Origin of the sequence: Pseudooceanicola aestuarii (assembly GCF_010614805.1) — a bacterium.
Lineage (GTDB): Bacteria > Pseudomonadota > Alphaproteobacteria > Rhodobacterales > Rhodobacteraceae > Pseudooceanicola > Pseudooceanicola aestuarii.
The window spans coordinates 1,815,047-2,042,246 of the sequence record NZ_JAAFZC010000001.1 but is presented as its reverse complement, the minus strand read 5'-3'; the positions used below and the strand labels follow the sequence as shown (position 1 = coordinate 2,042,246).

Here is a 227,200-nt window from a genome sequence, read left to right as displayed (position 1 = left end):
GAAGACGGAGGCTGCGGCCCCTTCACGGTCAGTGCGGGTGTCGCGACCGGCGCGGGCATCGCGTTCGGCCGACAGCCGTTCGGACACGCGGATCACGGTTTCCTCGGTCTCTTCCTCGACGTTCTCGGCAAATCCGGCGACTTCGCCGTCATCGCCCCAAGGGTCGGACACATCTTCCGCCACGTCGCCGTCAGTCGCCCCCGCCGGATCGCCAAAGTTGAACGGCGGCAATTCGTCGGCGAGCGGCGTGCCCTCGGCTGTGCTGCCACGATGCAACACCCGGCGCCCCGGTCCCAGTGGATGTTCTGCCGGGTCCGTCCGCAGGGGCGCAGGCGATTCGGCCCCGCCCGCGTCACGCGCCTTGTCCAGGAAGGAGGTCAGCCCCTGCGCCAGGTCGCGGGCCAGCCTGTCGGAGACCTCGTCCTCGCGCGCCACGGGGGTGGTTTCGGCGGGATCTTCCGTCTCGTCACGGGGCGGTTCGGCCACGCGTTGCGAGGGCGAAAGCACCAGTTTTCCGGGCTTCGCCGGGGCCTCCCGCGGGGTGGACGCCCCCTGCGGTGCGGTCTGGGTCTGGGCCCTGACCTCTTCCGAGACGAGCTTGCGAATGGAGGATAGGACATCCTCGATCTGCACATTTGTGACGGGGTCGGACATCTGCTGCGAAACCAATCTGTTACGCTTACAACTTTAGCGCGGCACCGTTTTTTTCACAACCGATAGAGAGGGTTTTACGCGTTCCGTCACTCTTTCCCGAGGCGGCGCAGCACGCTATCCAGACGCTTCCCCTGTTCCGACACACCCGCCGGCGCGTCCTTGACCAGGTTGTAATAGGCAGCCGGATCATAGATCTGCACGCCCAGCTTCATCTTCTGTGCGGTCAGCTGGCCCATCGCAGACAGCAGTTGATAGCGGGCGAATTTCTCGTCCACCTGGGCGGAAATCAGGTTGGTCCGCGCGTTCAGCAATTCCTGTTCCGCGTTCAGCACGTCCAGCGTGGTCCGCGCGCCCAGGGCGGCCTCGTCCCGGACCCCTCGAAAGGCAAGCTCGGCGGCGCGCACCTGCTCCCGCGAGGACACGATGCTGGATTCGGAGACCTGCAACCCGACGACGGCGTTGCTGGCACCCTGACGGATGTCGTGGCTGGTGACATGCAGTTGCGCGCGCGCGCTTTCCACGCGCTGCAACGCCTGCCGCTGGACTGATGCCAGGCGCCCGCCGGCATAGACCGGGCCTCCGGCTCCGATGGTGATCGACCCACCCCGGCTATAGGTGTCGGAGCCAAGGGATTCGGTCAGGCTGAGGCTGCTGGACAGGCTGATCTGCGGCTTCAGCGATGCATCGGCAACGGCCACAGCCAGATCCGCGATCGTCACCTGGCGGCGGGCGGCGTCCATCTGCGGATGCACCCGCAGCGCCACGGCGGCGGCGGCATCGGCGGTCGCGGGCAGGTTGGCGGGCAGCGTCGCCGGCGCCAGCGTGCCGGGCTTGTGACCGACAGCGGCCAGGTATTCCACCTGCGCGCGCATCAGGTCGCCCTGTGCCTGAGCCACGCCACTTTGCGCCGCAGCCAACCGCGCCTCCGTCAGGGAGACATCAGTGCGGGTCACCTCGCCGACCTCGAACCGGTCCTGCGCGGCGCGCAATTCCTGACGGATCAGGCGCAGGTTGCTTTGCCGCAACTCCAGGAACTGGCCTGCGCGGCGCACCTCGAGATAGGCGGCGACGCCGCGCAGCAGCACCTGCTGCTCCAGCGCCAGAAGCTGCGCGCGCGAGGCCAGCACCGTTTCCTTGGCGATATCGACATTCAGCCGCGAGGCCCCGAAATCATACAGCAACCAATCAAGGCTGAGCCCGACGGACGCGGCGTTGGACGAGGTCGCGCTGACCCCCACCAGGGCGCTGCGCGACGTGCCGAAATCACGGCTGACCCCCGCGGACCAGGTCAGGATCGGGCGCAGGGCAGACAGCGCCTGAGCGACATCTTCATCCGCGACCCGCAGCAGCGCCTGGTTCTGCTCCAACAGGCCGCTGTGCCGGTAGGAGGAGGCCAGCGCATCGGCCAAGGTTTCGGCCGTGGCGACGCGTGGCGCGGCAATCCCCAGCCCCAGGAAAGCAACCGCGGTCGCGCCCCTGATGAAATGTTTCAACCCGCGTGTTTTCGCTGTCATGACCTTGCCCCTCGGACCCGCCACCTGCGCGGCGTCCATTCCCTTGACGTCCGGCGCATATAGGGCGCCGGGCGCGCCCCTACAATGCGAACGCGCGCACCTTTTCAAAGCCCGGCAGCACCGGCGCGCCCGCGTTGAACGCGAACCGCCAGGTGACGGCACCGTCGATCTTGTAGCCGATGCGGACCGCGCCCAGGTGCCCTTCGGAGAACAGCGCGGCGATCCGCCCGCCCTCCTTGAGCTGATCCAACAGCGCATCCGGCACGATTTCCACCGCGCCTTGCAGGATCATCACGTCGTAGGGTCCATGTTCCGGCGCACCGGCCGTCAGCGCCCCGTCCTGCAGCACGACATTGTCGGCGTCTTCGGCGGTCAGCGCCTGTTGCGCGTCCGAAACGAATTGCGCGTCTTCCTCCACCGCGATCACCGCCTCTGCCATCCGCGCGATCACGGCGGCCGAGTAGCCATGCGCCGGGCCGATGTCCAGGACCAAGTCCGTGGGCTGAATGTTCAATGCATCCAGCATCTTGGCCAAGGTACGCGGCTCCAGCAGAACGCGGTTTCCGCCCAGCTCGATATTCTCGCCCAGGTAGGCGGCCTCCTGCCGGTCGGCGGGCACGAAGGCCTCGCGCGGGACGGACAACATGGCCGAAATGATGGGATATTTCGTGACGTCGGAGGGCCGGACCTGCGTGTCCACCATCATCCTGCGCCGCGCGGCAAAATCCGTCATCGCAATACTCGTTCGTTCGGACTCTTCGAGCCGGTTGTGCCACATGCCCGCGCCAGCGGCAACGCCACACTGCCCCCCTGCCCCGCCTTTTCCCCTGCAGCCGCCGCCTTTTTCATCTCCCGCCCCCTCCGCCCGTCCACGTTACCTCTCACCCGCCGTTCAGCATGTCTGGACACCCCCTCCAACTTTGGCTATAAGTTCCGAAGCACCACGGAAACCTAAATAGTTTCAACGACTTACGGATTGGCGAGTTGGCGGAGTGGTGACGCAGCGGATTGCAAATCCGTGTACACCGGTTCGATTCCGGTACTCGCCTCCACCTTGTTTTACTTGGCTTTGCGACGTTTTCGACCCTCTTCGGAGGGGTACGAAATCGACCGGTTTACAGGGCGGTTTACACTTCGCCCGCTTTCTCCCCCTTCGAGACATGCAAAAAGGCCGCGAGGATTTCTCCTCGCGGCCTTTGAGTTTTCGCCGATCCTGGCGTCCGGTCAGCCGGTGAGGCCCAACCCCGAGAAGTGGCGGAGCGCGGCGGCGCGGTCGTGGTTCGACCGGGTCTCGATCCGGATCAGCGTGGCGCGAATCCGGTCCGGCTGCACGCCGAAGTCGAGCGGCGCATAGCCGAGGAGTTCGAGGCAGGCACTGGCCAGCGCGTTGATCCCCTCGGCTTCGGCCAACGCCGCCCCGCCGATGTCGACCATGGGCGTCACCCGTGTCCGGCCGGAGCGCAGCGCGAAGACATGGCCGTAGACGGGACGGCCCGCGATGCGGGGGTGACATAACTCGCACCAGGCCGCCGCCAGGGTCAGGTCGGCCCGCACCTGGTTCAGCGCAATCATGCCCCGCCGCGCTTCGCGGCTTTCTGGGCCGCCTTGCGCTCGGCCTTCTCGGCCTTCTTCCGAGCCTTCCTCAGCTTGCGGTGCACTTCATCGGTCACCTCGGGCACCTGGGCCGCATAGCGCTCGATCACATTCGCGGCGTGCCGCAGGCCCCAGCCCATGCAGACGGCGATCTCGTTGAGAGAGCAGTTCGCCCGCAGGAGAGAAGTCGCCGCCGTGCCGCGCATGTCGTAGGGCCGCAGCTCGTCCCGAATCCGCACTGGCAAATCGCCCGCGTCGACCTTGGCGTTGTGCCGATCCTTGAGGTCGCGAACGACCTGCGAGGCCCGCTCCGACGTGAGAGGCAGACCGGTGAGCGAGGTGACCAGCAGGTCCTGCCCCTCCGGCATCGTGTCGATCAGCTCCCCGAGCGCCTCCGTCACCGGAATGCTGACCGGATTGTTCGTCTTCTGCCGACGGAAGAACAGGCGGCGCCCCTCGGGCGTGTTCTGGACATGCCGGCGCCGGAGAAGGCCGACATCCTGCGGCGCCAGCCCGCCTTCGGAAAACGCGATGACGATGCGCCTCTCGTCAGGGGTGGCCTGCTCCAGAAGCATCTGGATCTCGACCGGGAGCCAGACCTTGTCGGACCGGTCGGACTTGTAGAGCTTCATCTGCCCCGTGTGAAAATGCACCTTGATGGCCGCGTCACGGTTGACGCACCAGTTGAGGAAGGTCGTCACCACGGTTCCGGCATAGTCGTAGCGCTTGTCCGAGTGGCCCCATTTGTCGGACCGCCACTTGCGGATCTCGCCCAGGGACTCCGCCTCTTCGAAGAGCGAAATCGGATCCTCACCGAACTCGGCCTCGAATGCGTTGAGGAAGAGCTTGTAGTCCTTCTGGGTCCGGGGCTTGAGCTTCCGGAACTCGCGGGAGTCGCGATAGCGCTCCAGCACCGAAGCGGTCGAGTTCTCGACCACCTTGGGAGTCACCCTCAGCCCGCGCAGGGCGGCATCATAGGCGGTGACATAGCGGGGATCCGACTCGTCGAATTCCTGGTCCGAATCCCAGAAACACGTGCCGCTGCCGCGGAAGACGTAGTGATACTTCCGCATTGTGCCATCAGCGAGTTTCTTGGTGACGCGGTGCACGCCGACGATGCGGGTCTTGTTCTCATTTCTTGCCATTACGGTTCCTCCGCTGCTGGGTCTTGCTCAGGGGTTTGTCGGCGTTCGCCACGCCGCTTGCGCCGGAGGCCGGCGGCACCATGCCCTGCGCCACGTTCAGCCGATGCCGCACGAGGAGCGGATCGTAGATGTCGTTCCGGCCCGGCACGGGCGTGATGCCGAGCATCTTCAGCGAGTGACGGAAGGCCGAGGTGACGCCGGAGTAGCGCATCATCTCTGCCAGTTCCGCGCCGGTCATCAGGGGCGGCATGCCGGGGTTGAAAGAAAGGGTGTCGAGCATTGCTTCATCCTTTTTTGCGTTGCTTGTACGCAGGAGGTGCGAGCGGTCCGGGCCAGCCGGTCGGAACTTTGACCAGGGTTCATTATCTCCGGTCCGGCGCGCCGGCCGGGAGCAGCAGGGAGACTGCCGGCGCGCCGTCATGCAGTTGATTTCACTGCATGTTCCGGGGATCAGAGGGCTTGGCGCAGGGTTTCGATAGCGGCCTCGGCGGCGAGCCGGTCCTGGATGGCCTCGAGAAGAAAATTGAGCTCGAGGATGACGGCGAGGGCGTTCGAGAGGGCGTCGGCCTCCTCGGTCATCCTCGGCTCCTGCCAGAAGGCGGGAGAGACGTTGCCCTCGCCGCCTTCGAACCTGTCGACCATGACGGTGCCTTCGGTGATCCGCTCCACCAGCCGTCGTTCGAGGCTGGCGAGGTGATCGAGCGCCGGGGCGTCGAAGATCTCGCGCGCATCGAACAGCCGCAGCAGCCGCTCCGGCCCCGTCCGTTCCTGCGGCGCCAGCCGGTGGAGCACATCCTCGCGGATGGCGGTGGCGGCGATGCGGGCCAGGGCGAGCGCCTCGGCGGCGAGGTTTTCGACGGTGGGCGAGGTCTCGGCGCCGGTCATCGGGCACCTCCCGCCACGGCGCGGCCCTGCAGGAGGGCGCGATTGTGCCGGGCCACCGCGCGTCCCTCGGCCTGCCAGCGGCGGCGTTCCTCGCGCCGTGCCCGGCGATGGTCGGCGGCGATGTCGGCATCGGCCTGCATCCGGGCGCGCAGGGCTTGCAGCCGCTCCATCAGCCCCTCGTCCAGCCGGCCGATGCGGGGGTCGCCGTGCTTCTCGGCTTCGAAGCCGGGGTGATCGAGGCTGACGAGCAGGCTTCGGTCGAGCGTGAATCGCGAGGGTCGGTTGAGGCCCGCGGCGGCGATGGAAGGTTCCTGCCGGACGATCACCTCGCGGCCTCGGTTGGATTTGCCGTAGGCGGAGCTGCCGTAGGCGAGCTTGGCGAAGCTCTTCCCGGCAAGCCGGGGCGTGTCGAGAACGAGGCAGGGCCGCATCTTCGGCGCCTCGCCCTCGGGGAGATCTTCGGTGGTGGGAAAGCGAAAGAGGACTACATCACCGAGTGTGAGATCCTGCTGCCATTCGTGGGGTTGTTGGTCGAACATCTTGGCTCCTGTCGTGAAGGGAAACGACGGCAGCTCTTCCATCAGGGCCCCAGAGCCCCTTGCCGCTGCGCGTCACGCGGCGCGTGCGGCGGCAAGGGGGTTGGGGGCCGGTATTGTCCCCGGGAAGATCTCCTCGGCCAGCGCGATCTCTTCGGCTGTCGGCGACAGGTCCGGCAGGCTGTCGGGTGGTCTTCGGCGGGTGTCGGGCCGGGTCGGGGCCGGTTGCGCGGGGGTCTGGCGGCGGTTTCGTGGGGCTTCGGGGGATGGGTGGAGGGGCTGGTGCCCTGCTGAGAGGGCGGGCCGGGGCCTGCGGCGTGGCAAGCCCCCCTGTGGCGGCGGCGGAGTTGTCTCACGCTGGGTGCGCATGGCCGGGCGCGCCGGTTCGGCGGTTTTCGCGGCAGGCGCCGGCGGGCAGCCCCGGCGATACCAGGTCGCGCGGGAATAGCCGTGCGCCTCCCATGGTTTTTCCCGGGAGGTGGCATGGACGGCGAGGTAGTCCTCGCGCGTTGCCATCCCCTTCGCGCGACGGCGGCCGGCCTCTCTCTCCAGCCGCCGCCGGTCCCTCTCCGCCTCGGAATGGATTTGTTTGAGATGCAGGCGGCGGGCGAGATCGTCGGAGACGCCCAGCATCTCGGCCATCCGCTCGCCCGAATAGAAGTACCGATCCTGCTCGCCTTTCTGGCGCCGCTCCGCCGCGCGGATCACGGCGGCGACCTCGGCGGGCGACAGGCCGGCACAGTAGCGCGCGGCACCCTCGACCTCGGCGGCCATATCGAGGTTTCCGTGCTGATGCGTGAGGCAGGTCGCGACCAGGTGGAGCCAAGTGTTACGCAGCCCCTCCGGCACCTGCCCACCCCAATGGCTGGCGAGCGCCATCAGGTCGGCGCGCACCTGTGCGAAGCGGCCGGCGGGAGCGAGGCCGCGCGGGCCGCCGGTCGGCTTGGCCTTCCGCTTCGCCTTGCCGGCCTTCCGTTGGCCAAGCTCCGCCCGGGTGGGTCGTCCGGCGGCGGTGTAAATCGCGTCGGCGAGCGCGTCGAAATCGTGGCGGCGCAGGGTGCCGTCGATGACGGTGACGATGCGGCCGCATTTCGCGTTGATCGTCTCGGGGAGCCTGAAGATGCGGGCGGCGTCGCCACAGGAGCGATCGGCCCCGAAGGCGGAAAAGAGCCCGATCAGGCACTGCTGCGCCGCCCGCCAGCGCGGCGCGGCGGCACCGGCCAACTCGTGGATGAGCCAGAGGACGGCGAGGCCCCGGCCGGTGTCGGTGACTACCGACGGCAGCGGCAGGCCGAGGCCCTGCGCCGCCGTCTGCACTGCCTGAGCGACCCTCCCCGGCGCGGCCCCGCGCCATTGCGGCATGGTCCGATAGTCGAGATCCAACGCCAGCACGTTGAGCGCCGCCAGTTTCCCCCCGGAGCGAGTGCCGTGGAAGCGATGCAGGGTGACGTAGGCGGACCTGTCGATCCAGTTGAGAGCTGCGAAGGGCAGCGCATCGGGGCGATACGTACGGGCGCAGCGCCTGTCGGCTTCGAGCAGCATCAGCGTGGCCGAGCCTCGCGCGCCCAGCGGATGCAGCAGGCGCAGGTAGGCCTCGGCCGGCATATGCGCGGCGGCGGGGCGCGTGCTGCTGAAACTGTGGTGCTGCGAGAGATCCATGGGCAGGACCTACGTCCGGCCGGCCCTGCCCGGAAATTGACGTTAAGTCATATGGCCAATCGTCATCGGGCCACCCCGCACGTTCCGAGATCCTGATCAGGCGGCCGATCCCCGGCCGCCCTGCATCACAGAAAGGAACTCCCGATGCATGTACTCCCCGTCGGCCTCCCGGCACTCCTGCCGGGCATGGTCGCTCTCGAAGCGGCGCGGCTGAAGCTCCAGCTCAACGCCTCCGTCTCGGACCAGCTGCGCCACGCACTGAGCCAGAACGAAGTGACGTGTTTCGCCCGGCTCCACTTCGACGCGCGCGGCACCTTCAAATCACTTTCCACGAGCCTCGAGCGGTCCCATCCCGAGGAATTCGAGGTGACGGTCCGCTGGTACAGCTTCGCCAGCCTGCACTACAGCCTCGAGGAAGACGTCACCCAGGAGTGGCTGCGCCGCGCGGTGGCCCGCCGCCTGAAGTGGGGGCGCGAGCTGGCACATCTGGACGACGACGCGCTGGAGGCGCTGAAGACGCGCTGTCGCCCGCGCATAGGCTCGCCCAACCTGTCCACGAGTCATCTGCAGGAGGCCTTCCTCGGCCTGCTCGCAAACGCTGAGATGGAGGAACGCGAAAGCGCCGGGTCAAAGCACCAGCGGATGCAGGCCATCAAGCAAGCCGAACCCCTGCGTGAACTGCTGTGCGCGGAGCGCGCGCACGCGGAGAGCGAAGACGTCGCACACTCCGAAATCTACGGCGACGATCACTACCACACGGCGACCAATGCGCCCGAGGAGACCCGGGCAATCTACAACTACAGGGCCTACCACGCCGAGCTGCGGGAGGGCTTCCCACTGTTCAACATATGGGGCGAGCCCTGGCCGAAACGTGGCCGGCGCAAGAGGGAGGCGCCGGATGGCGAAGAGGTCTCGAAGACCCAGTGACCGGGTGGAGGGTGCCTCGCGCGCTCGGCCTCGACGCGCGGCGCTCGTGGGGTCAGCTCTCGATGCAAGAAAATGCCGCCGATCATTTCCGCGCAATCCAAGAGGTTCCGAAATCCTTCTCAGGCGGCCGATCCCCGGCCGCCGCGCTTCACAAGAAGGAAGACATCCATGGATGACGCACTCGACATGCTCCGCCGCGCCAAGGCGGAGAAAGCCGCGCATGAGGCCGCCCTGGCCGAGGTCACCAACGGCACCGGAGGCGGTGACACCGGCGCCTGCCGGCGGATCCTGAACGGCGCCGAGGTGGACGAGGAGATCGGCCCGCTCTCGACCAGCGAGACCATCGCCGTCGCGCTCGCCTTCAGCCGGTTGGATCTGCTGCCCGGCGACTACGACAATTTCCGCGATGCATGGCAGCGGCTGGACACCCGGCAGCGCCGCCTCGTCGACACGGTCGCCCGCGCGCCCTGGCGGCGGGGCTGACCGGGGCCGGCACCCCGACAATTCATCCGCCGCGCAGGCGGCAGCGCCAATCCCGGCGCGACATCCACGCCAAACGAAAGGCATTCGACATGGCAAAGAAAGTTCTCGATCTGCAATACGGCATCGGCCGGTCCTTCCTGACCGGCCATGTCACCATGCTGGGCCGCGATTCCTACCGCGCATTCCTGGTGGACAACTTCAAGGTGGTCGCGCGCCGCGACCTCGACCGGGCGCAATACAAGAGGCTCGCGCGGGAGCTGAACGACTACTCCGAAGGGAACCCCGAGTACGACTTCAACTCGATCTGGCTGTTCGAGGATTTCGTGCTCTTCGGCGAGTTTCCCGACGACCGCCGTAAGCGAATGCAAAGAGAGCGGGAAGTTGACGAGGCGCATCGTCGGTTCGACGACTGAGCGGCTTCCCGGGTTGGCATCACGCCATCGCGCTCTCACCCGCCGCCCCTCACCCTCTGCCTCTGGCGCGGCGGGCGGGCGCGTTTCTTCTCCCTCTTGCTCATCACGAATTTCGGCGGCTGCCCTGTTTCCGGGGTGGCCGCCGTTTCCGTTTCGGGGTCGAGGATCCGGTCGCTATCCGGGTCGATCTCGGCTTTGACCTTGCCTTCGGCCCAAGCGATCGCGGCCTGCTGCGGATCGAGCGCGTCGAGGTGGGGGGCGGCCTCGATGGCCGCGGCGCGGGCGGCGGCGGTTTCGGCGGTGTCGATTTTCGCCTCGGCCTTGGCGGCCTCCGCACGGCGCGCCGCCTCGGTTTCGGCGGCGATCCGTTGGGATGTCTCCAGCCGCGCCTTCTCGCGTTCGGCATCCCGCAGGATCAGCCAGCTCTGCCAAAGTTTCTCGTTCGCGGCGCGGGTCTTCGCGCGGGCCTGCCCCAGAAAGCTGTCATCGCGCCCCGTCTCCTGCTCTCGCCGCCGGCCGCGCGCGGCATTACGGGGCCCGAGCTTGGGCTGCGGGGTCAGCCCCTCGGGCGCGTCGCCGGCGGCCGCCGCTGCCTCGTAGCTGCGCAGGTCGACGCGGGGCCCCACGCCCACCTTTTCCAGATGCCGGTTGACGCGCCGCTGCCATTCCTCGCGGATCTGGCGGACGCATCCGGGGCCGGTTTTCACGTCGTCGAGGTCGCGGATTTTCTCGCCGAAGCTCTGTGTTTCCTCGTCCCAAGACCTCGTGGGGCAGAGGATGTGCACGTGGTGATTGAGCGCGTTCCCCCGCTCGTCCTTGCGCGGCTTGGCTGTCTTTTTCCGCCCTTCGACCTGCGGGATCATGTCGGCGACGACCTCGTTATCGACGCCATGGGCAAGCGGGTGATGGATCGCCGCCATGGACGAAATCCCGTAGCGGTCGTGCAGCCACAGGCAGAACCCGCGCACCAGAACGCGCTGCGTCTCGAGCGGTAGCTCGTGCGGCAGCGACACCAATATTTCACGGGCGAGCCGGGCGCGGGGGTGTTTCTCCGCCGCGCTGGCGAGGTTCCAGATCCGCTCCGGGTCATGGGGCATCTTGATGGATTCGACCGAGACGACATCGCGGCGACGGGAATAGTTTTTTACCTGCCCCGTGCGGTCGCAGCGGTAGCGCCCGCCCGCACAATAAGCGGCGGCCGCGACGATGGAGGGCGTGTTGGCGCGGTTGCGGATCTTGATCTCGAGGCGGGAGGCTTTGTGTCTCATGCCGAGGAGGTGGCGCCCCCTGCCCGGCCCCGCTCGGAAGAAAGCCCGCCGCAGGCGCGCGGCAACTCCACCGGAGTTGCGTAACCGCGCCCTTCGCCTTTTTTTCAGGCTCGGTCGGGGCGCTTTTTGCCGCCATCGGGCACGCAGGAAACGTCCTGGGAGCGGCACGGGCCCCGGGGCCGCATTTCCCCTTCGGCGACACGAACCGAAAGGAAATGACGATGACACCCGTGGAAAAACAGATCGCTGCGCTGGAAGAGAAGATCGCGCGGGAACGCGCAAAACTGGCCGACGCGAAGGCGCGAGCCGCCGCACAGCACCGCAAGCGCGACACCCGCAGGAAGATCCTGTTCGGCTATGCCTTTCTCGACTGGCTGACCACCCTGCCCCCGAACGAGCGCAAACGGATCGCGGGCCTCGTGCACGGCCGGCTGAAGCCGCGCGAGCGCGAGGCCTTCCCGTTGCGCGAGGTGCTGCAGGATCTTGCCGAGGCGGCGGCCGCCAGGGCGACCCCGCCCGAGGACAGGGCACCGGACACCGGGAGTCTGCCCTTCAACGGCAAGGGGGCGTGAGGTCTGGGCCGTCCCTGCGGCGCATCAGCCGGCGCAGGGCATTGCGCGCCTCCACCTCCGCCTGCCGCCGGCTCGGGAAGCATCCCCGGGCCGGCACCCGCAGAAACACCCCTGCCCTGCCCCAGCGCGTCTTGAATCCAAGCTCGGCAATCCAGCCATCGCCTTGGGGGCGAACCTCCAGCCTCTCCATCTCGGACACCGCATTCCACGGCCGCCGGCCGGGCGAGGGCGCCGCAGCACTGCGATAGCCCTCGCGGCGCAGCTTCCTCAGCGAATGGTCCAGAAAGCGACGACCGGGATCGGCGGGCGGCGCGGTATTGATGTCTTTCGGCAAGGGGTGGTCTCCTCGAATGAGTGTGTTTCGAGGAAGTGGGAGGCGCCCCGCGCGGGCGGAAAATATATCTGGCCTCGCGGCGGGATCGCCAATAGGACTTGGCAGGCGACCACCAGAAGACCAATCAGCGCGAGTTTCCATGGCACCGCAATCGAGCGCCGAAGCACAGCCTCTCAACGTGATGCTGACCGTGAATGCCGCCTGGAACGTCTGGAACTTCCGCCAGCCCGTTCTGAAAGCGCTTTTGTCGAAGGGCCACCGCGTTACCGTTCTTGCGCCGCCCGATGACAGCGTGGAAATGCTGAAAGAGATGGGCTGCCGGGTCCTGCCGTTGGAGATGTCGGCCAAGGGGCTCAACCCGCTGGAAGGGCTGCGCCTGCGCCGCGCCTTTCTGCGCGCCTTCCGGCAGGAGCGGCCAGACATCGTGTTCAGTTACACGATCAAGAACAACCTTTTCGGCGCCATGGCCGCGCGGCGATGCGGGGTGCCCTTTCTGCCGAATGTCACCGGGCTGGGCACGGCCTTCCTCTCTGGCGGGGCGCTCCAGCGGGTGGCCGAGACTCTCTATCGCCACGCGTTCCGGCCTCTGCCCAAAGTCTTCTTTCAGAACGAGGATGACCGGAGGCTGTTCCTCTCCCGCCGGCTGGTGCGCGAAGACCAGGCGGAGGTTCTGCCCGGGTCCGGGATCGATCTGGAGCATTTCGCCAGGGCGCCCTACCCCGAGGGCAAGGAGACCCGCTTCTTGATGATTGCGCGCCTGCTGCGCGACAAGGGCGCTCGGGAATACGTCGAGGCCGCACGGACGCTGAAGGCCGAGGGGGCAAACGCTCGTTTCCAGATCCTCGGCGCACCGGATTCCGAGAACCGCACCGCCATCTCCCGCGAGGAGGTAGCGGAATGGGAGGCCGAGGGGATCATCGACTACCTCGGCACCGCGCCGGACGTTCGCCCCCACATAGCCGAGGCCCACTGCATCGTGCTGCCCTCCTACCGCGAGGGCGCGCCGCGCACGCTGATCGAGGCGGCGGCCATGGCGCGACCTCTGATCGCCACCGACGTGCCCGGCTGCACGGCGGTGGTGGACCACGACGCGAACGGGTTCCTCTGCGAGGTGCGCAGCGGCGCGAGCCTCGCGGAAGCCTGTCGGCGGTTCCTGTCGATGGAGGCGAGCGCGCAGCGCGAGATGGGCCTTGCCGGTCGCGCCAAGATGGTCGCCCAATATGACGAGGCGCTGATCGTCGCCGCCTACGAGCGCGCCACCTCGGAGATGACCGGACGCGGGTTCTGATGGACACCGCCTTCTTCATCCTGTCGAAACTGGTCGGAACCCTCCTGCGAGCCGACACCTGGGTCGTGATCGCCCTTGCGGTCATCCTGCTGGCTCTGGTCACGCACCGGCGCCGATTGGCACTCGGAGTCTCCGGGCTCGCCTTCGTCAGCCTCGTGCTGCTCGCGATCCTGCCACTCGGGGATTTCATGCTGCGCCCGATCGAGACGCGCTATGCAGCAGAGCCACGGCTCGATGATGTGGAAGGCATCATCCTGCTCGGCGGCGGCGAGGATGCGCGGGCCAGCGCCTTCTGGGGCCAGATGCAGCTCAACGAGGGCGGCGAACGCTACACGGCGACCCTGGCGCTCGCACGGGAATTCCCCGAGGCCCGCCTTCTCTTTGCCGGCGGCAGCGGCGCGCTGCGCGATGCCGCCGGCGCCGAAATCACCGAGGCCGCGATGGCCGAGCGATTCTTCTTGCGCCAGGGCCTCGCGGCCGAGCGCATGATCTTTGAAGGACGATCCCGCAACACCGCCGAGAACGCCCGTCTCGGCTTCGCCCTTGCCGCCCCCGCCTCTGGCAAGACCTGGCTGCTCGTCACCAGCGCCTTCCATATGCCGCGCGCCATGCGCAGCTTCGAGCAGGCCGGCTGGACGGGCCTCGTCGCCTGGCCGGTCGACTATCGCACTGCCCGCTTCGGCGATCGCATCGGCTGGAACCTGACGCGCAACCTCGATGTGCTCGCCATCGCTGTCCGAGAGCGTATAGGGCAGATCGCCTACCGGATGACGGGCCGGTAGCTGGCTCCGAAGCCCGGGCTGACTGGCCCCAGAATCCTGCATAAGTTGAATTCAATCCGATCCACTTGCTATGTGGCGCCGCAGCATATAACGTTCATTCCTGAACGATATGACCCTGACCAGTCTTACCTCGAAATCGCACTCCGCAGGAGATGGCTCGGCCAGCTCTTGTGCGGTAGCCGTTCCCTGCCCTGTTATGATGACGCATCCATGACAGATCGCCGTGATGCCACGCAGGAAGACATGCGGTTCCGCCTCCTCCGCCTGCTCGACGACAGCCCCGAGATGAGCCAGCGCGACCTCGCGCGCGCGGTCGGCGTCAGCCTCGGCAGCGTGAACTTTCAGCTCAAGGCGCTGGTCGACAAGGGCATGGTCAAGCTCGGCAACTTCTCGGCCAACCCAGACAAGCGCCGCTACGCCTATATCCTGACGCCCCGCGGCATCGCCACCAAGGCCGCCCTCACCCGGCGGTTCCTGGCGCGGAAACGGGCGGAATACGAGGCGCTGCGGGCAGAGATCGAGGCGTTGCAAAGCGAGATCGACGAGGGGAAGTCGGCATGACCGGGCCCGGGCAGTTTGCAATCTCGCTCGACTTCGAGTTGCTCTGGGGTGTGCGGGACCATTCGGACAAGGCCTCCTACGGCGGAAACGTTCTCGGGGCGAGAGAGGCCATCCCGGCCATTCTGGACCTGTTCGCCCAGTTCGAAATTCAGGCGACATGGGCGACGGTCGGCTTCCTGTTCTGCGAGAGCAAGGAAGAGCTCCTGTCGGTTCTGCCGGAGGAACGACCAGCCTATGACGATCCGAAATTGTCCAACTATACCTATCTCGATGAGGTGGGTGAAGACGAGCGGCGCGACCCCTATTATTTCGCCGCATCCATCATTGAACGCATTCAGGAGACCCCCGGGCAAGAGATAGGCACGCACACCTTCTCGCACTTCTACTGTCTGGAGACCGGGGCCACTGCTGCAGCATTCGATGCCGATCTACGTGCGGCGCAAGATATCGCCCGTCGCCGTGGCGTGACGCTGAAATCCATCGTTTTTCCCCGGAACCAGTTCGGGCCCGAGAACCTGAAAGTTTGCCAAGACAGAGGGATTGAGGTCTATCGCGGCAACCCCGCAGGTTGGGCTTACAGATCGGCCAATAGCAAGCAGCAGACCCCGCTACGCAGAGCGGTCAGATTGCTGGACGCACACACAGGCGCGCTTGGCAGCCATGTGTTCGGCCCGGACCCTCTGAACTTGCCGGCGGAGGATCGCGCCAGCCGTTTTCTGCGCCCCTGCGTTGGCCGCCTGGCGCGGCTTCACCCCTTGCATGTCGGAACCGTCTGCAGGGGAATGACGCAGGCCGCCCGAGCCGGACAGAGCTTCCACCTTTGGTGGCATCCGCATAATTTCGGACGAGACCCCGAAGCGAACATGAGCGTGCTGGAAACCGTTCTTACACACTACCGGGCCCTTCGCGATGAGCATGGGATGCAATCCCGAACCATGGGCGCGCTCTCATGAAGATCTGCATCCTGGCTACCCCGGGCACGTCCACGGATATCCTCAGGAACTATCTCGCCGACGCGGGCTTCAACGACGTGATGACCATCGTCGAGAAGCCGGTGAGCAAACTGGCAATGCTCAAGCACCGGCGCCGCCGCCTTGGCACGGCGGTTGTCGTTGGGCAACTCGCATTCTTGGCGTTGCTCGCGCCGCTCTTGCGCAGAGAAAGCGCCGGCCGGCGGTCACGGCTCGCAGAGGAACATGATCTTCGCACGACGCCAGCCACGGGCGAGGAAACGCAGGTCGATACGATCAATGACGCGGTGGTCGCCGAAATCCTGTCTCAGGCTCGGCCTGACGTGGTGCTCGTGAACGGCACACGGATCATCCGTGAACGGACCCTTGCAGCGGCCGGTTGCCCGGTCATCAACATCCACGCTGGCATAACCCCGCAATACCGCGGTGTTCATGGTGGGTATTGGGCGCTGCGGACCGGCGACGCCGAAAACTTCGGGGTGACCATTCACCAGGTTGACCGCGGAGTGGATACTGGGGATGTCCTGCGCCATCTGCGCACGAAGCCCTCCGTCGAAGACAATTTCGCCAGCTATCCATTGTTGCAGCAAGCCACTGCCCTGCCAAAACTGCGCGAGATCCTGGACGACTTTCCGGGCAGTATCGAATTGCGCCCCACGGTAAACCCGAATGACAAAAGCCGCCAATGGTATCATCCAACCTTGCCAGGATACCTGCTGGGTAGGCTGAAAGGTATAAAGTGACCAAAGCTCCCCGCGTCCTCATCACCGGCACCGCCGGCTTCATCGGCTTCCACCTGGCGAAGCTTCTTCTGGCCGAGGGCTTCCGCGTCCAAGGCTACGACGGGATGACCGACTACTACGACGTCACCCTCAAGCAGCGCCGCCATGCCATGCTGCTTCAGAACGAGAACTTCTCGGCCAAGGAAGGCATGCTGGAGGATCAGGCGACCTTCGACGCTCTGGCCGACGAGTTTCGGCCCGATGTCATCGTCCACCTCGCCGCCCAGGCCGGGGTGCGCTACAGCCTCGAGAACCCGCGCGCCTACATCGACGCCAATGTCATCGGCACCTTCAACGTCATGGAGGCCGCCCGCCGGCTCGAGGTGAAGCACCTTCTGATGGCCTCCACCTCCTCGGTCTATGGCGCGAACGAGGAGATGCCCTTCACCGAGACCGAGAAGGCCGACACGCCGCTGACCATCTACGCCGCGACCAAGAAGGCGAACGAGGCGATGGGCCATTCCTATGCCCACCTGTGGAACTTGCCGACGACGATGTTCCGCTTCTTCACCGTCTACGGCACCTGGGGGCGGCCGGACCTGGCGCTCTACAAGTTCGTCGATGCGATCCTCGATGACCGCCCGATCGACATCTACAACCATGGCGACATGTATCGTGATTTCACCTATGTCGACGACCTGGTGCGCGGCATCCGCCTGCTGATCGACGCCGTGCCCGAGCGGCCTGTCTCGCGCAAGGATATCCCCGCCTGGGATTCGCTTTCGCCCGCCGCACCCTTCCGGGTGGTGAACATCGGCAATTCCGACAAGGTCCGATTGCTCGACTTCGTGGATGCCATCGAAGAGGCGCTCGGGAAGACGGCGCAGCGCAATTACATGGAGATGCAGATGGGCGACGTGCCGGCCACCTGGGCCGATGCGACCTTGCTGCAGGAATTGACCGGCTACCGGCCGCAGACGGATTTCAAGAACGGGATCGGGCGGTTCGTGGCTTGGTTTCGGGAGTATTACGGGAAGTAATTGCATGAGTGAGGCAAGAGACAAGATCGCCATCATTGGTTTGGGCTACGTCGGCCTCCCTCTCGCGGTGGAGTTCGGCAAGATCCGCCCAACCGTGGGATTCGACATCAACCAAGCGCGGATCGCCGAGCTGAAGGACGGCCACGACCGCACGCGCGAGACCTCGGCCGAGGAGCTGGCCTCCGCCACGCAACTCTCTTTCGCCGCCAGCACCTCCGACATCGCCGACTGCTCGATCTACATCGTCACCGTCCCCACCCCGATCGACGCGCACAAGCGGCCCGATCTGACGCCGCTCCTCAAGGCCTCCGAAACCGTCGGGAGCGTGCTGAAGAAGGGCGACATCGTGATCTACGAGAGCACGGTCTACCCCGGCGCGACCGAAGAGGACTGCGTGCCTGTGCTTGAGCGCGTCTCGGGCCTCACCTTCAACGAGGACTTCTACTGCGGCTACAGCCCAGAGCGGATCAACCCGGGCGACAAGGAGCACCGGCTGCCGAACATCAAGAAGGTGACCTCAGGCTCCAGCCCCGAGATCGCGGAGAAGGTCGACGCGCTCTACGCCGAGATCATCACCGCGGGCACCTACAAGGCCGAGAGTATCAAGGTAGCCGAAGCCGCCAAGGTGATCGAGAACACCCAACGGGACCTGAACATCGCGCTGGTGAACGAGCTCGCCATCATATTCAACAAGATGGGGATCGACACCCAGGCGGTGCTGGACGCGGCGGGGACCAAGTGGAACTTCCTACCATTCCGCCCGGGCCTCGTCGGCGGGCACTGTATCGGCGTGGATCCCTACTACCTCACCCACAAGGCCGAGGCGATGGGCTACCACCCGCAGGTGATCCTCGCCGGGCGGCGGATCAATGACGGGATGGGGGCCTATGTCGCGGGGCAGATGGTGAAGGCGATGCTGAAGAAGCGTATTCAGGTCCAGGGTGCGCGCGTACTGGTGATGGGGCTCGCGTTCAAGGAGAACTGTCCGGACCTGCGGAATACGCGGGTGGTGGATGTTGTGGCCGAACTGCGAGACTATGGCGTGCGGGTCGATGTGCACGACCCATGGGTTGGCGCTGAGGAGGCACGGGCGGAATACGGCATCGAGTTGGTCGATGAGCCTGCGGCGGGGGCCTATGACGGCGTCGTCCTGGCGGTGGCTCATGACACGTTCCGGGCCGGCGGCCCGGACGCCTTCACCGCCTGGCGCAAACCGGCGAGCATCCTCTGCGACCTGAAGAGCGTGTTGCCTCACGACGCCAGTGATCTGAGGTTGTGAACATGGCAACAGCGCGCAGAATTTGTATTGCGGGAAAGAACCAGATCGCAGTCGATGCGCTCTGTGATTTGTTGGGCCGGGGCTGGAAAGAACGACTGGTAGTTTGTCCGAATGAAACCGACGATGGTCGTAGCAACTGGCAGCCTTCATTGATCAGATTCGCTAAAGAGTTCGGTGTCGAAATAGTCGATTTGACGCGCGCTCAGGATACCGATGGATTGGTATTCTTGTCGCTCGAATTTGATAAAATACTGCGACCTGGCGCTTTCAAAACGGACCGCCTATACAACATTCACTTCTCTGCGTTGCCAGCATACAAAGGTATGTTCACTTCCGCTCTCCCAATTCTGCATGGAGCCTGTCGGGTAGGCGCTACCCTGCACGAAATCGACTATGGCATCGACACTGGGCCCATTATTGCCCAAAGCGTCTTTGAATTGCGCGATGAGTTCACTGCAAGAGATCTGTATTTCTCATACATGCGCGCTGGATCACAACTGTTCTCGGAGCACGTTGATAAATTAGTAGGTGACGACCCGCCTGAGGCGATGCCCCAGCCGGCTCGAGGCTCCAGTTACTACTCGAAGAGTTCAATCGACTACAGTCACCTGAGTATCTCATTGAAGGACACCGCAGAAGGAGTGGTGCGCCAATTGAGGGCATACTCATTTCGAGAATATCAGACACCCACCATCCACGGAATGGAAGTAGGCGGCTGGAAGATTTTGCCCAAGCGGAGTAATAAAGCACCAGGGAGAGTGATCGACAAGAGTGAAGACATCCTGACGGTTGCGACGATCGACTACGACCTCCGCCTGACGCGCAGCACGGACTTTGATTGGTTTCTTGCTACTGCCGACCGTCAGACCGACCACCTCGACATCACTAATATCAACATGACAGATAGGCGGGGATGGACACCACTAATCCGCGCAGCCTACACCGGCAATCAAGCCTTGTGCCGGCTATTGTTAGAGGCTGGAGCGGACCCAAACTGGAGCAACTGTAACGGTACCACGCCGCTTATGTATGCCCTCTCCGGCTCAGCGGAAGACAGAAAGTCAGAGATCGTCGAAATGTTGCTTAACTTTGGCGCTCGGTTAGATTTGAAGGACAAGTTTGGCCGAGGCGCAGAAGAATACCATCCGGAGTGGACCGATCTCCTGAATAACTTCCGAAATTTGAGCGGAAAGGTTGTGTGACATAGTGGAAACCTCCAGGAAACCTATTGATGGCATCCGTACAATCGGCTTGCCGCAAATTCACGACCCCCGTGGCGACCTGACCTTCGTCGAAGGCGGGAACCACCTGCCCTTCGACATCGCTCGGGTCTATTACCTATACAACGTTCCGGTCGATGCCGAGCGCGGCGGACATGCCCACAAGGAGCTGGAGCAAGTCGTCTTCGCCCTATCGGGAAGCTTCCGCATGAAGGTCGACGACGGCCACAAGAAATCCGAATACTGGCTGCGCGACCCTCGAAAGGGGCTCTATATCAGTAGGATGATCTGGCGCGAGATGGACCGCTTCAGCCAAGGTGCGGTCTGCATGGTCATCGCATCGCATCGTTACGACGAGAACGATTATTATCGCGATTATGATACGTTCATGACCGCCGTAGGGGCCAACCGCCAATGACAATTCCCTTCCTTGACCTCGGTGCCGCCTACCGGGAACTCCAGCCGGAGATCGATGCAGCAGTTCAGCGGGTATTGGCAAGCGGCTGGTATATACTCGGCCCGGAGGTCGACGCATTCGAGGCGGAATGGGCCGAGTTCTGCGGCGCCGAGCATGCGGTCGGTCTCGCAAACGGGCTCGATGCACTGACACTCGCGCTCAAGGCGCTCGATATCGGCGCCGGCGACGAGGTGATCGTGCCGTCCAACACCTACATCGCCACCTGGCTCGCCGTTTCCGCCGTTGGCGCGACGCCCGTCCCCGTCGAGCCCGACCCAGCGACCCACAATATCGACCCGACCCTGATCGAGGCTGCAATCACCGAATGGACGAAAGCAATCCTGCCCGTTCACCTGTATGGCCAGCCAGCTGATCTCGATCCGATCCTTGAGATCGCCCGGCGTCACGATCTGGCCGTGGTCGAAGACGCCGCTCAGGCACATGACGCCCGCTACAAGGGGCGGAAGATCGGCAGCCACGGCGACGTCGTCTGCTGGAGCTTCTACCCGGGCAAGAACCTTGGCGCGCTTGGCGATGCGGGTGCGGTGACGACCAACCGCGCGGGTATTGCCGAGCGCATCCGCCTGCTGCGCAACTACGGCTCGCGGGAAAAATACGTGAACGAGGTGCAGGGTGCCAACTCGCGGCTTGATCCGATCCAGGCGGCGGTGCTGCGGGTTAAGCTCGCCCATCTCGAGGAATGGACGGAGAGACGCAGGACGCTGGCTGCGGCCTACCAAGAAGGCTTGAAGGGGAGCGACCTTGTTTTGCCTTCGGTTCCCAGCTGGGCGGAGCCGGCCTGGCACCTCTATGTCGTTCGCACACAAAAGCGGTCCGAATTGCAAGCGCACCTGGCGGATAAGGGCATCGGCAGCCTCATACATTATCCCATCCCGCCACACATGCAGTCTGCCTATGGATCACTGGGCATCGAACCTGATGCGCTGCCGCTCGCCCGACGGTTGGCAGATGAGGTTCTGAGTTTGCCCATGGGGCCACAACTCACCGTCAAAGACGTGTGGGGAGTAATCGAAATGACGGGCCCTCGCGAGTGACTGATACCAGCGCAATGAACTCGCGTGGGCTGATCCGGTCCATGATGATTATTGGCTCAACTCAAGTCGTGAACATCGCCCTGTCGATCTTCCGCCAAAAGATACTTGCGGTACTGCTCGGACCCAATGGGATCGGCCTTCTGAGCCTCTACACCAGCCTCCAGGGCCTGGTGGCGCAGGTCGCCGGCCTCGGCATGCAAAACAGCGGCGTTCGAGAGATCGCCGCCGCTCGTGACGACGCGGAAGCGCTGTCTCGAGTGAAGCGGGTCCTCCTGCTCGCGCATCTGGCGCAGGGTGGCCTGGCAATGGCCTGCGTGTGGTTCCTGCGCGATCAGATCGCAGAGTGGCTCTTCCAAGATCCAGCATACGCAACCAATGTCGGCCTCGTCGGCATCGCCATTCTGCTTGCCCTGCTTGCAGCAGCGCATACTGCGTTGTTGCAGGGCCTGCGCAGGATCGGAGATCTCGGGCGGGTTACGGTTCTGGGGGCGTTCGCAGCTACGGTCGTAGGCCTCGCCGCGGTACTGACGCTCGGGCAAGCAGGCCTGATCTGGTTCGTCCTGGCGCAGCCCTTGTTTAACCTGATCGCTGCGCGTTGGTTCGTCGGCCGCGTGCCGCAGGCCGCCGCCCCCGCACCGAGGTTGCGCGATACTCCATCCATCTGGCTTCCTATGGCGCGACTGGGCTTTGCCTTCATGCTTGGCGGCCTCATGACGACTGCGACCCTGCTCGTCGTTCGTGGTCAGATTACACAGAACCTCGGGCTGGAGGCCGCCGGACAATTCGCAGCCGCATGGGGCATCACGATGACCTACGTCGGCTTTCTGCTAAGCTCGATGTCCGCCGACTACTATCCACGTCTGACGGAGGTGATCGCGGACAAGCCGGCTGCCGTCGCACTCATGAATGACCAAGCACAACTCGGCCTTGCCATCGGTGGGCCGGTATTGCTGGTGCTGATCGGTTGGGCCCCTTGGGTCATTTCGCTACTGTATTCTCGTGAGTTTTCACCTGCGGTTGAACTCCTGCAATGGCAGTCGGTCGGAAATATCTTCAAGCTTGCGAGTTGGTCCCTCAGCTTTTCAGTGGTGGCAGCAGCAAAGGCCAAGACTTACGTCTTGCTCGAAGCCTCTTTCAACATCGTCTTCCTTACATTGATTTTTCTGTTGCTTCCCAAGTATGGCCTCACTATCACGGCCACCGCTTTTGTTACGGGGTACATCGTCTATTTCGCAACGGCCTACATTCAAGCACGATATCTGCACCGATATAGAATGACCGCCCTGACACGAAACCTTCTTCTCCTCCACGTCGCGCTGGGAAGCGCGTTGCTGATACTGGCGACAATACACCAACCCGCAGCATTCATTGCAGCCCCTCTCCTCGGCGCGGCGACAGGCATTCTGGGTCTGCGCACCGTGCTGGCGAAAACCGGCCCCGAAGGGCGCCTGGCCGGACGCCTCACTTTCTTTTTCCAACGGGCCGGATGGCCCATCAGGACAGCTCCATGACTGAGAGACCCCCTACCCAACGCCCGCTCGTCACCTTTGCCCTCTTTGCCTACAACCAGGAAGACTATATTCGTGAGGCGATCGAGGGGGCCTTCTCGCAGACCTACGAGCCGCTCGAAATCATCCTTTCAGACGATTGCTCGACGGATAGGACGTTCGAGATTATGCAGGAGATGGCGGCGGCGTATGAGGGGCCACACCGTGTCATATCTCGAAAAAATTCATCAAATATCGGGACAGTAGATCATCTTATTGCTGTGTCTCGAGAAGCTTCTGGCGGCCTACTAATCGTAGCTGCGGGTGATGATATTTCGAAACCGGAAAGGTCCGCAGTTCTTACTGCTGCTTGGATTGCCAGTGGCGCAATGGCGCTCTATTCGGGACATATCTTGATTGACGACACAGGAAAGCCACTCTCCACTACCGAAATCATTCCGCCTCACGCCCCAACTCAGAAGCTGTTTTCCGGCGTTAGTAGTCCAATGAGACACAACGGCGTGGTAAGGCACGTCCCTGGCTACTCAGCCGCATATGACACTGAGTTTTTTCGCAACGTCCCGATGAGTAAGAACAAAAGTTTGAATGAGGATGCATTGGCAACGTGCCTGTTGAATTTGAACTCTTTCCTGATTGAACAGGTCGCTTCAGCAGAAGTTTTTTATCGCACCTCGCGCACCTCTGCTTCTTCCCACCAAGTGAATACCGACGCGCGCGACATACTCGAAGCCGAGAGACGCAGAGTCAGATTTGCCTCGTCCTGTGTAAAGTTTTATCCATACCTATTGGAGCTCATCGATTCTTCCAGCGCATCAACCGAGGATTTGGCGCGTGTCAGAAAGAGGCTAAAAAGACGCCTGAAAAACTATAAGATTATCCTAATTACTGGCAGAGACGGTCTTTTGGGTCGCATAGGCGCCGCCCGCCATGTGCACGGCATTAAGAGCTGTATGACATGGGTTGTTCGCTTAGCGGGACCAGTTTTCTTTTCAAGAGCAAAATCTGGGGCTCTTAGGTTAAAATTGGGCCAAAAATGAAATTGGCATTTCTACTTCCCGATCTTCGCGGCGGAGGCGTCGAGCGGCTTAGTCTCGTTCTTGGACATGAGTTCAAGCGCCTTGGCCACCATGTCGAATTCGTTCTGATGTCAGCGAAAGGCGAACTGGTCGGAGAAGCGCGTGAGGACTTCCCCGTTGTCGATCTTCAATCTCCGCGCGCCCGAGCCATGCCTTGCGCTCTGATCCGCCACCTGAAGGCATCCCGTCCTACAGCGGTCATGGCCGCAATGTGGCCATTGACTTCTATTGCACCTTTGGCCGTCAAGCTGTCGGGTGTTGGCGCACGGGTGCTTATTTCGGAACACGGCATCTTATCAGCGCAGTATCGCGACTGGGGACGAAGCAACTTAGCGGCCCTCAGGTTGTCTACTGCACTTGGTTACCGGCTGGCGGACGCGCGGGTTGGTGTGTCCAACGGCGTGTGTCGTGACATAGCGCGCTTGTCGAGTTTGGATCGAGGCAAGTTCACCACAATCTATAATCCGATCTCTCCGCGCCCAGTGCAACCACCGAGCTCACCTCAGGACGGAGCTGCATATTGGAGAAGCGCCGGAAAACGCATTCTCTCCGTCGGCAACCTGAAGGCCGTAAAGAACCAGGCTCTCCTGATCCGCGCCTTCGCCCGCCTCACTGACCCCGATGCGACCCTCGTGATACTCGGAGATGGCGCTTTGCGGCCGGAATTGGAGCGCTTGGCCAAAGAGCTTGGTGTCGGAAACCGTGTGATCCTCCCAGGCTTCCAGAGCGATCCGAACCCCTTCTACGAGACCGCAGACCTCTTCGTTCTGTCGTCTGACTACGAAGGCTTCGGCAATGTGATCGTCGAGGCCCTCGCAACCGGCACGCCCGTCGTCTCCACCGATTGCCCTTCGGGCCCCAGCGAGATCCTCGAGGGAGGCAAGTGGGGTCGCTTGACGCCGGTCGGCGATGTCGATGCGCTGGCAATGGCGATGAAGACTGCGCTGGCCGAAGAACATGACCCGGAGGCTTTGAAACGGCGCGCGGCCGACTTCTCTCCTGCGATCGCCGCTCGCAAATACCTCGATGCGCTTGGATTGACATGACCCCCACCCTCTACCTCACCCGCAATGGCCTTCTCGAGCCCCTCGGCCAGAGCCAAGTGATCCCTTACCTGCGCGGACTGTCCAGCGAATACGCCATCACGCTGATCACCTACGAGAAGGCCGAGGATTGGGCCGATGAGGAGGCCGTCGCGCACGCCTGGGCTGATTGCGAGGCACATGGTATCACCTGGTTGCCCCAAGTGTTTCGCCCACACCCCAAGGTGGTGGCTCCGGCCCTCAGCATGGTGCGCATGGTCTGGCTTGTGCATCGGGAGGTGCGCCGGAGGGGGATCAGGTTGATCCATGCTCGATCCTACATCCCTGCCGCCGTTAGCCTCCTGGTTCATCGGGTCACTGGCGTGCCCTTCATCTTCGACATGCGCGCGCTCTGGCCGGAGGAACTCATCACCGCCGGACGACTCAGACGAGGTGGCTGGATGCATCGCTTCATCACGGCGGCGGAACGCGCCTGCCTGAAGCACGCCGCCGGCATCGTCTCGCTGACCGAGGCGGCTGTCGGCCATCTGCGGCGGACCTACCCGGATGAATTGCGTGACAAGGAGATTACGGTCATCCCCACCTGCGCGGACCTCGACCGGTTTCGCCCCGCCCAGAACGCGCCGGCAAGGCTGGTTCATGGCTGCATCGGGACACTGCTCAGCGGATGGTTCAAGACGGACTGGCTTCAGGCTTGGATCGGAACCGCGGCCGAGCACGATCCGGCGGCGCGCTTCGAGATCCTGACCCGGGACGATCCCCAAGCGGTTCGCGCACAGATCGACCCTCAGGGAGAAATCGGCGAGCGGCTGACAATAGCCTCACGAAGATCCGCCGAGATGCCAGCGGCGCTGCACGCGCACACCGTGTCGATCATGTTCTTTACAGATGGCCTGAGCAAACTCGGAAGCTCGCCAACCCGCATGGCGGAGGTCCTCGGCAGCGGCCTTCCCGTCGTGGCCAACCGAGGCGTCGGCGACGTGGCGAAGATCGTCGAGGAGCACCGGGTGGGTGTCATCGTCGAGGATTTGTCGAAGGAAGCCATGTATGAAGCGTTCGACGCCTTGCGAGACCTGGAGACGGACCCGGCGCTGGCCGCACGCTGCCGGGACACCGCGTTGGCGGTCTTTTCCCTGGATGCGGGCACAGAAAGATATTCGGAGCTGTACCGGGCCTGTCTTGCTGACCAGCGAGCCCAGGCAGCGCCCAGCAACAGTAGCGGTCGATAGAAATGTGCGGTCTGACCGGAGTCCTTGATTGGCAGGGCACACCGGAACGCGGTGTGCTGACGCGCATGGCGGGGGCTCTCTCCCACCGAGGCCCAGATGCGGAGGGAAGCTGGTCGGAGGGCAACATCGCTCTCGGTCACCGTCGGTTGTCGATCCTCGATCTCAGCCCCGCCGGAGCGCAGCCGATGCACTCCGGTTCCGGGCGCTTCGTGGTCGCCTTCAATGGTGAAATTTACAATCACCTCGACTTGCGAAATGAGCTCGAGCAAGCCGGGGCCGCGCCGACCTGGCGTGGTCACTCAGACACCGAGACCCTGCTCGCCGGGGTAGATCATTGGGGCCTCGAGGAGACCCTGCGGCGATCGGCGGGCATGTTCGCCCTGGCGCTCTGGGATCGACGTCTGCGCAGGCTATGCTTGGCAAGGGACCGGATGGGTGAGAAGCCGCTCTACTGGGGCTGGGCCGGCACGTCACTCGTGTTCGGATCGGAGTTGAAGGCTTTGCGACCCCATCCTGGCTTCCCGGTCGGGGTCTGCCGTGAGGCCCTGGATCAGTATCTCAGGTTTGGCTACGTCCCCGCTCCGCGCAGCATCCACCCAGGCTTCTACAAGCTTGAACCCGGAACGATCCTGACGATCGGAGACACGCCTCCGGCCTCCCCTCCGAGGCAGCCGTTGCGGCCCGGTTCTTCCCATGGGTCGATTGCCATCGCGCGCTACTGGTCTCTTGAGGAGCTTGTCGCTCGTGGAGCCCAGAACCGCCATGCGACGGAAGGAGAGGCCCTTCAGGACCTCGAGCAGACCCTGAGCCGAGCTGTGGGTCGGCAGTTGATTTCGGACGTGCCCCTCGGAGCGTTCCTTTCCGGCGGCGTGGACAGTTCCCTGATCGTAGCATTGATGCAGTCGCAGTCCGCAAATCCGGTCCGGACCTTCACAGTCGGTTTCGAAGATGCCGCCTATTCCGAGGCTCGCTTTGCCGCCGAGGTCGCAGCGCATATCGGAACGAACCATACCGAACTGACCGTCACCGACAGGGAAGCGCGGGAAGTCATTCCGGACCTCCCAACGATGTATGACGAGCCGTTCGCGGACTCCTCTCAGATCCCCACCTACCTGGTCTGCAAGGCGGCACGAAACGACGTGACCGTGGCGCTGTCCGGTGATGCCGGAGACGAGCTGTTCGGTGGATATACCCGCTATCTCTGGGGGCCGCGGGTCTGGAATGCTCTGCGGCGCGTTCCGCATCCTCTGCGCAAGGCTATCGGGCACCTCATGGCCAGCCTGCCGCCGCATGGCTGGGACAGCCTGGGGCGGATGACGGGTGGGCGTTTCTCTCACCCCGGTGACAAGGCGCATCGGCTTGCGGCGATCCTGCGCGATGTGCGCACCATGGGCGACCTTTACCGAGGCCTCGTCACCATCTGGCCGGATGAGGAAATTGTGCGAGACCTGATCTCCCGCGCAACTTCAACCCTGGATGACCCATTGCCCCCTGATCTCGAACCCAATCCTGCCAGCAGCATGATGCTCCAGGACATGCGGAGTTACCTGCCTGGCGACATTCTGACGAAAGTGGACCGCGCCGCCATGGCCGTCAGCCTCGAGACTCGGGTGCCTTTCCTTGATCCAGAAGTCCTCGAAGCCTCTGCCCGCCTGCCCCTGCACATGAAACTCCGCCAAGGCGAGGGCAAATGGGCGCTGCGACAGATCCTCTACGAACATGTCCCTCGCGAATTGATCGAGCGGCCCAAGGTCGGATTCGGCATACCTGTCGGCGACTGGCTTCGTGGCCCTCTGCGTTCGTGGGCCGAAGACCTCTTGTCCGAAGAGGCGCTACGCCGCGACGGACTGCTCGACCCGGCTCCGGTGCGACAAGCCTGGGCGGAACATCTCTCGGGGCGAAGGGAATGGACGCAAAGACTCTGGACGATACTGATGCTTATGTCATGGCGGGCATCAGTCTCGTGAACGTCCCGATGCTCACTCGATACGACCGGTCAGGCGCTTCCAGCCGGCTCAGGATGCTGCAGTATGCGGAAGCCTTGAGCGCTGAGGGCGTGACGGCGACTGTCTGCCCCTTCTTTGACGCAAGTTATCTCGAGCGCCTCTATTCGGGCCAATCCGTCCTGACGCCGACGGCGAGAGCCTATCTGCGGCGGCTTCGGCAGCTGCGAGCGGCATCACAAGCCGATGCCGCCTGGTTGGAAAAAGAAGCCCTTCCCTGGCTGCCCTGGCCACTGGAGCGGACCTTTCTGTCTCGGAACATCCCGATGATCGTCGACTTCGACGATGCCGTGTTCCATCGCTATGACATGCACCGCTCTGCCTTGGTAAGGCATATCCTCGGGCGCAAACTGGACCGGCTCATGGCGTCGGCCGCCCTGGTCACGGCCGGTAATCGATATCTCGCGGATCGTGCTCGGAAGGCCGGGGCCCGGCGCGTCGAGATCGTGCCGACTGTCGTCGATGCCTCGGTCTATCGGCCATCGCCGGAGCCTCGTGCCTGGAGCCCGGCCGTGATGGGGTGGATTGGCACGCCCGGCACCTGGTCCGACTACATGGTGCCGATGTTGCCACTCTTCACCGAGACTGCGGCGGCCACTGGTGCCCGGATCAGTGCGGTGGGTGCAGGACGCGACGCGCCCCATCCCCTGGTCGACATCTTGCCCTGGGCGGAGGACACCGAGGTGGAGATGATCCAACAGATGGATATCGGCGTCATGCCCCTGACCGACACGCCCTGGGCGCGCGGCAAATGCGGCTACAAGCTGATCCAGTACATGGCCTGCGGTCTTCCGGTCATCGCCTCCCCGGTTGGTGTGAATGCCGAAATTGTCGAGCACGGTGTAAACGGCTTCCTGGCCAGCAACGAGACTGAGTGGCGCGCCGCGCTTGCCACACTCATTCAGGACCCTGAGTTGCGGCGTCGGATGGGGGAAGCAGGGCGCAGGAAAGTCGAAGAGCATTACTCCCTTCAGGTCTGGGGCCCGAAGGTAGCGCGAATGATACGGTCGATTGCGGAACGGGGAAAGTCTTGACCTACCTTCTTGCGACCTATGGCCTCTTCCTCCTCCCCTTTCAACTGGGCCGACGCGCCTTGGTGAAGCGCCAGGTCTATGGCGTAACCCTGCTGCTCATCTTCGTTTTCTCGGCCTTTCGTTTCGAAGTCGGCTGCGATTGGAGCGGATACTACTTCCAGTATCTCAAAGCCGATAGGCCATCATTGCAGCTCGCTCTGGAAGGGGGGGAGCCATTGTGGTGGAGCATCCTCTACCTCATGAACACCCAGAACATCCCCTACCCTGTCGCGAACGTAATTTCTTCAGCAATTTTCTTCGTCGGTGTCCATCTGCTGGCCCGCCGACAACCCAACCCGCTGGCCTTCCTCGTCCTGCTCTTCCCAATACTGATCATCAACATGCCGATGTCGGCGATCAGGCAAGGTGCCGGGGTCGGCCTGCTATGTGTCGCTCTTGCGGCCTTCATCGACCGCAAGCCGGTATGGTGCGCCGTCTGGATCGTGCTTGCGAGCGGCTTCCATTCCAGCGCCGCCGTGTTTCTGATCCTGCTGCCCCTCGCGACCGGCAATTACGCCAGATCCCGCATCATGCTTGCCGCGGTTCTTGCCATCCCCGGCGTCTTGCTTCTGTCGGGCGGGGATGCCGCCGAGATTGCCGTCGATCGCTACGTTGGCACCGGGGTGGATGCCGCGGGTGCCGCTTTCCGGGTCGGCGTCTTGGTTCTCAGCGGACTGTTCTTCTTCCTCTTCCTGCGCCGGCCTTGGCGCCGTCAGTTTCCGAGCGACTTCGCTCTCGCACACCTGTTCTCGATGGCGATGGTCCTGCTGATCGCCCTCGTCCCGGTTTCTTCCGTCATCGGCGACCGGCTGGGATATTTCCTGATCCCGGTTCAGGCGATGATTTTTGCTCGCGTTCCTTTCCTGGACATCCCGAACCGCAAGCTCATGACCCTCCTGCCCTATATCGGCCTCGCCCTCATGTTCACCGTCTGGACCTCCGTGTCTTACCACTTCCAGCAGTGTTACCTCCCCTACAATTCATGGCTCTTCGGGTTTCCGAATTCACTCTGGTCCGGGCTTTGAGGGCCGCCCCGAGGCAAGAACTCTTCGAAAGGTCACCATGAATATCTCGGATAGCCCCCTCCCAGGCCTCCGCCTCATCGAACCTCGCCGCTTCGGCGACCATCGGGGCTTCTTCGCAGAAATCTGGAACCGGAAGGCCTACGAAGACCAGGGCATCGCCATCGACTGGGTGCAGGACAATCACTCCCTTTCCGCCACGCCGAGCACCCTTCGCGGCTTGCACTTTCAGGCCCCGCCCCATGCGCAGGCCAAGCTGGTGCGCTGCGGGCGCGGCCGGCTCTTCGACGTGGTTGTTGATCTGCGCCGGGGATCGCCGACCTATGGTCAATGGGGAGGCTTTGAGCTCAGCGCCGAGAACGGCCATCAGCTCCTGATCCCAGCCGGCTTCGCCCATGGGTTCGTCACCCGGGAGCCTAACACCGAGATCGTCTACAAATGCTCCGATTATTACGCCCCCGAGACCGAGGGCGCGGTGGCCTGGGAGGACCCGGAGATCGGCATCGACTGGGGCTTGGATGGCACTGATCCGATCCTGTCGGACAAAGATCGCGCGGCACCCCGGCTGAGCGGTGTCGACACGCCCTTCACCTACGAGGAGACCGCACCATGAAGATCCTGATCACCGGTGGCGCGGGGTTCATCGGCTCGGCCGTGGTGCGGCAGGCGGTTGAGGCCGGCCACGAGGTGGTGAACCTCGACGCGCTGACCTATGCCGCGAACCTCGAGAGCCTCTCCTCGGTTGCGGAGAGCCCCTTATACGCCTTCGAGCAGGCCGACATCCGCGACCGCCCGGCTTTCGACCGGATCTTCGCCGCTCACCGCCCCGATGCCGTGATGCACCTCGCGGCAGAGAGCCACGTGGACCGCTCCATCGATGGCCCCGCGCTCTTCATCGAGACCAATGTGACCGGCACCTTCAACCTGCTGGAGGCCGCACGCACCCATTGGCAGGCGACCGGCAAGCCCGACGGATTCCGCTTTCACCACATCTCGACGGACGAGGTCTATGGCAGCCTCGGCCCCACTGGCAAGTTCACCGAAAACACGCCCTACGATCCGCGCTCCCCTTACTCCGCCTCCAAGGCTGCCTCCGACCATCTTGTGCGCGCCTGGGGCGAGACCTACGGCCTGCCGGTCCTGGTCACCAATTGCTCCAACAATTATGGCCCTTTCCACTTTCCCGAAAAGCTGATCCCGGTAGTGATCCTGCGCGCCCTCGCTGGGGAGCCGATCCCGGTCTACGGCGACGGCAGCAACGTGCGCGACTGGCTCTTCGTCGAGGACCATGCGGATGCCCTGCTCACCGTGCTGCAACGGGGCGAGGTCGGCCGCACCTACAACATCGGCGGCGAGAACGAGGCGGCGAACATCGACCTCGTGCGCATGATCTGCGCCGAGCTGGACACGCTGCGCCCCGAGGGCGCGCCCCATGACCGCCTGATCACCTTCGTCACCGACCGGCCCGGCCACGACCAGCGCTATGCCATCGACCCGACGCGCATCCGCAAGGAGCTGGGCTGGCGGCCCTCGGTCACGGTCGAGGAGGGCATCGCCCGGACAGTCCGCTGGTATCTCGACAACGAGGCCTGGTGGCGCCCCCTGCTGGACCGCGAGGGGGTCGGCCGCAGGCTGGGGACGAAGGCATGAGCGATCTGCTGGTCTTCGGCGCCACCGGGCAGGTTGCCCGCGAGCTGTCCCGCCTCGCCCCCTGCGCGCAGTTCCTTGACCGGAGCACCGCCGATCTGACCGATGCCGAGGCCTGCCGCGCTGCGGTTCTGGAAAGCGGTGCCCGCCGCATAATCAACGCCGCCGCCTACACCGCCGTCGACACGGCCGAGAGCGAGCCGGAGCTGGCCCATGCCATCAACGCCACCGCCCCCGGCATCATCGCCGAGGCGGCGCGCGAGATCGGCGCGAGCTTCGTTCATATCTCCACCGATTATGTCTTCGATGGCAGCGGGGAGAGGCCGTGGCGGCCCGGCGATACGCCGCAACCGCTCGGTGTCTACGGATCGACCAAGCTGGCCGGCGAAAAGGCCGTGACAGCGGCCGGGGGACGCCACGCAATCCTTCGCACCTCCTGGGTCTTCTCCGCCCACGGGCAGAACTTCGTGAAGACCATGCTGCGGCTGTCGGAGACGCGCGATGCACTGAACGTGGTCGACGACCAGATCGGCGGCCCGACCCCCGCCGCTTCCATCGCCCGCGCCGTGCTGACGATCTCGGAGCAGCTGCGCGACGGCACGGCTCCCTCGGGCATCCACCATTTCTCCGGCACGCCGGAGGTTAGCTGGGCCGGCTTCGCCCGCGCCATCTTCGAGGCGGCCGGCCGCGAGGTCGCCGTCACCCCGATCCCCAGCCGCGACTACCCCACGCCGGCGCCCCGGCCGCTGAACTCCCGGCTGGAGTGCGCGACGACGGAGAAGACCTTCGGCATCCCCCGGCCAGGCTGGCGGGAGGATCTGAACCACATATTGCACGAATTGGGAGCAAGAGATTGAAACGCAAGGGCATTATCCTCGCCGGGGGCTCCGGCACGCGGCTCTTCCCCATCACCATGGGAGTATCGAAGCAGCTACTGCCGATCTACGACAAGCCGATGATCTACTACCCGCTTTCGGTTCTGATGCTGACCGGCATTCGCGAGATCGCCATCATTACCACCCCTCAGGATCAGGAACAGTTCAAGCGCCTGATGGGCGACGGCAGCCAGTGGGGCCTCTCCTTCACCTATATCGAGCAGCCCTCGCCAGACGGGCTCGCGCAGGCCTATTTGCTCGCCGACGAATTTCTGGCCGGGGCTCCGTCGGCGCTGGTGCTGGGCGACAACATCTTCTTTGGCCACGGCCTGCCCGAGAAGCTGGCGACCGCCGATGCGCGCGAAACCGGTGGGACGATCTTCGGCTACCGGGTGACCGACCCCGAGCGATACGGCGTCGTCGACTTCGCGGCAGACGGAACGGCGCAGAAGATCGTCGAGAAGCCCAACAACCCGCCCTCTCGCCACGCCGTCACTGGTCTCTACTTCCTCGATGGCAGTGCTCCGGAGCGCGCGGCCCGGGTGCAACCCTCGGCCCGCGGAGAGTTGGAGATCACTGACCTCCTTCAACAATACCTCGACGAGGGGCTGCTGGCTGTCGAGGCGCTCGGCCGTGGCCACGCCTGGCTCGACACCGGCACGCATGGCAGCCTTCTCGACGCAGGGAACTTCGTGCGAACCCTGACCGAGCGGCAGGGCCAGCAGGTTGGCTCCCCAGACGAGATCGCGCATAAGATGGGGTTCATCGACGGAGCTGCCCTGTCAGACCGCGCGAAGCTGTTCGGGAAGAATGCCTACGGGCATTATCTGGGCGAAGTCTCCTCGGGCGAAGACCAGTAGGAAGGCCTTGCAATGCGGGCAAGCTGCGGCCAGGATCACGCCCTGACAGGCAGTTGCCCCTCTCTCCCGGCCGAGCCGTGTGGCGGGAAAAGAGGTTTACAGGCTTTCGGCTAACCCACTGATTTCTCACGACCGCCTTGCTGGCCGGTTTACATAAAAACCCAATAAAATCAACGGCGCAACCGGATTGCAAATCCGTGTACACCGGTTCGATTCCGGTACTCGCCTCCAATATTTTCGGCTGTTTCGCATTTTCCATCTTCGACAGAAGGGGCCAAACTCGCACGGTGTGCCAGCAGGTTTTCAACCTTGCCTATTCAGACCAAACGACACAGGCGACGAGGCCGCGAGGGTCTCTTCGCGCAGCCTGAAGTCGTCGGACATCCATGGCAGTTCGGCCCGGAGTGCCTCGGGGCGGGATCGACTGGATCTCGGTCCGCCAGGCCTGCCTTGACGATCACACCATCCCGAAGGGGCTAGTGACGTGCAGCGCGGATGGCTCATATGGTGTGTCCACGGCATCGACGATGGATTGTCCGATAAACGAGATCCCCGCGAGGTCCGGGGTGACAAGCTCGACGGTGTCTTCTGCCGAAAGGGCGAAAGGTTGGGCGGCTATGTCTTCTGCGGCCAGTGCGGCAGGCGTAACGTTTTCGGTGTCCGACCGCCCGTCCTCGTAGAAGGTTTCGGTCAGAAAATCGCTGCCGGCCGCGTCGCGATCAGCGCCGAGAACCGTCTCGGGAATATTGGCGATCTGGGACAAGACCCCGGTTATCGGCTGTTCCGTCAAATCCCGAGGATTCAAGAGGTTCGCGGCAATCTCGGGATCGGCGATCTGCACAACCGTATTCTGCCCGGCTCCGAATGTTTCGCCGATCGGCAACGGAAGCGCCGGCAGGGCAGGCAGCTCCGTGCCGGTGGCTTGTTGAACCGAGGCTCCAGCCACCGGCAGAACAGTCGCGACCGTGTCGACCGGCAGCCTCAAGGGGACCGGGACGTCAACCAGCAATGCGCCGAGGTCGCTCATCGGGTCGGCGCTGTCAGGGACAGGGCCGACAAGTTGGATGTCGGCGCCCGGCAAGGTCGGCAGGGTCACAGCGGCGAGGTCTGAAACCTGGCTCACCTGTTGTTCGATCCGGGCTGCCAGAACCTGGGGCAGATCTTCCTTCAATTGCGGTGACGTCAGTGCCGGGGCGGTCGTCGTTTCCGTGGCCTCTGCGACAGACCCTCCCGCAGACGAGGCCGCGGTATCTTCTACTCCCTCCTCCGAAGAGGCGCCCTGACCGCCACCAGAAGAGCCATCCTGGGCCAGCGACGCCGCAGGCACCGCCCCTTCCGGCGCCCAGGGCGCAGGGGCAGAGGCCCCATGCCCTGGCGCGTAGGAATGGTGCGGATCCGTGTCGCCGGAGGAGCCAGCGCGGGAGGCATTCTGCGCCATCAGGACCGGTTCGTCAGGTGCCCGCGGCTTGGCCGCGGCGCCGTCCCGGGCGGCGGTCTCACTTTTCTGAATTCGCGCATCTTCCTGAATTCGCGCATCGCGCCCGGCGGCCATGCCGCTGTCCGCATCGATGCGCGGAGCGGTGCCGGAAGGGGCGATGGGCTGGACCTCGGACGCGCCGGCCCTGTCGGTGGTCAGGGCGCCCAGCACCAGCCCTGCCGCCGCCGTACCGCTGGCAACGGCTTCGGCGCCGGACATGGCGGTGCGGTCCGGGAGGGTGTCGCTGCGGGCGCGTCTTGGGGCGCGGGCCATGGGTAAGTCCTTTCTTCAGTCTTCGCTGAACGCGGTTCCGATCTGATCCATCAGCGGGGATGTCAGGTAGGCGATCAGGGTTCGGGCGCGGGTTTCCATGATGACCTGGACCGGCATCCCCGATTGCAACTCGATACCAAGCGCCGACACCTGATCCTGCTGCAGCCGCAGGGTAAGGCCGTAGTAGCCACGCCCTGTCCGGTCGTCGGTAAAACTGTCGGCCGATATCGTCTCGACCACCGCCGAGAGTTCGGGGCGTTCACTGCGCGGGTAGGCCAGCAGCTCTATGCGTGCGGGCTGGCCCTCGTGGATATCGTGCAGATCGGTCAGGGCAAGCTGCGCCTCGACGACAAAGGGCGCGTCCGACGGCACGATCTGCATCAGCGTGGCGCCCGGCTGGACGACCCCGCCCACGGTATGCACGGAAAGACCAACGACCCGGCCAGAGGCAGGCGCCCGGACCCGCATCCTGGACAATTCTTCCTCTGCCGCGTCTACGCGGGGGGCGGTATCTGCCAATTCGGCTTGCGTGGCTTCGATCTCCGTGGCGATTCCGGCCCTGCGGTCACGGACCAGCCGGGCAATCTCGGCCTCAGCTTCCGCAATCGACTGGCGCCCCTCGGCGATTTCGGATTGCTTGGAGGACACGCTCGCCTGCAGCCTTGCCAGCTGCCGCTCCAGGTCAAGAACCTCAGGGCGCCGCGCAAGCCCCTTTTCCAGAAGACTGCGCAAATCCTGCAACTCCTCGGTCGTGAGGTCCGTTTGACGGATCAGGCCCGCGACCTCGGCTTCCGCACCGGCGATGCGTTGCGCAAGCTGGTCGATCCGGCGGTCGATCACGACGATGGCCGAGTCCCGCTGATCCAGCCGGGACCGAAGCAGGGCGGTCTGCGAGGCACGGGCTTCTTCGGCGGCCGCGCGGGCATCGGGCGTGGCTGCCGGATAGTCAGGAGCCGTCAGCCCGTCACGCTCGGCGATCAGCCGGGCCAATCGTGCCCGCAACGCCTCGCGCCGGGTCAGCAGCACGTCCCGTTGCGCGCGCGCCTCGGTTTCGCCAAGCGTCATCAACACGTCACCGCGCGCGACCGTATCGCCTTCCGCGACGCGCAGGTCGGACACGACGCCGCCTCCGGGATGCTGAACGATCTGCGATCTGCCCTCGACCGCGAGACTGCCGCGCGCGAGGGAGGCGTCGGAAAGGGGGACGAAGACGCTCCAGCCTGCCAATCCTGCGACGAACACCGCCAGGGCGGCGACCCCGCGACGGATCGGGCGGCCCGGCTCGAACCAGGCCCGGCGGGTTTCCGTGCTGTTCCTCATCACGCGGCCCCCTGCATCTCGGGCACGACATTGGTGCGTATATGTTCGAGAACGGCATCCGGCTTGCCCTGCGCCTCAAGCTTGCCCGCGCGCACGAAGAAAAGCCGGTCCGCGACCTCGAGCACATTCATGCGGTGCGTGATCAGCAGGATCGTGGTTCCCTGCGCCTTGAGCCTGGCCAGCGCTTCGGCCAGCCCGGCCTCTCCACGATCGTCCAGGTTGGCGTTCGGCTCGTCCAGCACCAGCAGGCGCGGCTGTCCCAGCAGGGCGCGCGCCAGGCCAAGCCTCTGCCGCTGCCCGCCCGACAGACCGACGCCATCAGGGCCAAGCGGCGTGTCGTAGTGCTTTGGCAGATCCATGATCATGTCGTGGATGCCGGCCGCCTTCGCCGCGGCGATGACCTCCTCGACAGAAGCGTCGCCGAACCGGGAGATGTTGTCGCGTACCGTGCCCCCGAACAGGCCCACGTCTTGTGGCAGGTATCCGATCTGCCGCCCCAGCTCGGTTCGGTCCCACTTGTCGAAATCCATGCCACCATAGCGCAATTTGCCGTCCAGGGGGGCAATGGCGCCGATCAGCAGACGCGCGAGGGTACTCTTGCCGGAGCCGGAGGGACCGACGATGCCGATCGCCTCGCCCGGCGCGATGTCGAAACTCACCTCCTTCAGGATCGGCTTGTCCTGACCCGTCAGCCTGAACGACACGTCCGAGGCCGACAGCGTATTGGACGCGGCGGGCACGACGGTGCGGTCGCGGTCCGGCGGCACTTCCGCCAGGAGGGCCTTGACCTCGCGGTAGCCGCTGCGCGCCTCGTTGAACTGCTTCCATGTCCCGACCCCCTGCTCCACGGGGACAAGCGCACGCCCAAGGATGATCGAGGAAGCGAAGATCGTGGCGGGCAGAATCTGCCCCTGGATCACCAGCCAGGCACCGGTGCCCAGCATCAGCGCCTGCAACAACAGGCGCGCGAACCGGATGCCAGACGAAACCACCGCATTCCGATCCGATGCGACCGCTTGCGTGATCATCATCCGGTCCCGGTCGCCGCGCCAGTGCTCCTCGATGGCAGGGCGCATCCCCATTGCGACAACAACATCCGAGTGTCTGAGGATATTCTCGGAAAAACCCATGGCACGATTTGACGCCTGTTCGCTCGCAGAGAGCGAGGGCCGGGTAAGCTTTTCGTTCAGCATTGCCAACCCGAAGAGCGCAGCCGCGCCACAGGTGGCGATGGTACCCAGAAGCGGGTCGATCAGGAACAGGATGATCAGATAGACCGGGATCCACGGCAGGTCGAAGGCGAAATGCACACCCGGCCCGGTGATGAAGGTGCGAAACTGGTCCAGACGCTGCAACTGCCGCGCGCCCCTGGAAAAGCCCTGCGCCGCCGATTTCCGAATGAGCGCCCCGAAGACACGGGTCGACAGCGCGGCGTCCAGCCGCATCCCGCAACGCACAAGCACCTGCGCCCGCATCGCGTCGAGAAACCCCATGGTCATCAGCGCAACCAGCAGGATCAGCGTCAGCAGGATCAGTGTCGTGACATTCTCGCTCACCAGCACGCGATTGTAGATCTGCATGAGATAGAGCGGTGAACTTAGGTAAAGAAGGTTGATCGCACCGCTGAACAGACCGGCAAAGGCAAAGCCCGAGGTCTCGCGCCTGAGCGCCTGGCCGATTTCATGCTGATCAAGGGACATATGCACCCGCTGTGTCAAAAGCGACGGGACCCCGCAGGGCCCCGTCCTTTACCTGGCGATTTAGAAAAGGCCGCCGAGCAGACCATCGCTGTCGTTGTCCGACACGCTGGTCTGTTCGCTCGAGGAGCTCGTCCCGATCATGACCGGGGCGCCCAGACCAAGACCGATGTCACCCAAGCCGGTGAAAGACGTCGATTCCGCATCCCCACCGTCTGTTTCGGACGAGGAGAACGACGCCACGTCGGAAGCGCCGAATTGCAGAACCGGGGATGCTGCGACTTCGGTTGCCGAGCTGTCGGAGCTGCTTTCGGCCGTGGTCGAGGAGGAATCGCCAAGGAGTTCGCTAAGGATGGACATGATGTGTCCTTTCTTTTCGCGTTTTCGATTTGCTCAGGTGGGCAACCCTTCCGGCCACCCCCTTCGCGCCGCCGACCTTCGTGATCGACGTTGCAGGAAGAATTGCCGCCAAAAGCCCTTTGTTCCAGTTATTTACGATAACATATTCTTTTCCGGAAGGGCAGGAAGCCGCTGAAACCAATTGGCGAAATTTTCGTATGGACGGAGTTTTCGTAGCGAAAACCGCGATATCGACCCGTCAACGGATTTCGTTGGGTTTCCGGGACCGGAATTCTCGGAGCCGCCCGGCAAGGGACCGCTTGCCGATCGCTTCGGAACTGGCGGATTTCGGCACAGGTCCTGCAAGCTCTGTTGACCGGCCAGTACCCAAATACCCGGCCGCCCCCTTGCCACGAAGCCTCTGCTCGCCGTCCTTGCCAGGACATGAACCTATCGGCACGCACCGGCGCGCGCGATGCGCCGCCAATCAGGGGGCGGCCTCCCGATCCCTCCCGACCGTTCATGCTCCCGAACTGCGGGCGCCCATCCGGGTTGCGGCGAAGGCTGGATCGCCAGCCGCGACGTTCGCGAAGTCCCCGATGCGCGTCCAGTCAGGCGCCCGAACATTCGCCGCGCCATGCCAAACAGATATGCGCCTGGCTCTCAGCCCCCGGGGAAGCAGGTTCGCCACGAATGGCCTTGCAAACCCTGACCAGGAACCCGGATCGCGGTTTCGGCCTTTGGGGTATTGCCGTATCCGCCGTTCTCGCAGGCGCAGCGGCACCACGGGGGCAGAGAGGAGCCCCACCCTGCCCTCCGCCGCCCGCGCCGGTCAGTTTTGAGAATTGGCCAGCACTTCTTCCTCGGTCCGTTGCCAGATCTCGTAGGCCATGGGGTCGCGTGTCTCCTCCAGGATGTGACCGACCAGGCCAATGGCGCGGGTCATGACGCCAAAGCCGCGGATGATCTCCTCCGGGAAGGCGAATTCGCAGCAGATCGCACCGATGGCGCCGGTTGCGTTGATCGGCAGGGACTTACCCGATGCGGCCTCGGCCTCCTTCTGGATCAGCTGGATCAGACGCACGTAATCGCCCGACTTTCCATTCTGCGCCGCGATCTCGAACAGGCGGGGGGTGCGGGGATCTTCGGGTTTGTGCACCGGGTGCCCCAATCCCGAAACGATGCGCCCGGCCGCGCGGTGCTCGGCCACGACCCGCGCCGCGATCGCCGCCAGGTCGGCCCCCCGCCCCGTCTGATCCGGCGGAAGCGCGGCGTAAAGCATTCGCGCCGCACCCTCCATCGAGCCGACGAAGACGGTTCCCAGCCCGCACAGCCCCGCTGCCACCGCCGCCTGAAGCGATTCCGGCGCGCCCATGTAGGTCAGCCGCGCCACCAGGGCAGAGGGCGTGATGCCATGTTCCACCAGCGTCACGGCAATGGCGTTGAACACCACCGATTCCCGCGCATCGGGGCGGCGCCCCGTCACCTGCATGAAGGCCATGTCGCCCAGGTTGACATGGCCCAGGATCTCGGACGGCAGGTCCAGCCCATGCACGTTGATCTCGTCCGGTTTGCTCCACCCGATGGCAGAGGTCAGGTTGGTCTTGCGTTCGGGCATGATGCGCTCCTCAGATCGGATCCCAGCTGAACACGTCGCCGGACACCTCCAGCGGGACAAATCCGGCGCGCAGGGCAGGCATGGCGTGTTCGGCCACGGTTTCAGGGGTCCAGCCTTCGCCACGATGCACAGACCGGACCGGGCGCGGCTGGCTCATCACGAAGATTTCGTTGTTGCGGGAGGCAAAGACCTGCCCGGTCACGTCCCGCGCCTGGTCCGAGGCCAGGTAGACGGCCAGCGGCGCGATCTTGGCCGGTTTCATCTCTTGCAGTTTTTTCACGCGCGCCTCCTGTTCGGGGCTGTCGACCTTGATCGACGATGTCATCCGGCTCCACGCGAAGGGGGCGATGCAGTTGGAGGTCACGTTCCAGCGTTTCAGGTCCAGCGCGATGGACTTGGACAGCGCAGCGATCCCCAGCTTGGCGGCGGAATAATTGGCCTGCGCCAGGTTGCCGATCAGCCCGGAGGTCGAAGTCATGTGGATCAGCGACCCGCCATTCTGTTCGCGGAACTGGTCCGCCGCCGCGCGCGAGGTGTTGAAGCTCCCATAAAGATGCACCTTCACCACGGCGTCGAAATCCTCGAAACTCATCTTGTGGAAGAAGCCGTCGCGCAGGATGCCGGCGTTGTTCACCACCGCGTCCAGCCGGCCGAAGGCCTCCACCGCGTCGCGGACCATCTGGCGCGCGGCTTCCGGGTCGCTGACCGATCCGCCGTTGGCGATGGCGCGCCCGCCTTCGGACTCGATCTCGGCGACCACCTTGTCGGCGGCACCGGCGTTTTCCCGGTCGCCCTTCAGGCTGGCGCCCAGGTCGTTGACCACGACGCTGGCCCCCGCCCGCGCCGCCGCCAGCGCGATGTCGCGCCCGATGCCGCCGCCCGCGCCGGTGACCAGCATCACCTTGTCCTGCAATAGCCCTGCCATGTCTCAATCCCTCCTGATCGTGTCGAATGCGGGGACGGACGCCCCGGCGAAATCTCTCATCTCTCCGTGGACCCGTGCGCCGATGGTGGCGACGGGGTCAACATGGCCCATGACGCGCACGCCTTCGGCCAGGTCGATCAGCCCGATCCGCCAGGGCGGGGCCACGGGAAAGTCGCGGGCGGGCGCCCGGTGCTGCGTGGTGACCGCATAGACATGGCCGGTGCCCGCGGCCTGCCGGGTCTGTGCCGCCCCCCCGCACCGCGGGCAGGCCGGGCGCGGCAAATACCAGCGCGCGTCACAGGCGGGGCAAAACTGATAGCGGATCGCGTTCATGCCGCCCGCTCCATCACCAGGGTGACATGCGCGGACAGGACACCGCCGTCGCCGTGCATCAGCGCATGAACCGGAGGCCGCGGGATCTGGCGGGCACCCGCGCGGCCGGTCATCTGGGCGTGGACCTCCGCCAGGTGCGCCATGGCCCCGGCGACGCCGCAATGACCGTGCGACAGCAGCCCGCCATGGGTGTTCAGCGGCAATGCGCCAGCCGCGTCGAAGCGCCCCGCCGCCGCGTCGCGGCCCGCCTGTCCCGGGGCGCTGATCTCCAGCGCCTCCAGCAGCAGCGCCAGAGTAATGGTGAAACTGTCGTAGATGGCCAGATATCCCAGATCCACCGTCCCGATCCCGGCCTGCGCCAGCGCAAGGGTGGAACTGCGTCGCGCCCCCAGCGCCAGGTCGTCGGGAGCCTCGCTCAGGTGTTGATGGGTGTGGGCCTGTGCCGCGCCGGTGATCCGCAGCCCCGCCCCCGCGCCCGGCGCGGCAGAGACGACAACCGCCGCGCCGCCGTCGGAGATCGGGCAGCAATCCAGCAGCTTCAGCGGCTCTGCAACGGGGCGGGAAGCCAGCACATCCGCCACGGAGATCGGGGCGGTCAGATGCGCGCCGGGGGTCTGCGCGGCGTGGCGGCGCATCTGCACGGCCAGCGCGGCCAGGTCACGCGCACTGGCGTCTGTTTCGTGCAGGTAGCGCGCGGCGGCCAGCGCGTAATAGGCGGGGACCGTGGCACCGGTGGGGACCTCCGCCGTCGGATGCCCGACCTGCGCCAGGGTCTGGACCGAGGTATCGCGGCTTTGCCCCGTCAACCGGTTCTCCCCCGCCACCACCAGCACGTTGCGACAGGTGCCAGAGGTCACCAGCACATGCGCCAAGTGCACCATGCCCGCCCCGGTGGCGCCGCCCATCTGGATGCCGTGGGCATAATCCGGGGCCAGGCCGAAATGTTCCGCGAACAGCGTGGCCAGCATCAGGTGCGGCAATGTGGTGGCATAGCCGCAGATCAGCCCGTCGACCTCCGTCCGGGCCAGCCCGGCGTCAGCCAGTGCCAGGCTGGCCGCGTCCGACATCAACGACAAGGGGTCCGCGCCGTCCAGGCGGCCAAAGGGCGTCGACCGGGCGGCGCGCAGCCAGCTCATCCCCGCCTCGGGGCCAGAAGGGCCGTGCCGGACAGAACCCGCGTCCCGCCATCGGCCAGCACGGTGACGTCATAGGGCATCCCTCCGGTTTCGGCCGCCTCGGCCTGCGCCTCTTCCATTTCCGCCGCGCCGGTCTCTGCCCCCTCCGGCCCGACCCCGTTCCGCCGCTGTGCGGTGGCGGTCAGGCGCTGGCCCACATAGGTGGGCGCGGTGAACCGGATCTCCAGTTCTGCCAGCCGCAGCCCGGCACGGGCCACCGCCTCCACCAGCAGGTTCAGCGCCATGGTGCCATGGGCGATCGGCCTGCCAAAGGGGGTGCCGGCGGCAAATTCCGGGTCCAGGTGAATCGGGTTCCAATCCTGCGTCAGCGCGGCATAGGCCTGCGCAGTCGCGGCATCACTGGCAAGGTCCAGCGGCGGGATTTCCTTGGGAAAGGTCATGCGCGTCTTCTCCCCTCAGGCGGCCCAGATGGTGGTGATGTCACCACGCAGCAGCGCCCGCCCGCCCGCCTCCGCCCGGACAGAGCAGGTAATCCAGTTGCGGCCGCGCTTCTGGTCCCGGGCGGCGACGGAGACGTGGTAGGTGACGTCCTCGCCCAGCCGCACGGTCGCACCGGTCAGGGCCAGTGTCTGGCCCGCGTGGACATTGCCTCGGGGCCGGGGCTGGATGGCGCGGATGAAGGCTTCCATCATCCCGGCGACGATCAGTCCGTCGGGGGCGGTCTCTCCCTCGGGCGCGCCGTAGATCGCACGCCACCCGGCCTGCCGCGTCTCGTCCAGCGGGATGGTCACCGGGCCGAAGCACTGGCCGGGCGTCAACCTGTCAAAGGTCCAGGGCGTGCCGGTCATCGCGGCCTCCTCCATCATCTGCCCTCCGCCTCCGCGTCCGCCACCGGCAGAATCAGCGCATCCAGCGCCACGGCCCCGTCGGGGCGCGCCAGCAGGGGGTTGATCTCGATACTGTCGATGTGATCCGCATTGGCCGCGGCCAGCACCGACAACCGCGCGATCACGCGGGCCACGGCGGCGCGGTCCACGGCAGCCCGGCCGCGCACACCCTCCAGGATCCGCGCGCCGCGCAGCCGTTCCAGCATCCGCAAGGCCTGCGCCTCGCTGATCGGGGCATGAGCCAGGGCGACATCTTCCAGAACCTCCGCCAGAACGCCGCCCAGCCCGACCATCACCATCGGGCCCATCACCGGATCGCGCCGTGTCCCCACGATCAATTCCACCCCTTCCCCGGCCATGGGCGCGACAAGGATGCCCGTGATCGCGGCGCCCGGCACGCGGGCGGGGATCTGCGTCAGCATCTCTTCGGCGGCGCGATGCACCGCGTCCGGGTCCGGCAGGTTCAGGACGACGCCGCCCACCTCCGTTTTGTGCGCGATGTCGGGCGATACGATCTTCAGTACCACGGGCTGGCCGATCCGGGCGGCCGCCTGCGCCGCCGCATCGGCGCTGGTGACCAGCTGTTCCTCCAGCACCGGGATGCCGGCGGCGGCCAGCCGCACCTTCGCGGCGGCCTCGTCCAGGGCGGTACCGGGCAGCGTGGGCTCCGCGATCCGGGGCGGGGCCTCGGCCGCGCCATCGGCGGCGAAGCCTTCGGCCAACCGCGCCATGGTGCCCAGCGCCGCGACCGCACGGGACGGATCAGCAAAGGTCAGCAACCCCGCCTGTTCATATTCCTCCGCCTGGGCGTCGTTGAACAACCCGATCACGGCAAAGGGCCGGTCCGATCCTTCCAGCGTCTCCAGCAGCGCCTTGCGCAGTTTCGGCCCGTAAACCGGTGAGCTGGTCCAGGAGGTGAAGAACCCGGCAAAGGCATCATAGCCGCCGGCCTGCATCATCTCTGCCAGGTATTCCGGGATCAGGTCGAAATCGTTCAACGCGTGGGCTGTGATGTCCACCGGGTTGCGTGGCGAGGCAAAGGGGTTGCGCTCCAGCAGCTTGGCGACCGAGGCATCGGGCATCGGCGGCACGTCCATCCCGCGCAGTTCTGCCGCGTCGGCCATCAGAACCCCTGCCCCGCCGGAAACGGTCAGGATCCCCAATTTGCGACCCGTGGGCAGCGGCGCGACGGAGGCGGCGTAAAGCGTATCGAACATCTCTTCGGTGGTGGCGGCCCGGACGGCGCCGTATTGTTCGATCACCGCCTGGAAGCTGGCATCCGACCCGGCAAGCGAGGCCGTATGCGATTGCACCGCCACCGCCCCGACCTCGGAGGCCCCGACCTTGATGATGGTGACGGGTTTGCGCAGGGCCCGTGCACGGGAGAGGGCGCGGATCAGGCGAGGGGCGTCGTTCACCCCCTCCATGTACATGCCGATCGCCGTGATCTCGGGCTGATCGACCATGTATTCCAGGCATTCCGCAACAGAGACATCCGCTTCGTTCCCGGTAGAGACCCACCCGGCCACCCCCAGGCGCCGGGCCTTGGCCATCGCCAGCAGATGGGTGCCATAGGCGCCCGACTGGGTGATCAAGCCGATGCCACCAACTTGCGGCATCCCGCCCTCCAGTCCGCTGGTGAAGGTCGCGCAAGCGCCCGTCGCGCCGGAATAGCAGCCCAGGCAATTGGGTCCCAGGATGCGGATTCCGTGCCGTCGCGCCACGGCCAGCAGCCGCATCTGCGCCGCCTCACCCTCCGCGCCCACTTCGGAGAACCCGGCAGAGAAGACCACTGCCGCCTTCACCCCCTTGCGGCCGCAAGCCTCCAGGGTTTCCGCCGCGCGGGCGGCGGGCACGGCCAGTACGGCCAGGTCGACCGCGCCCGGAACGGCCCCGATATCGGGCCAGGCGGGCAGACCCTGTACCGTCTCGCGGGTGGGGTTCACCGGGTAGATCGGCCCGGCAAAACCCGCGGCCTTGCAATAATCCACCGGCCGGCCGCCGATGCGGGTCGGGTTGTCCGAAGCCCCGATCACCGCGATGGAACGCGGCGCGAAAAATGCCCCAAGCGAGGCTGCGCTTTGGTCTGTCATGTGTCCCCCCTGGCCGCGTCAGTCGCCGCGCCGGCCGAATACGTTCAATTCGATGAATTCTCCCGCCGCCTTCAGATCCTTGGCGGCCTCCCGCATGGCCTGGTCGTCGATCTGGTCGGCGATACTGATGGTCGACAGGCCCAACCGTGGCGTACCCGCGATGTCGCGAATAGCAACCGCCGCGATGCTGAGCCCCCGGAACAATTGTCCGAAGTCAAAGGCATAGCCATCGATCCGCGCCTGCTGCACCTCCTGCCAATAGGCGTCGAACCCCGGCGCCCGTTGCCAGCGCAGCCCGGCATAGGCATCGCGCAGCGCCTCCCGATCCAGCCCACGCGCAGCAGCGACGCAACGGCCCACGGCGCCCACCAGATCCGGCAGGCGCGATCCCGGCTGCATGTCGGCGCGGACCACGTCGGCGGGCGCGATCCGGTCCGACAGCACGATGCGCCCCTGCGGGGTGACCGTCCACAGTGCCACCAGAACCGAGTGTTCGCGCGAGATCCGCTCCATCACCGGGCGAATCATATCTCCGGGATTGCGCCCCAGCATCGGCGCCGACAATTCCAGCACACCCATCCCGATGGCATAGGATTTGGAACGTTCGTCGAAGGTGCTTAGCCCCTCTTTCGTCAATGTCTTCAGGATGTTGTAGGTAGTGGACACGTTCAGACCGGTCTCCCGCGCGATACTCGCCACGCCCTCCGGCGCTCCGGTTTGTGCCAGCTGTCGCAGGATCTTTACCGCGTTCTCCACCGCGCCGACGTATTTCTGGGGGTCCGAGGGTTTCATGGCTTTTTCTCTTGTCCGAGTGGCATTCGTTATACAGAATGATCCTCACGACGCAAGCCCCTCCACATCACGACCCCACTCGGGAGAGGCACGGTAAGCTGCTGTTATTGGGAGAAGTTCCGACATGCCCATCGCGACACACCCGACCGAATCGCCCCGCAGGGGCGCGGCGGCATGACCGGAGTACCGGCCCCTGATCCCCTGTCGCGCGGTGGCCGGTCTGTCGATGACCCACCGCCCGGCGGCTGCCTGTCGCGGGAACGGCAGGGCGACACGCTGATCCTGCGCATGATGCAGCCCGACCGCCGCAACGCGCTGAGCGACGAGATGCGTGGCGATCTCTGTGCTGCCCTGCGCGCCGCCCATGCCGACACCACGCTGCGCGGCATGGTTCTGACGGGATCCGGCGGGTGTTTCTGCGCCGGCGGCGACATCAAGGCGATGGGCCAGCCGGTGGACATCGCGCTGCAACGGCTTGAGGTGGTACATGACCTGGTCCGGCTGATCGCCATGGGCCCGCTGCCGGTGGTCGCGGCGGTCGAGGGCGTGGCCTATGGCGGCGGCATGTCGCTGGCGTTGTGCTGCGACAGCGTGGTCGCCACGGCCGGGGCGCGGTTCTGCGCCAGCTTCGGGCGGGTCGGGCTGGTGCCGGACATGGGCGCGATGTGGTCCCTGCCCCGCCGGATCGGCCCCGCACGCGCTTTGCGGATGTTGCAGCATGGGCACGAAATCCGCGGCGCCCGGGCGGTGGAAATCGGCCTGGCCGATATCCTGGCAGAGGGCGACGATCCGCTGCCCGCCGCATTGGCGGAGGTCGCGGCCTTGGTGCCGGCCGCCCCCCTGCCCGGCGGCCACCTGAGGGCCATCCTGGCCCGCCAGCACGGCAGTCTTGAGGCCATCCTGGCCGAGGAACGACAGGCGCAGGGCGCATTGTTCGCCACCGCCGATCACGACGAGGCGCGGCGCGCCTTTCTTGACAGGCGCCCGCCGGATTTCACCGGCCGTTAGGGGAGGAGGCCCCGACCATACGGCCATTTTTCAGGGAGGAGAAAGAAGATGACACATGTGAACAGACGTCAGACGATGGCGCTTTTGGGGGCCGCTGCGGCCACCCCCATGGCCCCGGCGATCCTGCGCGCCAAGGACACGCCCGCCGGACTGCCCGACACCATGATCTGGAGCACCTATGACGTCGGCTCCACCGGCTATGTCGAGGCAACGGCCATCGCCGACGCGATGATCAAGAACTACGGCACCCGCGTGCGGCTGCTGCCCTCCGGCTCCGGCGTGGGGCGGATCATCCCGCTGAAGCAGGGCAAGGCCAACACCGCCTGGCTGGCCAATGAACTGTTCTTTGCCACCCGCGGGATCTACGATTTCGCCACCCCCGACTGGGGCCCGCAGAACATGCGGACGATCTGTGGCCGACCGGCCAGCTTCGGTATCGTGGTAACACAGGAAAGCGGCATCGAAACGCTGGAGGACCTGCGCGGCAAGCGCTTTGCCTATGCGGCGGCGAACCCCTCTGTCGCGGTGAAGGTCGATACCATGCTGGCCTCCAAGGGGCTGACCCGCGACGACGTGGAGGTGATCGAATTCCCGTCCTACGGGGATACGCTGCGCTCTCTCACCCAGGGGCAGGCGGATGCGGCCGGATCGGCGCTGACCTCGGCCGCGCTGACAGAGCTGGAGGCCAGCCCGCGCGGCATCCGCTGGCTGCCGTTCGACCCTGACGATACGCAGGCCTGGGAGAACATGAACAAGATCGCGCCGATCTTCTCCCCCTTCCGCGAAACCATCGGGGTCGGCATCACCGGCAAGGATCCGGTCGATGTCGTGGCCTACAAGTACCCGATGGTCACGGTGATGCACGACGCCGACCCGGAGATGACCTACGGTTTCCTCAAGGCGCTGGACCAAAGCTACCCCGATTTCAAGGACGCGGCCCCGATCATGGAACGCTGGGGCATCAAGATGTCCGGCACCACGCCGATGGACGCCCCCCTGCACGAAGGCGCGATCCGTTACCTTCAGGAAATCGGCCAGTGGAGCGAAGAGCAGCAGGGCTGGAACGACCGTTCGGTGGCCGAAATCGAAGCCCTGACCGCCGCCTGGCCGGATTTCGTCGCCGAGAACAAGGGCCTGGACGAAGCCGAATTCGCCGCCGCCTGGGACAAGGTTCGGGCCGGCGCGACGGCCTCGCTGTGAACCGCGGCTGACAGCCTGGCCGCCCCGCATCCCGTGGGGCGGCCCCCCCCTCGCACGGCCCCCGCCGTCCCGGCCAGATCCGCCAGCCCGTCGCGGCAGCCGCCGCAACAGGCATCCGCCGTGATCTGCGCCGTCGGACCGGCCCCTGCCCGCATCGACGCGCCACCCTGTGGGCGCCCCGCCTTTCAAGGACATTGCCCGCCATGACCCTGCAAGACCCGCATTCCCCGCAGCCCTTCATGATGCGCCTGACCCGTGTCGTGGTGATCGCCCTGTCCGTGATCGGCATCGCCATGACGATGTTGCAGACCCTGCCACTGATCGCGCCGGGGATGCGGCCCATCACCTCCGCCTTCTACTACGCGCTGCTGGGCGTCTTCCTGGCGGTGGTGTTCCTGCGCTTCCCGGCCGACCGCCGCGGCAGACCCGGCTGGCTGTGGGGCCTCGATTGGGTGATGGCGGTGCTGGCGCTGATCGTATGTACCTATTTCGCTTTCCAGGCGCGGCGTATCATGACGGCGGGCTGGTCGTTCAGCGCGCCGCTGTGGCCGACCATCGGCGCCTCCATCCTGTTCTTCCTGGCGATCGAGGGCGTGCGCCGCTGCGCCGGGCTGCTGCTGGCGGTGGTCTGCGCTGTTTTCGGGCTGTATCCGATGGTCGCCGATTCCATGCCCGGCGTGCTGTGGGGGAACCAGTTTTCGTGGTCCGGGCTGGTCGCCGCCCATGCGCTGGGCACAGAATCCATCATCGGCATCCCGTTCCGCGTCGTGGCCGACCTGCTGATCGGCTACATCATCTTCGGCGTCGTGCTGGCGATGCTGGGCGGCGGTGAATTCTTCATGGCGCTGGCGCTGAAGCTGCTGGGTCGCACGCGGGGCGGCCCGGCGAAGGTGGCCATCGTGGCGTCCTCGCTCTTCGGGTCGCTGTCTGGGTCTGTGGTGTCGAACATCATCACCACCGGCACCTTCACCATCCCCTCGATGAAGAAGGCCGGCTATTCCCCGCATTATTCTTCCGCCGTTGAGGCCTGCGCCTCCACCGGGGGGACGCTGATGCCGCCGATCATGGGCGCGGCGGCATTCCTGATGGCGACCTTCCTGGCCGTCCCCTATGGCGAGGTCATCGCTGCCGCCGTGATCCCGTCCATCCTGTTCTATGCGGCGCTGCTGTTGCAGGCCGATTGCTATGCCGCCAGCCACGACCTGCAAGGCGCGGAAGAGGCCGACATCCCCTCCGGCCGCTCCGTCCTGCGGCAAAGCTGGATCTTCGTGCTGTCCCTGGCGGTGCTGATCTATGTGCTGCTGGTGCTGCGCCTGGAGAGCTATGCGCCCTGGTATGCCACCGGCGTCATGGTCGTCGGCGCCCTGCTGGACCCGCATTTCCGGCCCCGTGTCCTGGCCTTCGCCCGTATCATCGAGGAAAGCGGCGCCGCCCTGGCCCAGTTGATCGGCATCCTTGCCGGTGTCGGGCTGGTGGTCGGTGCGCTGTCGATCACCGGTGTCGGATCGGCCTTCGCGCGGGAATTGGTGCAATATGCCAACGGCAATGTCTACCTGCTGCTGCTGTACGGGGCGATGACCTCCTTTGTGCTGGGCATGGGGATGACGGTGTCGGCCTGCTACGTCTTCCTGGCGATCATCCTGGCGCCGGCGCTGGTGCAGGCCGGGCTGAACCCGATGGCCAGCCATCTCTACATTCTTTACTGGGGGATGCTGTCGTATATCACGCCGCCCGTCGCACTGGCCGCGATCACCGCCGCCTCCGTCGGCAAGGCGGACGCGATGAAGACGGGGTTCACCGCGATGCGGCTGGGGCTGATCCTGTTCGTGCTTCCGGTGTTCTTCGTTCTGGAACCGGCGCTGATCGGTCAAGGCGACCCTCTGCATGTCGCGCAGGCGGTGATCACCGCGATGTTCTCTGTCGTGCTGCTGTCGGCGGGGCTGTCCGGGTGGCTCTATTTCTCCGGCCGGATCAACATGGCGGAACGCGGCGTGGTGATCGTCGCCGCGCTGCTGTCGCTTTACCCCGAACCCGTGACCGACCTGATCGGCGTGGCGGTGGCCGTGGGGCTGTTCGCCCTGCACCGCCTGCGCCGTCCGACGATTGCCTGAAAGGACCGACATGGTTGACGATGACACCTTCGAACAGCTCCTGACCACGGTGGAGCGTTTCGTGCGCGAACGCCTGATCCCCGCCGAACCCCGCGTGGAGGAAGAGGACGACATCCCCGAGGATATCGTGCGCGAGATGGGCGAGATGGGCCTTTTTGGCCTGTCCATCCCCGAGGCGCATGGCGGGCTGGGCCTGTCCACCTTGCAGGAATCGCGGCTGGTGGAGGCGCTGTGCTATGCCTCCGTCTCCTTCCGCTCGTTGATCGGGACCAATGTCGGCATCGGCTCACAGGGGATCGTCATGGACGGGACCGAAGCGCAGAAGGCCACTTACCTGCCGCGCCTCGCCACCGGGGAAATGATCGCCAGCTTTGCCCTGACCGAACCGGATATCGGCTCGGACGCCGCGCATCTGAAGACGGCCGCCCGGCGCGACGGCGGTGATTTCATCCTCAACGGGACCAAGCGCTACATCACCAACGCGGTGCGCGCCGGGGTCTTCACCGTCTTTGCCCGCACCGATCCGGCGCGCGATGGCGGCGACGGTGTCTCGGCCTTCCTGCTGCCGGCGGACACGCCCGGCATCACCGTGGCCAAACCCGACCGGAAGCTGGGTCAGCGCGGGACCAAGACATCGGACGTGATCTTTGACGACGTGCGCCTGCCCGAATCCGCGATCATCGGCGGGCCGGGCAACGAGAATCGCGGCTTTCGCACCGCGATGAAGGTGCTGGACCGGGGGCGGGTGCATGTCGCCTCGATCGCGATCGGGACGGCGCAGCGGATGCTGGACGTGGCCACCGCCTACGCGTTGGAGCGCAGGCAATTCGGCGTGGCCATCGCCGAACACCAGTTCGTGCAGGGAATGCTGGCCGAAAGCCAGGCAGAGCTGCTGGCCGCCCGCCACCTGGTCCGCGCCACGGCCGCGACCTACGACCGCGACGGCCAGGCGATCCTGATGGCCTCGTCGTCCAAGCTTTTTGCCTCGGAAATGGCGTTCCGGGTGGCGGACCGCGCATTGCAGATCCACGGCGGGGCCGGCTACATGGCCGAATACCCTATCGAACGGCTGTTCCGTGACAGTCGCCTGCTGCGCATTTACGAGGGTACCAGCCAGATTCAGCAGGTCATCATCGCCCGCCGCATGGTCAAGGAATTCACCGGCCGCGCCTGATCGACGGCGCGCGTCGGTCCATGCCGCCGGGGCGCGCCATGCCGCCTCCCGGCCGGGGCGGGCCAGGCGCGGGCCCCTTGCCGCGGACTTCCTGCCTCTGGTCCCTTCCGGCTGGCCCCTCGCCTTCGGGTCGCTGCCGCCGGCGTTCTGCCTCCACGCGTGCGCCAACCCGGCAGGGACCGAGGGTCAGCCACCCCTGGCAGCGCCGGGCGCTCTCTCGCGGGATCGCGCCTGAACCGGCACCGGCCGGGCTGACCCGTCATTGTCACTCAGTCCCCATTTCTGCGGCGTGCCGACCTTTAGGTTCTCGATCAGGATGTCGGCACCCTTCAGAAGGCGTAGCGGACCCTCCCGGCCCGCCGACTGGACAAGGTCCGGCGCGATCGCGCAGCTGATACGGTGCAGCCCTTCGAAATAGGCGGCGGTGCCGTCTTGGAACGGCGGTTTCCAGCCGCCGGTCTCGTCGCCTGCGGGGGGCCACTTCGATGATCTCCGCTCCGTGATCCCCCGCCACATGGCCCGCGAAAGCGCCGCTCGGAACGTGGCTCAGGTCGAAGACCTTCGGCTCTTTCCCATGCTCCGGCGGGAATCATTCCGCCGCCTCCCGCAGGGGCGTCGCATCCGCCAGCGCCCGGTCCAGCAAACCGTCTTCCGGGGCCAGTTCGCCCTTCGCCAGCGGATCCCGCGGCACCAGCTTGTGCCGCAGGACCAGCGCCGCCAGCCGCGTCCGGTCCGATCCGATCCCGGCCGCCGTGGCGCCGCCATCCTGGTCGATCCGCGCGCCCTCCCAGGCCAGGATGACCGCCGAGGTGGCATTGTAGACCGCGCTGGCGGCCTGCCGCACCTCGGCCTCCCGCGACTTGTCCGCCGCCACATCGGCCATCAGTTCGAAGGCACGGACCATCGCGTCCTCCAACCCCTTGGGCAGGGTGCTGCCCGTCTCGGCGATCAGGGTGTCCAGATGGCCGCGCAGGGCGTCCAACGCGCCTTCGCGGCGGGTGGCGCGTGCGACGTCCAGGGCGACGATATTGCTTGTCCCCTCCCAGATGGAGCCAAGGTGACTGTCGCGCAGGATCCGTGCGTCCGAGAATTCCTCGATATAGCCGCAGCCGCCACGCACCTCCATCGCGTCGCCGGCGACCTTGCGGGCATCGCGGCAGGTGCGGAACTTGATCAGCGGCGTCAGGATGCGCAACACGCGCGCCGCTTCCGCATCGCCGCCATCGGCCCGTTGCAGCACGCGCGCGGTGTGGAAGACCATCGACCGGCCCTGCTCGGCCGTGACCAGCATCTTTTCCAGCTGGCGCCGCATCAGCGGCAGTTCCGCCAGGCGCCGCCCAAAGGCATTGCGGTTGCGCGCGATGAACAACGCCTCCGCCACCGCGCGGCGCATCATCCCGGCAGAGCGTACGCCATTGGCCAGCCGCGACATGTTGATCATGTCGGTCATCTGCTTGAACCCCTGGCCGGGATCGCCGACCAGATGCGCCTGCGCCCCCTCCAGCATGATTTCCCCCGAGGCCATGGACCGGGTGCCCAGCTTGTCCTTCAGTCGCAGGATCCGATAGGCGTTGCGGCTGCCCTCGGGCAGGTGACGGGGCAACAGGAACAGCGACAGCGCCCCGGTGCCCTGGTCCGCCCCCTCGGGCCGGGCCAGCACCATCGCCAGATCCGCATCAGGGTTGGAGCAGAACCACTTGTCCCCGTACAGCCGCCAGGTTCCGTCCGCATCCTGGCGGGCAGTGGTCTCGATCGCGCCGACGTCGGATCCGGCGGGCTGCTCGGTCATGAACATCGCGCCCTGGAAGGCCAGGTCCATGTTCTGGCTGGTCAGCTGGTCGAAATATTCGGCCACAAGGTCGGGATCACCGAATTTCACCAGGGTCCGGGTCAGCGAATCTGTCATCGACAGCGGGCAGCACAGCCCGAATTCCGCCTGCACGAACAAGTAAACCAGCGCGTATTTCGCCAGCGGCGGCAACGCCTCCGGCTGACCGAAGACGCCGCGGCGATGCGACATCGCCGCCAGCCCGAATTCGCCATAGGCGATCTCTTCAAGACGTTGATAGGCGGGATGTTTCTCTATCCGCTCCTGCGGCGCGCCGATGCGGTTGCGGATGTGCAGCACCGGCGGGTTGCGGTCGGCGGTCAGGGCCAGCTCCTCCAGTTCACCGCCCAGGCGGGCGCCCATCTCTTCCAGCCGGGGCAGCAGGGCGGCCAGCGTTTCGGGGTCCAGGTAGAGCTTCAGCAACGCCCGCAGCGCGGGATCGGCGCGAAAGGCATTCAGCCCGGCGCTGTCCGGGATGTTGCGATGTATCGACGGCATGTGTCCTCCTCCGGGCGCGGGGCCCCTTCGTCGCGGGGTCAGACGCCTTGGATGGCGTCGTCTCCGCAATGTTCCGTGATCTGTTGGCGCAGGATGCCCGCGATCTCCGCCATGCGGGGCAGCACCCGCGCCTCCGGGCCGGCGGCGGTGACGGCAAAGTTGCGGCCCGCGATCGTGAACGGCAGCGCCACTCCGCCCAGGTCCGACGAATAGGCCGAGGCCGACATGAACCAGCCGCGTGCCTGGGCCTGCGCGATCTGGTCGCGCACCGTGGCGGCATCCATCGGCGTGTTGCGATTGTAGCGGTCATAGCGGATCCGGCGCAGCAGGGCGTCCTGCTCTCCCGCCGGCATCAGGGAGATCAGGGCCTGCCCCGACCCGGTGACATGGATCGGCAGGCGCATCCCCGGCCGTGCTGCATAGCGGATCAGCTGCGGGCTTTCGCGAACTTCCAGCATGACGACGTCCAGCCCGCCGACCACCGCGATCCAGACGGTTTCGCCGAGGGTCTCCGCCAGATGGTCCAGCAATCGGATCAGGGGTTCGGGAAGGGGGTCGGCCTCGGCTATGGCGGCGGACATGGCCTGCCAGCGGGCCGTCGGGTAATAGGCGCCGCGCGCCCGCGGTTCGTACAGATAGCCCCGGTCGATCAGCGTCGACACCAGGTTGAAAGTCGAAGAGCGTGGCCAGCCGAAATGCGCCGCCAGGTCCGCGACACTGGCCGGGCTACGCCGTTCGGCAAAGAATTCCAGCACCGATAGTACATTATCCGCTTGGCGTACCCGCATGCTTCCCCGCAAAAGTCCAATATACTGGACTAGTGAATCCACAAATCTGGACTAAACGCAAGGGAGGAGCCGCCACAATCCAGTCGCGGCAGTGGGCCGTCACCTTCGGCAGGCGCGGTTTTCAGGTGGTTCGGGCGTCAGAAACCGCGGCGCGCGCGCAGGGCCTCGGGCAGGGCCAGCATCAGCAGCAGGGCACCGGTGGCCACGAACAGCCAACGCCCCAGCAATGCGAAGACCAGTGCCCCCGCGATCCCGCCGAGGGCAAAGCACGACAGGGTGATCCCGTGCAGGCGCAGCCGCGGCAGCGTGGCGCGCCGGGTTCCGGCGTCGCCGGTCAGGGCGGCCAGCTCGATCCCGATGTCCGTCGCCATCCCCGAGACATGGGTGGTGCGCACCCGCGCCTGCGAGATCAGCGTGGTCACGGCATTCTGCAACCCCATGATGAAGCTCAACCCCACCACCAGCGCCATGTGCCTGTCGGCCTGCGCGACCGGAACCACCAGCCCGAGGGCCAGCAGAAGCGCCCCCTGCCCCGCGATGACGGTGGCATAGACCGACCGCTGGCCACGCCGCACCCCCCAGCCGATGGCCATGGCCGCGACCCAGGCACCGGTGACAAAGGCCAGGATCAGCCCGGCAAAGGATAGCGCGCGCAGAACCTCGCCGCCCGCGAACTCGTCGGCAAAGGACGACAGGTTGCCGGTCATGTTGGCGGTGAAGGATCCCGCGACCAGAAAGCCGACCGCGTTCAGCGCCCCGGCGACCGAGGACAAGAGCCCCGCCAGGGCCAGGTCGATGACCTCCGTTCGATCCTCTCCGACCCGGATCAGCATGGCCGCGCCTCCGCATGGTGGTTCGCGGCGATCCTAGCCCCGGCCCCGGCAGTTGGCCAAGCGCGGCGCGGCCTCGCCGGGGCGGGCCGAATGCCGCAGGGGCCGGGCAGGCGACGGGGCCCGCCGCCTCCTTGCGCCCGACCGGCGGGTCAATAGGCGTAGCGGTTGTCCAGATCGTCGAACAGATCCTTGCGCACCACGCGCTGACGTTCCATGAAGCCGGCCAGCGGGCCGCTCTCGTCCATGCGGCCCTGGTCCTTCAGCTGGGTCAGCGCGGTCTGCATCCCGAACAGCGCCGATTGCAGCGCCACATTCGCGTAGAGCACCAGCGCAAAGCCCATATCAGTGAAATCGTCCACCGACAGGATCGGCGTCTTGCCACCCACCACCAGGTTCACCAGCTGCGGCGTGTCAGCCAGACGGGCCGGGATCGCGCGCAGGTCATCCACGGTTTGCGGCGCCTCGACAAAGGTGATGTCGGCGCCGTCCTCGACAAATGCGGCGGCACGGTCCAGCGCTTCGGACAGGCCGTCAGTGGCGGCGGCATCGGTGCGCGCGACGATCAGCGTGTTCTCGTCCTGGCGCGAATCCACGGCAGCCCGGATGCGAGACCGTGCCTCGGCCAGGGGAACCACCTCCTTGCCGGAGAAATGGCCGCAGCGTTTCGGCGTCTTCTGGTCTTCGAGCTGGATGGCAGAGGCCCCGGCCCGTTCCAGCGTGCGCACCGTGTGGCGCACGTTCAGCCCGTTGCCGAACCCGTTGTCGGCATCCACCACGATCGGCAATTCCGTCGCATCGCGGATCGCGGCGGTGTGCTGGGCGATCTCCGGCAGCGAGATGAAGGCCAGATCCGGCATCCCCAGGTAGGTGTTGGTCAGCCCGGCGCCGGACAGGTAGACCGCCTCGAACCCCAGATCCTCGATCACCCGCGCGGCCAGGGCGTTGGCCGCGCCGGGCAGCAGCAGGGCGCCGCCGCCGGTGATGCGGGACTTGAACCGGCGGTTGATCTCATGATTCAGCATGACGTGTCTCTTTCTCTTCGGAAGTAGGCTTTTGGGGGGTCGGCGCCGGGCGCGGCACGTAAACCCGGCCGTCCATCAGCCGGCGCTGCGTGCGCAGGATGCGAGCGGCGGTGATGGCGCCACTGTCGGCCGCGCGGCTGGCACCGACACTGACGATCCCCGAGGGCGTGCCGATACGCAGGGCCAGCGGATCGACCCCTGCGGCCAGCTGCGCCGCGACCACCGTGCCGGGGATGGCGCCCGCGCAGGCCAGGGCCAGCGCGCCGGTGACGGGCACCGCGCGATGCGCCTGCCCGGCGGAAATCATGCGGATCTGAAGGTCATGCCCGGCCGCCCCGTGGGCATGACCGGACAGATCCGCGTAATCGGCGGCGGGGCCAACCATCGCGACCTTGGGCGTGGCGATGCGGGCGCGGGCGGCGTCGGGATCGGCGGTCAGCCCCATCGCGACAGAAGCCCGGCTGCGGATCTCCTCCAGCCGGTCCATCAGGGCGCGATCGGCGTCGATATCGGCCGGGTGCGCGCCGGTGTCGCCGCCCACCTCCGCCGCCGCGACAAAGACGGAAGGCACGGCGGCGTCGATCATCGTGACCTGCACCTGCCGGCCGTCCGACAGGGTCAGGCTGTCACTGGCGGCGCCGGTGGGCAGCGCGCCATGACCGGCGGTATCCGTCGGGTCCAGGAAATCCAGCGCCACCGGCGCGCCGGTGCCATGCACGCCGGGGATTTCCAACGCGCCATCGACCACGGCCAAGCCATCGGCAACGGCGAAACGGGCGGCGATGACCTTGCCGGAATTGGTGTTGTGGATGCGCACACGGGCTTCCCCGTCGCGGGGGCCGTCAACCAACCCGGCCTCGTAGGCATAGGGACCCATGGCGGAACTCATGTTGCCGCAATTGCCGGTGAAATCGACGGTGTTGTCCACCACGCCGACCTGCGCGAATGTATAGTCGATATCGGCATCCGGCCGGGTCGCCGGGCCGATGATGCAGACCTTGGACAAGGACGAGATCCCCCCGCCCATGCCGTTCAACTGCCGCATGTTCGGATCCGGAGAGCCAAGCATCGCCGCGAAAAGCGCGGGCCAGGCCGTTTCGTCCCTGGGCAGGTCGCGGCGTTGCAGCACCAGCGCCTTGGATGTGCCGCCCCGGATGAAGGCGGCGGGAATTGCGATCTGGCTCATGCAGGGGTCTCCTTGGTGACGGCGCCCAGCTGCGCTTCGAGCGCTTCCCAGCTGGCGCGGATATGACGGCGCATCAACAGGCCCGCGACCTCGGCGTCGCCGCAGGCGATGGCCTCCGCGATGCGGCGGTGTTCGGTCAGGGCGGCCTGGCCGCGCCCGGTGACATTGCGGTGTTTCACCCGCAGCAGCGACAGCTGGGGATACAGCTCACGCGTGAGGTATCGCAGGATGATCGGGTTGCCCCCCATCCGCGCGATGACCATGTGAAAGTCGCGGTCCCCCGGCCCTTGCAGATAGGCGCCCTGCGGATGGGCCGAGACCTCGTCCGCATGTTGGCCCAGCAGCTTGTCCAGCATGTCTCCCGCCCCGGCGTCCGCGCGCCCGGCGGCAAGGCGCGCGGCTTCCGCCTCCAACGCGGCGCGGACCTCGTAAAGGGCGCGGGCATCTTCCCGGCCAAGTTCGCGCACCCGCGCGCCGCTATTGGGCACGATGGTGACGATCCCGGTTTCCGCCAACTGGTTCAGCGCCGTGCGCACCGGCCCGCGGCTGACGTCGAACCGTTCGGCCAGCGCAACCTCCCCCAGGCGGGCGCCGGGCGGGAACCGTCCTTCGAGGATCTCACCCTGCAAGGCGAGGGCCACGCGCTCTGCCACCAGGCCGCGCGATTCGTCCGATCTGACCGCTGCGCCCTGCTTCGCGGAGCGGGCTTGTTTTTCTGGCGCGCTGCTTTTTGCTGACAATTTACCGACCTCCTCCGGGCGGAGCGCCCAAGCCAAACCGGGCAACATACTGGAATTTTCCACACAAAATCCTATTTTACTTGGATCTTGTCAATGGAAAGTGCCCGCTTGACAGCAAATGGCCGAGAGGCGTAAGTCTGCTCTGTCGGGCAAATTGTGTTACAATATTTGCTCAATACCATTTTGACTCATGAGGGGAGGACTCGATGAATCTCACCAAACGCGCCTTCGCAACCGCTGCCCTTGGGGCCGCGCTGACTGCGACCGTCTCGCCGCTGGCCGTCTCGGCGGCGGAAAACTGGCCGCCGCGCCAGATCACCTTTGTCGTGGCGCTTGGCCCGGGCGGCTCCGCCGACCGGACGGCCCGCGCCCTGGCGCAACGCCTTCAGGACGAGCTGGAAACGCCGATCACGGTGATCAACCAGAAGGGTGGCGGCGGCCATGTCGGCCACACCTATTTCATGAACATGCCCGATGACGGCGCCTACTTCCTGGCGACATCGATCCACCCCTATATCTCCAACGCGATCCTGAACTACGACGCGGATTACACGCTGGACGATTTCGCCTTCATCAACGGGCAGTGGAACGATTTCGACATCTTCGCGGTGAATGCCGAAACCCCCTATGAAACGCTGGCCGACGTGATGAAGGCCGCCGCCGAGAACCCCGGCGAGATCAGCGTTTCCGTGGTGCCGAACTCCTCTGGCGCGATCAACCTGCGCCTGGCCCTCGAAGCCTTCGGGCTGAGCGAGGATGACGTGAACGTCGTCACCTACGAATCCGGTGGCGCGGCACGTACCGCTGTTGCGGGCGGGCAGGTCGACATGACCGTGCTGGCCGCCGACGGCACCTTGTCGATCGCCGAATACGTCCGCCCGCTGGCCTATGCCGCCGACGAACGCTCCGACGATTGGGACGCCCCCACCCTGGATGAGGCGCTGGAAGCCGCAGGCCACGACCCCGTGACCACGCTGGCCGGGTCCATGCGTGGCCTTGCGGCCCATGCCACCTTCAAGGAAAAGCATCCCGAAGCGTTCCAGGAGATGGTGGACGCCTACCACGCGGTCATGCAGGACGAGGAATTCGTCGCATCGCTCGAAGCGCAGGACATGGGCGCCGAATGGCTGGGGCCGGAGCGCACCACGGAGATCATCGTCTCCAACTACGAGATCCTGACCCGCTTCGCGGGCGAGGAATAATCAACCGGGTCCGGCGCGGGCAGATCCGTCCCGCGCCGGACCGCCGGATCGCAGCCGTCCGCGCCGGACCTCACCCTGTGGCGGCGCGGCGGTGGCGTCCGGGGAACCGCAACCCTTGGGGGAGGTCACCAGGTGACAGGCAAGTTCCACGCCACCCACGCCGCGCTGATCGGCATCATCCTGGCCATATCCGGATACATCACCTGGAGTTCGATCCAGGCCCGCGCCAGCCTCGACAACCTGGTCGTGGTCGCGCCGGTCGCCGGCCTGATCGCGCTGATCGCCGTGGTGATCATCGTCGCCACGCTGCTGAAACCTGCCGCCACGCCCGACACCTCCGCGACCGCAGAGGCCGACGCCACGCCGAAGCCTACCCCCCGCGCCAGCGCGATCTGGGGCGACATGCTGCTGTTGGCCGGGTTTGCGGTCTTTTGCTATGCGCTGACCCATGTCGGGTTCGACCTCGCGACCTTCCTTTTCGTCTGGGCCGGCGTGGTGATGAGCGGCGGCAAGAGCTGGTGGATGCCGCCGCTATACGCCGCGATCTTCACCGTGCTGCTGGTCTATGGCTTCGGCTCCCTGTTCCCCTATCCCATGCTGACACTGGTGCTGTGACATGATCGACCAACTCGCATTGTCGCAGGCGCTGGACCTGCTGTTTTCCGGCATCACTCCCTGGCTCTGGGTCATTCCGGGGCTGCTGATCGGGCTTGTCTTCGGCTCCATCCCCGGATTGCAGATATCCATGGCGATGGCGGTATTCCTGCCGATCACCTTTTCCATGGACTTCCTTCAGGCCATGCTGTTCCTGACCGCGATTTTCACCGGCGGCGCCTATGGCGGCGGGGTGACGGCGATCCTGATGAACATCCCCGGCTCCTCCAGCTCCATCGCGACGGCCTTTGACGGCTACCCGATGGCGCGGCAGGGCAAGCATAACGAGGCCCTGGGCCTGGGGCTGGCGGCCTCGGTCGTGGGGGCCTTTGTGGGCTACGTGCTGTTGATGCTGCTGATCCAGCCGCTGGCCGCCTTCGTGCTGAAGATCGGGCCGCTGGAGATGGTGGTTGTCGTCCTCTGGGGGCTGACCCTGATCGCCACGCTGAACGACACTTCGATGGCCAAGGGCCTGCTGGCCGGTACCTTCGGCTTGATGCTCAGCCAACTGGGCATGTCCACCACCGGCGTGATGCGCACCGATGTCGGGATGCCCTATCTGATCGACGGCCTGCCCGTGGTGCCCGCCATGATCGGCATCTTCGCCGCCTCGGAATTGCTGCGCCTGCGCGGCGAAACCTACCTTGTCCGCGACGAGGCGCAGCGCGACATCTCCTTTGGCCGGATCCTGAAAGGCGCCGGAGAGACGTTCCGCTATCCCGGCGTGCTGATCCGCGGCAGCCTGTTGGGCGCGATCATCGGCGCGATCCCCGGCGTCGGCTCCTCCGTCGCCAACCTGGTCTCCTACGGTGAAGCAAAGCGCACCTCGAAGACCCCCGAACGGTTCGGCAAGGGCGCGCCCGAAGGCGTGGTGGCGGCCGAAAGCGCCAATTCCTCCTCAGAAGGCGGATCCATGACCGCGCTGCTGGCCCTGGGCATTCCGGGCGGCGCGGCGACGGCGGTGCTGTTGGCGGCGTTTTCCTTCCACAATATCATCGGCGGCCCCAGCTTCATCCGCAACCAGACGGATATTGTCTATTCCATCATCCTTGGGAACCTGGGTCAGGTGCTGCTGCTGGCGGTGCTGGGGTTGCTCAGCCTGCGGCTGCTGGGGCTGGTGGTGCGGGTGCCGCTGTCCTACCTGGTGCCCTCGGTCCTGGCGATGTGTGCCTGGGGTGGCTACGGCATCACCGGCACCATCGCCGGTCCGCTGACCGTGGCAGGATTCGCCGCCCTGGGCTGGCTGATGCGGCGCAACGACTACCCGGTTGCGGCGACGGTCATCGGCCTGCTGCTGGGTCGCATGATGGAGGGCGAGCTGGTGCGCACCATGCAGATTTCGGGCGGTAACCCGATGCGCTACATGCTGGAGCGGCCCATCGCGCTGACCCTGTTCGTCATCATGCTGCTGGTGTTGGTGGGTGTTCCGCTGCTCAAGGCTTTTGGCCGGCGCGGCGACCGCAGCAATACGGCGGCGTGAGGATGGCGGGCCTTGTTTCGAACCCCGCCGTCCGTGGCCTGCTGACCCTGGCGACCGGCGCCGCCGGCGGGCTGCTGTTCTTTGCGCTGAACCTGCCCCTGCCCTGGGTGCTGGGCGCGATGTTCGCCAATGCGCTGGTGGCCCAGGTCACCCCGTTCGAGCCGCGCCTGCCCGGCGCCTGGCGCGGCTATGCGATGATCGGCATCGGCACCATGCTGGGCACCGGATTCACCCCCGACGTCATCGCCCGCGCGCACAGCTGGATCCCCAGCCTGGTGGCAATGTGCCTGCTGTCGCTGGTGTTCTGTCTGATGGCCTACTGGATCTTTCGCGGTTGGGGCCGGATGGATCGGATGACGGCGCTGTTCTCCGCCATGCCGGGCGGTCTTTCCGTCGTCACCATGCTGGCAGAGGATTACAAGACCGAGGTCAACCGCGTCGTGCTGAGCCACACCGCCCGGTTGGTGGTCCTGCTGATTTCCGCACCGATCCTGATCCAGCTGATGACCGGCATCGACCTGGCGGAGGCGAACCACGCCAGTTTCGCCGAGGCCGAGCCGCTGGACCCGCTGCGCCATGGCGCGATGGCGGTGGTGGCGGTCGCCTGCTGGTGGCTGGGACAGCGGATCCGCTTCCCTTCGGCGCTGCTGTTGTTTCCGCTGTTTGCCTCGGCCGGGTTACACATGACCGGCGTGTTGACAGTGCATGTGCCGCCGCTGTTGTCCGCGGGGGCGCAGATCGTCATCGGGGGGTCGGTGGGCGCGCGCTTCGCCAGCTACACGCTGCGCCAGATCGCCCGTGATGGCGGCATCGCGGCGCTGATCGGGCTGGTTCTGGCCCTTGGCTCACTGGGGGCGGCCTGGGCCGTGGCGCCACTGATCGACGCGTCGGTGGCGCCGCTGTTCCTGGCCTACCTGCCGGGGGGCGCGCCGGAACTGGGCGTCGTCGCCCTGGCGCTGGCGATTGATCCGGCCATGGTCGCGGCGCATCACGTCCTGCGGGTGTTCCTGATCGTGGCCGCCCTGCCCCTGGCCGCCGCCCGCGCCGGCCGCCGGAAGAGCGGCGCGGAATAGGCGCCGCGCCGGGCGGCCCGCAGCGCGCGGCCCAGGGCGACGGCCCCTGCGCCATGCCGGTTCGCGGACCGACCCCGCCCGGACGCCGGACGGGCGCTGACCCTCAGACGATAGCGGCCGAATGCCAGACATTCCGGGTGGTCAGGTAGCTGTCCAGCCCTTCGGTCCCGCCCTCGCGGCCATAGCCGCTGGCCTTCACCCCGCCAAAGGGAGTTTCCGGCAAGGACGCCTCAAGCGTGTTGATGGAGAGATTGCCCACCTCCACCTCCTCGATCATGCGTGCGATGTAATCGGCGCGGTTGGTAAAGGCATATCCCGCCAGCCCGTAGGGCACCGAATTGGCCGCCGCGATGGCCTGATCCAGATTTTCCACCCGGTTCAGCACGGCAATGGGGCCAAACGGCTCCTCCTGCATGATCCGCGCGGTGTCCGGCACATTGGCCAGCACCGTGGGTTCGAAGAAATATCCGCTGTCGCCGCGCCGCCCGCCGCCAGTGCGCAGCTCCGCCCCCTTGGCGACCGCGTCTTCCACCATGGCGCGCAGAACGGGGATGCGGCGATCATTGGCCACCGGCCCCATCTCCACCCCGGCCTCCATGCCGTTGCCGACCACCGTGGCGGCGGCGCGGCGGGTGAAGATATCGGCAAAATCGTCGAACAGGCTGTCATAGACGAAGAACCGCGTGGGCGAGGTACAGACCTGCCCGGCATTGCGCATCTTGCGCACCGCACCGCTGAGCGCGGCCTGTTCCACGTCCGTATCCTCGCAGACGATGACCGGGGCATGGCCGCCCAGTTCCATCAGCACACGAGTATCGCTTTGCGCCGCCAATGCCGTCAGCTGCCGCCCCACCTGCGTGGAGCCGGTCAGCGCCACCAGCCGCACCTGCGGCTGCGGCACCAAAAAGCCCGAGATTTCGGCCGGCGTTCCGAACACGAGGTTCAGCACCCCGGCGGGCAGGCCCGCATCCTCGAAGGCGCGGACGATGTGGATCGCGCCCGCTGGCGTTTCCTCCGCCGCTTTCAGGATCACCGAACAGCCCGAGGCCAGCGCCCCCGCGACCTTGCGCGCTGGTTGGCTCATCGGGAAATTCCACGGGGAGAATGCGGCCACCACGCCGATCGGGTGGTGATGCACCGAAATCTGCGAGCCGGGCGCCGCCGGGATCACCCGGCCATAGGTGCGCATCGCCTCCGCCGCGTCCCATTCAAAGAATTCCGCCCCGCGAATGACCTCCAACCGGGCCTGCGGCAGGGGTTTGCCATGCTCTGCCGTGATCGCATGGGCGATCTCCTCCTGCCGGTCGCGCATGATGGCGGCCGCGCGCAGGATGATGTCGGACCGGATGCGCGGCGCGGTATCGCGCCAGAGCTTCAGCCCGGCCTCCGCCGCGTTCAACGCGTCCTCCAGATCGGTGATCCGCGCATGGGGCAAGCGGCCCAGCTCCGCCTCCGTGGCGGGGTTCAGGACGGGCATGTGATCGGGCGTGTCGCGCCATTCGCCGCCAATGAAGAGCTTGAGTTCGGGATAGGAGATCATTGCGGCCTCACAATTGCATCGCGTTGCCGAAAGTGTCCCGTGGCGGTGGCATTACCACAACTGAATTGAACAAATACCGATATCGGAAACACGAATAGCTGGAACCGTCCCGCCAATCCCCAGCCCAGCCCGCCCCGCGCCGTCAGACCGCGTGCGGCGTAGCCCCGATCTCCGCCGCGACGGCGTGCAGCGCATCGAGAAAGGCCGCGCCCGCCGGCGACAAGCTGTGTCGTCCGCGATAGGACACCCCCACCGGCCCGGCGCCAAAAGGCACCGTCCAGTTCACCGGCGCCAGCAGCCCGCTGCGGATATCCAGCGCGGCGACATAGGCGGGCATCAACCCGATGAAATCATGGGTGCGCAACAAGGTGCGATTGGCCAGATAGGAGACCGATTCAATCGTCTTGGGCGGCGTATACTGCCCCTGCCGCATGAAGAACTGATCGATCTGGCGGCGCAGCGTCGTCTCCAGCGGCGGCAGAATCCAGCCATAGGATTTCAGCGTGTCGAAGCTGACCGCCTTTTCCCCCGCCACCGGATGCCCCGTACCCGCCACGGCGATCACCCGTTCGTCAAAGAACCGTTCCTGCACGATGTTCTTGCGGTGCCTCTGGCTGGGCAGACGGCCGACGACCATGTCGATCTCCCCCGACAATAGGGTCGGCATCAGCACCTCGTTCGTGCCCTCCACGATCTTGATCGCCACGTTGGGCCGCTGGCGCAGCAGCTGCTCCACCGCCATGGGCAGCAACGCCGGAGAGGCGGCCAGCAACGTCCCCACCACGACGCGGCCGCTGTTGCCTTCGTTCAGGTCGTCCAGCTCCTGCGCCGCATTCGACACCTGGGAAAAGATCAGCTTTCCGTGTCGGATCAGCGCCTCCCCGAACACCGTGGGAACGACGCCGCGATTGGTGCGGTCGAACAGCTCCACCTCGAAATCCAGCTCCAGATCCTGGATCATCTTCGTCGCGGCGGGCTGCGAGATGCTGAGCGCACGGGCAGCGTTCTGGATGCTTCCGTATTGGCCCACGGCCACAAGCAGGCGCAGCTGGCGCAGCTTCAGCCGGGTCAGGGCGCGTTCGACGATGCGGGTGTGGCGGCTCATCAAGGGGCCTTTCAGGTGGTGATCGCGCGCAGGCGGCGGTCGATGGCGGCGATCACGCTCATCGCGGCCAGGGCGGAACTGCGCGGGTTGTCCGGCAGGGCGTTGCCCGCGATCCGGAATTCGAAACTGCCAAAGGCGCCGCTGGCCCGGACCTCGTGGATATTGGCGGTGACGCCGGGATCGGCCACCAGCCGGACCTGCGTCGCGTCCAGGCCCGCCCCGGCCAGCGCCACGGCGGCGGCCACGTTGGCATTCTTCGGATAGGCGGTGGCGGCATCGCGGGCGCTGCCCTCGAAATGGGTCTGCGCCGTGGTCAGCGCGCGCAGGTCCAAATTCTCCTCGGCGGGGGAACCGATCCAGCCCTGCGGTGGTTTGCGACCGGTGTAGATCACCTCCTCCAGCCCCCCGACGCGGGCGGCGGACAGGCTGTCCAGCGCGCCGATGGCCCCGCTGGCCAGGTGCAGCTGCGCCCCGCCCCGGGCGGCCGCGTCCTTCAGCCGGGTGGCCAGCGCCGGATCGGCCAGCGCGCCCACCGACACCGTGATCAGGTCGATCCCCCGATCCAGGATCGCGGGCCCATGCTCGGCCAGTGCCGCATGGCCTGCGCAATCCACCATCAGCGCGATGTCCCCCGGCAGTTCGCCGACACTGGTCGCCTGCGCCATCCCCGGCTGCCCCGCATCGCCACCGCTGCGGGTCAGCAGAACATGCGGTCCCCCCCCCCGCGCCTGCAACTGCGCCGCGACGTAGCGCCCGATGGCGCCCTTTCCGATGATCCCGATCTTCATTCCGCTCTCCTGCTGGTGGGTCAGGGTATCGGAAACTCGCAGAGGTTTGGTATAAAAATTTTGGATACCTGATTTCCCTCTCTGCAGTTGGTTTCTGCCCGATCCTGCGGCCTTACTGCGCCAAACCGGCAGCTGACCCGCATCGGGGCGGCCCCCCGTATCGGAGCACAGCCATGAAATACCAGAAATCCGAGGCCAAGGCCCATGCCCGCGAAACCATGCGCGGCATCTGGGCCGCCGCGCTGAACCCCTTTGACGCCGATCTGCGGCTGGACGAGGCCGGGCTGCGTCGCAATATCCGCCACTGGATCGACGACCTGGGCATTCAGGGCCTGTTCATCGCCGGCAAGCAGGGCGAATTCTGGTCCATGTCCCTGGAAGAGCGGAAGCGGAACATGACCCTCGCCGTGGAGGAATGCGGCGACAAGGCCGGGACGATCATGTCGATCTCGGACCAGAACGTCGACACGGTGCTGGATCTGGGCCGCCACGCGCAGGATTGCGGCGCCGACTACGTGGTGGTCCATGCCCCGATGCTGAGCTTCTGCCATGACCGGGACGAGGTTCTATACAATTATTACAAATACCTGTGCGATCGCCTCGATATCGGAATCGCGATGTGGAGCCACCCCGACAGCGGCTACCTGATGGAGCCGGAAACCTGCGCCCGCATCGCGGAACTGCCCAACATCATGGCGATCAAGTATTCGGTCCCGCGGGAGATGTATGCCCGGCTGACCCGGATGGTGGGCGACAGGATCCTTGTCTCCACATCGGCGGAAGACGAGTGGCTGGACAATATCGTGGAGCTGGGTTGGCAGCTCTATCTCTGCTCCTCCCCGCCCTACCAGTTGCAGACGAAAAACGATCAGCGGATGCGGGAATACACCGATCTGGCCTTTGCCGGGAAGTTCGAGGCCGCGCGCCGCGTGCGCGACAGCCTGGACCCGGTGCGCCACGCAATCCGCAGCACCAAGCCGGGGGGCAAGCCCACCGCGCACGGCAAGTACTGGCAGGAGCTTCTGGGCCAGGTCGGGGGCCGCGTCCGTCACCCGATGCTGGACCTGACCGAGGCGGAGAAAGCCGCCACCAGCGCCGCATTCGAGGATTGCGGCCTGCAATTGTGATCCTGCGCCATGTGTGATGCCCCGCCATGACGGGGGAGGGACTGGCCGTCCTGGCAGCGCTGGCCTACGGGCTGGCCGGGGTTCTGATCACCCGATCCAGAGGGATGGCGCGCGGCGATAACGGCGTCTTTCTGTCGGTGGCCATGACCGCGCTGATCGCCTGCGGCTTGTGGTCCGTCGCAGGGCCATTGCCTCTGGCGGCGCTGCTGCGGCCCGGCGGGTTGACGGGGCTGGCGATCTTTGCGCTGGCGGGCCTGTGCGCCAACGTGGTCGGTCGGCAGACGATGTTCCGCGCCACCGAAGGGATCGGCGCCGTCCCGACCGGACTGCTGCGGCGGTTGACGCCGGTTCTGGCCCTGCCGCTGGCCGCCCTGTTCCTTCACCAATTGCCCAACCCCGCCACTTTGCTGGGCGGGGCGCTTGTGCTGGGCGGGGTGCTGGCCTATATGCGGCGGCCCGCGCAATCCGGGGCGCGCATGTCACGTTCGGGGCTGGCGATGGGGCTGCTGTCACCGCTGGCCTATGCCGTCGCCTATACCCTGCGCAGCCTGGGGTTGGACCATGTGGCGGATGCCGCGCTTGGCACCTTTGTCGGGGCGATGGCGGGCGGCCTGTGGATGCTGGGCGCGGCGATCCTGCGCCGGGGGGCGGGACCGGGCTGGCGCGACCTGACCCGCGATGTCGGACCGCGCCACCTGCAAACGGCCCTGGCACTCAGCGTCGGGCAGATCCTGCAATTCCAGGCCCTGCGCAGTGCATCCGTGCTGTCGGTCGCGGTTCTGGGCACACTGGAGGTCCTGTTCTCCGCCCTGATCATCGTGCTGTTCACCCGCGACGAGGCGATCGCCCTGCCCCGGCTTCTGGCCGTGTCGGTCCTGGCGATGATCGGCACCGCGCTGCTGATGCTCTGAACCGCTCCGATATCAGGAATACTGATATCCACTTTCCCAGAAATAGGTACTTGATCGTTTGGCAATCTCCTACCGTCACTCGAAACAGTCCCGCAATGCGGACGCGCCGATTCAGGGGATCGAACCATGACCAGTCATCCGACGCTCAAACCGTTCAATTTCAAGAAATGGGTGGAGGACCACGCCGACAAGCTGCGCCCCCCCGTCGGCAACCAGTTGCTGCACAAGGAAGGCGACATGATCGTCATGGTCGTGGGCGGGCCGAACACCCGCGTCGATTTCCACGACGACCCGGTGGAGGAATGGTTCTTCCAACAAAAGGGCGACATGATGCTGAAGATCGCCGATGGCGGGAAAATCTACGATGTCCCCGTCCGCGAAGGTGAGGTCTTCATGCTGCCGCCTCACGTCCGCCACGCGCCGCAGCGCCCGCAGGAAGGATCCGTTGGCATCGTGGTGGAAGCCCCGCGCCAGCCCGGCATGAAGGAAGGCTTTGAATGGTTCTGTTTCAACTGCTCGGCGCTGGTGCACCGCGCCGAAGTCACGCTGGACGGGCCGGAGGGGATCGTTACCGCCCTGCCCAAAATTTACGACGCCTTCCATAACAGCACCGAAGCCCGGACCTGCCCGAATTGTGGTGAATTGCACCCCGGCAAGGGCAAACCGCCGGCGGAGTGGGTGCAACTTTGACGCCGAACAGAAAAAACTGTCAGATAACAGAACAGGGAACCTTCTCATGAACACCATCGCACGTACTCTTGCCGGGGCCACGCTGGTCCTGTCGGCTGCCCTGCCCGCCGCGGCCAAGGATTTCCGCCTGGGCCTTATCACCCCGCCGCCGCATATCTGGACCCAGGCCGCCGAAGCCTTCGGCGCCGACCTGGCCCTGGCCAGCGACGGCGCGCACAGCGTCGCCGTCTTCCCCGCGCGGCAGCTGGGCAACGAAGCCGAGATGTTGCAACAATTGCAGACCGGCGCGCTGGACATGGCGTTCATGACGGTCGCCGAAGTGTCGAACCGCGCGCCCGATTTCGGTGCCTTCTACGCGCCCTACCTGGCCCAGGACATCGCCCATGCCGGGCGCATCCTGCGCAGCGACACGGCCACGGACCTGCTGGCGCAGCTGCCGGCCACCGTGGGTGTCGTCGGCACCGGCTACGGCATGGCGGGCCTGCGCCAGATCGTCAGCCGGGGGGAGGTCAGTTCCGCCGCCGACCTGGCGGGCGTGAAACTGCGGATCACCCCGTTCGAGCCGCTGCTGGACTTCTACAACGCCATCGGCGCTGCCCCGACGCCGATGCCCCTGCCCTCGGTCTACGACGCGCTGGCCAATGGCCAGGTGGATGCCATCGACATGGACGCCGAACTGATCTGGGCGCTGAAATACTACGAACATGCCGACACGATCGTGCAATCCGACCACATGATGTTCCCCATGGTCGGCCTTGTCTCCGCCCGCGTCTGGGCCGGTCTGTCGGAGGAAGATCGCACCATGATCGGTGACCTGATGGCACAACATGTCGACGGCACGATCGACAGCTACATCGCCAAGGAAGGCCCCTGGCTGGAACAGATCGAGGCAACGGGCCGCACCTATATCAAAGTGGACGACACGTTCTTCAGCGATGCGGTCGCCAGCTGGAACGAAACATGGTCGGCCAAGACCGATGTCCTGGACGACATGCGCCAGGTCGCGGCCGACACGGCCGAGTGATCCGCCGCCCCCGTGACTGCACCTGACCACCACGCGATGCGCGCTTTCTTCGAAGGACATGTTCAATGATCGGACGTTTCTCGTCGTTCTGGGCGCGCATCGAACTCGGGGCCGCCGCCCTTCTGGGGGTGGCGATCTCGGCCCTGATCCTGCTGAACGTCGTCACCCGCAGCATGGGCGCGGCGCTGTACTGGGTGGATGAACTGGCGATCTACGCCATGGCCTGGATGACCTTCCTCGGCGCCTCTGCCGCGCTGCATTTCGGCCAGACCGTCGCCGTGACCATCCTCACCGACAAGCTGCCCGCCCCGGTTCAGACCCTTGTCGCCCGGCTGGTGGATGCCATCGTCCTTGCCTTCGCGGTGATGATGCTGTGGTTCTGCTGGCGCTGGTTCATGCCGCTGGAGCTGCTGCGCCACGGGCTGGACACCCAGGCCTTTCAGGGCGCCACCTTCAACTTCGTCTATGCCGAACCCACCACCACGCTGGGCATTCCCAAGGCCTGGGTCTGGTCCATCATGTGGATCTTTGCCCTGGGTGCCACGCTGCACAGCCTGGCCAACCTGCTGGGACAAGGCCGCGCCCAAGCGTCCGCCAAGGAGAGCCCGGCCCGATGACGCCCCTGATCTTTGTCCTGCAACTGCTGATCGCGGTGCCCGTCGCCCTTGTGCTCGCGCTCAGCGCGATCTTCTATATCTGGGACAGCGGCAATACCGTGCTTTACGACAGCTTCGCGCAGAAGATGTTCGCGGGGCTGGAAAACTACGGCCTGCTGGCGATTCCGCTGTTCATGCTGACCGGGGAGCTGATGAACGAGGGCGGCATGACCCGCCGCCTGATCAACGCCGCGCGCGTCTTTGTCGGCGGGTTTCGTGGCGGGCTGGCCTATATCAACCTGCTGGCGAACATGTTCATGGCTGCGATCATCGGGTCCGCCACAGCGCAGATCGCCGTGATGGCCCGCGCCATGACCCCCGAGATGGAAAAGGAAGGCTACGATCCCGGCTTTGCCGCCGCGACCACGGCGGCGGGCGGGCTGCTGGCGCCGGTGATCCCGCCGTCGATGATGTTCGTGATTTTCGGTGTGCTGGCGCAGATCCCCATCGGCGACATGTTCCTGGCCGGCATCCTGCCCGGCCTGCTGCTGGCCGCGGCCTTCGGCGCGGTGATCTTTGCCGTCGGCGCCGTCACCGGCTTCCCCAAGGGCGAATGGCTGAGCCGCAAGGACGCGCTGAGCGCGCTGCTCTATTGCCTGCCCGCCGCGCTGATCCCGGCGGCGATCATCGGGGGCATCCTGCTGGGCATCGCCACGCCGACCGAAAGCGCGGCCATCGCGTCGCTGTTCGCCTTCCTGATCGGCTGGCGGATCTACGGAGAGCTGAACCCCGCCGATCTCTTCACCATGTTCCGGCGCACGGCGGTCAATTCCTCCATGATCGTGTTCATGATCGCCGCCGCCAATGTCTTTGGCTGGGTCGTCATCTACGAGGAATTGCCGCAGAAACTGGCCGGGATGATCACCACGATCACCAGCGATCCGTTCCTGTTCCTGCTGATCGTCAACGTGATCCTGCTGTTTGTGGGCATGTTGATCGACGGCATCGCCGCCATCATCCTGATCGCCCCGATCCTGCTGCCGATCGCGACCAACAATTACGACATCAGCCCCTATCAATTCGGAGTGGTGATGTCGCTGAACCTGGTGCTTGGCCTGCTGACCCCGCCTGTGGGTGTGGGCCTCTACATCACCTCGTCGATGAGCGGCGTTTCCTCCGGGCGGATCCTGAAATCGCTATGGCCCTTCCTGCTGGCCGTGGCGGTGATCCTGGTGCTGCTCAGCCGGTTCCCCTGGCTCTCCACGGCGCTGATCTAGGCGCCGGACCCGCCCCGCACCCGCACCGCCCGGCATCCGCCCAACGCCGTGGATCGCCCCGGCGCGGGACCATCCGGCCACAGATTCCACATGCCGCGCTGGTCCGTGACACCGACGGCGCCCGATGCCTGGCCGATCTTCTGATCGAGGCCGAGGCCACCCTGCCGGAGACCCTCAAGGGGGTCATGGACGGTGTGAACCTTGTCGTCTCCGCGTTGGGGATCACCCGGCAGAAAGATGGGTTAGGCTACCGGGAGGTTGATTTCGGCGCCGACATGAACCTGCTTCGGGAGGCCGAAACGGCGGGCGTCGGCCGCGTCACGGCGGGGATCGGCGCGCTCTGCGGCATGGCCGGGCTGGTCACCATTCCGCCGCCGCTGGGAGAACTCTCCGGCGCCGCTTTCGGCCCGGGTGCCATCGTCAGGTTCGCCACGGTCGGGCCGGTGCTTCTGCGCGGTGAGCAAATCGCCGTCGCAAAGGTGAAACCGGCATGACCTGCGCCTCCCCGCGCCCGGCGATACAAAGGGTCCCCCTTCCGGCCCTCGGCGCCCCGCGCCGCATCCCCCGCGTGGCGCAAGGCCTTCGGCCTTTCCGAATCTCGCAGCCCGCATGGGGCCACGGGGCCCGGCCCGCGAAAGGGACGCGAGATGCGGAACACCCGCCTGCGGCCCTCAGCTGGGCAGGTATTGCGCGCTCCAGCTTTCGCTGAGCTGGCCGGATTTCAGCATCCTGTCGATGGCCGCATCGGAATATCCCAGATCGCCAAGGATCGCGCGCGTCGAGGTGCCGAACTTCTCCGTCGGGGACAGGGTGTAGACCTTTGCCCGCGTGGGGCGCACGGCATAGGGATCCAACTGGATGACTTCGTGGCCGCTGGGGTGGTCGCTGTAGAGCGAGAAGGAATAACTTCCCCGTTCGGTGCCGGGCGTGCCATCGGGCATACGCAGGTTCTCCGAACGCAGCGCGTCGATGTTGTTGCACATCGCACAGCCGATATCCGCGGCGCGCAGCCGGGCGATCCACTCGGTCGCCGGGTGCATCTGGAAGGCGCCGGCAAGGAAGGCCGCGCGGTCTTCTTCGGGCAGGTCAGGCAGATCCGACAGATCCTCCACCGCGCGGAACCGGGGCAGATCGGTCTCGTAGGCGCAGAGCAGGATGTAGACCCCCGAGGCGGTGCTGTAGAACCGGCTGAGCGGATCGTAGCCGTTGACCTCCGGCCCCGAGGGTTCGTCAAACAGCCCCCGTCCCCGGAAATCATAGGCAAACGGCACCTGAAGCAGACCGCTGTTGGAGCTGAGCGAAGTCCGCCCGCGCCCGATCCGTCCGAAACGGTATTTCTGGTAAAGCGCCGTCGCCACGGCAAGCGCGCCGCCAAACCCGCACATGACGTCGATGGTCCCGACATGGGCGTGTTCCTCCGGCCGGTCCATCGCGCCGCCGAACCGCAGCATGATGCCGGTTGTCGCCTGCACCAGATCGTCGTAGCCGATATAGTCGGTCCGGGCGCCGCGCCGCACCCCGCTGAAACAATCCAGCTTGCAGAAGATCACTTCGGGGTTCAGCTTGCGCAGGCTCTCCGCGTCCAGCCCCATCCGCTTGATCTGGCTGTCGGGCGCGTTCCAGAAGATCACGTCGACGGATTTCACGAGATCCTCGAAAACCTTGCGCCCGTGTTCGGAAGTCACATCCGCCAGGATCGACCGCTTTCCGCGCCCCTGGCTGAGACCGTAGATCACCGTGTTCCAACTGTCATACAACGGCTGCGTCGGGTCGATCTTGATCACCTCGGCGCCGAAACGTGCCAGGTAGCTGGCGGCATGAGGCCCGGCGATGACATTGCACATGTCCAGCACCCGCACGCCCGACAGCCAGCCCTCCTGCCCCTCCCCCTGCCGCGGCTCGGGAATATCGGTGCGGTGCTGGCGCAGGGCTTTCAGCGCAGCGTCGACATCGACCCAGCGGCGGGGTTCGGGGGCCAGGGCTTCCTCTCCGCTTTCCTCCATCCACACCACCGGGCCGGGCTGGATCATCTCGCCATATTCCGGGTCCCATACATCAAGCATCAGCCCCGAGGTCTCGGCATATTCGTCGTTGATCCACTCCTGCAACCAGCGCTGCGGCGCGCCCGGAATGCCGGCCCGACCGAACATGCGTTTCCATTCATGCGATGTGCGGGTCATGAAAACCTCTTTCATGCGCGCGGCGATCTTGTCGGCCCAGAATTTCGGCATGGGGTAGACCCCCAGCGAAGTATCCGACGCCCATTCCGCCTGCGGTCTGTAGGTGTCCTCCTCCTCCTGAAGGCCGTCCTCTATCATCTCGTCATAGAGGCCCAGAACCTCCAGACAGCGGCGCGCGTGGTTCTTGTGGCTGGGGCAGACGACGTAGAACATGCGCCCGTCCTTGCACATGTAGCTGCGGAAGAACGGGTCCAGCAGCTCCTGAAGATCCTCGTAGGGCAGGTTCATCGGCAGGCCCTCGACCCGGCGCCGCTCGATCTCCTGTTCACGTTGGGTCAGGTATCGGTCGGGCATGTCCGACACCTTGATGGAATTGTAGCACAGCCCCTCCATCACCGCCGCCGCCAGTGGCACCTCGATCTGGTCGCCCAACCCCGTCACCTGCCGCGATTGCAGCGCCAGCACCGTGGCCGAGGCCGCAATCTGCGCCGCATAGGCCGAGGACAGGGGCAGCGGCGAAAACGACGGGTTCAGCCCCATCAGCACCCGGTTCAGACCCATGTCGGTGAACACGCCCGAACTGGCCGCCACCACGCTTTCAAAGGCACGCTGTTCGCGGCGTTCCATGTCGTTCGAGGCAAATCCGGGGATCGAAACGGTGATCAGTTCGGGCCGCTGCCCGCGCATGGCAGCAAAGTCGATCCCCAGCGCGGCCAGTTTGCCGGGGCGGAAATTCTCGACGATGATGTCGGCCTCCGCGCAGAGCGCGCGGGCCTCGGCCAGCCCGTCCGCGGATTTCAGGTCCAGGGTCACGATCAATTTGTTGCGCATCAGCGTCGCATTGGCCGGGCTGTCCCACATCGGTCCGCCCGGCGGGTCGACATGGACGACCGTCGCGCCCAGGTCACCCAGCAGCATCGCCACGGCGGGCCCGGCGATATACTGGCCGAAATCAACCACTTTGACCCCGGTCAGGGGCAGGTTCGAGAACGAATTGCGCATGTAGCCTCCCTATTCGGACGTGGGTATCATTGACCGGCCAGGATCCACCGGGCCGCCTTCTCCGCGATCATCAGCGTCGGGGAATTGGTGTTGCCGCTGGTGATCTCGGGCATGATGCTGGCATCGACGACGCGCAGGCCGCCCACCCCCTTGAGCCGCAGATGCGGGTCCAGCACGGCGGACTTGTCGTCCGCGCGGCCCATTTTCACCGTGCCGACAGGGTGAAAGATCGTGTTGGCGATGTCCCCGGCCAGCTTGGCCAGGTCTTCGTCGCTCTGATACTGGACACCGGGCTTGTATTCCTCGGGCTGATAACCGGCCATCGCGGGCTGCGCCATGATCCGGCGGACCTGTCGCAGGCTGTCGGCGGCGACCTTCCGGTCGTCCTCGGTGGCCAGGTAATTGGGCGATATCTTCGGCGCATCGCGAAAATCGGCGGAGCGGATGCGCACATGGCCCCGGCTGCCGGGGTTCAGGTTGCAGACGCTGACCGTCATGGCAGGGAAGGTGTGCAGCGGCTCGCCGAACGCATCGAGGCTGAGCGGCTGGACGTGATATTCCAGGTTGGCATGGGCCCGCCCCGGATCTGATCGGGTAAAGGCGCCAAGCTGGCTGGGCGCCATGCTCATCGGGCCGGATCTTCTGAGCGCATATTCCGCGCCGATCATCGCCTTGCCGAACAGGGTGCCGGCCAACGCGTTCAGCGTGCGGGTGCCGTTCACCTTGTAGACCGCGCGGATTTGCAGATGATCTTGCAGGTTCTCGCCCACCGGCGCGTCTTGCAGAACCTCGATGCCGTGCTGGCGCAGCAGCGCCGCCGGGCCGATCCCCGAGAGTTGCAGGATCTGCGGAGAGTTGACCGCCCCGGCCGAAAGCACCGTCTCGCGCCGGGCCGTGACGGTGACCCTCCGGCCCTGGCGGTTGACCCGCGCGCCGGAGCAGCGCGGCGCGCCGTCCGGTTCCCGCGCAAAGGTCAGTCTTTCCACCTGCGCCTCGGTCCAGATTGTCAGGTTGCGCCGCGCCTTGACCGGCCGCAGGAAGGCCTTGGCGGTATTCCAGCGCCAGCCCGACCGCTGGTTCACGTCGAAATAGCCGACGCCCGCATTGTCGCCGCTGTTGAAATCGTCGGTCTTCCGGATCCCGGCCTCGACCGCCGCATCGGCAAAGCTGTCCAGCACATCCCAACGCAGCCGCTGCTTTTCCACCCGCCATTCGCCGCCATGGCCATGCATGTCGGAGAAGCGTTCGTTGTCGCCCGTCTTCGGATCGGTACCGCCGTCAAGCTTGTAGTGGTCCTCATGCGCCCTGAAATCCCGCAACGCACCGTCCCAGGACCAGCTCCCGTCACCGGTGAGCGCGGCCCAATTGTCGTAGTCGCGAGCCTGGCCGCGCATGTAGATCATGCCGTTGATCGACGAACATCCGCCCAGCGTCTTGCCGCGCGGATAACGCAGGATGCGCCCGTTCAGGCCCTTGTCGGCCTCCGTGTTGTACATCCAGTCGGTGCGTGGATTGCCGATGCAATAAAGATATCCGACCGGCACGTGGATCCAGGGGTAGCTGTCGACCTTGCCCGCCTCCAGCAGCAGCACCCGGTGGGCCGGATCGGCGCTGAGCCGGTTGGCCAGAAGGCACCCAGCGGAGCCACCGCCGATGACGATGAAATCGAACTCTGTCGCGGTGTCGGTCATCTGTCCTCTCCCGAATGCCGGACGACAGAGGCGCCACAACGCGGCCCGGCACCTGTCCTGGGGGGGGGCGGGTCGACGGCGCCTCCCCGCCCATCAACGTCCTCCGGTGTAGAGCGGTGCGTGGAACAATCCCAATGACATATATCTCTGAGTGATATTATCATCGCTAATATGGAACGCCTCTCCAATCTCAACAGCCTGCTGGCCCTTGTCACCGTCGCCCGGGAGGGCAGCGTTTCGCGCGCGGCGGAGGTGCTGAACCTGACCCAGCCGGCCGTCAGCCACCAGATCCGGCGCCTGAGCGAGGAGACCAACGTCACTTTCTTCAAACGGGCGCCGCACGGGCTGGACCTGACCCCGGACGGGCAGGCGCTGCTGCCCAAGGCGGAAGCCGTCCTGGCCGCGATGGCCGAGTTCCGGCAAAGCGCCAGCCGCCGGATCGGGCAGGTGTCCGGCACCCTGCGGATCGGCACGATCGTGGACCCGGAGTTCATTCGCCTGGGCCGCCTGCTGAGCCACCTGGGCGCCGCACATCCCGGCATTACCACCGAATTGGTGCATGGCATCAGCGGCGAAATCCTGGAAAAGCTGCGTCGCCGCCAGATCGACGCGGGGTTCTATCTGGCAGATCCCGACGCGGTCGCGGGGCTTGCTTCGGAGGAGGCGATGCAGGTCAAGCGGCTGGCCAGTTTCACCTATCGCATCATCGCGCCCGTCGGCTGGGAGGCGCAGGTCGCCCATGCCGACTGGCCGCAACTGGCCGCGCTGCCGTGGATCGGCACGACCGCGATCTCTGTCCACAACCGGCTGCTCAGCCGGATCTTCGCGACCCATGGCTGCACCCAGAACACCGTCGCCCTGGTGGATCACGAGGCCTCCATGCTGGAGATGGTCCGCGCCGGCGTCGGGCTGTGCCTGTGTCGCGAAACCATCGCCCTGGACCAGCAGCATTCCCTTGGCCTCAGCCTGTGCGAAACCCAAAGCCTGCCGGCCTGCCTGCTGATGCTCGCCCCGGAAGCGCGCCGGGAAGAGCCGACCGTCGCCGCCCTTTTCGATCAACTGGCCGTCGTCTGGGGATGAAACGGAGCGGCGGGCACGATGGGCGGCCCTTCCCGCCGCGGGCCGACCCGCACGCCCGACAGGCTGCGAAAAGCAACGCGAAGACCGTTACTTACCCCCCGCCCCTGCGATCACCAATGGCTGGCCCGGCCCGCGCCGGCCAACGGACCGCCGACCCCATTGCCCAATCTGCCGGCAGCTCTCGCGCCATTGAAAAGCGCAACGCCGCAATTGAGCACATCAACTTGCCAGACTGATGTATCAGTTGTAGCGTTTCTGAACCGATCAAGCGGAACTGCCTGCCGGACAGTCAGGATTGCGGGCCAAACGGCCGCTCTGGGGTCGGCCCATGCCGTGCCGTTCGCGGCCATATAGGAGAATCGCCCATGTTTCTGACCACCCGACGCACCTTCCTGGCGGCCGCCGCGACGGCCGCCCTGACGACCGGCCTGCCCATGCAGGCCTGGGGCCAGGACATGCCGGAGATCGAGTTCCTGTATTCTCCCTTTGCCGACTACGCGCCCTTCTTCGTCGCGAAGGACCTGGGATTCTTCGATGAGTTCGGCGCCGACGTGACGCTGTCGCCCAAGGGCAACACGGCCGAGACGATCCAGATGCTGGCCTCCGGCAATATCGAGGCCGGCGCCGCAACCTGGGGTGCCAGCCTGTTCAACGCGCTGGACCGGGGCGCGACCGTGTCGATCATCGCGACGCTGGCACGAATGCCCGATACTGTGCCCTCCCCCTCGCCGTTCATGGTCTCGCAACAGGCCTGGGACGCGGGCATCCAGTCGGTCGAAGACCTGAAGGGCAAGCGCGTCGGCATCCCCGGCCCGGGCGGCTTTGGCATGTATTCCGTGGCCAAGGCTCTGGAAAAAGGCGGGCTGAGCGTGGCCGACGTCGAAGCCGTCTTCCTGCCGCCCCCCGCCACCGCCGCGGCCTTTGCCAATGGCGCGCTGGAAGCGGGGTGGAGCATCGAACCCTTCGCCCACCAGCTGGAAGCGCAGGGCCTGGGCCGTCGCCTCGTGGATGATCACACCTTCGGCACCGAACTGGGCTTCATCGCGTTCAACCAGGATTTCGTGCGCGACCACGAGGATGCCGTGGTGCGGTTCATGGCCGGCTACCTGAAGGGCGCGCGGCTGCTGGACAATGGCGGCTGGGAAGACGATTCCATCGTGGAAATCGTGGCCAAATACACCGGCACAGACCCCGAGACGCTGCGCGGCATCCCCTATACCATCCGCTCCGAAGACGGCGCGATCGACATGACCTCCGTTCGCGCGCAGGAAGAATTCTTCCGCCAGGCGGGCGATCTGGCCTACGAAGGCCAGGCTGATATCGACGGTGTCTACCGCGTCGACCTGCTGGAACAGGCGAACACCCTGCTGGCGGACAACCCCTGATGGCCCCGGCGCTGAACCTGGTACAGACTGCCCCGCCGCCCGATGCGGCGGGGCCCACCATCGAGACCCACAACCTGACCAAGGCGTTCTACGACAGCGAAAGCGACCGGGTGACGCTGGCCGTGTCGGATTTCAGTTTCAGCGTGGCGCGGGGCGAATTCGTCTGCATCGTCGGCCCCAGCGGCTGCGGCAAGACGACGGTCCTGCGCATTCTGGCCGGGCTGGACACGGCGCTGAGCGGCGATGTCACCCTGAACGCCGGCACCGAACCCGCGATGGTGTTTCAGGAGGCGTCGGTTCTGCCCTGGCTGACCGTGGCGCAGAACATCGCCCTGCCGCTGAGCCTGGCAGGGGAGCCGCGCGCGCGGCAGAAGGCCCGCGTGGCCGAGTTGCTGGAGCTGACGGGGCTGGTGGATTTCGCCGATGCGCGGCCGCACCAGCTGTCGGGCGGCATGAAACAGCGCGTTTCCGTCGCGCGGGCATTGGTCGACGACCGCGAGATCCTGCTGATGGACGAACCCTTCGGCGCGCTGGACGAACAGACCCGGCTGGTCCTGCAACAAGAGCTGCTGCGGATCTGGGAGGCGACGCGCAAGACCGTCGTCTTCATCACTCACAGCGTGGACGAGGCCCTGACCCTGGCGGACCGCGTGCTGGTCATGTCGCCGCGCCCCGGACGACTGGTCGCGGATCTCGACATTCCGTTCGACCGGCCCCGCGACGTGGTGGAAATGCGCCGCGACAAACGGTTCTGGGATCTGACCTACGAGGTCTGGAACCTTCTTGCCACACCGTCGGAGGCCTGAATGACCGCTGCTCCCCGCCCCCTGCACCGCGCCCTGTCGGACAGCGAAATGCAGAAGCTGAAGGCGCCCGCCCACCGGGACCGTCTGTTTCGCATGGCGTCCTATTTCTCCCCCCTGCTGCTGTTGCTGCTGTGGGAAATCTCCAGCCGCGCCAGCCTGATCGACCCGCGTTTCTTTCCCGCGCCCAGCGCGATCGCGGGCACCGCCTGGAAGATGATCGTCAGCCTGGAGCTGTTCACCCATATCGGTGCCACCCTGCGCCGGGTCGGCGTGGGCTATGCCCTGGGCGCCGTGCCCGGTGTGGTGCTGGGCCTTCTGCTGGGCCTGTCGCAGCCGGTGCGGCGGGTGCTGGGGCCGATCTTCTCCGCTCTGTATCCGGTGCCCAAGATCGCGATCATGCCGTTGATCCTGCTCATTTTCGGGGTGGGCGACGCGTCGAAATTCGTGCTGATCGCCATCGGCGTCTTCTTCCTGATGTTCTACAACACCATGGGCGGCGTGATGCAGGCCCCGCGCATCTACATGGACGTGGCGCGCAACGCGGGCGCCAGCCGGGCGCAGACCTTCTGGCGCTTTGCCTTTCCGGCGGCGCTGCCCAGCATCTTCACCGGGCTGAAACTGGCGGCCGGGTCGTCCTACATCATCATCGCGGCGGCCGAATTTCTGGGTGCACGCAGCGGTGTTGGCTTCTTCATCTGGGCATCGTGGCAGACCTTTGCCGTGTCGCGGATGTTCGTGGGGATCGTCGTGATCTCGGTCATGGGCTACCTGACCATCCTGCTGATCGAGGCGCTGGAGCGCCGGTTCGTCCCCTGGGCCAAGCAATGACCGCCGCCGGAGAGGACAGGCCCATGGCCGGCATCGCAGGCGCCGAGACCGCGCCGCAAGGGCCCCATGTACCCGTGTCCGAGCGGATCTACGGTGACATGCGCCAGCAGATCATCCGGTGCCACATCGCACCGGGCGACACGCTGGACGCGGCTGCCATCGCGCGCCGCTACCAGGTGTCCAAGACCCCGGTGCGCGATGCGATGCAGAAACTGGCCGCCGACGGCTTCGTCGCCATCCTGCCGCGCAGCGGCTACCGCGTGGCGCCGATCACCTTTCAGGCCGTGCACGAGGTTCTGGACCTGCGCGCCGCCATCGGCCCGCATATCGCCCGCCAGGCCGCCCGCCACGCCACCCCGGCGGAAATCGCCACCCTGCGGGAGATCGTCACCGCCTATGGCGCGCCGATGGATATCGGCGAGATGCAGCAGGTGGCGCGGCGGTTTCACATGACCATCGCGCGGTGCAGCCGCAACCGGCGGCTGATCGTGCTGAACGACACCCTGTTCGACGAGTTGGAGCGCCTGGTCCGCTTTGCCATCGACTTCACCGTCAAGGCCGGAGAGCATTCGGACGAACACACCGCCCTTGTGGATGCGATCGAGGCCGGAGACGGCGACCGCGCCGCCGCGATCGAGGCGGCCCATATCAGCGGCAGCCGCGCCTTCCTGCTGGAGCGTCTGATCACCCTGGGCTACCTGTCGGAACATGAGATCCGTCTGGATCCCCCCGAGGCGGAGGCAAGCCGATGATCGCCGCCAGGGACGCCGTGGACCAGCTGGCCCGCGCGATGGGCGACAGCCCCTCCGCCGCGCTGGCCGCCGCTGCACTGGTGGAGGCCGACGCCCTGGGCCAGCCCCGGTTTGGCATCGACATGCTGGCCGAATGGTCCGGCCCCGCAGGCGCGCTGCCCGAGGGGCTGACCCCGCCGCGCGCGCTGTCCTGGGTGGATTGCACCGGCACCTGCGCGCCGCTGGCCGTCGCCGGGGCGACGCTGGCCACCGCCTGCGCGGCGCGGGACTTCGGCCTGGCGGCGATGTTCCTGCGCGGGGTGCGCGGTTTTGGCCGGCTGGCGCCCTTTGTCCGGCAACTGGCCGATGACGGGCTGGTCGGACTGATGGGCGCCGAAGGCCCCCCCTTTGTCACCCCGCATGGCGGCACCGCGCCCGTGATCGGCACCAATCCCCTGGCGTTGGCCATGGGGGCCGATGCGGACCGCGTGGTGATCGACCTGGGCACCGGCACCACCACAATGGCGGCCCTGCGCGGCGCCCGCGCCGAGGGCCACGCCCTGCCCGCCGATATCGCGCTGGACGACCAGGGCCGACCGACCTGCGACGCCGCAGCGGCGGCCGCCGTGCTGCCACGGGGTGGGCAGGTCGGCTCCCTCCTGGGGTTGATGGTCGAATTGCTGGCCGGGGTCGCCGGGGCCGGGCGGGGCGATCCGGGCGGGCGCGGCGTGTTCGTGCTGGCCGTCACCCCGGACAGGGCCGGAACCGACCCGGAGTGGCAGGCGCGTCTGGCCGGGCTGCGCCAGGACTGGACGCAGGGCGGCGGCCATTGGCCGCGCGGGGGCGGTCTGCCCCCCGACACCCGGCTGGATGCCGATTTCGAACGGCGGCTGGAGGGCTGCCTGGCCCGGCTGGCCCGGCCCGACATGGGCGACTGATCCGCCCGACGCCCTATCCCCCCGTTCTTCGCCCCGCCCGTTCTTCGCCCCCCGCCCGTTCCGCACCTCCACCCGTGCCTGACCCCAAGCACCCCGACACCCCTGACCAGATGGATCCCACATGACAGCCACCGGCCCTGCCACGCCCGATCTGCGCATTACCCCGGCCGACGGGCTGATCGACGACCCGCGCCAAATCGCCCTGACCGGGCTGACCCCCGGCGTGCTGGTCGCCATCTCCGCCCGCACCACCCGCAGCGGTGGCGCGGAATGGGACAGCCAGGCGACGTTCCTGGCCGATGCCGCCGGCACCGTCGACCTGACCCGCGACGCACCGGTGGGCGGCGATTACGCGCAGGTGGCGGCGATGGGGCTGCTGTGGGGCCAGCACCCCAGTGACGGCACCGCGCAGGAGGTCTTTGCCGATGATGTGATGGCCCCGCTGGAAACCCGGCTCACGGCCCGCAGCCAGGACGGCGCCGTGGCAGAGGCCGTGCTGACCCAACGCTTCGCCGCCGAGGGCGTCACCCGGCGTGACATCCGCGAGGACGGGCTCGTCGGCACGCTGTTCACCCCTGCGGGCGCGGGGCCGCACCCGGTGGTCCTGGTCCTGAACGGATCGGGCGGCGGCATCAACGAGGCGCGCGGCGCGCTCTATGCCTCTCATGGCTATCAGGCGCTGGCGCTCGGCTATTTCAAGGCGCCGGGCCTGTCGCCGCATATCACAGAAACGCCGTTGGAATATTTCCACACCGGCCTGTCCTGGATCCGGCGGGAGCTTGCCCCGCGCGACGGCTTCGTCGCCGTCAGCGGCCAGTCGCGCGGCGGAGAGCTGTCGCTGCTGCTGGGGGCCACCTGGCCCGACCTTGTCTCTGCGGTCATCGCCTATGTCCCCGGCGCAGTGGTGCATGGCGCGCAGGGCGCGGGCGATCCGGCGCGCGGTGGCTGGCAGGGCGATACCTGGCTGCTGGACGGCGCCCCCCTGCCGCATCTGTGGAAGAACAACAGTGCCGTCGACTGGCACCCCTGGCACGGCGATCCGCCGCCAGACCGGCACCATTCGGTGTTCTTCGAGGGGCTGAAAGACCGCGCCCTGTTCGAGGCCGCCCGCATCCGGGTAGAACGAATCGCCGGCCCGGTCCTGTTGATCTCCGGCCGGGACGACCGCGCCTGGCCCTCCAGCCTCTATTCCAAGATGGTCGTGGCGACCCTGGCAGCGGAGGGGCATCCCCACCTTGTCCGGCACCTGGATTTCGACGACGCCGGCCATTCCATCAACCTGCCCTACGTGCCGACCACCCAGCTGACCCGCGAACACCCGGTCTCCAAGGTGCCGTTCACCAGCGGCGGCACACCCGCGGGCAATGCCGGTGCCGACGACGGATCGTGGCGCGGCGTTCTCGATTTCCTGGGGGCGGTCACGGGCCGCTGAGCGTACCCCAACCCATTCGAAAGGAAAGTGTCATGACCACGACCGAACATCTTGCGGGCCAATGGCGCGAATGGCGCCACGCCCATGTCTCCACCATGTTCCGGCCCTATGGCTGGACCGCGCTGGTGGCGCAATACTGGCTGGAAGAAACCGACCGCGATGTCACCTTTGACCTGCTGCCCGGCACCTGGTCGATCGCGGAGGGGCGCATCATCCATACCCCGCCCGCGACCGGACCGGGCCTGTCGGTGAACGGCGTGCATCCCGACGGCCCGGTGGAGATCGTGCCGGGGCGCAACCAGACCTATGGGCACGGCGCCTCTGTCCCGGTCTACTACGGCACCCTGGAGGTGGAGACCCTGCTGCGGACCACGCAGGACGGGCAGAACCTCTATGGTGTGCGGGTGCGCGACCCGCGCGAGGCGACGCGGGCGGAGGACGCAGGCGTCACCGCCTTCGACTACGATCCGGCCTGGCGGCTGCCCGGCGTCTTCACCCCCTCCGGCCGGGTGGAGCATGACGCCGAAACGGTGGAACCCGGCGTGCGCGAGGCCACGCCGCGCATCGGCACTTTCCGGTTCGAGCTGAACGGCACCTCCCATGAGCTGATCCTGATCGGCAAGGATACCGCCACCGGCGTGCAGCCCGTGGCCCATGTCCGCGACCGCACCAGCGGCCCCGTCACCTACGGCGCCGGCCGGGTGGTAGAGCTGCATTTCACCGACGAAACCTGCCAGACCATCGACTGGATAGATTTCAACTACGCGGTGGCCCTGCCCTGCGCCTTTACCAATTTCGTGACCTGTCCGCTGGTCCCGCCGGAGAACCACCTGGATATTGAGATCCTGGCCGGGGAAAAACGCCCCGCCCAGACCGTTGCGCGCACCAAGACCTATCAACCGCGCGCGCAGGCCTGAACGCCCGCACGTTCAGGCCCGGCCCACGGGGCTCTCCCGTTCCGTGGGCCATCCCCTTCCGGGAGACGCCGCAGCTGCGCCCTTTGGTCGCCGCAACACCCCCCTCCCTGCCACGGTCTTGAAACTCTGGCGGTGCAGGACCATCATCAAGGGCAGGCAAGGACGACCTTGCCCGGCCAGACGGTCAGCACGCGGGACGGCCCGAAGCAAAAAGGGAGCCCTGCCATGCGCGGCACCGCGGATCGTATTCGCCAGGCCATCAGTTTCGAGATCATCGGCCTTCTCATCGTCACCCCCCTGTTCGCCTGGCTCTTCAACCACCCGTTGGGCGACATGGGGATGCTGGCCCTTCTGGGCGCCACGGCGGCGACGGGATGGAACTACGTCTTCAACCTGCTGTTCGACCACGCCCTGAACCGGCTGCGCGGGGACACGCGCAAGACCCTGGCCCTGCGCATCCTGCATGCCGCGCTGTTCGAGGCGACGTTGCTGGTGCTGCTGCTGCCGATTTTCGCCTGGTGGCTGAACGTATCGCTGATCACCGCGCTGATGATGGAGCTGACCTTTGCCGCGTTCTACATGGTCTATGCCTTTGTGTTCACCTGGGGCTATGACACGCTGTTCCCGCCCCGACGTGGCCAAGCCCCGGCCTGATCCCGATCCGATCCCGACAAGAGCCGGGCGAGGGACGAACAACGGCCGGGTGCCGGGCGGCCCCGTCGTCGCGGCACGGCCTGCGACCTGCGGACAGGCTGCCCCTGTGGGCAGCCAGCCGGCTCCGGGCGCAGCAACGGCAGGAGAACCCTGCGATCGGGATCAACGTCGCCCGCCAACCCATTGATGACAATGTCCCTGCCCCGACCGCCCGGCCTCGCCGCCCAGCCATCCACCGGCGGCGGCCAGAGGGGATCGCATCACACCATCATCCGGCGCGGGTCGGCGATCAGGCGGGCCAGGCAAGCGACAAACCGGGCGGCCTCCGCCCCGTTCAGGACACGGTGATCATAGGACAGATCCAGCGGCACCATCGACACCGGGCGCGGAACCTCCCCCTCCCATAGGGTCACGGTTTCGGGCCGTGACAGGCCCAGGATGGCCAGTTCGGGCGGGTTCACGATGGGGGTGAAACCCACCCCTCCGATCCCGCCCAGATTGGTGATGGTCAGGGAGGCGCCGCCCATTTCATCGGCCCGGATCTTGCGCGCCTGGGCGCGGGCGGCCATGTCCGAAATCTCGGACGCGATCTGCCACAGCCCCTTGGTATCGGCGTCGCGAATGACCGGCACCATCAGCCCATGCGCGGTGTCCACGGCAATGCCGATATGGACATAATCCCTCAGTATCAGTGTCTTGCCATCAGGCGACAGCGCGGCGTTGAACCGGGGAAACTCTCGAAGCGCCCGTGACACCGCCCGCAGGTGAAAGGCCAGGGCCGTCAGCTTCACCCCGCGCGCCCGCGCTTCCGGCTTCAACCGCTGGCGAAACGCCTCCAGCGCGGTGACATCGGCGCGGTCGTGGTGGGTGACCTGCGGAATCCTGGCATTGGCCGCCGACAGGTTGGCACTGGCCGCCTGGGCAAACCGGCTGAGCGGCTCTTCCCGCACCGGTCCGTAGGCGGCGTGATCGACCTGCCAATAGGCCGTGCCCTCCGCCTGGTCGGCGGCCACGGCCGCGGCGGGCGCGGGAGCGCGGTCCAGATCCTCGCGCGCGATGGTGGTCCGGCCCAACTGCTGCGCCAGACGGGCCAGGTCGATGCCCTTGTTCAGGGCCAGCGCCCGGACCGAAGGGGCGGCGATCACGTCATCCATACCGCTCACCATTGCGCCGAAATATACTGGGTTTCCATGAATTCCAGCATCCCCTCATGCCCCCCCTCGCGGCCCAGTCCGGATTGTTTCACGCCGCCGAAAGGCGCCGCCGGGTCGGAGACAAGACCCCGGTTCAGCCCCACCATGCCGTAATCCAGCCGCTCGCAAACCTGCAACGCGCGTTTCATGTCGGCTGAGAAGACATAGGCGACCAGCCCGTATTCGGTGTCATTGGCGCGCGCGATCACCTCGTCCTGATCGGTGAAGGTCTGGATCGCGGCGACCGGGCCGAAGATCTCGTCATGGACGCAATCGGAATCCTCCGGCACGTTCGACAGGACAGTTGGCGGGTAGAAAAATCCCGGCCCCTCGGGCTGCGTGCCGCCACATTCCAGACGCGCCCCTCGATCCAGCGCATCGGCGACAAAGGACGCGACCTTGTCGCGCGTGTCGGCATTGACCAGCGGCCCGACATCGACCGACGGGTCGCTGCCATCGCCCAGTTTCAGCGCCGACATCGCCGCACTCAGCCGCGCGGTGTAATCCTGCGCGATGCTGTGATGCACATAGATGCGGTTGGCGGCGGTGCAGGCCTCGCCCAGGTTGCGCATCTTGGCCAGCATGGTGCCCGCGACGGCGGCGTCGATATCGGCATCCTCGAACACGATCAGGGGCGCGTTTCCGCCCAGCTCCATCGCCGGTTTCAGCACCTGATCGGCGGCGGAGTGCAACAGCTTGCGCCCCACCCCCGTCGATCCGGTAAAGCTGACGACGCGCACGCGCGGATCGTGCAGCATGTGATCGACCAGCGCGCCGGTGCGGCGCGAGGGCAGGACGTTCACCAGCCCCGGCGGCACGCCGGCCTCTGCCAGCAGGGGCATCAGCGCCAACATGGTCAGTGGCGTTTCCGAGGCCGGTTTGATGATCACCGCACAGCCCGCCGCCAGCGCCGGGGCGATCTTGCGGGTGCCCATGGCGGCGGGGTAGTTCCACGGCGTCACCAGCACCGCCAGCCCGGCGGGCCGGTGCTGCACCATGATCCGCGCGCCGCTGGCGGGGGCATGGGTCAGCATCCCGTCGGCGCGCACCGCCTCCTCCGCGAACCAGCGGAAGAACTCGGCGGCATAGGCGGCCTCTCCCATGGCGTCGGCGCGGGCCTTGCCGTTTTCCAAGGTGATCAGCCGGGCGAATTCCTCCTGCCGGGCGTTCATCAGCTCCCACGCACGGCGCAGCACCTCGGAGCGCGCGCGGGGCGTGCGGGCGGCCCAATCCGCCATCGCCGCCTGTGCGGCGTCCATCGCCGCATCCGCATGGGCGATATCGGCAGAGGCGACCGACGCCAGCACCGCCTCCGTCGCCGGGTTGATCACGTCAAAGCGGTCTTCGGCCGGCTGCCAGACGCCGTTGATGTAAAGGTCGGTGAACTGCATGTCGGTCTCCCGCGGGGTCAGAGCAGATGACGGAGCGGGTCGCCGATCCGGCCTGCGAAATTGGAAAGAAGGGCCAGCGCGGCCGGGGGCGACAGCTGATCCGCCCCGCATTCGAGGGTAATGGAAAGCGGCGCGCCATCCTCTCCTGCCGTGCCGCCGGTCAGGGTGAGGACGGGCATGTCTTCGGCCCCCATCTGCACCTGCCGCACCGCAGTGCCGCGCAAGTCGCGCAGGCGCAGGGCGGGCGGACCGTCGGTGCGGTTGACCCGGGACAGGATGGCGCCGGCCCGGTAGTGCTGTTCCCGCTCGAAGCGGGTGACGGCGACCACGATGTCCTGTCCCAGGCTGGCCGCCGCGAACCCGGCCAGGATGGCACCGACATCGGTGATCCCGGCCTCCTCCGCCGCCCAGGCGATGAAGGAGCCCAGCCCATCCGGGGCCGCAGCCACCAGGTGACGGGCGGCGGCACTGGCCGCGGTGGCGTCAGACACGGCGGGCAGGCTGCGCAGAACCTCTATATCGCGGGCGTGGTAGGGCTGGGGGTGGCCGGCGGCAACCAGCCGGGACAGGTCCAGCCCCTGTTGCAACGCCAGCCGCCGTGCCTTGGGGGAGGCGAGGATACGGGCCGCCCCTGCCGTGGTGCCGTGGCGCGTCGGCGGGGCCGGGGGCGTCACGTCGCTCTGCCCGGTGGCAGCCGCGCCCTGCCCGGTCTTCCCGCCCGCTCCAGCCGGTCCGCCTGGTCCGGCCTGGCCCGCCTCGGCGCGGGGGGTCTTCGCGGCGGAACCCGGCTTTGCGGACGTCGTCAGGGGCTGGACCGGCGTCGGGGAGGCGTCGGCCAGGCTGCGCTGCACCGGCGCCTCCGGCCGGTCAGCGGATATGATGGCGATCACCGCGCCGACCGGCGCGTCCTCTCCGACCTGCGCCAACAGGGCGGCGACAAAGCCGTCGCGCCCGGCCTCCACCTCCATGGTGGATTTGTCGGTCTCCACCTCGAACAGGATGTCCCGGGCGGCCACCGCATCGCCCGGCGCCTTGTGCCAGGCGACAAGCTGGCCGGTGTCCTGCGCCATGCCGAGGGCGGGCATGATCACCTCCGCGCCCTGCGGCAGATCGTCGGGCGCGTCCCCCGACGCCTGCGTCTGCGCTTCGGGGTCCGCCGGGCTGGCGGTTCCCCGGTCCTGCGCATCCTCGGAAATCCGGGCGATCACCTGGCCCACGGGCACCACGGCGCCGTCACCGGCCTGCACGTCGGCAAGGTAGCCGTCGGCGGGAGCCTCGACCTCCATCGTGGCCTTGTCGGTTTCGACCTCGAACAGCGGATCGCCCCGTTTCACCGCCGCGCCGGGCTGTTTCAGCCAGGCCACGATGGTGCCGCTGTCCTGCGCCATGCCAAGCGCGGGCATGATCACCTCACGCGGCATGGATCATCTCCCCCGACATCAGCTTGCGTGCGGTTTCGGCCACCCCCTCGGCGGTCGGCACCGTCAGGTCCTCCAGCGCGGGGGTGAAGGGCACGGGCACGTCCATCGCCCCCATGCGCAGCACCGGCGCATCCAGGTGATAGAATGCCTTTTCGTTGATACGGGCGGCGATCTCCCCGGTGACGCCGTAGCTTTGATGGCCCTCGTCCACCACGATCACCCGGCTGGTCTTGCGGGCCGAAGCCAGCAACGTCGCCTCGTCCAGCGGCACGATGGTGCGCGGGTCGATGACCTCGGCGCTGATCCCCTCGGCGGCCAGGATATCCGCCGCCGCCGCGCAGACCTGCACCATGGAGGACGTGCCGATCAGGGTGATGTCCGCACCCGCGCGCAGCACATTGGCCTGACCGAAGGGGATCAGGTATTCCTCCTCCGGCACCGGGGCCTTGTCGTTGTACATCAACTTGTCCTCGAAGATGACCACCGGATTGTCGTCGCGGATCGCCGTCTTCATCAGCCCCTTGGCCTCGTAGGCCGAAGACGGCAGCGCCACCTTCAACCCCGGAATATGCGCCACCAGCGCATGCAGCGATTGCGAATGCTGCGCGGCGGACCGGCGGGTGGCGCCCAGATTAGTGCGCACCACCAGCGGCGCCGACATCTTGCCGCCGGACATGTAATGCGTCTTGGCCGCCTGATTGCAGAGCTGATCCATGATCAGGAACAGGAAATCGCCGAACATCAGGTCCACCACAGGGCGCGTCCCGGTCATCGACGCGCCCACTGCCAACCCCATGAAGCCCGGTTCCGCGATCGGCGTGTCGACCACGCGGGCGGTGCCGAATTCCTCCACCAACCCGCTGAGCACCTTGAACGGGGTGCCGGCCTCTGCCACGTCCTCCCCGATGATGAACACCGTCTCGTCGCGGCGCATTTCCTCCGCCAGGGCTTCGTTGACGGCCTGGGACAGGGTGATTTCTCGCATGTTCTTCTCCTCAGGCTGTGTCATTGGCCAGCGCGTGGGCGGTGCCGTCATAGACATGCATGTCGACCTCCGACGCGTCGGGATATGGGGCGGCCAGCGCGTATTCGACGGCCGCTTCAGCGTCCTGGCGGATCTGGCTGTTCATTTCCTCCACCTCCTGTTCCGAAGTAATGCCGTTCTCCACCAGCCATGCCCGGAACCGCGTGATCGGATCGCGGTTTTCCGTCCACTCCCGTTCCTCTTCCTTTGAGCGGTAATATTCGCGGTTGATGTCACCGACATGGTGGCCGTGGTAACGATAGGTCATCAGTTCCATGAAGAACGGCCCCTCCCCCTTGCGGGCGCGTGCGACGAGGGTCTGGGCCAGATCGTTGACCGCCAGAACATCCTGCCCATCCACCTGATGCGCCTCGATCCCGAAGGCACGGGCCCGGTCCAGGATGGACCCGGCGGCGATCTCCTCCGTGCGGGTATATTCGGAATAGCCGTTGTTCTCGCAGGCATAGATGACAGGCAGGGACCACAGCGCGGCCATGTTCATGACCTCGTACATCAGCCCCTGCGCCGTGGCGCCATCGCCGAAAAAACAGACTGCCACGTCGTCCCGGCCCAGCAGTTTCGCGGTAAAGGCCGCCCCGGTCGCGATCCCCATGGAGCCGCCGACAATCGCGTTGGCCCCCAGATTTCCGTTGGACTGATCGGCGATATGCATCGACCCGCCCTTGCCCCGGCAATAGCCCTCTTCCTTGCCCAGCAATTCGCAGAACATCTGCCGGTATTCGGCGCCCTTGGCCACGCAATGGCCATGGCCGCGATGGGTCGAGGTGATCTTGTCCGTCACCTTCAGCGCCTCGCAGATGCCCACGGCGACGGCTTCCTCGCCGCTGTACATATGCGTCAGACCGGGCATCTTGGCCGAGAGATACAGCTGGTTGGCGTTGTCCTCGAACATGCGGATACGCACCATCTGACGGTACATGCGCAGGTAATCTTCGGTATTGGTTTTCGGGCTGGCCATCGTGTCCTCCTGTCACATCGGGTGGCGCGCGCGGCGCCGGGCGCCGGTCAATAGCGGTTGGCGATCGGCAATTCTTCCGCCGGGAACAGGCTGATGACCTCGCAGCCGGTGTCGGTGACCACGACTTCCTCTTCGATCCGGGCGGCGGAATAGCCGTCGGTGGCGGGGCAATAGGTTTCCAGCGCGAAGACCATGCCGGTCCGGATCTCCATCGGGTTTTCCAGCGATACGGCGCGGCTGATGATCGGGCGTTCGTGCAGCGCCAGCCCCAGCCCGTGACCGAATTGCAGGCCAAAGGCCGACAGCTCGTCCGGGAAGCCGAATTCCTCGGCCTTGGGCCACAGCTTTGCCACCTGATCCGTGGTCACGCCGGGCCGGATCGCCTGGATCGAGGCGTCGATCCATTCGCGCGCCTTCACATAGGCATCGACCTGCGGGGGGGTGGATTTCCCGATGTTGAACGTGCGGTAGTAGCAGGTGCGATACCCTTGATAGGATTGCAGGATATCGAAAAACGCCTGATCGCCCGGACGGAACATCCGGTCGGTGAAATTATGCGGATGGGGATTGCACCGTTCGCCCGAGATGGCGTTGATCGCCTCCACATCGTCGGACCCCCATTCATAAAGCAGCTTGTTCGACAGGGCGACGATCTCGTTCTCGCGCACGCCGGGTTTCAGCTCCTCATAGATGCGATGGTAGACGCCATCGACCATGCTGGCGGCCTGGGTCAGCAGCTGGATTTCGTCCCAGTTCTTGATCTCCCGCGCCGACAGCATGATCTGCTGGCCGTCCACCACGTTCAGCCCGGCCTCTTTCAGCGCCTCGAACATGGCGGTTTCGGCGTAATCCACGCCGACCGGCATCCCCTTCATGCCCGCGTCCTCGATCAGACCGGCAATGTCGCGGGCGTATTTCTTCATCAGGCCGAAACTGGGCGGGATGGTGCCGCGCATCCCCACGACACCGGCATGGCAATTGTCGGGGATCAGCCAGTCGGAATATTTGCGATGATGCACGGCGGCGGACCCGAAATCCCAGACATGCGGCGCGTCATCCCCCGTCAGCAGGGCAAAGCGGCACATCTTGTCCCGTTCCCATTCGCCGATCTTGGTCGCGGTGACGTAGCGGATATTGTTCACATCGAACAGCAGCAGCGATCCCGCATGGCTGGCCTTCAACGCCTGATGGGTCCGGCTCAGCCGATAGCGGCGCAGGCGGTCGTGGTCGATGCGGCGTTCGAAATCCACCTGGGTCGGCCCCCAGGCGGGCAAGCGCCCCTCCCATTGCCAATTCGGTTCCAGATCCTGCGGGGTCAGGACATTCGGGGTCAGTGCGCGGGACATGGCGTCTCCTCCGGGTGCAGCGGCACCCGTTGATTTCGTTGCAAAATTTGGACGTTCAGGGCGTTACTGGATGCACCAGCCGCCATCGATGTGGATCATCTGGCCGGTCATGTAATCGCTGTCGTCACTGGCCAGAAACGACGCGGTGCCGACGATATCGTCGGGGTAGGAGACCCGCTTGATCTGAAGCGCGTCGCGCACGATATCGTCATAGGCCTGGCCCTCCCGCTCCTTGAAGCCGATGTCGACCAGGTCCTTGTCCAGCTGTTCCCACAATGGGGTGACGACGACGCCGGGCGCGTAGCCGTTGACGGTGATCTTGTGCTCGGCCAGGCCGATGGCGCCGCAATGGGTCAGCGCCAGGCAGCCGTATTTCGAGGTACAATAGACGGTCACATCCACCAGCGGCTTGCGCGACGCGATGGAGCCGACGTTGATCAACTTGTAAGGGTGATCCTCCATCGGGCCCTGGGCGATCATCTGGCGAGCGGTCTCCTGCATTCCCAACCACATCGCCTTGGTGTTGACGTTCATGATCATGTCCCAGTTGTCTTCATCGATATCCATGAAGAACCGCGGCTTGTTCAGCCCTGCGTTGAAGACCCCGACGTTGATGCTGCCAAAGGCCTCCACCGTGGCGGCGACGGCGGCGGCGTTGCCGGCGCGTTGCGTCACGTCCATGCGCACGGCGATGGCGCGGCCGTTTCCGGCGGCGTTGATCTGCGTGGCCAGCGCCTGTGCCGCGTCGAGGTCCAGATCCCCCAGGCAGACATTCGCGCCCTGGGCGGCAAAATTTTCGGCATTGGCGGCCCCCATGCCGCGCGCGGCACCGGTGATCAGGATGTTCTTGCCTTGCAGGCGGTTGGGGTCCATTTGCGTTCCTCCTCGGGTCAGTATGTGCTTGGATGTCGCAGCACGGCGTCGGCACGGGCCTGCGCCCGGCGCAGCGCCTCGCGCGGGGTCAGGATTCCACGCAGCATGTCGTGGCATTCCTCGCCGCAGATCTGGATGATGTCGCAGATTTCGGGCACCGGCGGGCGCGGCCAGAATTGCAACTCGTCGCGCCAGGACATGGCATCCACCGCCGCGAAGATCGGCGAGGCGCGGCGCACCTCCGGGTCGGAGGCGACGGAATAGCGCGGATTGGTCCGGCTGCCGTTCTGGACATAAAGTTTCTGCGCGCCGGGCGAGGTAAAGACGATCAGCGCCTCCACCGCCGCCGGTACCCGGTCGGGCGGCAGGTTGGCCGGAATGCCCATCGCGTAGCCCCCCACCGGCGCCACCTGCGGCGCGCCGGGCACCGACGGATGCGGCAGGTAGCCGGTCTGCCCATAGGCGGGAGAGGTCTCGTCCAGCTCGAAATATGGCGCCAGCAGGGTGTAGCCATAGGCCATCGCGATATTGCCCGCCGCATAGGGGCGGACCCGTTCGTACCAGGACATCGACAGGATGTCGGGCGGCGAATATTGCAGCAGCTCCATCAGGAATTCCGCCGCCTCCAGCCCCCTGGGCGTGTCGATGGTCGGCCGATAGGCGCCCTGCGCCAGGTGATCGGTCTCGAACCCGCCGGCGATGCGTGGCAGATCCAGCACCGGCTGGCCGAAATCGGCCATGGTCATCAGCACCGTATGGCCCAGCGCCGTGCCCCGCGCCGCGTTCCAGGCCACGCCGTAGCGCCCTCGCTGCGGCGCGTGCAGCGTCTGCGCGGCATGCAGCAGCTGGTCCGTGGTCGCCGGCGGTTCCAGCCCCGTTTCGGCGAACAGATCGCGGCGGTAGAACAGCAGCTCCGGCGTCGTCTGCGCCGGCACACCGTACAGCCGCCCGCCCCAATGCGCCGCTTTCCACCCGGCGGTGTGAAAATCCGCAGGGTCCAGGCGGGCGATGTCCATCGCCTCTTCCAGCGGCATCAGGATGCCGTCGGTGGCGAATTCCCCGATCCACGGCAGATCCAGCGCGATGATGTCATACCGGCTGGTCTTGCGCTCGGCGTTGCGCTTGCCCTCCTCGCGCAGGCGGTCGATGGAAAAGGCGCGCTGATGGATCTGGGTGCCGATGGTCTGCTCGAACTGCCGTTTCAGGTTCTCCATCACCATGAAGGTCGGATCGCCATGCACCAGCACCCGCAGCCCGCCGGAAATCTTCAGCGGTTCGGACAGGACCTTGAGCGGCGGGATGGGCTGGGCGGACATGTAGGAGCCGCCGAAATAGTAATCGCGGCTGTCGTCGGCCCGCGCCTGACCACCGAACTGGGTTTCAGCCAGCCGCGCGACCCGGCCGGACATTTGCGTCCAGTGATCCAGCAGGGTTTCGCTGGGATGCATGGAATAGCTCTTGCCGCTCTTCGTGCGGGGGCGCTGGTCGATCAGCCCGGCTTCCAGCATCTCGTTCAGGCGCCGGGTGGCGGTGGCATAAGGCGCCTGACTGGCTCCGATCAACGACGTCCGGGTGACGGTCCGCGCTTCCAGGTGACCCCGGATCAGGTGCTGAGTCATCCGCAGGTAGGGGTTGGGGGCGAACAGCTCCATCGCGCTTTCGATTTCACCGCCCAGATCCTCGAGAAAGGTCAGGATGCGCAGCAGGTCAGACTTCGCCCGTGGCGAAACCAGGTAACTGTCGGCATGTCCTCTCATCGCGTTCATCGGATAGGTCCGTACCTTGCGGCTGCGGGGCGGGGTGGCGCCTGTGGATTTGTTCACTTTGGATCGATCGGATTCGGGCATTGCGGCCCTCCCTGGCAAAATGTTCAAAATGGCCAGCCGACCGTATCGCGAAAATGTCCGTTCCGGATCGGAAAATATCCATTATGGATATCCTTGATGCATCCCCGATCGTGCCGGATCGGCAGGTTTGCCGCAGTCATCCACGCAGTCATCCAACGCACCGGATGGCTTTCCCCCGCTGGAGGTGCGGGGGAGGCACGTTAAGAATGACCCCAGGGAGGAAACCAACATGACCATTCGCACGATCCTAGCCACATCCACCGCCGCGCTGGCCTTGGCCGGTGCCGCGTCCGCAGAGACGATGACCATCGGCATCACCCAGAACAACGTCGGGGTGGACAGCTACCAGACCACCTACGAGAAGGCCTTTATCGAGGCGGCGGACGCGAACGAGAACGTGGAGGCCGTCGTTCTGGACGCCGGCGGCGACGTGGCGCGCCAGATCGCCCAGATGGAAGACCTGATCCAGCAGGAAGTCGACGCGATCATCATCTGGCCCACCAATGGCGAGGCGGTGATCCCCGCCGTACGCAAGGCCCACAAGGCCGGCATCCCGGTGATCGTCACCAATTCCAACATCGCGGAAGCCGGCTTCGATTTCGTCGCCTCCTTCTCGGGGCCGGACAACATCACGCAGGGCGCCCGCTCCGCCGAGATCATGTGCGACAAGTTCAAGGACATGGGCATCGAAGGCGAGGCCCAGGTGGTCCACATCACCGGCCAGCCCGGCTACACCACCGCGATCGAACGCGCCAAGGGCTTCGACGACCGCTTGCCCGAGGTCTGCCCCGACGTTGGCGTCGTGGAAACCCAGCCCGGCGACTGGAACCGGGAGAAATCGCAGAAGGTGATGGAAGCGTTCCTGGTGAAATATGACGATATCGACGGCGTCTATGCCGGCGATGACAACATGGGCGTCGGTGCCCTGAACGCGGCCAAGGCGGCGGGTCGGGACGGCATCATCTTTGTCGGCGCGACCAATTTCGCCGTGGGATACGAGGCGATGGAACGCGGCGAATACTGGGGATCGATCTACCAGTCGCCTGTCGATGACGCCAAGGCGGCCCTGAAAACGGCCATTGAAACCCTCGAAGGCCAGGAGCTGCCGTTCCTCAATTATTTCGATACCCCGAAGATCACCCAGGACAATATGGGCGATTACACCAAGCCGGTCTTCTGAGATCCGCACAGCACGGACGCGGCTGCGGCTGCGTCCGTGCTTCACAGCCAAGATCGCATTGGGGAGGGGATCCATGGCCCGTGTTTCCGGCCGTTCCTGCATCGTCACCGGCGCAGCCCGTGGCATTGGCCGCGCCATTGCAGAGGCCCTGCTGGACGAGGGGGCGGATGTCTGTTTCGCCGATATCGACGGGGATCTGGTCGCCCGCACCGCGCAGGACAACGCCGACCGCGCCCGGCGCGGCGGCGGCAAGGTCACGCATGCCGTTGTCGACGTGACCCGGCGCGCCGAGGTGCGCGCGATGATCGACCACGCGGTCGCCGCATTCGGCAAGCTGGACGTGAAATTCAACAACGCGGGCGTGAACAAGCCGATGAACTTCCTCGACGTGACCGAGGAGAACTGGCGCTTCATCATGGAGGTGAACGGCCTTGGCTGCCTGATCGGCATGCAGGAGGCGGCGCAGCAATTCATCCGTCAGGGCACACCGGGCAAGATCATCAACACCGCCTCGGTCGCCAGTCGGCAGGGGTTCGACAACGTCGCCCCCTATTGCGCTTCCAAATGGGGGGTCGTGTCGCTGACCCAATCGGGTGCCCGCGATCTGGCCAGACATGATATCACCGTCACGGGATTTGCCCCGGGCGTGGTCGCCACCGAGATGTGGGAGCAGGTGGATCAGGATCTGGTGGCAATCGGCGCCGCCGCGCAGCCGGGACAGGCGATGCAGGATTTTTCCGCCGGCATCCTGCGCGGCCGTGTGGCCACACCGCAGGACATCACCGGCACCACGACGTTTCTGGCGTCGAAGGACAGCGACTACATGACCGGCCAGATCGTGATGATCGACGGCGGCATGGTGTTGGTCTGACGGCCCGAACGGCCGCGAAAGGAGGGGGACAATGACCACGATGACAAAGGAACGGTTGGGCGGCTTTCTGGCCCGGCAAGGCATCTTGCTGGCCTTTGCCCTGTTCATGATCGGATTCACTATCGCGAACACGCGGTTCGTCGATCCCGACAATATCATGGGGGTGGTGCGATCCTCGGCCATTCTGGGCGTCATGGCACTGGGCGTCACATTCGTGGTGATCAGCGGCAACCTGGATCTGTCGGTCGGGTCGATGATGTCCTTCTCCACCATCCTGGTGCTGGACCTGCATGACCAGATCGGCCCGGCGCTGGCCATCCCCGCCATGTTCGCCCTGACCCTGTGCCTGGGCGCCGTCATCGGGTTTCTCGTCGGATACCTGAAGCTGAATTCCCTGGTGGTGACACTGGGCATGTTGTCGGCGATCCACGGGCTGACACTGACCTGGTCGGGCGGCAAGAACATGGATATCGCCGACAAGGAAGGCACCTGGTTCAAGGTCTTCGGCCAGGGCGAGGCCCTGGGGATTCCGGTGCCGATCCTGCTGTTTGCCCTGCTGGCGGCAGGGCTGGGCATCGTGCTGGCGCGCACCCCCTTCGGGCGCAAGGTCTACGCGGTGGGCGGCAACGGCACCGCCGCGACATTCTCGGGCATCCGGCGGGCGCGGGTGGTGTTCACCTGCTATCTGCTCAGCGCGTTTTGCGTCGCCATCGCCGGGCTGATCCAGGCCAGCCGCTCGCTGGGGTCGCAGAACACCGTCGGTCAGGGGCTGGAGCTGGAAGTACTGGCCGCCGTCATCCTGGGCGGGGCCTCCTTGCTGGGCGGATCGGGCACGATCTTCAAGACGGTGATCGGGGTGCTGATCCTGGGCTTCATCCAGAACGGCCTGCTGCTGGTCGGCTTGCAATTCTACGTCCAGTTCGTCGTGACCTGGGTCATCATCATCCTTGCGGTCTGGCTGGATATCGCAGCCAAGCGCGGCAAGCTCTGGTCCCCGATCGCCTGAGGAGGAACGCATATGCAACCCGGAACCCTGTCCACCTTTCTCAAGAGCGGCGCCATCTGGGGCTTCATCCTGCTGGAACTGATCTTCTTCACCGTCGCCGGCGAATTCATGTCGGTCAGCCAGAAGGCGTTTCTGGACCTCGACAACATGTTGCTGCTGTTCAAGCAATCGGCCCCCATCGGCATCATCGCCATGGGCATGACCATCGTCATGGTGAACGGCAATATCGACCTGTCCGTCGGCGCGACCTATGCGCTTAGTGCGATCGTGCTGCTGGACAGCATGACCTGGCCGATCTTCGCCGGGATGGGCGACGGGGCGATCCCGATGGCCTGGGCGCTGGCGCTGCTGACCGGGCTGGCCCTGGGCGCGCTGAACGGGCTGATCGTGTGGAAGACCGGTGTTGATGCCTTCATCGTGACGCTGGGTTCGATGCTGGGCTATCGTGGTCTGGTCTTCATGTATAATGGCGAACAGCCCACCAGCCACCTGAACTGGACCCTGGTCGATTTCGCGGAGGCCCAGTTTCTGGGCCTGCACACCGCGACCTGGTTCCTGTTGGCGGTCACCGGCGTGATCTGGTTCGTGATGAACCGCACCGTGCACGGGCGCAACGCCTATGCCATCGGCGACAACCGGACAGCGGCGGTGAACGCGGGCATCCGGGTCGGGCCGCACATGATGATCAATTTCATGATCATCGGCTTTCTGGCCGCGCTGTCGGCGGTGGTGTTCTATTCCGAATCCGGTTCGGTCAATCCCAATGACGGCGGGCTTTACGAATTGTGGGTGATCACCGCTGTCGTCCTGGGCGGGACCAAGCTGACGGGCGGCGCCGGTTCGATCATCTCGACCTTTGGCGGGGTGCTGGCGATCCAGCTGCTGCGCAAGGGACTGGCCCATATCGGCGCGGATACGGAGACGGTGAACCTGGTCATCGGCCTGATCCTGATCGCGGTGCTGTTTCTGGACCGCCAGTTGAACATCAAGGGGAAAGAGGAGTTGAAGGTATGACCGAAGTGACCCCCGTCCTGCGTCTGGAAAACATCGTGAAGACCTTCCCCGGCGTGCGGGCGCTGGATGACGTGTCCCTGACCGTCATGCCCGGCGAGGTGCATGCCCTGATGGGAGAGAACGGCGCCGGGAAATCCACCCTGATGAAGGTTCTGGGCGGCATCTACCAACCGGAGGAAGGCCGCATCATCGTGGCGGAGCGTCCCGTGGTCATGACCTCCCCGCTGGAGGCCAAGGCCAAGGGCATCGTCTTCATCCACCAGGAACTCAGCCTCTCCGACGAGCTGAGCGTGGCGGAGAACATCTACCTGGGCGAACTGCCGCGCAAACGGTTCGGCCTGGTCGATTGGGCGACGCTCTTTGCCCGGACCGATGCGATCCTGGACCGGCTGAAGGTCGGCTTCAACGCACGCACCCGCGTCGGCGATCTCTCCATCGCCAATCAGCAGATGGTAGAGATCGCCCGCGCCCTGACCGTCGATGCCAAGGCGGTGATCTTCGACGAACCGACGGCCTCCCTCACCGATGCGGAAAAGGTGGTGCTGTTCGACGTGATCGCCGGGCTACAGGAACAGGGCGTCGGGATCATCTATATCTCTCACCGGATGGAAGAGATCTTCAAGATCACCGACCGCATCAGCGTGCTGCGCGACGGCAGCTATCGCGGTTCTGTCGCGACGGCCGAAACGGATGAGGACGCGATCACCCAGATGATGATCGGCCGCAAGCTGGACCTGACCCGCAACCAGACCCACCACCAGCTGGGCGATGTCGCGGTGGAAGTTCGGGGCCTGCGCTGTGGCGATCTGTACCGGGATATCAGTTTCGACCTGCGCCGGGGGGAGGTTCTGGGCTTCTACGGGCTGGTCGGCGCCGGGCGCACCGAAATCGCCGAAACGCTGTTCGGCCTGCGCGCGCCGTCGGCCGGGACCATCCACCTGGACGGACAGGAGGTGCGGATCGACTCCCCCGTCGATGCCATCGCCCACGGCATTTCGCTGGTCCCCGAGGATCGCAAGGCGCAGGGGCTGGTACTGGGCATGAATTGCCGGGACAACATGACACTGCCGCAGGTCGATACGCTGACCTCCGGCCCCTTTGTCGCCGAGGGCGAGGAGATCGCCATTTTCGACCGCTACCGCGCGCGGCTGGACATCCGCACGCCGGGCTGGAAACAGCAGGTCGGCAACCTGTCCGGCGGCAACCAGCAGAAGATCGTGATCGGCAAATGGCTGTCGATGGCCCCCCGCGTGCTGATCGTGGACGAGCCGACGCGCGGCATCGACGTGGGCAGCAAGTCCGAGATCCACAACCTGATCCGCGAACTGGCGGCGCAGGGCTACGCGGTGATCGTCATCAGTTCGGAAATGCCGGAGGTTCTGCATGTCTCCGACCGGATCGTGGCGATGTATTCGGGGACAATCATGCGAACGTTCACCTCTGACGAAGTGACGGAGGACAACCTGATTCAGGCGATATCCGGCATCTCCCCCGACAAGGCCGCATAAGAACGGGTAAGCGTGAGAACGGGCCAACGTGAAGACGGGGTGGGCTGCCAATGGGAAGAATGCGGGCGGAGACCGTGCCTGTGGCGGCGCCCCTTAGCCGGCATTCACCGCCCCCCTGCCCCCACCACCGCGCCGGGCAGCGCCGGCGGGGAAAAGTCAGTGGGCAAAATCGGCGGGCAGCATTGCCGGGCGCCCCGAATGACCCGGATGACCCGCCGCCCCCGGCCCCTCACTCCAACGGGGGCACTCCGGCCATGACCCCCGCGCAGGCCGCCGCGTCGCCGCAGCAGCAATCCTGCAACAGAAACCTGACCAGCCCGTTCACTGCCTCGAAATTCGGCGCATACAGCACTTCGCGGTGCTGACGCTCTGTGGTGACCAGCCGCGCCCGTTTCAACGTGCCGAGGTGACCGGACAGGGTCGATGGCTTGAGATCCAGCAGGCGGCCGACCTCCATCGCGGGTGTCCCCTCGGGGCCGCGCTGCACCAGCAACCGAAAGATGGCCAGCCGCGTGTCATGGGCAAGCGCGCTGAGCGCGTCTATGGCGACGGGTTGATCCATGTTTCGTGAATACGCGAAACGAAGGATCTTGACAAGCACCCCCACACCTCGTTATGCCGCAATCAATTCGCGATTCCGCGAAATGACGAATTGATGACAGCCCGATCGGAAAGGCCGCAGATGTCCGACACAGCCCCCCCCGCCCCCATGGGCCGCTTCGAGCGGCTGCTGACCCTCTGGGTTGCCCTGGCGATGATTGCGGGCCTGGCCCTCGGCGTGCTGGCGCCCGGCCTGGTGCAGGCCATCGCGGCGGCGGAAGTCGCCTCCATCAACCTGGTGGTGGCGGTGCTGATCTGGGCCATGGTCTACCCGATGATGGTCAGCGTCGATTTCGGCGCCGTGGCGGGGGTGGCGAAACAGCCCAGGGGCCTGCTGGTCACGCTGGCGGTGAACTGGCTGGTCAAGCCGTTCACCATGGCGCTGCTGGCGGTTCTGTTCTTCGACCATGTCTTCGCCCCCTGGATCGACCCCGCGGACGCAGCCCAATACACCGCGGGTCTGATCCTGCTGGGCGCGGCGCCCTGCACGGCGATGGTGTTCGTCTGGTCGCAACTGACGCGCGGCGATGCCACCTACACGCTGGTGCAGGTGTCGGTGAACGACCTGATCATGGTCGTGGCCTTTGCCCCCATCGTGGCGCTGCTGCTGGGCGTGACCGATATCGTGGTGCCGTGGAACACCCTTGTGCTTGCGACGCTGCTATATGTCGTGCTGCCGTTGGTGGCGGGGCTGATCACCCGGCGGATCCTGGGTTCGGCCGAAGCGATCGAACGGTTCACCACCCGGATCAAACCCGTTTCCATGATCGGGCTGGTCGCGACCGTTGCCATCCTGTTCGGCCTGCAAGGCGAGGTGATCCTGAACCGGCCGCTGGTCATCGCCCTGATCGCGGTGCCGATCCTGATCCAGAGCTATGGCATCTTTGCCCTGGCCTATGGCTCCGCCTGGGCACTGAAAGTGCCGCACAAGATCGCCGCGCCCTGTGCCATGATCGGCACGTCGAACTTCTTTGAACTGGCGGTGGCGGTGGCGATTTCCCTCTTCGGGCTGAATTCCGGCGCCGCGCTGGCCACGGTGGTGGGCGTGCTGGTGGAAGTGCCGGTGATGCTGTCGCTGGTGGCCTTTGCCAACCGGACGCGCAGCCGGTTCCCGGAGGGGGCGGCATGATCGTCCTGCATCACAATCCCGATTGCGGCACCTCGCGCAACGTGCTGGCCATCCTGCGGGCCAGCGGGGCCGACCTGCGGGTGATCGATTACCTGACCGAGGGCTGGACCCGGCCCCAATTGCTGGCCCTGTTCGCCGCCGCCGGGCTGACCCCGCGCGCCGCGCTGCGGATTCGCCGCTCTCCGGCGGAGGCCCTGGGTCTGCTGGCGGCGGACATCACCGACGATCAGCTGCTGGACGCGATGATCGCGCATCCGATCCTGGTGAACCGGCCGCTGGTCGCCAGCCCCCGGGGCGTGCGCCTGTGCCGCCCCTCCGAAACCGTGCTGGACCTGCTGGACCAGCTGCCCGCCGGGCCGCTTCACAAGGAAGATGGCCAGATGATCCTGAACGCAAACGGAGAGCGCGTTGACTGACACCCCGATCCTCGCCGAGACCGACATCCAACCGGTAGATCCCAAGGCCCTGGCCCCCGCATCCCCAAGCACCCATGCCCCGCGCATCCTGATTCTCTACGGGTCGTTGCGGGCGCGCAGCTTCTCCCGCTTTGCGGCCGAGGAGGCAGCGCGCATCCTGGCCCGCCTGGGCGCGGAGGTCCGCATCTACGATCCGCGCGACCTGCCTCAGCCCGACACGGCGGAGCCCGATCACCCCAAGGTCGCAGAGCTGCGCGACCTCGTGACCTGGAGCGAAGGCATGGTCTGGTCCTCCCCCGAACGGCATGGTGCCATGACCGGCATCATGAAAAGCCAGATCGACTGGATCCCCCTGTCCCTGGGCGGCGTGCGCCCGACCCAGGGCAAGACGCTGGCGGTGATGCAGGTGTCCGGCGGGTCGCAATCGTTCAACACGGTCAATCAGCTGCGAATCCTGGGGCGCTGGATGCGGTTGCTGACGATTCCCAACCAATCCTCCGTCGCCCGCGCCTGGGACGAATTCGACGAGGACGGCCGGATGAAGCCTTCGCCGTTCTACAACCGTATCGTCGACGTGATGGAGGAGCTGGTGAAATTCACCCTGCTGACCCGCGATATCAAGAACCACCTGGTCGACCGCGCCTCTGAACGCGCCGAAAGCCACGCGGCCCTGTCCCGGCGGGTCAACCTGGCCCGTGCCGCGACGTGAGCCTGCTGGTCCGCCTTGGCGACGGAATCGACCGCGCCTGGAGGCAGACCGGGCTTGACCCCCACGGCTATGCCCTGCGTGCGCCCGACCGGGCCCGCAAAAGGGCGATCTGGTTGCTGGGGATCGGCCAGACCATCGGCTATGGCGGGATGTACTACATCTTTGCCGCGTTGCTGCTGGCCTGGGAGGACGCACTGCCCTGGGGCAAGGGCTGGCTGACCTTTGCCTTCATGTGCGCGATCCTGACCGGGGCGGCCGTTTCGCCGCTGGCGGGGCGGGCGGTGGATGCGGGACGCGGGCGCTGGCTGCTGTCCGGCGGGATGGGGATCGGCGCCTGCGCGCTGCTGGTGCTGGGCAGCGCGCCCGGCTACCCGGTGTTCCTGATGGCCTGGCTGGGGCTGGGGGTGGCGCAGGGAACATGCCTTTATGATCCCTGCTTTGCCTTCGTCACGCGGACCACCGGCGCGGACGCGCGGCGCAACATCACCCGGATCACGCTGGTGGCGGGCTTTGCCTCCACCCTCGCCTACCCGTCGGGGGCGTTTCTGGCGGAAACACTGGGTTGGCGCGGGGCGGTCTGGTGCTTTGCGGGGGTGGTGGCGCTGATCGGGGTACCGGCGCTGCATGCCGGGGCAACGATGCTGGAATGCTGCCCCGCGGACGACCACGCCCCCGCGCGGCGACAGGAAGACCGCGCTGCCTTTCGCGCCGCCCGCGCCCGGCCTGAATTCTGGCTGATCTTCGCGGCCTTTCCGCTGATCGGACTGGCGGACGGGCTGGTACTGGCCCATGTCATGCCGATTCTGACCGACGCCGGGCTGAGCCTGGGACAGGCGGTGCTGGCGGCCTCCCTGTTCGGGCCGATGCAGGTGGCGGGGCGGCTGGCCCTGATGATGGCAGGGCACCGGGTGGCACCGCTGACCGTGGCGGTCCTGTCCTTTGGCGGGATCGTCTGCGCGATCTCCGTCCTGCTGTTCCTGGTGAAGACCGTGCCGGCGGCGGCCTTTGCCTTCGCGGTGATCTTCGGCGCCAGCTTCGGGCTGATCAGCATCCTGAAACCGGTGGTCATGGCCGAGGTTCTGGGCCGACGCGCCTTTGGCCTGATCGCGGGCTTCATGGCGGTGCCGTTCCTGGTGGGCGGGGCGCTGGCGCCACAGGCGGGATCGGTGCTGTGGCAGATCGGCGGCTATGACCTGGCGCTGCGCGTGGCCCTGGGCCTGGCGATGCTGGCCTGCGCCGCGCTGCTGGCCCTGCGGGTCCGGGTGGCCGCGCGGGGGTAGACGCAGGCGGGGATGGCGCGCGGCGGCGGGTCGTTGGCATGGGCACGGAGATCGCGAAAGGACGACTGACCGTGGCGGCGCGTCAGGCGGGGTCGCGCAGCAGGGCGATCGCGTCGCGGCAGAAGGCGATGCGGCGGGTCTCATGCTCCAGCCCGGCGCGCAGGACCAGGTGGCGTAGCCGGTCGTTCCGGGTCATCTCGCGATCCGCGAAATCCCGCGTCTCGATCGCCAGGTAGAGCGCCCGCTGCGCCTCGTGCCGGGCAAGCAGGCGGACCAGCTCCTCCGCCAGGCCGGTCGGGCCCACGACCGCCTCCGCACGCAGCTTCACCATCAGCTCGTCACGCACAGGGGGCGGCGCGGTTTCCGTCTCGACCCAGGCGCGAAGCGCGTCATGACCCGCAGGCAGGACGGAATAGGATTTCTTGCCACCGCGCGCGCCGCCGACCGGGGTGCTTTCGATCAGGCCTTCGCGTTCCAGCCGGCCCAGCTCCCGGTAGATCTGCTGGTGAGTCGCCTGCCAGAAGAACCCGATGGAGCGGTTGAACCTGTCCATCAGCTCCGAGCCGGAGCCGGGGCGTTCGATCAGCGCGGTCAACAGGGCGTGGGTCAGGGACATGGAAACGCGGTCCTCGCCGGACTATCATCGGAAACGTGACAAACCGCACCCTTTTGCGGTATCCTGCCCCCCCGTGCAAGCCATTGCGACACCGGGGCCACCCGATGGGGCGCCCCCGGCGCGCGGCTCTGTCAGGCCTTGAACGACGGCAGCGTGGCGCCCAGTCGGCGGCCCATCTCGGCGGCCAGCGCCTGCACGCCGTTCAGCGGGCGCATCATCACTTCGAATTCGGTGATCCGGCCCTCGGCGTCGAATTTGATGAAGTCGATGCCGCGCACGCCCTTGCCGGTCACGGTGGCGCTGAATTCCAGCACCACGCTGTGACCGTCGGTGGCGACGGCCTCCCGGTGGTAGGTGAAATCGTCGAAGACCTCCATCACCGTGGACAGCGCCAAGTGCAGCGCTTCGGCACTGTGGTAGGCGTTGAACGCGACGGGAGAGCGGAATTCCGCATCGGGATGCGTGATCTCGGCCAGCCGTGACATGTCCTTGGCGGCGACGGCCTGGTGCCAGATCTCCAGCGACCGCAGTGCGGCGGCATGCAGGGTGACGGGGGCGCCGATCGCGGTGGCGTCGGCTGCGGCGTTGTCTGTGGTCATGGGATCCTCCTGTGGGGCAAGGGTCAAAGCGCGGCGGCCAGGCGGGTGCCCTGGTCGATGGCGCGTTTCGCGTCCAGTTCGGCAGCCACATCCGCGCCGCCGATCAGATGGGTTTCGGTGCCCTGCGCGGCCAGCCCCTCCTGCAGATCCCGCAGGGGCTCCTGACCGGCGCAGATGACGATGGTGTCGACCTCCAGCACGCTGTCCTGACCGTCGCGGGTGATGTGCAGGCCGGCGTCATCGATGCGGCGATAGGTGATGCCGCCCGCGACCTTGACCCCATGGGCCTTCAGCGTGGCGCGGTGGATCCAGCCGGTGGTCTTGCCCAGCCGGGCGCCGGGCTTGCCGCCGCCGCGCTGCAACAGGTGGATCTGCCGGCCGGTGCCCTGGACCTCGGCCGGACGCAGGCCGCCGCGATCCCTGTAGGCGGGATCGACGCCCCAATGCCGGAAGAAGGCATCGCGATCCGGCGGCGTGCCGGAGGCCGCTTCCTCCACCAGGTATTCGCAGGTGTCGTAGCCGATCCCCCCGGCGCCGATCACCGCCACACGGCGCCCCACCGGCGCCTTGTCGCGCAGCACGTCAAGATAGCCCAACACCTTGGGATGATCCAGGCCGGGGATGTCAGGCACCCGAGGCGTGACGCCGGTGGCCAGGATCACGGCGTCGAACCCGGCCAGCATGTCGGGGGTGGCACGGGTATTCAGCCGCAAGGTGACGCCGGTCAACTCGATCTGGCGAGAGAAATAGCGGATCGTCTCGGCGAATTCTTCCTTGCCGGGGATCTGGCGGGCGATGTTGAACTGCCCGCCGATGCGGTCCGCCGCCTCGAACAGAGTGACTTCGTGGCCGCGTCCGGCGGCCGTCACCGCCGCCGACAGGCCCGCAGGCCCCGCCCCGACCACGGCCAGGCGGCGCGGGGTTTCGGCAGGGGGGATCATCAGCTCTGTCTCGTTGCAGGCGCGGGGATTGACCAGGCAGGTGGTCAGCCTGCCGCTGAAGGTATGGTCCAGGCAGGCCTGATTGCAGGCGATGCAGGTGTTGATCTCATCCGCCCGGCCCTGCCGCGCCTTTCGCACGAAATCCGCATCGGCCAGAAAGGGCCGCGCCATCGAGACCATGTCGCAGACACCGTCGGCCAGCAGCTTCTCGGCCACCTCGGGGGTGTTGATGCGGTTGCTGGCCACCAGCGGTACGGAGACCTGCCCCATCAGTCGTCCGGTCACCCAGGCAAAGGCGCCGCGCGGCACGCTGGTGGCGATGGTGGGAATGCGCGCCTCGTGCCAGCCGATGCCGGTATTGATGATGGTGGCGCCGGCCGCCTCGATCGCGCGGGCCAGCTCTATCACCTCCTCAAGGGTCGATCCGCCCTCCACCAGGTCCAGCATCGACAGGCGGTAGACGATGATGAAATTCGGCCCCACCCGGTCCCGCGTGCGGCGCACGATCTCAGTCGGGAAACGGATGCGGTTGGCATAGCTGCCGCCCCATTCATCCGTGCGGTGATTGGTGCGGGCGGCGATGAATTCGTTGATCAGGTACCCTTCGGAGCCCATGATCTCCACCCCGTCATAGCCCGCATGTTGGGCCAGCGCGGCGCAGCGGACGAAATCGGCGATCGTTTCCTCCACCTCTTCCCCCGTCAGGGGATGGGGGCGGAACGGGTTGATCGGCGCTTGCAGGGCCGATGGGGCGACCAGATCCTTCTGGTAGGAATAGCGTCCGAAATGCAGGATCTGCATGGCGATCTTGCCGCCCGCCGCATGGACCGCACCGGTCACGACGCGGTGCTGGTCCGCCTCCTCCTCTGTCGTTAGCTTGGCGCCGCCACTGGCCGGTCGGCCACGGTCGTTGGGGGCGATCCCGCCGGTGACGATCAGCCCCGCCTCCCCTCGCGCGCGTTCGGCGTAAAAGGCCCCCATGCGGTTGAACCCGTTGGGCGCCTCCTCCAGTCCGACATGCATGGATCCCATCACCACACGGTTGCGAAGCGAGGTGAATCCCAGCTCCATCGGTTCGGTCAGCTTGGCGTACATGGCCTGGCTCCTGCTTTATGCAACTATGCGCACAATATCCCGACAGGCGGGTTTTGCAACATGTTTCAATTGACACCTTCAGAGCCAGGGCTTGAGTGGACGCTCAAGATCCTTACATCTGTAGGCAACCCGGAAAGGAACATCATGACCGACACCCCGCTTCGTATCGACATCATCTCCGACGTGATGTGCCCCTGGTGCATCATCGGCTACCGCCAGCTGGCCCGGGCGCTGGAGGCCACCGGCACCCCGCACGAAATCCACTGGCACCCGTTCGAACTGAACCCCGAAATGCCCGCCGAAGGCCAGAACATGCGTGAGCATATCGCCGAGAAATACGGCGCCACCCCCGAGCAGTCGGCGCAGAACCGCGCCCAGATGGCCGCCATGGGGGCCGAGTTGGACTTCGAATTCGCCATGGGCGCGGACATGCGGATGCACAACACCTTTGCCACCCATCAACTGCTGCATTGGGCCGGCGAACAGGGGCGGCGGCACGAGCTGAAACAGGCGCTGTTCGCCGCCCATTTCACCCACCAGCGCAACCTGTCGGACCCACAGGTACTGGCCGATGTGGCAGGCGAAACCGGGCTGGACCGGGCGGAGGCGCTGGCCGTTCTCGAAGACGCCCGCTTTGCCGAGACGGTGCGCGAACACGAAGCGTTCTGGACCCGCCAGGGCGTGCGCAGCGTGCCGTCGGTCGTGTTCGACAGCCAGCACCTGGTGACCGGTGCACAGGGAGTGGAGAACTACACCCGCGTGCTGGAGCATCTGAGCAAGGAAAAGGCCAAGGCCGACGCCTGAGCAGCTAGGACGCCGGGCGCGGGCGTGGGGCCGGGGCTGTCGCATCGCGCCGGGCAGCCGGTTCGCCTGGAGCGGTCGCGGCCCCCTGTCCCAGTTGATCGAACGGGATCAGTGCGCCGCGGCGGCTGACCACCTGGCCGGCGCAATGCTGCGCGGCGGCGACGGCCTCCGCCTCGGGCGCACCGCGCAGCAGGCAGGCCAGGTAGGCCCCGTTGAAGGAATCGCCCGCCGCCGTCGTATCGACCAGCCCGGCCACAGGCGGTACCGGGTGCCGCGTGATGCCCTGTGCGCCCAGCGTCAGCGTCGGCTCCGCCCCGTTCTTCACCACCACCTGCCCGGCGCCAAGCGCATGATAGCGCCGCAGCGTCGCCTCTGGCGTGGGATCGCCGAACCACCCATGTTCGTCCTCGAAGCTGGGCAGCACGATATCCGACAGCGCCGCCGCCTGTTCGATCACCCGCAACATCCGCTGGTGATCAGGCCATAGCCGGGGCCGGATGTTGGGATCAAAGGCGATGCGCGCGCCGGGGCGCAGGTGGCGGCGCAGCCCGTCCAGCAGGGCGGCGCAATCCTCGGGCGGCAGGATCGCCAGGGTGATCCCCGACAGGAACACCATCTCTGCCCCCGCGACACGCTGCCACAACAGGTCTGCCTCCCGCATCAGCATCCGCGCGGCGGACATGTCCCGCCAATAGCTGAAGCTGCGTTCGGCCCCGTCCAGATGGATCATGTAGAGGCCGGGCAGACGCTCAGCGATGGTGGGAGACGGGTCGCAGGCGATCCCGGCTGCGCCGATGAACGCCTTCATCCCGAGCGACAGCGGATCGCTGCCAAAGCCGGAGTGAAACCCGACCTCCCGCGCAGCCGGCAGGTGCGCGCGGGCGTACCATAGCGTATTCAGCACATCCCCGGCAAAGCCCTGGTCCAACCGGCCCGGCGCCGTTGGGGACAATTCGACCATGCATTCGCCGATGCCGAGAAAAGAGTTCATGCGCGCCCCCGTCCTTGCCGTTCTGTTCCCTGATGTCCCGAGCGTGGCCACAGGCCGGCGATCCCGCCCCGCGCCACCCGGCCACATTACGAATTATTACAAATTTTCCCGACCCTCGGCCAGACACCGACAGACCGCCCCGCCCCTAGAGCTCCGCGCCTTCGAACACCCGGTTGCGGGCGTTCTCGACGTGGATGCGCATGGTGGCCCGCGCGGCGACCGGATCGCCGGCCAGGATGGCGTCGTAGATCGCGTAATGCTCCTTCTGCACCAGTTCCAGCCGCTCCTGCGGCTTGGTCAGGGACAGGTTCCGCGTCAGGTTCATCCCGGTCAGGATATTTGGTTTCATCGACCGCCGGGCCGCCAGGAAGTACTTGTTGTCCGAGGCCATGCAGATCGCGACGTGAAAGGCCTCGTCCGCATCGACGCCCAACTCACCTTCCCGAACACAGCGGTCTAGCTCCTCCAGGGCGGCACGGATATGGGCCAGGTCCTTGTCCGTGCGGCGGGTCGCGGCGATCAGCGCCGCCTCCCCCTCGATCGCGGCGCGGAATTCGAAGGTCCGCTGGATGTCGGCGATGGATCCCACCGGTGCGAAATCCAGGATCGCCTCGTCCGGGCGGCGCTGCACATAGGAGCCGGAGCCCTGCCGCGACACGATCACCCCGTCCTCGCGCAGCTGCTTCAGCGCCTGCCGCAACACCGGGCGCGACACCTGCAATTGATCGCTGAGAACATGTTCGGTCGGCAGTTTTTCCCCGACGGGAATGCGCCCTTCGACGATCATGCCGAGAATCCGTTCATAAACCTGGTCCGACAGGGTCCGATCCCGCGAGGATCGCCGCACGGGAGAGGTCTTGGGCGAGGTCATCTTCGGTTTGCTTGTCTCCACGCGGCGAACTTGTCCTTTGATTGCGGATCGGTCGGCGGATATAGGCCGAAGGTCGATGCACCATTCTGGACCATCTCCATAACAAAATCTTCAAACACTGTCATTTCAATCGCTTCATCCGCGACACGGTCTGCCAGATGGGCGGGAATGCAGACCACGCCTTCGTCATCGCCGACGATGACGTCGCCGGGAAACACCGACACGCCGCCGCAGGCGATGGGGTCGTTGATCGCCACGGCATGATGTTTGGTCAGGTTGGTCGGGGCGCTGGGCCGGTTGTGATAGGCCGGCATCGCCAGGCCCGAAATCTCCGGCGTATCGCGGAACCCGCCATCGGTGACGATCCCCTGGCAGCCCAAGGTCTGCAGCCGTGTGGCCAGGATGCAGCCCGCCGACGCAGCGGAGGCATCCTGCCGCGAGTCGATGACGAAGACCGCGCCGGGGGGACATTCCTCCACCCCCTTGCGCTGCGGGTTCTCGCGGTCGGCAAAGGACTCCAGCCCGTCCAGGTCTTCGCGCGCGGGGATGTAACGCAGGGTGTAGGCATAGCCGACCATATTCGCACCGGGGTTCAGCCGGTGGATGCCCTGAAGGTAGATGTTGCGAAAGCCGCGCTTGAACAAGGCGGTGGTCAGCGTGGCGGTACTGACCCCCATCAACTTGTCCCGGGTTGCCTGGCTGAGTTCCGTCATCACGCCGCCTTTCCAATACCTTCGCATCGCCAGAGCCCTGTGCCGGTGGTGCTGGCTCTTGCTTAGGTCGCGGCGCACAATTTGTCAAATGTTGTAATTTTCCATATCTTGAAGCCGGAAAGCCGGGCCGCCACCGGCTGACCGCGCAGCGCCCGTGGCGGAATAAGCGGTGGTCGGCCTGGGTGAAAATTTGTAATCTTTGCGATTTATTTGTAAATATTTGCATTGAATCCGAGGGCGCCCTTGGCTACCACTCCTGCAACAGGACCGCAGGTCGCACGGCGCCGGGCCGCGTCAGTGCCCATGCAAAAACAGGAGAAAGCAATGAAGTTCCAAGATAAAATTGCCGTTGTCACCGGTGGCGGGCGGGATATCGGACGGGCCTGCGTGATGGAGCTGGCGGCCCAGGGCGCCCGCGTCGCGATCAATTACCACGCCAGCGCCGCCGGCGCCGACAGCGCAGTGGCCGAGATCAAGGCCGCCGGCGGCGATGCCTTCGCCCTGCAAGGCGACCTCACCCGGGAAGACGACGTCAAGGCCCTGGTCGCCCGTACTGTCGCGGAATGGGGCCGGGTGGACAGCTTGCTGCATGTCACCGGCGGATTGCTGGCACGGGTTCCGCTGGCGGAAATGACGCTGGATCACTGGAACGCGGTGATGGATGTGAACCTGACGTCTTTTGTCCTGATTGCGCGTGAATGCCTGCCGCACATGGGCGCGGGATCCAGCATCGTCTCCATCGCCTCGCAGGCCGGGCGGGACGGCGGCGGACCGGGGGCGGCGGCCTATGGCGCCTCCAAGGGTGCGCTGATGACGCTGACGCGTGGCCTGGCCAAGGAGCTGGGCCCGGACATCCGCGTCAACGCGCTGTGCCCCGGCATGATCGACACGGATTTTCATAACATCTTCACCAAGGACGCGGTGCGCCAGCACGTCGCCGGCATCACCCCGCTGAAGCGTGAGGGCCGCTCCGAAGAGGTTGCCCGTGCCGCCGTTTTCCTGGCCTCGCCCGATGCGTCCTTCATCACCGGCGCGAACGTGGACATCAACGGCGGTGTGCTGTTCTCTTGATCCCTCGGGCTGATCTCGCGCCAGTCGGGCGGTCCCTTCGGGGGCCGCCCTTTCTTGTGACGCGGCGTCCCTCTTTTGCGGAAGACGTCGCCCGGCGCGTCAGGGGCGAACGGGCCGCCCCCGGAGGAACGGCCCGTCTGCCATCGGCCTCGACCCCCTACCCCAGGAGAGAGGGCAGCCACAGGGAGAAGGCCGGGACATAGGTGATCAGGATCAGTGCCAGCAACAACGCCAGGTAGAAGGGCCAGATCGTGCGCAAGGCCTGCTCGATCCGGATCTTGCCCACGGCACAGCCGACGAACAGGCAAGTCCCCACCGGCGGCGTGCACAGCCCCAGGCCCAGGTTGATCAGCATCATGATGCCGAACTGCGTCGGATCCATGCCCAGCCCTTTGGCGATCGGCAGGAAGATCGGGGTGCAGATCAGGATCAGCGCCGCCATGTCCATGATCATCCCCAGCATCAGCAGGATCAGATTGATCATCAACAGGATGACGTATTTGTTCTCCGACACGCCGATCAGCAGCGCACCCAGCCTGTCCGGCACCTGGTACAGCGCCAACAGATAGGCAAAGGAGCTGGCAAAGGCGATGAGAATCATCACCATCGCCGTGGTCCGCACAGCCGATGTCACCGACAGCACAAAAGCCGGCCAGGACAGGGTGCGGTAGCAGATCGCCGTCAGAAGCAGCGCGTAGATCGCCCCGAAGGCGCCGGATTCCGTCACCGTGAACACGCCAGACAGCACACCGCCCACAATGATCACCGCCGTGATCAGCCCCGGCACGGCGGCCACCGCCGACCGCCCCACCGCGGCCCAGCCGGGGAAGGGTTCCGCCGGGTACTTGTGCTTCAGCGCAATGACATAGGCCGCCGTCGCCAGGCAGGCACACATCAGCAGCCCCGGCACGACCCCGGCCAGGAACAGCTTGGATATCGAGATGCCGCCCCCCGCCGCCACGGCGAAGATGATCATGTTGTGACTGGGCGGGATGACGATCCCCGCGATGGAGGAGGTCACCGTCACGTTGACCGCGTAATCGGGCCGGTAGCCGCGTTCCTTCATCACCGGGATCAGCAGGGAGCCCAGAGCAGAGATATCGGCGATGGCCGAGCCGGAGATGCCGCCGAACAACATGGAGGAGAAGATGTTGACCGAGGCCAGACCGCCCCGCACATGCCCCACCAGCGCCTGCGCGAACCGCACCAGCCGGATCGCGATGCCGCCATGCAGCATCAATTCGCCCGCAAAGACGAAGAAGGGGATCGCCAGCAGCGAGAAGACCGACACGCCGGAAACGGCGCGTTGAAAGGTGATCAGGATCGGGAAGCCTTCGTACCAGAAGGCCGCCAGCGCCGAGATGCCCATGGCAAAGGCCACCGGCACACCCAGGACCACGGTTGCGGCGAATACGCCCAGAAGTAGTGCAAGCCCCATGTCAGATGTCTTCTTCCCGCTCGATTACAAGGTTGGTGCCGCGGACCATGTCCGACAGACGCAGCATCGCGCGCAGCCCGCAGAACACCAGGATCAGCCCGCCGCACAGCACGGCGGACAGGGTTCGGAAGCTTTCGGGGATATCCAGCATCGGCAGCAGCGTGTCCCAGCCAAAGCGGAACAATTGCAGGCTGGTCAGCAACATGCACAGGCCGAACAGCGCCAGAATCACGTCGATCACCAGCAGCGCCACCTTGCGCGGCCGCCGGGGCAGCATGTCCCGGAACACGGTCACGCCCAGGTGGGTCTGTTCATGCATCCCCACCCCGGCACCCAAAAAGGTGATGTAGCACACCAGCAGCAGCGCCAGCTGCTCGACCCAGGTGGGTGTCACGTTCAGCACGTAGCGCCCGAACACCAGCCAGCCGAAAGTCGCCACCAATGTCACCAGCGCCACCGCCGTCACGAAGATGCACAGCCGGGCCAGCCCGTCCTGCGCCCTGTGCGCCCAATGCAATGTTGCCGCGTCTCTGCCTTGGCCCATCATGCCGTTCCCCCCGATGTTGGAATGTCCTGCCGTCGCCCGGACCATCCGCCTGCCTGCTAAGCCTGCGCCGGATCCCGGCCATCCGCGCCCCTGACAGGATCAGGGGCGCGGACAATCGGCCTGCGAATACTGTCGCGCCTCAATCGGCGCGGAACAGCTCCACCATGTCGGCCAGGTCGGGATTGGCCGCCAGGAATTCCTCGTAGACCGGGTCCATCGCGGCCTGGAACGCAGCCTTGTCCGCGACCTCGTTCACCTCGACGCCCGCGTCACGCACCACCTGCATGGAGGCCGCCTCGCGTTCCTGCCACAGCTCGCGCTGCAGCTCGGTGCTGTTGCGGCCGGCGGTGCGGACGATCTCCTGCTCTTCCGCCGACAGCTTGTCCCAGGTCCGTTTCGACATGCACAGGCATTCGGGGATGATCAGGTGCTGAGACAGGGAATAGTAAGGCGCGACCTCGAAATGGTTGGTGGATTCGTAGGACGGCGGGTTGTTCTCCGCCCCGTCCACGACGCCGGTCTTCAGCGATTGATAGACCTCGGCAAAGGCCATCGGCGTGGCGTTGCCCCCCATGGATTCGATCATGCCGACGAACAGGTCGTTGTTCATCACGCGGACCTTCATCCCCTTGACGTCATCAGGCGTCGAAATCGGCTTATGCGAATTGTAGAAGCTGCGCGCGCCCGCATCGTAATATCCCAGGGCGATGATGCCCTTGGCCTCCAGCCCCGCGTTCAGGGCGGCGCCGGCCTCTCCGTCCATCAGGCGATACATATCGGGGACGGATTTGAAGATGAACGGCAGGGAGACGACATTGGCCTCCGGCACGACCTGCCCCATCGGGCCCAGGCTGAAGACGCCGAAGTCGATGGCGCCCAGCCGCACCTGTTCGATCGCATCGGGCTGCGAGCCCAGAACCCCGCCGTGAAACAGCTTGGCCGTGATCTCCCCCCCGGTCTTGTCGGCCAGTTCGTCGGCAAAGGCCTGCATCCCGTGCGAGACGGGGTAATCCTGAACGTGAATGTTCCAGCCGCGCCATTCCGCCGCCAAGGCCATGGCGCTGGCAGACACGGTGGAAATCGCCGCAAGGGCCGCGACCGCGATGGATTTGGTGATCCGATTTGACATGTGTTCCTCCCACAAGTTGGCAAGGGAAGGGATAGACGAGTTTACAAATAATTACAATAATTCACTTCGAACCCTACACATTATGACAAAAATCCCGCGCCACGAGGCATATTTCCAAAGAAGGGCAAAGACTTAGGCATCCAGCCCTGGGGTGGACCGCGCTTCGTCCCGACGGGAAACCGCCGGAAATCTTGTAAAAAGTTGGACGTCCGCCCCCGCGATCAGGCAGACTCTGCCCAGACCGCCGCCGCCGCTGCGCCCCGAAAGGAGACCCAAGTGACCCGTATCCACCCCCAGGACCTTCGCTCTCGGAAGTGGTTCATGAACCCGGACAACCCGGAGATGACCGCGCTCTACCTGGAGCGGTATCTCAACTACGGGCTGACCCGCGCGGAATTGCAGGCGGGCAAGCCGATCATCGCCATCGCCCAGACCGGCAGCGACCTGTCGCCCTGCAACCGCCATCATCTTGAGTTGGCCAAGCGGGTGCGCGACGGCATCATCGCGGCGGGCGGCACCCCGATGGAGGTGCCGGTGCATCCGATCCAGGAAACCGGCAAACGGCCCACCGCCCTGCTGGATCGCAACCTGGCCTATCTGGGCCTGGTGGAGGCGCTGTTCGGTTATCCGATTGACGGCGTCGTGCTGACCATCGGCTGTGACAAGACGACCCCGGCCCTGCTGATGGCGGCGGCCACCGTCGGCATCCCGGCGCTGGCGCTGTCGGTCGGCCCCATGCTGAATGGCTGGCATGAGGGCGCCCGCGCCGGCTCGGGCACCGTCATCTGGAAAGCCCGCGAACGGCTGGCGGCGGGCGAGATCACGGATGACGACTTCATGGAGATCGCCGCCGCCTCCGCACCTTCGGTCGGGTATTGCAACACCATGGGCACCGCCAGCACGATGAATTCCCTGGCCGAGGCTTTGGGGATGCAACTGCCCGGCGCCGCCGCCATCCCCGCGCCCTATCGCGAACGGGGGCAGATCAGCTACGAAACCGGGCAGCGCATCGTCGACATGGTCTGGGAAGATCTGACCCCGGCCCGAATCATGACCCGCGCGGCATTCGAAAACGCGATCGTGGTGAATTCGGCCATCGGCGGATCGACCAACGCGCCCATCCACCTGAATGCCATCGCCCGGCATCTGGGCGTGCCGCTGGACAATGACGATTGGCAAAAGCTGGGCCATCAGGTGCCGCTTCTGGTGAACCTGCAACCCGCCGGCACCTATCTGGGTGAGGATTATCACCGCGCGGGCGGCGTGCCCGCCGTCATCAGCCACCTGCTGGAGGCCGGGTTGCTGCCTCATCCCGACGTGCTCACCGCAAATGGCCGGACACTTGCCGACAATTGCGCGGGGCGGCACAGCAGCAACGCACAGGTGATCCGCCCCGCCTCCGATCCGCTGGTCGCGGCGGCGGGGTTCCTGAACCTGCGCGGCAACCTGTTCGACAGCGCCTTGATGAAGACCTCGGTCATCAGCGCCGAATTCCGCGCCCGCTATCTATCCGATCCCGCAGATCCCGATGCGTTCGAAGGGCGGGCCATCGTCTTTGACGGGGTGGAGGATTACCACGCCCGCATCGACGACCCCGACCAGGGGATCGACGCGGAGTGCATCCTGGTCATGCGCGGCACCGGGCCCAAGGGCTACCCCGGCGGGGCGGAGGTGGTGAACATGCGCCCCCCCGCCGAACTGTTGAAACGCGGCATCACCGCCCTGCCCTGTATCGGCGACGGGCGGCAATCGGGCACCTCGGGCTCGCCCTCCATCCTGAACGCCGCGCCGGAAGCGGCAGAGGGTGGCGGGCTGGCCCTGTTGCGTACCGGCGACCGGATCCGCATCGATCTGCGCACCGGCAGCGCCGACATGCTGGTCCCGCCGGAGGAGCTGGCCCGCCGCGCCGAGCAGCTTCTGACCGAAGGCGGATTCCCGGTCCCCGAAAGCCAATCCCCCTGGCAGCGATATTTCCGCGATCTGGTGCAGCCCTTCGACCGCGGCATGACCCTGCGCGACGCCGATCAATACCGCGAAATCGCCCGCAAGTTCACGCCACGCGACAATCACTGAGCGGCAGGGCCTGGAAGCGGAGCCGGGAAAATAGGAGCCGGGAGATGGGAAACGGGCGCTTCAAGACGGGAATGTCGGGATGCCCCTACGCTGCCCCGCCGCCGGGCCCGGCCCCGGCGGCGGCAGGCGCGACCGTCAACCCGCCGCGATTTCGGCGCGGAAGGTTTCGGTGCCCCTCATGATGTGATCCAGCAGCGGCAGGACGCCCCAATGCCGGTCGTCCAGATCGTAGTCGATCACCCGCGAATGGGCGGAGGCAAAGGTACCCAGCCGCTGATGATACAGCTTTGCCAGCCCGGGATAGCCCATCGGCTCGGCCATCGCGGCCAACGCAAGGAAGGTTTCCAGCCGCTGCCGCAGCGGGCTGTCCAGGTCCCGGTTGCGGTAGAGCCAGGCGTAGAGATCGGGGTGAAAATTGGTGAAGACCCCGGCAAACCCCGCCGATCCCGCCCGCATCGCGGCCGCCGCGATGGCGGCATTGGCATTGACCACCGACAGGTCCGACCCTTCAGCCAGCTTCACCCGGCGGGCCACGGTAGGCAGGTCACAGGACACGTCCTTCAGCGTGACGAACCGGCCGGTGTCACGGCAGAATGCGAATTCGTCATCGCTCAGCAGGCGGCGGAATGGCGCGGGGCATTCATACAACCCCAGCGGCAGATCGCCCGGCACCCAGCCCAGAACGTCCGTCACCCCCTGGCGCAGCGCGGCGGCACCGGCATGGGACGGATCCAGGTGGTTGGTCACCAGCACCAGCGCGTCGAACCCGCAATCGGCCATCGCCATCAATTCTTCGCGCTGATCGTCGCGCGCGTCCGAGATATGGCCCGACCCGATCACGCCCACCCGCCCGGCGGCCAGCTCCACGGTGCGGCGCCCCAGCTCTGTCCGTTCCGCCAGGGTCAGGTGCTGCATCTCGCTGGATTGGCAGACCGCGAACAGCGTGTCGGCACCCTGGGCGATATACCATTCCACCAATCGCTCCAGCCCGGCCCAGTCGATGGAGTTGTCGTCGGTCATGGGGGTCAACATCACGGGGACGATGCCGTCGGTTCTCTGGGTCATATGCGCTTTCCGATGGATTTGTAATCATGTTTGAATTTAGAATAGCATTCCAGAAACACCGGAACCAAGGAGATTTCTCGCGTGAGCGTCAAAAGATGGGAGGACGATGCAACCGTCTGGCACGGGCCGGACTACGGGGCAGAGGCATTGCGCTATCACCCCGACGTGGCATCGGCGGCGGTGGCCGGACGGATCATCACCTGCGTCGACGTCGTCGATTGGGCGGGCACGGGCGGACGCGATCTGCTGCTGTCGGCCTGGGATCCCTGTTATGACGGCAAGGTCTTCTTGCGGCGCGAGATCGGCAGCCATCCCGACGGCACCCCGATCCTGGGCCCGGAAACCTGTATCGAGGGCGTGCGCGGCTATGTCACCGCCGTGCCGGACGGGGATGTCTTTCACCTTGTCTCCGCCTCCCGGATGCGGCGCGAAATCTACCTGTTCCCCAATATCGGCAGCCGGGGCGCGCCGGAATTCGGCGATCCCGTGGTGTTGGAACTGGACGCCGACTGGGTGCGCGGCAACGAATATTTCCACATGGCCCGGTTCCATGACATCGATGGCTGCGGCGTGGCGGAACTGATCGTCGGCAGCGACCATTGGGACGAATACTGGCCCAACGGCCGGGAATGGAACGACGCGGGTTATCGCGGCCACGATGCCGTCGGGCGCTGGATGGGCGGGCCGCTGCGCGGGTTTCTCTATGCGTTCAAAAACGTCGGAACCCCTGCCGCACCGGTGCTGGAAAAAGGCCGCGCGCTGATCGCGGGCGAAACCCCGCTGGAGGTCTATGGCCAGCTGGCCCCGGCCTTTGGCGATTTCACCCCCGGCGAGACCAGCGTGATCGCAGGCGAATTCTGGAACATCCTGCATATCGCCCGGCAAAGGCCCGACGGCACCTTCGAACAGGACCGCCTGGTCCAGACCCCCGACGATGCGGTGCTGGAACTGGACCAATGCATCCATCTGCCCTGCGTCACCGACTGGAACGGCGACGGGCGGCTGGATATTCTGGTCGGGGCAGAGGACGGCTATGTCACCTATCTGCGCAATTGTGGCACCGGCGCCGACGGGCTGCCCCGGTTCGAACATGCCGGGCGCGTGCAGACCACCGCCCCGCTGATCCATGCCGGGGTGCTGCCCAGCCCGGCGGCGCATGATTTCACCGGCAATGGCCGCCCGGACCTGGTGGTCGGCAATTCCACCGGCGAGCTGCTGTTCTACCCCAACCGCGGTGTCGACGACCCCCGCGACCTGGGCGTGGAGGCGATGCTGACCGCAGATGGCGTGCCGATCCGCATTGCCGCCGGGCTGACCGGCTCGATCCAGGGACCGTCGGAGAAAATGTTCGGCTATTCCTGCCCGACGGTGGCGGATTGGACCGGCACCGGGCGCGGCGACCTGCTGGTTTCGGACGTCACCGGCCAGCACCGCCTGTATCGTAATCTGGGCGGTGACATGGTGCCACCGCGCTTTGCCGCAGCCGAACGGCTGACCTGCGAGGGCACGCCGCTGCAAACCGTCTGGCGGGTACGCCCGGCAGTGACGGATTGGCAGGCAGGCGGGCCGCTCCACTACGTCGCACTGGATGCCGAGGGCGTGTTGACCGACTGGACCCGCGCCTCCGACACCGAACTGACCGCGCCGCGCCGGCTGCACTGGGAGGACGGCCGCGAGATCCGGTTCACCGTGGATGTCGGCGGGGGCCGTGGCCGGGTAAAGCTTTGCCTGTGCGATTGGGAGGGGACAGGCCGGATGGACCTGATCTTCGGCACCCATGCCCGCGCCTGCGTGCCTGACGATCCCGCAACCGGCGCGCCGCGCAACACCACCGGACAGGCCGGGCTGTTCTACGCCCGCAACGTCGGCACGCCCGACGCGCCCCGCTTTGCCCTGCCGGTGCCGATGGCGCACAAGGGGCAGGTCATCGCCATGGCCATGCATGTCGCCGCCCCGGAGGCGGTGGATTGGGCCGGACGCGGGGCGCTGGACCTGATCGTCGGGGTAGAGGACGGCAGCCTGGTCTGGCTGAAGCGGGAGGATCTGACATGGACATCGTGATCCGGGGCACCACCCGCCTGATGGGCGTGATCGGTGACCCCATCGCTCAGGCCCGCACGCCCGAGGCGATCAACCCGATCTACGCCGCCATGGGCGCAGATATCGTCTGCGTGCCGCTGCATGTTCCCGCCGATGCGCTGGCGACCTGTTGGGCCGGGCTGAAGGCGATGCCGAACCTCGTGGGGTTCGGCATCACCCTGCCGCACAAAACCGCCGCGCTGGACCTGTGCGACGAGGTCGATCTGGTCGCCCGGCGCGTCGGTGCGGTGAACGTGGTCCGGCGCGAGGCCGACGGCCGGTTCAAGGGGTACAATTTCGACGGCGCGGGCTTCGTGCGCGGCTTGCAGGCCGCAGAGATCCATGTGGCGGGCAGGCCCTGCCACCTGATCGGCGCGGGCGGCGCGGCCATGGCCATCGCGCTGGCCCTGGCAGAGGCCGGCGCGGCGGAGATCGTGGTGACCAATCGCACGCTGTCGCGGGCGCAGGCACTTGCCGATCGGGTCAATGCGGATCTGGGCAAAACCCTGTTGCGGGCCGGAACCGCCGCACCGGTGGCCGATGCGCTGGTGGTGAATGCGACATCTCTTGGGTTGCGCGACACCGATGCGCTGCCGCTGGATCCGGCCTGCCTGACCCCCGGTATGACCATGGCGGAGGTCATCGCCCAGCCCGAGATCACGCCCCTGCTGACAGCCGCGCAGGCGCGGGGGGTGGCGGTGCATTCGGGCCTGCACATGATCACCGGGCAAGTCGGGTTGATCGCCGAACATCTGGCGGCGGGGGCGCGCGCGCGCTGACGGTTGCCTGGCCTGCCGCACCGGTTGCGCTGGGCCATTCGCGGCAACCGTGGGCAGGCGCGGGACCGCGCGGCGCCAAACGCCATGTATCCCGGAACGACATCTCAGGGCGGCAGGCATATGACCGGATACGCGCGCCCACCTCCCACGCAACCAACCCCGGACCGGGGTCAAATGCGACGTCGAAAGCGGCCCTGCGACGAAGCCTCCCGACAGTCAGAGCCGCCAATCAACAGCGGCGCGGATTTCCCCGCATCGCAACCGGCCTGGGGCCAGCAGCATCGGCAATGCGCAGAATCGCGGCGTTCCGCCCCGGCTTTCCCCGTGTCCTACCCCTGCCCTGTCATCATGGGCCGGCCCGCAGGTTGACCCGTAGCAAAGCCTGCGATCAACGCGATCTGGGCCTGCAACATGTCGTTGCCGTCCGACACCCGCGCGCCCGCCGCCCGCGCCGCGCGCAGCAGCGCGGTGTCCCCCTCCAGGGCGGCGATGTCGGCGATCAGCATGTCCGGGCGCAGGGCGCCCGGCGGCACAGGAAACACCGCGTCGCCCTTCATCCCAATGGGAGAAGCATTGATGATCACGTCATAGCCATCGTACCCGCGCGCGCCATCCTCTGCCTGGGCCAACGGCCTGCCGGTCGCCTGCGCCACCATTTCAGCAGTGAATGCCACCGCTGCGGGGTCAGGATCCATCAGCCCCAGCATGGCAATCCCCTCCCCGGCCAGCGCGTGGGCAATGGCGCGCCCCGCGCCGCCCGCGCCGACCATCAGCACCCGTGCGCCCGCCAGCCGGGCCTGCCCGACGCCCAGCCCCAGGACAAAGCCACGCCCGTCGAACAGCGCGCCGTGCATCCGCCCATCCGCCCCGCGCTGGATGGAATTCACCGCCCCCACCGCGCGCGCCTCGTCACTGAGCGTATCGCAGCGCCGCGCGGCGGCGACCTTGTGCGGGACCGTCACGCCGATGCCGGCGACATTGTCGATGGCGCGGAAGACGTCCCAGGCGGCGTCGAACCCGCCCGGCGTGACGTGAAAGGGCACCGCCCAGATCCCGGCATCCGCCGCAGCGAACAGCGGGTTGATCAGGCGCGGTGTCTGCACCTGCGCAACGGGATCGCCCCAGACGGCATATATCCGTGCGGCCCCGGACAGGTTGGGGATCAGCAAGGGCGCACTCATGCGCCACGCCCCGCGCCGAAGATGCGGGCGCAGCGCGCCAACGCGGTGTCCATGACTTCGCCCGGATCACGGGCCCACCAATCGGCCGAGAAGATCTCCACCTCCACCGGACCGTTGTAGCCTGCCGCGCGCATCATGGCCGCGATGCCGGGCAGGTCGATCACCCCGTCGCCCATCATGCCCCGATCCGTCAGCAGGTGGCGAGTGGGCACCAGCCAGTCGTTGACGTGGAACCCCAGGATCCGCCCGGCCCGACCCGCGCGGGCGATTTCGGCGGGCAGGCGGTCGTCCCACCACAGGTGATGCACGTCGATCACCACACCGATTCCCGCGCCCAGCCGGTCACACAGGTCATTGGCATGGGTCAGGCTGGCAATCATGGTGCGGTCACCCATCAGCATGGGGTGCAGCGGCTCCAGCGCCAGGGTGACACCGGCGGCGCGCGCCATGTCCAGCAGGTCGGCGATCACCGCCTCTGCCCGGTCGCGGGCTTCGGCGAGGGTTTCGCCCCGCCGCGCCAGACCGCCAGTGAAGACGAAGACGTGATCGGCGCCGAACCGCGCGGCGCGGGCCAGTTCCGCCTCTGCGCGCGACAGGCCGTCGGCGGTAAAGGGACCGATGCGGTTATAGCCTGCGACGCGCATGTCATGGCGCGCCAGCGCGGCCAGCGCCGCCTCTTCGCCCACACGGTCGATCTCGTTGCCCCAGATCGACACTTCGGTCAGGCCGCGTTGGGCGCAGAGATCGAGAAAGGCCAGCATATCGGCCCGCTCCCGCACGGTGGCGTGGTTGATCACGACGTCTGACATGCGCATCCTCAGAACTTGTAGACGCCGAGCTTCATGAAGATCTGGTAGATCTGTTCGGCATAGCGCGAGAATTCGGGATATTCGCCCAGATGCGCGGGGCGTGGGCGCGGCAGGTCGATCCTGATCTCCTCGACGATGGTGCCGGGGCTTTGCGACATCACCAGAACGCGGTCCGACAGGCCGACCGCCTCCTCGATGGAATGGGTGATGAACAGGACCGTCTTGCGAGTTTCCAGCCACAGCATTTCCAGATCGTGGCGGATCTGCGTGCGAGTGATCGCGTCCAGCGCGCCGAAGGGTTCGTCCATCAGCAGCATGGAGGGATCATGCACCAGCGCCCGCGCGATGGAGACCCGTTGCCGCATCCCGCCCGACAGCTGGCGCGGGTACTTGGCCTCGCTGCCCTTGATCCCCAAGCGGTCGAACAGCGCATCGGCCCGGTCGCGCAGGGCGCCGTGGTCCAGCTTGCGGATCTCCTGTTGCAGCATGACATTCTGCAACGCCGTGCGGAAATCCAGCAGCAGATGGTCCTGGAACACGATCCCGACTTCGGAAATCGGGCGCGTCAGCGGTTGCCCGTCGACGGATATCATCCCGGCGCTGGCCGGCTCCAGCCCTGAGGCCAGCAGCAGTGTCGTGCTTTTGCCGCAGCCCGAAGGGCCGATGAGGCTGACGAATTCGCCCGGCTTCACGTCCAGATCGATGGGGCCCAGGGCATGGAACGGATGGGGCCCGTCCTCCCCGTAGATCTTGGTGATCGCTTCGGCCCGGATGGAGGCGCCGGTGCCGCCCCCGCCGGTCCCGCCCAGGGCGTTGCGCGGGGCCTGCGTGGATTGATTCAACTCTGCCATGCGGCCTGTCCTCCTGCGATTGGCGCGATCAATGCGCGCCCTGTTTCCACGGCATCATCCGGCGTTCGACCAGGGCCATGGTACCGTTGAACACCAACGCCACCAGCGCCGCGGCAATCAGCCCGGCAAAGGTCAGCGACATGTCCATGAAACTGGTGCCCTGCATGATCATGAACCCCAGCCCTTTGTTCGACGCGATGAACTCCGCGATGATCACGCCCTCCACGGCCTTGACCACGCCGATCTTCATCCCCGAGAAGATCGCCGGCATGGCCGAGGGCAGGCGGAATTTCCAAAAGCTCTGCCATTGCGAGGCGCCCATGGAGCGGGAGATGTAGAACAGCCGCGGATCCACCGACCGGAACCCCGCCATGGCGTCCACCAGAACGGGGAAAAAACACATCAGGAACACGATCAGCGCCGCCACCAGCGGGCCGATGCCGAACCAGATGATCAGGATCGGGCCAATCACCGTCTTGGGCATGATGTTCAGGAACACGATGACCGGATACAGCCCACGTTCCAGCGCGCCGACCGATACGATGGCCAGCGCCAGCGGTACGGCGACGATCACGCCCAGGGCGAACCCCTCCACGATGGTGAGGGAGGTCGCCAGCGCATGCCCGCCGATCATCTGCCAATCCGCCACCAGCCGGCCCAGGAAATCCGTCGGTTTCGGCACCAGCCAGGTCGGCACCTCGTACCAGGTGGCCAGCGCCTCCCACAGGGCCAGCAGCGCGGCGATGGCCAGGGCGCCGATCAGCAGCGACCCGAAGACCGACCCGCGCAACCGCGACAGCGCCAGCACCGCAGAACCGGGCGCGGCCCGCCCCATGGGCGCCGTGGAATGATCGCGCGTACCTTGCATGAAACCGCCCTTGCCTCGTCTTGTCGTGTCTTGTCGCGTCGCGTCCGGTGTCGGACGCTGCGTTGCAGGCACCGCGTCATCGGCGCCCCGTATCATGGACGAGGCCGCGCCAGGGCGGCCCCGTCCGAACCCATGAGTTACGGGCAGCTCACGGGTTCATCCGGCACCAGATCGTTGGTGTAATAGGTCGTCACCGGCTTTTCCGACGGCATTTCCATCGCCGTGGTCATGACGGAAAACATCTCTTCCCAGGTCTCCGGTGGGGTGACGCCGATAGTGTCGCCCGTGCCGCCCGGACAGACGGAGGCAAAGCTGTAGACGGACGCCTGTTTCAGGGAGGCCTCCGAATTTTCCGTTTCGGGGAAGACCTTCAGCAGGTCGGCGATCGCGTCGTCGGGATCGTCCATGGCCTTCTGCCAGCCCTCGGCCGTCGCGGCGATGAAGCGGGCCAACACGTCGCCTTTTTCCGCGATCATGTCTTCGCGGGCGACCAGGCTCAGGCTCGCGATGGGGACGCCATTGTCGTAGAAATACATGTTGTCCGCGTCGATCCCCTGGGCGGCCAGAGGCACCACGATGTTCTCGGGCGTCTGCGATACCGCATCGACCTGGCCCGAGGTCAGCAGCCCCAGAAACGCGGATTCCGAGGCGCTGACGATTTCCACGTCGTCCTCGGAGATATCGTTGGCCTTCAGGAACACCGGGATCAGCGGCAGCATGGCCGAACCGGGGGAAACGGCCAGTTTCTTGCCCACCAGGTCGGCGGGCGCGGAAATCCCCGACTCCGCCAGGGACTGGATACCGAACTGGCCGGATTTCCAGATGGTGGAGATGATCTTGATCGGCGCGCCCTTGGCGGCGACGTTCAGCGTGGCGCCGGTATCGGCATAGCCCAGATCGACCTGGCCGGTGGCGACCAGCTGCGCCGCGACAGAGGAACCGCGCCCCTCGACCAGGGTGACCTCAAGGTCATGCTCGGCATAGATGCCGTCCTCCTGCGCGACGGCAAAGCCGAGATGCGCGGAATCCGCCGTCCAGTTCAGCTGAACGGTCAGTTTGTCTGCCGCCATGGCCCCCTGCGCCGCGACAAGCGCAGCCAACGAGATCGTGGATGCGGTGATGAAAGTCCCGAAATTTGTCATGTGTTTCCTCCCAGAATGCTGGTCTTGGTCAATTCGCGTTGGCAGCCCCTCAGAACCGTCGCCACGGCAACAGGATGCGTTCCAGCAACGACATCCCGAAACTCAGGATCACCCCGATCAGCGACCCGATGACGAGCACGGCAAAGATCAGCGGTGTGTTCTGGCTGTCCATCGCGCGCAGCACGAGGTAGCCCAGACCGTTTTGCGAATTCAGCCATTCGACCACGATCACCACGGTGACGGCGATCACGATGGTGATCTGCAATCCCGAGAAGATGCTGGGCGCGGCCGAAGGCAGTTCAAACAGGCGGAACGTCTGCCACCAGGAGGCGCCGACCGATCGGCTGAGGTAATATTGGCGCGGATCAATGGAGCGAAACCCTGTCACGCTGTCCACCAGTACCGGAAAGAAGGTGATCAGCGCCGTCAGCAGCACCTTGGGCAGGTCGGAGAAGCCGAACCAGACCAGCATCAGCGGGGCCAGTGTAACCTTGGGCAGGCCCTGGATGAAGATCACGATGGGATAGAGGATCTGCTCCGCCAATCGCGATTTGGCGATCAGGTAGGCCAGGATGACCCCGGGCACCGCCCCGGCGACAAAGCCGATCAGGATCAGCTTGGTCGTGATCATGCCGTGATAGGCCAGCCGGTCGGCCTCCTGCACGATGACGGCCAGGAAATCGGTGGGTGCGGGCAGGACAAAGATCGGCACATCCGACAGCCGGACGCCGACCTGCCACAGGATCAGCAAGCCGGCGAACCACAGGGCAGGTTCGGCCACGCGGCGAAGTCGGGACAGGCCGGTCATTTCTGGACTCTCACGTTGTTGCGGGCGATGGAGGCATAATCCGGCACGTCGCGCTGGCGCGCCCTGAGCGGCCAGATCTGGGCCAGTTCGGCGGCGGTGGCGTGCAACTCTGTAACCAGTTCGGGCCAACGGCTTTCGCGAATGCGCAGCAGCGGCCCGGCGATGGACACGGTGCCGGCGACCGGCGCATCCGGCTCTGGCCCGGTGCGGAACGGCACGGCCAGCGCGGCGGTGCCCGCTTCTGCCTCTTCCACCGAGGAGCCGAACCCCTGCTCCCGCGTTTGCCGCAGCAGGGCGCGCAGTTCATCCACGTTGCGGGCGCTGTTGGGGCCCAGTTCCCGGTTGGCCTTGAAGCCACGCGAATAGACAATCTTCAGCGCCTCTTCCTCGGACAGGGTGGCCAGCCAGGCCTTGCCGTTGGCGGTGGCATGCAGGACGATTTCCTGGCCCATGTCGGGGTCGTAGCGCAGGCCGGTCACGGCGCCCTGGGCGCGGGCGACCCAGACCAGGTCTTCACCCTCCAGGATGGCAAGCCGGCAATATTCCCGTGTCTCTCCCGCCAGACGGGTCAGCGCGGACTGCACCACGTCGGGCACGTTGCGCCCGTCGAGGTTGCGAAAGGCCAGCACCGACATGCGCAACGACAGGGCGTATTTCTGGCTATGCGCATCCTGCCGCACCCAGCCCTGGTCGGCCAGCGTGGTGACCAGCCGATGCGCGGCGCTGGCCGGGATCTCCAGCCGCGTGGCCAGCTCTGAAAGCTCCATCGCCTCGCGCTCTCCGGCGAGGATCTCCAACAGGTTCAGACAACGGGACACGGCAGTGACGGTCACGGGCGATTCTCCTCTTCCGGCCAGTTTATGGCACAACCTTCCAAATTGGAATGTATTTCTAATTTCACCAGGAGACGGATCGAATACGAGACCCGCGCACCGGGGATGGCCGTGACCCTCCCGCCCGCCACGCCGAAGCGCAAGGAAAAGTCGTGCCGCTGTTGCGCCCGCCGCCGACCTGCACGCCGGTCCCCTTCCGGCCCGCCACGGCTTCCGCCCGTGGCCGGACCTCCCCCGGTTCCTTGCCGGCACGCCTTCCTCTTGCCGGCACGCCCCGCCCAAACGCAAACAGCAGGCCCGGGGGCCTGCTGTCGTTTCCTGCCACGGGTCGGGCGCCGCTACCCCATGCGCAGCACGCAGCCGCCTGTCACCTCCCCGTTCCAGCGGGCGCGAAAGGCGTCGCGGAATTCGTCCATCACGTAAAGGTGCGAGATCTGCGGCCTGATCTTCCCCTCCCCCGCCCATTGCAGGATCCGGGCCAGCCGTTCGGGCCGGATGGAGGGATCTTTTGCCACCGCAATGGCAGAGGGGCAGCCCATGACGATCAGGCTTTTCATCTGGATGATGTTCGTCGGCAGGTGGTTGGCATTGGGCGCGCCACGCTGCCCCCTGCCCCGCGCGACATCGGGGGTGGAGGTCCAGCCCACGATCAGGAACCGGGCGTTGAAGGCGGTGCAGCGCAGGCTTTCCAACGAGATGTCCCCGCCCACGGCGTCATAGACCACATCCACCCCGCGCCCGCCGGTCAGGGCCTTCACGTCGTCGCGGAACCGGCGGACCTGTCCGGCCTTGTCCAACACGGTGACGACGTGGTGGGCGCCGACCTCCTCCACCTTCTTCAGCTTTTCCGCCGACCGGCCCGTGGCGATCACCGTGGCGCCCAGCATCCGCGCCATCTCGACCGCGGCCAGCCCGGTCAGGCCGGTGGCGCCGTTGATCAGGATCGTCTCCCCCGGTTGCAGGTTGGCCCGCGCCACAAGGCAGTGATAGGCGGTTTCGTAGGCCTGCAACAGCACCGCCGCCTGGTCGAAATCCAGATCGCCGGGGATCGGCAGCAGCAGGTCGGCGGATACCACCGCGTAGCTGGCCAGCCCCCCGGCGGCCTGGTAATCGCCATGCGATCGCGGCCCCACATGCATGGAATCCACCAGCATCCGATCCCCGACCGCGCAGCGGTCCGCCGCCACGTCGGGGCCCACGGCCCGCACCACACCGGCATATTCCATCCCCGGCACATAGGGCGGTTTCGGCATGTGCTGGTACTGGCCGCTGGTCATCAGCAGATCGACCCAGGACAGCGCCGCGCTGCGGATTTCCAGCAGCGCCTCGTTCGGGCCCAGATCTTCGGGCCGGGGCGCTGGCTGAACCCGCAGGTCGAGGCCCGTCTCGATCGCCTGGGCGGGATCGTCGGCGAATTCGGTGACGACGATCTGGCGACCATCGGGAAGGGTGGGGGCAAGAGTCATTGAGGGCCTTTCGGATCAATAGGATTTGGGCAGGTCCAGCGCCTTTTCGGCGACGTGGGACAGGATCAGCTCTTCGCTGACCGGCGCGATGAAATTCAGGACGCTTTCGCGGAAATAGCGTTCGACATGGTATTCGCGGGCAAAGCCCAGCCCGCCATGCACCCGCACCGCGCGAAAGGCCGCGTCATAGGCGACATGCCCGGCCAGGTAGCGCGCCGAATTCGCCTCCAACCCGCAGGGGGTACCAGCGTCGAACAGACTGGCGGCGTTGAAGGTGACCAGCTCGGCCGCGCGCAGGCGCATCCAGATATCGGCCAGTGGGTGCTGGATCGCCTGGTTCTTGCCGATGGGCCGGCCAAAGACCTCCCGCTCGCGGGCGTAGCCGGCGGCCTTGTCCAGCGCCGCCTCAGCCGCGCCCAGGGCACCGGCGGCAACCAGGATGCGTTCGGCATTCAGCCCGTGCAGCAACACGCGAAACCCCTGCCCCTCATCGCCGATACGGTCGTCCTCGGGCACCTCCAGGTCATCAATGAAGATGGCGTTCGAATCCACGGCCTTGCGGGCCATCTTGGCGATCTCCCGAACCTCGATCCGGTCCCGGTCGAGGGGGGTGTAGAACACCGTCAGCCCATCGGTGGGGCGCGCGGCCTCCTCTCGCGGGGTGGTGCGGGTGACCAGCAGGATGTGATCGGCGCTTTGCGCCGTGGAGGTCCAGATCTTGCGCCCGTTCACCACATAGCCGCCGCCCGCCACCGGACGGGCACGGGTGGTGATGGCGGTGGTGTCCAGCCCGGCATCGGGTTCGGTGACCCCGAAACATGCCCGGTGGTCGCCGGCGATCAACGGCGGCAGCATCCGTGCCTTCTGCGCATCGGTGCCGAAGCCGACCACCGGTTGCAGGCCGAAGATATTGATATGTACCGACGACACCGCCGCCGCGCCCAGGCGGCCGATCTCGCGCATCACCAGCGCGGCCTCGTAAAGGCCCAGCCCGGCACCGCCATAGGCCTCGGGCATGCAGGTGCCGAACCAGCCGCCTTCGGCGATGCGGCGGGCAAAGGCGTCGGGAAAGGCGCCATCGGTATCGCGATCCAGCCAGTAGCCGTCGTCGAATTCGGCGCAGATCCGGGCCACCGCGTCGCGGATGGCGCGCTGATCTTCGGTCAGGTGCAGGGTCATGTCAGCTGTCCTCCGGCCCGTCGGGGCGTTGCGGTGCGGTGGGGCGCCATTCCAGGGGATCGGCGCTGAGGATATCGCCGGTGCGGCGGTGGGCGACGAACAGGTCCGCCCGGATGAAGGCGCGGTGGGCCAGCACCTGCCGCCCCTCTCCCGTCACCAGCATCGAATCGATCCGGGCCAGCGGCGCGGCAAAGGACACGTCCAGCAGCCCGGAATGCTCGTGCGTGGCCAACGCGATGGTCACGGTCTGGTGCCCCTCCAGCCGGGTGACTCCGGTGTGATCACGGATCAGCTGGGCATAAAGACGCCGGGTGTCCTGATCCTCTGCCGGAAGCTGGTCGTAGATGGCGGCGGGAATGTAGAGATCCACCAGAGAATAGGGTTGGCCCTGCATCAGGTGCCGTTTGCGGATATGGACAAAGGGGCGCTCGCTGTCGGGCAACGGCTTGGCCAGGTCCTGGCAGCTGTCGGCCGGCCCGCGCGACAGGATGTCGATGGAGAACCGGGGATCAAGATCCAGCAGGTCGTAGGCCGGCTTTTCCTCCTGCGGGCGAGCGGGACGGGCGGCGGTGACAAAGGTGCCGCGCCCGCGCGCGCTGGACAGCAGCCCCTCGTCGCTGAGCAGCCGCACCGCTTGCTGCACCGTGGCCCGCGCCACGCCGTATTGCGCCTGCAATTCCGGCAGGGTGCCGATCTGTGTGCCCACCGGCCAGGCGCCGATGGCGATCTGGTCGCGAAACAGGCTGGCCAGCTTCAGGTACAGCGGAATCCCGTCGCCCGGTTTCAGCCGACCCTTGGCCCCGCCCTCTCGCGGATCGTCTGGTGTGTCTGACATCGCGACTGCCCTTTCCTGTCATGCCCCGGATCGGCGCGCCGCGATCCGCTGTTGAAGAGGCCCTGCGGACAGGTCCCGGAACCTGCCCGCCCGAATTGCGTGGGGCGGCCTGAAGGGTGTCGCCCGCTCCCGAAGGTCCGGCGCCCCCTCGGCGCGGCCCCGTCCCGCACGTCCCCCCCCGCGGCCCCGGCGCGGGTCACGCACCGCCGAGGATACCCGCCGCGCGCAGCGCCGCGATCCGTGTGGGGGACAAGCCGAATTCCTCCAGAACCTCGGGGCCATGGGCACCCAGGTCGGGGGGGTAGCGGTCCGGCCCCTCGTCCACATCGCGGGCGCCGAAGGGCGCGCGGACATGCCGCATCGGTCCCTGGGTGGGGTGTTCGTAATCCTCGAACAGACCCACCGCCTGAAGGTGGGGATCGTTCTCCAACTCCTCAATGCTCAGCACGGGGGCGTGGGGGATGTCCAACTCGTCCAGGATCCGCCCCCATTCGGCGGTGGACTTCTGCGGCAGGATTTCCGTCGTCGTGATCTCGTAAAGCTGGCCGATGCCCTGCGCCATGGCACGCGCGTCGCGCATCAGCGGGCCATCCAGGATGTCCTGCCGCCCGACATGCGCCAGGAACCGCTGCCATTGCGGGTACTTGTAGACGCCGTGCACGATGTAGCCATCCGCCGTCGGGCTGGGATGGCGGTAGGGGCTCGTCACGCGGGCATAGCCCAGGCCACCCTCCGGCGGGCGGAAGGCATGGCCGTTCAGGTGCTGGTTCAGCACCACGCCGACCATGGCCTCGAACATCGGGGTTTCCAGATAGCAGCCCTCGCCGGTGGCGCGCTGGCGGTGCAATCCGGCCAACATTGCCTGGCCGACCATCAGTCCCACGACCTTGTCCGCGATGGCCACAGGCACGAAGGTCGGCTTGCCGGTCATGCGCCCGTTGACATCCGCCAGCCCGGACCGCGCCTGGATCACGTCGTCGAAGGCGGGGTAATCGGCATAGGGCCCGTCCCGGCCAAATCCGATGGCGGCGCAATAGACCAGTCTGGGGTTCAGCGCCTTCACCGCGTCGTAGCCAAAGCCCAGACGTTCGATCGCGGGCGGGCGCATGTTGTGGACCAGAATATCGGCGCTGGCGATCATTTCGCGCAGGACTTGGCGGCCGTCCTCCGACTTCAGGTCCAGCGCGACAGAGCGCTTGTTGCGGTTCACCCCCATCCATTGCGCCGACATGCCGTCACTCCGGCCCAGCCCGACCCCGCGATAGAGATCCCCGCCCAGCGGTTCGACCTTGATCACGTCGGCGCCCATGTCACCCAGGAACTGGGTGGCGTAGGGGGCCATCAGGATGTGGCCCAGTTCCAGCACGCGGACATTGTCCAGCAGCTTCAGCATTTTGGTTCCTCTTCTTCACGGTCGGGGTCTTGGAGGGGGACGGCATCACCGGGCCAGGGCTGCGCCCGGCGGCGGGCCGTGTCGGCGCCCAGGTCTGGCGCGGCGGCGCGGATCGCGGGGCGCTGCCCGTCAAAGGAGACGGGAAAGCCGGTCATGGGCACCACCAGCCCCGGCACCGGCTGCAACATCTGCAACGCCTGCACCTGCGGATCCGCGACCACCTGCGGGATCGTCTGCACCGGCGCATTGGGCACCCCGGCGGCATCCAGCCGGGCGCGGGCCTCGGCCATCGGCATGTCGCGGAAACAGCCGGCGACCAGGCCCACGATCTCCTCCCGGTGGCGGCGGCGGGCGTCATTATGGGCAAAGCGTGGATCGTCCAGCCATTCGGCATGGTCCAGGGCGCGGGCCAGCGCGGCGAACAGCCGGTCATTGCCGGGCGCCACCACCAGCGGGCCATCGGCAGTGTCGAAGGCCTGGTAGGGCACGATCATGGGGTGGCCGGACCCGTGGCGCAAAGGCATCTGGCCGCTGGCCTGCCAGGCCAGGGTATGGCTGCCGGCCCAGACCAGCGCGGTTTCCAACAGCGAGGTATTGACCACGCAGCCCCGACCCGTCGCGGCGCGCCGGATCAGCGCGGCCAGCGCCCCGATCACCGTCCACATCCCCGTGCCCAGATCGACGATGGAGGCCCCCATGCGCGCCGGTGGCCCGTCGGGATGGCCATTGACGCTGACCAGACCGGCAAAGGCCTGCATCAGCGGCTCGTAGCCCGGCTTCTCCCGCATCGGTCCCAGATGGCCAAAGGCGCCCATGTCGCAATAGATCAGGCGCGGGTGGCGGGCCGTCAGGACCGCACTGCCAAGGTCCAGCGCAGCCATGGCGCCGGGGCGCATGTTATGCACGAAGATGTCGGCCCGCGTCAGCATCCCGTCCAGAACGGCGCGGTCCGCCTCATCGCGCAGGTCCAGCACGACGGAGGCCTTGTTACGGTTCATCAGATGAAAAACCGCCGCTGCGCGGGGCGTGATCGGTGGCCCCCAGCCCCGCGCATCATCGCCGCCGGGCTTCTCGATCTTGATCACATCGGCGCCCAGATCGGCCAGAATCTCCCCCGCGAAGGGACCGGCCAGGTTCTGCCCGATCTCCACCACGCGCAGCTCGTCCAGCATTCCCGCCGGAGCCTCTGCCGCCATGTTCCATGCCTGCGTCATCTCAGAACCCCGCCATTGCGGGCAGCCACAGCGACAACCCCGGCACCGCGATCAGAATTCCGAGGATCAGGAATTCGGTCAGGACAAAGGGCCAGATGCCCTTGAAGATGTCCCGCGCGGGCACCCTTGTGGTCGAGGAGACGATGAACACGTTCAACCCCATCGGCGGCGTGATCAGCCCGATCTCGGCCGTCTTGACGAAGATGATGCCCAGCCATACCGGATCGAAGCCCAATCCGAACAGCAGCGGAAAGACCAGCGGCATGGTCAGCACCAGAATGGCGATCTGGTCCAGGAAGAACCCCAGCACGAACAGCAGCAGCAGCACCGCGCCCAGCACCAGATACCGGTTCGCGCCCGAAGCCTCGATCAGCATCAGCAGAGCCTGCGTTACCCCGGTCAGCGTGATGAAGGCGCCGAAAACAGCCGCGCAGGCGATGATCGACAGGATCATGGCGCTGTTGCGCGTGGCATTGGCCAGCGCGGTCAGGATGCCGCGCGGTCCCGTGCGCCCCATGACCACCGCCAGCAGAAGCGCCAGCAACGCCCCGACGGCGCCGATCTCGGTCGGCGTAATGACCCCGGAATAGATCGAGATGATGATGATCAGCATCAGCCCCAACACCGGCCAGACGGCGCGGATGCTCTCCAGCCGGTCGGCGCGGGACGCGCGGGTTGCGGATTGCGGCGCGATTTCCGGCCGGCGCCGGATCTGAAGGTTGATTGACAATGCGTATCCCACCGCCGTCAGCGCACCGGGCACGAAGCCCGCGACCAGCAGCTTGCCGACGGAGGTTTCGGTTATGATCCCATAGAACACCAACCCGATGCTGGGCGGCACCATGATCGCCAGCGTGCCCACCACCGCCAGCACGGAGGTGGAGAATTTGGTGTCATAGCCGAACCGCTTCATCTCGGGGTAGGCCGCCGCCGACAGCGTGCCTGCCGCGCCCGAGGACGAGCCGGAGATCGCCGCCAGCAGAACCCCGCCCGCAATGGCCGAATAGGCGATGCCCCCGCGCAGGTGGCCCAGCCACTTGTCCGAGGCCGCGAACAGGTCGCGGGTGAACCGCCCTGCGGTCAGGAATTCCGCCATCAGGATGAACATCGGCAGCGTCGTCAGCGTATAGCTGGCGACATGCTCGTAGGGTCCGGTTTTCAGGATACCGACCAACGGGTAATACCCCCCCGTCAGGTACAGGCCCGCGGCCCCAGCGATCAGCATGGCAAAGGCGACAGGCGCGCCGTTCAGAAGCAGCGCGAACAGAAAGGCGACAGAGCCTGTGACAACACCGGTCATTCCGGCACCTCCTCGTGGCTTTGGGATGACCCGGTGGGAAAGACGACTTCGTAAGCCAGGCGCAGCGCCATCACGCCGCAGCCGACCGGCACCCAGACATAGGACCAGTAGACCGGGAACTGGATCACGCCAAAGGTCGTGTCGCGGCTGGCGAATTTCTCGAACGCCTCCAGCCCGGCATGCCAGGCGATAAAGCCGAAAACGGCGGCGCCCAGCACGGTGTTGATCCGTTCCGACAGATGCCAGGGGATGCGCGCCAGATGGGCGGTCAGCACGTCCAGACGGACCAGCCCGCCCCGTGCATAGGCGGCAGGCATGCCCAGAAATGTCACGATCACCATCAGATACAGGGACGTGAATTCAAAGCTGCCCTGCAACGGTTGGTTGAAGAGATATCGCCCCAGGGCATCGGCGCTGATCGACAGCATCATAACCATGAGAGAGGCCTGCGCGATGCGCATGAAGACCAGATCAAAGATCCCGAGAACGCGGCTCATGTGTTCATTCTTTCCTGCGGTTTGCGGGGTGGCACCGGGCGGGCCGTCTATAGACTGCCGAACGGGCGCCGTGACCCTGCGGTCACGTACGGTAGCGAACCGGCAAGCCGGGATAAGGCCCCGGCCTGCCGGTCCACCGGATCATTCGGCCAGACGGGCCTGATAGGCGTCAAGCATCTCCTGCGCGGGCAGGCCCCGGCCACTGACCTGTTCAACCCATGTATCGCGCACGGCCCCCAGCATGTCGTTCATCTGCGCCTGGGTTTCGGCCGGCAGGTCAAAGACGGTGACACCGGATTCCGCCAGCTTGTCGAAGGCCTTGGTATTGCCGGCGTCGAAGGCCTCGGTGAAGGACAGGCGCACATCGGCGGCGACCTCTTCGATGGTGTTGCGCTGTTCTTCCGTCAGGCCCTGCCAGACGTCTTCGTTGACCAGCAGCGCAAAGGCCACGGCACCGAGGGACGCGTTGGTGGACACCGCCGACAGCACTTCCTCGATCTTGTAGCCAAAGACGGAGGCGGGGTTGTAGACCGCGCCATTCACCGTGCCACGTTGCAGCCCAAGATAGAGATCAGAGGCGGGAACCTTCACCGGGACGGCGCCCAGCGACTTGGCGATCAGCTCACCGGTGGCGCCCGCAACGCGCAGTTTCACGCCTTCGAGTTCGCTGATTTCCGAGATCCCCTCCCCCTTGGCCATCATCAGCTGGTAGGGCGGCGTCACCGTCCCCCACAGCGGACGCACGCCCAGCGGCAGGTATTCACGTTCCAGCAGATCGTTCTGGATATAGGCCTCGAACGCCTTGGACGCGGCGATCGAATCCTCGAACAGGCCGGGCAGTTCGGCGGCACTGGTCAGGGGCAGCTTGTCCGTGTTGTAGACAACGCCGACCAGCGCGATATCGGTCACCCGGTTGCGCACCGCGTCCAGAAGGCCGGAGGCCTTGGCCAGTTGTTCCGCCGGGAAGTGGCGGATCTGGATCGCGCCGTCGCTGCGGGCCTCCAGTTCCGCGATCAATGCCTGCGCGCCGACGCGCGACCCGATATGGGTCAGCGGGAATTGATCGGCCAGTTTCAGGGTGACGCTGTCCTGCGCGGCGGCGATGGTTGCCATCGCGGACAGCGATACGGTCAGTGCACCGGCCAGGGCCGTGGACTTCAATGTGGTCAGGAATGTCATTCGAGTATCCTCCTCGTTACGAATGAACGGACGTCAGGTTCGGGGGCCCGCCTCCGGGCTGCGGGCCAGAAACCGGCGCCGTGCCTCTGCGTGATGCGGGGTCGTGAAACACAGGGCCTGGGCGGCGGTTTCGGCCTCCAGAACCTGGCGCAGGTCCAATGTCGGGGATTGATCCAGAAGCGCCTTGCTCAGCCCCAGTGCGGTGGGGGAATGGCGGGCGAACCCGCTGGCCATCCGGCGGGCGACAGCCTCCAGTTCGGGGGCGGGGTGCAGCGCATCGACCAGCCCCAGCGTCTGCGCCTCCGTCGCCTCCACCGCGCGGGCGGAGAAGATCATCTCCTTCGCTCGGGCGATGCCGACGCGCCGGGGCAGCGACAGGTGCAGCCCGAAATCCGGGACCAGCCCCAGCCGCCCGAAGGAGGCGCAGAACTCCGCGTCGGGCGCGGCCAGCACCAGGTCGGCGGCCAGCGCCAGGCCCAGACCGGCGCCATAGGCCGGGCCGGATACGGCGGCGATCACCGGGATATCCAGAGTGGAGATCGCCAGCGCCACCTCCCCTGTCTGGCGCATCCTGCGGCGTGCGGCCTCTCCCGCCAGGGCGTCGGGAGCGGCATCGCCGCCGCCGTCAACACCGGCACCGGCACCGAGTTGCGCCATGTCACGGATATCTCCGCCGGCGCAGAAACTGCCGCCGCTGCCCGCCAGGATCAGAACCCGCACCGCGGGATCGCGCGCCACGCGGGTGATCAATCGCTGCATCAGGGGGCGCATTTCCAGATTGATCGCGTTCTTCTGAGCAGGCCGGTTCAGGCGCAGCGTGGCAACGCCGTCCTGAGCGACCTCCAAAAGGACCGGATCAGCCATCGGTCCGACCTGCCCCGCCAGTGGCCAGGGGCGTGACCCCGGCCAGCGGACCAGCCGGTGCCAGCCAATCGGCAGGCACCCGCACCGGCATGTCCAGCAACACCTGCGCATAGGTCTTGGCCTGCGGGTCATAGCGCAGCGACGCACTGCCGCCGCCACCCAGAACCCGTGTCAGCAGGAAATTCACCGCGCTGAACCCCGGCATCACGAACCGGGTCACGTCACCGCGCAGATAATGGGCGAACCACTGCGCCACGGCTTCTTCCGTCACCTCGCCCAGCAGGCGGGGCAACAGGGCGGGATCGCGGGCAATCAGGCCGATATTGGCATCGTTACCCTTGTCGCCGCTGCGGCCCACGGCGATGGCGCGCAGGGGCACATGCGGGTCGCCGGGTTGGCCCGGATCTGCCTGCGGAGCGGCGGGGCCGGCCAGCTGCGTACCGCCGCCGGGTGCGGGGATCCCGACGGCGGTCACGCCACCCTCCTGGTGCAAATGCACCGGAGTGTCCGATTTTGGCCACAGGAACGAATGCACCCGCAGCACCGGCGCAGGCCGGGGGCGGCCGCCGAACGCGCCGGTCAGCCCCTGCGCGGTCGAGACGCCGGGGGCGACGAATTCATGGGCAAAGACCTCAAGCGCGCGAGCATCGGCGTGGCGCAGGCCGATCTTCACGATCACCTCCCGCGCCGCATCGCGCCGCGCGGCGGGGCCATAGCTGTCATCGGCGCCGATCACCTCCACCGAGGTTTCGGTATAGGGGGCAAAGCCGCGAGCGGACATCAGCCGCTCCGTCCGTTCGATCAGCGCCTCCGCCATGCGGCGCCCGCGCGCGGCGGCCGCGCCCCCGGCGAGCATGTAGGTCGAAATCAGGCGGAACCCGTCATGCCACGTGCCGCAGACCTTGTAGTTGCGGCCCGGCGCATAACCGCGCGCGCCGCTGACCCGCACCCGGTCCGGGCCAACCTGCTCCAGCCGTACATCGCGGAAATCGCAGGTCACATCCGGAAGGCGATAGGCGGCGGGGTCGCCGATCTCGTAGACGATCTGTTCGGCGACCGCAGCCGGGGTGATCCGCCCGCCCTTTCCCGCCGGCATGCCGACGGTGAAACTGCCATCCTCGACGCAATCGATGATGGGAAAACCCATGTCGGCCCAGCCGTCCTGCACGTCTTCCCAATCGGTGATCAGCCCGCCGGTCGCCTGCGCGCCGCATTCGATCACATGGCCGGCCAGGCTGCCTTGCGCCAGCCGGTCCCAATCGTCCATCGCCCAGCCGAATTCATGCACCAGCGGGCCCAGCACCATGGCGCTGTCCACCACGCGACCGGTGATCACCACATCCGCGCCCTCATCCAGCGCCCGCGCGATCGCCCCGGCGCCGAGATAGGCGTTCAGGCTGCGAAAGGCTTCGGGCATGGAGGCGCCGGTGAACATTTCCGGCAGGCCGCTGGCCCGGATCTCCTCCTGCTGGGCCAGCAGGTCATCGCCAGTGACCACGGCAACGCGGAACGTCAGCCCGGCCTCTGCCGCCATCGCCTGAAACGCATCGCGACAGGCCAGCGGATTCATCCCGCCGCTGTTGGTGATCAGCCTGGTTCCCGCCGCGTGGATCTGCCCCAGCACCGGCCGGACCGAGGTCAGCCAATCGGGGATGAACCCGGCGTCGTCGGATTTGGCGCGCATCCGCGCCAGAATGGCCATCGTCACCTCGGCCAGATAATCGCCGACGATGTAATCAAGGCCCCCGGCCTCCACCAGCTGGGCCATGCCCAGCGTCGTGTCGCCCCATGCGGCCGAAGCGCCGCCGATGCGGATTGTCTTGTCCATGATCTGCTCCTCCTCCCCGATTACGTGCGGGAATCGCCGGCCCAGGCGGGTTTGCGTTTCTCCAGGAAGGAGGCGACGCCCTCGCGCCCCTCGGCGCCCAGCAGCGCACGGGCAAAGCGATCCCCGGCAAAGCGCATCATCTCCGCCCCCTGCAATTGCCTGGCGGCCAGCAGGATTTCCTTGGTCGCGGCATTGGCGCCGGGGGCACAGCGCAGCACACCGCGCCTGATCTCGGCCTCCTGCGCTTCCAGCGCCTCTGTATCGGCGACGGCAGCATTGGCGATGCCGATCCGCGCCGCCTCCGCTCCGTCGAACCGTGCGCCGGTCAGCATGATGCGCCGGGCCTCCGTCAGGCCGATGCGACCCACGATATATGGGGCGATCTGCGCCGGCGGGATGCCGATCATGGTTTCGGTCAGGGCGAATTGCGCGTCCTGGGTCACCACCACCAGATCGGCGGCACAGGTCAGGCCCAGCCCGCCGGCCATCGACGCGCCTTCGACCAGCACCACGACGACCTGCGGCATGCTATGCACCATTTCGAACAGGGTGCCGCCCGCGACATTGAAATCAGAAACCTCCGCTTCGGTCTTTTCTCCCGAAGCATAGGTGCGAAACGCCTTGAGATCGCCACCGGCGCAGAAGACACCGCCCTTCCCGCGCAAGGTGATGCCGCGCAAGCTGGCATCCGCCCGCGCCGTTTCCAGGGCCTGCCGCAGGGCGGCGACCAGATCTTCGGACAGGGCGTTTCGGCTGGCGGGACGGTTCAGCCAGAGGGTCAGCCAATCCCCGTCCCGTTGCGAGATGACGGCGGCGTCTTCGGTCATGCATCCTCCATACTACCTAAAGACCGTTCTTTTAACCTTATCTTTAGAGAGCCAATATCGACGTGCCAAGAGAAGAAATGAGGCGCAGAAAAAAACGGCAACTATCCAATTGAATATTATATATGTTTTGTCGATTCTGACAGGCACGAGGCCCTATGCTCGCTGCCTCGCGGCTTGCGGCCTCTCACGAAAATGTTGACAAACAATCGCTTCAATCACACGATTTAAACATGCGTTCGAATCTCGCCGAATCCCCCCGCCCCGATACCCGCGACGCCATCCGTGACGCCGCGGAGGAGCTGTTTGCCGAAAATGGCATCAGCGGCGTCAGCACCCGCGCCATCGCGCAACGGGCCGGCGCCAACCTGGCGGCGGTGAATTACCATTTCGGTAACAAGGAAAAGCTGACGCTGGAGATCTTTCGCGACGTGGCTCACCGGACCGCGACGCAGCGCCTGGCCAGCCTTGACCGGCTGGAGGCGCAGGCCCGGACAGAAGGGCGCACCCCGCGCATAGTCGACCTGGTGGAATCCTTCGTCGCCGCCTACACGGACGAGGACGACCCCAGAACCGGCCGTCTTCTGGCGCATTTCGTGGTCAAACACCGATACAGCCCCAACGAATGGACCAACGCCATCGTCCATGAGGAGCTGGATGCACTGGCTCTGCGCTTCATTGGTGCGATCCAGATCGCCGCGCCGCACCTGACAAAGGCCGAAGCGCACTGGCGCTATCACCTGATGGTCGGCACCTTGCAGATGATGCTGACCGACGAAGGGCCCTCGGGCCGGATCGCCCGCCTGTCTGACGGCGATTGCGACACCACGGACCGGAGGGAGATGCGGGCCCAGATCATCGCCTTTCTGACCGCCGCGCTGGCGGATACCGGGGCAGATGCGAGGGCAGATGCGGACGGCACCGCCGGGAGGGCCGCCACCACCTGATTACTGTCAACCTGACGTACGACCGGCCTCTGAGGAGAGGGGCCGTTGATCTCAATGGGAGGAGAAACCATGAACCCTTATGTCACCACCGGCCTCGCCGGGGCGATGGCGCTTGTCGCGCTGCCCCTGACGGCGGAAACCTGGAATTTCACGCTGGTCGCGGGCCATCCGCCGATCACGCGCGGGGTCTCGGCGCTCAGCACGCATTTCATCCCCGAAATCAACAAGCGCCTGGAACCGATGGGCCATTCCATCAACTGGACCGAAGCCTATGCCGGCGCCGTCGCCGATGTGAACGGCGTGCTCGAGGCGGTCGAATCCGGGATCGCCGAATTCGGCTATGTTCCGCATCTGTTCGAGGGTGACAAGCTGCCACTGGAACAGATCACCTATGTCACCCCCTTCGGCACCGCCGACCTGGTGAAACTGATGGAGGTCGTGGACAAGCTGCACGACGAGATCCCCGCCCTGGACGAAAGCTGGGCCGACCACAACCAGATGGTGCTGGCCCCCGTGGGCATCGACACCTACCATTTCGTCACGAATTTCCCGATCGAAAGCGCGGCGGACATCGACGGCCGCAAGATCGGCACCGCCGGCCTGGCGCTGAACTGGCTGAAGGATACCGGCGCGATCCCCGTGGCGGGCGCCCTGCCCTCGTTCTACAATTCGATGTCGACGGGCCTTTATGACGGGGTGATGACCTTTGAATCCGTGGTCGCGCCCTACAAATTCTACGAAGTCGCGCCCTATATCACCAAGATCAACTTTGGCGCGCAATATGCCTCGGCCCTGACGGTGAACCTGGACATCTGGAACGACCTGCCCGCCGAGGTGCAGCAGGTGATCCAGGAGGTCGCCGACGAATACCGCGACATCGCTGCCGAATCCTATGACGAAGGCGGCGCCGCCTCCCTTGCCAAGGCCGAGGCGGAGGGCGCCATGATCTCCGAATTGTCGGACGAGGCCCGCGCCGAATACGCCGCCAAGCTGCCCAATTTCGCCCGCGAATGGGCCGAAAAACTGGACGCCCAGGGCAAGCCCGGCACCGAAACCCTGGAGGCCTACATGCGGCTGGCCCGCGAAGCCGGGATCGAGTTCGCCCGCGACTGGACCGCGGAATGAGCAGCGCCACCACCACCGCCCCGCCCGGTCTTCCGGGCGGCGGCATTACCCGGTTCACCCGCCACGCCGCGCTGATCCTGGCCATTTTCGGCGGGCTGGGGACGCTGGGCATCATGGCGATCATCAATGCCGACGTGGTCGGGCGCGGGTTCTTTGACGCGCCCGTTCCCGCCACCGCCGAAATCGTATCGGCGGCGATTGTCGCCGTGGTCTATCTGCAATTGCCGCAGGCCACGGCCATGGGGCGCAATGTCCGCTCCGACATGCTGATCACCCGGCTGACCAGCCGATCGCCCCGTGCGGGGGCATGGCTGAACGCGGCGCATCACCTCGCCGGAACGATCATGCTGGCAATCCTCCTGCGTTATATCGGCCCGGAGATCTACGGTGCCATCGAAGATAACGAAACCGTCGGCCTCTACGGTCTGTTCACCATGCCGCGCTGGCCATTTGTCACCTGTGTGCTGCTGGGCTGCGTGCTGACACTGGTCGTCTATGCGGCGATGAGCGTGGATTACATCCGCCTCGCCATCCGGGGAGACCAGCCATGACATCGGTCGAAATCGGCATCGCCTCCATCGTGGCGATCCTCGTACTGATCCAGTTGGGGATGCATGTGGCCATCGCGCTGATGGCTGTCAGCTTCGCGGGCGTCTGGCTGGTCAAGGGCAAGATGGTCATCGCTGGCGCCCTTCTCAGCCAGGCCGCCCTGGACGGGGTGGCGCGGTATTCCTTCGGGGTGATCCCGCTGTTCGTCCTGATGGGCGTATTGGTGGGCGCCTGCGGGTTGGGGCGGGACGTGTTCGACGTCGCGGGCCAGATCTTCCGCCGGTTCCGCGGCGGGCTGGGCATCGCCACCGTTTTTGCCAACGCGGTCTTTGCGGCCGTGAACGGCACCTCCATCGCCTCCGCCTCCGTCTTTACCAAGGTGGCGGTGCCAGAGCTGATCCGACAGGGCTACACCCCGCGTTTCTCCGTGGGTGTTGTGGCCGGGTCGTCGGTTCTGGGGATGCTGATCCCGCCCTCGCTGCTGTTGATCCTGTTCGGGATCATCGCCGAGGTCAGCATCGGCGACCTGTTCACCGCCGGGATCGTGCCCGGTGTCATCCTGGCGCTGTTCTTCTGCATCGCCATCGTGGTCATGGCGCGGTTTTTCCCCCGCTATACCGGACAGGCGCATAAATCCGACCTGCCGCTGATGTCCGGCGGCATATTGGCGGTAAAATCCGCGCCGATCCTGGCGTTGATCCTGCTGGTTCTGGGCGGAATCTACGGCGGGTTCTTCACCCCGACCGAGGCCGGCGGCGTCGGCGCCCTGGGCGCGCTGCTGCTGGCCCTGGCCAAGGGCCGGCTTTCGGGTCGGGAGATCGGGCGCATCCTGCTGGAAACCGGGCAGGTCACCGCCTCCATCACCTTCCTGATCATCGCCGCGCATATGTATTCGCGCCTGCTGGCCCTGACCGGCCTGCCCAATGCGATGACCGGGCTGATGGCCAGCTGGGAGCTGGGCCTTTACGGTGTGCTGGTCCTCTATCTTCTGGCGATCATCCTGCTGGGCACGATCCTCGACAGTTCCTCCATCCTGCTGATCCTGCTGCCGCTGATCCTGCCGGTGATCGCGCCCTTCGGCGTCGATCTGGTCTGGTTCGGCATCGTCACGATCATCGCCGTGGAGGTCGGCCTGCTGACGCCACCGCTGGGGGTCGCCTGTTTCGTGATCAAGGCGAATCTGGACGATCCCCGCATCACCCTGAACGACATCTTCGCGGGGGCGGCGCCCTTTGCGCTGATCATGGTGGCCATGATCGCGCTGGTGCTGGCGCTGCCGGCCCTTGCCCTCGCTCTCCTTTGAAAGGACACGACATGTATTCCGACACCACGCGCACGTTGCAGGATCTGGGCGACGGGTTGTTCGCCTGGGTGCAGGGCGATGGCTCCTGGGGGTGGTCCAATTCCGGGCTGATCACCGGGGCCGACGGGTCGTCGCTGATGGTGGACACGCTGTTCACCGGGCGGCTGACGCAGGACATGCTGGACGCCTACCGCCGCGCCACCCCCGCAGCCAACACCATCGACACGCTGGTCAACACCCATTCCAACGGCGACCACACCTTCGGCAATCACCTGGTGGGCGATGCCCGCATCATCGGCTCCCAGGCCTGCGCCGAGGAAATGGAGGAACGCCCCGCCAGCCATTTCAAGGCCGCTGTGCAGAACCCCGAAGCCCACGGCGCCTTTGGCCAGTTCCTGTACGAGACGATGGGCGTGCGCTTCGACTTTTCCGATGCCGAACACGTCCCGCCGACGGAGACCTTCACCGGTTCCCGCACGCTGGAGGTCGACGGCCGCCGGGTGGAACTGACGGAACTGGGCCCGGCCCACACCCGCGGCGACATCATCGTTCACGTCCCGGACGCGCGCACCGTCTTTACCGGGGATATCCTGTTCTCGGGCGGGCATCCGATCATCTGGGCGGGCCCGATCGGCAACTGGATCGCCGCCTGCGACCACATCATGGGCCTGGACGTGGACATCGTGGTGCCCGGCCACGGTCCGGTGGGCGACAAGAAGGCCGTGCAGGATCTGCGCGCCTATCTGGTCAGCGTCGATGAACAGGCCCGCGCCTGTCACGCCGCCGGGCTGGGCTGGGAAGAGGCCGCATGGCAGGTCGGTTACGACGCCTTCGACAGCTGGCTGGACCGCGAACGCGTGGTGGCCAACGTGGCCAATGTCTACCGCGAGGTGTCGAAGGGGGCCATCGACCCCAGCGTCGAGGACATCATGACCCAGATGCTGCGCTATCGCCGGGGGGCCGAATGCGCCCATGACGGTCCCTGCGGCTGCCACGGGAGCGCGTGATGCTGGAGCTGCTGAACAACCCGATCTCCACCTGTTCGCAAAAGGTGCGCCTGACGCTGCACGAGAAGGGCCTCTCCTTCACCGACACCCGCATCGACTTCCGCGCCAAGGAACACCTGACCCCGGAATACCTGGCGATCAATCCCGACGGGGTGGTGCCCTCGCTGCTGCATGACGGGCAGCCCGTGCTGGATAGTTCGGTCATCATGGAATACCTGGACGAGGTCTATCCCGACCGTTCCCTGACCCCCGCCGATCCGCTGGCCCGCGCCAAGATGCGAAAATGGCTTCGCTTCATCGAGGAGGTGCCCACCCTCGCGATCCGCATCCCCTCGTTCAACCAGGTCTTCGTCCGCCATCGCAAGGATCTGAGCGCGGATGACCTGAAGAAGGACACCGAGGCCCGCACCCTGCGCCGCACCTTCTACAACGAGATGGGCCGCGACGGGTTCTCCGACGCGCGCCATGCGGAATCGCTGGAACGCCTGCGGGAGACGGTGACGCGGATGGATGCCGCCCTGGCGCAGAACGACTGGCTCTGCGGGTCCGCGCCGACGCTGGCGGATTTCTGCGTCGTGCCCACGATCGACCGGATGCGCGACCTGGGCCTGTCCCACATCTGGGAGGGACTGCCCCATTTCGCCCGCTGGTGGGACGCGATGCAGCAGCGCCCGGCCTACCTTGCCACCTATTACCCCGGCACTCGCGTCTCCGACATCTATGACGACCTGAAGGAAACCGCATGAAACTAGTCACCTTCGACCAGGACGGTCACCCGCAGCGCATCGGGGTTCTGGACGGGACGGAAATCGCCGTCCTGGATCCTGCCACCCCGGCCTTCGCTTCGATGCAGGCGCTGATCGAGGCAGGGCCCGAGGGGCTGGACGCTGCCCGCGCCGCCACGGACGCCGCCCCCCGCGTGCCCGTGGCGCAGGCCCGCCTGCGCGCGCCCCTGCCCGTGCCGATCCAGATGCGCGACTGCCTGACCTTCGAGATGCACCTGCGCAATGCGCGCGGCCGGATGCAGGGGATCGACCCGATGCAGGTGGAGATGCCGCAGGTCTGGTACGACCAGCCGATCTATTACAAGGCCAACCGCTTTTCCGTCTCCGGCCCGGAAGACGAGGTGATCTGGCCGCAGGGCGAAACCCGGCTGGACTACGAGCTGGAGCTGGCCTGCATCATCGGCAAGGGCGGCGGCGACATCTCCCGTGCCGATGCGCCGGGCCATGTCTGGGGCTTTACCATCTTCAATGATTTCTCCGCCCGCGATCACCAGATGGCCGAGATGGCCGGCGGCCTTGGCCCGGCGAAGGGCAAGGATTTCCGCACCGCCAACGCGATGGGCCCCTGCATCGTCACGGCGGACGAGATCGGCGACGGATCGGGCCTGACCATGGTCGCCCGGGTGAACGGAGAGGAATGGTCGCGCGGCAGTTCCTCCACCATGCACCACGATTTCGCCCGCATCATCGAACATGTCAGCCGCGACGAGATCCTGCATCCGGGAGAGATCCTTGGATCGGGCACCGTGGGCGAAGGCTGCGGGCTGGAGCTGGGCAAATTCCTGAACCCCGGCGACGTGGTCGAACTGGAGATCGAAGGCATCGGGATTTTGCGCAACACGATAGCGCAAACACGGCGCTGAGCAGGAAATTCAAGCGGGCCGGGGGTGGAAATACTGGATGTTTCCCCGGTTCGCGCTAAACTCTGTCCCCAATCAAAACATGATAATCGTCGGCGCAGCGGGTGCAGGCCCCTGCGGACACGACGGACAACATTGGACAGAAACGTGTCTTCAGAATTCAAACCCGAAACTTTTTTTCCGGGATGCTCCAACGCGGAAATCCATACCCAATACGCCGCCCTGTGCTACCGGATGAAGGGCGACAAGCCGCAGATTTTGCTGATCACCTCGCGCGGGACAGGCCGGTGGGTCGTGCCCAAGGGTTGGCCCATGTCGGGCAAGACCCCGGAGGAGGCCGCCCTGCGCGAAGCCTACGAGGAAGCCGGGGTGATGGGGCGCGCGGGACGCCGCCCGATCGGGATCTACCCTTATTACAAGGTACTGGAAAAGGGCGACGACCTGCCCACCGTGGTCACGCTGTTCCCGGTGCGGGTGCGCCTGCTGAAGGCCGAGTTCCCCGAGATGGACCAGCGCCGCCGCAAGTGGTTCTCCCGCAAGAAGGCCGCCGCCCGCGTCGAGGAACCGGAACTGGCGCGGATGCTGCGCAAGTTCGACCCGTCCAAGCTGAGGGGATGATCACCGGCGCACCATGGACCGGGCGTATCGCCACGCCTGCCGACCGGGATCTTGCGTTTTTCGGCGCAGCCTATATCTCCGGTGTCTTGTTATCCACAATGGCCGGACAGGCGTCGGGATCATGATCCAATTCTCGTTGAAATGCAGCAACGACCACCGCTTTGACAGCTGGTTCCAATCTTCCGACGCTTTCGAGAAATTGTTGAAGGCCGGGATGATTGGCTGTTCCGTCTGTGGCGACACCAAGGTGGAAAAGGCGCTGATGGCGCCCCGCGTGCGCCCCGGCCGCGCTGCGGAGGCCGACGCGACGACACCCACCGCAGCGCCGCAGCCCCCCGCGACCCCCACCCGGCCGCTGTCCGCCCCCGGCACCCCGGCACAACAGGCGCTGGCCGCGCTGAGGAAACAAATCCTGTCGCAATCGACCTATGTCGGCGGCGATTTCGCGCGGGAGGCCCGGTCCATGCACCTGGGCGATACCCCGGAGCGCCCGATCCACGGCGAGGCCCGGCCTGAGGAGGCCCGCGCCCTGCTGGAGGACGGCGTGCCGGTGCTGCCCCTGCCCTTTGCGCCGGGGCGCAAGACGAACTGAACCGCCCCTTGCCACAGTCTGCTTTACGTTCTGCAATGCGATGCCCGCTTGCACCCGCGCGCGCCGCCGCGTAAAGACCCCGGCAATCGAAGACCCGGAACATCCATATGCCCGTTCTCGTGATGAAATTCGGTGGCACCTCCGTCGCCACGCTTGACCGAATCCGCCGCGCCGCCAAACGCGTGGGCGTCGAGGTTGCCAAGGGCTATGACGTCATCGTCATCGTCTCCGCCATGTCGGGCAAGACCAACGAGTTGGTCGGCTGGGTGAACGAGACTTCGCCCCTGTACGACGCGCGTGAATATGACGCCGTCGTCTCCTCCGGAGAGAACGTGACCGCCGGGCTGATGGCGCTGGTGTTGCAGGAAATGGACGTGCCGGCGCGCAGCTGGCAGGGCTGGCAGGTGCCGCTGAAGACGAATTCGTCGCATTCTTCGGCCCGGATCGAGGAAATCCCCACCGACAACATCAACGCCAAGTTCGGCGAAGGCATGAAGGTCGCGGTGGTCGCCGGATTTCAGGGGATCTCCCCGGAAGGGCGGATCACCACGCTGGGCCGGGGCGGGTCGGATACCACCGCCGTGGCCTTTGCCGCCGCATTCGACGCGGAACGCTGCGATATCTACACCGATGTGGATGGCGTCTACACCACCGATCCGCGTATCGCCGACAAGGCCCGCAAGCTGGATCGCATCGCCTTCGAGGAGATGCTCGAACTGGCCTCTCTGGGGGCCAAGGTGTTGCAGACCCGTTCGGTGGAACTGGCCATGCGCTACGGCGTGAAGCTGCGCGTGCTGTCCAGCTTCGAGGAAATGAGTGACAATGCCGGCACATTGGTTTGTGCCGAGGAGGACATCATGGAATCCAACGTGGTTTCGGGCATCGCCTATTCGCGCGACGAGGCGAAGATGACCCTGATTTCGGTTGCCGATCGCCCCGGCATCGCCGCCGCGATCTTCGGCCCGCTCAGCGAGGCGGGGGTGAACGTGGACATGATCATCCAGAACATCGCCGAAGAGGGCCGGACGGACATGACGTTCTCCTGCCCCACCGATCAGGTGAAGCGCGCCGAACAGGCCCTGCACGCTGCCCGCGAGGCCGGCGACATCAACTTCCACGACCTGGTGGCCGACACCAATGTGGCCAAGATTTCAGCGGTGGGTATCGGCATGCGGTCGCAATCCGGTGTCGCCGCCAAGATGTTCAAGACGCTGTCCGACGACGGCATCAACATCAAGGTGATCGCCACCTCCGAGATCAAGATCTCGGTGTTGATCGACCGAAAATACATGGAACTGGCGGTGCAGGCCCTGCACGACGCGTTCGAGTTGGAAAAAGCTTGACAAACAAGGGCGTCGGGCGCCCCGCCCCGCCCTGCCCCACCCCTTCGGACGTTTTGGGCGTTTCGCTCTAGCGTCACTTGTGATCTATTCACCCGCGGCATCGACCGAAGGACCAGGGCCCGCATGACCGAAACGTTCGAGACCGACACCCGCGCCATGCTGGCGCGTCTGCGGGATGTGATGGCGGAGGATGCCGCAGGTCAGGCCCGGCTTGACCGGATCACCCATTTGATCGCCGATTCGATGAAGACGGAGGTCTGCTCCGTCTATCTGTTCCGCGATGCGGAGACCCTTGAACTCTGCGCGACGGAGGGGCTGAAGGCCGAGGCGGTGCACCAGACCCGGATGCGTCTGGGCGAGGGGCTGGTCGGCCGCGTGGCGCGGACCGGCAAATACGTCAACACCGCCGATGCCCCCGCCGAACGCGGGTTCCGCTACATGCCGGAAACCGGAGAGGAGATATATTCCTCCTTCCTTGGCGTACCGGTGCAGCGCCTGGGGGAAAAGCTGGGCGTGCTCGTGGTGCAATCCCGGACCAAGCGGCGCTATTCCGACGACGAGATCTATGCGCTGGAGGTCGTCGCCATGGTCCTGGCCGAAATGGCCGAGCTGGGTGCCTTTGTCGGTGATGGCGCGGCGCTGTCGGCCCGGCATACGCAGCCGGTGGTCTTTCGCGGCACCTCGGCCCAGGAGGGCACCGCCGAAGGCCATGTCTGGCTGCACGAACCGCGCGTCGTGATCACCAACCCCATCGCCGAGGATCCGCACCGCGAACGCGAACGCCTGATCGAGGCGGTGGAGACGCTGCGCATCTCGGTGGACGAGATGCTGGAGGGCGTGCGCAGCGGCGATGCCGAACAGCTGGAAGTGCTCGAAGCGTACCGCATGTTCGCCAATTCCAAGGGCTGGATGCGCCGCATGGAAGAGGACATCGGTCGTGGCCTGTCCGCCGAGGCTGCGGTGGAAAAGGAACAATCCACCGCCCGCGCCCGTATGGCCACCGCCAACGATGCCTATCTGCGCGACCGGCTGCACGATCTGGACGACCTCTCCAACCGCCTGCTCCGCATCCTGACCGGTCAGGGCAGCGAAACCGGGGCCGAAATGCCCAAGGATCCGGTCCTGGTGGCGCGCAACATCGGCCCGGCGGAACTGTTGGACTACGGCCGGTCCCTGCGCGGCATCGTGTTGGAACAGGGCTCGGTCGGGTCGCACGCCGCCATTGTCGCCCGCGCGCTGGCAATCCCGCTGGTGGTTCATGCCGACCGCATCACCACCGAGGCGCTGAACGGCGATCACGTGCTGGTCGATGGCGACAACGCCGCCGTGCACCTGCGCCCCGAGGACAGCGTTGCCACCGCCTTTCGCGACAAGATCGCCATGCAGGCGGAGGCCCAGGAACGCTATGCCTCCATCCGCGAACGACCCGCGATCACGCCCTGCGGCACCACGATCAACATGACGATGAACGCCGGGCTGATGGCGGATCTACCCTCTCTCGACGGGTCGGGCGCCGAGGGCGTGGGCCTGTTCCGCACGGAGCTGCAATTCCTGATCCGCAACCAGATGCCCAAGCGGTCCGAGCTTTCGGCCCTTTATGCACGCGTGCTGGACGCGGCCAATGGCAAGAGGGTGGTGTTCCGCACCCTCGACATCGGGTCGGACAAGGTGCTGTCCTACATGAAACCCAATGACGAGCCGAACCCCGCCCTGGGCTGGCGCGCCATCCGGGTCGGGCTGGACAAGCCGGGGGTGATGCGGATGCAGCTACAGGCCCTGCTGCGCGCCGCCAATGGGCGGCCGCTGTCGGTCATGTTTCCCTTTGTCGCGCAATACGAGGAATACCGCGCCGCCCGCGCGGAGATGGACAAGGCGCTGGAGCGGGAGCGGATTCTGGGCCATGTCCTGCCCGAAACGCTGGAAGTGGGGGCGATGCTGGAAACCCCGTCCCTCGCCTTTGCGCCGCGCAAGTTCTTCGAAGAGGTGCAGTTCCTGTCCATCGGTGGCAACGATCTGAAACAGTTCTTCTTTGCCGCCGACCGCGAGAACGAGCGGGTGCGCCGCCGCTATGACACGCTGAACGTCAGCTTCCTGACCTTCCTGCGATCCATCGTCGAGCGTTGCGAAGACACCGGCACGCCCCTGTCCTTCTGCGGTGAGGATGCCGGCCGCCCGGTAGAGGCCGTATGCCTGGCCGCCATGGGCCTGCGTTCGCTGTCGATGCGCCCGGCCTCCATCGGGCCGGTCAAAAGCCTGCTGCTGCGCACCAACCTGCAAGAGCTGCGGGAGGTGATCGATGCCGCCGCCGACCGGGGTGAGCAATCGGTGCGCGGCCCCGTCATGGCCTACCTGCGGGGCCGCCCGTGAATGCGCTGAACCCCGCCGACGCCGCCCTGGCAGACCGGCTGCGCCCGCAGCTGGAACCGGCGAGTTTCCGGGAGGTCGCGCCCCGCTATCTTGAGGAGCCGCGCGGCGCCTGGCACGGTCAGGCCGGGCTGGTGCTGGCACCGGGCTCCACGGCGGAGGTCTCTGCCATCCTGGCCGCCGCCAATGACGCGCGGGTGCCGGTGATCCCATATGGCGGCGGCACCGGGCTGGTCGGCGGGCAGGTCATGCCCGACGGCCCTGCCCCGCTGGTGCTGTCGATGGAACGCATGGCCGCGATCCGCGAAGTCTCTCCCCGTGACAATGTCATGGTGGCCGAAGCAGGGGCCATCCTGGCCGATCTGCACAGCGCGGCAGAGGCACATGACCGCCTGTTCCCGCTGTCCATCGCCGCCCATGGCACCGCCCGGATCGGCGGCAATCTGGCGACCAATGCGGGCGGTGTGAACGTGCTGCGCTACGGCAATACCCGTGACCTGTGCCTGGGGATCGAGGCGGTGCTGGCCGATGGCCGCGTCATGAACACGCTGACCCGGCTGCGCAAGGACAACACCGGCTACGACCTGCGCAACCTGCTGATCGGATCGGAGGGGACGCTGGGCGTGATCACCGCCGCCGCGCTGAAGCTGTTCCCCCGGCCCGCGCGGACCGGCACCGCGCTGATGGTCGTCCCCTCGCCCGAAGCGGCGCTGGACCTGCTGGCGCACAGCCGCGACATCGCCGGAGAGACCATATCCGCCTTCGAGCTGATCGCCGGCACCGGGCTGGACTTCCTGGCCGAGACGATGCCCCAGGTCCGCCGCCCCTTCGATCCCGCGCCCGACTGGCTGGTGCTGGTAGAGCTGGGCACCGGCGCCGACCAGGATCCCGACGCTCTGCTGGAGACGATTTTCACCGCCGCGCTTGAGGGCGGGCTGGTGGCGGACGGGCTGATCGCGCAATCCCGCGGCCAGGCGACGGAATTCTGGAACCTGCGGGAAATGCTGCCCGAGGCGAACCGCCTGATCGGCGCGGTGGCCAGTCACGATGTCTCCCTGCCGATGGCGGTGATTCCCGAATTCATCGCCCGCGGTCGTGCCCTGGGGGCCGAATTCGGCGACCTAAGGCTGAACTGCTTTGGTCACCTGGGCGACGGCAACCTGCATTTCAATTTTTTCCCGCCGCGCGGCACGGCCAAGGCCACGCTGGCCCATCTGAAGGCGCCAGTGATGCGGGCGGTGCATGATCTGGTGCATGAATATCGCGGATCGGTCAGCGCAGAACACGGTATCGGCCGGCTGAAGGTCGATGACATGCGCCGCTATGGTGATCCCGTGCGGTTGGAAATGATGTACGGGATCAAGCAGGTCTTCGATCCCAACGGCATCCTGAACCCCGGCGCTGTGCTGCCGCCGCGCTGATTCCGCGCCCTGCCCAGGTGAAGGCGGCCTGACAAGCTGACGGTTTGATGGCCATGCGCACCTGCCGAACCGTCATCCTTGCGCAACTGGCCGGCCCCGCGCGGCGCGGCCAACAGCACGTCGTGACGACCGTCCGTGGACCCGCCCCGCCTCGAAACTGGCCCGCGGGCGCCGCAGCATCCTGTAGCGGCCGCTTCGCCCCGATCCTGTTCCCCGGACCCAAGCGCCGCAATCAGGTACCCTCAAAGGCGCAGAGCGCATGCACCGCGACCCCCAGCCTTTCCAGCCGGGCGCGGCCACCCAGCTCAGGCAGGTCGATGACGAAGGCACAGCCAAGGATCTCTCCGCCCAGCTTCTCGACCAGGGTGATCCCGGCCTCGGCGGTGCCGCCGGTGGCCAGAAGGTCATCCACGATCAGCACCCGATCTCCTGCCGCCAGGGCGTCCTCGTGCAGTTCCATCACGGCGTCACCGTATTCCAGTTGATAGGGCTGTGCGATGACGCGCCCCGGCAGCTTCCCCGCCTTGCGCACCGGCACGAAGCCCACGGCAAGCTGATGCGCGATCGCCCCGCCCAGGATGAAGCCGCGCGCCTCCAGCCCGACGACCTTGTCGATGCGCAGGCCGGCATAGGGGTGCAGCATCTGATCCACCGCCATGCGAAACCCGCGCGGATCTGCGAACAGGGTGGTCACGTCGCGGAACATGATGCCGGCATGAGGAAAATCGGGAATGGTGCGGATGTAGTCGCGCACCCCCTTCACAGCACGCGCCCCGCCACGACCGACAGCGCCGCCACCTGCGCCGGGTCACGCTGGTCGGGCGCGGTCTTCACCGCGACGTCCTCGAGAGAATTTCCCCGGCTTTCCGTACAGACCGGAACCTGATCCACCGGCACGACAGGGCCCACCGCCCCCTCCGCCCGGAAAGATCCGCAGGTCGGGGCGGGAGCCACATGGATGATACCCTGCGATTTCAGCGCATGGAGATCGGCGCGACAGGACATATCGGCGGGGCCGCGCCTTTGCCCGTGTCTGTACCCGCGCCCATGTACATGGCCGCGCCCGTGCCGGGGCAGGAATGCCATTTCCAGCCCGTCCAGCCGCCCGGTCAGGATTGCGTCCGAAGGCGCGCCCCACGGCGTGTGGATCGTCTGCCAGCGGGTGCCTGTCAGCCCGTCGATCCGGTAGAGACCCGATCCGCCGATCACGCCCAGCTTCATCCCGGTCATGCCTGTCTCCGCTGCCGTTTCCGCCATTCTTGACCACAGCAGGGGCAGCGCGCAAGCTCAGGACTTGCGGATCGGTTTCGCTGTGACGCGGGCGCGCAACCCTTCGACCAGCCGGGGCTGGGCGATGTCGCTTTCGATGGCCAGGCGGCGCAGCCCGAAATGCACATGCGCGATTTCCTGGTAGTAGCTGGTATAGGCGAAATTCGTCGCGGCCCCCGCCATCGCCCCCAGCACCGGCACCGTCTGCGCGGCCAGCTTCTGGCCCAGAACCTGCGCCAATCGGGGCGCGACCCGGGTGATCAGGGATTGCACTGTTGTCCCGGTGATCGCCACGCGGGAGGTGAGGAAGGCCATGTCCGCCCCCTCGTTGCGGCCCAACGGCCCGGCGGCGGCAAAGACCTGTATGCAATCGAACTGCACGTTCTCCTCTGCCGGGTCGAAACCGTGTTCGGCCGCAACCCCCTGGATCGCGCGCAGCAGCACCGTCGTCGTCACCGGCAGCTCTGCCAGCGCCGAGGGCAGACCGCCAAATCCGCCCGCCGCGCCCATCGCCGTGGTCATCGCGCGGTTCAGCCAGTCCGGCTGATCGCCCACCACATCACGTGATTGGTGCGCCGCGCGGTTGGCGGTGGTCAGGGCCAGTTCGGTGGCCCGGTCCAGCCGGCGGGTGATGTCGCGGGGCAACTTGTCCAGAAGGTTCTCCGCCTGGCCGCCGATCATGCCCAGCACCTGCATCCCCACGCCGCCGGCGCGACGATAGCGCCGGGCCAGCGCATCCAGTTCGGCGGAGACCTCGGGGGGCAGATCCTCGGGAGGCAGATCGTCGAATTCGGGGGCGTGCTGGGTCATGTGGTCCTCCGGCCTGCTGGGCTACCCCTTTCTAGATGGGTGTTTTTCCACCCGTTCAAGGGGGCAAGGCGATCCGCGATCTGCCCGGCAGGCACGCACCGCGGCCCGATCCGTCGCCTGGCCGGACGTCCCAAGGCGCCGCGTGGCGGGCCGGACCGTGCGTGGATCAGCGCCCCGCGTCGGGCTGGACCGGCCCGCACCAGCGGGTGACCGCCCCGCGGACCCCGTCCCAGGCCCCGGAGTGCAGGGCATGGCCCAGAATGCGGTCGGGATTGGTCGGGCCGGGCATGTCGATCCCGTCCAGCCGGGCAAAGCCAAAACGCGCGTAATAGGACGCATCCCCCACCAGCAGCACCCGCGCCCAGCCGCTGCCGCACGCCTGGGCCATCGATTCGCGGATCAGCAGACCGCCCAGCCCCTCGCCCTGGCGGGTCGGATGCACCGCGACCGGGCCCAGCAACAGCACCGCCGCGCCGCCCACACGCACGGGCCAGAACCGGATCGCACCGCCCAGACTGCCGTCGCCGTCGCGCGCCAACCGGCTCAGTTCCGTCACCGGGGCGACGCCCTCGCGCAGACGGTAGGAGCTGAGCGCGGTCCGCCCCGGCGCAAAGCACAGGTCATACAGCGCCTCGACCTCCCACCAATCCCCGGGCGTTTCCTGTGAGAGACTGTACATCTGTTCCGCGCGCGTCCCGGCATTTTCTCGGTGGCATCCCGCCTAACACGAGACTACACCTGCGGCAAACGGATGGGAGATCTCATGTTTTACGAGCCCAAGGACGGCCACGGACTGCCGCACAACCCCTTCAACGCCATCGTCACGCCCCGGCCCATCGGCTGGGTTTCGACCCGGGGCGCGGATGGGGCGGACAATCTGGCGCCCTATTCCTTTTTCAACGCGGTCGCCTACGTGCCGCCACAGGTGATGTTCGCCTCCACCTCCGACAAGGCGGATCGCGCGATGGGCAAGGACACCGTCGCCAATATCGAGGAAACCGGCGTGTTCTGCGTCAACATCGTCGAACACGAGATGCGCGACGCGATGAACGCGACCTCCGCCAGCCTGCCGGCGGGCGAAGACGAATTCATCAAGGCCGCGCTGGACAAGGCCGAATGCACCACCATCGCCTGTGCCCGCGTGGCGGCCGCTCCGGCGGCGCTGGAATGCCGCTTGTCGCAGATCGTGAAGCTGGAAGGCGCCACCAATTACATGGTGCTGGGCGAGGTCATCGGCGTGCATATGCGCGATGATTGCCTGCGCGACGGCCGGTTCGACGTGACCACGTTCAACCCGCTGTCCCGGCTAGGCTATCGTGATTACGCCACCGTCCGGGAGCTGTTCGAGCTGAAACGCCCCGGAGATTGATCCGGGCAACCGGTCCAGACAGCGGGGACCGGAGGGCTGCGAACGGCCTGCGGCTCCGGCGTGGACGATCGGGCCGGGCAAGGTTGCAGTACCCCGAAGGGAGGCCGCCCCGAACCGGGTGGCGCGGATGGGGCCCGCACCTGCCCCATCCGCCAACGCTGTAGCCGCAGAGGCGGGACCGACGCATTTTCGGTCTCCCCCTTTACTTTCGGCCCCTATTGCAACCGCTCTTGCAGACCTCTGCCAGGCTCCGCAAAAGCACTGCACTGCCATCGCCAGGCGCCACCGCGAAGCCCAGCGTCCAGGGGTCGCACGCGCCTCTTGCGCGAAACTCCAGCGCACATGCAACTGCCCGGCTGGCCGGCACCCTGCCCTCGTCGCTCAGCGCAGGCGGGGCGGTTTGTCGGGATCCGAACCGGGAGCGACATGTTCCACCCTGGGCGGGGCCTCCGGTTCCGGCAGGTCGAACCGCAGGCCCTGCCGCGCCAACGCCGCCGCGCGGGGATCTTCGGCTGCGAAGAACCCCACGTCCAGCACGCCCGCCTCCACCCCGGAGAAGGTCAGCGCCTCGCCCACCGCCTTGGCCAGGGCGCCCTCCGCCCCGTCACGCGCCGCGATGAAGGCCAGCATATGCCCGTGCCCGCCGCTGGCGGTTTCGGTTCCGGCCAGGTAGGCCCCCGCCGCCAGCCCGGCCATCTGCGCCAGCTTGGCATCCAGCGCGCGCAACAGCGCTTCCGGCAGACCGCGCGGCGGGTGGAAGGCTGCGATGCGTTCCTCCACCTCGCCCGGCGCATGGGCGACGGTGCGGGCCAGCCAATCCACCGCCTCCGCCGGGATCAGGATGGCGGAGGGCGCGCCCAGGTTTACCGCCAACCCCACGCCCTGCCCCGCCAATTGCCCGGCGATCACCCGCCCCGACAATGCGGCATAGGGCGCGGGCGCGCCGGTGAAACCGGACAGCCGGTCCTCCCGGTCGAAGGCCAGGACGAAATCCTGCCCCTCCACCGGGAAGATGCTGGGAGAGACATTTTCATCTGCCGCCTCCTTGGTCAGCAGAAGGAACATTTCGCTATCGGCCAGCCGTTCGTAGAAGCGCAGGCGGGCTGCGTCATCTTCCGGCGCGGTCTCCATCTGGTGGTGGGCCAGGTCCAGCGGGGTTTCTTCGGTCATGCCAATGCCTCCTGCACGCGGGTTCGCAGGGCCGGGATGACCTCCGTCTCGAACCAGGGGTTGCGCTTGAGCCATGCGGTATTGCGCCAGGAGGGATGAGGCAAGGGGATCACGCCCGGCAGGTGGTTGCGCCAGCCCGCCACCACCTGCGTCATCGGCGCCCTTGTCCCCAGATGGAACCGCTGCGCATGGGCGCCGATGATCAGCCGAAGGCGCAGGTCGGGCAACTGGTCAAGCACCGAGCGATGCCATGTCTGCGCGCAGATGGCCGGCGGCGGCAGGTCGCTGCCCTTGGCGTCATAACCGGGAAAGCAGAAGGCCGTGGGCAGGAACGCCATGTGCCGCAGGTCGTAGAATTCCGCGCGTGTGACACCCATCCAGTCGCGCAGCCGGTCGCCGGAGCGATCGTCGAAGGGCCGGCCACTGGCATGGACCCGCGCGCCCGGCGCCTGCCCCGCGATCAGCACCCGCGCCGAGGGCCGCAGCCAGACCACCGGGCGCGGCGCATGGGCCGTCCGCGTGGCGGCAAAGCGCGCGGCGCATATCCGGCAGGCGCGGATGTCGTCAAAGAGGTCAGCAGCGGTGCGGTCGGACATGGGGGGGTATCTGTGGCGTCGCGGCGCGTTGGTCAACTTGGGTCCGGTTGCCGGGCGCCAGACATTTCTAGAATCATCGAAATAATACTTGTCCGATATCTGAGATTTCTATACTTCTAGAATCATGAAAATGAACGCACCCTCCCCCCGTGACGCCCTGTTGCCCGACCTGTCGGTCGAAGTGGCAGCATCGACCTTCGCCGCGCTTGGGTCCGAGCAGCGCCTGAACGTGCTGCGCCAGCTGGTTCGCGCCGGTCCCGAAGGGCTGAGCATGGGAGAGCTGGGCCAGCGCGCCGGGGTCACCGGATCGACCCTGACCCATCACCTGAAGATCCTGGCCCAGGCCGGGCTGGTGGCCCAGACGCGGCGCGGACGGTCCATCATCTGTGCCGCCGTTGCCTATGAAGAACTGCACGCGCTGGCGGATTTCCTGATCCGCGAATGCTGTGCCGATGCCACCACCCCCTGCGAGGTACATCGCGATGACTGAGATGATCCTGACCAATTACCGCAGCCTGCGCGCCCGGATCGATGGCGCGTGGCTGGCCGTCGCGGTGATCCTGGCGTTGATCGCGCTGCTGGACCCGCCGCAAACCTTGCCCAGCATAGCCTTTACCGGCAACGCGCTGCTACACACCCTGCCCTTCATCACCTTTGCCGTGCTGGCCATCGGCTACCTGAAGGCCACGGGGGCCGAGACGCTGCTGGCCCGCGCCTTCCAGGGGCAGGAGTTGCGGATGATCCCGCTGGCCGCGCTGCTGGGCGGGCTGTCGCCGTTCTGTTCCTGCGAGGTGATCCCCTTCATCGCGGCCTTGCTGGCGGTCGGCACGCCATTGTCTGCGGTGATGGCCTTCTGGCTGGCGTCGCCGCTGATGGACCCGGCGATGTTCTCCATCACGGCGGGCACGCTGGGGCTGGATTTCGCGCTGGCCAAGACAGTGGCCGCCGTCGGGCTTGGCGCCATGGGCGGGCTGGTCGTGATGTCGATGAAGCGATCGGTCGTCTTCGCCGATCCCTTGCGCGAACAGCCGGCCGTCGGTGGCTGTTGCGGAGTGAAACAGCCGTTCCAGGGCCGCCCCGTCTGGCGCTTCTGGAACGAGCCCCCCCGGCGCGAGACCTTCCGCGAGACGACGCTGACCAATGCGCTGTTCCTGCTGAAATGGCTGACCCTGGCCTACCTGCTGGAATCCATCATGCTGCAATACGTGCCCGCCGACTGGATTGCCGGAGTGCTGGGCGGCACCGGCCCGATGCCGGTGATCCTGGGCGCTCTGGTCGGCGCGCCGGCCTACCTGAACGGCTATGCCGCCGTGCCGCTGGTGGCGGGACTGCTGGATCAGGGCATGGCGCAAGGCGCGGCGATGTCCTTTGTCATCGCGGGCGGGGTCAGTTGCATCCCGGCGGCGGTGGCGGTCTGGGCGCTGGTGAAACCACGGATCTTTGCCGCTTATCTCGGCCTGGCGATCACCGGCGCGATGCTGGCCGGGCTGATCTGGGGCGCGGTGGCCTGAGCCACCGGAGGATGCCGGGCGCGTCGCCCTGGTCAGGCGCCGGCCCCGAGGCGCCCGGCCCCCGGCCGCCCTGCCCCCGACCGCGCGGCGCCTTGTCGCGCGGTCCCGCGCTTGGCCCCGCCGCGTGGGCCAAACGTGATCGCAGCCGCGCCGCGAGGGTCGCTCCGCCCCCGATCCATGCGGAAACCGCCCCGCGCGCCTTGCCGCGCCAGACAAATTCGCCTAACTCTGCGCAACCAAATCGGCAGGCAAGAGGGGCCCCATGTATCGCGTCTGGAACTTCGTCACCAATTATTCGCTCCTCCTGATCATCGGGGCGCTCATCGCCCTGGTCTGGGCCAATGTGGATGCGGCCAGCTATCACCATTTCGTGGAATTCCCGCTGTGGGATCACGCCCCCATCGGCCACGCGCATTACAATGACGCGGGGGAGGTCACCTATCGCACCCTGACCCTGCACTATCTGGTCAACGATCTGCTGATGGCCTTCTTCTTCGCCATCGCCGCCAAGGAAGTCTGGGAAGCCGTGATCCTGAAAGAGGGCTCCCTGCGCGGCAAGAAGGCGGCGACCCCGCTGTTCGCCACCGCGGGCGGCATGATCGGGCCGATCTCCGTCTATCTGGGGCTGGCGCTGTTCCTCGGCTCGGATGTCTATGATGCCGTGGCGCGGGGCTGGGCCATCCCCACGGCGACCGATATCGCGTTCTCCTACCTTGTCGGACGTCTGGTCTTTGGCGCGGGGCACCCGGCGGTGCGGTTCCTGCTGCTGCTGGCCATTGCCGATGACGCGGCCGGGCTGATCATTCTGGCGGTGTTCTACCCGTCGGGCGATCTGGCCCCCGAATGGCTGCTGCTGTCGCTGGGCGCGGCGCTGGCGGTCTTCTTCATCTTCAACTGGCTGCCCCGTCGCCGCGACGCGGGCAACCAGGACCGTCCCAACTCCACCTGGGTCCGGGAGAAACTGGGCTTCTGGCCCTATGCCGTGGCCGCCTGCGCGTCGTGGTACGGGTTCATGATGGCGGGCATCCACCCGGCCCTGGGACTGCTGCCCATCGTGCCGACGATCCCCCATGCGGACCGCGCCTTCGGCATCTTCTCCGAGGCGGAACAATACCTGACCGACCTGCTGAACCATATCGAGCATATCCTGAAGCACCCGGTGGAGATCATCCTGTTCTTCTTCGGTCTGATGAATGCCGGGGTCGAGTTCTCCTCCATCTCCGAACCGACCTGGCTGGTGCTGGCAGGGCTGCTGATCGGCAAGCCGGTGGGCGTGCTGCTGTTCGGTATCCTGGGCGCGCATGTGCTGCGGCTGGGCCTGCCTGCGGGGATGCGGACCATCGACCTGTTCGTGATCGGCTGCGTGGCGGCGATCGGGTTCACCGTGTCGCTGTTCATCGCCGCTGTCGCCTTTGACGCCGGCCCGGTGCAGGACGCGGCGAAAATGGGCGCGCTGTTCAGCTTCGCCGCCGCCGGGATCTCCTTGCTGGCGGGGATCCTGACGCGGGTGAAAAAGATACCGGGCTGACCCGGTTGGGCGCCCTGCGGGGCTGCCTCACCCCGCGCAAAGACGAATTGACGGCGGTCCGCAAGGGCCGCCGTTCGCGTTTCAGCGCCGCTGCGGCACCTCGGCATTGAACGGCTTCAGTCATATTTTCGCCCTCATCCCTTGGCAAAAAGGAGAGAAATCCGCAATAATAACGGGCACGGACCGGCCGGAAGAGTCGACAGCCCCGCGGAACGGTAGAGCAGATTTCCGGAGCCCCGATGCTCGAGTTCGACAATGTCAGCAAGTCCTATTGGACAGGCAGCCACCGCAAGGTGATCCTTGACCGGGTCTCCTTCCGGGTGACGCTGGGCCGGTCGCTGGGCATCCTGGCACCGAACGGTACCGGCAAGACGACGCTGATCAACATGATGGCCGGCTTGGAAAAGCCGGACGAGGGCGAGATCAGGCGCGGTTGCCGCATCTCCTTTCCACTGGGGTTCATGGGCGGGGTCATCGGGCGCCACACGGCGGTGGAGAACTCCCGCTACATCGCGCGGATCTACGGGCTGGACCCCGATTACGTAGAAGCCTTCTGCCGCTGGCTTTGTGGGTTGGGGGAATATTTCGAACAACCCCTGGGCACCTATTCCTCGGGGATGAAAGCGCGGTTCAGCTTTGCCTTGTTGCTGGCGCTGGACTTCGACATGTACCTGATCGACGAGGGGATGCCGAATTCCACCGACGTGGAGTTCAACCGCAAGGCAGGAGAAATCCTGCGCGAACGGCTGGAGACGACGACGATCATCATCGTTTCGCACCAGCCGAAGACCCTGGCGAAATTCGCGAGGGAGGCCGCCGTGCTGCGCAATGGCAAGCTGCACATGTTCGACACCTTGGAAGAAGCGAAACAGCTCTATGACTACGAAGACCAAGGCTAGAAAATTCCGCATCCGCCGCACGGCGCTGGACCGGGATGCGGCGCAGGACGGCCAGGGGCAGGACACCCCGCAGGACGGTCAGGACGCCGCCCGGGCAGAGGCCATCGCCGCCCGCCGCGCCGCCGCCGCGCAATCCCTGCGCGAGACCGTGGAGGGCACCCGCCCCGCCGCCGCACCGCCGCGCACCGTCCCTACCGACATCGCCGAGCCGCCCATCGCCGAAGACGTCCCCCCACAGGAAGCCAGGCCGATGCCCGGCCCCGTGCGCCCGGCCCGGCCCGCCATGCGCTCCGCCGGCGCCACCCCGCGCCCGGCACCCCTCTCGGAGGTCGCGCCACAGGCCAGCCCGCGCCCCCGACCCGCCGCCGCGTCGGGGCCTGCCACGTTGGGACCAGCCTCCGCCGGACCGGCCGCCGCCGTGTCACGCGCCGGCGAAGTCGCCTCCAGCACCGAAGTGGCCGCCGAAGACGACATCAACGCCATCCGCAAGGAAGGGCTGACCGGCCGGCAATTGCGCATGGCCCGTCGGGTGGCGCAAAAACACGGGCTTGCGCCGACCTCGGATTTCGACGCGGTGCGCCTGTTGCGCAGCCGTGGGATCGACCCGTTCGCGCGGTCCAACATGCTGGAATTGGTGGCCACCAACCGCGCCCCGTCGCAAGACGGCACCCCGCCGCCCAACCTGCCTCAGACCGTGCCGGCACAGACGCCCAACACGCTGCCCTCCACCGAAATGGCCCCGTCCGAGCGGCGCCAGCAGGAGATCATGGACATTCAGCGCGACATCACGCGCCGCCGCCGCCGGCGGATGGCGCTGCTGTTCACGCGGCTGGCGTTCTTCGTCTTCCTGCCGACGATCCTGTCGGGCTTCTACTATTACCGCGTTGCCACCCCGATGTACGCGGCCAATTCGGAATTCCTGATCCTGCAAGCCGACGCCACCGGCGGCTCCCCCCTTGGCGGGCTGCTCTCGGGCACACAATTTGCCACCAACCAGGACAGTATCGCGGTGCAATCCTACCTGGAATCCAAGGACGCGATGCTGCGCCTGGACCAGGATGTCGGGTTCAAGTCGCATTTCACCCAACCCTGGATCGACCCGATCCAACGGCTGGAGGCCGACCCCTCGAACGAACAGGCCTACGCGCTTTACAAGAAATTCGTGAAGATCGGCTATGATCCGACCGAAGGCGTGATCCGCATGGAAGTCTCCGCCGCGGAGCCCAGCATCGCCGCGTCCTATTCCGAACATCTGATCGAATATGCCGAGGAACGCGTGGACGAATTGTCCCGCCGCAAGCGCGAGGATTCCATGCGCTCAGCCATCGAAAGCCTGGAACAGGCCAAGGTGGAGCGGCGCGCGGCCCAGGCCCGGCTGGTGGACTTGCAGGAAGGGTCTGTCGTCGATCCCGAGGCGATCATCGCCGGGCTGCGCTCTCAGATCAACAATATCGAGGTCCAGTTGCAGGAAAAGGAATTGCAACTGTCCGCCCTTCTCGACAATGCCCGGCCGAACCAGGCCAAGGTCGACGGCGTGCGCGCCGATATGGGCCGGTTGCAAACGCTGCTGGATGATCTGAACAGCAAGATGAACCGCGCGACCGAGGGCCAGTCCTCCCTGGCCGCGCAGACGGCGCAGATCCAGATGGCGCAGGCCGATCTGGCCACTGCGGACCTGTTCCTTCAGGCCGCCCTGCAAAACGAGAAACAGACCGAGGCGGAGGCCAATCGCCAGGTGCGCTATCTCACCACCTCGGTCCGGCCGGTGGCGCCCGAGGATCCCGCCTATCCCCGCGCGTTCGAGAATACGATCCTGGTATTCCTGATCATGTCGGGCATCTACCTGATGATCTCGCTCACCTCCTCCATCCTGCGCGAACAAGTCTCAAGCTGAGGGGGCACCAGTCCCCGGACAGGCAAAGGCGCGACACCCCGACCGGGTGCCGCGCCTTTGTCATTTCGTGCTGTCCGACGCTGCGCGACCGCGCCGCCCGGTGGATGAGGCGCGATCAGGCCGGGACCAGCCCGCGCCCCTTCAACAGCGCCTCCGGCCCCGGCAGGCGGCCCCTGAACCGGGTGTAAAGCTCCGCCGCCTCCACCGATCCGCCCTTGGACAGGATATGCTCTTCCAGGGCCCGCGCGGTCTGGGGATCAAAGGCGCCGCCCGCCTCCTCGAACGCGTCAAAGGCGTCGGCGTCCATCACCTCGGACCACATGTAACTGTAATAGCCCGAGGAATAGCCGTCCCCGGAGAACACATGCGCGAAATGCGGCGTGGCGTGGCGCATCACGATGGCCTCCGGCAGGCCGAGGTCGTCCAGCACCTGCGCCTGCATTGCCATCGGATCGGCGGGCGCGGCGCCGTCGTGGAATTCCAGATCCACCATGGCCGAGGCGATATATTCCACCGTCTGGAACCCCATGTCGAAGGTCGCAGCCCCCAGCACCTTGTCCAGCATCTCCTGCGGCATCGCCTCGCCCGTCTCCACATGGGTGGCGAACCGGTGCAGAACCTCCGGCACTTCAAGCCAATGCTCGTAAAGCTGCGACGGCAATTCCACGAAATCGCGGCTGACAGAGGTGCCGGAGACCCGTTCGAATTCCACATCCGACAGCATCTGATGCAGCGCGTGGCCGAATTCGTGGAATAGCGTGCGCGCATCGTCATAGGACAACAGCGCCGCCTCCCCCTTGGCCGGCTTCGCGAAATTGCAGACGTTCACCACGATTGGCGCCTGCACCTTGGGCACCCGCGCCTGGCTGCGCATCGCCGAACACCACGCGCCCGATCGTTTGGACCCGCGGGCAAAGTAATCGCCAATGAAGATCGCCATGTGTTCGCCGTCCCGCGTCACCTCCCAGGCGCGGCAATCGGGATGGTACAGCGGCACCTCCACCGGCGCGAACTCCAGCCCGAACAGGCGGTTGGCGCAATCGAATGCCGCCTCGATCATCCGATCCAACTGTAGATAGGGCTTCAGGGCGGTCTCATCCACGTCATGCAGGATCTTGCGCCGTTTCTCCGCGTAGTAGCGCCAATCCCAGGGTCGAAAATCGCCGTTCACGCCATCCTGGGCCATCATCTCGGTCATGGCGGCCTGGTCCTCCAGCGCGGCGGCGCGGGCCGGGGCCCAGACCTGCATCAGCAGATCGCGCACCCGCTCCGGCGTGCCGGCCATCTCCGTCTCCAGCTTGAACGCGGCAAAGCTGTCATAGCCCAGCAGGCGCGCGCGTTCCTGACGCAGGGCCAGAACCTCGGCCACGGCGGCCCGGTTGTCGGTGGCCCCGCCCCCGGCCCCGCGCGAGGTCCAGGCCCGCCAGGCCTGTTCGCGCAGATCGCGGTCCGGGGAGAATTGCAGGAACGGCACGATCAGCGACCGCGACAATGTGATCACCGGCCCGGCGGCGCCGCGATCTTCGCCCGCCGCGCGGGCGGCGGCTTGCAGGAAACCGGGCAGCGCCGCCAGCGCATCGGCGTCCAGCGCCATCTGCCAGGCGCGTTCATCGGCCAGCACGTTCTGGGTAAAGGCGGTGCCCAACGCGGCAAGCCGCCCCATGATCTCCTTCATCCGCCGGGCCTCTGCACCGCCCAGCGCGGCACCGGCGCGGACGAACCCGCGATGCACCAGATAGAGGATACGTGCCTGCTCCGCCGTCAGGCCCAGCTTGTCGCGGCTTTCCCACAGGGTGGCGATGCGTTCGAACAGTGCCGAATTCCCGTGGATGTCGGACATATGCGCCGCCAGCCGGGGGGAAAACTGGCGTTGCAGATCCTCCCGCGCGGCGTTGCTGTCGGCGCCCGCCAGGGCAAAGAAGGGCGACAACACACGGTCCAGCGTCTCCCCCGAGGCCTCGTAGGCCAGGATGGTATTGCCGAAATCGGGCGCGGCGGGATTTTCCGCGATGGCCGCGATCTCGGCCTTGTGGGCGTCCAGCGCCACGTCCAGGGCGGGCGCGAAATCCGCGTCTTGGATCCTGTCGAAAGGCGGAATGTCAAAAGGCGTCTGCCAGTCGGACAAAAGCGGATTGGTCATGTCGTCTCCTTGGTGCCGCAAACCGGGCAATCCGGGCGGCGTTTCAGCGCAATCTTGCGGGTTTCGCCCCACAGCGCGTCGTAGATCATCATTTCGCCTCGCAGGGGGGCGCCTGCGCCGGTGATCAGCTTCACGGTTTCCACCGCCATCATGGTGCCGATCACGCCGGGCAAGGGGCCAAGCACGCCGGCCTCCGCGCAGGAGGGGGCCAGATGCGGCGCGGGCGCCTGCGGGAAGATACATTGGTAACATGGGGCGCCGGCGGCGGGATGAAAGACGCTCAGCTGGCCTTCCCATTGCGTCAAGGCGCCGCTGACCAGCGGTTTGCCCTGCGCCACGGCCGCGCGATTGGCCAGGTACCGGGTGTCGAAATTATCGGTGCCATCAAGAACCAGATCATATTCCGCCAGCAGGTCCGCCGCGATCTCGGCGGTGAGGCGACGGTGATAGGGGTGGATCGTGACATGCGGGTTCTGGGCCAGCAGCGCATCCATCGCCGATTGCACCTTGGGCCTGTCGATATCAGCGTCGCGGTGCAGCACCTGGCGTTGCAGGTTGGCGTTTTCCACCACGTCATCGTCAATCACCCCGATGGTCCCCACGCCCGCGGCGGCCAGGTACATCAGCGCGGGCGATCCCAGCCCCCCGGCACCGATCACCAGAACCCTGGCCTGTTTCAAGGCCTTCTGCCCCGGCCCGCCGATCTCCCGCATTACGATGTGCCGGGCATAGCGGTTCAGTTCCGCGTCGGAAAAGCTGCGCAGGGGCATGGCGGGCTGGCGGGCCTGGGCGATCGCATCGGCCCGAACGCGCAGCCGCGTCAGGACCAGCCGGTACAGGACCACCGCCCCGACAAGCGCCCCCAGCAGCAGCCAGGGCGCAGCCCCGCCGCCAGTCGCCAGACGCAGTGGATGGGCGGCGGGCAGCACCAGGTGCAGCGCCAGAATGGCAAGGTAGAGCGCGCCCAGCACCTGCGCGCGCGCCGCCCGGCCGACGCCGAAGCGCCCCCCCGCAAGCCACAGCCCCAACGCCGCCAACAGCAACCAGCCCATCAGCCCTGCCCCGGCGGCGTCATCTGCCCGCCCCTCACGCCACCCCGGTGGAGCCGAAACCACCGGAGCCGCGCGCTGTCTGGTCGAGCTCGGCGCTCAGCGTCAGATCCGCCTGCACCACCGGCGCCACGACCATCTGCGCGACCCGGTCGCCATGGGTGATCTGCACCGGCGCCTCCCCGGTGTTCAGCACGATCACCCCTACGGGGCCGCGATAATCGCTGTCCACCGTGCCCGGCGCGTTCAGCACCGTGACCCCCTGTTTCAACGCCAGGCCCGAGCGTGGCCGCACCTGGACCTCGAACCCCTGCGGGATCGCCATGCGCAGCCCCGTGGGGATCAACGCACGCGCGCCCGGCGCCAACGTCAGGCCGGCCGCACGCTGATCGGCGGGGAAATTGGCCCGCAGGTCGGCGCCCGCCGCGCCGTCGCTTTCATAGGCGGGCAGCGGCAGGGCAGGATCGGCATCGTCGGTCAGGGCAAGGGAAATGGCGGGGCGAGTGGTCATGTCAGGGCCTCTGCTATGCGGTGGGCGAGGCGGTTGGCCACCTGCGCCTTGTCCATGCGGGGCCAGTCCTCGGCCCCGGTGTCGGTGATCAGGGTCACGGCGTTTTCCGTCCCCCCCATGATGCCGGTGCCGGGACTGACATCATTGGCGACGATCCAGTCGCAGCCCTTGCGCGCACGTTTCGCCGTGGCATGGGCCAGCACGTCGTCGGTTTCGGCGGCAAAGCCCACAACCAGCGGTGGCCGTCCCTGCCCCATCTGTGCAACCTGGGCCAGGATGTCGGGGTTCTCGTCGAATTCCAGAACCGGCAGGGCGCCGCCATCCTTCTTGATCTTCGAGCTGGATTCCCGCCGGACCCGCCAATCGGCCACCGCGGCGGCAAAGATCGCGACATCGGCGGGCAGCGCCTGTTGCACCGCCTCCAGCATCTCGCGGGCGGTTTCGACGCGCCGGACGATCACGCTCTCGGGTGGCGGCACGTCGGCCGGCCCGGTGACAAAGACGACTTCGGCGCCCAGCCCGGCCAGCGCACGGGCAATCGCCGTCCCCTGCGCGCCCGAGGAGCGGTTGGCGATATAACGCACCGGATCGATCGGCTCATGGGTCGGGCCAGAGGTCACAAGAATGCGCCGCCCCGCCAAAGGCCCGGCGCGCAACTGGCTGGTGATCGCCTCCAGAATGGCGGCGGGTTCTGCCATGCGGCCCGGACCATATTCGCCACAGGCCATGTCGCCCGCATCCGGGCCGATGGTGGCGATGCCATCGGCCTGCAATTGCGCGACGTTGCGCCGGACGGAGGGGTGCTCCCACATCCGCACGTTCATCGCCGGGGCCAGCAGCACCGGCGTGTCCGTCGCCATCAGCAGGGTGGAGGCCAGATCATTCGCCAACCCGCCCGCGATCTTGCCGATCAGGTCGGCCGTGGCCGGTGCCACGACCACCAGATCGGCCACGCGCGACAGCTGGATATGGCCCATCTCCGCCTCGTTGGTCAGGTCGAACAGATCGGTATGAACCTGCTCCCCCGCCAGCGCAGCCACCGCCATCGGCGTGACGAATTGCGCCGCCGCCGGGGTCATCACGGGTGTCACCGCCGCGCCGGATTTACGCAACAGGCGGATCAGTTCCAGCCCCTTGTAGGCGGCAATGCCGCCGCCGATGATCAGGAGTATGCGCTTGCCCGCCAGCATGGGACCGCTCCGTCTTGGGTCATTCGGGACGGAGACTAGGCCGCCCCCGTTCCGGGGACAAGCAAGCGGTGCCGGGCGGAAAGGCAAAGAGACCCGGACTGCCGCCCGGCCCCCTCGAAACTGTCACGCCACGATCTGCCGCGCTTGGGCGCTGCCTGCCGGCAGTGGGAACTCAATGCAACAGCAATTCCGGTTCCGCCCCCAGGTCTTCCAGGGTGCGGCGCATCTTCTTGAAAGCCCCGGCCTCCAACTGGCGCACGCGTTCCTTGGACAGGCCCAGTTCGGTCCCCAGGCTTTCCAGCGTGCGGGCATCGGGGCGCAGCTTGCGTTCGCGGACGATCAGTCGCTCCCGCTCGTTCAGTTCGGACATCGCGTTGGTCAGCCAGGCGCGCAGCGCGGCGCGGTCATGGCTGTCGGCGACCGTCTCGGCGGCCTGTGCGCTGTCGTCTTCCAGCGTCTCGATCCATTCGCGGCCCTCGTCATCCGCCGATTGCGTCGCGTTCAGCGAATAGTCGGAGCCGGACAACCGCCCCTCCATCATCTCCACGTCACGCAGAGGCACGCCAACCTCGGTCGCGATCATCTGGCGCAGCTGGTGGCCACCCAGTTCCTCCCCCCGGGCCATGGCTTCCCGCTCCAGCCGGGCCTGGACGCGGCGCATGTTGAAGAACAGCGACTTCTGCGACGAGGTGGAACCGGTGCGCACCATCGACCAATTGCGCATCACGTAATCCTGGATCGACGCCTTGATCCACCAGACCGCGTAGGTGGAGAACCGCACCCCCCGATCAGGATCGAACTTGTCGGCGGCCTTCATCAGGCCCAGCCCGGCCTCCTGGATCAGATCGTTCATCGGCGCGCCGTAGCGGCGGTATTTCGACGCCATCGAAATCGCCAGCCGCATGTAGGCGGTGACCAGCCGGTGCAGCGCCATCTCGTCCCGGTCGTCGCGCCAGGCATAAGCCAGGGTCAATTCGGTTTCCGCGTCCAGCAATTCCGCCTTCATCGCGGTTCTGGACAGGTTCGTCTCGCTTCCAGTGGCAAAGGCCATGCACACCCCCGGTTTCTGCTGGTCCCAGTGCATCTTGGCAAATGCACTTGTTGAATAACGGTCATGAGATATACGTCTGAGACCCCAATTGGTTCACGAGAATGTTGAAAAAATCCTTACCCGGACTAGGCCTGATCATCGGGGGCGCGGCTTCCGGCAAGTCGGAGTTCGCGGAAAATCTGGTCATTTCCGGGGGATCGCCGCGCGTTTACCTTGCCACCGCGCAGGCGCTGGATGACGAGATGCGCGCCCGTATCGCCCGCCATGCCGACCGGCGTGGCCCGGAGTGGCAGTTGGTGGAAGCGCCGCTGGACCTGCCCGCCGTGCTGGGGCAACTGACGCCCGACCGGCCCGTCCTGCTGGATTGCGCCACCCTATGGCTGAGCAATCAAATGATGGCTCAGGCCGCGCTGGATAAAGCCACCACCGAGTTGCTGACCGCGCTGGACAGCTGCCCCGCGCCGGTCATCGTGGTGACCAACGAAACCGGCCAGGGCGTGGTGCCCGACAACGCTCTGGCCCGCGCCTTCCGCGAGGCGCAGGGCCGGTTGAATATCCGCCTCGCCGCGCAGGCCGAGCTGGTCGTGCAGGTGATCGCGGGGCTGCCCAACGTGCTGAAGGGACAACTGCCATGACCCGGTTTCACCTCGTCCGGCACGGGCCGACCCATCAGAAGACCTTTGTCGGCTGGCGGGACGTGCCCGCCGACCTGTCCGATACGGATCAGATCGCCCGGCTGAACGCGCTGCTGCCTGCGGATGCGCTGGTCGTATCCTCCGATCTGCAACGCGCGGTGACCACAGCCGATGTGCTGTCGCCGGGCCGTACGCGGCTGGCCCACGATTCCGACCTGCGGGAATTTGATTTCGGCGAGTGGGACGGGCGCCATTTCTCCGATATCGCGCGGACCGATCCCGAACTCAGCCGCCGGTTCTGGGAAGACCCCGGCCCCATCAAGGCCCCCGGCGGCGAAAGCTGGGACGACGTCGCCGCCCGCGTCTGGGCCGCGCTGGACCGGCTGCACAGGGCACATGCGGGGCGCGATATCGTCGTGGTGGCCCATTTCGGCGTGATCCTCACCGCCCTCGGCCGCGCCCGGGCAGAGGCCCCGCGCGTGACCTTGGGCCAGAAGATCGACACCCTATCGGTGACAGCGATCCGCCGGGGCGCTGCGGGCTGGCAGGTCTCCCGGATCAATCACATGGCGTGATGTCTCAGGCCACAACCATTCGCTTTGCCCCTCTGCACACCTTGGCTAACGTCATGGAAACATTGCGGAGCACCCCATGACCTACACCCTGATCATCGGCGAGAAGACCTTTTCCAGCTGGTCCCTGCGCGGCTGGCTGCTGCTGGAGAAATTCGGCATCCCTTTCCGCGCGCGCACTGCCAGCCTGTATTCCGCCCCCCTCGCCGACAGCCTGCGCGACCTGGCGCCGGCCCGGCTGGTACCCGTTCTGGTCACGCCCGACGGCACGATCTGCGGTGAAACCCTTGCCATCGCCGAAACCCTGGCGGAGGCCTTTCCCGACGCCGGCTATTGGCCCGCAGACCCCGCCGCCCGCGTCCTGGCCCGCTGGATCAGCGCCGAGATGCACGCCGGGTTCACCGCGCTGCGCGGCGATTGCCCGATGCAGCTGATCGGGCAATATCGCGGCTTTGTCCCGTCTCAGGCGGTTTTGGACGATGTGGCACGGATCGACGATCTGATCAGCCTTGCGCGGAACCGGCACGGCGCGGCGGGTCCGTGGATCTTTGGCGAATACAGTGCGGCGGATGCGTTCTATGCCCCGGTGGCGGCGCGGATCGCGGGCTACGGCTTGCCGGTGTCCGACACGCTGGCCGCCTATGTCGCGACAACTCTGGCAGATCCGAGCTTTCGCCGCTGGCGCGCCATGGGCGGGACCGAGGTCTTTGCCAGCGAACCCTATGCGCTGGCCCTGCCCCGTGACGCATGGGCTGGCCCCGCACCGCGCGTCGCGCAGACATCGGCGGGCCCCTCCGTGAACGGCATGTGCCCCTATTCCGGTCGCCCGGTCACCGATTTCCTTGAGCTCGAAGGCTCGGTCTACGGCTTTTGCAACCCGACCTGCCGTGACAAGACCCTGGCCGATCCCGAGGCCTGGCCGGATTTCATGGAACTGGTCAACAATTAACCGTTCGGTAACGCGGCCGGTGCTACCCCTACACGGCGAAACGGGGAGGGGCAGGAGCCGCGAGAATGGTCATTCGCACCTACAGCGTCGCCTTTCACGGGGTAGAGGCCGCGCCAGTACAGGTGCAATGCGCGATCACGCCGGGAATGCCCGCCTTTTCCGTGGTGGGTCTGCCGGACAAGGCCGTGTCGGAGGCCCGCGACCGCGTCCGTGCGGCCCTCACGACGTTGCGCATCGCCCTGCCCTCCAGCCGGATCACCATCAACCTCTCGCCCGCCGACATGCCCAAGGAAGGCAGCCATTTCGACCTGCCGCTGGCGCTGGCCCTGTTGGCCGCGATCGATATCCTGCCCCCCGACGTTGTCGAAGAACATGTCAGCCTCGGAGAGCTGAGCCTTGACGGAACCCTGATGCCAGTGGCGGGCGCATTGCCTGCGGCGCTGTCGGCGGCGGAACACGGGCGCGGGCTGCTCTGCCCTGCGGCTTCCGCGGCCGAAGCGGCCTGGATCGACAGTACCCGCGTCATCGGCGCGGCCAGCCTGGGCGATCTGCTGCGCCACCTGACCGGCCAATCCCCCATCGCCCCCGCGCAGCCCGGCGAAATCCCCGCCCCCCGCCTGACCCGCGACCTGCGCGACGTGAAGGGCCAGGAACGGGCCAAGCGCGCGCTGGAAGTCGCCGCCGCCGGGCGGCACCACCTGCTGATGATCGGCCCGCCGGGGGCCGGGAAATCCATGATGGCCGCGCGGATGCCCGGCCTGCTGCCCGATCTGAGCGCCGAAGAGGCGCTGGAAACCTCCATGGTGCATTCCCTCGCCGGGCTGACCGGCGAAGGCGGGATCTGCCGGGCCCGCCCGTTCCGCGATCCGCATCACACCGCGTCGATGGCCGCGATGGTGGGCGGCGGCCGCACCGCCGGTCCGGGCGAAGTCAGCCTGGCCCATAACGGCGTGCTGTTCCTGGACGAATTCCCCGAATTCTCGCGCGGCGTGCTGGAGACATTGCGCCAACCGCTGGAAACCGGAGAGGTCACGATCTCCCGCGCCAGTGCCCGGATGACCTATCCCTGCCGCTTCCTGCTGCTCGCGGCGGCGAATCCCTGCCGCTGCGGGCACCTGACGGACCCGGCGCGCGCCTGCAACAAGGCGCCCGTCTGCGGCACCGATTACCTGACCCGGATTTCAGGGCCGCTGCTTGACCGGTTCGACATCCGCCTGGACGTACCGCCTGTTGCCTTCACCGACCTGGACCTGCCCCCGCCCGAAGAAGGCAGCGCCGAGGCCAGCGCCCGCATCGCCGCTGCCCGCGCGGTGCAGGCCCGCCGCTTCGGCACACCGCTGCGCCTGAACGCGGATGCGCAAGGGCAGATGCTGGAGGAGATCGCCCCCCTGGACACCGAATGCCGTGCCCTGCTGCACAAGGGGGCCGAGCGGTTCGGATTATCGGCCCGGGGCTACCACCGCATCCTGCGCGTGGCCCGCACCATCGCCGATCTGGACGGCGACCCGCAGATCCGCCGCCCCCACATGGCGGAGGCGCTGGCCTATCGGCTGGTCCGGTCGGTCCCCGGCTAGATCACAGGGCGCGCTCGGATCCCGGCCGCGTCCCCCTGCGCGGCGCCTGTAAAGGATGGGCCAACCTGGGAAGCCCCATCCAGGCCAGGCTCATTCAGACCAGGGACAGTTCTGGCCGGACCCGCCTATGCCGCGTCCGCCTTGGCCTCGATCGCCGCCCAGATTCGGGCGGCGACATTGATGCCATCGAACCGCTCCAGCTCCTGAATGCCGGTGGGAGAGGTCACATTGATCTCCGTCAGGTAGTCGCCAATCACGTCGATACCGACGAAAATCTGCCCCTTTTCGCGCAGAGCCGGGCCGATGGCGGCGCAGATCTCGCGATCGCGGTCGCTCAGCTCCACCTTTTCGGGACGGCCGCCCACATGCATGTTGGACCGGGTTTCGCCCTTGGCCGGTACGCGGTTGATGGCGCCGACCGCCTCCCCGTCGACCAGGATCACCCGTTTGTCCCCCTTGGCCACGGCGGGCAGGAATTTCTGCACGATCAGCGGCTCCCGCGTGAAACCGGTGAACAATTCATGCAGGGAGGACAGATTGCGATCATCTGGGGTCAGCCGGAACACACCGGCGCCGCCATTGCCATAAAGCGGCTTGAGAATGACATCGCCATGCGTGTCCTTGAAGGCCCGGATGGTCGGCAGATCCCGCGCGATGACGGTGGGCGGGATCAGCTCGGGAAAGTCGAGGACCAGCAGTTTTTCGGGGCAGTTGCGCACCCAGAACGGATCGTTGACCACCAGGGTATCCGGCGCCAGGCGGTCCAGCAGGTGGGTGGTGGTGATGTAGAACATGTCGAACGGCGGATCCTGGCGCAGCCAGACCACATCGATATCGGCCAGGTCGATATCCTGCATCTCCCCCAGCTCGGCGTGGTTGCCCCGTTCACGCCGCACCCGCAGGGATTGCCCCCGCGCAATCACCCGGCCCTCGCGATAGCTCAGCGCCTCGGGCAGGTAGAAGAACAGCTCATGCCCGCGCGCCTGCGCTTCCTCCGCCAGCCGGAACGTGCTGTCCGCGTTGATGTCGATCCCGGCGATGGGATCCATCTGAAAGGCCACTTTCATGCCGGCTCTCCTGAATTGTCATGCCGGATTTAGATGGCCCATCGCCACGCCACGCGCAACCGGCCATGGCCTATATATCCATGGTCACGTTTTCGAGAACACTCACCACACCCCCCCGATCCACCAAGGCGACATCCAGCCGCATCCGGGTCTCGAAATCGCCATGGCGCCCCAGATAATCCTCGGCAGAGCGGCAGATCCGACCGATCTGGCGGGCACTGACCCGTTCCGCGGCCCAGGCATGGCGGCGCCCGGACTTCACCTCTACGAAAACGAATTCGTTGCCACGGCTCAGGATCAGGTCGATTTCGCCACCCGGGCCGCGCCAGCGGCGGCGTTCGACTCTGTAGCCCAGATACCGGTAATGGCGTTCAACGCAGCCCTCCGCCGCGAGGCCGGACAGATAGGCGCACCGCCCGCGATGGCGCCGGGCAGCCGTGCGGTCCCGGACATCCGCCGGGGCCACCCCCCGCGCAGGGACACCGACCGAGGCGCCAACAGGCTGCGCGGCGAAAAAATCGAATTCCATCTGGACACTCATGCGCCACCCAGGGCGCGCCGGGTTCATCCCAGTTTCAGCGCCAGTTGATAGACCTTGCGCCGCGGCAGGTTGAAACGGGCCGCGACATTATCGGCGGCATCTCTGACACTCATCGTCCCCAGCGCTGCCTTCAGCACCGTTTCTAGGTCGGTTTCATTAATAGTCCCTGAATCGCCCTTGCCAATAAGCAGGACAATTTCACCTTTTGGCGGGGTTTCGACGCAGGACCGGGCCAATTCATCCAATGTTCCACGGCGGATTTCCTCGAATCGCTTGGTCAACTCGCGGCACAGCGCGGCCGGGCGGTCGCCGCCCAGCACGGCGGCGGCATCACGCAGAGTGGCCGCGATCCGGTTGGGCGATTCGTAGAAGGCCAGCGTTGCCGCCGTCTCCCGTTCTGCCAGCAGCGCGGATTTCCGCGCGCCCGAGGCCGAGGGCAGGAACCCCGCGAACAGGAACCTGTCGGTCGGCAAACCGCCCAGCATCAGCGCCGTCAGCACGGCGGAGGCCCCCGGTGCGGCGGTGACGGCATGGCCTTCGTCCCGCGCGGCCTGGGCCAGGTCATAGCCCGGGTCGGCGATCATCGGGGTGCCGGCCTCTGCCGCGTAGGCGACGGATTTCCCTGCCGCCATTTCCGCCAGCAGGCGCGGACGCACGCGGCCACCGTTGTGATCGTGGTAGGACAGCACCTGCCGGCCGTTCAGCGGGATGGCGTGGATATCCATCAGCCGGCGCAGGGAGCGGGTGTCCTCGGCGGCCAGCACGTCGGCGGTGGCCAGTATATCCAGCGCGCGCAGCGTGATGTCGCGACTGGCGCCGATCGGCACGGCAACAAGGTAAAGACCCGCCGTCAGGTCCGGTGTCTGGGCAATCATGGCTGGACCCTCTGAACGATCGGTTTATTATTCCGCGCAACACGACGACCGGCGCCGTACCCCGGCCCGGCCCCCAAGGATTGAGGAGCTTCCCCATGTTCGCCCTTTTGCGCGCCGCCCGCAAGGTTCTGTCCCGCCCGTTGCGCCGCGCCGCGGCGACGGGGGGTCTGCTGACCCTTGCCGCCTGCGGTGATGTCGGTCTTGGCACCGGCAATCTGGCCGGCGGCGGCCCCAGCGTCAATGTCAACCAGCCGGTGCAGGTCGCTCTTCTTGTGCCGCAGGGATCGGAGAAGGAGGGCGACCGCACTCTCGCCGCCAGCCTGGAGAACGCCGCCCGCCTGGCCGCCGCCGACCTGAACGGCGTACAGCTGGACCTGCGCGTCTACGACACCGCCGGCAATGCCCAGACCGCGGCCACCGCCGCCAAGACCGCGGTGGAGGACGGGGCCAAGATCATCCTTGGCCCGGTCTATGCCGACAATGCCGCCGCCGTCGGCCAGGTCGCGGCCCAGGCCGATGTGAACGTGCTCGCCTTTTCCAACAATTCCTCGGTCGCGGGGGGCAATGTCTTCATCCTCGGCCCGACATTCGAGAACACCGCCCGCCGCCTGACCGCCCATGCGGTCGCCAATGGCAAGGGCCGGATCGTCACCGTACATGCCGATAATGCCTCTGGGGCGCAGGGGGCGGCGGCCATCCGCGCGGCGGCTGCGACCTCGGGCGCGCAGATCATGCAGGAGGTTCAATACGAATTCTCCCAGAACGGTGTCGTCCAGGCCATTCCGCAGGTTCGCGACGCGGTGCGCGGCAATGACGCCGATGCGGTTTTCCTGACCTCCAACACCGCCGGGGCGCTGCCCTTCTTCAGCCAGCTGCTGCCGGAGGGCGGCGTGCGTCCGGAGGAAGTGCAGTACATCGGTCTGACCCGGTGGGATATGCCGCCGCAGACCATGGAACTGCCCGGCGTCCAGGGCGGCTGGTTCGCCTTGCCCGATCCCGGCCGGACAGCAGCGTTCAACGCCCGCTACCTGGCCAGCCAGGGGGCCGATCCGCACCCGATCGCCGGCCTGGCCTATGACGGCGTCGCCGCCATCGGCGCGCTGGTCCAGGGCCAGGGCCGCACCGCGCTGACCCGTGGCGCGATCACCCAGGGCGCCGGGTTCCAGGGCGTGAACGGCGTGTTCCGTTTCCTGCCCGACGGCACGGCGGAACGGGCGCTGGCCGTGGCCACGATCCGCGATCAGAAGCTTGAGATCCTGTCGCCTGCGCCTGCGGGCTTTGGCGGGGCCGGAAGCTGAACTTGACCCCCTCAGTGCCGTCGCCCGCCAAGGTTCCCGCCCACCGGGCGGAGGATCTGATCTGCCCGCCGGCAGAGATCTTCGACCTGCCCGGCGTGGAGGCGGCGCTGGACGCCGCCGCGCGCCAGGCCCCGGACCCCAAGGCCCTGCGCAAGGAGGCGATTGCCCTGCTGGCACGGGCCCGACAATGCGGCATGGACCGCATCGCCCGCGCCTTCGAGGCGCGGCCCTTTGCCGCCCGCGCCACCGTTCATGCCTATACCCATCTGACCGACGGGCTGGTCTGCGCCGTCCTGCACCTGTGCCGCACCTACCTGATGGAAGGCAAGCGCCCCGGCGCCAAGGAGTTCGCCGTCTGCGCCGTCGGCGGTTACGGCCGGGGAGAGATGGCCCCCCATTCCGACATCGACCTTCTGTTCCTGGCGCGTGACGAGATCACGCCCCGGATCGAGGCGCTGATCGAAACCATGCTCTATGTCATGTGGGATCTGCACCTGAAGGTCGGCCATTCCAGCCGGACCATCCGCGAGTGCCTGAAATTGGGCGGCGAGGATTACACCATCCGCACCGCGCTGATGGAGAACCGGTTCCTCATCGGCAACAAGTCGATGTCGGAGGAACTGAACCGCCGCCTGTGGTCCGACCTCTTCAAGGGCACAGAGCGGGATTTCATCGAAGCCAAGCTTCAGGAACGCCAGGCCCGCCATACCAAACAGGGCGGTCAGCGCTACGTGGTGGAGCCCAACGTGAAGGAAGGCAAGGGCGGGCTGCGCGACCTGCAATCGCTGTTCTGGATCGGCAAATACGTGCATCGGGTGCAATCCGTGTCGGGGCTGGTGCGTCTGCGGGTGTTCACGCCAGAGGAGTACGAAAGCTTCCTGAAGGCCGAAGATTTCCTTTGGGCGGTGCGCTGCCACCTGCACCTGCTGGCCGGGCGGCCGATGGACCAGCTGACCTTTGACATGCAGGTCCAGGTCGCGGAGCGGATGCGCTACCGCGATCGCGGCGGGCGTCGCGCGGTGGAACATTTCATGCAGGCCTATTTCCGCCAGGCCACCACGGTGGGCGAGCTGACGCGCATCATGCTGACCAAGATGGAAGCCGCCCACAAGAAGAACCAACCCTTGCTGGACCGCGTTTTCCGCCGCCGCCCCAAGGTCGGCGAAGGGTATCGCGTGGTGAACAACCGCCTGGACATCGACAAGCCCGACGTCTTTCTGGCGGACAAGCTGAACATGCTGCGCATCTTCGACGAAGGGCTGCGCACCGGCATGCTGATCCACCCCGACGCGATGCGGCTGGTCACCGCCAATCTGCGCCGTATCGACGACGGGATGCGCAACGATCCCGAGGCGGCGAAGATCTTCCTGGCCACGTTGCTGAAACACGGCAATCCCGAACGCGCCCTGCGGCGGATGAACGAATTGGGCGTGCTGGCCGCCTTCATCCCCGAGTTCGAACCGATCGTGGCGATGATGCAATACAACATGTACCATCACTACACGGTGGACGAACACACCATCCAGTGCATCCGCCACATGGCGCTGATCGAACATGGCGACCTGGAGGAAGAGCTGCCCGTCGCCTCCACCATCCTCAAGGACGGGGTGAACCGGCGCGTGCTTTATGTCGCGCTGATGCTGCACGATATCGGCAAGGGCCGGGACGAGGATCATTCCGTGCTGGGCGCCAAGATCGCGCGCAAGGTGGCGCCGCGGCTGGGGCTGAACCGCGACGAATGCGAAACGGTGGAATGGCTGGTGCGCTATCACCTGCTGATGTCGGACATGGCGCAGAAACGCGACATCGCCGACCCCCGCACGGTGCGCGATTTCGCCAAGGCGGTGCGCACCCGCGAACGGCTGGACCTGCTGACCGTGCTGACCGTCTGCGACATTCGCGGCGTCGGCCCCGGCACCTGGAACAACTGGAAAGCGGCGCTGCTGCGCGCGCTCTACCGCCAGACGCGGCGGGCGATGGAAACCGGGCTGGAGGAACTCAACCGCACCCATCGCGGCAAGGAAGCCAAGGCCGCCCTGAAGGCGGAGCTGACCGACTGGACCCGCGAGGCGCTGGACCACGAGCTGGGCCGCCATTACCCGCCCTATTGGCAGGGGCTGCATGTCACCGCGCATCGCCTCTTTGCCGAGATGCTGCGCGACCTGCCGGTGGACGAGATCCGCATCGACCTGCATCCCGATCCTGACCGGGACGCCACCCGCGCCCTGTTCGCACTGGCCGATCACCCCGGCATCTTTGCCCGGCTTTCCGGTGCACTGGCGCTGGTGGGGGCCAATGTCGTGGATGCGCGGACCTATACAACCTCCGACGGGTTCGCCACGGCGGCGTTCTGGGTGCAGGACAGCGAGGGCCACCCCTACGAGGCCGACCGCCTGCCCCGCCTGCGCCAGATGATTCACAAGACCCTGAAGGGCGAAGTCGTCACCCAGGAGGCGATGCAGCCGCGTGACAAGATCAAGAAGCGGGAACGCGGCTTCCATGTCGGCACCTCCGTCGCCTTCGACAATGACGGCTCCGAGATCTACACCATCATCGAGGTCGACACCCGCGACCGCCCCGGCCTGTTGCACGACCTGACCCGCACTCTTGCGGCGGCCAATGTGCAGCTGTCCTCGGCCGTGATCGCGACCTACGGGGAACAGGTGGTGGATACCTTCTACGTCAAGGACATGTTCGGCCTGAAGCTGCATAGCGAGGCCAAGCAGAAATCGCTGGAGGCCAAGCTGAGAGAAGCCATCGCCGCGGGCCACAAAAGGGCCCGCGCATGAAGCCTGTCCGCCTGCTGTCGGGCGTGCTGACCGTCGGCGTCTGGACGTTGCTCAGCCGTGTGCTGGGCTTTGTCCGGGACGCGATGATTCTGGCCTTCCTCGGCACCGGCCCGGCCTACGAGGCCTTCGTGGTGGCCTTTCGCCTGCCCAACATGTTCCGCCGCTTCTTCGCCGAAGGGGCGTTCAACATGGCCTTCGTGCCGATGTTCTCCAAGAAGGTCGAGGGCGGCGAGGATCCCCGCGCCTTCATGACCGAGGCCTTTGCCGGCCTGGCCTCCGTGCTGATCGTTCTGACGCTGGTGGCGCAGGCGCTGATGCCCTGGCTGATCCTGGCGCTGGCCTCCGGCTTTGCGGGGGAACGGGAGTTCGACCTGGCCACCGATTTCGGGCGCATCGCCTTTCCCTATGTGTTGTTCATCTCGCTCGCGGCGCTGCTGTCAGGAGTTCTGAACGCCACCGGGCGCTTTGCCGCGGCCGCCGCCGCGCCGGTGCTGCTGAACATCATCCTGGTCGCCGGAATGACGGTGGCGGCGCTGTCGGGCGGCGATGTGGCGCGGGCGCTGATCTGGGGCATCCCGGTGGCCGGGGTGGCGCAGTTGGCGCTGGTCTGGATCGCCGCGCGACGTGCCGGATTCGCCGTGCGCCTGGCCCGGCCCCGGCTGACGCCGGACATGCGCCAATTGATCCGCGTGGCCATCCCCGCCGCGCTGGCCGGCGGGGTCGTGCAGGTGAACCTGCTGGTCGGCCAGCAGGTCGCTTCCTATTTCGACCGGGCGATCGGCTGGCTATACGCTGCTGACCGGCTGTACCAACTGCCGCTGGGCGTGGTGGGCATCGCGGTGGGCATCGTGCTGCTGCCCGACCTGTCCCGCCGCCTGAAGGCCAGGGATGACACCGGCGCCCGCGACGCTTTCTCCCGCGCGGGGGAAATCGCGCTGGCGCTGACATTGCCCTGTGCCGTGGCACTGGCCGTGATCCCGCTTCCCCTCGTCTCGGTCCTGTTCGAACGCGGCGCCACCACGGCTGCGGACAGCCGGGCCATCGCGCTGGCCTGCGCGATCTACGGGCTGGGGCTTCCGGCCTTCGTGTTGCAGAAGGTGCTGCAACCGGTGTTCTTTGCCCGCCAGGACACCCGCAGCCCGTTCAACTACGCGCTGGTGGCGATGGCAGTGAACGCGGTGATCGCCGTCGGGCTTGCCCCGCTGCTGGGCTGGATCGCCCCCGCCATCGCCACCACTGTCGCCGGCTGGGCGATGGCCGCGCTGCTCTATCGCGGCGCGCGTCCGCTGGGTGAGGTGGCACGGTTCGACGACCAGATCCGCCAGCGCCTGCCGCGGATCGTCCTGGCCTCCCTCGGCATGGGGGTGGTTGTCTGGGGGCTGTGGACCGGCTTCCGCCCCTGGTTCGAGGCCCCGACGATCCGCTACCTGGCCCTTCTGCTGCTGGTGCTGGCCGGTGGGATGACCTATTTCGCCCTGGGCAATGCCATCGGCGCCTTCCGCATTGCCGATTTCCGCAACGCGATGCGCCGGGGTCGGACGTGAAACCTTTGTAACGGTGAAACCTAATGTCGGTCTGGGGGTTCATCTGACATGTGCAATCCCCAGACAGGCGCCCCCCAATGCCGCGAGACGTCGTGACCGACCAGGATCTCTTTCGCCCACTGATCACCGCGTCCGAGATGTTTCCCGCGCTGGAACGCCTTGTCCTTGGCGCCCGGAGCGAGGTTCTGATGGCATTCCGCATCTTTGACGCCCGCGCCTCCCTGCGCAGCGCCGAAGCGCGCAAGCTGGGGCTGAAGACCTGGGCCGACCTGCTGGCCCATACCGCCGGACGCGGGGTCAAATTGCGCCTGTTGATGGCTGATTTCGACCCGGTCTTCGCCAGTGACCTGCACCGCGCCGCATGGGCCAGCGCGCGTAATTTCGGCCACCGCCTGCCCGACAATGCCGAGATTCTGTGCGCCCTGCACGAATGCAAGTCCGGGGCGCTGTGGCGGCGGATCTTCTGGTCCAAGATCAAGGCCCGGATCGACGAGCTGTCACGCCATGACGGCGCCCACCTGACCCCGCTTCAGCACCAGGCGGTCAAGGGCAAGGTCACGCTGCGCCCGGTCAGCCTGCACCAGAAGTTCGCCGTGGCCGATGGCGATCACGCCATCATCGGCGGCATCGACGTGGATGAACGGCGCTACGACGACGCCGACCACGACCGCCCCGCCAACGAGACCTGGCATGACATCAGCGTCGAGGTCACAGGCGCTGTCGCCCCCGACATCCGCCGCCATTTCGCCGATTGCTGGAACCGCGCCCGGCGTGCGGATGCCGCCAGTTTCGGCGGCAGTCTCACGGGCGTCGATCAGACCGCCCCCCTGCGCCCGGCCTCGGAAAAATGCCTGGATCCGCAGCTGATACGGACCATTTCCTGCCATCCGGGCAGCGCCCTGCGCCTTGGAGCCTCTCCCCAGGTGACAGAGCACGAAGCCGCCCATCTGGACGCAATCGAAGGCGCCGAACGGCTGATCTATATCGAGACGCAGTTCTTTCGCCACGCCCCGATCGCCCGCGCCCTGGCCCGCGCGGCGCAGCGCGCGCCCGAGCTGCAACTGATCCTGGTAATGCCGACGGAGCCTGAACGGGTGATCTTCAACGGCGATGACGGGATCGACGTGCGCCATGCCCAATCGCTGCAATTGCGCTGCCTGGACATCTGCCGCCGCGCCTTCGGCGACCGGATGGCGGTGCTGGCCCCGGCCCAGCCGCGCGCCGCGCCCGATCACACCCCCCTGCCCCTGCAAGGCGCCGAGATCATCTACCTGCATTCCAAGGTGACACTGGTGGACGAGGCGATGGGCATCATCGGTTCGGCGAACCTGAACGGCAGGTCGATGCGATGGGATACGGAGGCTTCGCTGATGTTCCGCGATGCCGCGCAGATCCGCGCGCTGCGGAACCGGCTGACCCGCTACTGGCTGCGCGATCATGCCGATGACGGCGATCCGACCCGCGCGGCCACCTGGCAGCGCATCGCGGCGAATGCCGCCATGCTGTCGCCCGAGAGGCGCAGCACCTTCCTGCTGCCCTGGCCCGAACGCCGCAACCGCCGGTTCGCCCGGTTCCTTCCGATCCTGCCGCCAGAGATGTTCTGACCCGTTCGGCGACCGCGCAATCTGTCAGTCGCGCCGCAGCCGGGCGCGCAGCCGCGCGATCCCGCCGGGCAGCAGCACCGGCGCCAGCGCGAAGCCGGCAACAAATCCGGCCAGGTCGGCGATCCAGGTCTGGCCGACCTGGAACAGCAGGCCGAACACCAGCTGGATCGCCATCAGCATCCCGATCAGCCGAAACGCCGCGACCCGGTTCGCCCCCACCGCGCCCAGGTTGACCCACAGGATATAGGTAAAAGCCCCGATCAGCCCGTAAACCGCCGGAAACGCCCCATAGAGCGGCCGCGGATCGGCCGCCAACAACCCGAAAGCCAGCGCCCCCAGGATGGCAGAGACGAAAAACACCGTCAGCAGCGCCAGGGGGTGCATGATTTCGCCCACGAACTTGCCCAAGGCCAGCACCATGACCCCGGCAAACAGCCCCTGAGTGAGAGATCCATGCACAAACACATAAGAGGCAAAGCGGATCGCCAGCTCGGGCGGGAGGGCCTGGTTGGTCAGGATCCAATCCATCACCGGCACGGCAAAGGCGTAGTCCTGGATCGCCGCCACCCGCCAGCCCACCGCACCCGGCCCTCCGACGATGCCCTGGCCGGCAAGGGTGAACAGCAGCTCGATCCCGATGATGACCAGAAACAGCGCCGTGACCACGGGGGGCAGCGGATTGACCGGGTATTCAGGGGGTTGATGGTCGGGCAGGCTCATCTGGCGCTCCTTGACGGCAATTGCGGGCATGGGTAAGCCAGCGCGAACCGAATTGCCACCCTGCCAGCAGCCGAGGCCCGCCATGCAAGACACGCCCCAGACCCAGTTCACTACCCGCGTGTTTTCCGGCGTCCAGCCGTCCGGCGGCCTGACCCTGGGCAATTACCTGGGCGCGATCCGCCGTTTCGTGGACATGCAGGACGACGGCAACGAGACGCTCTACTGCATGGTGGACCAGCACGCCATCACCGTCTGGCAGGATCCCGCCACGCTGCGCCGCAACACGCGGCAACTGGCGGCGGGCTACCTGGCCGCCGGGCTGGATCCGACACGCTCCATCCTGTTCAACCAAAGCCAGGTTGCCGCCCACGCGCAGCTGGCCTGGGTGTTCAACTGCGTCGCCCGCATGGGCTGGATGCAGCGCATGACCCAGTGGAAGGACAAGGCGGGCAAGAACCAGCAGAACGCATCGCTCGGGCTGCTCGCCTATCCTTCGCTGATGGCCGCCGACATCCTGATCTACCACGCCACCCACGTCCCCGTGGGCGAGGACCAGAAACAGCATATCGAACTGACGCGCGATATCGCGATCAAGTTCAACAACGACTTCGGCGTTGATTTCTTTCCGGCCACCGAACCCGTGATCGAAGGCCCGGCCACCCGCGTCATGTCCCTGCGAGACGGGACGAAGAAGATGTCGAAATCCGATCCTTCGGACATGAGCCGGATCAACCTGACCGACGATGCCGACACCATCGCCCAGAAGATCCGCAAGGCCCGCACCGACCCCGAGGCTCTGCCGTCGGAGGCCAAGGGCCTTGAGGGCCGCGCCGAGGCGCGCAACCTGGTGAACATCTTCGGCGCGCTCAACGAACAGAGCGTGGACCAGGTGCTGGCCGATTTCGGCGGGCGCCAATTCTCCGAGTTCAAGCCTGCGCTGGCGGATCTGGCTGTGGCCAAGCTGGCCCCCATCTCCTCCGAAATGGGTCGCCTGATGGAACAGCCCGAGGAGATCGACGCCATCCTGGCCCAAGGCGCGGAAAAGGCTCGCGCCATCGCCAATCCGATCCTCAAACGCGCCTACGAGATCGTCGGCTTCGTCGGCGCCTGACGTCGATGCGGCGCACGGCTGCGCGGTGGCGCACCAGGTCCCTGCGCGCATCGCCCTACCCGCGGCTCGCGCACAACGCTAGATCAGGGGCATCCCGGTAACGAGGTGCCCCATGACCCAATTCACCCACTCTCCCGTCACGCCCCGGGCCCGGATCGGCCATGTGCATCTGCGGGTCGGCGATCTGGACCGCGCCATAGGCTTCTATTCCGGCGTGCTGGGCTTCGAGCTGCAGCAACGGTTCGGCAGCCAGGCCGCGTTTCTTTCCGCCGGGGGGTATCACCACCATATCGGGCTGAACACCTGGGACAGCCTGGGCGCGGGCCCCGCCCCGCGCGGCCATACCGGGTTGTTCCACACCGCGTTTCTCTATCCCGACCGGGCGTCTCTGGGCGATGCGCTGCGCCGGGTGTGGGACGCCGGGATCACGCTGGACGGCGCGGCCGATCACGGCGTGTCGGAAGCGATCTACCTCGCCGATCCCGACGGCAACGGCGTGGAGCTGTACCGCGACCGGGATCCCCGTGACTGGCCTCGTGACGCGGCGGGCCAACTGGCCATGGTCAACCGCCCCCTGGACCTGAAAGCTTTGCTGGCAGAGGCGCTCCCGCGCGGCTGAGCCGCCCGCATTTTGCCGAACTGACATCGAACTGTCACAAGACCGTCGTAGATCCCACCCATTCTGGGCCTGCCCGCACGGGCTTACCCCCAAGTCATTTTTCAGCACCAGAAACCCCCGGCCGCCGCGCCGGGGGTTTTCGGATTTTCCGATGCCGGACCTTTCCCCGCCGGATGCGATCCCCTATCCATTCGAAACGACAGAGCGGAGGCAAGACGATGGCGACCTGGACCTATTTCGACGGCAGCTGGCACGAGGGCGATATTGCCGTGATGAAAGCCGGCGATCACGGCGCCTGGCTGGGGAGCACGGTGTTCGACGGTGCGCGCATGGTCAACGGGCTGATGCCCGACCTGCGCGCACATTGCGAGCGGGTCAACCGCTCGGCCCGGGCGCTGATGATCACGCCCAGCCAGTCGGTGGAGGCGATGATCGCCCTGATCCGCGACGGGCTGTCCCGGTTCTCGCCCGGCGCGGCGGTATATATCCGGCCCATGTACTGGGCGATCGAGGGTGATGAGACGGTGGTGCAACCGCGCCCCGGCGCCACCGGCTTTGCCATTGCGCTGGAAGAAATCCCCCTGGCCCCCGACACCGCCACCACCACCCTGGGCCGCACCCGGTTCCGCCGCCCGGTGATGGATGACGCGGTGGTCAACGCCAAGGCCGGCTGCCTCTATCCCAACAATGGCCGCATGCTGGCCGAAGTCCGCGCCCGCGGCTTCGGCAATGCGCTGGTGGCCGATGCCCTGGGCAATGTCGCCGAAAGCGCCACGTCCAACGTGTTCATCGTGCGCGACGGCGCGGTGTTCACCCCGATCGCCAACGGCACCTTCCTGGCCGGGATCACCCGCGCGCGCCACATCGCCAACCTGCGCGCCGACGGGGTGGAGGTGCATGAAACGGTGCTGAGCTTCGAGGATGTCGCCAGTGCGGATGAGGTCTTTCTTTCCGGCAACCTGCACAAGGTCACGCCCGTCACCGGGTTCGAGGACCAGACCTTTGCCGTCGGGCCGCTGACGCAACGCGCCCGTGCGCTGTACTGGGATTGGGCCGCGGGCGACATGACCCTGTGATCCCCGGCCTGCCCGCCGCCACCTGGTGGGCGGGCGCCCGGCCACATGACAGCGGCGGACAGCCGCCCCTCGCACCGGGCTGATCCGCACCATTGGCTTCGGCTGCGTCTCTGGCGCCGGGCACGAGACATGCCCCGCCGCAACTTGAGCGGCCTTTGGGCCGCATCAATCCTTGACGATATAGAACGCGCCGAAAAGATGCGTGATCTCTCCCTGTTCGTTACGATGCGCCTTTCCGGTGCCCCGGCATTGCACGATCGTGCCGTCTGGCGCCTCCATCGGTTCCTGGTAGTCGTAGGGCTCGCCGGTGGCGATGGTATGGGCCATGTGATTTTCCACCCGCGCCCGCGCCTCTGGCGGAAAAATCGCCAACGCCCGCTCGACCCGTGGCGGCATATCGGGGTCCACGCCCAGCAGGGCATATAGCGCCGGGCTCCAGAACGGGCGATCGTTGGCGATGTCATAGGAATAGAAGCCGATCCCCTGCTCCTCCTGCAAGTCCAGCATGTGCTGAAAGGCGACCCGTTCGTTTTCCAACGATGAATAATCCCGGATCACCCCGATGAAGGAAATCGGATTGCCCTGCGTGTCGTAGACCGCGCTGGCCAACGTCTCAAGCGTGAAGGTCTCGCCAGTCTTGCGGATCCCGCGCAGGAAGATATGCACCGGCCCGCCGGTTTCCTGCACTTCTTCCAGAAAGGCGCGGGCTTTGGCCCGGTCGTCGGGATGGTAATCTTCCAACCGCTTTTCGACATCGCCGGGCACCTCCCCCAGATCGTAGCCGAAGATCTCGTAGACCTCGTCCGACCAGGTGACATTGCGGCTGGCCAGGTCCAATTCCCAGGTGCCGACCTTGGCGAACCTGCGCATCGTCTTGTTCAGCGCGACAAAGCGGCGCGCGACGTCCTGCACTGGCACGCCCAGAAGAACCAGAGTCAGCCCGGCGACCTCGTCACTGTCCAGGAAGGTCGGCGTGACCCGCAATTCGTAGTGAACCTGCCCGGTGACAAAGGTCATGCGGTTGGGTTCGCGCAGGGTCAGAACCTCGTTGCAGATGTCCAGGATGCGGGGAAACCCCTTGGGCACCGTCATCTGGCTGAGATGACCGAAATGCGAGCCTCTTTCCCGCAGGCCGAACATCGCCCGTGCCCCTTCGGAGGCATTGCGCACCGTCAGGCTGGTATCGACGGTCAGCAGGGGCACCGGTACGGCCTTGAGAACGCCAGTGCTTTCGACATCGGCGCGCTTCAGCTCCTCGGCGTTGACCAGCAGTTCCTCGTTGACGGTGATCAGCTCCTCATTGGTCGACTGCAGCTCCTCGTTGGATGTCTCCAGCTCCTCGTTCGTCGATTGCAGCTCTTCGTTGGAGGATTGCAGCTCCTCGTTCGTCGATTGCAATTCCTCGTTCGAGGTCTGCAATTCCTCCATCGTGATCTGCAACGCCTCGCGGGCATTGGCCAGCTCGCTTTCCAGGTGGCCGGTGTAATCCTCCAGCCCCTCGCCATCGCGCTCCGGCGCGGCGATCTTCTCCTGCGAAGAGGTCTCCACCGCAACCAGAACCAGCGCCTCGGTATCGCCGGCCTCTCCGACGGGAAAGGCGCGCAGGCGTGCGCGGTTGAAATTCTGCCCGGCAAGCGTGTGCCAGGTGCCATCGCGCACTGTCTGGTGGGTCAGGCACAATGGGATCATGCTGGCCGCGTCCAAGTCCAGCGGATGTTTCAGCATCGAGGTGGTCAGCCGCCCGCGCACCGCGTCGGTCATGGAGGAAAATTCCGTCAGATCGCCGAAAATGCGCACGATATCGCGCCGCTTGTTGGTCAGAAAACCGATCGGCGCCACCGCGGCGGCCAAGGCCTCGAAATTCTGGCGGCCCTCGCGATCCTCCGTGTTCAGGCGGTCCTTGCCGGTCCAGCTGTCAGAGGCGCGATGCGTGCCGCCCCAATGCGCCGCGGCCGAGGCCGAAGAGCCGCCATAGGAGGCTTGGTCGCGCTTCACGAATACCTTCGCCCGGTCCGTCACCGGGTCGAAAAAGGGTTCCACCGCACCCAGGGTTTCCGAAGTTCCCAGGAAAATCAGCCCCTTCTTGCGCAGGGCATATTGCAATTTGATCAACACCCGCTCCTGAAGGCGGGAATTGAAATAAATCAGGGTGTTGCGGAACGAAATCAGGTCAATATTGGTAAAGGGCGGATCCTGGAACACGTTATGCTTGGAAAACAGGACCAGCCGCCGAATATCGGGGATCACGGTGATCGAACTGTCCCGCACCACGAAGTAACGCGACAGCAGGTCCGGCGGGATGTCCACCTGCGCAGCAGCCGGGTATTGCCCGGCCCGCCCCCGCGCCAGCGCCGCCTCGTCGATATCGGTGGCAAAGACCTGGATGCGGTTGTCGGTCAGAGCCTTGGGGCCACCCATCGCCTCGACCAGCAGGATGGTGAGGGAATAGACTTCCTCCCCTGTGGCACAGCCGGCGATCCAGACGCGGATCGGACTTTCACCCCGGTGGGCAACCAACTTGCGGATTTCGACCTTGAGGACTTCGAATTGTTCGGGGTCGCGGAAGAACCGCGTGACAGAGATCAGAAGATCGCGAAACAGCGCGTCGGCTTCCTGTGGGCTTTCGCGGCAGAGCGCGACGTATTCATCATAGCTTTTGGAGCCCAGCGCCACCATGCGTCGGTTGATCCGACGGCTGATCGTGGTGTCGCGGTAATCGCGGAAATTGACCTGTGTCCGGGCCAGCAGGATCAGGAACAGGTCGCTGAATTCGCTGGCGCTTTCCATCGTGTCGCGCAGCCCGTCCAGATTGCGCGGACGGGCCAGGATGGTTTCCAGATGCTCCCCGATCTGGCGGGGGGTCAGGATCAGGTCGACGCAGCCCGTTTCCATCGCCGAGGAGGGCATGGAATCATAGCGGCAGGTCTGCGGATCCTGCGCGATGGTAATTCCCCCGGCCTCCCGGATGTCCTGCACGCCATAGGATCCGTCGCTGCCGGTGCCCGACAGGACGATACCAACGCCATTCTCTCCCGCGAATTTTGCGATGGAGGAAAACAGCCGATCCGCCAGCGGCTTGGGCTGGGCGGGATGGCCGCGCGGCGGTTCCGACGAGACGACGCCGTCATTCACCACGATATCCTTGCCCGCGACGGGGACGTAGATGGTGTTCGGCTGCAGCACCAGCCGTTCGGGCACCTCCCGAACACTCAGGCGGGTTTCGCGGGCCAGAAGTGTGGAAAGCAGGCTTTCGTGTTTCGGCGACATGTGCTGCGCCAGGATATAGGCGCAGTTCAGGTTCAGCGGCAGGCTTTGCGCCAGCAGGGACATCGACTCCAGCCCGCCGGCCGAAGCGGCGATCCCCACGACCACCATTTGTTCGGCTTCGACATTCATGTTGCCCACACCCCCTTTGTCTTCCGCCGCGGCGGAATCGCCCGTGCCACCATATTCGCCTGATTTTCTTTACGGTGTGTTAACTATTCCCTCATATCTGAGGTTCGCGACAGAAAATTCGGGGAAGCGCAGGACGCACGGCCCTGAGCGACCCGCCGGATCGGCAGGCGGCTAGCGGGCACGGGCGGGCGGATCCTGTTCCGGGTCGGAATGGATGCGCACCAGGCGGGTCAGATCGCTCAGCCGCTCCTGCTGGCGGCCGAGAGCGTCGAAATTGGACGGGGCCAGCCAGGCGCCGAAAGCTTCCTTCAGGGCCGGCCACTCCTTGTCGATGGCGGCAAACCAGGCGGTGTCGCGGTTGCGCCCCTTGACCACTGCCGCCTGCCGGAACACGCCTTCGTAGCTGAGGCCCAGCCGCTGCGCCGCCCGGCGCGACGGGGCGTTCAACGCGTCGCATTTCCATTCGAACCGGCGGTACCCGGCCTCGAACGCCCATTGCATCATCAGAAAGATCGCCTCTGTCGCGGCGCGGCTGCGCTGCATCTCGGGGGCCATGTTGATATGGCCAACCTCGATCGACCCGGCCTCCGGCGCGATCCGAAGGTAGGACGCGACACCACCCCAATGCCCGGTCTCCGAATTGCGGATGGCATAAAACGCCGGGTCCGGCTGCCCCTCCATCTGGCGCATCCAGCGGTGATATTGCGCGGCACTCGCGAAGGGGCCGTAGGGCAGGTAATCCCACACCCAATCCGCCCCTTCATAGGCCCGAAACAGCCGCGCGGCGTGAGATTCGGCGCGCATCGGCTCAAGCCGGGCGTACCGCCCCTCAAGGATGGCATCCGTGGGGCGCGGCGGCACCTGCCAGGTGCCGACACTGTCTCCGATCGGTCGCGCTTCGCCCATCTGTTCGCCTCGCTCGCTTGTCCATACATCGAAAAGGTTAAGCAATGATCCGCCGATGTGAAAGCGCCTTTGCCCCGCTTGCCGGAACGGGGCAGGATTGGTAAGAAAACCTGACCAACCGCAAAGAGGCCGCCCATGCCCCCGATCACCTGTATCGACGATCTCAAACGTCTGCACCGGCGCCGCACGCCCAGGATGTTCTACGATTATTGCGAAAGCGGCTCCTGGACCGAGCAGACCTTTCGCGAGAACACCTCGGATTTTCAGGACATCCGCCTGCGGCAGCGCGTTGCTGTCAACATGGAGAACCGGAGCCTGGCCAGCCGGATGATCGACCAGCCCGTCGCGATGCCCGTGGCCCTTGCCCCCGTCGGGTTGACCGGGATGCAACGCGCCGATGGCGAGATCAAGGCCGCCCGCGCGGCGGAGGCGTTCGGCGTGCCCTTCACGCTGTCCACCATGTCCGTCTGCTCCATCGAGGATGTCGCCGAGCGCACGCGCAAACCCTTCTGGTTCCAGCTATATACCATGCGCGACGAGGATTTCCTGCGCCGCCTGATCCAGCGGGCCAAGGACGCGAAATGCTCCGCCCTGGTGATCACGCTGGACCTTCAGATCCTGGGCCAGCGGCACAAGGATCTGAAAAACGGGCTGTCCACCCCGCCGAAACTGACCCCCGCGGTGATCGCCGATCTGATGACCAAGTGGCGGTGGGGGATCGAGATGCTGCAAACTCCGCGCCGCCAGTTCGGCAATATCGTCGGCCATGTCCAGGGGATCAGCGACACCTCCAGCCTCGGCAAATGGACGGTGGAACAATTCGACCCCCGGCTTGACTGGACCAAGATCGCGAAGATCAAGGAGATGTGGGGCGGCCCGGTGATCCTGAAAGGCATCCTGGATCCGGAGGATGCGGTAATGGCGGCCAAGGTTGGCGCCGATGCCATCGTGGTGTCGAACCACGGCGGGCGGCAGCAGGATGGGGCGATTTCCTCCATCCGGGCGCTGGACCCGATCCTGCAAGCGGTGGGCGACCGGATCGAAGTGCATTTCGACGGCGGCATCCGGTCCGGCCAGGACGTGCTGAAGGCCGTGGCGATGGGCGCGCGCGGCACCTATATCGGCCGCGCCTTCGTGCATGGGCTGGGCGCCAATGGCGAGGACGGCGTGCGCAGCGCGCTGGAGGTCATCCGCAACGAGTTGGATATCGCCATGGCGCTGACCGGCAAGCGCGACATCGCAGCGGTCGATCGCGACTGCATCCTGGTGCCGGAGGGCTTCTCCGGCCGCTGGCAGGCCTGACCCCCGCCCCTTGCCAAGCGCGCCGCGCCGTGGAACGCTGCGCAACGGGAGCGAGGCAGGCCGGGGAGGCATTTGAAATGGCAGACGAAAATCCGATCCTCTGGACCCCGTCCAAGGACCGCGCAGAGGCCAGCACCATGGCCGAATTCCAGCGCTGGCTGCGGGCGGAGCGGGGGCTGGACTTCGCCGATTACGACGCGTTGTGGCATTGGTCGGTGACCGATCTGGCCGGGTTCTGGACCGCGCTGATCGAGTTTCGCGACCTGCCCGTCACCGGCTGGCGCGAGGTTCTGCCCGAGGCCCGGATGCCCGGCGCCGACTGGTTTCCCGGCGCCACCACCAATTTCGCCCTGCCCATCCTGCGCCACGCCGCCGCGCATCCCGATGACACCGCGCTGATCCTGTGGTCGGAGACCTTTGGCCGCCAGCGCCTTGGTTGGGGGGAATTGGCCGACCGGGTCGGCGCGGTGCAGGCGGCGCTGAAGGCGCGTGGTGTGACACGGGGCGACCGGGTGGTGGCCATCCTTCCCAACACGCCCGAGGCGCTGATCGCCATGCTGGCCTGTGTCAGCCTGGGGGCGATCTGGTCGATCTGCTCCCCCGACATGGGGCATGTGGCGATCCTGGACCGGTTCCGCCAGATCGCGCCAAAGGTGCTGATCGCGCAACATGCCTATGTCCACGGCGGCAAACGTCACGACCGCACCGCCCTGATCGAGGACATCGCCAACGCCCTGCCCGGGCTGGAGCAGCGGATCGGCGTGGCCACCGGCACCCCTCTGCCCGCGGGATGGACCGACTGGGCGACGCTGATCGCCCGACCACAGCCGCCGGAACCCGAGATGCTGCCGTTCTCGCATCCGGTCTGGGTGGTCTATTCCTCCGGCACCACGGGCAATCCCAAACCCATCGTGCATGGTCATGGCGGCATTCTGCTGGAGGGGGCGAAACAGGCGATCCACATGGACCTGACGGCAACGGATCGGTTCTGCTGGATGACCTCATCGGGATGGATCATGTGGAACGGGCAGTGGACCGCGCTGGCGCAGGGCGCCACGGTCGCGCTGTTCGACGGCGCCCCGAACCATCCCGACCTGCTGGAGCTGTGGCGCATGGTGGCCGAGGAACGGCTGACCTATTTCGGCGCGGGCGCCGCATTCTACATGGGCTGCGAGAAGGCCGGTGTGCGGCCGGGGGCCACGCTGGACCTGTCGGCGCTGCGCTCTCTCGGCTCCACCGGATCGCCGCTGTCGCCCGAAGGCTATGACTGGATCTACGGCGAGGTGAAATCCGACGTCTGGCTGGCGCCCATTTCCGGCGGGACGGACCTGGCAGGGGCCTTTGTCCTGGGCAATCCGATGATGCCGGTGCGCGCGGGCGAAATGCAATGTCGCGCCCTGGGCAATGCCGTGCGGGCCTATGATCCTGACGGGCGGGAGGTCATCGGCGAGGTCGGCGAACTGGTCTGCACCGAACCCCTTCCCGCCATGCCGCTGTACCTGTGGGGGGACGACGACGGATCACGCCTGCACGAAAGCTATTTCGACACCTATCCCGGCATCTGGCGCCACGGCGACTGGATCGAATTCACCGCTACCGGCGGGTCGATCATCTATGGCCGATCCGATGCCACGATCAACCGGCGCGGGCTGCGCCTTGGCTCCTCCGAGATCTACCGCGCGGTGGAGGGGCTGGACGAGGTTCTGGACAGTCTGGTCGTCGACCTGGAATTCCTGGGCCGCGACAGTTTCATGGCGCTGTTTGTCGTGCTGCGCGAGGGGGGCACGCTGGACGAGGCGATGCGCGACCGGATCGGGGGCGCGATCCGGGCCTCCGTCTCCGCCCGGTTCCTGCCCGATGACATCGTGCAGATGGCCGAGGTTCCACGCACCCTGTCGGGCAAGAAACTGGAAGTGCCGGTGAAGAAATTGTTGCTGGGTGGCGATCCCGAAAAAGTGGTGAATCGCGACAGCATGGCCAACCCCGCCAGTTTCGACGCCTACATGGATTACGCCCGCGAACGTCAGGCCGCCCTGGCCTGACGCGGCATGGCGCGGCGCCTGCCAGCCGTGCGCCGTCAGTGCTGCGCCGGCTGCACCGTAGCCAGGGCCAGGCCGTCGACCACGGCGGTAAAGGCCTCGGACCGGCTGATGCGGGCGGCGGGACAGGCGGCGCGGGCCTCTTCCTCCACCATCCTCATCAGGCTGGAGCCGCCGACCAGAACGACGTGATTTACCGCATCGGGCGCGGTGCCGGTGGCAAACAGCGTCTCCAGCAGGGCATGGCGCAGCGTCTCGCGGTAGCCTGCCAGCGCGTCGTTCACCCCGCCCAGGCTGAGCGGAACGGACAGCCCGCGCACGATCATCGACATGTCCACCGCCGCATCCCGCGCCGCGCCGTTGGCCGCGATCTTGCCGCGTTCCACCGCAAAAGCCAGGTCATGGCCCAGCTGATCGCGGATGACCTCGACCAGGCGGGCCATCTTCTCCGGCTCCAGCGCATGGGCGGCCAGATCTTCGGCCATCCGTTCCGTCTCGCGGGTGTAGAGGAATGGAATCATCGCCCAGCTGGCCAGGTCATTGTAGATCGGGCGCGGCACCGGCAGCAGCCCCTCGCCCAGCACACGGCGCAGCTGCCCGCCCAGCCCCAGCTGGGGCATGGCAAAGGCGAGGGAAACGGCCCGGTCGAAATCCGTGCCGCCCAGCCGCACACCATGGCTGCCCACCACGTCGATCCCCGTGTCATGGCGCCGGAACAGCGTGAAATCCGACGTCCCGCCGCCGATATCGACGATCAGCCCCGTCTCTCCGGCGGTGCCGGTACTGGCCAGGGCGGCGGCCTCCGGTTCGGCCAGGAACGCCACGTCGGTAAAGCCGGCGGCGTGGTAGCACCCTTCCAGATCCGCCTGCGCGACGGCGTCGCGGGCGGCATCGGCGGCGGCGGAATGAAACCGGACCGGCCGTCCCGACAAGACAGAGGTATAGCGCCTGCCCGTCTCCGCCTCCGCCCGGGCGCGCAGCGCGGCGAGGAAAGCGGTGACGATCTCGGCCAGGGTACGCCGCCGCCCGCCAAGGGGGCGTTTTTCGTGAAACAGCGGCGTGCCCAGCACCGATTTCAGCGCCCGCATGTAGCGCCCTTCGTCACCCGCGATCAGGGCGCGCGCGGCGGCCTGACCGATCTGCATCGCGCCGCCATCCGCTGGAAAGAACACGGCGGTGGGCAGGGTTTCGGCGCCTGCCTCGATCGGCAGACGCTGCGGACGGCCATCCACCAGAACGGCGGCGGCGGAATTGGAGGTTCCGAAATCGACGGCAAGGCGGGGGGCGGGCATCGGGCGGTCCTGGCTCGGGGCAAAGGCCTGCCCTTACGCTGCGAGACGGCGCACCGCAAGGGTCCGGCACGGCGCGGCGACGAAACCGCTTTGCTTTCCGCAGGAATCCGTGTAACCGCACGAGCCTTAACGCGGGCATACAGCCTTGGAGGATGCCCGCCCCAACCTTGGAGATATATTATGGCTGGAGAAATTCCTGATCTCGTGGCCGAGGAACGCGCGGGGACCGGCAAGGGCGCCGCTCGCGCAGCACGTCGTGCTGGCATGGTTCCCGGTGTTGTCTATGGCGGCGGTGTCGACCCCCTGTCCATTCAACTGCCCTTCAACGACCTGCTGACCCGCCTGCGCAAGGGCCGGTTCATGGCGACCCTCTACAACCTGAAGGTCGAAGGTCACGAAGATGTCCGCGTGATCTGCCGTGGCATTCAGCGCGACGTGGTCAAGGATCTGCCGACCCATATCGACCTGATGCGCCTGCGCCGCACGTCCAAGGTGAACCTGCACATTCCCGTGGAGTTCATCAACGAAGCGGCCGCCCCCGGCCTGAAGCGTGGCGGCGTCCTGACCGTCGTGCGTCCCGACGTCGAACTGGTCGTCACGGCCGGTGACATCCCGGAGAAGATCGTCGTCGATCTGACCGGGCTGGAGATCGGCGACACGCTGACGATCTCTTCCGTCACCCTGCCCGAAGGCACCAAGCCGACGATCGACCGCGATTTCGTGATCGCCAACGTGCAGGCCCCGTCCGGCCTGGCCTCGCAAACCGACGATGACGAACCGGCAGAGACCGAAGTCACCGAGCAGAAGGCCGACACAGCCGAGTGATCCCGGCCCGCCGCATCGCGGCGGCCTGCTGCACCATCCGAACCCGCCGGACCCTGCGCCGGCGGGTTTCTTCATGCCCATTGACCGCCGTGCCCCGCGCGCCCTATCGCTGTCACTGGACCCGCACCGCGCGGCCACGTACAAGACCATATCGCCAACAGGGAGGCTGTCATGCAGCTTTTCGTGGGGCTGGGAAATCCCGGTCCGAAATACGCGCAGAACCGTCATAATATCGGGTTCATGGCACTGGATCGCATCGCCGAAGATCACGGCTTCGGCCCGTGGAAGTCCAAGTTCCAGGGAGAGATCAGCGAGGGGCGCCTGGGCGGGCTGCGGGTCATCCTGCTGAAGCCCGCGACCTTCATGAACCTGTCCGGCCAATCGGTGGGAGAGGCCATGCGCTTCTTCAAGCTGGAGCCGGAGGACGTGACCGTCTTTCACGATGAACTCGACCTGGCGCCGGGCAAGTGCAAGGTAAAGTGGAATGGCGGCCATGCCGGGCACAACGGCCTGCGCTCGATCCATCAGCATATCGGCACGGAATATCACCGCGTCCGGCTGGGCATCGGCCACCCCGGCCACAAGGACAGGGTGGCGGGCTATGTCCTGTCGGATTTCGCCAAGGCCGATCAGGTCTGGCTGGACGACCTGTTGCGCGGCATTGGCGACGGTGCGGATGCGCTGGCAGCCGGGGAAAACGCGAACTTTCTGAACGCCGTGGGTCTGCGGGTCAACCCGCCCCGGTCCTCCACCGGGACGGCGCGCCCGGCGACGGATCCGAAGCCTGCCGCCGCCCCCGCGCCGGCGGAGGACGCCCGGTCCCCCCTTGAAAAATTGCGCGACCGGTTCCGCGGCTGACCGGCAGCGCGGCGACCGCCCCCGAACACCCACGCCGGAGCAGCCCCCTGCCCCGGCATTCCGCGTTTCGGCATGGCGCTGCGATCAGTTCAGATCGGTGCCCAGGTGATCGGCCACGGCAAAGATGTCCTTGTCGCCTCGTCCGCACATGTTCATCACGATGATATGGTCGGCGGGCAGTTCCGGCGCGATCTTCATCACATGGGCAAGAGCATGAGAGGGTTCCAAAGCAGGGATGATCCCTTCCAGCGCACAGCAGATCTGGAACGCCTCCAGCGCCTCCTTGTCGGTGATGGAGACATATTGCGCGCGGCCCACATCGTGCAGCCAGGAATGTTCCGGACCGATACCCGGGTAATCCAGTCCGGCGGAAATCGAATGTCCCTCCAGGATCTGGCCGTCCTCGTCCTGAAGCAGGTAGGTCCGGTTACCGTGCAGCACTCCCGGACGTCCCCCGGTGAGAGAAGCGCAATGCTCCATCTTCAGGTCGACCCCCTTGCCGCCGGCCTCCACCCCGATGATGTTGACAGACTTGTCGTCCAGAAACGGATAGAACAGCCCCATGGCATTGGACCCGCCGCCGATGGCCGCGACCAGCGTGTCCGGCAGGCGCCCGGCGCCTTCCTGGGCCTGCAATTGTTCGCGCACTTCCTTGCCGATGATCGCCTGGAAATCGCGTACCATCGCCGGATAGGGATGTGGCCCGGCCACGGTGCCGATGCAGTAGAACGTCTCCCGCACGTTGGTCACCCAATCACGCAGTGCGTCGTTCATCGCGTCCTTCAGCGTCCCCCGCCCCGAGGTGACGGGCACGACCTCTGCGCCCAGCAGCTTCATGCGGAACACGTTGGGCTTCTGCCGCTCCACGTCATGGGCGCCCATGTAGACGACGCATTTCAGCCCGAACTTGGCGCAGACCGTTGCGGTGGCCACCCCGTGCTGTCCGGCGCCGGTTTCGGCGATGATCCGGGTCTTGCCCATGCGGCGGGCCAGGATGATCTGGCCCAGCACGTTGTTGATCTTGTGCGCGCCGGTGTGGTTCAGCTCGTCCCGCTTGAGGTAGACTTTGGCGCCGCCCAGATGTTCGGTCAGCCGCGAGGCGAAATACAGTGGGCTTGGCCGGCCCACGTAGTGGGTCCACAGGTCGTCCATCTCCGCCCAGAAGGCCGGGTCGGTCTTGGCATGTTCGTACTGCGCCTCAAGGTCGAGGATCAGCGGCATCAGCGTCTCCGAGACGAAGCGCCCGCCGAATTCGCCGAAACGGCCCTTTTCATCCGGTCCGTTCATGAAGGAATTGAAGAGATCGTCGGCCATCGCGCCCTCCGGTATCTGGGTTGTTTGTGCTTACGAAACGAAAGCCCGATTGACCATCGCCAAAATGCGCGCAGCCGCATGCGGGACGTCTGCTCGGCCCTGCGATCAGAACCGGGGCACCGGACGGGCCTGCGCTGCGGCGACGAACCTGGCGATCAGATCGGCGTCCTTCTCCCCCGGCGCGCGCTCCACGCCAGAGGACACATCGACCTGCTTCGCCCCGGTCAGGGCGATCGCCTCGGCCACGTTGTCGGGGGTCAGCCCTCCGGCCAGCATCCAGGGTCGGGTCCAGCGGCGATTGGCGATCAGCCGCCAGTCAAAGGCGACGCCGTTGCCCCCCGGCAGCGTGGCGTCGCGCGGCGGCTTGGCATCGATCAGCAATTGATCGGCCACCGCCGCATGGGCGTCCAGCGCGGGCAGATCATCGGCGCTGGCCACGCCCACGGCCTTCATCACCGGCAGGCCGGTGCGGGCCTTGACCTCGGCCACACGCTCCGGTGTCTCCGCACCGTGGAGCTGGATCATGTCCAGGGGCACGGCAGCGTTCACCGCGTCCAGAAAGGCGTTTTCGGGGTTCACCATCAGCCCGACCTTGGCCAGGCCCAGAGGGGCGTCCACAGCCAGGTCGCGGGCGGTGGCGATGTCTAGGTTGCGCGGCGATTTGGCAAAGAAGACCAGGCCGCCATAGACGGCCCCGGCGCGAGCGGCGGCGGCCACGTCCTCGGGCTGGCGCAGGCCACAGATCTTTACACGGATGTCGGGCATTGGGAGGCTCCGGGGTCGGGCCGGTCCGGGGCGGGCCGGCGGGCATGGGGGGGGGATGACGACGTCGTCTGCCCCGCCGGGGGGCGCGCGGGCGCGCGCCCGCTTCGGCCCAACGGATCGGGGCCGAAGGTTCAGGGCCGGCGGGTCAGTCCAGCAGGGCCAGAACTTCGTCCTTGCCCTGATGTTTCTCGCCTTTCAGGCGCTTGACCTCGCGTTGCAGCTTCCTGGCCTCGCCGCCGCGGCGGCGGGCCTCGGCGCGGTGCTTGTGCTCCCGCAGCCATTCCCAGAAGAACCCGATCAGAAGCCCGGCCACGATGCCGGCAAAAATCACCACGAACAGCGGCAAATTCACCGAAAGGTTGCCGCCCGCCACCCGCGCCAGCCCTTCGGGCAGCAGGTGAAGCGTCACGATCACGCGGTTGGCCAACGCGACGGCGATCAGAACCACCGCCAGGGCAGACAGGAAAGCATAGCGGATATAGCGCATCGGGGTCAGTCCTCTTTCCCGTTCAGGCGGTCGCGCAGCAGCTTGCCGGTCTTGAAGAACGGCACGAACTTCTCCTCCACCTCGACCGCCTCTCCCGTGCGGGGATTGCGGCCGGTGCGGGCGTCGCGTTTCTTGACCGAAAAGGCCCCGAAACCGCGCAGTTCCACCCGGTTGCCACTGGCCATCGCCTGGGTGATTTCGTCAAAGATCGTGTTCACGATCTTCTCGACGTCGCGTTGATAGAGATGCGGGTTCTCATCCGCAAGCTTCTGGATCAGTTCCGAACGGATCATGTCTACACTGCCTCCCCAGGCGTCCTTATCAATGTCACCAACGCGGACAACTATAGGAGGTTCCCCGCGATACGGGAACACAAAGCGCGTGACCAACGCGGGGTAAACCCGTGATTTCGGACGAATTATCCGGCCAGGCCGGTCCAATTGCCTCCCCACGGGGGCGGTGCGGGTGCCCGGCCGCCGTCGCTGCGGCGCGCTGATTCGCCGCCCACCGGCACAAGGATGCGACCCATCGCCGCCCCACCCGCGCCGCGCAATCCGGCGGCAGGTCGGTTTCGGGCGGCATTGTGTCGGCTGGACCCTGCGCGAATTTCCTGTGCTGCTAAAGCTGTGGCTGACCCGTCACTCTGCGCAAGGAGCCGTTGCAGATGAAACCCCATGTCAAAGCTCTGGTCGTCGGCGGCGGCGCTGTCGGCACCTCCATCGCCTATCATCTGGCCCGCGCCGGCTGGCAGGACGTCATGCTGCTGGAGCGGGACGAGCTGACCTCCGGTTCCACCTGGCACGCGGCGGGGCTGTTGCCGCTGTTCAACATGAGCTTCGCGACCACCCATATCCATAAATATTCCGTCGAATTCTACAAATCGCTGGAGGCCGAAACCGGCCTGAATGCGGGGTTTTCCGTGGTCGGCAACCTGCGCATGGCCCAAAGCCGCGCGCGGATGGACGAATACATGCTGTATGCCGCCACAGCGGAAACCTGCGGAGTGCCCTTCGAATGGATGACCCCGGACCAGATCGCGGCGCGCTGGCCGTTGGTGCGGACCGATGACCTGGAAGGCGCGATCTTCCACCCCACCGACGGCTACATCAACCCCGCCGACGTCACCATGGCCATGGCCAAGGGCGCGCGCCAACGCGGGGTCAGCATCGAGCGCCGCTGGCAGGTCGACGGTTACGCCTGGACCGGATCGGAATGGCGGGTGACCGTCACCCGGATGGTCGAACGCGGCGGCAACCTGGTCCCCTCGGAGGAGCAGGCCGTGATCACCGCCGAACACGTGGTGACGGCGACGGGCAACCACGCCCAGCGCACCGCCCGCCTGCTGGGGATCAAGATCCCCGCCGTCCCGGTAGAGCATCAGTTCATCGTCACCGAACCCGACCCCGCGCTGGTCGCGTATCGTGACGAGGGCGGCGCCGAACATCCCGTGCTGCGCGACGCGGATGCGAAATGGTACGTCCGCGAAGAGCGCGGCGGCTGGATTCTGGGCCCCTATGAACGCAACGCCCCGGCGCGGTTTGCCTATGGCGTGCCCGACAGTTTCCGCGCCGATCTCTTCCCGCTCGATCTCGACCGGATCGAGGCGGAGTATATGTCGATGATCCATCGCCTGCCCTCGTCGGAAACCACGGGGCTGAAGGACGATTTCAACGGGCCGATCTGCTACACTCCCGATGGCAATCCCCTGATCGGCCCCGCGCCGGGGCTGCGCAACATGTGGCTGGCCGAAGGCTTCTCCTTTGGCATCACGGCGGCGGGCGGCGCGGGGCATTACCTGGCCCAGATGATGGTCGAGGGCGAAGCCGAGATCGACATGGCCTCGCTCGACCCGAAACGCTACGGCAGCTGGATGACCACCGATTACGCGGTGACCAAGAACGAAGAGGCGTATGAACACGTCTACATCCTGCACCACCCGGACGAGGAACGCCCCGCCGCACGCCCGCTGCGCACCTCCCCCGCCTATGACCGGCAAAAGGCCCGTGGCGCCCAGTTCGGCCAGGTCAACGGCTGGGAGCGGCCGAATTACTTCGGCCCCGTCGACGCATCCGCCGGATACGACGAAGGCACCCGCAGCTTCCGCCGTGGCGGCTGGTGGGACCACGCCGTGGAGGAGGCCCGCGCCATACGCGAAGGCGTCGGCCTGATCGACGCCACCGCCTTTGCCAAACATCTGATCGAGGGGCCGGGCGCGACCGCCTTTCTAGACTGGTTTACCTGCAACCGCTTGCCCAGGGTCGGGCGCATCAACCTGACCTACGCGCTGACCGCCGCAGGAACAACCCGCACGGAATTCACCATCGTGCGGCTGTCCGAGGACCGGTATTATCTTGTCTCCGCAGGCGGTTGGCAGGCCTATGACCACGACTTCCTGGTCAAGGCCATCGCCGACAAGCGCGCCGAATTCGGTTGGATCTCCTGCCACGACGTGACCACCCAATGGGGCGTCTTCGCCATCGCAGGCCCGCGTACACGGGACGTTCTGGGCGCCGTGATCCGCGACGCCGACCCGGCCACGGCTCTGTCGAACAAACGCTTCCCCTGGCTTTCCGCCCGCCAGGTGGAACTGGGCATGTGTCCCGTCCACGCCATCCGGGTGGCCTACACCGGCGAATTGGGCTGGGAGTTGCACCATCCGATCGAGATGCAGAACTACCTGTTCGACCTGCTGGAGGAAGCCGGTCAGGCGGCGGGTCTGAAGCTGGTCGGCGCCCGCGCCCAGAACTGGCTGCGGCAGGAGAAGAGCTACCGCGCTTTCGGCACCGAACTGGGCCGCGACGCCACTCCGTTGGAGGCCGATCTGCCGCGCTTTGTCGACCTGTCGAAGGACTTTCATGGCAAGTCCGCGATGGAGGCCAAGGGCATCCGCGCCCAATGCGTCACCCTCCTGATCGACGGCCCTGCCGATGCCGATCCATGGGGTCGGGAAGCGCTCTACCATCAGGGCGACCAAGTCGGTCGCCTGACCTCCGGCGGCTATTCCGTGGCCTTCGGCAAGAGCATCGGCATGGGCTACCTGCCCCCCGCGTTGGCCCGGCCCGGCACGCGGCTGACGGTGCGGATGTTCGACCAGCTCTGGCCGGCGGAGGTGACAGAGGACAGCCCCTACGACCCTACAAATACCAGGATCCGCATCGACGGCTGAACGCCCGGTCCCATGCGATTTTGGGGCCGGCCTTGTTCCCGCGCAGGATGCGCCCGGGACGAAGCCCGCCCCGCCGATAGTCCGGCGCGATCTATTGCCTGTAGCGACTATAGCGCGGCACTGCCTATTGCCCTCCCGGCGATTGCCCCAGCGCAATGCCCTCCCGCCGGGGATCGGCGCCTCCTGTCAAACCGTCAGGACCAATGGCAATGGCATGCAGCCCGCTGTTCAGATCGCGGACCGATGTTTCGAAACCCAGGGCCTCCAGGTTCGCCGCCTGCTCCGCCGCAGGCGTGCCAGCCTCAAGGTCGAAGACGCCGAACCGGTTGACCCGATGCGGAACCGACACGGCCTGCTGAACATCCATGCCGTCGACCAGGTGCGCCAGGATTGCCTCCGCCACATAGCCGATGATCCGGCTGCCGCCCGGAGAGCCGATCACCAGCACCGGCGCGCCATCTTTCAAGACGATCGTCGGCGCCATGGACGATCTTGGCCGTTTTCCCGGTTCCACCCGGTTGGCGATGGGGACGCCATTCTGGTGCGACCGAAAGGAGAAATCGGTCAGTTGATTGTTCAGCAAGAAGCCTCCGGCCATGACCCGGCTGCCAAAGGCATTTTCCACGCTGGAGGTCATCGACAGCGCATTCCCGTAGCTGTCCACGATCGAGATATGTGTCGTCGAGGGCAGCGCCCTGCCCTCATGATCGGCCCAAAGCCAGGCATGGTCGAACTCCGGCATCCCGGGGCTGACCTCCTCCAACGCACGCGACCCTTCCAGCAAAGCTGCACGGCGTGCCAGGTAGGCGGGATCCAGCAAACCTGCCACCGGGACCGGCACGAAATCCTCATCCGCCAGGTACCGTCCCCGATCCGCAAAAGCCAAACGCGTTGCATCCCCAAGCACACGATCCGGCACCCTCCCCTCTTCAGCGTGGCCGGACACCAGGCCCAGGATCTGCGCCACGCTCACACCGCCAGAGGAGGGCGGCCCCATGCCGCAAACCTCGTACCCGATGAACGGCATGCAAACCGCCGTCCGCTCCTTCACCCGGTAGTTCGCCAGGTCAGCAGGCTGCAACAAGCCCGGCCGCGCCGCGCTGCGCACTGCGGCCACGATTTCCGCCCCGACCGCGCCACGATAGAATGCGTCAGCACCCTCATCGGCCAGGCTGCGCAGGCTGCGCGCATAGGCCGGATTTCGCAATAAGTCCCCCGCCCGTACCGCCGCGCCATCAGGCAGGAAATAGGCCGCAGTCGCCGGATGGGTGGCGAGTCGCTCCGAGTCCCGCGCAACCATCGCCCCAAGACGTTGCGAAACCGTAAACCCGTCTTCGGAAATCCTGATCGCCGGCGCAAACAGCTCCGCCCAGTCCGACCGCCCCCAGCGGCCATGCGCCGCCGCCATCAGCCCAGGCACGCCCGGCACCCCAACCGACAGGCCGCCGACCACCGCGTCGAAGAACTTCATCGGCGCGCCCTCGACCTGAAACAGCCGCGGTGTCGCCGCAGAGGGCGCCGTTTCGCGCCCGTCAAGGGTGGTGACCGTGCCGCTTGCGGCGTCATACCAGACCAGGAATGCCCCGCCGCCCAAGCCTGAGCTTTGCGGCTCCACCAGCCCCAGAACCGCCTGCGCGCTCACCATGGCATCCGCCGCCGTGCCGCCATTTTCCAGCACTTGGGCGCCTGCTTCGGCGGCCAGCGGATGGGCGACCGCGATCATCCAGCCCCTCCCCCGCACCGGCAGACCGGCAGCCTTGGCCGCCTGCGCCGCACGCAGCGCCGGATTTTCCGTCATCACGGCAACATCCGTCGACATTTCCGGCGCAAGCCCATCTGCCACCTGCTGTGCCATGACGAACTGCGCCCCGAAAATCAGCGCGAAGGCCGCGCTCAAACCTGCCTTTACCATTCGAACCTCCCTCCAGATTCAGATCAGCGTCCCACGGGTCGAAGTCAAAGGCAAAACGCATCCCTTCATAATCCGCACAGCAGAACATCACTCCGCATTTCGGAAAAAACGCGGCGTCCGGTCGCGCCAGATGGGCGTTTTTGGCCTGTCACACCCTGAACGCACCCTATATCTAACCGACGAGAGCCGAAAAACGTCGGGCGAATCCGCCCGCCGAGGAAAGGGAGACCACGCCAGATGAAGGTGCTAGTGCCTGTCAAACGCGTGATCGACTACAACGTGAAGGTCCGGGTCAAATCGGACGGCACGGGTGTTGATCTCGCCAATGTGAAAATGTCCATGAACCCCTTTGACGAAATCGCCGTCGAAGAGGCTATCCGCCTGAAAGAGGCCGGAAAGGCCGACGAGGTGGTCGCAGTCTCCATCGGGGTCAAGCAGGCGCAGGAAACACTGCGCACGGCTTTGGCGATGGGCGCCGACCGGGCGATCCTGGTCGTGGCCGCAGACGACGTTCACCAGGATATCGAACCTCTCGCGGTTGCCAAGATCCTGAAAGCCGTCATCGATGAAGAACAGCCTGGACTGGTCATCGCCGGCAAGCAGGCGATCGACAACGACATGAACGCCACGGGCCAGATGCTCGCTGCGCTGACCGGCTGGTCCCAGGCGACCTTTGCCAACACGCTGGAGATCGAGGGCGATCACGCCGTGGTCAGCCGCGAAGTCGACGGTGGCCTGCAGACCATCAAGGTTAAGATGCCTGCCATCATCACCGCTGACCTACGCCTGAACGAGCCGCGCTACGCATCGCTTCCCAATATCATGAAAGCGAAGAAAAAGCCGTTGGACCAAAAGACCGCAGAAGATTTCGGCGTGGACACCACGCCCCGCCTCGAAGTGGTCAAAACGTCGGAGCCCGCGGAGCGCCAGGCCGGCGAGATGGTGCCTGACGTGGACACCTTGGTCGCGAAGCTGAAAGAAAAGGGGATCGTGTGATGGCTGTACTTCTCCTTGCCGAAGTGAATGACGGGCAACTGGCGCTGGACGCCACTGCCAAGGCGATTTCCGCTGCCGGGAAACTGGGCGATGTGACGGTTCTGTGTACCGGGGCGACCTGTTCGGACGCCGCGGCAGAGGCCGCGAAAATCGACGGCGTGACCAAGGTTCTGTGTGCAGAGCACGACCTTTACGGCCATCGTCTGGCCGAACCCGTTGCGGCGCTGATCAACTCGCTCGCCGGGGATTATTCCCACATCGTCGCCCCTGCGACGACGGATGCCAAGAACATCCTGCCGCGGGTCGCCGCCCTGCTGGACGTGATGATCCTGACCGATGTGACCGGCGTCGTAGACGCCGACACGTTCGAGCGTCCGATCTACGCCGGCAACGCGATTCAGACTGTAAAATCCAAAGATGAAAAGAAGGTTATCACTTTCCGGACATCGACCTTCGACGCGGCCGGCACCTCTGGATCTGCTTCGGTCGACACGATCGGCGCGGCGGAAGATCCGGCGCTCTCCGAATGGGTCGAAGACAAGGTCGCAGCCAGCGATCGCCCTGAACTGACCTCAGCCGGGGTCGTTGTTTCGGGCGGACGCGGCGTCGGCTCCAAGGACGATTTCGCAATCATCGAAAAGCTGGCGGACAAGCTGGGTGCGGCCGTTGGCGCATCGCGGGCGGCTGTTGATTCGGGCTTTGCCCCGAACGATTGGCAGGTCGGCCAGACCGGCAAGGTCGTCGCGCCGGAACTCTACGTCGCTGTGGGGATTTCCGGCGCAATCCAACACCTTGCAGGGATGAAAGATTCCAAGGTCATCGTCGCGATCAACAAGGACGAGGACGCCCCGATCTTCCAGGTCGCCGACTATGGACTGGTCGCCGACCTGTTCGAAGCTGTCCCCGAGTTGACCGAAAAGCTCTGAAGCGAAAGCTGACAATAGTCAAAGTTCGAACGGGTCCGCCGAGAGCGGGCCCGTTTTTTCGTGGAATTGCGCTACTTGAGCTTAATGCACCGGCTCCCCGAACGAAACTCCACGTAGATCAGGACGCTCCATCGTCCGGTCAAGGACAGGGCGCAGGATTTGTGCAAGTTCCCAATGCGCTGCGCTCGGCAATGCATGCGCGGCAGAGACAGCCTCCTCCATCGGGAAAATCAGACCATCACAGCCCTCAGCCAGCACCTTTGGACTCGGCCGGGAAATCACGACGCTCGCTGCGCGCGGGCGAAGGGCCTGTACCATTTCATCGGTGATCCCTGTTTCATCCATCTCTTCCTTGGCCGAATCCTGCCGCTTGACCCAATTCAAAATGACGGGCGCCGCGATCGCCTCAATCAGTTCGGCCATCCTTTGGGTCCAGGCGGCCTGTACTTTCGCTTGCACAGTTTGAAAACGCACCGGGCAAAGATGGCGCAGATGTCCCATCATGTGCCGGATGAATGAAAATTCGGTAAAGTCCACTTCCGGGTAGAGCGCCCGAAGCTGCACCGTCGGCCGCAGGAACCGATCGTTCCGGCGCTTGTGGACCGTATAGTAACAGTTGCTTACCCCATGGGTGCCAGAAATCTCGACCACCACAACCGATGCGCGTGAAGCAATCCGGAGCAAATCAGGGGCCGTGAGATAGCCGTCCACCCCGCCATTCGGCATCCCGAGGTTCAACGTCGTGACCCCCGTCATCTCTTCGAGGATTCGCGGAAACGGACGTTCCACATATCGACCGAACGTGTCAGATCCACCAAGAAACACCATATACCGCCCCTCCGCGCTGCGTTTCGGGCCGCGGAAACGCGCACGCCCCGCGCCGTACTTGCATGGAGAATAGTCGAGAGCCCCGCGATCCATATTCATGTTAACATCCCACCAACCAAATCTGCATACCCGTGTTTGACAATATGGAGACGATTCCGGCCAGCAGATTGCCTGACGAATTCAGTTCAAATGCTCGAAACTTTCGGCAGGGCTTGCAGCGGGCCGCCAGCGAGTCCAAATTGCCGCCGACCAGATGAGAGGGATCCCATGACCGAGATCAACACAATCGGCGTGATCGGCGCCGGTCAGATGGGCAACGGGATTGCGCATGTCATGGCTCTTGCCGGGTATGATGTGCTGTTGACCGATGTCAGCCAGGATGCGTTGGACCGCGCCCGCCAGCTGATCGGCAAGAACCTTGACCGGCAAGTCGCGCGCGAAATGATCTCCGAAACGGATCGCGATGCCGCCCTGTCACGCATTTCGGCGACTTTGAAATTGTCGGATCTCGGGACATCCGATCTGGTGATCGAAGCGGCGACCGAGCGGGAAACCGTCAAACAAGCGATTTTCGATGAATTGTTGCCGCATCTGAAGCCGGAAACGATCCTGACCTCGAACACCTCCTCCATCTCCATCACGCGCCTCGCGTCCCGCACAGATCGGCCGGAAAAATTCATGGGTTTCCATTTCATGAACCCGGTGCCGGTAATGCAGCTGGTAGAGTTGATCCGCGGCATTGCCACCGACGGCGACACCTATGACGCCTGTCTTGGCGTGGTGGAGAAGATCGGCAAGACGGCTGCCAGCGCCGAAGACTTCCCGGCCTTTATCGTCAACCGGATTCTCATGCCGATGATCAACGAGGCGGTTTACACCCTTTATGAAGGGGTCGGAAACGTCAAATCCATCGACGAATCGATGAAGTTGGGCGCCAACCACCCGATGGGACCGCTGGAACTGGCCGATTTCATCGGGTTGGACACCTGCCTCGCCATCATGAATGTGCTGCATGACGGTCTGGCCGATACCAAGTACCGCCCCTGCCCCCTGCTGACAAAATACGTGGAGGCCGGCTGGCTGGGCCGCAAGACCAAACGCGGTTTCTACGATTATCGCGGTGACGCGCCGGTTCCGACGCGCTGACCAAACTATTGTCCAGGAGGTGTTAAGAACGTCTTAACACGCGCGCGAAACCGGGAGACATTTGCCGAATTTGGCTATCCCGGTTCTGCGTCGGGCGCGGTCAGCTCCAATTTTGCGGGCGCAGCGCGCAGGTCGCTGGCATCAAGCGCGCGTTCGGGGCGCGACATCCGGTTGCGCACCACCCAATGCAGCCGCTGTTCCGCGCGGGTCACCGCCACATAGGCCAATCGTTTCCAAAGCGGTTGTCCCGCCTCCATCCGGCCCATACGAAAGGCGGCGAAAATATCCGGCGCAAAAACCTGAACATCCGGCCATTGGGACCCTTGGGCCTTGTGAATTGTCACCGCGGCGCCATGCAGAAACGTGGCCCCCATGCCGGCGGCGAAGGGAATGAAAGGCTCCTCTTCGCCGGGCTTTTCGATCTTGACGATGGAAGCGGCGGAAACCTGCGGATTCTCCGCGCCGACCAGGTGGAGGCGCGAAAATCCCGGCTTCGACCCCGGCCCGAGATAGACGGCCTGTGCACCCTTGATCAAGCCACGCGCCTCCAGATCCAGTCGCTTTTTCCGGTGCTTCAGCGGCAGTTCGATCCCGTCGCAGACAAGGGGCTCGCCAGGTAACAATTCCGTTTCCGGCGCATCGTGGACCGCTCTGAAGGCATTGATCAGGCGGATACGCGTGGCGTTGCGCCAGACCAGTACAGGCGATCGGGCCATCAGGTCGACTTCGACACGCTGCGACCATCGGACCCTGTCATCCGTCTTGGCGGCCTGCTCAACCATTTGTTCAAAACGGTAGAAATCGACTTCAGGATCAGCCAGCGCATGGGCAAGGTCCAGGATCGGATTGTCCGCCTCCTGTCTGTGGATACGGCTAAGTTCCAGCCGGGCGGGGGCCGGCAGGTCGTCAAACACCATCTTGCCGGATTGCCCGACGGGCGCCAATTGCGCGGGATCGCCGAACAGGACCAGGGTCGGGAAAATCTCCCTGAGGTCATCCAGCTGTTTCTCGTCCAGCATCGAGGATTCATCGATGAAGCCCAGATCGAGCGGATCGTCACGACGTTTCCAGCCAGTAATAAAATCTGATCCCCGCAAGCCGGCCGCGGCCAATGCACCGGGAACCGACTTGTTGTTGACGTAGAAGGCTTCCGCTCTGTCGAGAGCCGCCTCCGTCAGCCCGTCGATCTCGGGTCGCTCACCGTTGCCCGCGAGCCATTCGGCGATCTTTTCGTATTCCGGATGATAGACAGGGGTATAGAGCACTCGATGGATGGTCGTTGCCGCGACCCCCCGCAGACGCAAGACGCTGGCCGCTTTATTCGTGGGCGCCAGAATGGCGAGGCTCCTGCTTTCACGCGTTTTTCGGGGTTCGTAATCACCCGAAACAACCCGTACGCCAGCCGCCTCGCACGCATCTGTGAGCGCAGACAACAGCATGGTTTTGCCTGACCCGGCCTTGCCGGTGACAGCCAGAACCTGCCCGCCGTTACCGCGCGCAGGCCGCGTGCGCGAATTGGCAAGATCCACCCCCGCAGAATGCAGGATTTCGGAGACCCGATCGAAAGCGACAGCCTGATCATCGGAGAATGTGAGGGCGGGCAAGGACATGGCGCGACGCTACTATCTGGCGAAGCCAAGCGCCAGCACCGGCATTGCGCCCCGCCACTTGCCCGCCTTCTTTAATGTATCAGCAGTCGCGGCGATGCCTCACCATCTGCTGATTGCCCGCCACTGCGCCCGCATTCCGCGAGAGCAGACCGGCTGGCCTGTTCAATCTGCACGGCGGTCAGGGTCATACCCCGTGCCTCCGCCGCGCGGGCGATATCCTTGAGTACGGCAACAATCCAATCTTGCCTCATATCAGCGCCTTTCGTCTTGTCACCCCCGTTCGGCCCGAACAGCGGGCCGACGACTCACAGATGCGAGTCGCCGGCCATTCTTGCGCGAAATCTCTAACGGAAGGTTATCAGCGCCCGGCTTCCAGCACATCTTCGACCGTGCGAAGGCCGGTTTTCGGCGATTGCACCAGCACCGCCATATTCCCCGGTTTATGCTCGTTCCGCATCATCTTCATATGGGCGAGCGGAATTTCGGCCCAGGGGAAGACCTCGGACATACAGGGGTCGATGCGGCGCTCCACCATCAGCTTGTTTGCGGATGCCGCCTGTTTGAGGTGGGCGAAGTGCGACCCCTGAAGACGCTTCTGATGCATCCACATGTAACGCACATCGAAGGTGCAGTTGAACCCTGAGGTCCCGGCGCAGATCACGACCATACCGCCTTTTTTGCAGACAAAGGTCGAGACCGGGAAGGTCGCTTCCCCCGGATGCTCGAAAACGATGTCGACGTTGTTGCCCTTGCCGGTAATCTCCCAGATCGCCTTGCCGAACTTGCGCACTTCCTTGAACCATTCGGCATATTCGGGTGTGTTCACCGTTGGCAATTGGCCCCAGCAGTTGAAATCGCGCCGGTTGATGACGCCCTTGGCGCCCAGGCCCATGACGAAATCACGCTTGCTCTCATCGGAGATCACGCCGATCGCATTGCCCCCTGCCGCGTTGATCAACTGAATGGCAAAGGAGCCGAGGCCGCCGGATGCGCCCCAGACCAGGACATTCTGACCGGGCTTCAGCTCATGCGGGTGATGGCCGAACAGCATCCGATAGGCCGTCGCCAGTGTCAGTGTGTAGCAGGCGGATTCTTCCCAGGTCAGGTGCCGCGGTCGGGGCAGAAGCTGCTGTGCCTGAACGCGGGTGAACTGGGCGAACGACCCGTCCGGGGTTTCGTAGCCCCAGATCCGCTGGCTGGGAGAATACATAGGGTCCCCGCCGTTGCATTCCTCGTCATCGCCATCGTCCTGATTGCAGTGTATCACGACCTCGTCGCCGACTTTCCACGATTTCACGCGATCCCCGACCGCCCAGACGATCCCCGACGCATCCGATCCCGCGATGTGGTAATCTGCGTTGTGCCCGTCAAAAGGTGAAATCGGCACGCCGAGGCCCGCCCAGACGCCGTTGTAGTTCACACCGGCAGCCATGACGAGCACCAGCACCTCGTGACTGTCCAGCTTGGGCGTATCAACGACCTCGACCTCAAAGCTCCGGTCAGGATCGCCATGCCGCTCTCTCCGGATGGCCCAGGCGTACATCTGCGCGGGCACATGTCCCAACGGTGGCATTTCACCGACTTCGTAAAGGTCTTTCTCGGGGGCATCGTAGGGCGCGATGCCTGTTTCTGTATCCAACGCCATGGCGGCCTCCTGTGAACACGATGCCGCAACGCAGAATCGCGGCGACTGCCCACCAGATACTAACCGTCACGCAAGATTGCAATCCAACAACTTACAATTTTGTAACTTTATGTCTCTCCCGTCGTCTGCCTCATGCGTTGTTTTCGCCATTTTTCAGGGACTTCAGGGGCAATAGCCCTATCTAGCGCCCGAAACCTACCTGTCGGATGCTGCCGACGAAGCAAACCTTCGTCAGCGCAAACAACGCCGCGTTGCGGCGAATTGACATCGGTACATTCTTTCCTGTACCTACAAGAACGCGCAATTAAGTTGCGTATTCGATTCAGATTGTGAGGCCTGCCATGACAGAGACCCAGAAAGACCGCCCCTGGCTCTTCCGTACCTATTCCGGCCATTCCACGGCGCAGGCTTCCAACGCTCTCTACAGGTCAAACCTTACCAAAGGGCAAACAGGATTGTCCGTGGCCTTCGATCTGCCCACGCAGACGGGGTATGACAGCGATCACGTCCTGGCCCGGGGCGAAGTGGGCAAGGTCGGCGTGCCCATCAGCCACCTGGGAGACATGCGCACCTTGTTCGACCAGATCCCGCTGGCGGACATGAATACCTCGATGACCATCAACGCCACGGCGCCCTGGCTGCTGGCGCTTTACATCGCGGTGGCAGAGGAGCAGGGCGCGGACCGAAAGACGCTGCAAGGCACGGTGCAGAACGATCTTGTTAAGGAGTATTTAAGCCGCGGCACGTATATCTGCCCGCCGAAACCGTCGTTGAAGATGATCGCCGATGTCGCGGAATATTGTTACCGGGAGGTTCCCAAATGGAACCCGATGAATGTCTGTTCCTACCACCTGCAGGAGGCCGGCGCCACGCCGGAGCAGGAGCTTGCCTATGCCCTTGCGACCGGGATCGCTGTTCTGGACGAGCTGAAGCCGCGCGTGCCCGCGGAAGATTTTCCCCGCGTCGTCGGGCGCATCTCCTTTTTCGTGAACGCCGGCATCCGCTTCGTTACCGAGATGTGCAAAATGCGCGCCTTCGTGGATCTGTGGGACGAAATCTGCCAAGATCGCTACGGCGTGGAGGATCCGAAATACCGCCGTTTTCGATACGGTGTGCAGGTCAATTCTCTGGGCCTGACGGAACAGCAACCCGAAAACAACGTCTACCGTATCCTGATCGAGATGCTGGCCGTTACCCTGTCCAAGAACGCCCGTGCCCGCGCCGTACAGCTGCCGGCCTGGAACGAGGCTCTGGGCCTGCCCCGCCCCTGGGACCAGCAATGGTCGCTGCGGATGCAACAGATCATGGCCTATGAGACGGATCTGCTGGAATATGACGACCTGTTCGATGGCAACCCCGCCGTGGATGCCAAAGTCGCCGCGCTCAAGGATGGCGCACGGGCCGAACTCGCCAACCTTGACGGCATGGGGGGAGCGGTGAAGGCAATTGACTACATGAAATCCCGCCTGGTCGATTCCAATGCCGAGCGCTTCAACCGGATCGAGACGAAGGAAACCATCGTCGTTGGCGTGAATGCCTGGACACAGGCCGAACCCTCCCCGCTGATGGGCGAGGACGGCGGCATCATGACCGTCGATCCTGCGGTGGAGGCGGAACAGATCGCCCGTATCGAAAGCTGGCGCGCGGAACGAGATGACGCAGCGGTGCAGTCCGCTCTCGCCACCCTGCGCGAGGCAGCCACGAATGGCGACAACATCATGCCGGCCTCCATCGCGGCGGCGCGCGCCGGCGTCACAACAGGGGAATGGGCCGCTCAGATGCGCGCGGTGCATGGGGAATACCGCGGACCCACGGGCGTCGCGAGCTCCCCCTCCAACCGCACGGAAGGGCTGGACGATATCCGAAACGCGGTCGATGCGGTTTCCGACAAATTGGGCCGGCGGCTGAAGTTCATCATCGGGAAACCCGGGCTGGACGGTCATTCGAATGGTGCTGAGCAGATCGCCGTCCGAGCACGCGATTGCGGCATGGACATCAGCTACGAAGGCATCCGCCTGACGCCTGCGGAAATCGTCACCCGTGCAGGAGAAGAGGACGCCCATGTGATCGGTCTTTCGATCCTCTCCGGTTCCCATATGCCCTTGGTCGAGGAGACGATGACCCGCCTGCACGCGGCCGGGTTGAGCCACCTGCCGGTGGTGGTCGGCGGTATCATCCCCGAAGAGGACGCCAATCGCCTGCGTGCCCTGGGTGTTGCCCGCGTCTACACTCCGAAGGATTTCGAACTGAACACGATCATGACCGATGTGGTGGCGCTTGTTGACCCCACGACCGTGGCGGCGCAGTAGCCTTTGCGACACCGCATACCCGGCCCCCGTGGACAACACCTTGCTCAACCTCGATACTCGGGCGCAGCGCAAACCAGAGGTGCATCATGACCATCCATATCGGGGCCGAGCCTGGCCAGATCGCCGAAACCGTTCTGCTTCCCGGCGATCCCTACCGCGCCCGCTGGGCGGCAGAAACCTTTCTGGAAGCACCGGAACTGATAAACGAAGTACGTGGGATGCTGGGCTATACCGGCACCTGGAACGGGCACCGCGTGACCATTCATGGATCCGGCATGGGGATGCCTTCCCTGTCGATCTACGTAAATGAGCTGATCCGCGATTATGGGGCCAAGACGCTGATTCGTATCGGTTCCTGCGGCGCGATGCAGGAAAAGGTCAAACTGCGCGATATTATCCTGGCGATGACCGCGACGACCTTGTCCACCCCATCGCGCGGGATCTTCGGGGACATGAATTTCGCGCCCTGCGCCGATTACACCTTGCTGCGAGCCGCCGACGACGCAGCACGGGCCAAGGGGGTGACGACCCATGCAGGCGGCATCTACTCCGCCGATGTCTTTTATGACGAGCGCCCCGACCTGAACGAACAGATGACCCGTCACGGGATACTGGGCGTGGAGATGGAAGCGGCTGAACTCTACAACCTCGCTGCGCGCCACGGCTGCCGCGCCCTGGCTGTCCTGACCGTATCCGACCATCTTCTGACCCACGAGGCACTACCCTCGGAGGAGCGCGAACGCTCCTTCGGAGATATGGTCGAAGTCGCGCTTGAGGCGGCTTTTTCCTGACCGCGCCTGCCTGCGCGCCTACGCCCCATGGCTACGGGAATAGGCGTTGCGGGGCGGAGAGACCCAATGGTGCAGCGTCCCCTCGGTCGGGGCGAAAACCTCGACCAACAAGGGGTAGCAGAGCGCCGTGTCCGATGAATGTTCCGATCCGCAATCACCACCGGGACAGGCCGACAACGCCCCCAGAAGATCGATTTCTGCAAAAAATTCGAGGTAATCTCCCGGCCTCACCGGGCTGGCCTTCATGAAGTATTGACCCGAATCACGCGTAAATCCGGTGCACATGAAGACGTTCAGCACGTCGTGTACATGTAGCTCAGCCTCCGCCAGGGACATTCCCGTCTCTGCGGCCAGGGCGCGGGTCAGATTGGAATGACAGCAATGGTGATACTCTCCCCCCGACAACAGGCGATGGGTATAGGGATCGCAGCGCGTGCCGATCACGTCATGCACCCTGCCGCCAAATTCGTCCACGCCGTACCACGCCAGTGTATCCGCGATCAGCGTCGCCATCGGCCGCAGGTTCGGCAGGTTGCTCCACATCCGGTGCCCGCGGGTAAGATGGGTGCCATGCAACGCGCGCGATTTTCCGGAGAAGAACCGCTCATCCAGATCCCTGGCGTTCCACAGGTTCAGATCGCCGACCTGGGGTCCCTCCACCGATGTGATCCGAAAGAAATGTCCTTGCGGCACTCGAAACGTCGCGGCATCACGGGGCGGCACGCGGATTTCCCCGACCTTCGCCGCACCGGTTCGGGCGGCGTCATACAGCGCCAGATCAGGCGCCGGCAGCGTTTCCACCGGGTAGCATATGACAGGGGGGATGGCACGGCGGGTCTGGGCGTCTTTGGGTTCCATGACGAGAAGACTATTCCCCACACCCGGCTGTGCAACCACGAAAGGACAAGCGCGGTGTGGGTGCGTCACATCACCGGAATGCGCATTGAGACCCGCGCCGGAACATAGTCTAGTCGCCGGGAAACGACATGACAGGAGTGATAGGTCGATATGCCCCAGGACAGCTATACCCCCCCCGAGGTCTGGACATGGAACCAGGAGAACGGTGGCCGCTTCGCCAGCATCAACCGCCCCGTCTCCGGCGCGCTTCAGGACAAGGATCTGCAAGTCGGGAAACATCCCTTCCAGCTCTATTCCCTGGCCACGCCCAATGGACAGAAGATCACCATCATGTTCGAGGAACTGCTGGCCGCCGGCCATGCGGATGCCGAGTATGACGCCTGGCTGATCAACATCGGCGAGGGAGATCAATTCGATAGCGGCTTCGTCGAGGTCAACCCGAACTCCAAGATCCCCGCGCTCTGGGACCGCTCTGGCCCGGAACCGGTACGGGTGTTCGAATCCGGCGCCATCCTGATGCACCTGGCGGAGAAATTCGGGGCCTTCCTGCCGAAATCCGGCCCTGAACGGACAGAGGCGCTGAATTGGTTGTTCTGGCTGCAAGGCTCGGCGCCCTACCTGGGCGGCGGCTTCGGGCATTTCTACGCCTACGCCCCGGAACGGTGGCAATACCCGATCGACCGCTTCGCCATGGAGGTGAAACGGCAGTTGGACGTTCTGGACAAGCGCCTGGCGGAGGTCGAGTATCTGGGCGGGGCACAATACACGATCGCCGACATGGCGACCTGGCCCTGGTATGGCAACCTTGTACTGGGCCGCGCCTACGAGGCCGGCACCTTCCTGGATGTCGACAGCTACAAGAATGTGCAGCGCTGGACCCGTCAGATCCAGGACCGCCCGGCCGTGAAGCGGGGCATCATGGTCAACCGTGTCAGTGGCGACCCGGCCCGGCAATTGCACGAACGCCATGATGCCGGCGACTTCGAGACCCGCACCCAGGACAAGCTGAGCGGCAAAGGCTGAGCGTCCAATGAAAAGGGGCGCGGACCCGCCGCGCCCCTTCCGGGCAACATGCCTTGCCGATCCTCGCGATCCGGTCAGATAACGGCCACATCCAGCGGCGGGAAGCCGTTGAACCCCACCGATGCATAGGTGGAGGTATAGGCCCCGCAATTGCGGATCAGGAACCGGTCGCCGGACCGCAAGCCGAGGGGCAGTTCCACCGGGCGCTTCTCGTACAGGACGTCGGCCGAATCACAGGACGGGCCGGCCAGAATGCAGGGGCCGAAATCCTCGTGATCGCGATCGGTGATGAACTGGTAGCGGATCGCCTCGTCCATGGTTTCGGCCAGGCCAGAGAACTTGCCGATATCCAGATAGACCCAGCGATGCAGATCATCGTCGGATTTCCGGGACACCAGCAGCACTTCGGCCGTGATCATCCCGGCTTCTGCCACCAGCCCGCGGCCCGGCTCGGCCATCACGTGGGGGACATCGCCGAAACGCTCGGCGATCAGTTCCATCACGTGGCGCGCATACGGGGTCGGTCCTTCGATTTCTTCGCCGTAATAGGCGGGGAAACCGCCTCCGATGTTCAGCAGGGTCAGGTCATGGCCGGCAGCGCGAGCAGCGTGCCAAACGGCGGCGATCTGGTCCAGCGTCGTGGTCCACATGGTGGCACGCTTGGTCTGCGACCCGACGTGAAAGGAGAACCCCACCGGGGAAAGGCCCAGGCTCCGGGCCATGTCCAGCAGGCCGATCGCCTTGTCACGGGCACAGCCAAACTTGCGTGACAGCGGCCAATCAGCTTCGGAGGCATCCACGATCAAGCGGATGTAGACCTCGGCGCCCGGGGCATGTTCTGCAATCTTTTCAAGCTCTTCTTCCGCGTCTGCGGCGAAAAGGGTGACGCCTGCGTTGAACGCGAACTCGATGTCGCGCACCTTCTTTACCGTGTTGCCAAAGGAGATATCCTCCGGCGCCGCGCCGAGAGAGAGGCACAGCTCAACCTCTGCACGGGAGGCCGCGTCGAAGCCGGAGCCAAGTTTGACCAGTCGCTCGATGATTTCGCGCTGCGGATTCGCCTTCACGGCGTAGTGCACACGGGCACGGCCCAGACCGGATTTCAGCGCGTGATATTGCTCTTCCACACGATCCACGTCCAACACCAGCGTCGGGCGGTCGAAGTGGTTCTTGCGAATGAAATCTTCCACACGGGAAGCACGGGACACAGAGGATCGGGCCGAGAAATCGGCTACGTATGCGTTCATGGTCATCTCCAATAGACCCGGCCATATATGACCGCTCAGTTCCAAGGGAGACGTTACCGTCGCTACGTAACCGCAGGGGATATGGACTTACCCCTCTCGCCAGAGGCGCGTGCGTTGGCGTCTGTATGTGAGGGCGCATATCGGGCCAAATGACGAGTCGTTCAAGCGGTTTCTTATCCCTTGGGAGGATTTTTTCGTTCCACCGACCAGTGATGCGGCTAGGCCACGCACGATGTTCAGACATGAAAAGCCCCGGCGCGGGGGCGGCGCCGGGGCTTGGTCATCTGGCAGCGCGAGGCGGGATCAGACCGTGCGTTCGACCATCATCTGCTTGATCTCGGAAATCGCCTTGGCCGGGTTCAGCCCCTTGGGGCAGGTCTTGGCGCAATTCATGATCGTGTGGCAGCGATACAACTTGAACGGGTCTTCCAGCTCGTCCAGGCGTTCCGGCGTGGCCTCGTCCCGGCTGTCGATGATCCAGCGATAGGCATGCAGCAACGCGGCCGGGCCCAGGTAGCGATCGCCGTTCCACCAATAGCTGGGGCAGGATGTCGAACAGGACGCGCACATGACGCATTCATAAAGTCCATCGAGCTTCTTGCGGTCCTCGATGGACTGACGCCATTCCTTCTTGGGCCGGTTGGTCTTGGTCTCCAGCCACGGCATGATGGAGGCATGCTGCGCATAGAAATGCGTCAGGTCGGGGATCAGATCCTTGACCACCGGCAGATGCGGCAGCGGGTAGATCTTTACGTCGCCCTTCACCTCGTCCAGCCCGTAGATACAGGCCAAGGTGTTGATTCCGCCGATATTCATCGCACAGGAGCCACAGATCCCCTCGCGGCAGGATCGACGGAAGGTCAGGGTCGGATCAATCTCGTTCTTGATCTTGATCAGCGCGTCCAAAACCATCGGACCGCATTTGTCCATGTCCAGGAAATAGGTATCGACCCGCGGATTCTGACCGTCATCGGGGTTCCAGCGATAAATCTGGAACTTGCGGACGTTGGTCGCACCCTCGGGTTTCGGCCAGGTCTTGCCGGTCTTGATCCGGGAGTTCTTGGGAAGCGTGAATTGAACCATGTCGTCCTCCTCAGAACGTCCGCGCCTTGGGCGCGATGCGTTTCAATGCGATCCCGCCTTCGGCCTCGGTGGTCAGGGGATCGGTGATGACCGGGCGGTAGGACAGGTCCACCTTGTTTCCCGTCACGCGGGCGATGGAATGCACGCGCCAGTTGTCATCGTCCCGGGTCGGGTGATCTTCATGGGCATGGGCGCCCCGCGATTCCTTGCGCGCCTCGGCGCCGACGATGGTGGCCAGGGCGTTGGGCATCAGGTTGCCCAACTCAAGCGTTTCCATAAGGTCGGAGTTCCAGACCAGCGAGCGGTCGGTAACCTTCAGATCACCCATCTTTGCGGCGATGGCGGACATCTTTTCGACACCCTCTTCCAGCGTTGAGCTTTCACGGAACACGGCCGCGTCCGCTTGCATGGTACGCTGCATTTCCAGCCGCAGATCGGCGGTCGGGATAGCCCCATCGGCATGACGAACCTTGTCAAACCGGTCGAACACGCCATCGACGCTGGCTTGCGACGCCGCCGGGGTGGCGGCCTCGGGATCCACAACCTTGGAGGCGCGGATCGCCGCGGCGCGACCGAAGACCACGAGGTCGATCAAGGAGTTGGAACCGAGTCGGTTCGCTCCGTGAACGGAAGCACACCCGGCCTCCCCCACCGCCATGAGGCCGGGGACGATCGCAGTGGGATCATCCGCTGTCGGGTTCAGAACCTCGCCCCAGTAATTCGTCGGGATGCCGCCCATGTTGTAGTGCACGGTCGGCAGGACGGGGATCGGCTCTTTCGTGACGTCCACACCGGCAAAGATCTTGGCCGATTCGGAGATCCCGGGCAGCCGTTCGGCCAGCGCCTCCGCCGGGAGGTGCGACAGGTTCAGGTGGATGTGATCGCCATGTTCGCCGACGCCCCGTCCCTCGCGGATTTCCATGGTCATGGAGCGGGAGACATAGTCGCGCGGCGCCAGATCCTTGTATTGCGGGGCGTAGCGTTCCATGAACCGCTCCCCCTCGGAATTGGTGAGATAGCCGCCCTCACCCCGCGCGCCTTCGGTAATCAGGCAGCCGGAGCCGTAGATGCCGGTCGGGTGGAATTGAACGAATTCCATATCTTGCAGGGGCAGCCCCGCGCGCGCCACCATGCCGCCACCGTCACCGGTGCAGGTATGCGCCGAAGTGGCGGAGAAATAGGCCCGGCCGTAACCACCGGTCGCCAGCACCACCATCTTGGCGTTGAAGACATGCATGGTGCCATCGTCGAGTTTCCAGCAAACAACCCCCTGGCAGACCCCGTCATCGGACATGATCAGGTCAATCGCGAAATATTCGATGTAGAATTCCGCGTTGTTCTTAAGAGATTGTCCATAAAGCGTGTGCAAGATGGCATGGCCGGTCCGGTCAGCGGCCGCGCAGGTCCGTTGAACGGCCGGGCCCTCGCCGAATTCGGTCGTGTGCCCGCCGAAGGGGCGCTGGTAGATCTTGCCCTCTTCCGTGCGGGAGAAGGGAACGCCGTAATGCTCCAGCTCGTACACCGCGTCGGGGGCGGAGCGGGCCAGATATTCCATGGCGTCCGTGTCGCCCAGCCAGTCCGACCCTTTCACGGTGTCGTACATGTGCCATTGCCAGTTGTCGGGGCCCATGTTGGACAGGGAGGCGGCGATGCCCCCCTGCGCCGCGACGGTATGCGACCGGGTCGGAAAGACCTTGGTCACGCAGGCCGTGCGCAGCCCCTGTTCGGCCATGCCCAGCGTCGCCCGCAGCCCGGCACCGCCGGCGCCCACCACCACGACGTCATATTCATGCGTCTCGTATTCGTATGCAGCCATCGGAACCTCGGATCGTTAGAGTGCCAGCCGGATCAGGGCATACACCCCGACAGCGGCAATGGCGTAGGACAGGCAGGTAACGGCGATGATCGTCAGGCGGCCGGCCAGGCCGTGGACGTAATCCTCGATCGCCATCTGGGCGCCGTTCTTGAAATGCATCATGCCGACGATCAGCGTCAGCGCGGCGACGATGGCCGGGAACGGGCGGTTGTAATAGGCGGCGACCTCCTCGTAGGGGGCGCCGATGATCCACCCGGTTGTGAATACGAACAGCGGAACGAGGATGAGAAGCGCGACAGAGCTTATCTGCATGGCCCAGTGATGCTCTGTCCCGCTTTTGGCGGAACCAAGACCCACGGCGCGCTTGCGATCGGTCAGATAACGCATGGCTGGCTCTCCGGTCAGACGATGATGAGGGTGAGGACGGTCAGAACGACCGAACCGATCAGGACGATCCAGCCCAGCTTGTCAGCGGCCTCGACCTCCAGGAAATAGCCGTTGTCCCACAGCAGGTGCCGGACACCGGCGAGGGTGTGATACCACAACCCCAGCGCGGAGACGGCCATGACGATGTCGCCAAGCCAGCTTGTGATCACGAAATCCGCGGTAGCGAAGTATTCGGCGCCCGAGGATGCGGCAAGAAGCCACCAGGCGATCAGCAGCGCGGCAACGACGAGGGCATTGCCCGTGATCCGCGTCAGAATCGAGGTGACGGAGTTCAGTTGGAACCTGTAATACTTGCCCAGCATGAAGGGCGAGAGCGGGCGGTTGCCCCGGTTCACATCAGCCATGAGATGTCCTTTCCGGTTTCCCTTGCGGCTCGTTCTACCAAGATTTGTGCTGTTGTCATCCTTTCTCGCGCCCTGAATTCACAGAAATCCGGGCAGAACGGGAAAAGTGGCAGATTTTGTGATCACACTCGGAAAGCCGTGATCACAAAACCGCCCGTTGCCGGGGCGCCGACCTTCCTCCGCGCCCAGACCTGCCGGCTACAGCGGCATCAGCGCCCAATAATCGAGGTCCAACAGCACCCCCGGCAGGTATTTTCCGTCCTCACCGCGACGCCTCCCGACGGAGCCATCAGAGGTCGCCACCAGCCGCAACCGGATCGCCCCGACGCCGGGCGCGGCGGTCTCGGCCTTGCCCAGAACCTCGGACCAGGCGCGGATCGTCGCACCCGCGAAACAGGGATTCGCATGGGCGCCGCCGTTCAGCCCGACGACCATCTGCGCATTTGCCAACCCGTTGAACGACAACGCCCGCGCCATCGAGATCACGTGCCCGCCATAGATCAGCCGCCGGCCGTCGGCGCGGTTGGTCGCGTCGAAATGCACCTTGGCCGTGTTCTGCCACAGCCGGGTGGCCAACATGTGTTCCGCCTCCTCGACGGTGACGCCGTCGACATGGTCGATCACTTCGCCCACATGGTAATCGGCCCAGCGGTGCGGCTCTCCGGACAGGGTGAAATCGTAACCGGTGAAATCCAACCCTCCCGGAATCGCCAGGTCTTCGGCGGGGATGACAGGCGCGAGGTCCGGCACAACTGCATCTGGTGCGGGCGCGTCCACATCGCGTTTGCGCACCATCACCCAGCGACAGAATTCCATCACGACGTCGCCATCCTGGTTCAGCCCGCGGGTCCGCACATAGACGACACCGGTCTTGCCGTTGGAATTCTGCTTCAACCCGATCACTTCGGATTCAGAGCGCAGCGTATCCCCCGGCCAGACCGGCTTCAGCCAGCGCCCCTCGGCATAACCCAGGTTGGCCACGGCGTTCAGCGACACGTCGGGGACCGACTTGCCGAACACCACGTGAAAGGCCGCCCAATCGTCCAGCGGTGCGGCAGCCAGCCCGCAATCCCGCGCGAATACATCCGAAGAATGCAGCGCATGGCGCGCCGGATAAAGCGCGTGATACAGCGCCCTCTCCCCCCCCGAGACGGTACGCGGGACGGCATGGCGGATCACCTCACCCAGGCGATAATCCTCGAAGAAGCGGCCGGGATTGGTCTTGGCCATCACTGTGCCCCCAGCTTCATGTCGGGGGAGTAGGTGCCTGGCACCTCCTTGGTCACCGCCTGTCCGCAACGCATGGTTCCATTCGCGGAATCATAGGCATAGGTGGGATCTCCGTAGAGTTCCCACCCCTTGCTCAGCGCGGCGCTGACCTTGTGACAAAAGGCAGAGGTATCGTCCTCTGTCAGCAAACGGTAGAGTTTCATCGCATCCCTTTCTTCAGATCACAGAGCGCCCGTCACATGGGCAGCGGCATCGGACCCAACCAGGCGTGGATCGCAACGATGACGGCAAAGACCACGGCGGAGATCACTGCCAGCCGAATATCCCCCGTCAGGCTGCCACCGGCAAAGGGCACGTAATCATGGGCCCGCCGGTTGGTCGCCGTTCGGCTGATGAGCGTCCAGGCCAGCATCCCGCCCCACAGCAGGACGGAGGCCGCATCGCCCCGCACCAGCAGGTGCGCCACGGCCCAGATCGCGACCCCGGTCAGCATGGGGTGGCGGATCAGAGCGCGCAGGCGGCTTTTGGAATGAGCCGCCCCCAGAAAGACGACGGCGATCACCATCAGCAGGTTGTTCAGGTGCTGCCCCCAGACCGGCGGCGCATAGACGAACCCCGCATCGGCACCGCGATAGCCGATGACCATAAGCACGATGCCCAACAGGGCGGAAAGGGCAATCAGCGGCTTGGCCCTGCCGTCCCCCAGCCGCGTCCGCAGGCCGGGGGTGAGCGAGTTCATGAGATGCGGCCAGGTCCAGAGAACCAGGCCGAGGGCGATTAGGAACATGGGACCTCTCCCTATATGTGAAACACCTTCACATTGCGCCCTTCAACCCCTGTTCGCAATGGCCTTGGCACGGGCCAGGGTCTTTTTCGCGGTCTCGACATGCAGATTTTCGACGATCTTTCCGTCAACCACGGCGACGCCCTGACCGGTACGCTCGATCTCTTCATGGGCGGCGATCTGGCGGCGGGCCAGGTCGATCTCCGCCTCGGTCGGGGCAAAGGCGGCGTTGGCGGTCGCAACCTGCGCGGGATGGATCAGCGTCTTGCCATCAAAACCCAGATCCCTGCCCTGTTCGCATTCATCGCGCAGGCCGTCTTCGTCCAGGTATTGGTTATAGACACCGTCGGCGGCGATGACCCCATGGGCGCGGGCCGCCATCAGGATCGTCTGCAACGCCATCTGCATCGGCAGCCGGTCGGCCCGATTGCGGCAACCCAGCTCCTTGGCAAGGTCATTGGTGCCGGCGACAAATCCCTGAACTTGGGGATGCGCTGCGATCTCGGCAGCATTGAAGATCGCCAGCGGCGTCTCCATCATTGCCCAGATCGGCATGTCCGGCCCCAGTAACGGGGAGAGCGCATCGATATCCGCGGCGGCGTTCACCTTGGGCAACAAGAAAGCATCCGCGCCCGCATCTTTCAGCGCCTCGACGTCGCCCGCACCCCATTCCGTATCCAACCCGTTGATCCGGATGATCTTTGCCCGATCGCCGTAGCCGCCTTGTTGCAGCGCGGCCCGCAGGGTGTCACGGGCGGCAGGCTTGGCCTCGGGCGTGACCGCGTCTTCCAGGTCGAACAGGATCGCGTCCACCGGCAGGCTGCGGGCCTTGTCCAGCGCCCGGTCCTTGGACCCGGGTATATAGAGAAGAGAGCGGTACGGGCGGGTCGATGCGTCCATGGAACAACCTCCGAGTAAGATTCTTGCGCGGTGATCGCACTTTTTTGCGGAAAACTTCAAGGGGGTCGCGCCGCTTTTCCGCCGCGTCGCAGAAATAATGATCGCAATTCGAAGGATCGCCCGTCGGATTAACCGGATCTTGAAGGCTAGGCCCGCAGGGTTTTGGCCGTGTCCCTGGGCCCGCCGGTGCCCGCACCGAATAACCAGCGCCGGCAGCTACGCGCTACCCGCCCTTTTGGCCCGCATACCCTTGTGAACGGAGATAGAGATGACGCAGAGATCCCTGATTCCCCTCATCGCCCTTATGATCCCCCTGCCCGGCCTGTCA

The 227,200-nt window shown here is 65.9% G+C and carries 211 protein-coding genes, 1 tRNA gene and 1 pseudogene (2 of these 213 cut by a window edge); 105 read left to right on the top strand and 108 right to left on the bottom strand.

Annotated features, from left to right (window positions below; all coding sequences use genetic code 11):
* The 3 genes from G5A46_RS09740 to G5A46_RS09730 form a co-directional block, all read right to left on the bottom strand.
* Positions 1-654, bottom strand: partial view of a hypothetical protein gene (locus G5A46_RS09740; protein ID WP_163846109.1) — the 5' portion only. It extends 867 nt beyond the left edge of the window; only the first 654 of its 1,521 coding nucleotides appear in the window; it begins with the start codon at positions 652-654; its stop codon lies beyond the left edge, outside the window.
* An 86-nt stretch (positions 655-740) separates the two neighbouring features.
* Entirely contained in the window at positions 741-2,168 is a 1,428-nt protein-coding gene (locus G5A46_RS09735) for a TolC family outer membrane protein (protein ID WP_163849215.1), read from the bottom strand.
* A gap of 79 nt (positions 2,169-2,247) precedes the next feature.
* Complete coding sequence (locus G5A46_RS09730; protein WP_163849214.1) at positions 2,248-2,901, bottom strand: protein-L-isoaspartate O-methyltransferase family protein; 654 nt, start codon at positions 2,899-2,901, stop codon at positions 2,248-2,250.
* Positions 2,902-3,146: 245 nt separating this feature from the next.
* Between G5A46_RS09730 and G5A46_RS09725 the strand changes: the two genes are divergently transcribed.
* Positions 3,147-3,220 (top strand) — tRNA-Cys (locus tag G5A46_RS09725).
* Between the two features lie 172 nt (positions 3,221-3,392).
* On the opposite strand, the gene G5A46_RS09720 is transcribed toward G5A46_RS09725, so the two are convergent.
* The 6 genes from G5A46_RS09720 to G5A46_RS09695 form a co-directional block, all read right to left on the bottom strand.
* Positions 3,393-3,740 (bottom strand): hypothetical protein, encoded by a 348-nt coding sequence (locus G5A46_RS09720; RefSeq protein WP_163849213.1) that lies wholly within the window; start codon positions 3,738-3,740, stop codon positions 3,393-3,395.
* Complete coding sequence (locus G5A46_RS09715) at positions 3,737-4,906, bottom strand: tyrosine-type recombinase/integrase (protein WP_163849212.1); 1,170 nt, start codon at positions 4,904-4,906, stop codon at positions 3,737-3,739. Before G5A46_RS09715 ends, G5A46_RS09720 begins: the two co-directional genes overlap by 4 nt.
* Entirely contained in the window at positions 4,893-5,186 is a 294-nt protein-coding gene (locus tag G5A46_RS09710; RefSeq protein ID WP_163849211.1) for a hypothetical protein, read from the bottom strand. The genes G5A46_RS09715 and G5A46_RS09710 overlap by 14 nt, the downstream gene beginning before the upstream one ends.
* A 170-nt stretch (positions 5,187-5,356) precedes the next feature.
* Positions 5,357-5,791: a hypothetical protein gene (locus G5A46_RS09705; RefSeq protein WP_163849210.1), complete on the bottom strand. Its 435-nt coding sequence runs from the start codon at positions 5,789-5,791 to the stop codon at positions 5,357-5,359.
* Entirely contained in the window at positions 5,788-6,330 is a 543-nt protein-coding gene (locus G5A46_RS09700) for a hypothetical protein (protein WP_163849209.1), read from the bottom strand. The genes G5A46_RS09705 and G5A46_RS09700 overlap by 4 nt, the downstream gene beginning before the upstream one ends.
* A gap of 72 nt (positions 6,331-6,402) precedes the next feature.
* Positions 6,403-7,986, bottom strand: coding sequence for a hypothetical protein (locus tag G5A46_RS09695; protein WP_163849208.1), 1,584 nt, complete (start codon positions 7,984-7,986; stop codon positions 6,403-6,405).
* A gap of 144 nt (positions 7,987-8,130) precedes the next feature.
* On the opposite strand from G5A46_RS09695, the gene G5A46_RS09690 reads away from it, so the two are divergent.
* The 3 genes from G5A46_RS09690 to G5A46_RS09680 all read left to right on the top strand — a co-directional run bounded on the left by G5A46_RS09690 (position 8,131) and on the right by G5A46_RS09680 (position 9,809).
* On the top strand, positions 8,131-8,913 hold the full coding sequence (locus G5A46_RS09690; protein ID WP_163849207.1) for a hypothetical protein: 783 nt from the start codon (positions 8,131-8,133) through the stop codon (positions 8,911-8,913).
* 168 nt (positions 8,914-9,081) lie between these two features.
* The gene (locus tag G5A46_RS09685) at positions 9,082-9,396 is read left to right on the top strand and encodes a hypothetical protein (protein WP_163849206.1); all 315 of its coding nucleotides are present in this window, start codon (positions 9,082-9,084) and stop codon (positions 9,394-9,396) included.
* An 89-nt stretch (positions 9,397-9,485) separates the two neighbouring features.
* Positions 9,486-9,809 carry a hypothetical protein gene (locus G5A46_RS09680; RefSeq protein ID WP_163849205.1) on the top strand — a complete coding sequence of 108 codons (324 nt, stop codon included), beginning with the start codon at positions 9,486-9,488 and terminating at the stop codon, positions 9,807-9,809.
* A gap of 35 nt (positions 9,810-9,844) precedes the next feature.
* On the opposite strand, the gene G5A46_RS09675 is transcribed toward G5A46_RS09680, so the two are convergent.
* Positions 9,845-11,245, bottom strand: a complete 1,401-nt coding sequence (locus G5A46_RS09675) for a MobA/MobL family protein (RefSeq protein WP_163849204.1) — start codon at positions 11,243-11,245, stop codon at positions 9,845-9,847.
* Positions 11,246-11,298: 53 nt separating this feature from the next.
* Here G5A46_RS09675 and G5A46_RS09670 point away from each other — a divergent pair, with 53 nt between their 5' ends.
* Positions 11,299-11,649: a hypothetical protein gene (locus G5A46_RS09670; protein ID WP_163849203.1), complete on the top strand. Its 351-nt coding sequence runs from the start codon at positions 11,299-11,301 to the stop codon at positions 11,647-11,649.
* Here the strand turns inward: G5A46_RS09670 and G5A46_RS09665 are convergent.
* On the bottom strand, positions 11,630-11,983 hold the full coding sequence (locus G5A46_RS09665; RefSeq protein WP_163849202.1) for a hypothetical protein: 354 nt from the start codon (positions 11,981-11,983) through the stop codon (positions 11,630-11,632). The two genes, G5A46_RS09670 and G5A46_RS09665, sit on opposite strands and share 20 nt — an antisense overlap.
* 139 nt (positions 11,984-12,122) lie before the next feature.
* Here G5A46_RS09665 and G5A46_RS09660 point away from each other — a divergent pair, with 139 nt between their 5' ends.
* The 21 genes from G5A46_RS09660 (at position 12,123) to rfbA (ending at position 33,694) form a co-directional block, all read left to right on the top strand.
* On the top strand, positions 12,123-13,271 hold the full coding sequence (locus tag G5A46_RS09660) for a glycosyltransferase family 4 protein (protein ID WP_204318723.1): 1,149 nt from the start codon (positions 12,123-12,125) through the stop codon (positions 13,269-13,271).
* Positions 13,271-14,053 carry a YdcF family protein gene (locus G5A46_RS09655; RefSeq protein WP_163849201.1) on the top strand — a complete coding sequence of 261 codons (783 nt, stop codon included), beginning with the start codon at positions 13,271-13,273 and terminating at the stop codon, positions 14,051-14,053. The genes G5A46_RS09660 and G5A46_RS09655 overlap by 1 nt, the downstream gene beginning before the upstream one ends.
* Before the next feature lie 210 nt (positions 14,054-14,263).
* Positions 14,264-14,614, top strand: a complete 351-nt coding sequence (locus tag G5A46_RS09650; protein ID WP_163849200.1) for a MarR family EPS-associated transcriptional regulator — start codon at positions 14,264-14,266, stop codon at positions 14,612-14,614.
* Complete coding sequence (locus G5A46_RS09645) at positions 14,611-15,567, top strand: polysaccharide deacetylase family protein (RefSeq protein ID WP_163849199.1); 957 nt, start codon at positions 14,611-14,613, stop codon at positions 15,565-15,567. The genes G5A46_RS09650 and G5A46_RS09645 overlap by 4 nt, the downstream gene beginning before the upstream one ends.
* A complete protein-coding gene (locus G5A46_RS09640; RefSeq protein ID WP_163849198.1) occupies positions 15,564-16,328 on the top strand; it encodes a formyl transferase in 765 nt (254 codons plus the stop codon). Before G5A46_RS09645 ends, G5A46_RS09640 begins: the two co-directional genes overlap by 4 nt.
* Positions 16,325-17,347, top strand: a complete 1,023-nt coding sequence (locus tag G5A46_RS09635; RefSeq protein ID WP_163849197.1) for a GDP-mannose 4,6-dehydratase — start codon at positions 16,325-16,327, stop codon at positions 17,345-17,347. The genes G5A46_RS09640 and G5A46_RS09635 overlap by 4 nt, the downstream gene beginning before the upstream one ends.
* Before the next feature lie 4 nt (positions 17,348-17,351).
* Positions 17,352-18,626 (top strand): Vi polysaccharide biosynthesis UDP-N-acetylglucosamine C-6 dehydrogenase TviB, encoded by a 1,275-nt coding sequence (gene tviB / locus G5A46_RS09630; protein ID WP_163849196.1) that lies wholly within the window; start codon positions 17,352-17,354, stop codon positions 18,624-18,626.
* Between the two features lie 2 nt (positions 18,627-18,628).
* Positions 18,629-19,828: an ankyrin repeat domain-containing protein gene (locus G5A46_RS09625; protein WP_163849195.1), complete on the top strand. Its 1,200-nt coding sequence runs from the start codon at positions 18,629-18,631 to the stop codon at positions 19,826-19,828.
* A 4-nt stretch (positions 19,829-19,832) separates the two neighbouring features.
* Positions 19,833-20,264, top strand: a complete 432-nt coding sequence (locus G5A46_RS09620; RefSeq protein ID WP_239520720.1) for a sugar 3,4-ketoisomerase — start codon at positions 19,833-19,835, stop codon at positions 20,262-20,264.
* The gene (locus G5A46_RS09615) at positions 20,261-21,358 is read left to right on the top strand and encodes a DegT/DnrJ/EryC1/StrS family aminotransferase (RefSeq protein WP_163849194.1); all 1,098 of its coding nucleotides are present in this window, start codon (positions 20,261-20,263) and stop codon (positions 21,356-21,358) included. Before G5A46_RS09620 ends, G5A46_RS09615 begins: the two co-directional genes overlap by 4 nt.
* Positions 21,355-22,869: an O-antigen translocase gene (locus G5A46_RS09610; RefSeq protein ID WP_163849193.1), complete on the top strand. Its 1,515-nt coding sequence runs from the start codon at positions 21,355-21,357 to the stop codon at positions 22,867-22,869. Before G5A46_RS09615 ends, G5A46_RS09610 begins: the two co-directional genes overlap by 4 nt.
* Positions 22,866-23,903: a glycosyltransferase family 2 protein gene (locus G5A46_RS09605; protein ID WP_163849192.1), complete on the top strand. Its 1,038-nt coding sequence runs from the start codon at positions 22,866-22,868 to the stop codon at positions 23,901-23,903. Before G5A46_RS09610 ends, G5A46_RS09605 begins: the two co-directional genes overlap by 4 nt.
* On the top strand, positions 23,900-24,988 hold the full coding sequence (locus tag G5A46_RS09600) for a glycosyltransferase (RefSeq protein ID WP_163849191.1): 1,089 nt from the start codon (positions 23,900-23,902) through the stop codon (positions 24,986-24,988). Before G5A46_RS09605 ends, G5A46_RS09600 begins: the two co-directional genes overlap by 4 nt.
* On the top strand, positions 24,985-26,214 hold the full coding sequence (locus G5A46_RS09595; RefSeq protein ID WP_163849190.1) for a glycosyltransferase: 1,230 nt from the start codon (positions 24,985-24,987) through the stop codon (positions 26,212-26,214). The genes G5A46_RS09600 and G5A46_RS09595 overlap by 4 nt, the downstream gene beginning before the upstream one ends.
* Before the next feature lie 2 nt (positions 26,215-26,216).
* The gene (gene asnB, locus G5A46_RS09590; RefSeq protein WP_163849189.1) at positions 26,217-28,181 is read left to right on the top strand and encodes an asparagine synthase (glutamine-hydrolyzing); all 1,965 of its coding nucleotides are present in this window, start codon (positions 26,217-26,219) and stop codon (positions 28,179-28,181) included.
* The gene (locus tag G5A46_RS09585) at positions 28,121-29,251 is read left to right on the top strand and encodes a glycosyltransferase family 4 protein (protein WP_204318722.1); all 1,131 of its coding nucleotides are present in this window, start codon (positions 28,121-28,123) and stop codon (positions 29,249-29,251) included. Before asnB ends, G5A46_RS09585 begins: the two co-directional genes overlap by 61 nt.
* On the top strand, positions 29,248-30,315 hold the full coding sequence (locus G5A46_RS09580) for an EpsG family protein (protein WP_163849188.1): 1,068 nt from the start codon (positions 29,248-29,250) through the stop codon (positions 30,313-30,315). The genes G5A46_RS09585 and G5A46_RS09580 overlap by 4 nt, the downstream gene beginning before the upstream one ends.
* A 37-nt stretch (positions 30,316-30,352) precedes the next feature.
* Positions 30,353-30,925 (top strand): dTDP-4-dehydrorhamnose 3,5-epimerase, encoded by a 573-nt coding sequence (rfbC, locus tag G5A46_RS09575; protein ID WP_163849187.1) that lies wholly within the window; start codon positions 30,353-30,355, stop codon positions 30,923-30,925.
* Positions 30,922-31,962 carry a dTDP-glucose 4,6-dehydratase gene (rfbB, locus tag G5A46_RS09570; protein WP_163849186.1) on the top strand — a complete coding sequence of 347 codons (1,041 nt, stop codon included), beginning with the start codon at positions 30,922-30,924 and terminating at the stop codon, positions 31,960-31,962. Before rfbC ends, rfbB begins: the two co-directional genes overlap by 4 nt.
* Entirely contained in the window at positions 31,959-32,816 is an 858-nt protein-coding gene (rfbD, locus tag G5A46_RS09565) for a dTDP-4-dehydrorhamnose reductase (RefSeq protein ID WP_163849185.1), read from the top strand. Before rfbB ends, rfbD begins: the two co-directional genes overlap by 4 nt.
* Complete coding sequence (gene rfbA, locus G5A46_RS09560) at positions 32,813-33,694, top strand: glucose-1-phosphate thymidylyltransferase RfbA (protein WP_163849184.1); 882 nt, start codon at positions 32,813-32,815, stop codon at positions 33,692-33,694. Before rfbD ends, rfbA begins: the two co-directional genes overlap by 4 nt.
* Before the next feature lie 457 nt (positions 33,695-34,151).
* On the opposite strand, the gene G5A46_RS09555 is transcribed toward rfbA, so the two are convergent.
* From G5A46_RS09555 to G5A46_RS09500, 12 genes are all read right to left on the bottom strand, one after another.
* Positions 34,152-35,342, bottom strand: a complete 1,191-nt coding sequence (locus G5A46_RS09555) for a hypothetical protein (RefSeq protein ID WP_163849183.1) — start codon at positions 35,340-35,342, stop codon at positions 34,152-34,154.
* 117 nt (positions 35,343-35,459) lie between these two features.
* Positions 35,460-36,764, bottom strand: coding sequence for an HlyD family type I secretion periplasmic adaptor subunit (locus G5A46_RS09550; RefSeq protein WP_163849182.1), 1,305 nt, complete (start codon positions 36,762-36,764; stop codon positions 35,460-35,462).
* Complete coding sequence (locus tag G5A46_RS09545) at positions 36,764-38,464, bottom strand: type I secretion system permease/ATPase (protein WP_163849181.1); 1,701 nt, start codon at positions 38,462-38,464, stop codon at positions 36,764-36,766. The genes G5A46_RS09550 and G5A46_RS09545 overlap by 1 nt, the downstream gene beginning before the upstream one ends.
* Positions 38,465-38,524: 60 nt before the next feature.
* Positions 38,525-38,821: a hypothetical protein gene (locus G5A46_RS09540; protein ID WP_163849180.1), complete on the bottom strand. Its 297-nt coding sequence runs from the start codon at positions 38,819-38,821 to the stop codon at positions 38,525-38,527.
* An 811-nt stretch (positions 38,822-39,632) separates the two neighbouring features.
* Complete coding sequence (locus tag G5A46_RS09535) at positions 39,633-40,418, bottom strand: citryl-CoA lyase (protein ID WP_204318721.1); 786 nt, start codon at positions 40,416-40,418, stop codon at positions 39,633-39,635.
* 10 nt (positions 40,419-40,428) lie between these two features.
* Entirely contained in the window at positions 40,429-41,343 is a 915-nt protein-coding gene (locus G5A46_RS09530; protein WP_163849179.1) for an SDR family NAD(P)-dependent oxidoreductase, read from the bottom strand.
* 3 nt (positions 41,344-41,346) lie between these two features.
* Complete coding sequence (locus tag G5A46_RS09525; RefSeq protein WP_163849178.1) at positions 41,347-41,676, bottom strand: Zn-ribbon domain-containing OB-fold protein; 330 nt, start codon at positions 41,674-41,676, stop codon at positions 41,347-41,349.
* On the bottom strand, positions 41,673-42,812 hold the full coding sequence (locus tag G5A46_RS09520) for a thiolase family protein (RefSeq protein WP_163849177.1): 1,140 nt from the start codon (positions 42,810-42,812) through the stop codon (positions 41,673-41,675). Before G5A46_RS09520 ends, G5A46_RS09525 begins: the two co-directional genes overlap by 4 nt.
* The gene (locus G5A46_RS09515) at positions 42,809-43,252 is read right to left on the bottom strand and encodes a MaoC family dehydratase (RefSeq protein ID WP_163849176.1); all 444 of its coding nucleotides are present in this window, start codon (positions 43,250-43,252) and stop codon (positions 42,809-42,811) included. The genes G5A46_RS09520 and G5A46_RS09515 overlap by 4 nt, the downstream gene beginning before the upstream one ends.
* A gap of 15 nt (positions 43,253-43,267) precedes the next feature.
* Positions 43,268-43,660, bottom strand: coding sequence for a hypothetical protein (locus G5A46_RS09510; protein WP_204318720.1), 393 nt, complete (start codon positions 43,658-43,660; stop codon positions 43,268-43,270).
* 14 nt (positions 43,661-43,674) lie between these two features.
* Complete coding sequence (locus G5A46_RS09505; protein ID WP_163849174.1) at positions 43,675-45,792, bottom strand: acetate--CoA ligase family protein; 2,118 nt, start codon at positions 45,790-45,792, stop codon at positions 43,675-43,677.
* Between the two features lie 18 nt (positions 45,793-45,810).
* On the bottom strand, positions 45,811-46,584 hold the full coding sequence (locus G5A46_RS09500) for an IclR family transcriptional regulator (RefSeq protein ID WP_163849173.1): 774 nt from the start codon (positions 46,582-46,584) through the stop codon (positions 45,811-45,813).
* A 174-nt stretch (positions 46,585-46,758) separates the two neighbouring features.
* On the opposite strand from G5A46_RS09500, the gene G5A46_RS09495 reads away from it, so the two are divergent.
* The 4 genes from G5A46_RS09495 (at position 46,759) to G5A46_RS09480 (ending at position 52,077) form a co-directional block, all read left to right on the top strand.
* Positions 46,759-47,592: an enoyl-CoA hydratase/isomerase family protein gene (locus G5A46_RS09495; RefSeq protein ID WP_163849172.1), complete on the top strand. Its 834-nt coding sequence runs from the start codon at positions 46,759-46,761 to the stop codon at positions 47,590-47,592.
* 48 nt (positions 47,593-47,640) lie between these two features.
* Positions 47,641-48,792: a TAXI family TRAP transporter solute-binding subunit gene (locus tag G5A46_RS09490; protein ID WP_163849171.1), complete on the top strand. Its 1,152-nt coding sequence runs from the start codon at positions 47,641-47,643 to the stop codon at positions 48,790-48,792.
* Positions 48,793-48,995: 203 nt separating this feature from the next.
* Positions 48,996-50,903 (top strand): TRAP transporter permease, encoded by a 1,908-nt coding sequence (locus tag G5A46_RS09485; protein ID WP_163849170.1) that lies wholly within the window; start codon positions 48,996-48,998, stop codon positions 50,901-50,903.
* 10 nt (positions 50,904-50,913) lie between these two features.
* Entirely contained in the window at positions 50,914-52,077 is a 1,164-nt protein-coding gene (locus G5A46_RS09480; protein WP_163849169.1) for an acyl-CoA dehydrogenase family protein, read from the top strand.
* A gap of 186 nt (positions 52,078-52,263) precedes the next feature.
* Here G5A46_RS09480 and G5A46_RS09475 read toward each other — a convergent pair whose 3' ends face one another.
* The 7 genes from G5A46_RS09475 to G5A46_RS09445 form a co-directional block, all read right to left on the bottom strand.
* Complete coding sequence (locus G5A46_RS09475; protein ID WP_163849168.1) at positions 52,264-52,593, bottom strand: CoA transferase; 330 nt, start codon at positions 52,591-52,593, stop codon at positions 52,264-52,266.
* Between the two features lie 73 nt (positions 52,594-52,666).
* Positions 52,667-54,403, bottom strand: coding sequence for an acyl-CoA dehydrogenase family protein (locus G5A46_RS09470; protein WP_163849167.1), 1,737 nt, complete (start codon positions 54,401-54,403; stop codon positions 52,667-52,669).
* Between the two features lie 38 nt (positions 54,404-54,441).
* Positions 54,442-55,191 (bottom strand): IclR family transcriptional regulator, encoded by a 750-nt coding sequence (locus tag G5A46_RS09465; RefSeq protein ID WP_163849166.1) that lies wholly within the window; start codon positions 55,189-55,191, stop codon positions 54,442-54,444.
* 137 nt (positions 55,192-55,328) lie between these two features.
* Positions 55,329-56,024 carry a YoaK family protein gene (locus G5A46_RS09460; protein ID WP_163849165.1) on the bottom strand — a complete coding sequence of 232 codons (696 nt, stop codon included), beginning with the start codon at positions 56,022-56,024 and terminating at the stop codon, positions 55,329-55,331.
* Positions 56,025-56,173: 149 nt separating this feature from the next.
* Positions 56,174-57,046 carry an isocitrate lyase/PEP mutase family protein gene (locus G5A46_RS09455; RefSeq protein WP_163849164.1) on the bottom strand — a complete coding sequence of 291 codons (873 nt, stop codon included), beginning with the start codon at positions 57,044-57,046 and terminating at the stop codon, positions 56,174-56,176.
* Positions 57,033-58,232, bottom strand: coding sequence for a PrpF domain-containing protein (locus G5A46_RS09450; RefSeq protein WP_163849163.1), 1,200 nt, complete (start codon positions 58,230-58,232; stop codon positions 57,033-57,035). The genes G5A46_RS09455 and G5A46_RS09450 overlap by 14 nt, the downstream gene beginning before the upstream one ends.
* On the bottom strand, positions 58,229-58,885 hold the full coding sequence (locus G5A46_RS09445) for a GntR family transcriptional regulator (RefSeq protein WP_239520716.1): 657 nt from the start codon (positions 58,883-58,885) through the stop codon (positions 58,229-58,231). Before G5A46_RS09445 ends, G5A46_RS09450 begins: the two co-directional genes overlap by 4 nt.
* Before the next feature lie 293 nt (positions 58,886-59,178).
* Between G5A46_RS09445 and G5A46_RS09440 the strand changes: the two genes are divergently transcribed.
* The 4 genes from G5A46_RS09440 (at position 59,179) to G5A46_RS09425 (ending at position 63,381) form a co-directional block, all read left to right on the top strand.
* Complete coding sequence (locus G5A46_RS09440; protein WP_163849162.1) at positions 59,179-60,174, top strand: tripartite tricarboxylate transporter substrate binding protein; 996 nt, start codon at positions 59,179-59,181, stop codon at positions 60,172-60,174.
* A gap of 132 nt (positions 60,175-60,306) precedes the next feature.
* The gene (locus G5A46_RS09435) at positions 60,307-60,789 is read left to right on the top strand and encodes a tripartite tricarboxylate transporter TctB family protein (RefSeq protein WP_163849161.1); all 483 of its coding nucleotides are present in this window, start codon (positions 60,307-60,309) and stop codon (positions 60,787-60,789) included.
* 1 nt (position 60,790) lies between these two features.
* A complete protein-coding gene (locus G5A46_RS09430; RefSeq protein ID WP_163849160.1) occupies positions 60,791-62,308 on the top strand; it encodes a tripartite tricarboxylate transporter permease in 1,518 nt (505 codons plus the stop codon).
* Positions 62,309-62,310: 2 nt separating this feature from the next.
* Positions 62,311-63,381 carry an AbrB family transcriptional regulator gene (locus G5A46_RS09425; RefSeq protein WP_163849159.1) on the top strand — a complete coding sequence of 357 codons (1,071 nt, stop codon included), beginning with the start codon at positions 62,311-62,313 and terminating at the stop codon, positions 63,379-63,381.
* A gap of 103 nt (positions 63,382-63,484) precedes the next feature.
* Here G5A46_RS09425 and G5A46_RS09420 read toward each other — a convergent pair whose 3' ends face one another.
* From G5A46_RS09420 to G5A46_RS09410, 3 genes are all read right to left on the bottom strand, one after another.
* A complete protein-coding gene (locus G5A46_RS09420; RefSeq protein ID WP_163849158.1) occupies positions 63,485-64,921 on the bottom strand; it encodes an NAD-dependent succinate-semialdehyde dehydrogenase in 1,437 nt (478 codons plus the stop codon).
* Between the two features lie 142 nt (positions 64,922-65,063).
* A complete protein-coding gene (locus G5A46_RS09415; RefSeq protein ID WP_163849157.1) occupies positions 65,064-66,029 on the bottom strand; it encodes a LysR substrate-binding domain-containing protein in 966 nt (321 codons plus the stop codon).
* Positions 66,030-66,037: 8 nt separating this feature from the next.
* Positions 66,038-66,814 (bottom strand): aspartate dehydrogenase, encoded by a 777-nt coding sequence (locus G5A46_RS09410; RefSeq protein WP_163849156.1) that lies wholly within the window; start codon positions 66,812-66,814, stop codon positions 66,038-66,040.
* 173 nt (positions 66,815-66,987) lie between these two features.
* Here G5A46_RS09410 and G5A46_RS09405 point away from each other — a divergent pair, with 173 nt between their 5' ends.
* The 7 genes from G5A46_RS09405 (at position 66,988) to G5A46_RS19745 (ending at position 72,933) form a co-directional block, all read left to right on the top strand.
* Positions 66,988-67,941, top strand: a complete 954-nt coding sequence (locus G5A46_RS09405; RefSeq protein ID WP_163849155.1) for a dihydrodipicolinate synthase family protein — start codon at positions 66,988-66,990, stop codon at positions 67,939-67,941.
* A 26-nt stretch (positions 67,942-67,967) separates the two neighbouring features.
* Complete coding sequence (locus G5A46_RS09400; protein WP_163849154.1) at positions 67,968-68,852, top strand: EamA family transporter; 885 nt, start codon at positions 67,968-67,970, stop codon at positions 68,850-68,852.
* Positions 68,853-68,978: 126 nt separating this feature from the next.
* The gene (locus G5A46_RS09395; RefSeq protein WP_163849153.1) at positions 68,979-69,542 is read left to right on the top strand and encodes a 3-hydroxyanthranilate 3,4-dioxygenase; all 564 of its coding nucleotides are present in this window, start codon (positions 68,979-68,981) and stop codon (positions 69,540-69,542) included.
* Between the two features lie 46 nt (positions 69,543-69,588).
* Complete coding sequence (locus G5A46_RS09390) at positions 69,589-70,566, top strand: TRAP transporter substrate-binding protein (protein WP_163849152.1); 978 nt, start codon at positions 69,589-69,591, stop codon at positions 70,564-70,566.
* A 65-nt stretch (positions 70,567-70,631) separates the two neighbouring features.
* Positions 70,632-71,183, top strand: a complete 552-nt coding sequence (locus tag G5A46_RS09385) for a TRAP transporter small permease (protein WP_163849151.1) — start codon at positions 70,632-70,634, stop codon at positions 71,181-71,183.
* Positions 71,180-72,439: a TRAP transporter large permease gene (locus G5A46_RS09380; RefSeq protein ID WP_163849150.1), complete on the top strand. Its 1,260-nt coding sequence runs from the start codon at positions 71,180-71,182 to the stop codon at positions 72,437-72,439. The genes G5A46_RS09385 and G5A46_RS09380 overlap by 4 nt, the downstream gene beginning before the upstream one ends.
* Before the next feature lie 185 nt (positions 72,440-72,624).
* The gene (locus tag G5A46_RS19745; protein ID WP_239520708.1) at positions 72,625-72,933 is read left to right on the top strand and encodes a Rossmann-fold NAD(P)-binding domain-containing protein; all 309 of its coding nucleotides are present in this window, start codon (positions 72,625-72,627) and stop codon (positions 72,931-72,933) included.
* 177 nt (positions 72,934-73,110) lie between these two features.
* Here G5A46_RS19745 and G5A46_RS09370 read toward each other — a convergent pair whose 3' ends face one another.
* Positions 73,111-75,621, bottom strand: a complete 2,511-nt coding sequence (locus G5A46_RS09370) for a CoA transferase (RefSeq protein ID WP_163849149.1) — start codon at positions 75,619-75,621, stop codon at positions 73,111-73,113.
* Between the two features lie 26 nt (positions 75,622-75,647).
* Complete coding sequence (locus G5A46_RS09365) at positions 75,648-77,312, bottom strand: GMC family oxidoreductase (RefSeq protein ID WP_163849148.1); 1,665 nt, start codon at positions 77,310-77,312, stop codon at positions 75,648-75,650.
* Between the two features lie 171 nt (positions 77,313-77,483).
* On the opposite strand from G5A46_RS09365, the gene G5A46_RS09360 reads away from it, so the two are divergent.
* The 9 genes from G5A46_RS09360 to G5A46_RS09320 all read left to right on the top strand — a co-directional run bounded on the left by G5A46_RS09360 (position 77,484) and on the right by G5A46_RS09320 (position 86,083).
* Positions 77,484-78,392, top strand: coding sequence for a LysR family transcriptional regulator (locus G5A46_RS09360; RefSeq protein WP_163849147.1), 909 nt, complete (start codon positions 77,484-77,486; stop codon positions 78,390-78,392).
* Positions 78,393-78,757: 365 nt separating this feature from the next.
* Positions 78,758-79,777, top strand: a complete 1,020-nt coding sequence (locus G5A46_RS09355) for an ABC transporter substrate-binding protein (RefSeq protein ID WP_163849146.1) — start codon at positions 78,758-78,760, stop codon at positions 79,775-79,777.
* Positions 79,777-80,583, top strand: coding sequence for an ABC transporter ATP-binding protein (locus G5A46_RS09350; RefSeq protein WP_163849145.1), 807 nt, complete (start codon positions 79,777-79,779; stop codon positions 80,581-80,583). The genes G5A46_RS09355 and G5A46_RS09350 overlap by 1 nt, the downstream gene beginning before the upstream one ends.
* Positions 80,584-81,411: an ABC transporter permease gene (locus G5A46_RS09345; protein WP_163849144.1), complete on the top strand. Its 828-nt coding sequence runs from the start codon at positions 80,584-80,586 to the stop codon at positions 81,409-81,411.
* Positions 81,412-81,434: 23 nt separating this feature from the next.
* Positions 81,435-82,163, top strand: a complete 729-nt coding sequence (locus G5A46_RS09340) for a GntR family transcriptional regulator (RefSeq protein ID WP_163849143.1) — start codon at positions 81,435-81,437, stop codon at positions 82,161-82,163.
* Entirely contained in the window at positions 82,160-83,080 is a 921-nt protein-coding gene (locus G5A46_RS09335; protein ID WP_163849142.1) for an Ldh family oxidoreductase, read from the top strand. The genes G5A46_RS09340 and G5A46_RS09335 overlap by 4 nt, the downstream gene beginning before the upstream one ends.
* 121 nt (positions 83,081-83,201) lie before the next feature.
* Positions 83,202-84,512: an acyl-CoA thioesterase/BAAT N-terminal domain-containing protein gene (locus G5A46_RS09330; RefSeq protein WP_163849141.1), complete on the top strand. Its 1,311-nt coding sequence runs from the start codon at positions 83,202-83,204 to the stop codon at positions 84,510-84,512.
* Between the two features lie 32 nt (positions 84,513-84,544).
* Positions 84,545-85,429 (top strand): DUF1684 domain-containing protein, encoded by an 885-nt coding sequence (locus G5A46_RS09325; RefSeq protein ID WP_163849140.1) that lies wholly within the window; start codon positions 84,545-84,547, stop codon positions 85,427-85,429.
* Between the two features lie 225 nt (positions 85,430-85,654).
* On the top strand, positions 85,655-86,083 hold the full coding sequence (locus tag G5A46_RS09320) for a PACE efflux transporter (RefSeq protein ID WP_163849139.1): 429 nt from the start codon (positions 85,655-85,657) through the stop codon (positions 86,081-86,083).
* 260 nt (positions 86,084-86,343) lie between these two features.
* Here the strand turns inward: G5A46_RS09320 and G5A46_RS09315 are convergent, their stop codons facing one another.
* From G5A46_RS09315 to G5A46_RS09280, 8 genes are all read right to left on the bottom strand, one after another.
* Positions 86,344-87,237 (bottom strand): 2-oxo acid dehydrogenase subunit E2, encoded by an 894-nt coding sequence (locus G5A46_RS09315; protein ID WP_163849138.1) that lies wholly within the window; start codon positions 87,235-87,237, stop codon positions 86,344-86,346.
* 5 nt (positions 87,238-87,242) lie between these two features.
* Complete coding sequence (locus G5A46_RS09310; protein WP_163849137.1) at positions 87,243-88,667, bottom strand: NAD-dependent succinate-semialdehyde dehydrogenase; 1,425 nt, start codon at positions 88,665-88,667, stop codon at positions 87,243-87,245.
* Between the two features lie 17 nt (positions 88,668-88,684).
* Complete coding sequence (locus tag G5A46_RS09305) at positions 88,685-90,088, bottom strand: biotin/lipoyl-containing protein (protein ID WP_163849136.1); 1,404 nt, start codon at positions 90,086-90,088, stop codon at positions 88,685-88,687.
* Positions 90,078-91,073 (bottom strand): alpha-ketoacid dehydrogenase subunit beta, encoded by a 996-nt coding sequence (locus G5A46_RS09300; RefSeq protein ID WP_163849135.1) that lies wholly within the window; start codon positions 91,071-91,073, stop codon positions 90,078-90,080. Before G5A46_RS09300 ends, G5A46_RS09305 begins: the two co-directional genes overlap by 11 nt.
* 10 nt (positions 91,074-91,083) lie before the next feature.
* On the bottom strand, positions 91,084-92,091 hold the full coding sequence (locus G5A46_RS09295) for a thiamine pyrophosphate-dependent dehydrogenase E1 component subunit alpha (RefSeq protein ID WP_163849134.1): 1,008 nt from the start codon (positions 92,089-92,091) through the stop codon (positions 91,084-91,086).
* Positions 92,092-92,138: 47 nt separating this feature from the next.
* Positions 92,139-93,437: a M24 family metallopeptidase gene (locus G5A46_RS09290; protein ID WP_163849133.1), complete on the bottom strand. Its 1,299-nt coding sequence runs from the start codon at positions 93,435-93,437 to the stop codon at positions 92,139-92,141.
* Positions 93,438-93,500: 63 nt separating this feature from the next.
* On the bottom strand, positions 93,501-94,310 hold the full coding sequence (locus tag G5A46_RS09285) for an SDR family NAD(P)-dependent oxidoreductase (protein ID WP_163849132.1): 810 nt from the start codon (positions 94,308-94,310) through the stop codon (positions 93,501-93,503).
* A 17-nt stretch (positions 94,311-94,327) separates the two neighbouring features.
* Positions 94,328-96,157: an extracellular solute-binding protein gene (locus tag G5A46_RS09280; protein WP_163849131.1), complete on the bottom strand. Its 1,830-nt coding sequence runs from the start codon at positions 96,155-96,157 to the stop codon at positions 94,328-94,330.
* 229 nt (positions 96,158-96,386) lie between these two features.
* Between G5A46_RS09280 and G5A46_RS09275 the strand changes: the two genes are divergently transcribed.
* The 5 genes from G5A46_RS09275 (at position 96,387) to G5A46_RS09255 (ending at position 101,736) form a co-directional block, all read left to right on the top strand.
* Positions 96,387-97,337, top strand: coding sequence for a sugar ABC transporter substrate-binding protein (locus G5A46_RS09275; protein WP_163849130.1), 951 nt, complete (start codon positions 96,387-96,389; stop codon positions 97,335-97,337).
* A 73-nt stretch (positions 97,338-97,410) separates the two neighbouring features.
* Positions 97,411-98,208 carry an SDR family oxidoreductase gene (locus G5A46_RS09270; RefSeq protein WP_163849129.1) on the top strand — a complete coding sequence of 266 codons (798 nt, stop codon included), beginning with the start codon at positions 97,411-97,413 and terminating at the stop codon, positions 98,206-98,208.
* A 31-nt stretch (positions 98,209-98,239) separates the two neighbouring features.
* Positions 98,240-99,214 carry an ABC transporter permease gene (locus tag G5A46_RS09265; RefSeq protein WP_163849128.1) on the top strand — a complete coding sequence of 325 codons (975 nt, stop codon included), beginning with the start codon at positions 98,240-98,242 and terminating at the stop codon, positions 99,212-99,214.
* A 12-nt stretch (positions 99,215-99,226) separates the two neighbouring features.
* Positions 99,227-100,228, top strand: a complete 1,002-nt coding sequence (locus tag G5A46_RS09260; RefSeq protein ID WP_163849127.1) for an ABC transporter permease — start codon at positions 99,227-99,229, stop codon at positions 100,226-100,228.
* Entirely contained in the window at positions 100,225-101,736 is a 1,512-nt protein-coding gene (locus G5A46_RS09255) for a sugar ABC transporter ATP-binding protein (RefSeq protein ID WP_163849126.1), read from the top strand. Before G5A46_RS09260 ends, G5A46_RS09255 begins: the two co-directional genes overlap by 4 nt.
* Positions 101,737-101,965: 229 nt before the next feature.
* On the opposite strand, the gene G5A46_RS09250 is transcribed toward G5A46_RS09255, so the two are convergent.
* Complete coding sequence (locus G5A46_RS09250) at positions 101,966-102,298, bottom strand: ArsR/SmtB family transcription factor (RefSeq protein ID WP_163849125.1); 333 nt, start codon at positions 102,296-102,298, stop codon at positions 101,966-101,968.
* A gap of 120 nt (positions 102,299-102,418) precedes the next feature.
* Here G5A46_RS09250 and arsB point away from each other — a divergent pair, with 120 nt between their 5' ends.
* The 4 genes from arsB to G5A46_RS09230 are packed head-to-tail and all read left to right on the top strand — an operon-like array spanning position 102,419 to position 105,870.
* Positions 102,419-103,465, top strand: coding sequence for an ACR3 family arsenite efflux transporter (gene arsB, locus G5A46_RS09245; RefSeq protein WP_163849124.1), 1,047 nt, complete (start codon positions 102,419-102,421; stop codon positions 103,463-103,465).
* On the top strand, positions 103,462-103,881 hold the full coding sequence (locus G5A46_RS09240; RefSeq protein WP_163849123.1) for an arsenate reductase family protein: 420 nt from the start codon (positions 103,462-103,464) through the stop codon (positions 103,879-103,881). Before arsB ends, G5A46_RS09240 begins: the two co-directional genes overlap by 4 nt.
* On the top strand, positions 103,874-104,590 hold the full coding sequence (gene arsH, locus G5A46_RS09235; RefSeq protein WP_204318719.1) for an arsenical resistance protein ArsH: 717 nt from the start codon (positions 103,874-103,876) through the stop codon (positions 104,588-104,590). Before G5A46_RS09240 ends, arsH begins: the two co-directional genes overlap by 8 nt.
* Positions 104,587-105,870 carry an MFS transporter gene (locus G5A46_RS09230; protein ID WP_163849122.1) on the top strand — a complete coding sequence of 428 codons (1,284 nt, stop codon included), beginning with the start codon at positions 104,587-104,589 and terminating at the stop codon, positions 105,868-105,870. Before arsH ends, G5A46_RS09230 begins: the two co-directional genes overlap by 4 nt.
* An 82-nt stretch (positions 105,871-105,952) precedes the next feature.
* On the opposite strand, the gene G5A46_RS09225 is transcribed toward G5A46_RS09230, so the two are convergent.
* The 3 genes from G5A46_RS09225 to G5A46_RS09215 all read right to left on the bottom strand — a co-directional run bounded on the left by G5A46_RS09225 (position 105,953) and on the right by G5A46_RS09215 (position 109,121).
* Positions 105,953-106,486, bottom strand: coding sequence for a PadR family transcriptional regulator (locus G5A46_RS09225; RefSeq protein ID WP_163849121.1), 534 nt, complete (start codon positions 106,484-106,486; stop codon positions 105,953-105,955).
* Positions 106,487-106,617: 131 nt separating this feature from the next.
* Positions 106,618-107,085 (bottom strand): nuclear transport factor 2 family protein, encoded by a 468-nt coding sequence (locus G5A46_RS09220; protein WP_163849120.1) that lies wholly within the window; start codon positions 107,083-107,085, stop codon positions 106,618-106,620.
* 23 nt (positions 107,086-107,108) lie between these two features.
* Positions 107,109-109,121, bottom strand: coding sequence for an NADPH-dependent 2,4-dienoyl-CoA reductase (locus G5A46_RS09215; protein WP_163849119.1), 2,013 nt, complete (start codon positions 109,119-109,121; stop codon positions 107,109-107,111).
* 144 nt (positions 109,122-109,265) lie between these two features.
* Between G5A46_RS09215 and G5A46_RS09210 the strand changes: the two genes are divergently transcribed.
* A complete protein-coding gene (locus G5A46_RS09210; RefSeq protein WP_163849118.1) occupies positions 109,266-109,925 on the top strand; it encodes a DsbA family oxidoreductase in 660 nt (219 codons plus the stop codon).
* Positions 109,926-109,929: 4 nt separating this feature from the next.
* On the opposite strand, the gene G5A46_RS09205 is transcribed toward G5A46_RS09210, so the two are convergent.
* The 3 genes from G5A46_RS09205 to G5A46_RS09195 form a co-directional block, all read right to left on the bottom strand.
* Entirely contained in the window at positions 109,930-110,916 is a 987-nt protein-coding gene (locus G5A46_RS09205) for a sugar kinase (protein WP_163849117.1), read from the bottom strand.
* A gap of 145 nt (positions 110,917-111,061) precedes the next feature.
* Positions 111,062-111,787 carry a FadR/GntR family transcriptional regulator gene (locus G5A46_RS09200; RefSeq protein ID WP_163849116.1) on the bottom strand — a complete coding sequence of 242 codons (726 nt, stop codon included), beginning with the start codon at positions 111,785-111,787 and terminating at the stop codon, positions 111,062-111,064.
* On the bottom strand, positions 111,784-112,500 hold the full coding sequence (locus G5A46_RS09195; protein ID WP_163849115.1) for a ribonuclease activity regulator RraA: 717 nt from the start codon (positions 112,498-112,500) through the stop codon (positions 111,784-111,786). Before G5A46_RS09195 ends, G5A46_RS09200 begins: the two co-directional genes overlap by 4 nt.
* Positions 112,501-112,824: 324 nt before the next feature.
* On the opposite strand from G5A46_RS09195, the gene G5A46_RS09190 reads away from it, so the two are divergent.
* Complete coding sequence (locus tag G5A46_RS09190) at positions 112,825-113,571, top strand: SDR family NAD(P)-dependent oxidoreductase (protein WP_163849114.1); 747 nt, start codon at positions 112,825-112,827, stop codon at positions 113,569-113,571.
* A 157-nt stretch (positions 113,572-113,728) separates the two neighbouring features.
* Here G5A46_RS09190 and G5A46_RS09185 read toward each other — a convergent pair whose 3' ends face one another.
* From G5A46_RS09185 to G5A46_RS09175, 3 genes are all read right to left on the bottom strand, one after another.
* The gene (locus G5A46_RS09185; RefSeq protein WP_163849113.1) at positions 113,729-115,009 is read right to left on the bottom strand and encodes a TRAP transporter large permease; all 1,281 of its coding nucleotides are present in this window, start codon (positions 115,007-115,009) and stop codon (positions 113,729-113,731) included.
* A gap of 1 nt (position 115,010) precedes the next feature.
* Positions 115,011-115,553, bottom strand: a complete 543-nt coding sequence (locus G5A46_RS09180; protein WP_163849112.1) for a TRAP transporter small permease — start codon at positions 115,551-115,553, stop codon at positions 115,011-115,013.
* Between the two features lie 142 nt (positions 115,554-115,695).
* Complete coding sequence (locus tag G5A46_RS09175) at positions 115,696-116,685, bottom strand: TRAP transporter substrate-binding protein (protein WP_163849111.1); 990 nt, start codon at positions 116,683-116,685, stop codon at positions 115,696-115,698.
* Positions 116,686-116,961: 276 nt separating this feature from the next.
* Between G5A46_RS09175 and G5A46_RS09170 the strand changes: the two genes are divergently transcribed.
* Positions 116,962-118,758 (top strand): IlvD/Edd family dehydratase, encoded by a 1,797-nt coding sequence (locus G5A46_RS09170; RefSeq protein WP_163849110.1) that lies wholly within the window; start codon positions 116,962-116,964, stop codon positions 118,756-118,758.
* Between the two features lie 135 nt (positions 118,759-118,893).
* On the opposite strand, the gene G5A46_RS09165 is transcribed toward G5A46_RS09170, so the two are convergent.
* Positions 118,894-119,823 (bottom strand): dihydrodipicolinate synthase family protein, encoded by a 930-nt coding sequence (locus G5A46_RS09165; protein WP_163849109.1) that lies wholly within the window; start codon positions 119,821-119,823, stop codon positions 118,894-118,896.
* A gap of 81 nt (positions 119,824-119,904) precedes the next feature.
* Here G5A46_RS09165 and G5A46_RS09160 point away from each other — a divergent pair, with 81 nt between their 5' ends.
* Together G5A46_RS09160 and G5A46_RS09155 are read left to right on the top strand one after the other, a co-directional pair.
* A complete protein-coding gene (locus G5A46_RS09160; RefSeq protein ID WP_163849108.1) occupies positions 119,905-121,884 on the top strand; it encodes an FG-GAP repeat domain-containing protein in 1,980 nt (659 codons plus the stop codon).
* On the top strand, positions 121,872-122,681 hold the full coding sequence (locus G5A46_RS09155) for a shikimate dehydrogenase family protein (RefSeq protein WP_163849107.1): 810 nt from the start codon (positions 121,872-121,874) through the stop codon (positions 122,679-122,681). The genes G5A46_RS09160 and G5A46_RS09155 overlap by 13 nt, the downstream gene beginning before the upstream one ends.
* A 329-nt stretch (positions 122,682-123,010) precedes the next feature.
* Here G5A46_RS09155 and G5A46_RS09150 read toward each other — a convergent pair whose 3' ends face one another.
* The 18 genes from G5A46_RS09150 to G5A46_RS09065 form a co-directional block, all read right to left on the bottom strand.
* Positions 123,011-123,862 (bottom strand): shikimate dehydrogenase family protein, encoded by an 852-nt coding sequence (locus G5A46_RS09150; RefSeq protein WP_163849106.1) that lies wholly within the window; start codon positions 123,860-123,862, stop codon positions 123,011-123,013.
* Complete coding sequence (locus tag G5A46_RS09145) at positions 123,859-124,671, bottom strand: sugar phosphate isomerase/epimerase family protein (protein WP_163849105.1); 813 nt, start codon at positions 124,669-124,671, stop codon at positions 123,859-123,861. The genes G5A46_RS09150 and G5A46_RS09145 overlap by 4 nt, the downstream gene beginning before the upstream one ends.
* Positions 124,672-124,679: 8 nt before the next feature.
* The gene (locus G5A46_RS09140) at positions 124,680-125,522 is read right to left on the bottom strand and encodes an ABC transporter ATP-binding protein (protein WP_163849104.1); all 843 of its coding nucleotides are present in this window, start codon (positions 125,520-125,522) and stop codon (positions 124,680-124,682) included.
* Positions 125,523-125,550: 28 nt separating this feature from the next.
* Positions 125,551-126,390 (bottom strand): ABC transporter permease, encoded by an 840-nt coding sequence (locus G5A46_RS09135; RefSeq protein WP_163849103.1) that lies wholly within the window; start codon positions 126,388-126,390, stop codon positions 125,551-125,553.
* A 137-nt stretch (positions 126,391-126,527) separates the two neighbouring features.
* Complete coding sequence (locus G5A46_RS09130) at positions 126,528-127,532, bottom strand: ABC transporter substrate-binding protein (protein ID WP_204318718.1); 1,005 nt, start codon at positions 127,530-127,532, stop codon at positions 126,528-126,530.
* 49 nt (positions 127,533-127,581) lie between these two features.
* A complete protein-coding gene (locus G5A46_RS09125; protein WP_163849102.1) occupies positions 127,582-128,340 on the bottom strand; it encodes an ABC transporter permease in 759 nt (252 codons plus the stop codon).
* Complete coding sequence (locus G5A46_RS09120) at positions 128,337-129,173, bottom strand: IclR family transcriptional regulator (RefSeq protein ID WP_163849101.1); 837 nt, start codon at positions 129,171-129,173, stop codon at positions 128,337-128,339. Before G5A46_RS09120 ends, G5A46_RS09125 begins: the two co-directional genes overlap by 4 nt.
* A 338-nt stretch (positions 129,174-129,511) precedes the next feature.
* Positions 129,512-130,639, bottom strand: coding sequence for an NADPH:quinone oxidoreductase family protein (locus G5A46_RS09115; RefSeq protein ID WP_163849100.1), 1,128 nt, complete (start codon positions 130,637-130,639; stop codon positions 129,512-129,514).
* Positions 130,640-130,654: 15 nt separating this feature from the next.
* Positions 130,655-131,818: an acyl-CoA dehydrogenase family protein gene (locus G5A46_RS09110; protein WP_163849099.1), complete on the bottom strand. Its 1,164-nt coding sequence runs from the start codon at positions 131,816-131,818 to the stop codon at positions 130,655-130,657.
* Between the two features lies 1 nt (position 131,819).
* Positions 131,820-132,653 (bottom strand): GntR family transcriptional regulator, encoded by an 834-nt coding sequence (locus G5A46_RS09105; RefSeq protein ID WP_163849098.1) that lies wholly within the window; start codon positions 132,651-132,653, stop codon positions 131,820-131,822.
* A gap of 196 nt (positions 132,654-132,849) precedes the next feature.
* Positions 132,850-134,046, bottom strand: coding sequence for a CaiB/BaiF CoA transferase family protein (locus G5A46_RS09100; protein WP_163849097.1), 1,197 nt, complete (start codon positions 134,044-134,046; stop codon positions 132,850-132,852).
* On the bottom strand, positions 134,040-135,260 hold the full coding sequence (locus G5A46_RS09095; protein ID WP_204318717.1) for a CaiB/BaiF CoA transferase family protein: 1,221 nt from the start codon (positions 135,258-135,260) through the stop codon (positions 134,040-134,042). Before G5A46_RS09095 ends, G5A46_RS09100 begins: the two co-directional genes overlap by 7 nt.
* Position 135,261: 1 nt before the next feature.
* Positions 135,262-136,560: a TRAP transporter large permease gene (locus G5A46_RS09090; RefSeq protein WP_163849096.1), complete on the bottom strand. Its 1,299-nt coding sequence runs from the start codon at positions 136,558-136,560 to the stop codon at positions 135,262-135,264.
* Complete coding sequence (locus G5A46_RS09085) at positions 136,557-137,057, bottom strand: TRAP transporter small permease (RefSeq protein WP_163849095.1); 501 nt, start codon at positions 137,055-137,057, stop codon at positions 136,557-136,559. Before G5A46_RS09085 ends, G5A46_RS09090 begins: the two co-directional genes overlap by 4 nt.
* A 141-nt stretch (positions 137,058-137,198) precedes the next feature.
* Positions 137,199-138,236: a TRAP transporter substrate-binding protein gene (locus G5A46_RS09080; RefSeq protein WP_163849094.1), complete on the bottom strand. Its 1,038-nt coding sequence runs from the start codon at positions 138,234-138,236 to the stop codon at positions 137,199-137,201.
* 33 nt (positions 138,237-138,269) lie between these two features.
* Complete coding sequence (locus G5A46_RS09075) at positions 138,270-139,100, bottom strand: enoyl-CoA hydratase/isomerase family protein (RefSeq protein ID WP_163849093.1); 831 nt, start codon at positions 139,098-139,100, stop codon at positions 138,270-138,272.
* Complete coding sequence (locus G5A46_RS09070) at positions 139,093-140,928, bottom strand: acyclic terpene utilization AtuA family protein (RefSeq protein ID WP_239520706.1); 1,836 nt, start codon at positions 140,926-140,928, stop codon at positions 139,093-139,095. Before G5A46_RS09070 ends, G5A46_RS09075 begins: the two co-directional genes overlap by 8 nt.
* 20 nt (positions 140,929-140,948) lie before the next feature.
* Positions 140,949-141,755, bottom strand: coding sequence for an enoyl-CoA hydratase/isomerase family protein (locus G5A46_RS09065; RefSeq protein ID WP_163849092.1), 807 nt, complete (start codon positions 141,753-141,755; stop codon positions 140,949-140,951).
* A 230-nt stretch (positions 141,756-141,985) separates the two neighbouring features.
* Here G5A46_RS09065 and G5A46_RS09060 point away from each other — a divergent pair, with 230 nt between their 5' ends.
* The 12 genes from G5A46_RS09060 to G5A46_RS09005 all read left to right on the top strand — a co-directional run bounded on the left by G5A46_RS09060 (position 141,986) and on the right by G5A46_RS09005 (position 154,666).
* On the top strand, positions 141,986-142,699 hold the full coding sequence (locus G5A46_RS09060; protein WP_163849091.1) for a TetR/AcrR family transcriptional regulator: 714 nt from the start codon (positions 141,986-141,988) through the stop codon (positions 142,697-142,699).
* A gap of 69 nt (positions 142,700-142,768) precedes the next feature.
* Complete coding sequence (locus G5A46_RS09055; protein ID WP_163849090.1) at positions 142,769-143,824, top strand: C4-dicarboxylate TRAP transporter substrate-binding protein; 1,056 nt, start codon at positions 142,769-142,771, stop codon at positions 143,822-143,824.
* Positions 143,821-144,375, top strand: coding sequence for a TRAP transporter small permease subunit (locus tag G5A46_RS09050; protein WP_163849089.1), 555 nt, complete (start codon positions 143,821-143,823; stop codon positions 144,373-144,375). The genes G5A46_RS09055 and G5A46_RS09050 overlap by 4 nt, the downstream gene beginning before the upstream one ends.
* On the top strand, positions 144,372-145,676 hold the full coding sequence (locus tag G5A46_RS09045) for a TRAP transporter large permease (protein ID WP_163849088.1): 1,305 nt from the start codon (positions 144,372-144,374) through the stop codon (positions 145,674-145,676). Before G5A46_RS09050 ends, G5A46_RS09045 begins: the two co-directional genes overlap by 4 nt.
* A gap of 11 nt (positions 145,677-145,687) precedes the next feature.
* Complete coding sequence (locus tag G5A46_RS09040) at positions 145,688-146,683, top strand: MBL fold metallo-hydrolase (RefSeq protein ID WP_163849087.1); 996 nt, start codon at positions 145,688-145,690, stop codon at positions 146,681-146,683.
* On the top strand, positions 146,683-147,429 hold the full coding sequence (locus G5A46_RS09035) for a glutathione S-transferase family protein (RefSeq protein WP_163849086.1): 747 nt from the start codon (positions 146,683-146,685) through the stop codon (positions 147,427-147,429). The genes G5A46_RS09040 and G5A46_RS09035 overlap by 1 nt, the downstream gene beginning before the upstream one ends.
* Positions 147,426-148,331, top strand: coding sequence for a fumarylacetoacetate hydrolase family protein (locus G5A46_RS09030; RefSeq protein ID WP_163849085.1), 906 nt, complete (start codon positions 147,426-147,428; stop codon positions 148,329-148,331). Before G5A46_RS09035 ends, G5A46_RS09030 begins: the two co-directional genes overlap by 4 nt.
* Before the next feature lie 144 nt (positions 148,332-148,475).
* Entirely contained in the window at positions 148,476-148,946 is a 471-nt protein-coding gene (locus tag G5A46_RS09025; protein ID WP_239520700.1) for an NUDIX hydrolase, read from the top strand.
* 121 nt (positions 148,947-149,067) lie between these two features.
* Positions 149,068-149,538, top strand: coding sequence for a DUF1178 family protein (locus tag G5A46_RS09020; RefSeq protein ID WP_163849084.1), 471 nt, complete (start codon positions 149,068-149,070; stop codon positions 149,536-149,538).
* 107 nt (positions 149,539-149,645) lie between these two features.
* On the top strand, positions 149,646-150,881 hold the full coding sequence (locus G5A46_RS09015) for an aspartate kinase (protein WP_163849083.1): 1,236 nt from the start codon (positions 149,646-149,648) through the stop codon (positions 150,879-150,881).
* A gap of 123 nt (positions 150,882-151,004) precedes the next feature.
* Entirely contained in the window at positions 151,005-153,248 is a 2,244-nt protein-coding gene (gene ptsP, locus G5A46_RS09010; RefSeq protein ID WP_163849082.1) for a phosphoenolpyruvate--protein phosphotransferase, read from the top strand.
* Positions 153,245-154,666, top strand: coding sequence for an FAD-binding oxidoreductase (locus G5A46_RS09005; RefSeq protein WP_204318716.1), 1,422 nt, complete (start codon positions 153,245-153,247; stop codon positions 154,664-154,666). Before ptsP ends, G5A46_RS09005 begins: the two co-directional genes overlap by 4 nt.
* A gap of 232 nt (positions 154,667-154,898) precedes the next feature.
* Here G5A46_RS09005 and G5A46_RS09000 read toward each other — a convergent pair whose 3' ends face one another.
* The 4 genes and pseudogenes from G5A46_RS09000 to G5A46_RS08985 form a co-directional block, all read right to left on the bottom strand.
* The gene (locus tag G5A46_RS09000; protein ID WP_163849081.1) at positions 154,899-155,429 is read right to left on the bottom strand and encodes an adenine phosphoribosyltransferase; all 531 of its coding nucleotides are present in this window, start codon (positions 155,427-155,429) and stop codon (positions 154,899-154,901) included.
* Between the two features lie 119 nt (positions 155,430-155,548).
* Positions 155,549-155,896, bottom strand: a pseudogene (locus tag G5A46_RS08995) (nucleoside phosphorylase-I family protein); the annotation flags it as partial.
* A gap of 57 nt (positions 155,897-155,953) precedes the next feature.
* Positions 155,954-156,745 (bottom strand): EcsC family protein, encoded by a 792-nt coding sequence (locus G5A46_RS08990; protein ID WP_163849079.1) that lies wholly within the window; start codon positions 156,743-156,745, stop codon positions 155,954-155,956.
* Between the two features lie 166 nt (positions 156,746-156,911).
* A complete protein-coding gene (locus G5A46_RS08985; protein ID WP_163849078.1) occupies positions 156,912-157,424 on the bottom strand; it encodes a GNAT family N-acetyltransferase in 513 nt (170 codons plus the stop codon).
* Between the two features lie 84 nt (positions 157,425-157,508).
* Between G5A46_RS08985 and G5A46_RS08980 the strand changes: the two genes are divergently transcribed.
* Positions 157,509-158,114: a flavin reductase family protein gene (locus G5A46_RS08980; protein ID WP_163849077.1), complete on the top strand. Its 606-nt coding sequence runs from the start codon at positions 157,509-157,511 to the stop codon at positions 158,112-158,114.
* Positions 158,115-158,495: 381 nt separating this feature from the next.
* On the opposite strand, the gene G5A46_RS08975 is transcribed toward G5A46_RS08980, so the two are convergent.
* Entirely contained in the window at positions 158,496-159,284 is a 789-nt protein-coding gene (locus G5A46_RS08975) for an SseB family protein (protein WP_163849076.1), read from the bottom strand.
* On the bottom strand, positions 159,281-159,880 hold the full coding sequence (locus G5A46_RS08970) for a uracil-DNA glycosylase family protein (RefSeq protein WP_163849075.1): 600 nt from the start codon (positions 159,878-159,880) through the stop codon (positions 159,281-159,283). Before G5A46_RS08970 ends, G5A46_RS08975 begins: the two co-directional genes overlap by 4 nt.
* 124 nt (positions 159,881-160,004) lie before the next feature.
* Here G5A46_RS08970 and G5A46_RS08965 point away from each other — a divergent pair, with 124 nt between their 5' ends.
* The 5 genes from G5A46_RS08965 (at position 160,005) to G5A46_RS08945 (ending at position 165,712) form a co-directional block, all read left to right on the top strand.
* A complete protein-coding gene (locus tag G5A46_RS08965) occupies positions 160,005-160,370 on the top strand; it encodes an ArsR/SmtB family transcription factor (RefSeq protein WP_163849074.1) in 366 nt (121 codons plus the stop codon).
* Positions 160,363-161,391 (top strand): permease, encoded by a 1,029-nt coding sequence (locus G5A46_RS08960; protein ID WP_163849073.1) that lies wholly within the window; start codon positions 160,363-160,365, stop codon positions 161,389-161,391. Before G5A46_RS08965 ends, G5A46_RS08960 begins: the two co-directional genes overlap by 8 nt.
* Before the next feature lie 262 nt (positions 161,392-161,653).
* On the top strand, positions 161,654-162,919 hold the full coding sequence (locus G5A46_RS08955) for a Na+/H+ antiporter NhaA (RefSeq protein WP_163849072.1): 1,266 nt from the start codon (positions 161,654-161,656) through the stop codon (positions 162,917-162,919).
* A 239-nt stretch (positions 162,920-163,158) separates the two neighbouring features.
* Positions 163,159-163,818 (top strand): ABC transporter ATP-binding protein, encoded by a 660-nt coding sequence (locus tag G5A46_RS08950; protein WP_163849071.1) that lies wholly within the window; start codon positions 163,159-163,161, stop codon positions 163,816-163,818.
* Positions 163,796-165,712, top strand: a complete 1,917-nt coding sequence (locus tag G5A46_RS08945) for a capsule biosynthesis protein (protein WP_239520699.1) — start codon at positions 163,796-163,798, stop codon at positions 165,710-165,712. Before G5A46_RS08950 ends, G5A46_RS08945 begins: the two co-directional genes overlap by 23 nt.
* A 115-nt stretch (positions 165,713-165,827) precedes the next feature.
* On the opposite strand, the gene G5A46_RS08940 is transcribed toward G5A46_RS08945, so the two are convergent.
* The 5 genes from G5A46_RS08940 to G5A46_RS08920 form a co-directional block, all read right to left on the bottom strand.
* Positions 165,828-167,852, bottom strand: coding sequence for a M3 family metallopeptidase (locus tag G5A46_RS08940; protein WP_163849070.1), 2,025 nt, complete (start codon positions 167,850-167,852; stop codon positions 165,828-165,830).
* The gene (locus G5A46_RS08935) at positions 167,849-168,904 is read right to left on the bottom strand and encodes a HesA/MoeB/ThiF family protein (RefSeq protein ID WP_163849069.1); all 1,056 of its coding nucleotides are present in this window, start codon (positions 168,902-168,904) and stop codon (positions 167,849-167,851) included. The genes G5A46_RS08940 and G5A46_RS08935 overlap by 4 nt, the downstream gene beginning before the upstream one ends.
* A gap of 34 nt (positions 168,905-168,938) precedes the next feature.
* Positions 168,939-169,412: a dUTP diphosphatase gene (gene dut, locus G5A46_RS08930; protein ID WP_163849068.1), complete on the bottom strand. Its 474-nt coding sequence runs from the start codon at positions 169,410-169,412 to the stop codon at positions 168,939-168,941.
* A complete protein-coding gene (coaBC, locus tag G5A46_RS08925) occupies positions 169,409-170,602 on the bottom strand; it encodes a bifunctional phosphopantothenoylcysteine decarboxylase/phosphopantothenate--cysteine ligase CoaBC (protein WP_163849067.1) in 1,194 nt (397 codons plus the stop codon). Before coaBC ends, dut begins: the two co-directional genes overlap by 4 nt.
* Positions 170,603-170,774: 172 nt before the next feature.
* Entirely contained in the window at positions 170,775-171,653 is an 879-nt protein-coding gene (locus G5A46_RS08920; protein ID WP_163849066.1) for an RNA polymerase factor sigma-32, read from the bottom strand.
* Between the two features lie 101 nt (positions 171,654-171,754).
* Between G5A46_RS08920 and cobU the strand changes: the two genes are divergently transcribed.
* From cobU to G5A46_RS08900, 4 genes are all read left to right on the top strand, one after another.
* On the top strand, positions 171,755-172,288 hold the full coding sequence (cobU, locus tag G5A46_RS08915) for a bifunctional adenosylcobinamide kinase/adenosylcobinamide-phosphate guanylyltransferase (RefSeq protein WP_163849065.1): 534 nt from the start codon (positions 171,755-171,757) through the stop codon (positions 172,286-172,288).
* A complete protein-coding gene (locus G5A46_RS08910; RefSeq protein ID WP_163849064.1) occupies positions 172,285-172,863 on the top strand; it encodes a histidine phosphatase family protein in 579 nt (192 codons plus the stop codon). The genes cobU and G5A46_RS08910 overlap by 4 nt, the downstream gene beginning before the upstream one ends.
* Before the next feature lie 76 nt (positions 172,864-172,939).
* Positions 172,940-173,809 (top strand): glutathione S-transferase, encoded by an 870-nt coding sequence (locus tag G5A46_RS08905; RefSeq protein WP_163849063.1) that lies wholly within the window; start codon positions 172,940-172,942, stop codon positions 173,807-173,809.
* Positions 173,810-173,874: 65 nt separating this feature from the next.
* Positions 173,875-175,383 (top strand): YifB family Mg chelatase-like AAA ATPase, encoded by a 1,509-nt coding sequence (locus tag G5A46_RS08900; protein ID WP_163849062.1) that lies wholly within the window; start codon positions 173,875-173,877, stop codon positions 175,381-175,383.
* A gap of 125 nt (positions 175,384-175,508) precedes the next feature.
* Here G5A46_RS08900 and gshB read toward each other — a convergent pair whose 3' ends face one another.
* The 3 genes from gshB to rsmI form a co-directional block, all read right to left on the bottom strand.
* The gene (gene gshB / locus G5A46_RS08895) at positions 175,509-176,450 is read right to left on the bottom strand and encodes a glutathione synthase (protein ID WP_163849061.1); all 942 of its coding nucleotides are present in this window, start codon (positions 176,448-176,450) and stop codon (positions 175,509-175,511) included.
* A gap of 70 nt (positions 176,451-176,520) precedes the next feature.
* Entirely contained in the window at positions 176,521-176,979 is a 459-nt protein-coding gene (locus tag G5A46_RS08890; RefSeq protein ID WP_239520698.1) for a YraN family protein, read from the bottom strand.
* Positions 176,980-177,014: 35 nt separating this feature from the next.
* A complete protein-coding gene (gene rsmI / locus G5A46_RS08885; RefSeq protein ID WP_163849059.1) occupies positions 177,015-177,866 on the bottom strand; it encodes a 16S rRNA (cytidine(1402)-2'-O)-methyltransferase in 852 nt (283 codons plus the stop codon).
* Positions 177,867-177,961: 95 nt separating this feature from the next.
* Here rsmI and G5A46_RS08880 point away from each other — a divergent pair, with 95 nt between their 5' ends.
* The 4 genes from G5A46_RS08880 to G5A46_RS08865 all read left to right on the top strand — a co-directional run bounded on the left by G5A46_RS08880 (position 177,962) and on the right by G5A46_RS08865 (position 185,101).
* Entirely contained in the window at positions 177,962-179,164 is a 1,203-nt protein-coding gene (locus tag G5A46_RS08880) for a penicillin-binding protein activator (protein ID WP_163849058.1), read from the top strand.
* Between the two features lie 2 nt (positions 179,165-179,166).
* Positions 179,167-181,953, top strand: a complete 2,787-nt coding sequence (locus G5A46_RS08875) for a [protein-PII] uridylyltransferase (protein WP_239520697.1) — start codon at positions 179,167-179,169, stop codon at positions 181,951-181,953.
* A complete protein-coding gene (gene murJ, locus G5A46_RS08870; protein WP_163849057.1) occupies positions 181,950-183,497 on the top strand; it encodes a murein biosynthesis integral membrane protein MurJ in 1,548 nt (515 codons plus the stop codon). The genes G5A46_RS08875 and murJ overlap by 4 nt, the downstream gene beginning before the upstream one ends.
* A gap of 77 nt (positions 183,498-183,574) precedes the next feature.
* On the top strand, positions 183,575-185,101 hold the full coding sequence (locus tag G5A46_RS08865) for a phospholipase D family protein (RefSeq protein ID WP_163849056.1): 1,527 nt from the start codon (positions 183,575-183,577) through the stop codon (positions 185,099-185,101).
* A 24-nt stretch (positions 185,102-185,125) separates the two neighbouring features.
* On the opposite strand, the gene G5A46_RS08860 is transcribed toward G5A46_RS08865, so the two are convergent.
* Positions 185,126-185,821: a rhomboid family intramembrane serine protease gene (locus tag G5A46_RS08860; protein ID WP_163849055.1), complete on the bottom strand. Its 696-nt coding sequence runs from the start codon at positions 185,819-185,821 to the stop codon at positions 185,126-185,128.
* A gap of 82 nt (positions 185,822-185,903) precedes the next feature.
* Between G5A46_RS08860 and trpS the strand changes: the two genes are divergently transcribed.
* The 3 genes from trpS (at position 185,904) to G5A46_RS08845 (ending at position 188,627) form a co-directional block, all read left to right on the top strand.
* Positions 185,904-186,932, top strand: a complete 1,029-nt coding sequence (trpS, locus tag G5A46_RS08855) for a tryptophan--tRNA ligase (RefSeq protein ID WP_163849054.1) — start codon at positions 185,904-185,906, stop codon at positions 186,930-186,932.
* A gap of 112 nt (positions 186,933-187,044) precedes the next feature.
* On the top strand, positions 187,045-187,551 hold the full coding sequence (locus G5A46_RS08850) for a VOC family protein (RefSeq protein ID WP_163849053.1): 507 nt from the start codon (positions 187,045-187,047) through the stop codon (positions 187,549-187,551).
* A gap of 218 nt (positions 187,552-187,769) precedes the next feature.
* The gene (locus G5A46_RS08845; protein ID WP_163849052.1) at positions 187,770-188,627 is read left to right on the top strand and encodes a branched-chain amino acid aminotransferase; all 858 of its coding nucleotides are present in this window, start codon (positions 187,770-187,772) and stop codon (positions 188,625-188,627) included.
* A gap of 165 nt (positions 188,628-188,792) precedes the next feature.
* Here G5A46_RS08845 and G5A46_RS08840 read toward each other — a convergent pair whose 3' ends face one another.
* Both G5A46_RS08840 and G5A46_RS08835 read right to left on the bottom strand, forming a co-directional pair.
* Positions 188,793-192,023 carry a chemotaxis protein CheB gene (locus G5A46_RS08840; RefSeq protein WP_163849051.1) on the bottom strand — a complete coding sequence of 1,077 codons (3,231 nt, stop codon included), beginning with the start codon at positions 192,021-192,023 and terminating at the stop codon, positions 188,793-188,795.
* A 171-nt stretch (positions 192,024-192,194) separates the two neighbouring features.
* A complete protein-coding gene (locus G5A46_RS08835; RefSeq protein ID WP_163849050.1) occupies positions 192,195-192,929 on the bottom strand; it encodes a GNAT family N-acetyltransferase in 735 nt (244 codons plus the stop codon).
* Between the two features lie 135 nt (positions 192,930-193,064).
* Between G5A46_RS08835 and G5A46_RS08830 the strand changes: the two genes are divergently transcribed.
* Positions 193,065-194,231, top strand: coding sequence for an alpha-hydroxy acid oxidase (locus G5A46_RS08830; protein WP_163849049.1), 1,167 nt, complete (start codon positions 193,065-193,067; stop codon positions 194,229-194,231).
* Between the two features lie 77 nt (positions 194,232-194,308).
* Positions 194,309-196,273 (top strand): acetoacetate--CoA ligase, encoded by a 1,965-nt coding sequence (locus G5A46_RS08825; RefSeq protein WP_163849048.1) that lies wholly within the window; start codon positions 194,309-194,311, stop codon positions 196,271-196,273.
* Between the two features lie 35 nt (positions 196,274-196,308).
* Here G5A46_RS08825 and G5A46_RS08820 read toward each other — a convergent pair whose 3' ends face one another.
* Entirely contained in the window at positions 196,309-197,562 is a 1,254-nt protein-coding gene (locus tag G5A46_RS08820) for an Hsp70 family protein (protein WP_163849047.1), read from the bottom strand.
* Between the two features lie 180 nt (positions 197,563-197,742).
* Here G5A46_RS08820 and G5A46_RS08815 point away from each other — a divergent pair, with 180 nt between their 5' ends.
* The gene (locus G5A46_RS08815; RefSeq protein ID WP_163849046.1) at positions 197,743-198,387 is read left to right on the top strand and encodes a 50S ribosomal protein L25/general stress protein Ctc; all 645 of its coding nucleotides are present in this window, start codon (positions 197,743-197,745) and stop codon (positions 198,385-198,387) included.
* A 171-nt stretch (positions 198,388-198,558) separates the two neighbouring features.
* On the top strand, positions 198,559-199,245 hold the full coding sequence (pth, locus tag G5A46_RS08810; RefSeq protein WP_163849045.1) for an aminoacyl-tRNA hydrolase: 687 nt from the start codon (positions 198,559-198,561) through the stop codon (positions 199,243-199,245).
* 84 nt (positions 199,246-199,329) lie between these two features.
* On the opposite strand, the gene trpB is transcribed toward pth, so the two are convergent.
* The 4 genes from trpB to ihfB form a co-directional block, all read right to left on the bottom strand.
* Positions 199,330-200,559: a tryptophan synthase subunit beta gene (gene trpB, locus G5A46_RS08805; protein ID WP_163849044.1), complete on the bottom strand. Its 1,230-nt coding sequence runs from the start codon at positions 200,557-200,559 to the stop codon at positions 199,330-199,332.
* 105 nt (positions 200,560-200,664) lie between these two features.
* The gene (locus tag G5A46_RS08800; RefSeq protein WP_163849043.1) at positions 200,665-201,324 is read right to left on the bottom strand and encodes a phosphoribosylanthranilate isomerase; all 660 of its coding nucleotides are present in this window, start codon (positions 201,322-201,324) and stop codon (positions 200,665-200,667) included.
* 145 nt (positions 201,325-201,469) lie between these two features.
* Positions 201,470-201,811 (bottom strand): lipopolysaccharide assembly protein LapA domain-containing protein, encoded by a 342-nt coding sequence (locus G5A46_RS08795; protein WP_163849042.1) that lies wholly within the window; start codon positions 201,809-201,811, stop codon positions 201,470-201,472.
* 5 nt (positions 201,812-201,816) lie between these two features.
* Positions 201,817-202,104: an integration host factor subunit beta gene (gene ihfB / locus G5A46_RS08790; protein WP_163849041.1), complete on the bottom strand. Its 288-nt coding sequence runs from the start codon at positions 202,102-202,104 to the stop codon at positions 201,817-201,819.
* Positions 202,105-202,475: 371 nt separating this feature from the next.
* Here ihfB and G5A46_RS08785 point away from each other — a divergent pair, with 371 nt between their 5' ends.
* Positions 202,476-204,977, top strand: coding sequence for a GcvT family protein (locus G5A46_RS08785; RefSeq protein ID WP_163849040.1), 2,502 nt, complete (start codon positions 202,476-202,478; stop codon positions 204,975-204,977).
* A gap of 124 nt (positions 204,978-205,101) precedes the next feature.
* On the opposite strand, the gene ggt is transcribed toward G5A46_RS08785, so the two are convergent.
* A complete protein-coding gene (ggt, locus tag G5A46_RS08780; protein WP_163849039.1) occupies positions 205,102-206,889 on the bottom strand; it encodes a gamma-glutamyltransferase in 1,788 nt (595 codons plus the stop codon).
* A 237-nt stretch (positions 206,890-207,126) separates the two neighbouring features.
* On the opposite strand from ggt, the gene G5A46_RS08775 reads away from it, so the two are divergent.
* Both G5A46_RS08775 and G5A46_RS08770 read left to right on the top strand, forming a co-directional pair.
* Positions 207,127-207,885, top strand: coding sequence for an electron transfer flavoprotein subunit beta/FixA family protein (locus G5A46_RS08775; RefSeq protein ID WP_163849038.1), 759 nt, complete (start codon positions 207,127-207,129; stop codon positions 207,883-207,885).
* Positions 207,885-208,811, top strand: coding sequence for an electron transfer flavoprotein subunit alpha/FixB family protein (locus G5A46_RS08770; protein ID WP_163849037.1), 927 nt, complete (start codon positions 207,885-207,887; stop codon positions 208,809-208,811). Before G5A46_RS08775 ends, G5A46_RS08770 begins: the two co-directional genes overlap by 1 nt.
* A gap of 81 nt (positions 208,812-208,892) precedes the next feature.
* On the opposite strand, the gene G5A46_RS08765 is transcribed toward G5A46_RS08770, so the two are convergent.
* Positions 208,893-209,738 (bottom strand): DUF6473 family protein, encoded by an 846-nt coding sequence (locus G5A46_RS08765; RefSeq protein WP_163849036.1) that lies wholly within the window; start codon positions 209,736-209,738, stop codon positions 208,893-208,895.
* Positions 209,739-209,906: 168 nt separating this feature from the next.
* Between G5A46_RS08765 and G5A46_RS08760 the strand changes: the two genes are divergently transcribed.
* Complete coding sequence (locus G5A46_RS08760; RefSeq protein WP_163849035.1) at positions 209,907-210,785, top strand: 3-hydroxybutyryl-CoA dehydrogenase; 879 nt, start codon at positions 209,907-209,909, stop codon at positions 210,783-210,785.
* 74 nt (positions 210,786-210,859) lie between these two features.
* On the opposite strand, the gene G5A46_RS08755 is transcribed toward G5A46_RS08760, so the two are convergent.
* The gene (locus G5A46_RS08755) at positions 210,860-212,395 is read right to left on the bottom strand and encodes an ATP-dependent DNA helicase (protein ID WP_163849034.1); all 1,536 of its coding nucleotides are present in this window, start codon (positions 212,393-212,395) and stop codon (positions 210,860-210,862) included.
* A gap of 358 nt (positions 212,396-212,753) precedes the next feature.
* Positions 212,754-214,040, bottom strand: coding sequence for a crotonyl-CoA carboxylase/reductase (gene ccrA, locus G5A46_RS08750; protein WP_163849033.1), 1,287 nt, complete (start codon positions 214,038-214,040; stop codon positions 212,754-212,756).
* Positions 214,041-214,381: 341 nt separating this feature from the next.
* Here ccrA and G5A46_RS08745 point away from each other — a divergent pair, with 341 nt between their 5' ends.
* Positions 214,382-216,349, top strand: coding sequence for a protein meaA (locus G5A46_RS08745; RefSeq protein WP_163849032.1), 1,968 nt, complete (start codon positions 214,382-214,384; stop codon positions 216,347-216,349).
* 86 nt (positions 216,350-216,435) lie between these two features.
* Positions 216,436-217,140, top strand: a complete 705-nt coding sequence (deoD, locus tag G5A46_RS08740) for a purine-nucleoside phosphorylase (protein WP_163849031.1) — start codon at positions 216,436-216,438, stop codon at positions 217,138-217,140.
* An 18-nt stretch (positions 217,141-217,158) separates the two neighbouring features.
* Here deoD and G5A46_RS08735 read toward each other — a convergent pair whose 3' ends face one another.
* Entirely contained in the window at positions 217,159-217,998 is an 840-nt protein-coding gene (locus G5A46_RS08735) for an urea carboxylase-associated family protein (protein ID WP_163849030.1), read from the bottom strand.
* Positions 217,999-218,148: 150 nt separating this feature from the next.
* Here G5A46_RS08735 and yghU point away from each other — a divergent pair, with 150 nt between their 5' ends.
* Positions 218,149-219,021, top strand: coding sequence for a glutathione-dependent disulfide-bond oxidoreductase (gene yghU, locus G5A46_RS08730; protein ID WP_163849029.1), 873 nt, complete (start codon positions 218,149-218,151; stop codon positions 219,019-219,021).
* Positions 219,022-219,095: 74 nt separating this feature from the next.
* On the opposite strand, the gene G5A46_RS08725 is transcribed toward yghU, so the two are convergent.
* The 9 genes from G5A46_RS08725 to G5A46_RS08685 form a co-directional block, all read right to left on the bottom strand.
* Positions 219,096-220,268, bottom strand: coding sequence for a type III PLP-dependent enzyme (locus G5A46_RS08725; RefSeq protein ID WP_204318715.1), 1,173 nt, complete (start codon positions 220,266-220,268; stop codon positions 219,096-219,098).
* Between the two features lie 303 nt (positions 220,269-220,571).
* On the bottom strand, positions 220,572-221,351 hold the full coding sequence (locus G5A46_RS08720; RefSeq protein ID WP_163849027.1) for a succinate dehydrogenase iron-sulfur subunit: 780 nt from the start codon (positions 221,349-221,351) through the stop codon (positions 220,572-220,574).
* A 10-nt stretch (positions 221,352-221,361) separates the two neighbouring features.
* A complete protein-coding gene (gene sdhA / locus G5A46_RS08715) occupies positions 221,362-223,167 on the bottom strand; it encodes a succinate dehydrogenase flavoprotein subunit (protein WP_163849026.1) in 1,806 nt (601 codons plus the stop codon).
* A 15-nt stretch (positions 223,168-223,182) separates the two neighbouring features.
* A complete protein-coding gene (gene sdhD, locus G5A46_RS08710) occupies positions 223,183-223,554 on the bottom strand; it encodes a succinate dehydrogenase, hydrophobic membrane anchor protein (protein ID WP_163849025.1) in 372 nt (123 codons plus the stop codon).
* A gap of 14 nt (positions 223,555-223,568) precedes the next feature.
* Positions 223,569-223,958, bottom strand: a complete 390-nt coding sequence (sdhC, locus tag G5A46_RS08705) for a succinate dehydrogenase, cytochrome b556 subunit (RefSeq protein ID WP_163849024.1) — start codon at positions 223,956-223,958, stop codon at positions 223,569-223,571.
* 198 nt (positions 223,959-224,156) lie between these two features.
* Entirely contained in the window at positions 224,157-225,188 is a 1,032-nt protein-coding gene (locus tag G5A46_RS08700) for a MaoC family dehydratase (RefSeq protein ID WP_163849023.1), read from the bottom strand.
* Positions 225,188-225,391 (bottom strand): DUF1737 domain-containing protein, encoded by a 204-nt coding sequence (locus G5A46_RS08695; RefSeq protein WP_163849022.1) that lies wholly within the window; start codon positions 225,389-225,391, stop codon positions 225,188-225,190. The genes G5A46_RS08700 and G5A46_RS08695 overlap by 1 nt, the downstream gene beginning before the upstream one ends.
* A 32-nt stretch (positions 225,392-225,423) precedes the next feature.
* Positions 225,424-225,975, bottom strand: a complete 552-nt coding sequence (locus tag G5A46_RS08690; RefSeq protein ID WP_163849021.1) for an NnrU family protein — start codon at positions 225,973-225,975, stop codon at positions 225,424-225,426.
* A 42-nt stretch (positions 225,976-226,017) separates the two neighbouring features.
* Positions 226,018-226,872, bottom strand: coding sequence for an HpcH/HpaI aldolase/citrate lyase family protein (locus G5A46_RS08685; protein ID WP_163849020.1), 855 nt, complete (start codon positions 226,870-226,872; stop codon positions 226,018-226,020).
* 268 nt (positions 226,873-227,140) lie between these two features.
* On the opposite strand from G5A46_RS08685, the gene G5A46_RS08680 reads away from it, so the two are divergent.
* Positions 227,141-227,200 carry the 5' portion of a hypothetical protein gene (locus G5A46_RS08680; RefSeq protein WP_239520692.1) on the top strand. The gene runs 249 nt beyond the window's last position, so 60 of the gene's 309 nt are visible here — the first part of the coding sequence; the start codon lies at positions 227,141-227,143; its stop codon lies beyond the right edge, outside the window.

Excerpts from the sequence above, each read along its gene's own strand:
- G5A46_RS09735 (WP_163849215.1), bottom strand. The coding sequence starts at position 2,168 with ATGACAGCGAAAACACGCGGGTTGAAACATTTCATCAGGGGCGCGACC.
- G5A46_RS09730 (WP_163849214.1), bottom strand. The coding sequence starts at position 2,901 with ATGACGGATTTTGCCGCGCGGCGCAGGATGATGGTGGACACGCAGGTC.
- G5A46_RS09720 (WP_163849213.1), bottom strand. The coding sequence starts at position 3,740 with ATGATTGCGCTGAACCAGGTGCGGGCCGACCTGACCCTGGCGGCGGCC.
- G5A46_RS09715 (WP_163849212.1), bottom strand. The coding sequence starts at position 4,906 with ATGGCAAGAAATGAGAACAAGACCCGCATCGTCGGCGTGCACCGCGTC.
- G5A46_RS09710 (WP_163849211.1), bottom strand. The coding sequence starts at position 5,186 with ATGCTCGACACCCTTTCTTTCAACCCCGGCATGCCGCCCCTGATGACC.
- G5A46_RS09705 (WP_163849210.1), bottom strand. The coding sequence starts at position 5,791 with ATGACCGGCGCCGAGACCTCGCCCACCGTCGAAAACCTCGCCGCCGAG.
- G5A46_RS09700 (WP_163849209.1), bottom strand. The coding sequence starts at position 6,330 with ATGTTCGACCAACAACCCCACGAATGGCAGCAGGATCTCACACTCGGT.
- G5A46_RS09695 (WP_163849208.1), bottom strand. The coding sequence starts at position 7,986 with ATGGATCTCTCGCAGCACCACAGTTTCAGCAGCACGCGCCCCGCCGCC.
- G5A46_RS09690 (WP_163849207.1), top strand. The coding sequence starts at position 8,131 with ATGCATGTACTCCCCGTCGGCCTCCCGGCACTCCTGCCGGGCATGGTC.
- G5A46_RS09685 (WP_163849206.1), top strand. The coding sequence starts at position 9,082 with ATGGATGACGCACTCGACATGCTCCGCCGCGCCAAGGCGGAGAAAGCC.
- G5A46_RS09680 (WP_163849205.1), top strand. The coding sequence starts at position 9,486 with ATGGCAAAGAAAGTTCTCGATCTGCAATACGGCATCGGCCGGTCCTTC.
- G5A46_RS09670 (WP_163849203.1), top strand. The coding sequence starts at position 11,299 with ATGACACCCGTGGAAAAACAGATCGCTGCGCTGGAAGAGAAGATCGCG.
- G5A46_RS09660 (WP_204318723.1), top strand. The coding sequence starts at position 12,123 with ATGGCACCGCAATCGAGCGCCGAAGCACAGCCTCTCAACGTGATGCTG.
- G5A46_RS09655 (WP_163849201.1), top strand. The coding sequence starts at position 13,271 with ATGGACACCGCCTTCTTCATCCTGTCGAAACTGGTCGGAACCCTCCTG.
- G5A46_RS09650 (WP_163849200.1), top strand. The coding sequence starts at position 14,264 with ATGACAGATCGCCGTGATGCCACGCAGGAAGACATGCGGTTCCGCCTC.
- G5A46_RS09645 (WP_163849199.1), top strand. The coding sequence starts at position 14,611 with ATGACCGGGCCCGGGCAGTTTGCAATCTCGCTCGACTTCGAGTTGCTC.
- G5A46_RS09640 (WP_163849198.1), top strand. The coding sequence starts at position 15,564 with ATGAAGATCTGCATCCTGGCTACCCCGGGCACGTCCACGGATATCCTC.
- tviB (WP_163849196.1), top strand. The coding sequence starts at position 17,352 with ATGAGTGAGGCAAGAGACAAGATCGCCATCATTGGTTTGGGCTACGTC.
- G5A46_RS09625 (WP_163849195.1), top strand. The coding sequence starts at position 18,629 with ATGGCAACAGCGCGCAGAATTTGTATTGCGGGAAAGAACCAGATCGCA.
- G5A46_RS09615 (WP_163849194.1), top strand. The coding sequence starts at position 20,261 with ATGACAATTCCCTTCCTTGACCTCGGTGCCGCCTACCGGGAACTCCAG.
- G5A46_RS09605 (WP_163849192.1), top strand. The coding sequence starts at position 22,866 with ATGACTGAGAGACCCCCTACCCAACGCCCGCTCGTCACCTTTGCCCTC.
- G5A46_RS09600 (WP_163849191.1), top strand. The coding sequence starts at position 23,900 with ATGAAATTGGCATTTCTACTTCCCGATCTTCGCGGCGGAGGCGTCGAG.
- G5A46_RS09595 (WP_163849190.1), top strand. The coding sequence starts at position 24,985 with ATGACCCCCACCCTCTACCTCACCCGCAATGGCCTTCTCGAGCCCCTC.
- asnB (WP_163849189.1), top strand. The coding sequence starts at position 26,217 with ATGTGCGGTCTGACCGGAGTCCTTGATTGGCAGGGCACACCGGAACGC.
- G5A46_RS09585 (WP_204318722.1), top strand. The coding sequence starts at position 28,121 with ATGGACGCAAAGACTCTGGACGATACTGATGCTTATGTCATGGCGGGC.
- rfbC (WP_163849187.1), top strand. The coding sequence starts at position 30,353 with ATGAATATCTCGGATAGCCCCCTCCCAGGCCTCCGCCTCATCGAACCT.
- rfbB (WP_163849186.1), top strand. The coding sequence starts at position 30,922 with ATGAAGATCCTGATCACCGGTGGCGCGGGGTTCATCGGCTCGGCCGTG.
- rfbD (WP_163849185.1), top strand. The coding sequence starts at position 31,959 with ATGAGCGATCTGCTGGTCTTCGGCGCCACCGGGCAGGTTGCCCGCGAG.
- G5A46_RS09550 (WP_163849182.1), bottom strand. The coding sequence starts at position 36,764 with ATGAGGAACAGCACGGAAACCCGCCGGGCCTGGTTCGAGCCGGGCCGC.
- G5A46_RS09545 (WP_163849181.1), bottom strand. The coding sequence starts at position 38,464 with ATGTCCCTTGATCAGCATGAAATCGGCCAGGCGCTCAGGCGCGAGACC.
- G5A46_RS09540 (WP_163849180.1), bottom strand. The coding sequence starts at position 38,821 with ATGTCCATCCTTAGCGAACTCCTTGGCGATTCCTCCTCGACCACGGCC.
- G5A46_RS09535 (WP_204318721.1), bottom strand. The coding sequence starts at position 40,418 with ATGCCCGAACGCAAGACCAACCTGACCTCTGCCATCGGGTGGAGCAAA.
- G5A46_RS09530 (WP_163849179.1), bottom strand. The coding sequence starts at position 41,343 with ATGGCAGGGCTATTGCAGGACAAGGTGATGCTGGTCACCGGCGCGGGC.
- G5A46_RS09525 (WP_163849178.1), bottom strand. The coding sequence starts at position 41,676 with ATGAACGCGATCCGCTATCAGTTTTGCCCCGCCTGTGACGCGCGCTGG.
- G5A46_RS09520 (WP_163849177.1), bottom strand. The coding sequence starts at position 42,812 with ATGAGCTGGCTGCGCGCCGCCCGGTCGACGCCCTTTGGCCGCCTGGAC.
- G5A46_RS09515 (WP_163849176.1), bottom strand. The coding sequence starts at position 43,252 with ATGACCTTTCCCAAGGAAATCCCGCCGCTGGACCTTGCCAGTGATGCC.
- G5A46_RS09510 (WP_204318720.1), bottom strand. The coding sequence starts at position 43,660 with ATGACCGGCACGCCCTGGACCTTTGACAGGTTGACGCCCGGCCAGTGC.
- G5A46_RS09505 (WP_163849174.1), bottom strand. The coding sequence starts at position 45,792 with ATGACAGACCAAAGCGCAGCCTCGCTTGGGGCATTTTTCGCGCCGCGT.
- G5A46_RS09500 (WP_163849173.1), bottom strand. The coding sequence starts at position 46,584 with ATGAAACCCTCGGACCCCCAGAAATACGTCGGCGCGGTGGAGAACGCG.
- G5A46_RS09495 (WP_163849172.1), top strand. The coding sequence starts at position 46,759 with ATGACCGGAGTACCGGCCCCTGATCCCCTGTCGCGCGGTGGCCGGTCT.
- G5A46_RS09490 (WP_163849171.1), top strand. The coding sequence starts at position 47,641 with ATGACACATGTGAACAGACGTCAGACGATGGCGCTTTTGGGGGCCGCT.
- G5A46_RS09485 (WP_163849170.1), top strand. The coding sequence starts at position 48,996 with ATGACCCTGCAAGACCCGCATTCCCCGCAGCCCTTCATGATGCGCCTG.
- G5A46_RS09480 (WP_163849169.1), top strand. The coding sequence starts at position 50,914 with ATGGTTGACGATGACACCTTCGAACAGCTCCTGACCACGGTGGAGCGT.
- G5A46_RS09475 (WP_163849168.1), bottom strand. The coding sequence starts at position 52,593 with ATGTGGCGGGGGATCACGGAGCGGAGATCATCGAAGTGGCCCCCCGCA.
- G5A46_RS09470 (WP_163849167.1), bottom strand. The coding sequence starts at position 54,403 with ATGCCGTCGATACATCGCAACATCCCGGACAGCGCCGGGCTGAATGCC.
- G5A46_RS09465 (WP_163849166.1), bottom strand. The coding sequence starts at position 55,191 with ATGCGGGTACGCCAAGCGGATAATGTACTATCGGTGCTGGAATTCTTT.
- G5A46_RS09460 (WP_163849165.1), bottom strand. The coding sequence starts at position 56,024 with ATGCTGATCCGGGTCGGAGAGGATCGAACGGAGGTCATCGACCTGGCC.
- G5A46_RS09455 (WP_163849164.1), bottom strand. The coding sequence starts at position 57,046 with ATGCTGAATCATGAGATCAACCGCCGGTTCAAGTCCCGCATCACCGGC.
- G5A46_RS09450 (WP_163849163.1), bottom strand. The coding sequence starts at position 58,232 with ATGAGCCAGATCGCAATTCCCGCCGCCTTCATCCGGGGCGGCACATCC.
- G5A46_RS09440 (WP_163849162.1), top strand. The coding sequence starts at position 59,179 with ATGAATCTCACCAAACGCGCCTTCGCAACCGCTGCCCTTGGGGCCGCG.
- G5A46_RS09430 (WP_163849160.1), top strand. The coding sequence starts at position 60,791 with ATGATCGACCAACTCGCATTGTCGCAGGCGCTGGACCTGCTGTTTTCC.
- G5A46_RS09425 (WP_163849159.1), top strand. The coding sequence starts at position 62,311 with ATGGCGGGCCTTGTTTCGAACCCCGCCGTCCGTGGCCTGCTGACCCTG.
- G5A46_RS09420 (WP_163849158.1), bottom strand. The coding sequence starts at position 64,921 with ATGATCTCCTATCCCGAACTCAAGCTCTTCATTGGCGGCGAATGGCGC.
- G5A46_RS09410 (WP_163849156.1), bottom strand. The coding sequence starts at position 66,814 with ATGAAGATCGGGATCATCGGAAAGGGCGCCATCGGGCGCTACGTCGCG.
- G5A46_RS09405 (WP_163849155.1), top strand. The coding sequence starts at position 66,988 with ATGAAATACCAGAAATCCGAGGCCAAGGCCCATGCCCGCGAAACCATG.
- G5A46_RS09400 (WP_163849154.1), top strand. The coding sequence starts at position 67,968 with ATGACGGGGGAGGGACTGGCCGTCCTGGCAGCGCTGGCCTACGGGCTG.
- G5A46_RS09395 (WP_163849153.1), top strand. The coding sequence starts at position 68,979 with ATGACCAGTCATCCGACGCTCAAACCGTTCAATTTCAAGAAATGGGTG.
- G5A46_RS09390 (WP_163849152.1), top strand. The coding sequence starts at position 69,589 with ATGAACACCATCGCACGTACTCTTGCCGGGGCCACGCTGGTCCTGTCG.
- G5A46_RS09385 (WP_163849151.1), top strand. The coding sequence starts at position 70,632 with ATGATCGGACGTTTCTCGTCGTTCTGGGCGCGCATCGAACTCGGGGCC.
- G5A46_RS09380 (WP_163849150.1), top strand. The coding sequence starts at position 71,180 with ATGACGCCCCTGATCTTTGTCCTGCAACTGCTGATCGCGGTGCCCGTC.
- G5A46_RS19745 (WP_239520708.1), top strand. The coding sequence starts at position 72,625 with ATGGACGGTGTGAACCTTGTCGTCTCCGCGTTGGGGATCACCCGGCAG.
- G5A46_RS09370 (WP_163849149.1), bottom strand. The coding sequence starts at position 75,621 with ATGCGCAATTCGTTCTCGAACCTGCCCCTGACCGGGGTCAAAGTGGTT.
- G5A46_RS09365 (WP_163849148.1), bottom strand. The coding sequence starts at position 77,312 with ATGACCGACACCGCGACAGAGTTCGATTTCATCGTCATCGGCGGTGGC.
- G5A46_RS09360 (WP_163849147.1), top strand. The coding sequence starts at position 77,484 with ATGGAACGCCTCTCCAATCTCAACAGCCTGCTGGCCCTTGTCACCGTC.
- G5A46_RS09355 (WP_163849146.1), top strand. The coding sequence starts at position 78,758 with ATGTTTCTGACCACCCGACGCACCTTCCTGGCGGCCGCCGCGACGGCC.
- G5A46_RS09350 (WP_163849145.1), top strand. The coding sequence starts at position 79,777 with ATGGCCCCGGCGCTGAACCTGGTACAGACTGCCCCGCCGCCCGATGCG.
- G5A46_RS09345 (WP_163849144.1), top strand. The coding sequence starts at position 80,584 with ATGACCGCTGCTCCCCGCCCCCTGCACCGCGCCCTGTCGGACAGCGAA.
- G5A46_RS09340 (WP_163849143.1), top strand. The coding sequence starts at position 81,435 with ATGGCCGGCATCGCAGGCGCCGAGACCGCGCCGCAAGGGCCCCATGTA.
- G5A46_RS09335 (WP_163849142.1), top strand. The coding sequence starts at position 82,160 with ATGATCGCCGCCAGGGACGCCGTGGACCAGCTGGCCCGCGCGATGGGC.
- G5A46_RS09330 (WP_163849141.1), top strand. The coding sequence starts at position 83,202 with ATGACAGCCACCGGCCCTGCCACGCCCGATCTGCGCATTACCCCGGCC.
- G5A46_RS09325 (WP_163849140.1), top strand. The coding sequence starts at position 84,545 with ATGACCACGACCGAACATCTTGCGGGCCAATGGCGCGAATGGCGCCAC.
- G5A46_RS09320 (WP_163849139.1), top strand. The coding sequence starts at position 85,655 with ATGCGCGGCACCGCGGATCGTATTCGCCAGGCCATCAGTTTCGAGATC.
- G5A46_RS09315 (WP_163849138.1), bottom strand. The coding sequence starts at position 87,237 with ATGGATGACGTGATCGCCGCCCCTTCGGTCCGGGCGCTGGCCCTGAAC.
- G5A46_RS09310 (WP_163849137.1), bottom strand. The coding sequence starts at position 88,667 with ATGCAGTTCACCGACCTTTACATCAACGGCGTCTGGCAGCCGGCCGAA.
- G5A46_RS09305 (WP_163849136.1), bottom strand. The coding sequence starts at position 90,088 with ATGCCGCGTGAGGTGATCATGCCCGCGCTTGGCATGGCGCAGGACAGC.
- G5A46_RS09300 (WP_163849135.1), bottom strand. The coding sequence starts at position 91,073 with ATGCGAGAAATCACCCTGTCCCAGGCCGTCAACGAAGCCCTGGCGGAG.
- G5A46_RS09295 (WP_163849134.1), bottom strand. The coding sequence starts at position 92,091 with ATGGCCAGCCCGAAAACCAATACCGAAGATTACCTGCGCATGTACCGT.
- G5A46_RS09290 (WP_163849133.1), bottom strand. The coding sequence starts at position 93,437 with ATGTCCCGCGCACTGACCCCGAATGTCCTGACCCCGCAGGATCTGGAA.
- G5A46_RS09285 (WP_163849132.1), bottom strand. The coding sequence starts at position 94,310 with ATGGACCCCAACCGCCTGCAAGGCAAGAACATCCTGATCACCGGTGCC.
- G5A46_RS09280 (WP_163849131.1), bottom strand. The coding sequence starts at position 96,157 with ATGCCCGAATCCGATCGATCCAAAGTGAACAAATCCACAGGCGCCACC.
- G5A46_RS09275 (WP_163849130.1), top strand. The coding sequence starts at position 96,387 with ATGACCATTCGCACGATCCTAGCCACATCCACCGCCGCGCTGGCCTTG.
- G5A46_RS09270 (WP_163849129.1), top strand. The coding sequence starts at position 97,411 with ATGGCCCGTGTTTCCGGCCGTTCCTGCATCGTCACCGGCGCAGCCCGT.
- G5A46_RS09265 (WP_163849128.1), top strand. The coding sequence starts at position 98,240 with ATGACCACGATGACAAAGGAACGGTTGGGCGGCTTTCTGGCCCGGCAA.
- G5A46_RS09260 (WP_163849127.1), top strand. The coding sequence starts at position 99,227 with ATGCAACCCGGAACCCTGTCCACCTTTCTCAAGAGCGGCGCCATCTGG.
- G5A46_RS09255 (WP_163849126.1), top strand. The coding sequence starts at position 100,225 with ATGACCGAAGTGACCCCCGTCCTGCGTCTGGAAAACATCGTGAAGACC.
- G5A46_RS09250 (WP_163849125.1), bottom strand. The coding sequence starts at position 102,298 with ATGGATCAACCCGTCGCCATAGACGCGCTCAGCGCGCTTGCCCATGAC.
- arsB (WP_163849124.1), top strand. The coding sequence starts at position 102,419 with ATGTCCGACACAGCCCCCCCCGCCCCCATGGGCCGCTTCGAGCGGCTG.
- G5A46_RS09240 (WP_163849123.1), top strand. The coding sequence starts at position 103,462 with ATGATCGTCCTGCATCACAATCCCGATTGCGGCACCTCGCGCAACGTG.
- G5A46_RS09225 (WP_163849121.1), bottom strand. The coding sequence starts at position 106,486 with ATGTCCCTGACCCACGCCCTGTTGACCGCGCTGATCGAACGCCCCGGC.
- G5A46_RS09220 (WP_163849120.1), bottom strand. The coding sequence starts at position 107,085 with ATGACCACAGACAACGCCGCAGCCGACGCCACCGCGATCGGCGCCCCC.
- G5A46_RS09215 (WP_163849119.1), bottom strand. The coding sequence starts at position 109,121 with ATGTACGCCAAGCTGACCGAACCGATGGAGCTGGGATTCACCTCGCTT.
- G5A46_RS09210 (WP_163849118.1), top strand. The coding sequence starts at position 109,266 with ATGACCGACACCCCGCTTCGTATCGACATCATCTCCGACGTGATGTGC.
- G5A46_RS09205 (WP_163849117.1), bottom strand. The coding sequence starts at position 110,916 with ATGAACTCTTTTCTCGGCATCGGCGAATGCATGGTCGAATTGTCCCCA.
- G5A46_RS09200 (WP_163849116.1), bottom strand. The coding sequence starts at position 111,787 with ATGACCTCGCCCAAGACCTCTCCCGTGCGGCGATCCTCGCGGGATCGG.
- G5A46_RS09195 (WP_163849115.1), bottom strand. The coding sequence starts at position 112,500 with ATGACGGAACTCAGCCAGGCAACCCGGGACAAGTTGATGGGGGTCAGT.
- G5A46_RS09190 (WP_163849114.1), top strand. The coding sequence starts at position 112,825 with ATGAAGTTCCAAGATAAAATTGCCGTTGTCACCGGTGGCGGGCGGGAT.
- G5A46_RS09185 (WP_163849113.1), bottom strand. The coding sequence starts at position 115,009 with ATGGGGCTTGCACTACTTCTGGGCGTATTCGCCGCAACCGTGGTCCTG.
- G5A46_RS09180 (WP_163849112.1), bottom strand. The coding sequence starts at position 115,553 with ATGGGCCAAGGCAGAGACGCGGCAACATTGCATTGGGCGCACAGGGCG.
- G5A46_RS09175 (WP_163849111.1), bottom strand. The coding sequence starts at position 116,685 with ATGTCAAATCGGATCACCAAATCCATCGCGGTCGCGGCCCTTGCGGCG.
- G5A46_RS09165 (WP_163849109.1), bottom strand. The coding sequence starts at position 119,823 with ATGACCCAGAGAACCGACGGCATCGTCCCCGTGATGTTGACCCCCATG.
- G5A46_RS09155 (WP_163849107.1), top strand. The coding sequence starts at position 121,872 with ATGGACATCGTGATCCGGGGCACCACCCGCCTGATGGGCGTGATCGGT.
- G5A46_RS09150 (WP_163849106.1), bottom strand. The coding sequence starts at position 123,862 with ATGAGTGCGCCCTTGCTGATCCCCAACCTGTCCGGGGCCGCACGGATA.
- G5A46_RS09145 (WP_163849105.1), bottom strand. The coding sequence starts at position 124,671 with ATGTCAGACGTCGTGATCAACCACGCCACCGTGCGGGAGCGGGCCGAT.
- G5A46_RS09140 (WP_163849104.1), bottom strand. The coding sequence starts at position 125,522 with ATGGCAGAGTTGAATCAATCCACGCAGGCCCCGCGCAACGCCCTGGGC.
- G5A46_RS09135 (WP_163849103.1), bottom strand. The coding sequence starts at position 126,390 with ATGCAAGGTACGCGCGATCATTCCACGGCGCCCATGGGGCGGGCCGCG.
- G5A46_RS09130 (WP_204318718.1), bottom strand. The coding sequence starts at position 127,532 with ATGACAAATTTCGGGACTTTCATCACCGCATCCACGATCTCGTTGGCT.
- G5A46_RS09125 (WP_163849102.1), bottom strand. The coding sequence starts at position 128,340 with ATGACCGGCCTGTCCCGACTTCGCCGCGTGGCCGAACCTGCCCTGTGG.
- G5A46_RS09115 (WP_163849100.1), bottom strand. The coding sequence starts at position 130,639 with ATGACTCTTGCCCCCACCCTTCCCGATGGTCGCCAGATCGTCGTCACC.
- G5A46_RS09110 (WP_163849099.1), bottom strand. The coding sequence starts at position 131,818 with ATGACCCTGCACCTGACCGAAGATCAGCGCGCCATCCGCGACGCGGTG.
- G5A46_RS09105 (WP_163849098.1), bottom strand. The coding sequence starts at position 132,653 with ATGTCAGACACACCAGACGATCCGCGAGAGGGCGGGGCCAAGGGTCGG.
- G5A46_RS09100 (WP_163849097.1), bottom strand. The coding sequence starts at position 134,046 with ATGCTGAAGCTGCTGGACAATGTCCGCGTGCTGGAACTGGGCCACATC.
- G5A46_RS09095 (WP_204318717.1), bottom strand. The coding sequence starts at position 135,260 with ATGACGCAGGCATGGAACATGGCGGCAGAGGCTCCGGCGGGAATGCTG.
- G5A46_RS09090 (WP_163849096.1), bottom strand. The coding sequence starts at position 136,560 with ATGACCGGTGTTGTCACAGGCTCTGTCGCCTTTCTGTTCGCGCTGCTT.
- G5A46_RS09085 (WP_163849095.1), bottom strand. The coding sequence starts at position 137,057 with ATGAGCCGCGTTCTCGGGATCTTTGATCTGGTCTTCATGCGCATCGCG.
- G5A46_RS09080 (WP_163849094.1), bottom strand. The coding sequence starts at position 138,236 with ATGACATTCCTGACCACATTGAAGTCCACGGCCCTGGCCGGTGCACTG.
- G5A46_RS09075 (WP_163849093.1), bottom strand. The coding sequence starts at position 139,100 with ATGGCTGATCCGGTCCTTTTGGAGGTCGCTCAGGACGGCGTTGCCACG.
- G5A46_RS09070 (WP_239520706.1), bottom strand. The coding sequence starts at position 140,928 with ATGGACAAGACAATCCGCATCGGCGGCGCTTCGGCCGCATGGGGCGAC.
- G5A46_RS09065 (WP_163849092.1), bottom strand. The coding sequence starts at position 141,755 with ATGACCGAAGACGCCGCCGTCATCTCGCAACGGGACGGGGATTGGCTG.
- G5A46_RS09060 (WP_163849091.1), top strand. The coding sequence starts at position 141,986 with ATGCGTTCGAATCTCGCCGAATCCCCCCGCCCCGATACCCGCGACGCC.
- G5A46_RS09055 (WP_163849090.1), top strand. The coding sequence starts at position 142,769 with ATGAACCCTTATGTCACCACCGGCCTCGCCGGGGCGATGGCGCTTGTC.
- G5A46_RS09050 (WP_163849089.1), top strand. The coding sequence starts at position 143,821 with ATGAGCAGCGCCACCACCACCGCCCCGCCCGGTCTTCCGGGCGGCGGC.
- G5A46_RS09045 (WP_163849088.1), top strand. The coding sequence starts at position 144,372 with ATGACATCGGTCGAAATCGGCATCGCCTCCATCGTGGCGATCCTCGTA.
- G5A46_RS09040 (WP_163849087.1), top strand. The coding sequence starts at position 145,688 with ATGTATTCCGACACCACGCGCACGTTGCAGGATCTGGGCGACGGGTTG.
- G5A46_RS09035 (WP_163849086.1), top strand. The coding sequence starts at position 146,683 with ATGCTGGAGCTGCTGAACAACCCGATCTCCACCTGTTCGCAAAAGGTG.
- G5A46_RS09030 (WP_163849085.1), top strand. The coding sequence starts at position 147,426 with ATGAAACTAGTCACCTTCGACCAGGACGGTCACCCGCAGCGCATCGGG.
- G5A46_RS09020 (WP_163849084.1), top strand. The coding sequence starts at position 149,068 with ATGATCCAATTCTCGTTGAAATGCAGCAACGACCACCGCTTTGACAGC.
- G5A46_RS09015 (WP_163849083.1), top strand. The coding sequence starts at position 149,646 with ATGCCCGTTCTCGTGATGAAATTCGGTGGCACCTCCGTCGCCACGCTT.
- ptsP (WP_163849082.1), top strand. The coding sequence starts at position 151,005 with ATGACCGAAACGTTCGAGACCGACACCCGCGCCATGCTGGCGCGTCTG.
- G5A46_RS08990 (WP_163849079.1), bottom strand. The coding sequence starts at position 156,745 with ATGACCCAGCACGCCCCCGAATTCGACGATCTGCCTCCCGAGGATCTG.
- G5A46_RS08985 (WP_163849078.1), bottom strand. The coding sequence starts at position 157,424 with ATGTACAGTCTCTCACAGGAAACGCCCGGGGATTGGTGGGAGGTCGAG.
- G5A46_RS08980 (WP_163849077.1), top strand. The coding sequence starts at position 157,509 with ATGTTTTACGAGCCCAAGGACGGCCACGGACTGCCGCACAACCCCTTC.
- G5A46_RS08975 (WP_163849076.1), bottom strand. The coding sequence starts at position 159,284 with ATGACCGAAGAAACCCCGCTGGACCTGGCCCACCACCAGATGGAGACC.
- G5A46_RS08970 (WP_163849075.1), bottom strand. The coding sequence starts at position 159,880 with ATGTCCGACCGCACCGCTGCTGACCTCTTTGACGACATCCGCGCCTGC.
- G5A46_RS08965 (WP_163849074.1), top strand. The coding sequence starts at position 160,005 with ATGAAAATGAACGCACCCTCCCCCCGTGACGCCCTGTTGCCCGACCTG.
- G5A46_RS08960 (WP_163849073.1), top strand. The coding sequence starts at position 160,363 with ATGACTGAGATGATCCTGACCAATTACCGCAGCCTGCGCGCCCGGATC.
- G5A46_RS08955 (WP_163849072.1), top strand. The coding sequence starts at position 161,654 with ATGTATCGCGTCTGGAACTTCGTCACCAATTATTCGCTCCTCCTGATC.
- G5A46_RS08950 (WP_163849071.1), top strand. The coding sequence starts at position 163,159 with ATGCTCGAGTTCGACAATGTCAGCAAGTCCTATTGGACAGGCAGCCAC.
- G5A46_RS08945 (WP_239520699.1), top strand. The coding sequence starts at position 163,796 with ATGACTACGAAGACCAAGGCTAGAAAATTCCGCATCCGCCGCACGGCG.
- G5A46_RS08940 (WP_163849070.1), bottom strand. The coding sequence starts at position 167,852 with ATGACCAATCCGCTTTTGTCCGACTGGCAGACGCCTTTTGACATTCCG.
- G5A46_RS08935 (WP_163849069.1), bottom strand. The coding sequence starts at position 168,904 with ATGGGCTGGTTGCTGTTGGCGGCGTTGGGGCTGTGGCTTGCGGGGGGG.
- dut (WP_163849068.1), bottom strand. The coding sequence starts at position 169,412 with ATGACCACTCGCCCCGCCATTTCCCTTGCCCTGACCGACGATGCCGAT.
- coaBC (WP_163849067.1), bottom strand. The coding sequence starts at position 170,602 with ATGCTGGCGGGCAAGCGCATACTCCTGATCATCGGCGGCGGCATTGCC.
- G5A46_RS08920 (WP_163849066.1), bottom strand. The coding sequence starts at position 171,653 with ATGGCCTTTGCCACTGGAAGCGAGACGAACCTGTCCAGAACCGCGATG.
- cobU (WP_163849065.1), top strand. The coding sequence starts at position 171,755 with ATGTTGAAAAAATCCTTACCCGGACTAGGCCTGATCATCGGGGGCGCG.
- G5A46_RS08910 (WP_163849064.1), top strand. The coding sequence starts at position 172,285 with ATGACCCGGTTTCACCTCGTCCGGCACGGGCCGACCCATCAGAAGACC.
- G5A46_RS08905 (WP_163849063.1), top strand. The coding sequence starts at position 172,940 with ATGACCTACACCCTGATCATCGGCGAGAAGACCTTTTCCAGCTGGTCC.
- G5A46_RS08900 (WP_163849062.1), top strand. The coding sequence starts at position 173,875 with ATGGTCATTCGCACCTACAGCGTCGCCTTTCACGGGGTAGAGGCCGCG.
- gshB (WP_163849061.1), bottom strand. The coding sequence starts at position 176,450 with ATGAAAGTGGCCTTTCAGATGGATCCCATCGCCGGGATCGACATCAAC.
- G5A46_RS08890 (WP_239520698.1), bottom strand. The coding sequence starts at position 176,979 with ATGGAATTCGATTTTTTCGCCGCGCAGCCTGTTGGCGCCTCGGTCGGT.
- rsmI (WP_163849059.1), bottom strand. The coding sequence starts at position 177,866 with ATGATTGCCCAGACACCGGACCTGACGGCGGGTCTTTACCTTGTTGCC.
- G5A46_RS08880 (WP_163849058.1), top strand. The coding sequence starts at position 177,962 with ATGTTCGCCCTTTTGCGCGCCGCCCGCAAGGTTCTGTCCCGCCCGTTG.
- murJ (WP_163849057.1), top strand. The coding sequence starts at position 181,950 with ATGAAGCCTGTCCGCCTGCTGTCGGGCGTGCTGACCGTCGGCGTCTGG.
- G5A46_RS08865 (WP_163849056.1), top strand. The coding sequence starts at position 183,575 with ATGCCGCGAGACGTCGTGACCGACCAGGATCTCTTTCGCCCACTGATC.
- G5A46_RS08860 (WP_163849055.1), bottom strand. The coding sequence starts at position 185,821 with ATGAGCCTGCCCGACCATCAACCCCCTGAATACCCGGTCAATCCGCTG.
- trpS (WP_163849054.1), top strand. The coding sequence starts at position 185,904 with ATGCAAGACACGCCCCAGACCCAGTTCACTACCCGCGTGTTTTCCGGC.
- G5A46_RS08850 (WP_163849053.1), top strand. The coding sequence starts at position 187,045 with ATGACCCAATTCACCCACTCTCCCGTCACGCCCCGGGCCCGGATCGGC.
- G5A46_RS08845 (WP_163849052.1), top strand. The coding sequence starts at position 187,770 with ATGGCGACCTGGACCTATTTCGACGGCAGCTGGCACGAGGGCGATATT.
- G5A46_RS08840 (WP_163849051.1), bottom strand. The coding sequence starts at position 192,023 with ATGAATGTCGAAGCCGAACAAATGGTGGTCGTGGGGATCGCCGCTTCG.
- G5A46_RS08835 (WP_163849050.1), bottom strand. The coding sequence starts at position 192,929 with ATGGGCGAAGCGCGACCGATCGGAGACAGTGTCGGCACCTGGCAGGTG.
- G5A46_RS08830 (WP_163849049.1), top strand. The coding sequence starts at position 193,065 with ATGCCCCCGATCACCTGTATCGACGATCTCAAACGTCTGCACCGGCGC.
- G5A46_RS08825 (WP_163849048.1), top strand. The coding sequence starts at position 194,309 with ATGGCAGACGAAAATCCGATCCTCTGGACCCCGTCCAAGGACCGCGCA.
- G5A46_RS08820 (WP_163849047.1), bottom strand. The coding sequence starts at position 197,562 with ATGCCCGCCCCCCGCCTTGCCGTCGATTTCGGAACCTCCAATTCCGCC.
- G5A46_RS08815 (WP_163849046.1), top strand. The coding sequence starts at position 197,743 with ATGGCTGGAGAAATTCCTGATCTCGTGGCCGAGGAACGCGCGGGGACC.
- pth (WP_163849045.1), top strand. The coding sequence starts at position 198,559 with ATGCAGCTTTTCGTGGGGCTGGGAAATCCCGGTCCGAAATACGCGCAG.
- trpB (WP_163849044.1), bottom strand. The coding sequence starts at position 200,559 with ATGGCCGACGATCTCTTCAATTCCTTCATGAACGGACCGGATGAAAAG.
- G5A46_RS08800 (WP_163849043.1), bottom strand. The coding sequence starts at position 201,324 with ATGCCCGACATCCGTGTAAAGATCTGTGGCCTGCGCCAGCCCGAGGAC.
- G5A46_RS08795 (WP_163849042.1), bottom strand. The coding sequence starts at position 201,811 with ATGCGCTATATCCGCTATGCTTTCCTGTCTGCCCTGGCGGTGGTTCTG.
- ihfB (WP_163849041.1), bottom strand. The coding sequence starts at position 202,104 with ATGATCCGTTCGGAACTGATCCAGAAGCTTGCGGATGAGAACCCGCAT.
- G5A46_RS08785 (WP_163849040.1), top strand. The coding sequence starts at position 202,476 with ATGAAACCCCATGTCAAAGCTCTGGTCGTCGGCGGCGGCGCTGTCGGC.
- ggt (WP_163849039.1), bottom strand. The coding sequence starts at position 206,889 with ATGGTAAAGGCAGGTTTGAGCGCGGCCTTCGCGCTGATTTTCGGGGCG.
- G5A46_RS08775 (WP_163849038.1), top strand. The coding sequence starts at position 207,127 with ATGAAGGTGCTAGTGCCTGTCAAACGCGTGATCGACTACAACGTGAAG.
- G5A46_RS08770 (WP_163849037.1), top strand. The coding sequence starts at position 207,885 with ATGGCTGTACTTCTCCTTGCCGAAGTGAATGACGGGCAACTGGCGCTG.
- G5A46_RS08765 (WP_163849036.1), bottom strand. The coding sequence starts at position 209,738 with ATGAATATGGATCGCGGGGCTCTCGACTATTCTCCATGCAAGTACGGC.
- G5A46_RS08760 (WP_163849035.1), top strand. The coding sequence starts at position 209,907 with ATGACCGAGATCAACACAATCGGCGTGATCGGCGCCGGTCAGATGGGC.
- G5A46_RS08755 (WP_163849034.1), bottom strand. The coding sequence starts at position 212,395 with ATGTCCTTGCCCGCCCTCACATTCTCCGATGATCAGGCTGTCGCTTTC.
- ccrA (WP_163849033.1), bottom strand. The coding sequence starts at position 214,040 with ATGGCGTTGGATACAGAAACAGGCATCGCGCCCTACGATGCCCCCGAG.
- G5A46_RS08745 (WP_163849032.1), top strand. The coding sequence starts at position 214,382 with ATGACAGAGACCCAGAAAGACCGCCCCTGGCTCTTCCGTACCTATTCC.
- deoD (WP_163849031.1), top strand. The coding sequence starts at position 216,436 with ATGACCATCCATATCGGGGCCGAGCCTGGCCAGATCGCCGAAACCGTT.
- G5A46_RS08735 (WP_163849030.1), bottom strand. The coding sequence starts at position 217,998 with ATGGAACCCAAAGACGCCCAGACCCGCCGTGCCATCCCCCCTGTCATA.
- yghU (WP_163849029.1), top strand. The coding sequence starts at position 218,149 with ATGCCCCAGGACAGCTATACCCCCCCCGAGGTCTGGACATGGAACCAG.
- G5A46_RS08725 (WP_204318715.1), bottom strand. The coding sequence starts at position 220,268 with ATGAACGCATACGTAGCCGATTTCTCGGCCCGATCCTCTGTGTCCCGT.
- G5A46_RS08720 (WP_163849027.1), bottom strand. The coding sequence starts at position 221,351 with ATGGTTCAATTCACGCTTCCCAAGAACTCCCGGATCAAGACCGGCAAG.
- sdhA (WP_163849026.1), bottom strand. The coding sequence starts at position 223,167 with ATGGCTGCATACGAATACGAGACGCATGAATATGACGTCGTGGTGGTG.
- sdhD (WP_163849025.1), bottom strand. The coding sequence starts at position 223,554 with ATGCGTTATCTGACCGATCGCAAGCGCGCCGTGGGTCTTGGTTCCGCC.
- sdhC (WP_163849024.1), bottom strand. The coding sequence starts at position 223,958 with ATGGCTGATGTGAACCGGGGCAACCGCCCGCTCTCGCCCTTCATGCTG.
- G5A46_RS08700 (WP_163849023.1), bottom strand. The coding sequence starts at position 225,188 with ATGGCCAAGACCAATCCCGGCCGCTTCTTCGAGGATTATCGCCTGGGT.
- G5A46_RS08695 (WP_163849022.1), bottom strand. The coding sequence starts at position 225,391 with ATGAAACTCTACCGTTTGCTGACAGAGGACGATACCTCTGCCTTTTGT.
- G5A46_RS08690 (WP_163849021.1), bottom strand. The coding sequence starts at position 225,975 with ATGTTCCTAATCGCCCTCGGCCTGGTTCTCTGGACCTGGCCGCATCTC.
- G5A46_RS08685 (WP_163849020.1), bottom strand. The coding sequence starts at position 226,872 with ATGGACGCATCGACCCGCCCGTACCGCTCTCTTCTCTATATACCCGGG.